Here is a 230,686-nt window from a genome sequence, read left to right on the forward strand (position 1 = left end):
TTTTGTCTGACATCGACCGCCGATACGCTTCACTTCTTCCCTAGACGCTACATAATATATAGTGTCTATGTTTTCTTTTCCTATCTATCCCATTCACTCAAAGAACCTCCCACCGGCCTGTCGCCGGCGACTAGCGAACCGCTCTCCGGTTCGTTTCCCTTCCTTCCGGAAGGGGCTGCAAAGGTAAGGAACAAATCTTTGTTTCCAAGCCCCCAGGCAACTTTTTTCTCTCTTTTTTTTCTCCCTCGCTCTGTCAGCGAAGTCGTTTCGTTGCGCTTCGTTTGAGAAGCGGGTGCAAAGGTAAGAACTTTCTTTCTCTTCGCAATGCTTTTTAAAACTTTTTTTTCTTCTCCTCTTTATCCAACCGACGAAGAGAAGCTCCGTTTCCAAACCCGAAAGCTTATCGTCGAAGCGGGGTGCAAAGGTAAGAAGAACCTCTCTCTTCGCAAGTGTTCAGCAAAAGTTTTTTTTTCGTTTTCTTCCTCCACCCTGTTGGTGAAGGCCTCCTCTCGGAAGGGAGTGCAAAGGTAAGAAGAAGTTTCCTTTCCGCAATACCCGCGGAAAACTTTTTTCTCTGCCCTGCGGCTATCCTATGTTCTGCTTCCCTCTCCTGTCGAGCGGGCTGCAAAGGTAGAAAACCTTTTTGGGTTTCCAAACGCTTTCTTTAAGAGAAGGCTCCTTCTCCTGGTTCCCTGCCGAGGCCTGAGACGTAACCACCTTGGCGGCCAAGTAGTTCCACACAGGAAATATTTTCTTTGCTTCGCCTTTTCGGAGCAGGTCCCGTCCGGAGCCTCCCGTGTAACCGCAGGTGGGTGCCCCGAAGTTCTAGGGTTGGGAAGGTTTTTACCTTTTATCTCACCGGGCCGGCTCCCGACCGGAGCCTCAAGTGAAACCAAGAACGGGTAGTCAGAAGTTCCCCAAGAATAAAGGTTTTCTAAAAAGTGGCTGCATCCTTTTTTAGGTAGCTTGTTTATACCCTGCTCCCAGATCTCAGTTCCTTATAAACAAAGAAGGCAAGGTGATCGCCACCTTGCCTTCTTTTCATATTGTATCTAGCTATTACTTTACCAGAGTACTCTTTCTATCTGGACCTACGCTGATGATGTTCACACTTACTTCTAATTGCTCTTCTAGGTAAGCAACGTATTCAAGTATTGCCTTAGGGAGTTCATTGTAGGCTTCATATTTCCGCAGCTCTTCGCCCCAACCTTTCATGGTGATGTACACTGGTGTAAGGTCAGTCTTATCTAAATCGTGAGGCACTTGGTCGGTAACAGTACCGTCAGCCAATTTATAGTGAGTGCAGACACTGATCTCCTCAAAGTCATCCAGCACATCTGCCTTCATCATGTTTAGCTGCGTTACGCCATTGAGCATAATAGCATACTTCAGGGTTGGGAGATCTATCCAGCCGCAGCGGCGGGGACGTCCAGTGGTGGATCCGAACTCTCTTCCGGCTTGGCGAATTCTCTCCCCTACTTCGTCATGAAGTTCGGTGGGGAACGGTCCACTTCCTACACGGGTGCAGTAGGCCTTAAAGATACCATATACTTCTCCTATATGACGAGGGGCAATGCCCAAGCCAGTACAGGCACCCGCTACCAAGGTATTGGAAGAGGTCACAAACGGATATGTTCCGAAGTCAATATCTAAGAGAGAGCCCTGAGCGCCTTCGGCCAAGATTTTCTTGCCATCCTTCAGAGCCTGGTTAATCATGTACTCTGAATCTACCAACGTAAAGGTGCGCAGGAAGTCAATGGCACTAAAGAACTGTTGCTCCAGTTCTTCTATTTCTAAGTCCTTTTGGTAAAAAGAGGCTATTTTCTGGTGCTTGGCTACCGTGGCCTGGTAGCGCTCCTGGAAATCAGGTTGCAGGATGTCTCCTACCCGCAAACCGCTACGTCCAATCTTGTCTTGGTAAGCCGGCCCGATTCCTTTTTGGGTAGACCCGATCTTGGAAGTACCTAAAGCCTCCTCAGAGATTCTGTCCAGGCTTTTATGCGACGGCAAAATCAACTGTGCTTTTTTGGAGATGAACAGGTTGCGGGTAGCATCCACGCCGCGGGCGGTCAGTTTCTCTACCTCCGTACGGAATACGATTGGGTCTAGCACAACGCCATTGCCAATGATATTGGTGATGTGCTCATGAAAGATACCGGAAGGTATTTGGTGAAGCACGTGCTTGGTTCCCTCAAACTCAAGGGTGTGTCCGGCATTAGGGCCGCCCTGGAAACGGGCTACCACGTCATACTGAGGAGCAAGTACATCAACGATCTTACCTTTTCCTTCATCGCCCCACTGGAGGCCTACTAAAATGTCAACTGGCATTTAAACTGATTCTTTAAGAAGCTGAACGGCCTTGGTATCATCCTCGGCAATGGTAAAGATGGCGCTCAGTTTTGTGATTATTAATAACTTACGAATGTGCTCTGAGGGGTTGATGAGAATAAGCTCCCCACCGCGGTTCCTGAATTTGGTTAAAAGGGAAACCAACACGCCAATGCCGGTGCTGTTAATGAACCGCACATTGGACAGGTCTACTGCGGATAGCAGCAAGGCATCATCAATGGTATTGTTGGCCAGGTCCATGAGGCGCTGGGTCTCAGGTCCTCCAATCATGTCGCCCTCCAGCCGAATGATCAGGATGTTGTTGTCTAACGTGTGGTCAATTTTCATGGATGGGTGCGTTTAGTTTGGCCTGGCAGTCACCACAGATACCGTACAAATTTAGGGAGTGGTGCAGAATATTAAAATTAAGCAGATCCCCCACCATGGTCTGGATGTTGTGCACCCGTGGGTCACAGAACTCCACCACTTTGTGGCATTCGGTACAAATGACGTGGTCATGCTGGCGGCGGCCATATGATTTCTCATACTGGGCCAGGTTACGCCCAAACTGGTGTTTGCTTACCAGATCGTTTTCTACCAGTAGATCTAAGGTGTTGTATACGGTTGCCCGGCTTACTTGGTAATTCTTGTTTTTCATGCTGATGTAAAGCGACTCTACATCAAAATGACCGGTGCGCGAATAGATCTCTTCTAATATAGCATAGCGCTCCGGGGTTTTCCGGAGACCCTTGCTTTCTAAATAGGCGGTGAATATTTTCTTCACCTCCATGAATTTCAATTCATCTAGTGCCATACGCCTTCTTCTGCTACAAACTTAACAGGTTTTACGTGGGAATGCTAAAAACACCCCTAAAAAGCAAATCCAGAAAAACTAATGCCGGTAGCTTTTTCTCAGGGCTTGCCGGCATCTAGTCACTTCAACTAAGGAACGAGTAAGGACAAGTCTCATTTCCTGCTTGTGCCTCTTCTGCTAGGAAAGGCTTGCCCATTTCTGTTTAAAGCCTTGTTTTAGGAAATCACCAGAAAAACAGGAAAACCGAAATCCACCCATTTTCCTCTTGCCATTTCAGTATCTGTTTCGCCCATTTCATCCTTTGAATTAATGGGTTCATCCAAAACAATCAAATATTAACTCGCCAAAGTAGGGGTTAGTCCATTTCACTGTGTCTAAAGAACAGGAACACGAAATAAGAATTGTTAAGAAAGGCCTTTCATACATTCTCATACTCCTCCAAGAAATTTTAACCCTTCAAGAATCTTTAACCCTTTCTGAAAATTACGATTATGAAAAATTCAACCTTTTTGCAAGGCATGCGCTCGCTTACCCTAACTGGTCTAGTTTGTTTAGCTTCATTGGCTGTATCGGCGCAAACCAAAACAAAAACGTCTACTTCTACGCAGACCAAAGCGAAAACCACAGCTACTGCTACTCCGGCGAAGGCAAAAACCGCCACTGCGGCTACTGCCAAACCAAAAACATATTCCGCTTCCGCCACCACAAGAAAATCAACCGCCGCTGCTTCCACTAAAAAAGCCCCAGCTAAAACCGTTGCCTCTGCCGCTCCGGTGAAACCAGTGGAAACCGCCGCTGCTGCTCCAGCCCCAACTCCCGAGGTAGTCAGCCCGGCAGAAACCAAAAGACAGGCTTCAGCCGCTTTCGGGGGTGGGTCTAACGTGATCTCATTCGGAATTGGTTTAGTCCACAACTTGGATTACCCTAAAGGCGGAAGCAGACTTATGCCCCTCACTTTCTCTTATGAGAGAGGATTGAACGTGGCCGCCGGCCCCGGAACCATTGGGGTAGGCGGGGTTTTCTCTTACTCACACTATAAATGGGGAGAAGGCGACTACAAATGGACAGTGATGTACTTCGGGGCGAAAGGTGCCTATCACATTGATCTAGCCAAAAACGAGAAATTAGACACTTATGCAGGCTTAAATCTTGGCTACGCCAGAACCAAAGTAAACTATGACTCTTATTACTATGGTAGTGCCTCTGAAGGAGAAGTGAAAGTTGGCGTACTGGCTGGTGCTCGTTACTTCTTCACCGAGAACGTAGGCGCCCACCTGGAACTTGAGACCGGCCCTATGTCTCACATCACCCTTGGCCTGAGCTATAAGTTTTAACCTTTAAAGATTAAAAGCTTCTTCTGACTAAGTCGTTTTCTGGCCCCTTTTCAGAAACCAGGCCCAAAACAGAAAGCAACTATCTCACTTCAGCTGTGTAAAAGGAAAGCCTCCCAAATTTGGGAGGCTTTCCTTTTACACAGCTGCTTATAATGAATAGCCAATGGTCGCTACTAGCGATTACATTAAGCTGTACAAAGTTTTACTCACTCCATTTGTCCGGCTTGGCCTGCTACTTCAATAGCTTTTAACAAGATACTCTCGTCTGATTTCACCACAGAAATCAACCTGCTCACTTTTTCCAGACTTTCTTTGTCAGAGCTCCAAATGGCTAGTCCTTCGGCTTCATCATCAAATCTGATTTTGGATTCGATAGTCGGGTCTGACATTTGAATAGCTCCGTAGATAATCCCCAACCAACTAGGTCCACCTCCCTGATAACCTTTTGCATTCAAATACTCAAGGTGACTATCTTCTTCATGGATGTCGTAATAATCCAGTCTGAACTCATTAGGAGTGATTGCCACGAGGTTTCCCCTCCCTTTAAGGTTATGATCACTTAGGGCGCTAAGCAGTTTCTTATTCTTTGGTGCCTGGCTGCTGGCATTGCAACTCAAAAGAAAGAGCAATAGAATTAGATAAAGGAATTTCATTTGACTCTTAAAGTTCATATTACAACTAGGTTCATCTAATTACTAAGAGTCAAATCGGTCTACGCTTAGCACACCGTTTACTTTCAACAATTTCTGGATTAGTTTTTCCAATTGTGCGGTATCATTCACAAACACCATCAGGCGGCCTTCAAACACACCGTCATGCGAGTCAATGGTGATAGAGCGCATGTTCACCTTCAAAGAATTAGAGATGATCTTGGTTACGTCATTCACCAGCCCCACCCTATCGGTGCCTTTGAGGGTGATGCCGGCCAGGAAGGAAAGCTCCTGCTGCCCCGTCCATTTGGCCTTCACAATGCGGTGCCCGTAGTTAGACATCAGCTCCACCGCTTTAGGGCAGGTGGTCCGGTGGATGGTAATCCCATGATCTACCGTCTGGAAACCAAACACGTCATCGCCGGGGATAGGATTACAGCAATTGGCCAGTTCGTAGTCAATCTTATCCGTGCCGCCGCCAATCACCAGCAGCTGCGAGTTCACGCCCCTGATTTTCTCCACTTCTTTGTCAAAGGTAGAACCCACCAGCAAAGACGCCGGGCGGTATTTTTCGCTCTGCGGATTGAAGATGTATTCTTTTATCTCCTTAAGGTCAATGAGGTTCACCGCCACGCGGTAAAAGAAATCCTGCAAAGAGGAAGCGTTGAAATAGGCCGCCAACCGATTAAGGTTCGCCGCCGACGGCTCAATAGACAAGAGTTGCAGCCGGTCTATTACCTGCTGACGTCCTTCCTCGGCTTTGCCTTTGCGTTCCTCGCGCAGGAACTCCTTAATCTTGGAACGGGCTTTGGAGGTGGTCACAAACTTGAGCCACTCGCCGGTAGGTTTCTGCTTCTGCGAGGTCAGGATCTCCACCTGGTCTCCGTTATGCAGCCGATAACTGAGCGGCACCAGCTTCTGGTTCACCTTCGCGCCCAGGCTTTGATAACCGATTTGGGTGTGTATTTCGAAAGCAAGGTCCAAAGCGGTGGCACGGTCCGGCAAGATGATGAGCTCGCCTTTGGGCGTAAACACAAACACCTCCTCCACAAACAGGTTCGTCCGGAACTCGTCCAGGAACTCAATGGCATTGGTGTTGTTCACGTCCAGCATGTCGCGCACCTTGTTAATCCAGTTGTCTAGACCAGACTCAGAGGGCCCGTTGCTGCCGGTTTTGTATTTCCAGTGGGCGGCGTACCCGCGCTCCGCGATGTCGTCCATGCGTTTGGTCCTGATCTGCACCTCCACCCACTGCCCGGTCTTGCTCATCACCGTGGTGTGCAGGGCCTCGTAACCGTTGGCTTTGGGTGTACTGATCCAGTCGCGCAGGCGGTCTGGGTTAGGCTGGTAGAAGTCCGTCACGATGGAATAGACCCGCCAACAGACGGGTTTCTCCTGCTCATAGGGCACGTTCAAGATAATCCGGATGGCGAACAGGTCATAGATCTCCTCAAAGGTGACATTCTGCTTCTTCATCTTTTTGAGGATGGAGTAGATGGACTTGGGCCGTCCTTTCACCTCAAAATCGGTGAAGCCCTGGCGCCGCAGTTCTTCCTCCACCGGACCAATAAAATCTGCGATGAACTTGCTGCGGGCCGCTTTGGTCTGCCTGATTTTGTTGGAGATAAACTTATAGGTCTCCGTATCGGTGTACTTCAGGTGCAGGTCCTCCAACTCAGACTTAATGGCATACAGACCCAGGCGGTGCGCCAGTGGGGCATACAGGTACATGGTCTCAGAGGCAATCTTGAGCTGCTTATCACGGGCCATGCTGCCCAGCGTCCGCATGTTGTGCAGGCGGTCGGCCAGTTTGATCAGGATCACGCGCACATCATCTGAGAGCGTGAGCAGCATTTTTCTAAAGTTCTCGGCCTGTTGCGAGGTGCCGTACTCAAATACACCGGAAATCTTGGTCAAGCCTTCAATGATGCGGGCTACGCTGGGCCCGAAGTCGCGTTCAATGTCTGCAATCTCCAGATCAGTGTCTTCCACCACATCGTGCAGCAGGGCCGCCACAATGGAAGTGGTTCCTAGGCCAATCTCCTCCACGGCAATCTGGGCCACGGCCAAGGGGTGCAGAATGTACGGCTCGCCAGACTTGCGGCGCATGTCTTTGTGCGCCTCCAACGAGGTATTAAAAGCCTTTTTTATGATCTTGGCGTCGTTGTCCTTCAGAAAAGGCTTGGCGTGCCGCAGTAACTTTCGGTAATGGCGCAGAATCTCTTTCCGTTCTGCTTCGTGATCAATCATACGGGTAGGTACATCAAAAACGGGGGTCTGGCAAATGCCAACGCGTTTCTGACCTCTTTTTTATAAATTTCAACAAAAAAAACGAAAGAGAGTTGCATAAACAAAAAAGAGTTTGCTACATTTGCAGCACCAAATACAAAAACACATTGATGCGGATGTGGCGAAATTGGTAGACGCACTAGACTTAGGATCTAGCGCTGCGAGGCATGGGGGTTCGAGTCCCTCCATCCGCACAAGTCAAACCCTCAATCCCAACCGGGGTTGGGGGTTTTTTCAATTTAACCGTAGCACAATTAAACTCTGATAGCTTTGAATATCACCCTCAATCAAACCGATGGCCAGAATGCCAGCCTAAAAGTTAGCCTGCAAGAGGCCGACTACGCCGCCCGTGTAGACGAGCAAATCAAAGAATACAGCAAGAAAGCCAACATCAAAGGTTTCCGCCCGGGTAAGGTTCCTGCTGGTTTGATCCGTAAGATGTACGGCAAAGGCATTTTGGTAGAGTCCATCAACCAGTTGCTGCACGAGTCTGTAAACAACTACATCAAAGACAACAAACTGCGTATCCTGGGCGAGCCGCTCCCGGATCGTCAGGATGAGAACGCCATTGACTGGGACAACCAGAAAGAATTTGAATTCAGCTATGCCGTGGGCTTGCTGCCAGAGTTTGAGCTGCCTTTGAACGAGGTGTCTGTCCAGAAATATGACATCGAGGTGGACCAAACCACAGTTGACGAGGCTTACGAGCAGATGCAGCGCCAGTTTGGACAAACTACCAACCCTGAGGTTTCTGAGGCCAACGATTACCTGTACGGCGACCTGAAGCAAGTAGACGGTGAGTTTGAGACTAAGACCCTGTTGCCTATCAACAAAGTGGTAGCTGGTGTGGAGACGTTTGTGGGCGTGAAGCCAGGTGACACCATCACCTTTGACATCCGCGAAGCGTTTGGCGATGATGCCGCTTTGGCCCACGTAACCGGCTTAAGCAAAGACGTTACCAAAGACCTGAATGGCCAATTCACGTTCACGGTAGAGAAAATCAACCGCACAGAGCCAGCCGAGATGAACCAGGAGTTCTTCGACAAGATCTTCGGGCAAGGCAACGTGACCACGCAGGAAGAGTTTGACGCCAAAGTACGCGAGGTGATCAAAGAGAACTATGACCGTGAGGCCGTAAACGTGCTGGACCGCGACGTGATAGACCAACTGGTGGAGAAATCTTCCATTGAGATCCCTACTGAGTTCTTCAAGCGCTGGTTAGCCGATACGAACGAAGGCAAAATCACCACGGAGCAGATTGACGAGTTCTACGACCAGTATGTGAAAGAGCTGAAGTGGTCTATGATCCGCAACAAAGTGGTGGAAGAGAATGACATCAAAGTAGCCAATGAAGATGTGGTGAACAGCGCGCGTCAGAAAATGATGGCTCAGTTCAACATGCCAGAGGTGCCAGAAGAAATGGAAGCCACCTTCAACAACTTCCTGGACAACCACTTGAAGCAAAACAACGGCCGTAACTTCGTGAATGAGTACGAGGCGCTGGTAGCTGAGAGAGTGCTGGAGTTTGTGAAAGACAAAATCACCATCACAGAAAACACCGTATCTGCTGAGGAATTCCGCAACAAAGTAGGCGCGTAAGCGGTACTACTTCCTAGAAACAGAAAAGTCCTTACCTACAGTAAGGACTTTTTTGTTTCCAATAGGTACTTCGCGGCACGAATAAAAGAGCACATCTTCCCTGAAAGGAAGTGGACGTTAGTGGTGAAAAACAGCATGGAGGGTATTCTTCACGAAAATCCTTTATCTTGAACCGCGGTACGCACCTGGCGGTACGCAAAAGACGGCACGCATTGGCCCTCCCCGGGCATGAACTCAGAGAAGTAGAGAGAACGCCTCCTGCCCCGTCATCGGCCATAATGGCAGTAAAAACCCATTATTTGTTTTTGGCCTGATTTTAGGAAAACAACCCCAGAACGGGTAAACCCAGTTTGCCCTGTCTGGTTATTCTTGTAACCATCGCGTTTCTTTTTAAGTTAAGGCATCTAAACAGAACCCTTATGTATACTAAAGACGAATTCAGAAAATTTGCCGTGCACGGCTTGGGCATGAGTGGCCTGGGCGTTGACCAATACCTCACCCACATTGAAAGCAAAACCAGCATGCAGCCTACCAGCATGACGCGTTCTGTGATTGAGGAAAGACCTACCAATTTCCGTGAGATTGACGTATTCTCCCGCCTAATGGTAGACCGTATCATTTTCCTGGGCACCCAGGTAGATGATTATATCGCCAACATCATCACTGCCCAGTTGCTGTTCCTGGAGAGTGTGGATTCCAAGAAGGACATTTTGCTGTACATCAACAGCCCGGGTGGGTCTGTGTACGCTGGTCTGGGAATCTATGACACCATGCAGTATGTGCAGCCGGACGTAGCCACCATCTGTACCGGTTTGGCAGCCTCCATGGGTGCGGTGTTGCTTTGCGGCGGCGCCAAAGACAAGCGCTCTGCCCTTCCGCACGCCCGCGTGATGATTCACCAACCAATGGGTGGAACCCAGGGTCAGGCCTCAGACATTGAGATCACCGCCCGCGAGATCCTGAAGCTGAAGAAAGAGCTGTACGAGATCATCTCCAGCCACAGCGGTAAGTCAGTGGAACAAGTAGACAAAGACAGCGACCGTGACTACTGGATGATTGCCCAGGAAGCCAAGGAGTACGGTCTTATTGACGAGGTATTGACCCGCCATAAAGCATAAGCGAACCGTTTATTCCAACTCTGAAAAGGCCTGCTCTGTAGCGGGCCTTTTTTTATGGGGCTCCGTTTTTTCCGGTAGTATTTACTTCAATTAACCAGGCAAAACGGCACTGTAATTCTCATTAATTTCAAAAGGCACTTTCCTGAAAGCCGCCACGTTTTAGGGGTATATTCCTGAAAAAAGGCGCAAAACAGCGGGCTGGTTCAGCACCTTCAAAGATTTTTTCAGGGTAGGTTTGGGGGTGATTGCAGCTGCTGGGGGCTTCTTCGTATAGTACAGCGTATTCTGCTTCAATCAGATACAACATATGCTATATTTTATAATACTCTCGCTTCCAACCACTTCCTGACGCATGTTGGATAACTTGTGCAAAAATATTTTGGCGTAGTGCCTAACCAATTTTGTAACTTTGTCGTACCCGGCGATCTTCAAGGCCGGATACTACACATCCCACTCTTCGGTTTATGGCAGAAATAACGTGCTCCTTTTGCGGAAAAAATAAGAAAGAGGTGTCTGTGATGATCTCAGGCATCAATGCGCATATCTGTGAGCGTTGCATTGGACAGGCGCAGCAGATATTGAATGAGGAGAACCGGTTACGTGCCACCAACCGGGCGCCTAAATTCAACCTGATCAAGCCAAGGGAGATGAAAACCTACCTTGATCAGTTTGTGGTAGGCCAGGACGAAGCCAAGAAGGTGATGTCTGTAGCGGTGTACAACCACTACAAGCGCCTTATGCAGAAACCCAAAACCGATGACGTGGTGATTGAGAAATCCAACATCATCATGGTAGGCGAAACCGGAACCGGTAAAACCTTCCTGGCCCGCATGTTGGCCGGCGTTCTGCAAGTACCGTTCTGTATTGCGGATGCCACTGTCCTCACCGAGGCCGGTTACGTGGGCGAGGACGTGGAAAGCATCCTGACCCGTCTGCTGCAAGCCGCTGATTACAACGTTGAAGCAGCCGAGCGCGGCATCGTGTATATTGACGAGATTGATAAAATTGCGCGTAAAAGCGATAACCCTTCTATCACCCGTGATGTGTCTGGGGAAGGCGTACAGCAGGCTCTCTTAAAACTGTTGGAAGGAACCTCGGTGAACGTTCCGCCACAGGGAGGCCGGAAGCACCCAGAGCAGAAAATGATCTCGGTGAACACGGAGAACATCCTGTTCATCTGCGGAGGCGCTTTCGTGGGCATTGACCGCCTCATCAAGAGCCGCCTCAACACCAAGCCCATCGGGTTCTCTTCTACCAACCTGGAGGAGAAAATGGATACTGAGAACTTCCTGCGCTACATCACCTCCCAAGATTTGAAATCATTCGGTCTGATTCCTGAGTTGATTGGTCGCCTACCGGTGGTGACGCATTTGAACCCACTGGATAACGAGACCCTGCGCCTGATCCTCACCGAGCCGAAGAACTCCTTGGTGAAGCAGTACAAGCGCCTGTTTGAGATGGAGAACATCAACCTGGAGTTTGCCGAGGAAACCCTGGAGTACATTGTAGAGAAAGCCGCCGAGTACAAATTGGGTGCCCGTGGTCTGCGCTCCATCTGTGAAGGCATCATGACCGACGCCATGTTTGACCTCCCTTCTGAGGAACACGAAGGCGGCACCACCGACCTGGTGATCACCCTGGATTACGCCCGCGAAAAGTTTGAGAAATCAGCGGTGAAGAAACTGAAAGTAGCTTAAGGATTTCTTTCTAAACCGTAAAAAGCGAAGGCCTCCCCTACTTTGGTAAGGGAGGCCTTCGCTTTTTACGGTTTATTGTTTTAAGCCCAATTTTGAGAAAAGCAGCTTAAATGGCTGTCTTCATAGGTTGGCTAGCCACTTGGGGAGTCTGTTCTCCTTTCAGGTACTGCACCATCAGCTTGGCAGCGGTCTGGGATGTATTGAAGTCGCCAATCAGATTCTGCACGTGTTTGTAGCCTTCCAGTTGCGCGGCGCGGCCATTTGGGTTGTTCAGGATGTTCTTCAGTTCCCGTACCAGGTTCTGCGCGTTCATATCACCCTGGATGAGTTCCGGCACTACTTTGCGCCCGGCAATGAGGTTCACCAAGGAAATATAAGGCACTTTGATCACGGCACGGCCAATCCAGTAAGAAACGGCACTGGTACGATAGCACACTACCTGCGGCACGCTGAACATAGCGGTCTCCAGGGTAGCTGTCCCGGAAGTCACCAAAGCAGCCTCGGCGTTAGCAAGAATATCGTAAGTTTGGTCGTAGACGATCTTGATAAAGGGCTTCCGGTTGAAGTGTTCGTAGTATTCCCGGTCAAAGTTGCTCACCGCCGCCACCACAAACTGGTAATCCTGGAACGGGGGCAGAATACTAAGCATGATGTAAAGGATGTTCTCTATTTCCTGCTGCCGGCTACCAGGAAGCACCGCAATAATAGGGCGCTCATCCAGTCCGTTGTCCTTCCGGAAATTGGGGTTAACGGTATGCGCGGCCACGGCATCAGAGACCGGGTTGCCCACGTAATCGGTTTTGTAGTCAAACTTCTGGTAGAAGTCCTTCTCAAACGGCATGATCACGAACATCTTGTCCACCAGTTTTTTGATGGTGTGCACGCGTCCCTGGTTCCAGGCCCAGATTTTAGGGGAAATGTAGTAGAAGACTTTGAGGCCGTGCTCTTTCGCGAACTTCGCGATGCGCATGTTGAAACCGGCATAATCCACCAGAATCACCACATCGGGCTTATACGCCAGCAGGTCGTCCTGACACTCTTTGAGAAAACGCTTGATCTTGAAAAGGTTCTTGGCAGCCTCCAGAAAACCCATGAAGGCCATTTCCTGGTAGTGCTTCACCAATTCTGCCCCTGCGGCCTCCATCATGTCGCCGCCCCAGCAGCGGATGTGCGCGTCTGGATCTTGCTCATGCAATTGCTTGATCAGGTTGGAGGCATGCAGGTCTCCAGAGCGTTCTCCGGCAATAATGTAATATTTCATTGAGTGGTGTCTGAACAGTAACAGGGCTTGAACAGGAAACAGCCGATATCTTCCTCTAGACACAATGTTTGTGCCAAAACGATTTTAATCCGCTGATATTGTTCTATATAGATACTTTATCTTGCCTTGTTCTTCCTCCGTTAGTAGTTTGATCGTACGTTATTCTCCAAAATATTCCACAAAGTTACGAGGGGTCTCATACAGCTTTAGACTGTGCAGCTGCGCGCTGGATGATATACGAGGAATAAGTGGATTGAGGATGTTCCAGAACTCCATAACCAGGTTTTCTGTGCTGGCCAGTTTGCCTTCCATGAACGCCACGTCCATGTTCAGGTTTTTATGGTCCACTTTCTTGATGATGTGCTCTCTTATGAGCGTACTCAGCTTCTTTAAATCAATCACGAATCCTGTATCAGGATCTGGCTTTCCCTTCACCGTTACAATCAGTTCATAGTTGTGCCCGTGCCAGTTGGTGTTTGCACAAGGCCCAAAAACTTCTTTGTTCTTTGCCAGCGACCAATTGGGATTATGCAGCTTATGCGCCGCGTTGAAATGCTCTAATCTGCTTACGTATACCATTAACTGAATCGGTAATTCTTTCTCCGCAGCAAATATACGAAGAAAGGCACACCAAAGAACGAAGTTACAATACCAACTGGCATGCCGGCCGGCGGATAAATCCACCGGGAAATCAAATCGCAGACCACCAGAAACAAACCTCCGGCCAGGGCGCAGGCAATCAAGTTGAACCGATTGGTGGTACCCAGCAACGCCCGCGTGATATGCGGTACCATGAGCCCCACAAACCCCACCGGTCCCGAGAAGGCCACCGCAAACCCCGTCACCACCGAAATTGCCCCTAGCATAAGCCACCGGATGAGCCGCACGTCCACGCCCAGGGTCTCAGCGCGGTCGGCGCCTAAGAGCAGCACGCTCAGATGCCGTTGCAGAAAGAAAAACAAGACCAACCCGGCGGCTAGCGCCGTAGCCGGATAACCCAGGTTAGACCAATCTGCCTTCTCAAAACCGCCCATGCTCCAGAACACCACCGATTTGAGCTGGCTTTCAGAATCTGACAGAAACATGATGAGGCTGACCAACGCGGTGAGCAAAGAACTCAGGGCCACCCCCACCAGCAGCATCTGACTGGGAACCAACTGCCCACGCCGTGAGCCCAGCAATACCACTACCAACGTCACCGCAAAAGAACCCACCAACGCGAAAAACGGCGGCAGGTACAAGCCCATAAAAGTGAGATCGGTTAAAAGGACAAAACTGAAGGAGGCTCCCAGCGAAGCACCCGAAGCCGTGCCTAAGAGATAAGGATCTGCCAAGGCGTTGTTCACCAAGGCCTGCATGAGGTACCCGGAAAAAGCCAGCGAAGCGCCCGTTAAAAATGCCAACAATAAGCGGGGCAAGCGTAAATGGAGGATACTGTAATGCGTGCCGTTTTGGGCATCGTATGCAAAAAGCGCCTCAAAAACGGTTGCATAGGAAGTATCTAAGCTCCCCACCTTCAACCCCAGGAAAAGCCCCAAGATCAGCAGCACCAGCAATCCCAGCAATATGGGCAGGGCCTTTCTCACCGCAGGACGGCTTTAAGCTCGGCAATGCCCTCCACCACCCGCGGGCTGGGCCGGGACATAAGGTCATCGGTCACGGCAAATATTCTCTTTTGCCGGTAGGCTTTAATGCGGCGCAGCTCGGGGTACAAGGAGAAAAACGTCTTTTCCATCTGCTCAAAGCTGCCGCCGATGATCACCTCTGGGTTCATTTTGAGGATATACTCGCGCGTGAGCGCCGGGTAGGGTTGGGCGAAGACTTCGGTAACGGCGTTCTGGCCCCCGGCGAAGCGGAGTTTATCAGTGAGCAGGGTGTTGCGGCCGAACACGTAGATGGGGTCTTTCCAGGTGATGGCCAAAACACGAGGTCGGGTACCCGCGGCAGAATCAGCGGCAAGTTGGTTTAAGCGGTCTTGGAGGGAGTCTGCCACGGCATTACCTTTTTCCGGGCGGTGCAGGAGAAAACCAAGGTTCCGGAGGCCTCGCAGAATATCAGCCACGCTGTCATAGGCTTGGAAATAGATGGGAATGCCTAGTTTCTCTACCTGCGCCGCCACTTCCATGGAGATGATGCCTTCGGTCGCGAACACCACCTCGGGTTTCAGGGAGATCAGCTTCTCGTAATCCATGGGGTAGTTGTTCACCACGGGTTTGGTAAGCACGGCTTTCGGAAAATCGCAGTTCTGGGTACGGCCTACAATGGTGGCGGTATCAGCAACGGCGAAAAGCATCTCGGTCATGGAGGGGGCCAAAGCCATGACGCGGCGCGGCTGCACGGGAAGTTTCACCTTGCGGCCGAGGTCATCGGTGACGGTATGGAACGCAGCAGTAGCCGGGGCAACGGCCTTTTTAGAATCACAGGCAGAAAACAAGAGGAAGCACCATAGGCCCACAAAGAGCCGTAAGGGAAGCCAGAAAGGCAGGAATTTGGTTTGTTTCACGAAGCGCAGATGCTGTAGACTGCCTCAAAGATACAGGATTTGCCCATAGCTTAAACAGCGCGGCCTCCCTCCTGCCCCACTCGCATTTAAGCTCCTTTTGGGAAATCAGCCGCAAAACGAAAATGGAAGTGCGGAAGAAGTAGCTGTTTTACGGGTGTTTTTCGGAAATGAGGCCAGAAACGAACATCTGCGTCCTCGGCCGGCACGTACATCGGGGCGGCCCACAGTTCAAAACTTTCGTACCTTTGGGTAGCTTTGCACACAACTTAACCTCTGTATACATGATAGTAGTCACCGGAGCAGCCGGTTTTATTGCCAGTTGCCTTGTTTCCCGTCTCAATGCTGCCAATTTCAATGACATAGTGGTGGTAGACAATTTTTCCGTGGCGAAGAAGCTGCCTAACGTAGAAGGCAAAAAGATAAAGGAGTTTGTAGACCGCCACGATTTCTTCACTTGGCTGGACAAGAATTACGAGGATGTGGAGTTCATTTTCCACCTGGGCGCCCGCACCGATACCACCGAAACGAACCTGGATGTCCTCAATCTCCTGAACTTGGACTACTCCAAAAAGATGTGGAACGCCTGCTGCGAGTACCAGATTCCGCTGGTGTACGCTTCTTCGGCGGCTACCTACGGCTCCGGAACCCTGGGCTATGATGATGACGAATCCATCATCTCGCTGCTTCGGCCGCTCAATGCCTACGGCGAGTCCAAGAACGACTTTGACATCTGGGCGCTGGAGCAAACCGCCAAGCCTTTCTTCTGGGCAGGCCTGAAGTTCTTCAACGTGTACGGACCCAACGAGTACCACAAAGGCAGAATGGCCTCGGTGGTGATGCACGCCTTCAACTCCATCAAGGAAAGCGGCCGCCTTACCTTGTTCCGTTCCCACAACCCAGACTACGAAGACGGCAAGCAGATGCGCGATTTCGTGTACGTGAAAGACGTGGTAGACGTGATGTACTGGCTCATGCACCACCGCAAGAACTCGGGCATCTACAACCTGGGCAGCGGCGAGGCCCGTACCTTCCTGGACCTGGCCTTCAACACCTTCACCGCCATGGGCGCCGACATCAACATTGATTTCAAAGACACCCCCGAGGACATCCGGGACAAGTACCAGTACTACACCCAGGCCAACATGGCCAAGCTGAAAAGCATAGGATATGACAAACCCTTCCACACCCTGGAGGAAGGCATTCAGGATTATGTGCAGAATTACCTTTTACCCGGCACTTACCTCTAAGAAAACAGAAGAGCAGACTTTAGGTCTGCTCTTCTGTTTTAAAACCATTTTCAACAAATCCGTGTATAAACACATCGTTCTTTTCAGTACCTTAAGCAGAGTAACCCCATCCCCTGATTTCGTATAAATACCCAAAGCTTTTGAATTAACTCTTAATCTGTTTAAGCAGCCTAACTCCTATGGCCTACTCCATCGTAGAAAACGACATGAGTGAAGAAGCTTCATCTGATTCTTTGGCGATGCCCAATGACTTGCGCATAGAAACCTGGGAAGAACTGCAGCGAGAACTTTTTCGTGATTCTTGGGACGACAAACTGAACCGATACCGCTCTCCGTACGTCTTCCGGGGCCTATGGAACAAGACGTACAACCTTAAAACCAGCCTCATGCGCATTGGCGGGGACTATCCTAAACTGGAACCCCACCTGCTACGCAACTTCCGGAAGTATTCCCGCGGTACCATGGAAGTGGGCGAGTCATTCTGGAACTGGCTGGCGGTGGCCCAACACCACGGCTTGCCCACCCGCCTCATGGACTGGACCTACTCGCCGTACGTGGCGCTGCACTTCGCTACCTCAGACCTCAACAACTTCCACGAAGACGGCGTGATCTGGTGCGTGAACTACGTCAAATCCACCGATTACCTACCTGATAAACTGCAGCAAGTCATTCGGAAAGAAGGTTCCAACGTGTTCACCCCCGAGGTGCTGGAACCCATCGCCACTTCGCTCAACAGCCTAGGCGAGTTCCAGGAAGAACCGTTCGTATTGTTCATGGAACCACCCTCCCTAGATGAACGAATTGTGCACCAGTACGCGCTGTTTTCCATGATGTCGCTCCCAAACGCCATGCTCTGCGACTGGCTCCTGGACCACCCGGAACTCTATTACCGGCTCATCATCCCAGCCAAATTGAAGTGGGAAATCAGAGACAAACTGGATCAGGCCAACATCACCGAGCGCGTTCTTTTCCCCGGCCTCAGCGGCATCAGCGCCTGGCTCAGACGGCACTATACCACTACCTAATTTTGAGTGAGTGAATGAATGATGGAGTGAATAGGTGAATTGATTTCCGGTTTGGCGCTGCTTTCGGCAAAAAGGATTAACTTTTCAATGCCTCATTTTCCTCACTCCTTTTTAAACCAAACCATGAGTAAAAACTTCCAACCAAAACCAGTCATAGTTTTCTCTGGCAACGCCATGGAGGCGAATGTGGTGAAAAGCATGCTGGAGAACGCCAACCTACAGGCTTTCCTGAAAGACGAGCATATCGGGTCTATTGCTCCCTGGCAGGTATCTGCCGGCGGTGGCGGGGCCGTAAAGGTGTTAGTCTCTTCTCTAGATCAGGAGGAAGCCCAGGAAATTATTGCGCGCTACAATAGCAATGAGAATCAATGAACTGAGTAGCTCGACACTTTGCCGATAGGCATTTCTTGCCTGTTTTTGTGAAAAGTCCCGAAAATGGTAGAGTAGTTTAAAACAGCACCGATACCTGCATTCTCCCCGTGTGGATGGTTCTAATACCCTGCGGTTTGCGGCCATCATAGTCAAAGGTGATGTTGAGACCGCTGCTGAGGCGCTGTTGCAGGGCCAGGTTCCAAGTGAGATTGTTTCCGGCCCTGAACCCGTTGAGCATCTCAAAGGCTACCGGCGAAGTATCCAGCCCGGTGTAGTTGATTTTGATGTACTTCACAATGCCCGTTACCGTCCGTTTTCCTACCTGGCTCAGACGCGTCTCTGTACCCAGTTCATGGAATTGGGCTTTTTCCTGGGCGCCTTGCTCATTGGCCTTGTTCATCCATTGGTAGGTGCCGGTAAACCGGATGGTGGGGTTTGGCTGGTACGAGAGCTCCGGCATGGCTTCCCAGGACCGAATGAGGAAATTTTTGGTAGTGAGGTAATTGGAGGCGCTTTCCCGTTTGGCCCTGGTTACATTTAATTGGCTCGAAAACACCTCCGTCAGGTTCACCCGCACTAGCACCTGCTGGCTCGTGTTGTTACGGGCATCGGTACCATTGGTGAGCAATATTTTCTGTAGCCCCTGCTGGAACGTCCACTCCACCCCATATTTAGGATTGCTTCGGTTGAAGTAGAGCGTGTTCCGGTAAGAACGGTGCAGAGACAGCAAGCTGGTATCCGCGAAGTTCAAACTGAACGGATTGAACCGGCTGCGCAGGTTGGCATCGGTGGTGCGTTTGTCAATGGTCACGAAAGATATTGCCGAGAACTTGGCCATGATCCGTTTCCACTTGATTTCTGAGTTCTGCCAAGCGCGGGGCAGGCTGCTGTTCAGGCGGTAAGTGAAGTTGTTCGTGTACGCGATCACGTATTCATCCGTGGGAATAAACAACCGGATGAAGTTGCGGCGATACGGCGGGTCTGAGGGCTGCGATTCAAAGAACTCGTTCAAGTCCTGACGCCCGTCCTTGTTCAGGTCCTCAAAGAAGTGGGTTCCTTGGCCGGGGATTGTCTCCACAAACAAATACTGTCGCTTCAGTTCACGGCCCGTGCCAATGGCGTAAGACATCTCCGAGCGCAGGTGCCGGTTCAGGAAATCGCCGGTCCAGTTGATTTTGGAAAGCACGGTGGTCTCGCGGAGGCTGTCCCGCGCTTGAATGTTTCGCAGCGTGATCAAGGCCGTGACCTGCTGGTTCTTCTTGATGACCGCGCTGGTGCTGAAGTTGAAAGTGTTGGCCGTCTGTTTATTGCCCAATTCTCCGTTTTCAGGCCTAAAATCCACCCGGCGGCTGTACTCCACGCGGTACTTGAAATTGGCGGTGTCACGGCTCTCCACATAGAAAAGGTGATCGTCAAAGTAGTTGGCAGAGCCTAAGAGGGCTTCGTTGAGTTTGGAGGTGATGCGGTTCTTGTCAAAGCGGTACACGTAGCCCGGGGTGAAAAACTTAGTGGGGTACTGCACGCCAATCTCGCCCCGCATCCAGTTAGAGGTACTCTCCGTCTGCTCGTTCTTCAGCATGAAAAAATTCCCGCGCAGCTCCAGCCCCTTCAGCTTCTGGGTCATCTCCACGTAATGCTGCGTGCCGTCCACCTCGGTGGGGCGGAACCGGCGGCTGATGCGGTAATTGATGAAGTGCAACGCGTCCTTCACCCCTCCCACCGAGAACGTGAAAATGTGGTCCTCAATCCGGGACTGCCGCGCCAGGGTAGTGTTGGTGGGGCTGCTCCAGTCGCGGTCAAACTCTATGTCGCGGTAGCGGTCAATGGGCGTGAAGTTGGGATCAGTGTACTCATAGGTCATCGCGCTCCGCAGCTTATAGTCGCCCAGGAACTTGACGTTGCGATCATTCAGCTGGTACCCCACCCGGATGGCTTTCCCCTGATCATCTCTAGAATCTAGGTTGGAATAGCGGTTGAGGTCATTTTTAGAGCCGGCTACCTCCAGAAAAACGCTGCTCTTCTCGTCCAGCGACCAGGCTCCGCCCAAGGTCATCATCTGCTTCTGAATAGGCGTGGGCAGAATCCGGATGGGTTCATAACGGCCCTGCGGCACGCCGTTCACGGGCTCTACCCACTGGAACACGCGCCCGTTCACCGTATTGTTCTGCAGCACGTAGTTCCCGCCGGTGGCTACCTCGGTGAAACTCACGGCGTAGTAGGCTTGGGTAGAATCGGTGGAGAACTGGTAGATGGGATAGGTGCCGCTGGCAGTCACGGTGTCTTTGCGGAGGTACAATACCTGGTTGCGGTCAAAGCGTACGGAATCGCCGCTGGGCGCCGCGGCCAAATCCAAGCGGTCACCAATCTGGGAGAGTAGGCGTTTTTCATCATTGCTCAAGTTCAGGGTAAGCGGACTGTTAGGGTTGTCTGCCTCGTTGTAGAAGTTGCCGTACACGTTGAACTTCCCCATTTTCTGGTAGTGGCTGGCGTGCACCACGCTGCGGGTGTAGTTCAGGTCTGAATATTCAAAATCGACGCGAATACGCGAGTTGCGGGTGATGATCCATTTGGGTGTGAAAGTGATCTCGGCTTGGTTGTAGTCAATGACATAGTCATAGTCAAAGCCCCGCTGCAAGAGCTTGCCGTCTAAGTACACCCGCTCTGAGTTGGCCAGCACAATGATGAAGCGCTCGCCGTTTGGTCCGCGCAGGCGGTAAGGTCCCTGCACGCTTTCAATGGGCGTAATGTTCTCCGAGGCGAACTTGCCCTTGGCCACCGAAGCTGCCACCGACGTCGCACTCTCCCAACCGGGTTTTCCGCGGTTCACCTCCAGCGCCCCGCCCTGCACGTTTTTGTAAAACCGCAGAAAATGCGACAACGGACGGTTGCGCAAGACCACATCGCCGCCGGTCACGGTCCACAGCCGATGCTGCAGCGTGATGAACACACGGTCAAACTCCTGCAACTGCTGCGTATTCCCCTCGGGCTGGAAGGGGATGTTCTGATCCGTGATAGACGCGGTGATGTTGATTTCATCGGTGAGTTTGCCTTCCAACTGCAGGTTCAAGGCCGAGTTCACGAACACGTTCTGGGTATTGCCCACCGAAACCCCGCGTGAGATGCTGCCGGTTTTATTCAGACCCGGCGTCTTGAAAAGCTCTTCTCGGGGAGCCGGCTGGTCAAACACGTACGAGCGCTCAAAGGAAGTAGAATCCCAAGTGCGGATGTCGCGTTTGAACCGGCGGTTGGAGATATTGAGCGGCAGCACCCGGTAGCAAACCAATACGGAATCTATTTCCGGAGCATTTTGGGGAAATCGGCCCGAAAACGAGCCGGTGCTGTCCCGGGCAATACTATCCGGGCGCAGAACCGGGACAGGTTCAGGCGCCGGCAAGCCGATGAATTGGAAGAGATTGGAAACCGGGTCATAATGGAATCCCAGCGGCTTTCTGATCTGCCGCCGGTCCAGAACCTCAATGGTGTTCTCGGCAACGGTTAAAGAATCCAGTTGGAAGGTGCCCGGTTGCAGTTTCACCCATTTACAGCGGCGGTTAGACAACTCTTGGGCTTGGGTCTGCCCTGCCCACAGAAGTGCCGAAACCAGGAAGAGTATGACGCCCCAGGGCTTCATGGCTGCACCACCGGCAATTTCAGGAAGAAAGTGGTGCCCACGTTTTCCTGCGTCTCAAACCAAATGGAACCGCCAATGGCTTCTACCCCTTTTTTCACCACTGCCAAACCAATGCCGGAGCCTGAATACTTGGTGCTGAAGTTGGGGACAAAGATTTTGTGCTGCACCTCGGCCGGAATGCCCGTCCCGTTGTCCTGCACCGCCACCAAAGCCCATTGCGCATCCACCAGTTCCATGCTCACTTTTATCTCGGGGGTTTCTGACGAAGGCACGGCCTGAAGTGCATTCAAAAGCAGGTTATTGAAGATCCGGATGAGCTGGTTTTCGTCGGCGCGCACGTACACCAATTCCTGGGGAAAGGTTACCTCCACGCGGTGCTGCTGCGGGTTCAAATGCAAATCGGTGGTTCTGCGTATCAGTCCGTTCAACTCCAGAGTCTCCAGTTTCAGATCGGGCATGGCCGTGAAATTGGAGAACGAGGTGGCAATATCGCTTAGTACATCTATCTGCGTGATCATGGTGTTGGAGATTTTCTCTACCAATTCCTCTATGTTGCCGCGCCCGTCCTGCATAGCTTTGCGCAAATACTGCAACGATAGCTTCATGGGCGTCAACGGATTCTTGATCTCGTGGGCCACTTGCCGGGCCATCTCTTTCCAGGCCGCCTCTTTCTCCCGCAGCGCCAGTTCCCGCTTGCTCTCCTCCAGTTTCTGCAGCATCTGGTTGTACTCATGCACCAACAACCCAATCTCATCGCGGGACTGATACACCAGTTTCTCGTTGCTACCGGTAAGGGAAGTACGTTTCAGGCGCTCGGTCAAAAGCTGCAACGGAACCGTGAGCGCGCGGGTGGCCACATAACTCATGAGCACGAACAGCAGGAACAGCACCGTGAAGATGTTTAGGATGGTGGTAATCAGCTGAATCAGTTTGGTGTTCAATTCTTTTTCAGAATCGAAAAACGGAATGGCCAGATATCCTTGGGGGCTATTGGTGGGGCGATCTCTAAGAGGCACGTAAATGGTGCTGTAAGGCAAGGTACCGGCTTTCTCCTCCAGTAAAACCCGGTTCAAGCCCTGCTCCTTTAGAACCTCATACGCTTTGGGATTAAGCCTGGTGGAAAGCACCCCGGCCTCAAACAAAGCAGGCTGGCTCGATATCCGCAGTTCACCCTCGGCATTGTAAATGTTCAGCTCGGCCTGGGCTACCATGGCCAAACGGTTGATGCGCCGGGCCAAGCTATCGGCGCGTCCTTTGAACAGGTTAGCCCCCCAGTTGCTGGTCAAAATATTCTGGCGCACGAAATCGCCTTGATCTGTGTAGCCCCTGATTAAATCCTGCCGATAGGAATTGGTCACCAGGCTCCCGATGGTAATACTCACCAGCACCAATGGCACCAACACCCCTAAGTTCAGGAAAAGCTGGATCTTAGTTCCGAAGGTAGACAAGATAGTATCTATCAAATGGCCTCGGTAGAGCATCACCAGCAACAACAGCGAGAACAGCGAAAAGGTGTGCAGCAGGAACAGAAACGAGAAATTAGAAAGCCAAGACCGGGCCCCATAGGCCGGCGTGCTCACCAAAGCCACGGTTCCGTTGTTGGAGCGGGCACCCAGGTGGTGGTAATCAGCGATGCTCAGGCCCTGGGAATACAGCTGCGGAATGTTGAAGAGATTGGAGGAGAACAACTGACTGTACTCAAAATACCCTTCGGTCTTAAGCCACCGGTTGCCTTTCCGGAGGGCATAGCTGCTGGACGGGATGGTGTTTTCCTGGGAGCTTTTCCGTTCAACCAGCAATTCGGGCAGTACGCTGTTAGGAGCAGTTACTTTGGGGCTCACCTCCAACACCACCGTTACCCACTGTTGAAAATCAACAGGCACCCTTATCTCCTGCAGATACGTGAACCGACCCGGGTCACTCTCCGATCCTACCAGCAACTGCCCTCTCTGGTTTGTGCTTTTAGACCGGGGACCCCACCTCTGGGCGTAAGCTTCCAGGTTTGAAAGGCTGTCTAAATCATTGAAGCTTTCGCCGGTAAAATCAAACATGCGCACCGTTACGGAATAGTTCTCCGTGATGGCGCGCAGATGATGCCGCCGGATTTTCTGCTCCACCGTGTTCAGTTTACCCCACGGGGAGTTGAAGATGTGCCGGATCAAAGGGTCCTGGCTAATATCCTGGGCGGCTTGGGCCAACAGGTACTCGGTTAAATCATCACGGTCTTTGAGCAATTGGGAGGCAATGCGCTGCTTATCGGCGCGAAGCTGCACGGCATAGAGGTCATACAAAGCGGCAGCTCCTAAGCTGGCACTCAAAATATTCACCATGAAAATACTGGAGTAGATACCCGCCCGCATGCCCAACCGTTGGTGCAGTTGCTCCCACCCTACCAAGGTTGCACTGGCAAACAAAACAATCCAGTTTCCGCTGGGTGCATCGCGCCAGAAGGCCCAGCCCAAAGCCAGCACCAGTACGGTCATCCAGGTATATGCGAAGGTTAACTTCCCGGAGGCGGTAAAAGGCAGCGCATTCAGTAAGAGACGCAGAATCCAGCTCAACGCTAGGGTATGGAGCACCATCACCAGGTACAGCAACAGCTTCTCCGTCCCGAATTGGATGTTCTGAGTGATGTCCAAGTTAGGCTGGGAGTTTACGAAGAGGCTCCGGTAAGTTTCATACCAACTGATGATGAGCACCGTCATGACCACCCCTATGACAATACAGCTCCATAGCTGTTTCTGCGCCGTTTTTTGGAAAACAGATCTAAAAGGAATGGGCAAGGCAAACCGGTACACCAACAGGGCAATGGTGAAAAAGCAAACCTCATTCAAGAGAAGGTCTCCTAAAGAAGGTGACCACCAGGCAGCGGCGTACACCCTGGGGCTGAATAGTTCCAGGTCCTGGATATTGTTGGGGAACTGAGCCAGAAGCATAAGAACCCGTAGCACCAGCAATCCCAAGATAATAGTCCATAAGGCAGCTACTTTCTGGCCAGACTTCCTTAGCCTTTGGTACAAGGTAACCAAACAAAGCAGCGCCGCAACAATGGAAAGCACATACAAACCAAGGGTCAATATGCCGGCATGCAGCCATTGCCCTGGTTCCAGCACCTGTAAAGAGAATAGGTAATTACCCTCCGCATCAGCAATGGGAATGGCGGCGCCGCCTTTTTCCGGCTGAATGGCGGCTACGTGGTCTTCAAAGATCTGAGGGTTGAGCCCGCTGCGCAGGTAAGCATTACTGATTCCGTACCTCACTTCCAGCGGGATCACCGCCAGAACAGTATAGTTTCTGCCGGGCTGCTGGCGCAGCACGATGAACCGCCCGAACCTATTTTCTACCACCTGCTGATGTTTGGTCAAGTACCTTGGGTCCAACTCGGGCCGAAGGGAATGCTCTGACCAGAATAGGAGTTTGTTCTGGCGGTAAACAAAAAGGGGAACGTTGGTTTTAGGCAGATTTCTGGAAAAGAACCCAGAATCAGGGGCCAGGCTTTTGGAAACGGCGGCCATCTCCTGCTCCGTCTCCTGCATCAGGCCATGCAACCTGTCCTCCACCTCTTCCACCATCTGCTTTTCGGGGGCCTCCAGCAAATCACGTTGGATGCTCACCTGCAAAAAAGCCGCAACTCCCCCAAAAAAAAGGGATGTAAGCAAGAAAAGAAGAGGGAGGGTATACCTGAACTTCAAGGGTATTTTTTTACGAATTTAGCCATAATACGCGCAAAAATCCCGCCAGTAAGCTAAAAAGTAAAGACTTTAGATGAAAAGCTCCCTTTTAAGCCGATTTTCATGAAAACAGCCTTAAAACAGGATTATTCATTGGGGATAGAGGAGAAAGAATTCAGCAGAAGAAGGTAATAGAAGCTACTGCTTATTGCTGCCGGTACTTAGGGTCAAAGGAGACACTTCCAAAAAAGTAGAGCATCATGACCCTTGCGTACCTGAAGAGAAAGGGCGTAAAAACCAGGATGGTCCCAGCAACGGTAGTAAGATAAACCCAAGTGGGTGGGTCGTTGGCCAGAAAGTAAAGTGAAATACCCACCAAAAAGACAATCACTACCGAGAGGCCGTAGCTCATGTACATGGCACCCCAGTAAAAGCCCAATTCAACTTCATACCGGAAGCCGCACACCGGGCACTTCTCCGGCATCTGGTCAAATTTACCAAGATTCAGCGCCGAGTGGGAGAACATGGGTCCTTGATGGCATCGGGGACATTTCATCTCCAGCCCAGCCTGCAGGTGCTCCCAAGCGCTCACTATTTCTTCTTGCTGTACTTATACCAGAAAAAGCCTACGCAACCAGCAATCACATAAGGGATAGCCATGAGGTAAAGAATGCCCTTGTTCAAACCATTGGCAATACTGTCCCCAGACTCATTGTTGGAAGACTCCACCGAGGCCGTACACATAGCACATTGTGCCTGTACCGGTGCCGCCTGGAAGGTTAAAAGCACCACCAAGAAAAGACTTCCCAACCAAAATGCAAGTTTCTTTTTCATCTCTATCAACCTATCTCTCACTTATATGAACACCTTTGCCGCGGTAAAGTTTCAACTGTAATACGGCGAAATCATTACATAAACCACTACTCCGGTAATAGCCACATACAGCCACAACGGAAAAGTCCAGCGGGAAACCTTGCGGTGACGCACATACTGCTCAGACAAGGCAAAGTAAACCGAAAGTAGCACCAAAGGCACGATCACCGCCGCTAACACAATGTGGGTAATAAGGATGAAGTAATACACCATTTTCAAGGTTCCCTCACCACCGTAAGACGTAGGTGCCGCCTGGTAATGGTAGATCACATAAGAAACCAGGAACACCACGGAAAGCATGAAAGCCGAAACCATGGCAAAACGGTGCAGTCGGCGGTTTTGCTTTTTGATCTGGTAATAGCCTATGATCAGGGCAAGGGCGGTAAGGGAATTAAGGACCGCGTGCAACTGGGGCAGAAAGGAAACGTCCAGGTCTCCCAACTTACCAGACTGCGGCATAAACATCAGGAAGGCTACCAACAGCGGAACCACAACGGAAAGAACGGAGATGATTATCAGGTAGCGGGTATCGTTAGGGTTACCCAAGGTTTTATTTTCCATTTTCTAGGTTGTACTCAGAAAGGAGCACGTTTATTTCGGTAATCAATCGGTCTACATCGGCAGCATCTGTGCCGTCATAGATTCCCCTCACATGCTTCTCTTTGTCTACCAGGAAGAATTTAGTGATAGGCTCTTCCATAACGTTTTTAGCAGCGGAATCTTGCGAAGAAGTTAACCGGAAACCGTTTCGGACTAATGCCTTGATCTGTTCTTCCTGGCCGGTAAGAAAAATCCATTTCTCCGGATTAGCCTTAAAGCTGGAAGCATATTCTTTCAGGTCAGCCGGGCTGTCCTCTTCCGGCTTCTGAGAATAAGAAACAATTCTTACATCTGGTCTTAACCTGAAGGCATCCTGAACTCTGGAGAGTTGGGTGCTCATCTGTTTGCAGGGCCCTTGGCAAGAAGTAGAAAAGAAGTTTGCGACGTAGATCTTTCCTTCCAGGTCTTTCTGGGAAAAGGAAGCACCGCTTTGGGAGGTGAGTTGGAAATCTGGTACCCGGTAGTACGTGGTATCATAGCGCCACTGCCCCTCTACCATGGTAGAATCTACAGTAGCCGGAAAATAAGTTCGGAGTGAAAATCTATTCACTCCGAACATTTTAAGGAATAAAAACACTAGTACGGGTACCAGCAGAAGGGTACCCAATACCAGGGCTTTTTTTGGACTCATTAGTTAAAGTAATTGAAAACAGACTCTCCGTAGAAAGTACCTTCTACCAGTAGGGCTACCAATAACCAAACCAGTAATACGGTAGGCACCAGAACTGCCCAGATCAGCCCTTTGGTCTCATGCTTTAAGTGCATGAATTCCCCTACAATGTAAAATGCCTTGAACAAGGTAAGTCCTATGAAGATTGCGTTACGCAACGTACCTGCATCCATCATGAAAGCGAAGGCAAATTCAACTGCGGTGATCGCAACAAGAATGAAGAAAGTCTTCCAGATAACTTTAGTCTGCGCTTTTGGAATTTCGCCAGTGTGAGCAAACTCGTCGGTATGGTGTGAATGCGATGCCATGTCTATTCAGTTTTAATCAATTCAACAATTATACTAAGTAGAAGAAGGTGAATACAAACACCCAAACCAAGTCTACAAAGTGCCAGTAAAGACCTACTTTCTCAACCATTTCGTAGTGTCCTCTTCTGTGGTACACGCCATTTACGGTGTTGAAGAAAATGAGGATCAACAATACCACTCCAGAGAATACGTGGGTTCCGTGGAAACCGGTAATGAAGAAGAACAGGTCAGCAAACAAGGGTGGTCCGTACTGGTTCACAATAAGGTTGGCGCCATGAATCACACTACCATCAGCCAGTTTCATGCCTTCCTCTGTTCCAGCGATAAAGTGCGACCACTCCCAAGCCTGGCAACCCAAGAACATGGAACCAAAAAGGATGGTCCACAACAACCATTTCTGCACATCATTTTTGTCCATTCTATGACCTGCTTCCACAGCTAATACCATGGTTACAGAAGAAAGAATCAGGATCATGGTCATCAAGGCTACGAAAGCCAATGGCCAGTCTACCCCATGGAAACCAGGAAATGCATTGAAAACTTTATCTGGAATTGGCCACCACTGGGTTGAGAAATTGAAAGCTTCTGGTGTTCCTTCATAGGCTTGGTGCCGATGACGAGCCAGTCCATAGGTGGTTAAGAAAGCAGCAAAGGTGAAGGCATCTGATAAGAGGAAAAACCACATCATCAGTTTACCATAACTTACCTTGAAAGGCTCGTTCCCTCCATCCCAGGTGCCAGTGTTAGGCTGCTCAAAGGTTGTTGTTTGCGACATATGTGTTACAGAATTATTAATGGTTCAAAACTAGGAATACGTATAAGTAGATCCAGAGAGCGCCTAAGAAGTGCCAATAAATGGTGCACAACTCAATACGGTTCAGGTTTCTGGAATGTACTTTGTACTTGAGTGCCGAAATTACTACAATAATTAGAAAAATTAACCCCGTGATCAGGTGAAATGCGTGAACACCGGTTAATACATACAGAAAAGAGCCAGAAGGGTTAGAAGTGCTTCCGCCAAAGTAGACATTATTGCGCACTAACTCTCCCCAACCTTGCCACTGCCCAATCAAGAAAGCGGTACCCGCCACAATAGTGAGCAACAAGGCAATTTTTAGGTTCTTCAGGTTATCCTTCTTAGCTGACGCATAGGCCCACTGCATGAAGATACTGCTCAGGATAAGCACTACCGTATTGATAATCAGTACAGCCGGGAGGTCAAATTCCAGCCAGTTTCCTTCTTCCCGGCGCACAATGTAGGCACTGGTAAAAGCCGCAAACATCATGACAATGCTTACGATCAATAGAATAAGCATGAACTTCAACGGGTTTACCCGCCGTTGCTCTGCCTGTAATTCTGGATTCATTATCATTACTTACTCTTTTATAAGCTATCTACCACAAAAGCAATCTGCACAATTGGCAAGTATAGGAACGAACCAAACATGATGTTCATGGCTGCCCTTTTAGAGCAGGTATGCATGAGATAGAAAGTCTGCATTAAAAACAAAACACCACATACAACCGCAATGAAAGCGGAGGTTTTCCCTGCCATTCCAAACTGCATGGGCAATAACCCTAGTGGAATAAGCAGTAACGTATAGATCATAATCTGAATGGCTGTCTTCAGGTTCTTACCTCCTGCCATTGGCAGCATCTTGAAACCAGCTTTCTTGTAATCGTCATCCAGCACCCAGGCGATGGCCCAGAAATGCGGGAATTGCCAGATAAATTGAATGCCAAATAGAATCCAAGCCTCTACTCCTATGTATCCGGTGGCAGCTACCCATCCGATCAAAGGAGGTAAACCACCGGGTATGGCTCCTACAAACACGCAAATGGGAGAAATTCTCTTTAATGGTGTATAGAAGAACCCATACAAAAGTAAGGACAGGAAAGACAAAGCCGCTGCCAGCCAATTGAAATAGAATCCTAATAATCCCACTCCGGCCAGACAAAGCAGAACGCAGAAGAAAATGGCCTCCTGCACTGACAGCACGCCAGTAGGAAGTGGGCGTTTGGCGGTTCTCTTCATCATCTTGTCCAAATCTTTTTCCAAGACTTGGTTAATGATGTTGGCGGAACCTGTTACTAATAAACCACCAAGCATCACCAAGGCAGTATCAACCCAGGAAGCGTTTGGCTTTCCTAAAAGGAAACCAATTGCACTGGAGAAAGCTACCGTGGCTGAAAGCCGGAACTTTAAAAGCTGAAAATAAGCGGTTGCTTTACTCATGGCCGATGATGTCTGGGCACTGGATGTTACGTCTTGTACGTACATAAACGTGTTTATGCCACCAATTCGGGTGAAGGTTGATTTGGTTTGTGTGCGTAATAATAAATCATGAGCAGCAGAAACTGCAGCCCGAACAATAAAGTCCCAAAGAGCAAATGAAGCGGTTGCGCCATTGCTGGCAGCGCCAGATAAGCAAGGATAATTCCTAACAAGATTTCCGCTGCAATCACCACCAGAATAGACGTGGCTATGAACACTAAATTCTTATTACCTAACCTTTTCATGAAGATGTAGAGTGCCACATTCATGACCACCAGTAAAATTGAAAGTGACCGGTGCACATAAAACTGCGTTCCAAGTCTTTCAATCCAGGTTTCTCTACCCAGGTTGTTAGCTCCAAATGCCACCAAATCTACTTGTTCTCTTACTTGTGTCCCTATAATTACCTGAAAGAAGGTAAGCAGCAGCACACCTACCAGCAAGAACCTCACCTTACCAGAAGGAATGGCAAAATTTGCAAGTAGTTTTACTCTATCTACCCGGATCACAATGTATATTAAAACGGCTACCATCACCAAAGCCAAGGCCATGTGTAAGGTGACCATCTCAGGTAGAAGATTGGTGGAAACCACAAGGGAACCAAGCCAAGCCTGAAAAACAACCAGGAATAAAGAGGCCACTGAACCCCAGAAGATCTTAGGATCTCTTTTCACAAAAGGAAAAGAGTAAAGAACTGTTAATACAATCAAAAGCCCTATTACCACTCCAACCAATCTGTTCACATATTCAATCCACGTTTTGGTGGCGTTGAATTCCGTTTCAATGTATTGAGACGGATGTGCGAAAATCTCCTGGGCCACTTCGGTAAAACCAAATCCTTGCAGAACCCGGCCAATGCGTTCGTTCTTCTGGATTCGCTTTTCTTTATACACCTCCAGGTAATCTGAAGGTAACTGCTCTAAACTAGTGGGGGGGACCCACGATCCGAAACACTTCGGCCAGTCTGGACAACCCATCCCGGAACCCGTGCTACGAACGATCCCCCCTACTAAGATTAAAATATAGACAGAAGCAATAGTGAGTACTCCTATGCGCTTAAACCTTTTAATAATAAAAGATTCGTCCTTCATTAGTTGCTATTCAGTGTCTCTCTCGTGCGGCAGGTTTGAAGACTGCGTCTGAGAGAAAGGTACGTTTTGTGGGATGAAGTCCTCAGGCGCACCTGGCTTGCTATAGTCATATGGCCATCTGTAAACCACTGGAAGCGGGCCTGGCCAGTTGCCGTGACCTGGGTTAACTGGAGTAGTCCACTCCAAGGTGTTTGACTTCCATGGGTTCTCAGTGGCTCTTCTTCCTCTAAAGATGCTATAGATGAAGTTGAACAAAAACAAGAACTGGGCAGCGAAAGCTACAATAGCTGCAATGGTAATGAAGGTATTCATATCCATGAACTTATTGAAGGTCTCAAAACCAGTCCAGGTGTAGTATCTTCTTGGGAAACCAGCAATACCAATGTAGTGCATCGGCATGAAGATAAGGTACACGCAAGCAAAGGTGATCCAGAAGTGCAGGTAGCCAAGTTTCTCCTCCATCATGCGGCCAAACATCTTAGGGAACCAGTGGTATACCCCGGCATACATCCCGAAGAAAGCGGCACTACCCATTACCAAGTGGAAGTGAGCCACTACAAAGTAAGTATCGTGCAATTGGATATCCAAAGCAGAGTTACCCAAGATAATACCCGTTACCCCACCAGAAATAAAGAGGGACACGAAAGCCACAGAGAACAACATGGCAGTAGTGAAGTTGATATTACCTCTCCACAGGGTTGCAATCCAGTTGAACACTTTCACTGCAGAAGGTACCGCAATAATCAAAGTCAAGAACATGAATACGGAACCAAGGAATGGATTCATTCCGGAAACGAACATGTGGTGTGCCCATACTACGAAGGAAAGCAACGCGATACCCAACATTGAACCAATCATAGCACGATACCCGAAAATTGGCTTACGTGAGTTGGTGGCAATGATTTCAGAAACAATACCAAATGTTGGTAGAATTACGATGTATACCTCTGGGTGACCTAAGAACCAGAACAAGTGCTGGAACAATACTGGGCTACCACCTGTGTGGGTCAAAGCCTCACCTGCTACATAGATATCAGACAAGAAGAAGCTTGTACCAAACGAGCGGTCAAAGATCAGCAGCAATGCTGCAGAGAAAAGAACCGGGAATGCTAACAAACCTAACACAGCAGTAAGGAAGAAAGCCCAGATAGTCAAAGGAAGCTTAGTCATGGACAAGCCACGGGTACGCATGTTGATTACAGTAGTAATGTAGTTTACCCCACCCAATAACTGAGAAACGATAAACAAGGCCATACTCACCAACCACATGGTCATACCAGCACCTGAACCAGAGATTGCTTGAGGCAAGGCACTAAGAGGAGGATAAACTGTCCAACCACCAGCGGCAGGTCCAGTCTCTAGGAACAAAGAGTAGAACATGATCACACTGGCTAAGAAGAAGAACCAGAAAGATAACATGTTCATGAAACCAGAGGCCATATCACGGGCTCCAATCTGAAGTGGAATCAAGAAGTTACTGAACGTTCCAGAAAGACCAGCTGTCAGTACAAAGAACACCATAATGGTACCGTGCATGGTCACCAAGGCAAGGTAGAACTCTGGGTTAAGTTTACCACCATCTACCCACTTACCCAGAATAGGTTCTAGGAAAGTAAAGGTAGCTTCCGGGAAACCTAACTGCATCCGGAATAAACTGGAGAGAAGACCTCCAATCACAGCCCAGAAGATACCAGCGAACAGGAACTGCTTCGCGATAACCTTATGGTCCTGGCTGAAGATGTACTTCTCTATGAAACTCTGATCATGGTCATGGTCATCATGATGATCATCGTGCCCTAAGTGCACATCTTTATGTAATGAAATATCCGTACTAGACATACAATACTGTTAAAAAAGTATAACTATTGTTTTGATGCAGTTGCTCCGGCACCTGCGGCTCCAGAAGTAGAATTAAGCGCTACAGCAGCAGTACTGTCAGCAGGAGCTGCTTGCAACTGCGTACTGAAGGTCTTTTGCTGTTGGGCAGCCACCCACTTCTGATATTCTTCAGGCTCATCTACGATCATGGTCATTTTCATGGCAAAGTGACCGCGTCCACATACCTCTGTACAGGCTAGCTCATACTGGAAGTTTGCATTTCCAGTCTCGGATTGCATCTCAGAAGTGGTTTTGGTTGGGATAAACCAGAATGAAGTCGGCATCCCTGGCACAGCATCCATCTTCACCCGGAAGTGAGGAAGGAACACACTGTGGATTACGTCTCTTGCTCTGATCTTCAGGAGAACCGGAACGCCTTTTGGAACGTGGAAGGCACTCGGCTCAGCAGGGAAATCATCCTGAGCATTCTTGTCATTCAAGTCAATTCCAAACTCGTTTGTGGCATCAATCAAGGTGTGCTTCACATGACCCAGTTTGTTGTCTGCACCAGGGTAACGGATAAGCCAGTTAAACTGCTTACCCATCACTTCTACTACTACCGCGTTATCTGGAGCTGGGCTGGTGATCTTAGCCCAGGTCTTCCATCCTGAAAATACGAGGAGAGCCATTACCACGGCAGGAATCACTGTCCAGATGATCTCAATTTTGTTATTGTGAGGATAGTAGTAAGCCCGTTTGCCTTCTTTATGCTGATACTTATAAGAGTATACGAACAGTAAGATGTGGGTCAGAACAAATACAAATCCAATGATGGCCATGGTAAGCCAGAACATGCTGTCAATGGCGATGCCGTGCTCAGAGGCGAGCGGCAAAGTCATCTCTTCTTTAGAAGAAGCAAAGGACCACACAAAAAGGGCACCCATAACCACAAGGAAGGCCAGGAAAAGACCGGCATTCACTTTGTTGCTTGTACCTATATCACGTCTGTAGCTTCCTTTAAAGATTGAAGCCAATACCTGAATTTTGAATAAAAGGTAAAGGGTGACTAGTAAAAGGAGGATTGATAGTGCTACTGCAATTGTAATCATTATCCGTGTCTTTAAAATTAAGTCTTAAACGTGATGGTGAACACTTTCTTCCAAGAATGGATGATTCACTGGAACCAAAGAAGCCTTGCTAAGCTCTTTTGTATATCTAAGCAAGAAGATTCCTAAGAAAGTCAATGCTGTACCAATTTCAATCAGCCCAAAGCCACTTTCGCCGCCCATTGTACCTGGCATGATCATCATGTAGAAGTCAAACCAGTGACCAATAAGGATAGCAATACAAACAATCTTCAGAATAAGCATTTGGCGTTTTGCATCTCTTGTCATTAGAACAAGGAAAGGGAACGCAAAGTTTATTAATAGGTTAAAGAAGAAGATCCAGGTAAAGTGGTTGTTGTTACCGCCTAAACGTTCCTGGAAGTAGATAACTTCTTCCGGAATGTTGGCATACCAGTAAAGCATGAACTGTGAGAACCAGATGTAAGTCCAGAAGATACTAAACCCGAAAATGAACTTACCTAAATCATGTAAGTGGTTAGAAGTTACCATGGTCAAATAGCCCATCTGCTTCAGGATAATGATGGTAAGGGTGATAGCAGCCAAACCAGATACCCACCAGCTAGCGAACACATACCAACCGAACATGGTACTGAACCAGTGTGTGTCAATGGACAATACCCAGTCCCAAGCAGACATAGAAGAAGTAACCCCAAAGATCACCAGGAAGGTAGCGCCTAATCTAATACTCTTGTTGTAGTGGTTCAAACCACCATTCAAGTCTTCCGCCATGGACTCTCTTCTCAACCACTTGAAGAATAGGAACCATAAGGTAAAGTAAGCCACCATTCTAATGACATAGAAGGTAACATTCAAGTAGCCGCTCTTTCCTACAATGATTGGGTCATAGTTTGGATTACCTACTTCATGTACAGAGTGATCGGTCCAGTGGAATAATGTGTTATGGCCCGTGAATAGAATGGGCAGTAAGAACACCAATATCATGATTACACCACCTACTAAAATATAGCTTCCTAATGCTTCAGGAACACGCTTGATAGATGCGGACCAACCTGCGTACGCTACATATTGGATAGCTACCCAAAGTACGCCTACTACAGAGATACCAGTAAAGTACACATTGTTCATCCATAGGTTAGCCAATAAACGCTGTCCCCAACCTGCTGCATGGTGCCCTGCCTCAGCAGCTTCTCCATGTCCTTCTCCATGTCCACCACCCGAATTCGCAGCGATGACAAGACCAACAGCCATAAGGATCAACCCGATAGCTATCATGAAGAAGAACCGTTTAGTGGCTCTTGCAGGGATGTTTAGTCTTTCTTCAGTTATCATTTCTAAATATACCTTTAAGGTTAGTTACGCGTATCCTTGGTTGGATCCGCAGTAGTACCTGTTACTGGGTTTGTATTCTGATCTGTGCTTGCACCACCTGGAGCATCCGTTGACTGTGATCCAGTGTCAGCGGCATCAGCGCCACTAGCATCGGTAATGCCTTTTTGCAGCTGTTGCACGTACATGGCAATTTTCCAACGCTCTTGGGGGTTCACTTGAGTACCATGGGGCATCATCCGGCCGCGGCCGTTTACAATCACATGGTAAATGTGCCCTACCGGCAGAGTGGCGTAACGGCCTTGGGTATAGTTTGGAACCCCTTTGAATTTAGCTCCAACCAGACCATCACCTTGACCAGTCTCGCCGTGGCAAGGAGAACAGAAACGCAGGTAAAGTACTTTTCCTTCTTCCAGGTTTTGGGTGGTTCTGGCTATTGGATTAACCAATTCACGTCCGGCTACTTCTGCGCTGTCTTTGGAAATATGGGTATAAAACCCAAGTTTACCTCTGGCAATAGTATTGGCTGCTGGAACCCGCATGTTCAATCCACCTGGGTTGATCGCGTTTTTATTGTCAGCCAATTGTTTTAAAGGTTCATATGCTACCGGATAATACATGTCTGGCGCATATTCTAGTGCTTGTTCCTGATCACTTCTACCGCAAGAAGCAAGGAGAGCAGAAGAGAAAAGAATCAAGGAGGCCTTTGCCCCTGTTCTAAAGAAATTGTTCATTATTTAACTACCTCCTTCTCGTTTACTTCTATAGCTCCGTGTGAACGGAGAAGATCATTCAACTTACTGATGTCAGTTCCTTCTTTCAACTCAATGGCCATCACGTATTTGTCATCTGTGGAACGCACATCCAGAACAGGAACCTTCAAGGTTGGGCGCAGACCACTAATGATGAAGAACGTAATCACCATCCCGAAGGCCGCGCAAAGAACGGTTAACTCAAAGGTCACCGGGATAAAGCTTGGCAAAGCAATGTGCGGTTTACCACCTATGATCATAGGCCAGTCAAAACCCAGCATGTAAATCTGCATCCAAAGCGCAAAAGAAGTTCCGCACAGGCCACAGAAGAAGGCTACAATTGGCAATCTTGAACGCTGAATCCCTAACACATCATCAATTCCGTGAATTGGATAAGGTGAGAAAACATCGTAGATCTTAGTGCCTGCTGCCCGAGTCTGTTCAATGGCGTTCAGCAGCACATCCTCGTCGTTGAATACCCCGAGTATATATTTCTTACTAGTCATGTTTGTGAGAGTTGTTAGGTGCTGTGCCATGCAATGATGCGCCTGGGTTGTGGGTATGGCTTACCCCCGTAGACGATTTCAAAATTGATTTTACCTCTGCCATGTTCACCACTGGGAAGAACTTAGCAAAAAGAAGGAATAAGGTAAAGAACAAACCTATCGTACCTACATAGATTCCCACATCAATGGAAGTTGGGGAGAACATCACCCAGCTAGATGGCAAGAAGTCACGGTGCAGAGACGTCACGATGATTACGAAACGCTCAAACCACATCCCGATGTTTACGAAGATAGAGATGATGAACGTAGCGGTTAAGCTGCGACGGATAGAACGGAACCAGAATAACTGAGGCGTGATTACGTTACAAGTCATCATTGACCAGTAAGCCCACCAGTAAGGACCAGTAGCACGGTTAATGAAAGCGTACTGCTCGTATTCCACTCCAGAGTACCAGGCGATGAAGAACTCAGTGATATACGCCACCCCCACGATAGAACCAGTCAAAGTAATCACCTTGTTCATGGACTCTACGTGCTCCAAAGTGATGTAATCTTCCAATTTGAAGGTTTTCCGGGTAATGATCATCAAGGTCAATACCATGGCAAAACCAGAGAAGATTGCACCAGCCACGAAGTATGGAGGGAAGATGGTCGTGTGCCAGCCTGGGATAACAGAGGTTGCAAAGTCCATAGATACGATGGTGTGTACCGAAAGTACCAATGGGGTCGCTAGACCTGCCAGAATCAGGGAAACAGTCTCATAACGTGACCAGTGTTTAGCAGAACCAGTCCAGTTGAAGCTCAACAAAGCATACGCTCTGCGGGCAATTGGTCCGGTAGCTCTGTCACGGATGGTAGCGAAGTCAGGAATAAGACCAATGTACCAGAATACCAGTGACACTGAGAAGTACGTACTGATCGCGAACACGTCCCAAAGAAGCGGGGAGTTGAAGTTCACCCAAAGGGAACCAAACGTGTTAGGGAGCGGCAATACCCAGTAAGCTAACCAAGGACGGCCCATGTGCAGGACCGGGAACATGGCCGCACAGATTACCGCAAAAATGGTCATCGCCTCAGCGGCGCGGTTGATAGAAGTTCTCCATTTCTGGCGGAACAACAACAAGATTGCGGAAATAAGCGTACCGGCGTGACCAATACCTACCCACCATACGAAGTTGGTGATGTCCCATGCCCAACCAACTGTTTTATTGAGTCCCCACTCCCCTATACCAAACCAAAGAGTACGATAAACGGAGTATAGAAAGATGCCTAGAAAAACCAGAGCAACCCCCAGGGCCACCATCCAACGCATGTTCGGCTTGGCTTCCACCTGCCGACATACGTCTTCCGTGATGTCTGCATAAGTTTTACCCCCAGTTACTAAGGGCTCTCTTATCGGAGATACGTGCTGCATATATCTTTTTGAGTTAAATTAAGCTTGGTTTCTGATTTTGGTTAAGTAAGTCACGTTTGGCTGAGTGTTCAACTCTTCCAGTACGTGGAAAGCACGTTCGCCTTTCTCTCTGTTCAGGATTTGTGATACCTGGCTGTTTGGATCCAGCATATCCCCGAATATGATTGCGTTGGTTGGACAAGCCTGCGCACAAGCAGTGACAATCTCTCCATCCACCGGACGACGGCTTTCTTTCTTAGCTTCCAATTTACCGTATTGGATACGTTGCACGCAGAAGGAGCATTTCTCCATAACCCCACGTGAACGCACGGTCACATCTGGATTCAACACCATTTTACCGAGGTCGTTGTTCATTTGGTAGTCGAACTTCTCGTTGTTGGCGTAGTTGAACCAGTTGAAACGACGCACTTTATACGGGCAGTTGTTTGCGCAATAGCGGGTACCCACGCAACGGTTGTACACCATTTGGTTGATACCTTCGGTGCTGTGCATGGTAGCTGCTACCGGACATACTGTCTCACATGGTGCGTGGTTACAGTGCTGGCAAAGCATTGGCTGGAAGATAACGGAAGGATTCTCTGAAGGATTCTCCATTTTCTCAAAACCGCCGTCTTCACGGGTTGAGTCACTGCTGTAGTAACGGTCAATACGTAACCAATGCATTTCGCGACGGTTCAGTACTTCTTGTTTCCCTACTACCGGTACGTTGTTTTCTACCTGGCAGCTGATGGTACAAGTACCGCAACCGATACATGAGTTCAGGTCAATGACCATACCCCAGTGGTGGTTCTTGTACTCGTAATCCTGCCAAAGAGAGATTGCCTGTGGTTTCTGAGGACCGTCTGGCGTAGCAATTTTGATGTACTCCGTTACGCTCTTAGGATCTTTCTGGTAGTTAGCCAGGGTATTCTCTTGAACCACAATACGTCCCATCACGGTATGGTGCGTCTGGGTCTGAGCAATTGGCTTATCAGCACCAACCTTCGTGATGGATACGGTGTTGGCGAACTGAAGAGAATCACCGGCAACCGATACCAAAGGATACACATTGGCTCCTACGTTGTTCCCCGCCTGACCAGCATGAGTACGGCCGTAACCAATAGCGATGGCGATGGTGTCTACTGCCTGACCTGGTTGAATAAGTGCTGGTAACTCAATAGACTTACCGTTAGCAGTTACTCTAACTACATCATTCTGCTCGATTTCTAATCTTTTGGCAGTAGCAGTAGAGATGGCTACGTAGTTGTCCCAGGTGGCTTTGGTGGTTGGGTCAGACATTTCCTGCAACCAAGGGTTGTTGGTATGCTGTCCGGCACCAATGGCTACTTTCTCGTAGATTTCCAGCTCAAGGGTATTTCCCCCTGCGGCACGTCCACCTTTATTGATGCTAACGGCTGCGGCGGCTAAGGTCATTGGGGCTACAGGAGCAGTAGGCTCGTTAGCACCAGTGGTTCCGGTGGCAACACCGTCGTGCGCTACTTTATCCCAACCTGCTGCACCTCCTACAATACCTGACCATGTACGCTGGATAATGGTATAGAAATCGGCGGTAGATCCCGTCCATTTCAATAAAGAATCCTGCGCTTGTCTTGTGTTGAAGATGTTAGAGATAGTAGGCTGAGCCAAGCTCAGGAAACCTCTCTTAGGCTCATAATCATTCCAAGACTCCAGGAAGTGGTTATCTGGGCATACGTAGTCTACCAAGGCAGCAGTCTCATCCACTCTGTCAGCGAAAGAGATCTTCACGCCTACTTTCTTCAGACCGTTTACAACCTGCGCGCTAAGCGGATGGTCATAAGCTGGGTTAGCTCCGTAGAAAATCACGGCACCCACAGCTCCGGCGTTCATGTCATTGATAAGACGCAGCATACGGGCATCATCACCCTGACGAACGTATGATGGAGAAGCGGTATTGATAGTGGTTCCGTTGGCTCCTAAAGCACCGTTGATGGCAGTCACCAACGTCTGAACCGCAGGATCATTAGAATCTGAAACGACCAAGGCAGCTCCACGGCTGGCCAGCAATTCTTTGGCAGCAGCGTCTATTTGCTTTGCAACGCGAGTAGTTGGTGCCTGAATGGCTGCTCCACCTGTACTGCCAGCAATTCTGTTATATAAGGCAGCAACCACTGCACCGTACTCAGATGGTTTCACTGGTACACGTACGTCTGCGTTGGCACCAGTCATAGACATGAACGTCTCAAACTGGTAGTGACGCGACATGGTTGGTTTGTCTGCCGTTACTTTACGGTTGGTGATGTATTGTCTTGAATACTCTACCGGAGAGATCCAGCTACCTAAGAAATCGGCTCCGATAGAAACGATTACTCTTGCTTTGCTGAAATCATAACCTGGTACCAAACCGCCGTTGGCACGCAATAACGCTGAAGCAGAATTTGCATCATACGTTACGTGCTCAAAAGCAGGGAACTGGGCACCGAAATCACGGATAACTGCTTTGGTGCTGGGGCTGATGATGGTATTGGAAACCAATACCACTCTGCCTTGCACGCCGGTTAAACGGGTACGGATTTCCTGGTCAATGGCTTGCCAGGTAGTGGGCTTTCCTTTGGCAGTTGGTCCTTTTAGACGGTTGTTATCATACAGCGTCAGCAAAGAAGCCTGTGAACGCGAATGGGTACCACCACCAGTGATAGGAGAAAGCGTGTTTCCCTCTACTTTGATAGGACGACCTTCTCTGGTTTTCACCAGGATTGGGTTGTAGATATCCCCCATGAAATAGGTAGAGGCATACCAGTTAGGAATACCCGGCTCTACTTCTTCTGGCTTGTTAAGGTATGGGATTGCTTTACGTACAGGGGCCTCGCAGGAAGCAAGCGTAGCAGCTGCCACACCAAAGCCCAATAACTTTAAGAAATCACGTCTGGGAGCCACTTGGGAAGAAGTGTCTCCTCCGTTAGCCTCACTTACTGGCAGGAACTCAGGAAACTCGTTGTGAGCATTCTTCTGGAATTCCGGAGTATTGTTTAACTCCTCTACCCCTCTCCAGTATTTAATTGTTTCTTGCATATATCTCAAAAACTCAAATTCAGGATATGGAATTGATTAGTAGTGGCACTTAGAACATTCTGTACCACCGTTAGACGCAACAATGAACGCGCCTTTAGATTGCTTCTCATGCAACTTCACCAAGTTGTCATAGTAAGCGTTGCCTTCAGTATTAAGAGGGGTATTTCTGTGGCAATCAATACACCAGCCCATGGTTAATGGAGAGTATTGCGCTACTACTTCCATGGTCTCAATAGGACCGTGGCAAGTCTGGCACTCTACGCCACCAACTTTTGTGTGCTGAGAGTGGTTGAAGTAAGCCAAGTCAGGAAGGTTGTGCACCCGTACCCACTCAATTGGCTTGTTGTTCTCAATAGCACGGTAGATCTTCTGGATTTCCGGTGACTCTTTCTTGATCTGGCTATGGCAGTTCATACAGATGTTAGCGGAAGGAATATTGGCACTTGCACTCTTGTAAACCGAGGTGTGGCAATAGTTACAGTTGATCTGGTGATCACCAGCGTGCAGTTTGTGAGAGAAAGCAATAGGTTGTCTTGGCGCGTACCCTTGGTGGATACCAATACCCATTACTTTGTCAATGGAGATATCTACCAGCACTACCACGAAGATGAGGCCTACAATGATTCTAACTGCCTTAGACTTATAGATGTTAGCGAAGTTGGTTCTGCGCTCCAGCATTTCCTGCTCAGCACCAGTCAAGTCGCCTTTTCCTTTAAGGTAGTTTTTAAGAACTGAGGCAATAATCAACAAGGTAACTACCAACACAATCAACACTACCACTAATACAACAAGCAGAAGGTCTACTGTGCCACCTACGTTACCAATGGCATTCTCCCCCACTTTCTCCCCTGGTGCGGTATCTGGACCAGCAGAAGGAGCAGCGGCCGTGGCAGGAGCTGCGCTTTCACTTTTGATATAAGCGATGATGGAACCGAGTTCCTCATCAGAGAACGCGAAAGATGGCATTTGCTGTTTCGCAAACTTGTTGAAAACCGCTACCGCATCTTTGTCTCCGCTTTGGATCAGGGCACTGGAGTTCTTGATCCATTTCAGCAACCAGGCTTCTGATCTTCTCTTGTGCACATCACGCAAGCCAGGTCCAACCACAACATCTTCCCCTACTGAGTGACACTGCACACAGTTGTTTTTGAAAAGAGTCATGCCGTTGTCAATAACGCCTGCGTCAGCACCACCTCCTGCACCGGCACCCGCTGCCGCTGGGGCCGGGGTTACGCCAGCTTTCCCAACAGCACCCGCTTCTTCAGGCGCCTGTGCAAAGGCGGATGAAAAGACAAAGAAGATGAAGAGAAAAGGGAGTAGGAAAGTATATTTTGCTCTCTTTTTACAGCTAATCATAGCTTAAATTGTAGTGTTAAGAATAGTGAAAGTACATTACGGGCACAAATCTACTACCCGATGACCATTAATCAAACACAATATTTCTTATTTTTAGGGGGTATCCTACCTATGTTTCAGGGGTGGTTTCTCCACTTAAACCCTTTCTATTAGCCTGTTTAGGCACTATTTAGAATTTTTATAAATTATCAACCTTCTCGTCTCCACCCCCACCGGTTCTTCTTTCGCACGCTACTCCACACTGCCGTTTTCTGTTATACTATGGTTAGCCTTTATTGATTGAGTACAATTTTTCTAAGGACTTTGGCTTATAGTATTAATACTTTTTTACCAATCGTGTATAAACCTGGCAAGTGTATTTATACCTGAACCTTATGAAGAGTTAAACAAAGTACGCCCATTTCAGCCGACTACTATACGCTTCTCCTTAGCCACTTACTTGATATTTTTCTATTCATCTCCCTTTGCAGGTGCAAAGAATAATTATAGAATAGCTTTGTTCTCATGTTTTTCTCTTCCTATTCTCGGTTTCTTTTCATTTCTCACAACCTCTTCAAATATCTATACAAGGCTTGTGAGGCAGTTTTTACCCTGATTTTGTTTAACGAGCCTTGAAACGCTCCTCTTCCCCTATCACCAAAAAAGTTGTAGTGACTACCCTCCGCATGGTTGAATCTGTTGGTCTGGTTCAAAAAAGAAGGCGAGTTTGACCTTTCTTCTTCTATTATATTAGATTAGAAAGGCCTTATAGCCTTTATAGCTACTACTGGCACTTGCAATTGACTTTACCCCTCGCTCATCCAAAAACCCACCTTTTCCTGTACACTATATATAATAGAGTAAGAAAGCACTCTCTCGCCCTTCAACATCTGGGCAATTTCTGCCTTGGGCTTTGACTTTTTACCCTTTCAGAATTCCCTTTTTGGTATGACTTCGATTTAAGGCCGGTTTAAAAATCCGTATTAAAACCTAAAAAAGATGGAGTTATGGCTCAGCGCTTGGGGTTTAAGTTTGATCATTCTTGGTTTCTGTTAGAATTTCCTCTACCTTTGCCCCTTCGAACCAAAATCATTTTTTCAAATGACTTTAAAAAATTACGAAGTACTCTACATCATGACCCCGTTGTTGAACGAGGTTCAGATGCAAGAGACGGTCGAGAAGTTCAGACAGGTGCTTAAGGAAAATGGCGCCGACATTATTCACGAGGAGAACTGGGGCCTAAAAAAACTGGCTTACCCAATCCAGAAGAAAAACACTGGTTTCTACCACCTCGTTGAATTCCAAGGTCCAGCAACAATTGTTGATCAGTTAGAACTGGCCTTCCGTCGCGATGAGAAAATCATCCGCTTTTTGACCACTGCCCTAGATAAGCACGCCATTGCTTACAACGAGCGCCGCAGAAACGGTGAATTCAAATCATCTAAAAAGGAGGCCCAAGCATCATGAGTTTAGTAAACGAAAAAATCCACAAGCAAGACACGCGCAAGAAATACTGCCGTTTCAAGAAAAACGGAATCCAGTACATTGACTACAAAGATGGTAACTTCTTATTGAAGTTCGTGAACGAGCAAGGCAAACTGTTGCCACGTCGTTTAACCGGTACCAGCTTGAAATTCCAGCGTCGTGTATCTCAGGCGGTTGCCAGAGCACGCCACTTGGCTATTTTGCCTTACGTAACAGATTCTTTAAAATAAGGAGGTAAATACAGATGGAAGTTATTCTTAAAGATGACGTTAAAGGCGTTGGCTATAAAAACGATATCGTTACGGTAAAGGCTGGTTACGGCCGCAACTATTTGATCCCTCAAGGCTTAGCTGAAATGGCTACTCCTTCTGCCCGTAAAGTGGTAGCTGAAAACACCCGTCAGGCTGCCCACAAAGCGGAGAAAATCCAGAAAGATGCCCAGGAGCTAGCCAACCGGATTGGTGATACTTTATTGGAAATCCCTGCCAAAGCAGGTGAGACCGGTAAAATCTTCGGTGCTGTGACTACCCTGCAAGTTTCTGAGGCTTTGAAAGCTCTTGGGTACGATGTAGACCGTAAGCGTGTTGATTTTGATCAAGAGGTTAAATCATTAGGCGAGTACACTGCTACCCTGAACCTGCACAAAGAAGTGAAGCACCAAATCCGCTTCAACGTAGTAGCCGCTTAATTTTAGCTGCTTCTTAGATATTCAAACATCCTGCCGAGACCCGGCAGGATGTTTTGTTTTAAGGCCCCTCCAGATTTCAAGGTTAGGAAAAGCAATTCTTCTATAACCCATAATTTAGGACCTATTAGGTATTTACCTGTTTTCAGTCCCTTTTTAGAAAAAAGAGGCAAAAACGCTTTACTATAATCAGGCAACTGATTACCAAATTTTTACCCAAACCCTTAGCTTTGCCAAGACTGCCGCATAAAGATGGCAGTGAGACTCCTTACTCCGCTTTCATGGTTCCTTACCCGGTTGTCATTTTTGATTTTGACGGCACCCTCTGCGATACAGAGAAAGCCATTCAGTACACCTTTCATCAGGCCTTTGAACAGAAGGGGATCACGCCACCGCCGCCTGAAGAAGTAAAACAAGCCATCGGCACTGGGGGGAACCTCTCAGAGTTCCTGCCCATGCTGTACCCGCCTTTGCGGGGCAATCATAAGAAATCAGAACTGGAGGAGTGGGTGTTGCATTACCGCCATATCTATGACACAGACGGCGGCCGACTCACGACTTTGTTCCCGGGGGTGGATGCACTTCTGTCCCGGTTGAAAGAGAAGGAAATAAACTGCGTAGTCATCAGCAACAAAGGCCAGCGGGCTATTGAAGACTCCTTGGAGCGCTTTGACCTTTGCCATTACTTTGACCTGGTCATTGGCGATAATCCATTGTTGCCCCTCAAGAAGAAACCGCATCCTATGGCCTATGAGCAGGTGATCAAAGCCCACTATCCTAGGGTGAGCCCCTCCCAGGTTTTGATGGTAGGTGACACCGATGCCGATCTGTTTTTCGCAAAGAATGCGGGCCTTCCCTCCTGTTGGGCGGCCTATGGCTACGGGGCCGAGGAAACCTGTCTGGCGGCGGAACCTACCTTTACCATTCAGTCGGTGGAAGGACTATACCCCATTGTGGCGCCAGAAGCGTAACCACCAAAATTAGTACCTTCTCTGTCCACCACGCCTCATCTGCCATGCAGTTCCGGACCGAAATCAACGTATCCCCCGCGACTCAACGACTTTCCCGTACCCAGGGTATCTTCACCATAGGCTCTTGCTTCGCCGAAGTCATGGGCCGGAGGCTGCAGGAAGCCAAAGCCAACGCGCTGGTCAATCCGTTCGGCACTGTTTTTAATCCGGTGTCCATCCATAAACTGCTGCGGGCCGTGTTGGAGCAGGACGAATCCGGTCTGGAAGAGGGCTTAGTGCAGCATAACGGGATTTGGTACCATTATGACTTCCACTCGTCTTTCTCGCACCCAGAACCAGAGGCGTTGCTGCAGATGCTGCGGCACCGGCTTAGGCATGCCCAAACCTTTTTAAAGCAAAGCCAAGCTGTCATGCTTACCTGGGGAACGGCGTACATCTATGAACGCCAGGACACTGGCGTTTTAGTGGCCAATTGCCATAAAGTGCCCCAAAAAGCCTTTACCAAACGTCTGCTCTCCCTAGAGGAAATCACAGCTGACACCCGCAAGACCCTGGAACTGCTGCAAAGGCATTGTCCCGACATTCAGGTGATTCTCACCGTCAGCCCTGTGCGGCACCTCAAAGACACGCTGCCGCTCAACAGCGTAAGCAAAAGCCTGCTGCGGGTAGCCGCGCATTTGGCCCAGGAACAACACCCCAACCTCACGTACTTCCCAGCCTACGAGCTGTTGCTGGATGATCTCCGCGATTACCGCTTTTACGCCGATGACCTGCTGCACCCCACCCCGATGGCGGAGAACTACATTTGGGAGAAATTCCTTCAGGCGTACGCCGATGAGGCTTTCCTGCAGTTCCTCTCCCGCTGGACTGAGGTGCAGCGCGAGCTGGCCCACAAATCCTTTCACCCAGACAGTCCGGCGCACCAAAAATTCCTCCAGAAACTCCTGCAGAAGTTGACCAATCTGGCCCACGAGGCAGATGTGCAGGCTGAAATTGACACGGTGCAGCGCCAATTGCGTATGCAGTAGTTGCGTTTAGCGCGTCTTTTCAGAAAAAGAGCTTCTAAACGCCTTGTGACTTTACCCTTCTATCTATGGAAAAAAAGCCCAACCGCCTTGCCCAGGAATCCAGCCCTTATCTGCTGCAACATGCCTATAACCCGGTAGATTGGTACCCTTGGGGACCAGAGGCGCTGGAGAAAGCCAAAGCCGAGCAGAAACCCATTCTGGTAAGTATCGGGTATGCCGCATGCCACTGGTGCCACGTGATGGAACATGAATCCTTCGAGCTGGAAACCATTGCCAAGGTCATGAACCAGCACTTTGTCTGCATCAAGGTAGACCGCGAGGAACGCCCCGATGTGGATCAGGTGTACATGGATGCCCTCCAAGCCATGGGCCTGCAGGGCGGCTGGCCCCTGAACGTGTTCCTTAACTCAGACGCCAAGCCTTTCTACGGCGGCACCTACTTCCTTCCCCAGAACTGGATGCAGCTGCTCCAGAGCATCTCTGATGCCTACACCAAAAGCCGGAAGGAACTGGACCAATCCGCTGAACAGTTTGTGCAGCACCTGAACCAAAGCGAGCTGGCCAGATACGGCCTCAAGCAAAGCAATCCGGACTTCAACCCAGTGGACTTTGAGCAGATGTTCCAGCGCCTGAAAGGCCGCTTTGACCTGAAGCGCGGCGGCACCAGCGGCGCGCCTAAATTCCCCATGCCCAGTATCTGGCGCTTTCTGCTCCGGTATTACCACCATAGCCAAGAGCTAACCGCCCTCGAACAGGTTAACCTTACGCTGGAAGAGATGGCTTTCGGGGGCATTTATGACCAGGTGGGCGGCGGCTTCGCCCGATATTCCACCGACGAGGAATGGCTCGTGCCTCACTTCGAGGAGATGCTCTATGACAACGGGCAACTCATAAGCCTGTACTCTGAGGCTTATCAGGTGACCCGCAACGAACTGTACCGCCAGGTGGTGCTGGAAACCATCGCCTTTGTGGAGCGCGAGCTCACCAGCCCCGAGGGCGGCTTCTATTCCTCCCTAGATGCCGACAGCGAAGGTGTGGAAGGCAAGTTCTACGTCTTCACCCAAGCCGAGCTGAACCAAATCCTGGGCGGGGAAGCCGAGTTGGCAGGCAAGTACTACAACACCTCTCCGGAAGGAAACTGGGAGCACGGCGTGAACATCCTGCACCGCCGCCAGACCGATGAAGCCTTCGCCGCGGACCAGGGACTTTCGTTGGATGAACTGCAGGAACACGTGCAGAACTGGAAAGACACCCTGCTGCAGGCTCGCACCGAGCGCATCCGGCCCGGCTTGGATGACAAAATCCTGACTTCCTGGAACGCGCTCATGCTCATCGGGCTCACCGATGCCTACCGCGCCTTCGGGGAACCTAGGATTCTGGAACTCGCCTGCGCCAACGCGCATTTCCTGCTGCATCACGTGAAACAGGAAGACCAGCTCTTCCACAACTACAAAGAAGGCAAAGCCACCATTGACGGTTTCCTGGAAGATTACGCCCTCCTGATTCAGGCCTTACTGGGATTGTACCAAATCACGTTTGAGGAGAATTGGCTAAAAGAAGCCCGAAAACTCACGGACTACACGCTGGCCCATTTCTTTGACTCTGAGGAAGACCTCTTCTTCTTTACCAGTAATGCAGGAGAGCAGTTGATCGCCCGTAAAAAGGAGATTTTTGACAACGTGGTGCCGGCCTCCAACTCTGTCATGGCCATGAACCTGCACCTTTTAGGCCTGTTTTTGGAAAAAGAGCGCTATTCCAGCCTCTCAGACCGCATGCTTTCCCGAGTGCGCGACTTGGTGGTGCAGGAGCCTTCGCACCTGGCTAACTGGGCTTCGCTGTACTTCCTGAAACTGAAACCTACCGCTGAGATCGCCATTGTGGGCCCGGAGGCGCATTCTTTCCGCAACTTGCTGCAGCAGCATTTTCTTCCCAACGCTTTATTAGTGGGCACCAAGGAAGAAGGCTCCTCCACCCTGTCCCTGCTGGAGGACAGAACCGCCTACCAAGGGCAAACCACTATCTATGTATGCTACAACCGAGCCTGCCAGTTGCCGGTGCAATCTGTGGCCGAGGCGCTGGACCAGGTAAGCCATATCTAGAATTTGCGTATAGAGGCTATAAAAGAATCGGCTTTCTTCAACCAAAGAAAGCCGATTCTTTGTTCTGGGCGTTTGTATAAAAAGAACCCAATATTTAAGGTTACGAATAAATTCCTATTTTTTGCCGTCGGGTAGAACCGTTTAGGTTTTGTGGCTGTTGCCTTCCCATAACCTAAACCAAACCTAACGTGAAAAAGATATTTATCCTGGGCGGCCTTTTGCTTGCCTGCTCAGCTTCTGCCTTTTCCCAGAATGGAGACGGTTACTGGAAGCGTTTACAGAAAACCCATCCAGAGACCACGCTTGAAGCCCTGCAAAGCCCGGCACCAGCTGTTTCCCAGGCTCCTTCGGGGCAAGTGGACCTTCCGGCTTGCCGTATCTCTTTGGTGTACGAAGGCAAGACCCGCAACATCAGCCTGGAGAATATCCAGCGCATGAAGAACAATGGCTTTAAGCCGGGCAACATCCGCCAGTACCGCAAAGAAGTGCTCTTCACCTCCGCCGACAAAGAAGTATGGCTCCCGGTGAAATCCTCGTTGGTAGACCAGTTGGGGATTGAGCTGCGCGAAGATGAGCCAGTGCTGCTGTATACCACGGTGCTGCAAGACAAAACCCCACAAGACAAGAAAGTAGTCTTATTGGTAGAAGAGTATCAGGTGAAATAAGGAAAGTTTCCGTTTCCGGGCTGTTTTTCCGAACTTTGGCCCAAACCGGACGCTTTGACACCAGAATTAGAATTTCATATTCCTGCTGATGACGTCCCTGAACGGATTACCCTGTTCGCGGACGTCATTTTGCCTTTACCCCTTCCCAAGCTTTACACCTACCGGGTTCCTTACCAGATGAGCGATGAGGTGCTGGTAGGTGCCCGCGTCTTGGTCCAGTTTGGCTCCAAGAAAGTCCTGAGCTGCGTAGTGGCGCGCGTGCACGAGCAGCCGCCCAAAGAGTACCAGGCCAAATACCTGCTGGAGGTCATTGACGAGAAGCCTGTGGTCACCGGTCCGCAGCTCCGCCTTTTCCTCTGGATGGCCGAGTACTATCTCTGCACCCTTGGCGAGGTCATTAACGCAGCCCTGCCCTCGGCCCTCAAGCTCAGCAGCGAGTCCAAAATCCAGCTGCACCCGCAGTTCAACGCCGAAACGAACGAGTGGCCCCTCACCAGTCACGAGGAGAAGATCATTTTCGCGCTGCGCCAAAAACAGCACCTCACTTTCACTGAGGTGGGCCAGTTGCTGCAGCTGACCAGTTTCCATAAGATCATCAAGTCGCTTTTGCTCAAGGATATCATCATTATCTACGAGGAAATAGCCGAGAAATACGCCCCCAAAGTGGTAAAGAAGGTGCGCCTGGCGCCCATGTTCACCACCGACGAGGAAACCCTGGAAGAGCTTTTCAACCAACTGGCGGCCAAACCCAAGCAACTGGACGTGTTGCTGAAATACGTGCAGCTCACGCCTATTCTGCAGAACCTGCGCATGAACGAGGAAGGGCTGGAGAAAAACGTGCTCACGTCCAATCCGCACCTGTCCTTATCGGCTATTAATACCTTGCTCAAGCACGGCGTGCTGGAGCAGTTTGACGTGGTGGTAAGCCGCTTCCCTATGGCCGAAGGGCGCGGACCGTACCTGCATTCTGAGTTGTCTCCGGCCCAAACAGCTGCCCGTGACCAAATCCTGGAGACCTTCGGGGAGAAAAGCACGGTGCTGTTGCACGGCATCACGGGCAGCGGCAAAACCGAGATTTACATTGACCTGATCCAGAAAGCCGTGGAAGCCGGTGGTCAGGTCCTGTACCTGTTACCGGAGATCGCGCTGACCGCCCAGATTGTAACCCGCTTGAAACGCGTGTTTGGCGACAGGTTGGGCGTTTACCATTCCAAGTTCTCAGACAACGAGCGCGTGGAGGTCTGGAACGGAATCCTGTCGGGGCGGTTCCAGGTGGTGGTGGGCGTACGGTCTTCAGTATTTTTGCCTTTCCATTCACTTTCGCTCATTATTGTGGACGAGGAGCACGAGCCGTCTTACAAGCAGCATGAGCCAGCGCCGCGCTACAATGCCCGCGAGGTGGCCTTCATGATGGCACAGTTCCAGGGCGCCCGGACGCTGCTGGGATCGGCTACGCCGTCCATAGAATCTTATTATCATTGCCAGACCGGCCGTTGGGGCCTGGTGAACCTGCATGAGCGCTACGGTGCGGCTACGTTGCCCGAGGTGGAGTTGGTGGATACCCGCCGCGAGAGCCTGCGTAAGAACATGATGAGCCACTTCTCCAATCGGTTGGTGCACGACATCCAGGATGCGCTTTACCGCCATGAGCAGGTGATTCTGTTCCAGAACCGCCGGGGCTACGCGCCCTTTATTGACTGCAACGACTGCGCCTGGATTCCCAAATGCCGCAACTGCGCCGTGAGTCTCTCTTACCATAAGTTCTCCAACGAGCTGCGCTGCCATTACTGTGGCTACACCGAGCGCAAACCCACGGACTGCCCCGCCTGCGGCTCTACCATGCTGAAGACCGTGGGTTTCGGGACGGAGAAGATTGAGGATGAGCTGAAGCTGATCATGCCCGAGGCCCGCATCCAGCGCATGGACCTGGATACCACCAAAAAGAAGAACAGCCACCAGCAGATTATTGAGGACTTTGAGCAGCAGCGCACCAACGTGCTGGTGGGCACCCAGATGGTGACCAAAGGCTTGGATTTTGAGCACGTAAGCCTGGTGGGCATTCTCAGTGCCGATAGCATCATCCACTTCCCCGATTTCAGGGCGCATGAGCGGGCGTACCAGTTGTTTGTGCAGGTAAGTGGCCGGGCCGGCCGGAAGGGCAACAAAGGCAAAGTGCTCATCCAGACGGCTAACCCCAACCAAAACATTTTCCAGCGGGTGATTGAGGGCGATTACCGCGGCCTGTACGAACAGGAGATCGCCGAACGCCAGAAGTTCCGGTACCCGCCCTTCGTGCGGATGATCCGGCTCACGGTAAAACACCCCGAGGCCCGTCCCTGCGAAGCGGCGGCCATTCTGTTGGCCAAAGAACTGGTAGACCGCTTAGGCAAAACCGGCGTGCTCGGCCCCGAGGCCCCGCACATCTTCAAGATCAGGAACCAGTTCCTGCAGGAAATTCACGTGAAACTGGACCGCGACAGCAGCCATCTGCGGGAATCCAAATTCCAGGTGCTGGACGCTGTGCAAAGTCTGCTTAAAACCAAGGAATTCAAGAATGCGCGGGTAGTCATTGACGTAGACCCTTCCTAACTTCTTTCGTCTCACATATCATATTTGCCGTTTCGGGCCTGTTTTCTTTAAAACAGGCCCGAATTGTTTCTGCCCTCCTCAGAGAGGCAGGCGTGCAAGGTTCAGCAGGTGAATATCCGGTTTCAGGTGGGTAAATTCTTTCCCTGCGCAAAAACACCTTCAACACCAATAGGGTTAGGTGCCTTCTCTCTGTCTTTACATCAGAGGTTTGAGACCAAAGATTGTTCAGAAGCTTCTTTCCAGAAATGAGTCAAAAAATTCTTGTCTCTTTCATCCGCAAAAAAGGCAGCCTCAGTTTCGGTTTCTTCGGCTTCATCCTGGTTTTAAGCCTTTTAACAAACCATTAACATACAACCAAGCAACGTTTTACCCAAATTTGCATCTATATAATCAAAAGGGATAACCCAAAAGAGGGCAACTCCTTCTAAAAAAGTTTAAAAATTTTAACCATAAAAAAACATGAAAACTAAATTAACTTCCGCCTTCTTCACCGTTTGTTTCCTGTTCACCCTGGTTCCTGCCTTCGCTGGAAACACGCCTGCCAACGGACCTACCACCCGCACTACCAAAGTCTTCAAACACGTTTTGAAAACCGATAACCTGCGCATCTTGTCATTAGAACTAAAGCCAGGTGAGTACCTTGATTTCCACGCCTCTCCGGAGCAGGAAGCCTACGCCGCCAACGAAGGAACCCTGCGCATGGTGACCGCAGACGGCCAGGAGAAAATTGTAACCGTTAAAGCCGGCGACCGCCTGTGGATGGACCTGTCCCAGTACAAGAATTGGAACACCGGAGACAAGACCTTAAAAATATTGCTCCTGGAAGGCCAGAAGGAGGTTTTTGAAAAAAAATCTAACATTTCTTTATACTCACTTAAACCTTAATGATTTAGGGTCGTTAAAGACTATACATTCACACTCTATTTCAGCTTAAAAGTAGTCTTCTTCTATCCGCTTGCGCTCTGGTGATAGACTACTTTTAAGCATTTTTTTTCCCTTTTCCCCTCCAAGCCATTCTTTAAAGGATGGCTTTTCTCTTTTATATAAATAGCACTATATCTCTAAGGGACTTGGGGCGAGTTCGTCGTTGCTTTACCCGGTTCACTCCTTGTTTTGCTGGTTTCAGGCAGGAAAAGGCCCGCTTCCTCTGGTTATGGTTGGCGTAGGCGCAAAACCACTGCATATTTGTATCACCAGTCAGGCAGAAAGCGGCTGAGTCTTCTCCCAGAGAATGAATCCCCACCGCCTGAAAGGTTGCTGAGACAACTCAGCTCTTAAAAGAGAATTAGGTTTTGTTTGTTAGTTTGGTGTAAGGGGCCCGGTTTTTCCGGGCTTTTTCATTTTCAGGCCTTACCAAACGCACCGGTTCCGTTTTCCTGCCCTTTTCTGAAAATCGGTTCTAAAACAGGCTCACAATGAATAACCTTTCTTAACAGCAAAGCTGGAAGGGTCGTTAAGGTATTCTTACCATAGATTGCTGGGGCTTACGGCCCGCCGATGGTTGAGCAAGCGCACGCCCAGCAGCAATTCATGGCTGCCGGCTCCCTCCCGGCTTACGTCACCGGTGCCCAGGTCATAGGCATAGCTGATTTCAAACATAGAGTTGAGGGATAAGCCTGCCAAGGCCGCAAAACTCTCTCCCTGCCGGTAAGAACCTCCCAGCCAGAACCGGTTATCATAGATGGCCTTTAGGTTGTAATCCAGGGAGACAGGCAAAGGCCGCATCCATTTCATAAGCACCGAGGGGACCAACGCAACCTCTGGCGATATGTTCAGTTTATAGGCACCGGTCACAAAGTAGTGCGGCAGAAACTTTGTTTCCTTTTGGCTGGAAAGATCCTGCCCCAGCAACTGGGCGCCAGAAACACCCGCGTAGAAGTTCTGGGAGTAGAGCCAAAGCCCTAGGGAGAAGTTGGGGTTAATAGAGGACCGGCCCGTGTTCACCAAATCCGCAGGATCAGCGAATGTCACCTTGTCTGCCCGGAAAGATTGCCGCAGGAACCCTGCAGAGGCGCCGGCTGAAAGTTTCATTTTTGCGTTCAGCCACAGATGGTAAGCATAAGAGGCATTCACCTCGGTGCGGACAAAGGGCCCGATACGGTCATACAAGATGCTACCTCCCACGCCATGGTGCGGCTTGTGCTTCCGGTGGGTTCCGTACTGTTTAGGCGTGGGCGCGAAGTCTCCTTGCTTGTTGTCTGCCTCGTTCAGGATAGAAGACGGATTGTTCAGCCCTAGTTTGGTGTGCCCGGTGAGATACAGCGTGAGCGGCGCACCATCAATACCCACCCATTGGCTCCGGCTGCTGAGTTTCAAATCCAGATAGTCTTCAATGCCGGTAATGGCAGGGTTCAGTACATAGTTGTTGAGCATGTACTGCGTGTGTTGGGGCCGCTGCTGCGCCGTCAAGGATAAAGATACGCCGAAGAGTAAGCCGCCCAGCAGCAGCATTCTGGTCATTGGGTTCCGGAAGTTCATCTTACAATAGAAACAGAACCCGTCAGGGTACGGCCCTGGTCAAGGTTGAGGTGGTAGAAATAAGTCCCTACGGGCAGCGGTTTTCCTTTCTGGGTACCGTTCCAGTCGTTGCGGTAGCCTTTTGACTCAAAGACGTTTCCGCCCCATCGGTCAAAGACACGAAGGGTAGCATTGGGATAGCTGAAGATGTTGGTGATTTCCCACGTCTCATTTGTGCCATCGCCATTAGGAGAGAAAGCCGTAGGAATAACCACGTTTTTGGTGACGGTGACGGTGACCGTGGCCTGGTTCTCGCATCCCTGGGCATCTTGCGCAGTGACGGTGTAGGTAGTGGTTTCCTGGGGCTGGGCCTTGGTAGTTGCGCCAGAAGTATTGCTCAAACCCATGCTTGGCTGCCAAGAATAGGAAACCCCGCCGCTCGCCTGCAACTCTGTGCTCTGCCCCAAGTTGATGGTCACATCGGGCCCAGCCTGTATCAAGGGTAACGCCTGGATGATGGCTTCTACCGGGGCTCTGGGGCCTTCGCAGCCGTTCTGCACCACCGAGACATAGTACGTGGTACTCTTCACCAGATCCGGAGTCTTGAATATCCCGATGGGGCTTTCCTGGAGGGGAACCGTGGCAGAAGCGGCGTCATACCACCGGAAGGCCTCCACAGCAGTGCTACTCTCTGCTTTTAACGTCACGCTGCCCGGTCCGCAATTGGTGGCACTTGTCACCGATGGGGCGAGCGGCAATGCTTTCACGGTGACAGTCAGGTTGTTGGTCGTGAGCAAGGCACCACAGGCGTTGAGGACATCGGCGGAGTACTGCCCAGCCTCCTGCACCTCCAGCGTATTGGTACTCACGAGGCCGCCCACCGCTTGGCCGTTCCTTCGCCACTGGTACATGTAGTTTTCACCTTGGGTAGCGGTGAGTTGGGTTTTACTTCCGGCGCAGATGACCAGCGCTCCATTGGCCTGCAGAGTGGGCGTGGCCATAGGTGGGCAGGCAACTTGCATGGTCACGGTAGCGGTGGCGCATTTGGTGTAGCATTGGTCCGAGGCGCTTTCGCATACTTCGTACACAAAGGTGTCAGCCCCGGTATAGCCCCGGTTAGCCGTGTAAATGACCTGGTTTTCGAAAATAGTGGTGGTTCCATGCAGTGGCGGCGTCACTACCCTGGTCACCCGGATAGGTTCGTTTTTGGTGTGGAGGTCGTTCTGCATCACGGGCAGCGTGGCTGGCTTCAAAGGTTGGGCCTGCCCTTGGTCATTGCGGGCCTCAGGCTTGCTGGCAGGGTCAATGATGCAAATGGTTTGTTCGTTCTGGAATCCGCCCGTAGAGCCGGTGAAACCATAGTACACTTCTTTGGCTCCCGCAAAGACATTCTTCACCAGATCGTCCTGGTGGCTGAAGCGGCGTTTGCCGTCAAAGAAAAGCTGCAGTTCTTTGGTGGCAGGGTTCCAGGTGATTTTGTAGGTGTGGCAGCGGTTATCTTCCACGTTGGCGTTGTCTGGGTCAATGAAAACCGGGGGCAGTTTGGGGGTGCTTACTTTCCCGTCATACACCACCGTGGTGTGGTCCTGGGGGATATCACCGGTTACCGAAACGCCGCCAGTAATAGAGGTGTTGTCAAAGGTATCAAACTCAATGCCCACGGAGGGAGAAATGGCCTGTCCCGCATTCGGGTTAAACTCATCATAGCCAAACCCCAACCCACTGCCCGAACTTCCGCGGGCGTCCATGCCCCTGGGGTCATTTTGAAACACAAACGCTATGCCGTCTGCCCCATCACCGTCTTTAGATCCTAAGAAGATGATAAAGGAAACCTCAAAGGGCTGGGTAAGGTCTATTTTGTCTTTCCACCAGATGGTGCCGAACCGGGAGGAGACATCTGGAGTGATCCTGTAGCACGTGGAGGAAATTTGGGAGGCATCTCCCCTGGAGATGAACTGCCCCGCACTTGAGAAGGAAATGAACAGCAACAGGCAAAGGAGAAGCAGGGGCTGAACCGTTTTAGCTATACTATGTTTGCGTTGTGAAAACTGTTCTTTAAAGCAAAATGCCACCATAGAGGGGAGGAGTTTATAACGATTGTTAAGCGATGAAACACTAAAAGCGACCGCTCCTCCACTACACTCTCTCCTACCTTCTACAAAGGCAGCCCAGTTGCTCTTCCTTATAAAGAAAAGGATAATTCGGTAAGATTCTCAATTTCAGAGGTAAAAAGATAAAAAGGCCGCTAAAACGGCCAAGCCCTTGGATAAGGCTCACCTATCCTCTTCCAGAAAGCCTTGGGAGACCAAAAATTCCAGTTCAGTCCGGTTCGTCAACTTTATACCGGGTTTTACACGGTTCATCAGAATTTAGAAGACAAAGCACAAGAAAGCTATTTTTTCACCCGATGAAGATGTTTTTAGGCTTTTGGCTGCTGCAAACCTGATTTTTTGCGAACTGGTCATCTGTTTTTTGCTGCGTTTATCAGAAAATCTGGGATTTTGGATGGCCGATTCAGGTGCGGTTTTGTCCGGTTCACACCCCTATATTCCAGTTCACTCCGGCTTTGTCTGGTTTCAGACAGGAAAAAGGCCGTTTCCTCTTGTTTGGGTTGCCACCGGGGCAAAAGCACTGCATATTTGTATCACTAAACGAGACCACAGCCCCTGATTCCCTCTCAGCTGGCTGCTCTTCCCTCGGTCTCGTTCAGTATTTAGGTTTGTTTAAAGTTTTGTTTGTTAGTTTGGTGTAAGGGGCCCGGTTTTTCCGGGCTTTTTCATTTTCGGGCTTTTCCAAACCATTCCCTTCCATTTTCCCGCCGTTTTCCGTAAATCAGGTCCAAAACAGGTTTTCTCCCTTCCCCGTACGCAGACCTATGCAATGGATCAAAATCTTTGACAGTGAGGCCCAGGCTAAAAAGCAGATTCCGGTGACCAAGTCAACGGCGGTAGTGGCTGCCGGAAAGGAAATCTGCATCGCCCACACCCCAACCGGGCTTTTTGCAGTGGAGAACCTTTGCCCGCACTTGGGTGACGCGTTGAGCCGAGGCACCACCAATTACCTCAATGAGATTATCTGCCCGTGGCACAGCTACCGCTTTCACCTTATCTCGGGGGAAGAATGCAGAGGCCGCACCCGTCCCTTGGAGCGTTTTCCGTTAGAAGTGCGGGAAGATGGGGTGTACGTGCAGGTACCAGACTAATGGCGTTGGACCACTCGCTTTCAAAGCAAAAGCGTTTAAGAGCTCTTTTCTAAAATCAAGCCCCGAAACAGCTATCTCACAGCGCTACTAAATCAATTCCCAGCATTGGGTTCATCTGAAGGCACTAAGCGGTAAATGACGCCGGGGTTTTCTACCGCAAGGTAGATGTAGCCATCGGGGCTCTGGCGCACGTCCCGCACCCGGCCAATGTCTGACAGCAGTCGTTCTTCTTTGATGACCCGGTTCCCGTCCACGTCCAGGCGGCTCAGGAACTTGTAGCTGAGAGAGCCCACCAACAGATCGCCTTCCCAGCCTTTGTAGCGGTTCCCGGTCACAAACGCCATGCCCGAGGGGGCAATGGAAGGCACCCAGTACTTGATAGCATCCGTGATGCCTGCTTTCTGCTTCAGGTCAGAGATTTTGGAGCCGTTGTAGTCAATGCCGTACGTTACATCGGCCCAGCCGTAGTTAGCGCCTTTTTTCAGGATGTTCACCTCATCGCCGCCTTTGGGCCCATGCTCGTGCGCCCAAACCTCCCCGGAGGTAGGATTCAGCGCCACCCCCTGCGGATTGCGGTTCCCGAAGGTGAAGATGGAGGCCATAGCGCCGGACTTGTTCACGAACGGGTTATCAGCGGGGATGCTGCCGTCTTCTTTGATGCGGTGGATCTTGCCGGGGTGCACGTTGAGGTTCTGCGGATTCTCGCGGGTGCCGCCCCTATCGCCCATGGAGAAATACAGGTACCCGTCCCGCCCGAACTCCATGCGACAGCCGTAGTGATGGCGCGTTCTCAGGTAAGGCAGGCCCTCAAAGATCTGCTTCTGGTCCGTAAGGCTATTTCCGTCTAAACGCGCTCGCGTAATGGCCGTGGTGGACAGCGTCTGCCCGCCGTCTTTCTTGAAGGCCGAGTAGGAAAGGAAAAGCACGTTGTTCTTTGCAAAATCTGGGTGCAGTTTCACGTCCAGCAAACCGCCTTGGCCTTGGCTCAGGACCTGGGGAACACCTTCAATCCTTTGCAGCTCTTTGTTCTTGGTGAAGCGGTACAAGGTGCCGGAGCGTTCGGTGATCAGCATGTCGCCGTTGGGCAGAAACGCCATGGCCCAGGGCACATCCAGGCCGGTGACCACCTGCTCCAGCTCAAAATTCACTTTCTCTGACCGGTGAACCGTGACGTTGGATTTACTCTCCGGTTTGTCTTTCTGCGCCTGTATTCCCTGCCGGATGAAGGAGACCAACTGGGTAATTTGATCATCAGAAAAGGTGGTGGCGTAGGCGGGCATGCCCTGCTCAGGGTAGCCGTGTTTGATGCCTTTGAAGAGTGCCTCCGGCGAATCTCCATGCTGCCATTTGCGGTTCACGAAAGTCTCCAATTCCCGGCCATGGCAACCCCCGCAGTAATTGGTGTAATTGCTTCGGGCCTGGGCTACTTGGTCACTGGATAATTGCGGTTCCCCGGCAGTGGTGGCGCTCACGGAACCTCCGTTAGACGATGTTTTTTTGGCGCAGCCAGCCAAACCGGCCAGCAAGAACAGGGAAACGGCAGCAATGTTAGAGACAGAACGCATAGTTGTATCTGATGAACCTCGTACAAGATAGTGGTTTTCCCTTATACGGCCCTCCGGTAATCGGTTCCGAAGTTCTTGTTTACAGCCTGTTTTCACCAAAATAGCCTGTAAACAGAAACGCCCGCTTAAAGCGGGCGTTTCTGTTTTTGTTCTGAATGTCGGCTGAATTACTGTCCTACCAAAAACACAGCGTTCCCGAAGAGCAGCTTGCCGCCTTGCCAGAAGGCTCTGAACAACGGATTGTCTACTAGGTACACCACACTGCCACGCCCCAGGTCCTGCACGCCCAGCACCAGGCCGTTCTGCAGATTGCTGCTGGCTTTGGAGCCTACAAAACCGGTAGCCGGCGCTTCTTTCTTCACCACCCCCACGTTCCAGGCATCTTTCATGAACTGAGGCAGCGTGTTGGTTCTGATCAAAGCGGGATACGTAGTGCCGTACCCGAAGGCCAGCGGATGGGTGTTGTCCAGGTTGACTCTGAACACACTGCCCTGCACCTCCTCAGAGATGGATTCCCGCTCACGGTTGGCGTATTTCTTCAGGTCCTCCTCCGTAGCGCCTTTCTTGGCGTTGGTGGTATCGGCGGCCTTTTTCTTCACTGCGAAATCAGGTTTATCCGCCAGGAAGGTCACGGCGCTTTCCATGGCAATGAGCTTGCCGCCGGCGCGTACCCAATCCTTTACTTTTGTCAGGTTGCGCTCGTCCAGGATGCGGCCGTAAGAGCCGGTAGGCAGGATAAGCACATCAAACTCATGCAGCGGCACACTGGCGAAGTAATCGGCGCCCAGCACCGTCACGGGGTACCCGATCTGCTGCTCAAAGTAATGCCAGATTTCCCCAAATCCGTACGCAGACACGCCTTCGCCGGTCATCAAGGCCACACGCGGTGCCTTCACGTACCGGATGTTGCGCGATCCGAAATCGGAACCCGAACTCACAAAACCGGAGGTGGTAGATGCCAGCTTCACGCCCAGAGAATCGGCGGCGCGGGTCACGATCTGGTCAAACTTGGCGCCCAGCCCTTCGTTGCCGGTGCGGGTGATGATAAGCGTGCCCGGTGCGTAGGTCTCCTTGTTTTGCTCAAAAGGCACCTCTGAGTAACGCACGCGCACTTTGGACTTGAGCAGCGAAGCCAGGAATTTCAGGTCCTGCACGCCGTTCCAACGCGCGATGTAGGCGTACGCAGCAGGCACAGTTGTATTGGTGATGGCTGCGGCGGCTGGTTTGGCCTCGTTCATGGAAATACGGCCCGTAAACGCGGCACCTTTCAGGCCGTAGGCGTAAGGCAAAGACCAGGCGGTGATGTCATACGTCACGGAATCCTCCAGGCGGGCAGTTGGCTCAAATAACACGTTCAGCAAGGTGGATTTGGGCTGATAGGCGCTGATCACCAGGTCACCGCCCTCGTATTTCACTGATTCTGTTTTGCCAGTTCCGTAGTTAAACCCTTTGCTGCTTCCACCGGATTTAGCGTAGCCGTAGCGGATCTGCTGGCGGTCCAGGTACTCGGTCAGGTCTTTGATGCGGCCTTCCTCGCCTTTCACTTTGAACACGTAACTGCGGTACTGGCCATAAGGCTTGTCCAGGGCATCGGAGTAGAATCTCTTGAACTCCTTAATCACTTGGTCAGACTTGTCAGAAATGGCTTCCACGGTAGCCAAACTGGCGGCGTGGTGGTGGGCAATACGCTGAGACAACGTAAGACTGTCGCCGTCTGATTTCTGAATGACTACCCCGGCGCGGCCGGAACCGCCCTGCTCATAGGTCATGGCAATAGCGCCCTGGTACGTAGGCCAGGTGTCGCCGTAGCTGGGGTAGAACAAGTCAAAGTTCTCGCGGGTGAAGTACAGCCAGTTGTTTTTGTCAAAGTACTTGCGGTTGTAGTCACCAATAATGCCCTGGAACTCGCGCTGCCAAGGGGTGATGGCATCGTGGTAAGGCTTCGCCGAGGGTGCGAAGTAATACGGGTTGTCTACACCCTGCTCATGGAAATCGGCGTGAAGCTGGGGCATCCATTGGTTGTACACCACGGCGCGCTGCTTAGACTCGGTTTGCGTTTGCCAGGCCCAGTCGCGGTTCAGGTCAAAGTAATAGTGGTTGGGGCGTCCGCCCGGCCAGGGCTCATTGTGCTCCCAGGCCCATGGCGAGGCATTGGGGTTCTGGTTCCGGGCTCGGTTGTACCACTGGGTGTAGCGCTCGCGGCCGTCTGGGTTCACGCAAGGGTCAATCATCACCACGGTGTTCTCCAGCCATTTCTGGGTTTGGGCGTTCTTGGGGTCCAGCAGATCATACAGCACCTGCAACACGGCCTCAGAGGAGACAGACTCGTTGCCGTGGATGTTGTAGCTGAGCCACACAATGGCCGGCTGTTTGCCGCCCGTTGGCTGACCGCTCATCAGGCCGGTACTCTTTAAGTTATTCGTTCTGATTTCCTCCAGGCGCTGCATGTTGGCCGGTGAGGAGATGGTGGCCAGCAGCAAAGGACGTTTCTCATAGGTCTGGCCGTAGGTCTGCACCTGCATCTTGGTAGGGTTCTGGCTGGCAAGGTAGCGTACGTAGTCAACCAGGCGGCCGTGGTAGGTGAACTGGTCACCCAACCGGTAACCCAAAAATTGCTCAGGAGTCTGCAACGCGGTCTGGGCCTGGGCCGCAGACATCCCGCTCAGCAGCATTGCCCAGCAGAGGGCAAGCTTGACGTAAAATTTCAACATAGTGTTTGGCTTGATGTAGACTTAACACGGGAGTTAAGCAAGTTCCAAAGTTTAAAAAAATTGCTGAAACATCACGCTTAAAAAATGGCGTTCTGAGCATGATTTTAAGGAATCAGCCCTGAAACGAACCGGTTCCGCAATTCACCTCTCCCCTATCTGCCCTTCGTTTTCCCCTGAAGCTGGCAGCAGATTCTACAGGAAACGGATTTACGCCTAAGTTCCTAGAACTGTGCTCCTTTGGGGGTGCCTCTAGTCAGTTAGGTGTAGCTACAGAAGAATATAAATAAAAAATGTTGGGGTTGGATTAGGGGTAAAGCCAGAGGAGGGTGTCTATACTCTTGAAAATGCATATAAGCGCTTTGCATCCTTTGTCAAAATTACTAACCCTCACCTTCAACTTAACGAGAAAATGAAATTCCCTAAATTATTACCAGTCCTTTTTGCTGCCTCTTTATTCATCATGGGTTCTTGTACCGATGACGAAGATTCAACTCCTATTGATGGTATCCAGGCTTGTAAAGCAGTGAAGATCACCGATGAAGACGGTGTGACCTCGGTTACCTACGCCAATGACAAGATCTCCTCTTTCTCTAATGGTGAGTTTGGCTCAGTAAACGTACAGTACCATTCTTCTGGCAGCAAAGCCGGCAAACCTTCTAAATTGGTATTTACGGATGGTGATCAGGGCGACGGAACCTTGGAGTACACCTATGATGACCAAGGCAAACTGACAGGCACCCTGCTGACCGGCGACGACATGGATGGCATGGGCATGGCCTCTGAAATTGAATACAGCGGCAACCGCATCAGCAAAATCACCCGTTTGGCTGTAATCCCCGCCGAGGAAGACGAAGAACCCGTAACGTTCTCTATGGGCTGGTCCACTTTCCAGTATGATTCCAAAGGCAACGTCTCCAAAGCCACAGAGTACTATGACAACCCGCTCACCGAGGAAGACGAGTCTACTTCTCCTGCTGCCACTACGGAGTACACCTATGACGCTAAAAACAGCCCAATCTCTGCGTTTGAGGCGCTCTTCGTTGGATTGCCGGGCTTGAACCCTGCCAGCGTGAACAACGTGATCACCGAGGTTCGGAAAGAAGGCAGCACCGTAGACAAAGACCTTTCTTACACCAACACCTACGTGTTCAACGACAAAGGCTACCCTACCAAAATCACCAAAACCACCCAGAACAATGATGTAACCACCATGAACGTGGAATACAGCTGCCAATAAGAATTCTGGAACGCTTACCTGTAAAGGCCTGGGAAACCAGGCCTTTTTTGTGCCTTTTTCTAAAGCAGCACCAAAACAGAATAGCAAGGGTTTCGTGCTTTGTTGTTTTAGGGCTATTCTTGGGAAAACGGCTGAAAAACAGAGGTTGTCTGCCGCGGCTGAATTCTCTAAATTGTCGGCGCCAAACTATACGCAAAGAACAATTTATGAAACCAACCCTCTGGCAATGGCTGGTGCTGGTGCTCCTGTGGCCCACCCTCACCGCCTCTGCCCAAACCCTTACAGATTCGGCTTACATCCGGCAGAACTACACCAAAACCGAGCACCAGATTGCCATGCGCGACGGTACCAAACTGTTTACCGTGGTGTATGCGCCCAAAGACAAAAGCCAGAAATACCCCATTATGCTTAGCCGCACGCCTTACTCGGTGGGACCGTACGGCGCGGACAAGTACAAAACCAGCATCGGGCCATCCCCAGACATGATGCGCGAGGGCTACATTTTCGCCTACCAGGACGTGCGCGGCAAGTACATGAGCGAGGGCGAGTTCATCAACATGAAGCCCATCATCGCCAAGAAAGGCAAGAAGGACGTGGACGAGACTACCGATTCCTATGATGCCATCGCCTGGCTCGTGAAGAATGTGCCCAACAACAACGGCCGCGTGGGCCAGTGGGGAATCTCCTACCCCGGCTACTACACCACCGTAGGCCTGCTCAGCAACCACCCTGCCCTTAAGGCTGCCTCACCGCAGGCGCCGGTTACCGATTGGTTCTGGGACGATTTTCACCACCACGGCGCCTTCTTTTTGCCGCACGCCTTCAACTTCCTGGCTTCCTTCGGGCAGCCGCGCCCGCAGCCTTCGCCTACCGGGGCGCCGCGTTTCAACCACGGCACGCCAGACGGCTATGATTTCTTCCTGCGCATGGGCGCCTTGCCCAACGCCAATGCCCAATACCTGAAGAACAATGTCTCCTTCTGGAACGACATCGTGCAGCACCCAAACTACGATGCCTTCTGGCAAGCCATGAACATCCGGCCGCACCTGAAAAACATCAAGCCCGCGGTGATGGTGGTGGGCGGCTGGTTTGATGCCGAGAACCTTTTCGGGGCGCTGGAAACCTACAAAACCATTGAGAAAAACAACCCCGGCACGTACAACACCATCGTGATGGGCCCTTGGTTCCACGGGGGCTGGTCGCGCTCCACCGGTGAGCACCTAGGCAAAGTCTCTTTCCGCCAGAACACCTCAGAGTTCTACCGACCAAACATTGAGGCCAAGTTCTTCCGCCATTATCTAAAGGAGAACGGCAAAGGCCAACCGGCCCTCCCCGAAGCGTACATGTTCAACACCGGCGCGAACCAGTGGCGCGAGTTTGCCGCCTGGCCGCCTAAAAACACCCAGGAACGCATACTGTACTTCGGGGAGAACGGCAAGCTGAGCTTTGAGAAACCGGCTGCTGCCGGCCCTGGCTTTGCCGAGTTCATCAGCGACCCCAGCAAACCCGTGCCGTTCTCGGAGGAAACCACCACCGGCATGACCCGCGAGTACATGACCGATGACCAACGTTTCGCCAGCCGCCGCCCAGATGTGTTAACCTACCAGACCGATGTTTTAACCGAAGACATCACCCTGGCTGGCGAGATCCTGTCCGCGCTCAACGTTTCCACAACCGGCACCGATGCCGACTGGGTGGTGAAACTGATTGACGTGTACCCAGACACCGCCCGGGAAAATGCGCATAACCCGGCCTCGGTGAAAATGGGTGGTTACCAGCAGATGGTGCGTAGCGAGGTGCTGCGCGGCCGTTTCCGGAACAGCTATGAGAAACCAGAGCCTTTCACGGCCAACCAGGTAACGGCTGTGAACGTGCCTTTGCAGGATGTGCTGCACACCTTCAAGAAAGGCCACCGCATTATGGTGCAGGTGCAGAGCACGTGGTTCCCGCTCGTAGACCGCAACCCGCAGAAGTATGTGCCTAATATCTATGAGGCCAAGGCCGAGGATTTCCAGAAGGCGACCCACCGGGTGTACCACAATGCCCAGCAACCCTCTTACCTAAAGGTGAAGATTCTGTAGATTTTCTTCATCTTCTGCCTCTTTCAACTAAAAAGGCCGCTCTTTTCTGGAAGAGCGGCCTTTTTGTTTTTAGCCGAAATCCCTTAAAACAGGCCAGAAACAGCTTTCTCAATCGTCCAGAAAAAATTTTTGAAAAAAAATTCCATGAAGGCCATTCTTCATCTTCTCTTCATCTTGCCCCAGTAGTTTTGACGCATTAATCATTTAAAACGACTCAAACACGAACCAAAACGATCCACCAACATGAAAAAGCTAACCTTTTTTGTCGCCTCTTTCCTGATTGCCGGTACTTCTTTCGCACAGACCACCACTACCGCCAATGGCATCGGGCAGACCACCTCTAAAACCACTCACGGCACCACTGTAAGCACCACGACCAAAACCGATGTCTCTGGTACCGTGACCACCGATGCCGCCGCCAAGGGACAGGCAGTGAGCGAGGTTGCCAAGTCAAAAGCCAAAGCAAAAAAAGACGAGACCTCCATGGAAGTAAAAGAGTCGGCCAAAGCGAGCAAAGACAAGGCCAAAGCCAAAAAAGAAGAGTTGAAAGCCCAGCACGAGGAAGCCAAAGCGCAAAAAGAAGCATCCCTTGACGCTGCCGCCGAAGCCAGAGCCGAATTGAAAGCCAAAGCCAAGGCCCAAAGAGAAGAGCAGGAAGAAGCGGCGGCCCAAACCAACGCTGACCTGAAAGTAAAAGCCAAAACCGATGTAGAGGTAGCCACCCAGGAAGTGGAAAACCACGGCCAAGCGGTGAGCACCGTTGCCAAGGCAACCCTGGAAACCGGCAAAGAAAAAGGTCAGGCCGTGAAAGCCGCCGCCTCTGAGAAACGCCAGAGAGCCGGCAGAATTCAACCTGAGACCGGTGCAGCCGCAAAGGTAAACGCTTCCAGCGCCAGCCGTGCCAAAGTGAACACCGGCCTTTCCACCAAAGGCGTGCGCCCCGTGAAAGTGAACGCAGGCGCCAACCTGAAAATCGGCCAGAAATAATCCCAACCTATCTCAGCTGCCTTTGCCCCGGCAAAGGCAGCTGAAACTTCTCCTCACCCTAACACACCAACACCATGAAACTATTTATCAGCATCTGCTTTGTACTGAATTGGCTTCTGGCCAACTCCGCTCCGGCGTATGGCACCCCTGTGCAACGGTTTCCAAGCGCCACCCACTCTGAGTAATAGGTAATTCCTTTACAGGATGAACTTTAAAGAGGAAAACAGCGCTGCCGTTTTGGCCTCTTTTTTGCAAAACTCTCCCAGAATCATTTTTCTAAATTGATTGTCTACTTAAAAGATGCACTGAAACTGAATTATTCACCTTCTCTTCATCTTTCCATAGTAGCTTTGAAGTATCTAGCGTTTAGAATGCGTCCCACTTATATGAAATTATCCTTTTTACTGGCAGCGGCGGCCCTTTGCACCGGTACTGCATTTGCGCAAGGCAATGAACCGGCCACGCACCAGGCTGTAGCGATAGTCATGGCCAAGGCAGAAGTTACCACCGGCGAGAAGGCAGCTCCAGTAGATGCATCTGCCCTCACAGAAAGCACCGCGCTTTTGCAACAGGAAAAACCGCGCAAAGCCGAAAAGCAGAAAGGCAAAGAACAGCCCAAAGAGGAACAAAAGGTAAAAGAGGTGGCCACGGCCAAACGTCAGGGCAAACCCGAGAAAGTGTCAGGTGATGCAGACGCAGATGGCCTGATTTCCCGGGGCTCAGCGGCCCGTCCGCAAAGCGCAGCCCGCCCTGGCCGAGGGGTTAATGCCGGCAACACCGCAAAGGCAGTGGGCAACGCGGCCAAAGCGGTGAAATCTGCCAAGCCGGTGAAAGTGGGCGGTTTAGGAGTGGGCCGCATCAAAGTGGGCAAAAACTAACCCTCCTTTTTAGTACGTATCTTCCAGTAACACCAAATTAGCCGCTTCTGATTGGAGGCGGGCCTTCTCTTCTACTACCAAATGGATAGATTTACTCAGATGAAAAAACGCTTTGGATTCTGTTTCCTGTTCAGTTTCTGGCTCACCTCCGCTGCCTACGCAGAAGAAAAAGCGCTAACCTTTGCGGCTCCTTCTAAGGCATTGGCCCAAGATACCGCCACGAAGAACGGCTGGTGGACCGTGGGTCTGGAAACGGCTAATAATGCCTCTTTTTTTGGGCGCAATACGGCCCAGCAGTACCCCTACATAGCAGCCTCGCTTACCTATACCCATACCTCGGGGTTGTTCATCTCGGCGATGTCGTATCAGTTGTTCAACACCGAGGACTTTATTGATGAGACCGATGTCTCTGCCGGCTACAGCTTCAAAATAGGCAACCGCTTCGATGGTCTGGTGAGTTACTCGCGTTTTTTCTTCGGGCCCAACACGCCTTTGGTGAAATCGGTGACGTCTAACGCGGCCACTGCCTCCGGTACGCTGGACTGGAAATACCTCTTGACCGGGGTGACCGCCAGTTATATCTTCGGCGGCAGCAGCGACCTTTTCACGGTGTTGGACAACTCCCGTTATATTCCCCTGCAGAACCTCTGGAAAGGCAAGAACCCGGTGGGCATCGACCCTAAGATCAGCATCATCGCCGGCACCCAGGAGTTCGCCGAGACCCACACGGTAGAGACACAGAAGAAGAAAAAAGGCCTGGGTACCGTTTTAGACCCATTGAACCCCATTGGCAATGGCAACGGAAATGGAAATGGCAACGGGAACGGCAATGGCAACGGAAATGGCGGTACCACTACTACCAGCACCACTACTACCAGCACCCGGTTCAAGGTCCTCAACTATTCCATCACGGTGCCGCTGGTGTTCAGCTTGTACAACGTGGACATTGAGCCGGCCTACCGCTTTGCGCTTCCGGTGAACCGCCTGGAGGGCGATGAGTCCAAAGCACAGTCTTTTGTGTCGCTTAACCTTAGCTATACTTTTTAATCCGCTACCAACCCTACCCCTATGCACATCCTCATTGTAGAAGACGAAACCAGTCTGGCTACTGAACTCATGCACTTTCTGGCGCAGGAACACTATATCTGTGATTGGGCCTCCAACGGCCGGGAAGCCTCTGAGAAGATCGCGGTCAACCGCTATGATTTCATTCTGCTGGACCTGGGCCTGCCAGATTATGAAGGCATGGACCTGCTCAAGGAGATAAAGGAGATAGACCATGACCCCGCCATTATCATCTTAACGGCCCGCGGCGCTCTGGAAGACCGGATCAAAGGACTGGGCCTGGGGGCCGATGATTACCTGCCCAAACCGTTCTCTTTGCTGGAGTTGCAGGCCCGCATGCAGGCTGTGCTTCGCCGCAAGTTCAAGCTGAAATCATCCTCGGTGGCTTTCCACGGATTTGAGATCGACAGCAGCGCCCGCCGCGTGACCTTCGGGTCTCAGGAGATTGTGCTTACCAAAAAGGAGTTTGATATTCTGCATTACCTGCTGCTGCACAAAAACCGCATCTTAACGCGTCTGCAACTCACGGAGCACATCTGGGGCAACATCCTGGAAGACGACTATGACTCCAACTACATTGATGTGCATATCAAAAACCTACGCAAAAAGATATCGGCGCACACCACCACCGACTGGCTGGAAACCGTGCGGGGCGTAGGCTACCGGTTAACTGTTTAATGTGTTACTTAAATTAATGGACTGATGTATAATTTTCTTATTTGGGAGCTGCTAGAGGAAAAGGTCCGGATTTGGGTAAGTGGCCGTTTCTAGCCTGTTTTAGCCAAAATAGGCTAGAAACGACTTATATTGATCTAACTTCAGGTCTAAAAGTAAAAAGCCGATCTTCAAATTTCTAAATCTTCCCCTTCCTAGGTTCATTAGCACCTGAACTCCTTAAAAAATCTGCACAATCCTTAATGCGTCTTCAATCCAAACTTGCCCTTTTCAGTGCCGCCTCTAAGATCTTGATCCTGTTGTTGCTGGTGTTGGGGCTGCCTATTCTGGTGAACAAAGTGGCCCTGCTCAACGCCGACGAGCGGCTCATGCAGAAAGAGGAAAGGATGTACCAGATCATTGAGGAACAGGGTATTGAGTCTTTCATCACCAGCGAAACAGGAGCATACGGGAGCTATAACCTGTTCAAAGAGGAATTCATCTCGTTGGAGGAAATTTCATCTAGCAAGGTGGTGAACAGCATTGAGAACAGCCTGCGCAAGGTAGACAACCAGGTAGTAAACTACCGGGTGCTGTCTTCCACCTTTGACTTAGGTGAGAAGCGGTACCTGCTGGAAATTGGGCGGTCGTTGGCGACCATTCACAATAACAGCAAAACGCTGCAGGCCTACGCCTTGTATTTCCTGGCCGCCGTGGTGCTGTTGACCGTTTTCTCTGATCTGGCTTTCAGTAAGATTCTGCTGCGCCCGCTCACGCTTATCGTGAAACGCCTGCAGCGCGTGGAGCACCCCAGCACCTTCACCCCTAAAAAGCTCCAGACCTCCACCGATGACTTCCTGTACCTCAACAACACCATCAACGCCATGATGGGCCAAATTCAGGAGGCGTTCCAGAAGGAAAAGGAGTTTATTGGCAATGTCTCGCATGAGCTGCTCACGCCGGTGTCCATCCTGCAGACGCGGCTGGAGAACCTGCTTGCGGACCCAGATACCCCGGAAAGCATGCTGGAGAAACTGGTAGACAACCTCAGAACCCTACACCGGCTAAAGAACATCATCCAGGCGCTGTTGCTCATCTCCCGCATTGAGAACGAGCAATACCTGCGCAACGAAACCGTGGATCTCACCCAATTGGCCGAGGAAGTAGCCGAGGAGATAAAGGAGCGCGCCGAAGCCCGGGAGGTAAACCTGCACGTGGAGATCACCGGCGACTACACCTTAACCAAAGCAAACCAGTCTCTGCTGTTTACCATGCTGTTCAACGTGGTGAACAACGCCATCAAATACAACAAACCAGAAGGCAGCATCTGCATCAAAGGCCAGCCCCACGGTAAAGACTACGAAATTGCCGTGAAAGACACCGGCGTGGGCATCAAGGAAGAGCAGTTGCCGCACATTTTCAGCCGGTTCAAGCGTTTGCATGCCCCAGACGGCGAAAGCCACGGCCTTGGCCTAACCATCGTGAAAACCATTGCCACCTTCCACGGCATTGACCTTTCTGTAGAATCTGTCCCAAGTGAGGGCACCACGTTCCGATTTCTGTTTCCCCGCCAAGCCTGATGCCTGTTTTCAGGCTATTTCCTTAAAAACGCTGCGGAAACAGAGAATCCCCTTGTACCCCTTGCGCTGCCGGTGCGTACATCCTTACTTTGTCTCTTACCTAAAACAGAAAGACATGAACGTAGGATTTATAGGCCTGGGCATTATGGGCAGCCGCATGGCCGCCAATCTGCAGAAAGCGGGTCACCACCTGGTAGTCTACAACCGTACCGCCGAAAAAGCGAATGACCTGGTGGCCAACGGCGCCACCCTGGCCTCCAGCCCTGAGGAAGTGGGCCGGCAGTGCCGCGTGGTGTTCACCATGCTGGCTACCCCGGAATCGGTGGAAGAGGCGGCATTGGGCCAGCACGGCTTTTTAAAAGAACTGCTCGGCAACTCGCTCTGGATCGATGCCAGCACCGTGAACCCCTCCTTCAGCCTGAGAATGGCCGAAGCAGCGACCAAAATGGGACACCGTTTCCTGGATGCGCCGGTTTCTGGCTCGCTGAAACCCGCTGAGACCGGTCAGTTGGTGTTTCTGGTAGGCGGCGAGACCAATGATGTGGAGGAAGTACGGCCTTTGCTGGACACCATGGGCAAAGCGGTGCTGCACATAGGCGGACACGGACAGGGCGCCAGCATGAAAATGGTCAACAACATGCTCTTCGGGCAGATGATGGCGGCTTTCTCTGAGGCATTGCGGTTGGGCACTTCACTGGGCATCACGGAGGAAATGCTGTGCCAGACCCTGCTGAACGGACCAGGCGGCGCGCCTTTCCTCAAGCTGAAAGAAAACAAACTCCTCACCCGCGATTTCTCCCCGGAATTTCCACTGGAGTGGATGCACAAAGATCTGCACTTGGCGGGGGTTACAGCCTATGAACAAGGGATTGCGCTGCCCACCCTGCATACCGTGAAAGAACTGTTCGCGCAGGCCAAACAAGCCGGTCTGGCGCAGGATGACTTCTCGGCGGTGTACCAGTTCGTCAACCCTAAATAACCCTTTCCTGTTTCGGGCTTGGTTTAGCAGAATCAGGCCCGAAACAGGAAGGGCTTAGATCAAGTCCTGCAAGTGAATAGTGGTATCAAAGGACTTGTACTGGCGGCTGATTCTGAGTTGCAGCCGTCGGCGCGGATAGTTCTGGAACATCTCCAGGATCTCGCCAAGCGTCTTGTCAATGCATTTCACGCCGTTGATGCTCACGATGGCATCGCCGGGTTCCAGCCCCGCCCGTTGAGCCGGCGAGTTGGGAATCACCTGCGCAATGGTGTAGAAGTTGAACCCTGGGATGGGACTGAGCAGTTCCAGACCGCTGAGGTTGTAGTGGAACGGCTTCTTGTACATGTGGCTGGGCTGCAGCAGCATTCGGGAGTTAGGGTAATCAAACACTACCTTGAACCGTTGCAGGATATCGGCGCCCAGGTTTCCGTTGCGGTTGTTGAGCCCCAGCGCATGCCGGATGGACATGGTATCCGGGAAACAGGCGGGCGGTCTCTTTAAGATGTACTCCCCCAGTTCCAACGTCTCCAGCCGGGCAATCTCCCCGTGGATGTCTCCGTTCAGCCCCCGGCCCAGGTAAGCCTCAATTTTTTTCTCGGGAATCTTGACGTCGGGCAAGGTAGGCGGATACAGCAGCATGGAGGTACTCATGCCGCTGTCCACAATGAGGCGCATGGCGTGTTTAGAGCCATCGGGGAAATTGGCCAGGACTTTCACGTAAGGCTTGGAAGCCTCAATCTCCAACGGCACCACCGTGCATTTCTGAGCTCTTTTCTCTGGGTAAGTGCCGGGCTTGAAAAGCGTCATGACCTTGTTCTGGTAGTCAATCTCCACCACGAAGTCGCGGAAAAGCGGGTACCCGATAATGCCGTGCACGTTCAGGCCCAGCCTTGAGGACAGGTTGAAGATGTTCTCCTCCAGCATAAGCACTTTCTGGTTCTTAGACTCCACGCCTGAGAAATTGATGCTGTTCCCAGAAGAGAGCATCGCCTGGATGCCCTCGCCGCTGCCCAGACCCCGTAAAAAAAGCTTCTCTACGTTATTCAAGGTAATGGTGTCAAACTCCCCTATTTCCATGAGCAGCGTCCGGTCTACCCCCGTGTCCACCACAAAATTGAGCGGGTTGGAGTTGTTGATCTTGATGGGGATGATGATAAGGTTATGAACCAGCTGAAACGGAATCTTTACCCGTTTGCGGTTATACAAAAACTTCAAGCCGTCCTCTTCGTTTGGTAATGCTTGCCCCCAAAGCAGCATGGGCGACAAGAACATACCAAAGAAGAGAACAAGGGTCAGGAGTCCTGAGAACATCGGTTTCTGCAAAGAATTACCCATACGTGGCTTGTTCAGTCTGAGTAAGTTAAGCAAAATAATCAGGAAAGTAAACTTCTAAGAAGCCAACGAGGTTCTATAAATCTTTATACTTTCCAGCAGACCAAAAAGTTGACTTGTACCTGATTGGATTTCCGTTGTTTTGCCTCCAAAAGCCGACATTTAACGCCTTCTTTTCTTCAAAATACCGGTGACAGAAACCTTTTCTTTTCCCTGCGGTATGTTTAAAGCCGATAACGTCAAAAAACGGGAAGCCTGGTTTAAGGCCGATTTTGGGAAATAAGCCATAAAACGCATTGGTTCTTTTCCTAACTTGCCCCCGGTTCACCGAGGGGCTTTGCCTGGCCGGGCCATCTTGGTTTTCAAACACATTCTCACCATGAGCGATTCTCTTTACCAACAATTGCTGGACCAGGTATTTGGCCCGGAACCCACCGATCTCCGGTCGGAAATCTCGCCTTTGTACCTTGAGCTGGAAAAAGCCCTGCAAGAGGCCAGACCGGGTCGGCAAAGCCAGGAAGAAGTGAGTTTCAGGTTTGAGCGCCTGCGGCTGGGCTTGGGAATTTCGCTTTTGCAGTTGCTCACAGATCTGGGCGGTGACGAGGAAAGCGCCCAAGTGCGCGATTTGCTGCAGGAGGCGCTGCAGGCTACCTCGGTAAAGGGCATTGACACCGTGGTGCAGAAGAAAGGGCACCTCTTTGAAGAGCTCTACACCGACCTTTACGTCAACGCCGACGCCGAGCACATTCTGGCCCTGTTTGAGGAGACCCTCAACGCCACCTCCAAAGAAGAGATGGACGACCTGCTGGACAGAGCACTGGAGATTGCCGAGGACCTGGAGTTCCAGGATGAGGAAGACGACACCCCTGAGGAATAGGTAACCGCAAACTGGCCGCTGCCTGCATCCCGCCATGGAAATCACGCTCACCACTCCTGCCCTGCTGTTCCCGGCGCTCTCGTTGCTGTTGCTGGCGTTCACCAACCGCTTCCTGTCGCTGGCCTCTCTCATCAGGAACCTGAAATCGATCTACAAGACCAGCCACAACCACCTGGTGTACGGACAAATCCAGAACCTCAGAATCAGGCTCGTGCTCATCCGGAACATGCAGGCGTTTGGCATCGCCAGCATGTTTTCCTGCGTGCTGTGCATGTTCATGATCTATGCCGGCTGGCAAACCGCTGGTACCATCATCTTCGGGGTAAGCCTTATCCTGCTGATGGTGTCCATGGCTTTGTCACTGTGGGAAATCCAAATATCGGTGAAAGCCCTGGAACTGGAACTGAGCGATCTGGAACAGGACGAGGAAATTGCGCCTTTAGGCTCTGTTTAGATCCCCTTCCTTCGTCTATCCCTGTTTTATGGGCTTATTTCTGAAAACGGGCCTAAAATGGTGCTCCCCTTGCGCTCCTTTGCTCTCTACTTACTATTTCAAAGCTAATCCTCCCACTTCAACAGCATCGCAGTAAGCAAAACCTGAGCTGTATTTTCTCTAAAATCCAGGTGTGCCGCTTACTTAAGGAATAGGAAAGGTATTTCTGCTTTCTCGGTGAGAATCAGGTCCTCACAAGTAATTCTTCCTCGTATAAACAGGAGTGCCCCAGTTCAAGCCCATAGAGAGCTGGGGTCGGCATGAATATGCTTTATAATTATTGATGCTGGGCTCTGCTTTATACCTTTGTTTTTCTTTTGTGATTAACGTACATGCCGATCCAACATCCGAGACAGATTTCCATCTCTGACTATACCTATCACCTTCCCGAGGAAAGAATTGCCCAGTTTCCGTTAGAGAACCGCGACCAATCCAAGTTGCTGCTCTACAAGAATGGCCGCATCGCCGACGCCCAGTTCAGAGACCTCCCCTCGGCACTGCCTTTCAATTCTCTTTTGGTTTTCAACGATACCAAGGTAGTACAGGCGCGCCTGCGGTTTCAAAAGCCCACGGGCGGGATGATTGAGTTGTTCTGTCTGGAACCCCTGGAGCCCGTACGCGAAGTACAGCAGGCCATGCAACAAACCTACTCGGTGGTTTGGAAATGCTTAGTGGGCAACAACAAACGCTGGCGCGAGGGTCGTCTGGAGATGCCCTTGGGTCCTTATCCCGCCGATGGCATGCTCTGGGCCGAACGCCTGGCGCCTGCTGAGGAAGGGTTTGCCATCCATTTTACCTGGTCGCCGGGCAACAGAACCTTCGCGGAGATCCTAGACCTGGCCGGCCTGCTTCCGCTGCCTCCCTACATGAACCGCGATGCCCAGCAAACGGACCAGGAGCGTTACCAGACCGTCTACGCCTCTGAGGCCGGGGCCGTAGCCGCGCCTACCGCCGGTTTGCACTTTACCCCGCAGGTCCTGGAGCAGATCAGCATCAAGGGACACCAACAGGCTTTCGTTACGTTGCATGTGGGCGCGGGCACCTTTAAACCCGTGAAAGCCGAGCTGATGGAATACCACTACATGCACGGGGAGCAATTATCTGTGAGCCGCGCATTCCTGCACCAACTATTGCACCATGGCCCTAAACCCGTCATTGCGGTAGGCACCACCTCTATGCGCACCTTGGAAAGTCTGTACTGGCTAGGCTCCGGCCTTTCTTTAGGCATTCTTCCGCAGGAGGGCGATGAACTGCTGGTGCCCCAGTGGTTTCCGTATGAAGTCCGGACCACACTGTCAGTGCAGGAAGCGCTGGAAACCCTGATTCTGTACCTAGACAGGCAGGGACTTACTCACCTGCAGGCTACTACCCGTATCCTTATCGCGCCAGGGTACCAGTTTAAGATCTGCACCGGTCTGGTCACCAATTTTCATCAGCCGCAAAGTACCCTCCTGCTGCTGGTTTCGGCCTTGATTGGGCCATCCTGGCAGAAAGTATACAAGCACGCTCTAGCCAATAATTACCGTTTCCTCAGCTACGGAGACAGCTCGCTTCTGCTGCCTTAGCAGATTGTAAGTTTCAAGCCCGTTTTGGTAGAATCAGGCTTGAAACTGTAAGAAAAAAATGCGTGTCTTATTAAAATCTGATCAAGCATGAACCAAAAGGCTTTATGGCAAAGCTTAAAAGCTGAGCCAGTATTCCATAGCCTTGTCAATTTTACGATCCATGGTTTTGTGCCTGATTTGAGCAAAATAGGCTATAAACAAAAAGAGGAGGCACAGGCCTCCTCTTTTTGTTTATACAGTTGTGTTAGATTAACCGCCAAGGTAACCTGGGTTCTGAGTCAGGTTCGTGTTAGCGTCTCTTTCTCTTTGCGGAATGGGAAACACCAGATTGTTGGCGCTATAAGGAGTATCGCCTATAGTTCCTTTGGTGCGCTTGATATCAGCCAAAAGCTGCCCTTCAAAGATCAATTCTAGTTTACGCTCTTGCAGTACTTGCGCTAAGGTTACGGTAGTCACTGGTCCTAAACCGGCGCGTTCTCTGATGGTATTGATGTCTGCCACCGCAGAAACACCGCCAATGTTGGTACCGGTTCTCAGGCTAGCCTCGGCGCGGGTTAGGTACATCTCTGCTAAGCGCAGGATTGGAATAACGGCAAACTGCTCATCAAACTTATTGGTATACCCATCTTCATAGATATTCAGACGCTCATCTTCTGGATCGTATTGGTCTATCAATTGGTCTTGAATCTCAATATCAGCGCGTTGCAGCTGGGAATAGTAGGTATTCAACTCATTGATCCCGTCTTGTGACGTTACCTGGATGGCGAAAATGTCTTCCGGGCTGTTGGATGTATTGTTGAATGCCTGTGCGTAAGAATCAGCCAATCTGTATCTGCCAGATTTTATTACTCTGTCTGCGGCCTCACCAGCTTCTTGGTATTTCTCCTGCTGCAGATACACGCGGGAAAGCATGCCGGCAGCTGCCCATTTAGTGGCAAAGAAACCATTGGTTGACGGCAGCAAAGTCTCTGCCTCTGTCAAATCTTTTAAGATTTGGGCATACACCTCGGCCACTGAGTTTCTGCTCACGAAAGAGGTTTCGGTGATGAGGCCAGTTGGCGTAAGAACGATTGGCACCCCGGGGTTTGTAGCCGGGTTCCCGTCTACATAGGCTTTGCCGTAGAGTTTCACCAATTCAAAGTACATTGTACCTCTCAGGAATTTGGCTTCCCCTTCTACCCGGGTCTTCTTGGCGGCATCTACTTTATCAATATTGGCCAGCACACTGTTGGCGATATTGATGACGCGGTAACTGTCCAGCCAGGTAGCGGCCACAAAGGAATTATTTTCCAGAATGGCTTTCTGATAAACTTCCTCAGGCTGCGCGAACGTACCCACGAAGGCAATATCGTCGTCGTTTCCCAGTAGGTCTGATAGGAACTGAATGTCTCCTCCGTACACATCTGCGTCACCAGCAGCGTCATAGGCACCCACTAAAGCCGCCTCCACATCTGAAGAGGTGGCAAGCGCCTGACCAGTTTCCACTGATTGTTGCGGATCTATATCTAATTGGTCATCGCAGCTAAACAGAAGTCCGGCTAAGCCTATGATGACAGCGTATGATTTTATGTTCTTTCTTTTCATGACTTGTTCTTTTACGTGATTCTGTGATACTGCTTAGAACCCGATGTTAACTCCAAATGTGATGGTTCTTGCCTGGGGCGCACCATAGAAGTCATTTCCTTGGGAGATGTTACCCGCCAGGTAATCTGTGTTCACTTCAGGATCCCAACCTTCATAATCTGTGAAAGTGAGCAAGTTGAGGCCAATGGCATACACGCGTACTTTCTCCAGGTGTAATTTCTGGGTGAAGGAATTTGGCAGGGTATAACCCAAGGTCACATTCTTCAGACGCACATAAGAACCGTCTGACAGGTAGCGGGAAGAAGCGTCTGTACCGTTGGCATATCCCAGGTAAGCCCTAGGCACATCAGTGATGTCACCAGGTTTCTGCCATCTTCTCAATTGGTCTTTGGTTTGGTTGTCATACCAGCTGGCACTGGCGCTCATGTAAGTACCGGCACCGTTGTAGATGTCATTGCCAACTACGCCTTGGAACAGAACGCTTAGGTCAAATCCTTTGAAGGAGAAGTTGTTGGTTAAACCAAGAACATAATTTGGGTTTGGATCTCCAATCACCACTCTTTCAGCGGAACCATAATCACTGGTGGTTTCTCTGTTGCGGGTACCGTCTGGGTTTAAGGTATTCAGGTAGTAAATGGCATCACCGTTGTCTGGGTCCACTCCAGCATACTCAACTCCGAAAAACACGCCGATTGGCTGCCCTTCTACGGCGCGGTTCAGGTAACCGCCTTCAATGATCTGGCCCTGCAGGTCTGTGATCTTGTTGCGGTTTCTGGAATAGTTGAAGTTGGTAGACCATTTGAAGTCACCTACCAGGTTGTCTGAATTTAGGCTGAACTCAAAGCCTTTGTTCTGCAGTTTACCAACGTTTTTCAGCTGGGTTCTGTAACCGCTGGTGCCCGGTACGTTCACGTTCAGCAACAGGTCATTTGTTTTCTTCACGTAGTAGTCAATCTCTCCGGAGAGTCTGCCGTTCCAGAAACCATATTCCAACCCAATGTCTAATTGGGCAGTTTCTTCCCATTTCAGTTCTGGGTTTTCAATCTGGGTGGGGCGCTGGCCCGGGGTTCCACCGTATCCAGCATCGCCTGAGTACAAGCCCAAAGAAGCGGCATTGGCAATCTCGGCATTACCCGTGATCCCGTAGCTACCTCTCAGCTTCAGGTAATTGACCAAGCTAGAGTTAGCCAGGAAAGACTCCTCGCTCAGAATCCAGCCCAGAGAAACGGCTGGAAAGAAACCGTATTTACTATCATTACCAAAACGCGAAGACCCATCAATACGACCACTCAAGCCCAACAGGTACCTGTCCAGGAATTTATAGTTTACCCTTGTGAAGTAAGACAAGAAGGAGTAATCTGTTCCAGAGGAATTGCCTTCTGTGATGTCTGCCGCGCTGGCAAGAGTTCTGTAGGCATTACTTGGGAACTGCTGTCCTTCAATGTAGTTGGCCGTCTGGTTAGATTCCTGGTAGCTCATTCCCAACACCACATCAACGTTATGGGCATCGGTGATGGTTTTGTTGTAGTTGAAGAAGTTGTTGGTGTTATAATTGAAAATCTGGGTTTGGGCATTTACCCCAATACCGTTGGGAGTTCCAGTATTTCTAGCCGTTAATTTACCATAGTAGGCGTTTTCGTTCTGGTTTAACAAATCCAGGCCAAATTCAGACCTAAAGGTTAAACCTGGAAGAATTTTGTAGCTGGCGTACAGATTGGTGAAGTTACGGAAAACGGTGGTCAGAAAGTCTGCATCCACGGCATTCAGCAAAGGATTGTAGTACACCGGATACGTGGTGTTAGGCCGGCCGGTAGCAGGATCCAAGGCGCCACTCACCAACCCAGTTCTTGGGTCAATCACCGGCGTAATGGGCGGTAAGGCCACAATCTGCATAGGGGTACTAAACGCATTGTCATTGCTCAACCGGAAGTTCTTGGTACGGGTTAAGCTGAAATTCATGCCAATAGCAAATTTGTCGTTGATCTGGTGGTCCAGGTTCAAACGACCACTTATCTTCTCAAATCTGTTGTTGATAAGAATACCATCCTGGTTGCTGTTAGACAAACCGGTATAGAACCTGGTTTTCTCAGTACCCCCAGAAACGCTCACGTCAACCTGGTTTACCGAGGCATCCTGAAACACCTCATCCTGCCAGTCTGTATTGTAAGTCAATGGATCAGCATTTCCGGCGGCATATCTTTGCAGACGGCCTTCATTGAACTCAACCCAGAACGGCTCACCTTCCCGTTCTTCTGAGTTGGCAGCCGCTTCTCTCATTAGCTCTACGTACTCACTGGAGTTCAGGAATTCACGCTTGTTTGTTGGCTTACTGAAACCTGTAAAGTAGCTCACATTTACCTTGGTACCACCGGAGGTGCCTTTCTTGGTAGTGATCAAAACTACTCCGTTGGCAGCTCTGGATCCGTAGATGGCTGCAGCGGCGGCATCTTTCAATACCTCAATAGAAGCAATGTCATTAGGGTTCAGGTCCACCAAAGGGTTAGTGGGAGCGCCACCTGCATTGGGTACGCTGGTGGTTAAGGGAACGCCGTCTAAAACGTAAAGGGGCTCATTCCCCGCACTTACGGAAGATGATCCGCGCACGCGTACTTTGATTCCCTGGCCCAACTTTCCATTTTGCTGCTCCACCATTACCCCAGAGGTTCTGCCTTGCAAAGCGTTCTCAAAGCTGGGTGTTGGCGTTCTTTGAATATCCTCAGACTTGATAGAAGCAATGGAACCAGTCACCTCTCTTTTCTCCTGGCTACCATAACCTACTACCACTACCTCCTGGATAGTCTTTGTGTCCTCAGACATCCTTACATCTACCGTTGAGTTGGTACCTGCTGGTATTTCACGGGTGGTGAACCCTATGAAAGTGAAGACCAAGGTAGGTGAGCCTGTGAGGCTAATCTGGTAGCGTCCGTCAATGTCTGTACTAGCGCCTATGGTCGTCCCTTTGACTACCACACTCACCCCGGGAAGTGCCGATCCATCTGCAGCAGAGGTCACCCGGCCGGAGATAGTTCTATTCTGCGCCATTGCACTAAAATTTAGCACATTGAGCAAAAACAAGAACAAGAGTACATGTTTTCTCATTTGGTTTGGTTTGAAAGTTTGCAAATATTCTCCCAAAGTAGAGTATTATCAACAATATTCAAACAAACCAAAATCCTAACCAAATCTTTGATAATTTATGAATATCACAACATTGTGACAGATTCTTAAAGATTCCCCAAATCTATTTACCCCATTTAACATTTTCTTAATATTAGATTGGTTTAAGCTAAAATATTGTTTGCAAATTATTTTCAGAGGAGTGAAAAAAGTTATGTAAAACAGAATTTCAGCCTAAAAACAAACATGATTCTTTGCACCTTGCCTCTTTCTTGATATCATGAACTCATTGCAGACTATTGATATGGTAACCGAGTAATTCTCTTCAAATGGAAAAATCAGGAATTGAAAGGACCCTAGTCAACCCTAAATTGGCAAGTCCAATCACCCACGAACAAAGCCATTTAACTTGAACCCGGGATTTCTGCCGATATGCGCTTGTAATTTTACCACACTGGTTTGGCCACATAACGTTTAGGGGCTGCTTTTGGAAAAGCAGCCCCTAAACAGATTTCCGAATTACTTATTGGTAAGAATACCTTAGGTATAGGCCTCGTTCTGTAGCAGATTAGGGTTGGCATTTATCTCCCGCAGCGGAATGGGCAGCACTAGTTCTCCTGCATTATAAGGCCTATCCCCCACATTTCTTCGCAGGCGCTTCAGGTCATGGAGCAATTGGCCTTCAAAGGCTAGTTCCAGGGTTCGTTCCCGGAGGATATCTTCGAGAGAAACCGAAGTCAGGGCTGGGATATCGGCCCGGTTACGGATAGTATTGATGTCCTCAAGCGGCGTAGCACCCAACGCGGTACCCAGCCGCTGATTGGCCTCTGCCCTGACCAGGTACATCTCCGCCAGCCTGATAATAGGCACGTTGGCTGAGTAAACGTCATATTTCCCGTTCCGGATTACATCGTCATCATCCAGGTACAGAATCTCGGCCCGTTCATCTCCGTCTTCATATCCGGCTAAGAATGTGGTGGCCACCTCAATCTCGGCCCGCTGGCTTGCAGAGTAGAACGTAGCCAACCCGGTGTTAGACTGTCCGGCATTGCTTTGCACCGTCTGCTGAATGGCGAAGATATCTTCTGAGGTGTTTTGTGAGTTATTGAATTCCCTGGAGAAATCCTCTACCAGCGCAAATCCACCTTGTTCAATCACCCGGTTTGCTTCTTCGGCGGCCTTGGTTAGGTAAGGTCCCTCGGCAGAGTTTCCGGGCTCTCCTGCCTGCTGCAGGTAAATTCTGGCTAGTACCGCACTGGCAGAATAGGTGTTGGCGGCGGCCTCATCTTCTTTCTGGTCATCCAGGTTAGCCCTGTCCGGCAATAGATCCCGAGCGCGGGTGAGATCCTCAATGGCCTGGGCGTACACCTCTTCCACGGTGTTGCGGGACACATTGTTGGCATTGCTCAGCACGGTGGTAGGCTCCAGCACAATGGGTACCCCAAGTTGGGTGTTCTGTTGCCCCGGCTCATACGGCAACCCGTAAAACCGGACCAAATCAAAATACACCAGCCCCCGGATAAAGAGCGCCTCTCCCAGCACCTCGTCCCTTTGGTCTTCTTCTACCACGTCCACTGCTTTAATGATGTTATTCACCACATTAATGGCACTGTACGCCCTAATCCAGGTGTCTGACACCACCGCGTTGTCTGTGGTGATAGCTTTCTGGTACAATTGCCGGTAGGTAAGGAAAGTACCGCCCCAAATGAGATTACCGGTGCTACCCAGCAATTCACTCATGAGGTTGAGGTCACCAGAGTAAAGCGAGGCGCCTTGCAGACGCTCATAAGCGCCTATCAAAGCACTTTGCACCCCTTGCGAAGTAGTAAGGGCGTTGCCAGCATCAATGGATAGCTGCGGGTCTACGTCCAGTTCATCGTCGCAGCTGCTGGTGCCCAGGAACAGGCACAAACCAAACACTGGGAGGAACCTGGTAAGCATATATCTATAACTTCTCATTTCTGTAGTCATTAGGATATTTAAGGTAAGTCAGAATCCGATATTAACCCCAAAGGTGATGGTCTTGGCCTGCGGCGTAGTATAGAAGTCTACTCCAATGCCCACATTCTGGCGTTGGGCGGTAGACGCAGTGCCAGGGGTATCCACTTCTGGGTCCCAACCAGGGTAATCTGTGATGGTGAAGAAGTTCTGCCCAGAGGCATACACCCGTACCCGGGTGAGGTGGAACTTGCTGATTATGGAAGTAGGCAAAGTGTACCCCAGGGTAAGGGTTTTCCCTCTCAGATAGGAGGCGTCGTAAATCCAGCGGGAAGATTGACCGGTTCCGTTACCATCCAAAAATCTGGCCTCCGGCACCCGGGTAATGTCACCGGGTTGTCTCCAGCGGTTAAGTTGGTCTCGGGTCTGGTTATCAATGTAGTCCATATTGGCAGACATAAACCGGCCAGCGTTGTTGAAAACCTCATTTCCGTAGGAGAACTGCAACAGCACACTCAGGTCAAATCCTTTAAAGCTAAACGTATTATTGAAGCCCCCCACATACTCAGGGTTAGGGTCCCCCACCACCTGCTGCTGGGCGGCACTGTAGTCATTAGTGGTTTCATCGCTGCCTGCCCGCAGGTAGTACAGGGCATCACCATTGGTTGGGTCTACGCCCGCGTATTTGAAGGTATAGAAGACTCCAATGGGTTGGCCCTCCACTGCCCTGTTCACCGAGCCGGAAGTAATGACCTGGCCATTAAGGTTGGTAACTTTGTTCCGATTAAAGGCAATGTTGAAACTGGAGGACCAGGTAAAAGCACCCACCAGGTTCTCGGTGTTAAGGGTAACTTCCACGCCTTTGTTCTCCAGGTTACCCACGTTCCTGGTGACAGTGGCATACCCAGAGGTAGCCGGCACCTGCACCGCCAGAAGCAGATCCTCGGTTTTCTTTTGGTAATACTCCACTGCGCCGTTGATGCGGTTTCTCAAAAACCCAAAGTTGATACCCAGGTCCAGCTGCTCGGTTGTTTCCCATTTTAGATCCGGGTTCTCCACCGAGAGCGGAATAATGCCGGGGTTACCCGCGTAAGAACCGGAGGTGTACAACCCGCGGGCGTCAAAGTTGCCGATGTTGTCATTACCGGTGAATCCATAACTAGCCCTCAGCTTCAATAGGCTCAGGAATTCGGCACCTTGGAGAAAGGGTTCTTCATTTAGAATCCAGCCCACGCCCACAGCCGGGAAGAACCCGTAACGGTTATTGGCCCCAAAACGGGAAGACCCATCCAAACGGCCGCTGACCGAGAGAAGGTATTTGTCTAGCAGTTTGTAGTTCACCCGCGCAAAATAAGAAAGCAGCGAGTACTCCGTTCCCTCAGAAGTACCGAAGTCAATTTCCGCGGCGTTTGTGATTCGTTTGAAGTCATCACTGGGGAAGCCAATCCCTGACACGTAATTAGATTCGGTCTCAGATTTTTGGAAACTTATGCCCAAAGTAGCCTCCACGTTTTGTGTTTCGCCAATCTGTTTGACGTAATTCAGGAAGTTATTGGTGGTGTAGTTGAGCACGGTCACCGCCCTACTCTCAGCAGATCCGGCGGGACTTCCGTCCTGGGTCTCGCGGCCTTGGTAGGTATTCTCACTTTGGTTCAAGAGGTCCAGGCCCAGTTCGGTCCGGAAGGTTAGGCCTGGTACAATGGCGTAGCTGGCGTAGATAGTGCTCAGGTTCCGATAGCCTACCGTTTTCCTGAACGCATCCCTTACTTCAATGAGCCCGTTGTAGTAGGCGGTTCCGGTATTGTACTCGCCTGTCTCCGGGTCAAGGATAGGCTGAATGGGCGGCAGCGCCACTATCTGCAGGGGAGTGGCAAATGCTTGGTCATCGGCTACGCGGTCATTGACGGTGCGGGCCAAGCTGAAGTTGAGCCCAATGGTGAGTTTATCGGTGGCGTTGTGGTCAATGTTGATGCGGGTGCTGGCCCGCATGAAGTTGTTGCCCACCAGAATACCCTCCTGGTCTGTATAGGAGCCGCCCACGTAGAAACGGGTCTTCTCAGAACCTCCGCTGGCGGTAAGGTCAAACTGGTGGTAGCCTGCGGTGCGGAAAACCTGGTCTTGCCAATTGGAATTGGCTGGATTTCTCCATTCGCCTTCTAAAAAATAATCGTCTTTGAACTCGTCCAGATCTGCATAAAAGCCAGCTTCAATATAAGAGCGTACCGTCTCTGAATTGGCCACTGATTCATTGAAGAGTTCCAGGTACTCCGCGCTGTTGAGGAACTCCACTTTGTTGGTGGGCTTACTGAAGCCGGTACTATAGTCAAAGTTGAAGGTGGTTTTACCGGCCCTGCCCCGCTTGGTGGTAATGAGCACCACCCCGTTGGAAGCCCGGGACCCGTAGATGGCCGAAGACGAAGCGTCTTTCAGGATCTCAATGGATTCAATGTCATTGGGGTTCAGGTCAGCCAAGGGGTTGGTGGGCTCGTTGTTCTCTACGCCCTGGCTTTCTGAGGTAATTGGAATCCCGTCTACCACATAGAGGGGCTGGTTACCCGCCGTAACGGAGGCAGAGCCGCGGACCCGGACCTTGATCCCCTGCCCTACTTTACCGCTCCCCGAGGTGATCTGCACCCCGGCCACGCGCCCCTGAATGGCCGATTCCACGCTGGGCACTGGTATATCGGCAATCTCGTTGCCCTTTACGCTGGCAATGGAGCCTACTACGTCGCGAGCCTCCTGGGTACCGTAGCCCACCACCACTACCTCATTGATGGTCTTGGTGTCCTCGGCGAGGGCCACATCAATGGTAGTGTTGGCACCAACGGTTACCTCCCGGTTCAGGAACCCTACAAAAGAGAATACCACCGTTGGGTTACCAGACACATTCAATTCATACCGTCCGTTAGGATCGGTACTCGCCCCGATGGTGGTACCTTTGACCACCACGCTCACCCCTGGTAAAGGGGTTCCATCTGCGGCAGAGGTCACCCTCCCGGAAATGGTTCTATTTTGCCCAACAGCACTAAGATGAAGTACGGTCAGCAAAATCAAGCACAAGAGTAGATGTCTTTTCATGTGTTTTAAAATTTTGTTAACAAACCGACTATTTTATAAATGTAATCTAACTTTTTATTGCCATATTTCAAAAACTTTTAACTACTTACCTTTGGCATTTGTTTAATAATCTTGCAGACAATTCTAAAAACGACTATTAAAATCCGCAAGAAAGCAAAGCATACATTTTCATTCATTCAACAAGCAGCATATCTAAGGAGATTATATTTCAGACCGTTTTGGCCCTGTTTTCATTGAAATAATCCCAAAACAGACATCCTGTTCAATACTGTATTTTGAAGAAATGGCACGAGGCGGAAGGGATGGCTTTTGGGCGAGTGCCTAGGTAGACTTCTTTCTTTTGAGTAATATTACTTCACAAATAAACCAAGCTAATTGAGTTGTTATATGAAGAAGATGTTATCGCTTCACCTGGTCTGGTCAATGGCCATGGCCTTGTTCTTGATGGGCAGCCAAGCCTCTGCCCAGATCCAAACCCCGGCTGCCAGCCCTAGCGCTACTGTCACCCAAGTAGTGGGTCTTACCAAAGTGACCGTAGACTACTCCCGGCCCAGCATGAAAGGCCGCAAGATCTTCGGGGATCTGGCGCCTTACGGGAGACTGTGGCGGACGGGAGCAAACGCGGCTACCAAAATCACGTTCTCAGACGAGGTAATGCTGGAGGGCAACAAGGTTCCGGCGGGCGAGTATGCGCTGTACACCATTCCGGGCGAGAAAGACTGGACCGTAGTCATCCACAAAAACACCAAGCACTGGGGAGACGGCGGAACTGACTACAAGCAGGAAGATGACCAGGTACGTTTCAAGGTGACTCCTAAGAAACTGAACGAAAAAGTAGAGACCTTCACCATTGGTTTCGCGGATCTTACCAACAGTGCCGGCGTACTGCAGATCATGTGGGAAAACACCCTGGTTCCGGTGAAAATCACCACCGATGTAGATACCAAGGTAATGGCCCAGATCAAAGAGAAAGTGGTCAACGGCACCAACGTTGCCCCAGGTTTGTATGCCGCTGCGGCCGCTTACTACGCAGACACGAACAAAGACCTGAAGCAGGCGCTGACCTGGATGAAACAAGCCAACGAGAAAGACCCTAAATTCTGGACCCTGCATCAGCAAGCCAAGATCCAGGCGAAACTCAACGACTTCAAAGGCGCTACTACCACCGCCCAGAAATCAATTGAACTGGCTAAAAAAGAAAACAACGCAGACTACGTGGCGTTGAACGAGAAGCTCTTAGCCGAGATCAAAAACAAGAAATAAGGTTTTAAGCCTGATTTCCTGAAAACACCTAAAAAACAGAACCCCGCTGAAGCCGTTTCAGCGGGGTTCTGTTTTTATAATCCATTCTGATTATATAGAGCACTTACATCCAGCGGACTTTCTCCTCAAAAGACACGATCCTCTTTCCGCTAGGCGCGGGGCTGTCTGAGTAGCCCAAGTACAGAATCCCCAACACAGTATCTTCCTCGCGCAGGGCCAGCATGTCTTTCATAGCCGGGTGATAGGCCATGCCACCCGATCCCCAGTAAGAAGCAATCCCCAGGGCAGTGGCGCCCAGCAGCAGGTTCTGGATGGCGCAGGAGGTGGCGGCAATTTCTTCCAGCGCCGGGATTTTGGGCAAATCGCCGCGCCGCATGTAGGCTACCACCACGTGCGAGGCCGCATCGCCCATGTGCAGCAGCTTCTCATATTTCAGGTCCATGAACTTGTCTGGGGCGGTATGCTCGCGGTACAGCTCGGCGTGGGCCAGGCAGAACTCCCTTATTTTATCGCCCGCATACACCACAAACCGCCAGGGTTCCGTGTTTCCGTGGGTGGGTGCCCAATCGGCGAGCGCCAGGATTTCCTTTAGCTGCTCGTCCGGAATCTGGGAGCCGTTCATCTTGGGAGGCTTTATGGTTCTTCGGCTTTGGATGACGTGCTGTAAGGCCAGGAAAAGTTGATTCATCAGCTTGCAAAAAGTAAGAAGTTAACCAGAAAAAGAATCAGGCCTGCTCACGCAGGAAGGGCCGCAGCAGAAACCCGATGCCCACCACCAGCAACGTCCCGATGAGATTGTACCAGAGATAGGCAATGGTTGTATACTCATACAGAAGGAAAATGATCACCTGCGTGCCCACGGCGGCCCAGAACACCGCATTTCCCTTCAGCTTTTGGAAGTAGAAGGCAGCAATGAAAATCCCCAGGATGGTACCGTAGAACAACGAGCCCAGAATGTTTACTGCCTGAATGAGGTTTTCCAGTTGGGAGGCAAACAGCGCAAAGAAAATAGACACCCCTCCCCACCCTACCGTGAACCACCGGGAGGCCCGTACATAGTGTTCATCTGAGGCCTTTGTGTTAACGGTGCGTTTGTAGACATCCACCACGGTGGTGGAAGCCAGGGAATTGAACGCCGATGCTGTGCTGCCCATGGCCGCGCACAGCACCACCGCCAACAGCAGCCCCACCAGTCCTTTTGGCAGCTGCTGCGTCACAAAGGTAAGAAACACGTAATCGGTGTCTTTGAGGTCGGTGCCCTGGTTATGAGTTTTCACTAGGGCTTGGGCCTGCTGCCTTACTTCCTTCCGTTTCTCCTCGGCTTGCCGAATCCGTTGGCTTGCCTGCTCCTCCCCGGCCTGGTTATTCTCCCGGTGTGCCTGCACCAGAGCCAAGGTGGCTTCTTTCTTCTCCTGGAAAATCCGTTGGCTTTGGGCCTCCAGGTTCTGCCAGGCTGGCGCTCCCTCGGAGGTAGTGACACTGCTGGCCTGTTGCTGGTTGAAATACAGGGGTGGTTGGTAGAACTGGTAAAAGACGAACACCAGCACGCCCACCAGTAGAATGAGAAACTGCATGGGCACTTTCACCAGTCCGTTCATGAGCAAACCCAGCCGGCTCTGGGCAATGGTCTCGCCGCCCAGGTAACGCCCCACCTGCGATTGATCTGTCCCGAAGTAAGACAAGGCCAGGAAAAAGCCGCCAATCAGCCCAGACCACAGGTTGTAGCGGTCATCGGGGTTGAAGCTCAAGTCCACCAAGTTCAGTTTACCCGAGGTCCCGGCCACGGTCATCGCCTCAGAGAAGCCTACGCCATCAGGCAGCAAACGAACCACCACCACCGCGGCCGCCAGCATGCCGCCCAGCATCACGGCCATCTGCAGCCGCTGGGTCTGGCTCACAGCCTTAGTCCCGCCCACCACGGTATAGAACGTCACCACTACCCCAATGAAAAGAATGGTAGCCGTGAGGTTCCACCCCAGGATGGTAGACAGGATAATGGCCGGGGCGTAAATGGTGATCCCCGTGGAGAGGCCGCGCTGAAGAAGAAACAAGAACGCCGCGAGCGAGCGGGTTTTCAGGTTGAAACGGCTTTCCAGGTACTCATAGGCCGTGAAAACCTTGAGGCGGTAATAGATGGGAATAGCGGTGATGGACAGCACCACCATGGCCAGCGGCAACCCGAAGTAGAACTGGATAAAGCGCATGCCATCGTCAAAGGCCTGCCCCGGGGTTGAAAGAAACGTGATAGCGCTGGCCTGGGTAGCCATGATGGACAAGCCCATCATCCACCAGCGCTCCGTGTTATCGGCCCGCAGGTACCCCGACATGTGCTGGGCCTTGCGGGTTTTCCAGACGCCGTACAATACAATGAACGCAATGGTGCCTACCAGCACTCCCCAATCCAATCCGCTCATTTATAGGCTTCGGTGATGAGATAAAACAACAGGATGAACGCCGCCAGCACACCCAGCACCAGCCAGTACATGGATGTCCAGCTTTTAAAGAACGGCGGCGGGTCTATATCTCCTTTGGTCATATATATGGATTGATGGCAGAATTGCTTTTGTTACAACGCCTCCGGTACTGGTTTGTATTGCCTTTTAAAATTATGAGCCGAAATCGAGTTAAAAAGAAGGCCTACTCCGACATGGATTCTCTTGTGCCGTTTAGGGGCAATTTCTTGCAAAACGGCTCATAAACGCTATTTACCCAAAGAGAGCAGGTTCACGAACAGGCGGTACGCCCCCGGCACCCCGGCGGGCAACTCCCGGAAGAAAGAATACCCGGTGTACACGTAATAGCCTTTCCCGTACTTGGCCACCAGCAAACCGCTGTCTTTCGCCGATTCACCGGGGTCATTGGACGAGATGATGGCCTCATACTCCGGCGCCCACTGATTAGGGAAATACAGACCGCGTTCCTGCACCCAGCCTTTGAAATCCTGGGCCGTGATCTTGTTGGGCGAATTCAGAACCGGGTGGTTGGGTTTCAGGAAACGTACTTCTGAGTCTTCTACCGTCACGCGGTCATTGGAGAGTTTGATGGAGTACGGCCCCAGGTTGGAGGTCACCAACCCGTTACTCACGTTGTACTGCACCACCAGCGTGCCCCCGTTCTGCACATACTGCATCAACTGTGGCTGCTGGAACTTGAGGCGCTCAATAGTATTGAAGGCCCTCACCCCTACCACCACGGCATCATATTTCTGCAAGGCCGCGGCAGACAGGTCCTCTACGTGCAGTTGGTCTACGGCATACCCTATCTGCTGCAAGCTGGCAGGCACTTCATCGCCGGCGCCCATGAGGTAGCCAATGTGCTGGCCTTTGCGTTTGAGGTCCAGTTTCACCGCTTTGGCCGAGGCCTCGGGGTACAAGGTCTGGGTAGGGATATGCGGGTACGAAATAGCCCTGAAGCTCTGGTTATAGGTTTTCCCGTTAGTAGTCACGGCAGCGCCGATGGCACTTTCTGTTTGGGTAGCACCGGGGTACACCATGAACGTGAAGGTCTGCTCCTCGCCTTTCTGGCCCAGCTTGAAACTGCCCGTGGCTGGTTCTGAGCGCCATCCTTGCGGCAGCCGCAGCGCTACCTGCCCTTCTACCTGGTCTTTGCCGGCGCGCACCCGCAGGGTAACAGGTTTAGGCTGCGGATCTGGGAACACGTACACTTTCTCTGAGATGTTCACGAAAACCGGTGGGGCAATCTCAAACGGACGGTACTGCTCCCCTTCCACCGGATCGGTGCGCTTGTAAACTACGGGAACGGTATACACCAGCGGTTCGCCTTGCACTGTGAGATGCAGGCGCAATTGGGCGGCAGCGGGGTTCTCGGCCAGGCCAATCAGGGCAGGATCATCTACCCGGAACATCCCGGTGGTACCCGGCGTCCGCAGCCAGTACGGTTGGGAGAAAGGCGTGGCTGCCGGTACGGTGCGCGAGGTTTTGATGAATACCGGTTTGTTCAGGTCTAGTTTTTGCTGCAGGGTGGTGTCCTGGTTCGCGAAGAGGTACTCTACTTTGGTGAGGGTAACCGGCACAGCGGAGCGGTTCACGGCCTCCAGGGACAAGGCCACCTGCTCGCCCGGCGATACGGAGAATTCCCGCGTCGAGGACGCTTCCAGGTACAAGCCCAAACAGGCTTTGATGACTTCCTGCAGGTCCTGCTGTTTCACGGTTTTCCAGTAAGAAGCGGGCAGTTTGCCCAGGGCCGCATTCGCCTTCAACAGCACCGGCACCGTGGCGGCCGGATTTCCCGGGTTGTAGTTCTTCAGGGCTTCCTCCAATAACCTGGCGACTTCCTTGCTGCCCGGCACGCGGTTCCAGGAGGTAGTCACGCCTTCCAGTACATCGGATTTGGCGCGAGCGCCTTTCAGGAACTCAAAGTACTCCACGGCCTCCCCGCGGCTTCCGCTGCTGCCAAACCCCTGGCTTTTGTGCATGCTACGGCTTTGGGCGGCAATCTCGTTGTAAGAACGGCCCAGCAAGGGGTTGTAGACACCCGCATCAATCATGAGTTTATCAGAAGTGTCAAATTTCTGGTTCTGGCTGTAGAAGAACGAGGAGGTGTTCCAGAGCAGGCGTTTGGCTTGCCAGGGTTCCACGGTTTTCAGTTGCTCGGGGAAGCGCTTGGGATCGGCGGCGGCGTCAAAGGCTTCCATGGCGATCATGGCCGAGGCTGTGTGGTGGCCGTGGGTGCCGCTGGGCTCCGGCGAGAAACGGGTGATGATGACATCGGGGCGAAACTTGCGGATAATCCAGACGGCATCGGCGAGCACTTGCTCTTTGTCCCAGATGGTGAAGGTCTCGGCAGGGTTCTTGGAAAACCCGAAATCGTTGGCCCGGCTGAAAAACTGCTCGCCGCCGTCAATGCGGCGGGCCTGCAGCAGTTCCTGCGTCCGGATCACGCCCAATTCCTCCCTGATCTCCGGCCCGATGAGGTTCTGGCCGCCATCGCCTCGGGTGAGGGAGAGATAGCCGGTGCGCATTTTGCGTTCGTTGGCCAGGTAGCCGATGAGGCGGGTGTTCTCATCATCGGGGTGCGCCGCGAAATACAGCACGCTGCCCAGCACATTCAGTTTCTCCAGCGCCAGCCTGATCTCGGCGGCATCTGGTTTTTTGGGCGCCTGGGCTTGCAAGGCAGAAAATCCCACTCCCCAGGCCAGGAGAAAGGAAGTCGCTAAAACTCTAACAGAGGTCATGTGTCTCAAAAGAAGTCTAAATAAAGCGGGAGAGCCCCAGGGCCAAAAGCCCACGGTCATCCCACGGTAAAGCTATGGAATTTTAGGTCAACTGAGGAAGGTTAAGCCGGGATTTGCGATTCTGCCAACGCATTTTCTACCGGAATTTTCATAGAAATGCCAAGCGCATGTTTCGGGCTTGCATTTAGGAAATCAGGCCTGAAACAAATGGGTTTGCTTTTGCTTGCAGTTGGGGTTTTGCTGGCCTGGGTTTCCGGATAAATCAATTTGCCCATTTCCAGCCACGGACAGACCATACTACTATAACATTTTTAGGGCTTTGGCAGTTAAGAGAATCTGATAGAGCGCTTAAAACCTGTTAAGACTATGAAAAAGCTTGTAATGATATTGGCCATGGCCGGCATGACCGGTTTTGCAGCTTGCGACTCCCAGACCGGGAAAAACACAACCTCGGCGGGGACAGATGCGGAGCAGAACTCCAGCAACCCTAACAACAACAGTCCGGTAGTGAACCCTAACCCCAATGACACCACTGGCGCCACTGCCACCGAGATCACCCAAAGCCGGGTGGGCAACTCCCAGAACCGCGGTGAGACGAATAACTCCAAATCCAGAACCACCCAGAACCAGACGCTGCGCGACAGCATTGAGGAGTAACAAAGCTTAAGAAAGCAAGCGGGTCCGTTTAGGGGCAGTTTTACAGAAAACTGCCCCTAAACGGACCCGTTTGCTTTTGAGTGATTGTTGGTTTATTGTTTCTTGGCTTTCTGCTGCTCTTTGAACTCCTGGCCAGACCGCAGGGTGTGGAACTCTCCGATGAGGGTTCTAATCTTAATCTCGTCCAGGGTAGAAAGTTTTTCTTCTACGGCCGCTTTGCGTTTGCCCAAGTTCTGCAGGATGTAATCGGCGTAGTCCCAGTCACGGGAGGTCCAGTTTTGGCGTTTTACCCGCACGTTCTGCATGAACCGGATGTAGGCTTCGCGCATGTGGATGGCGCTGATGTTCTGCACGTTCCCGAAGGAGCCCAAAAGCTCTTTTTCGCGAAGGCGCACTTCCTCGGCTTGGAGCGGCACCTCATCAGCCATCGGCTTGGACTCCAGTTCTTGGAAACGGGTCTTCAGCTCCAGGAAATCGCGCTTGGAGGTCTCGGATAATCCCTGGAAGCTGTTCTCTATCTTATTCGCCTGCCGCGCGAAATCGCTCTTGATGGTAGGCCACTCGGCGCGCGTGGTAGTGGAGATCTTGTCTGACTGCACTTTCATCCATTCTTTGAAGGAGCGCAGGTCTTGCTCAGCAGATGACTCCTGGGTTTCTTTGGCGGCCACAGGCTTTTCCACCTCCTGGGCCCAGCCAGCGGAAGTAAACGTAGCGGTGAACCCCAGAATCAAGCCTAAAATCTTTCCTTTTTGCATGGTTTGTCTTGTGATGTGTGAGCGGTTGCCCCACCAAAGGTAAAAATTTTCTGGTAAGGCCACCCCCTTCTCTATAGCAAGAACAACGCCAAAAGCCCACCGGAATTATGCTCCAGATTCTAATATATCCTTTTAAGCCTATATTTAAGAAATCAGGCCAAAAAAGAAGCCCCTGCCGGATGTTCTTCCGGGCAGGGGCTTCTGCTTGACATGCCAGATGTTCAGGCTTAGTTTTTCTCCAGGATCTGGAAAAGCTCGTCCAATTTAGGAGTGAGAATGATCTCGGTGCGGCGGTTTTTCTGGCGGGCATCGGCGGTGGTAGCCGCGTCTACGGGCACGTATTTAGAACGCCCTGACGGGGTCACCCGCTGCGGCGCCACGCCGGCCTCGGTGAGGATACGGGTGATCTCGGTGGCGCGCAATACGCTCAGGTCCCAGTTGTCTTGCATGCCGGCGGTGCCTCTGGCCACGGGCACGTCATCGGTGTGGCCTTCTACCACCACGTTCACGTCTTGCTGGTTCTGCAGGGCGCCGGCCAGTTTCTTCAGGGCTTCCTGCCCCTGGGCATCTACTTTGGTAGACCCAGACTTGAACAGCAGCTGGTTAGACAAAGACACATACACTTTGCCGTTGCGCACATCCACAGTGAGGTCTGAGGCTTTGAAACCCAGCAGCGCTTTGCTCACCACTTGCCGCAGATTGTTCACGGCCTTGTCTTTCTCGTCCAGGATGCGCTGCATCTCGGCCAGGCGGGCCTCGCGGGCTTGCAGATCGGCGGAAAGTTTGTCTACCTGCTGGTTTTTGTTGCTGAGGTTGGTGCGCAGAGAGGCTTCGGTGGAAGCTTTCTCAGAGGCCAGGTCGGCTTTCTCCTGGTTCAGGCGCTCTTTGTCTTGTTGCAGCCGGGCGCGTTCGCTTTCCAGCTCGGCTTTCTGGCGGGTGAGTTCGTCCTGCAACACCACCAGGGAGCGGTTCTCGGCCAGGGCCGCTTCATATTTTTTGGAAGACACACAGGATCCTAATAGACCCAGGACCAGAAATGCTGGCAACACAGGGCTCAAGAAGCTTTTTTTCATAGTATTCTAAGCGGTTTTACAATGGTTACTAAAGAGAGCAACAGTGTTTATACGTACGCAGCGCTGCCCGCCGGGGTTAAAACACCGAAAAAATAAGCCCAGATGCAAATGCCCGCTTCAAGTACGCTTCTCTTCCTCCGGATTCCGAGCCCAGAAGCACGGCGATGTTTTAAGCAGAAACCTGCCCATTGATGCAAAGCTTTGGGCAAAAATACTATCTTTGGATCGAGGCGAACCTGCTTTCCTGCCCATGGGCGATTTGGGGCCGGGTTCTTCGTCTTGTAACTCCTTTACCTTTTACCCCTTTTTTCTTAAAAACAGCATGAAAACCAAACTTACCGTGAACAACAACGGCTCGCTTAAAATTGAAGGCGAGTTTATCATAGTAGACCCGATGGGCAACGAGTACAACCTGCAAGGGCGCGAAGTGGTGTCTATCTGCCGCTGCGGACTTTCCCAAAACAAACCGTTCTGCGACGGATCGCACAAAGGCCATTTTGAGCACAACGCCGTAGCGTTTGAGTTGCCGCCGCGCAAAGTTTAATTCAAAAGAGTCCTGAGTCTAGAGTTATCAGCTCGTAGTTGGGACTCTACCGGAAAGGAGCGAAGACCTGGTCTTCGCCTTTTCTTTTCCGCTTTCCTTCTTCTTTCTCCTATCGTTCGCAATGCTATGTCTGACACCTCTACGGTAACGTCCACAGAAACTATGTCTCAAACCGCAACGGGATTTAAGCGCGAGATCAAACTATTCGATGCCGTCATGCTGGTGGCCGGTTCCATGATTGGGTCTGGGATCTTTATCGTGAGTGCCGACATTGGCCGATCGGTGGGAAGCGCGGGTTATCTGCTGGTGGTGTGGGCCCTGACCGGCCTCATGACGTTGGCGGGCGCCCTGAGCTACGGTGAGCTGACCAGCCTCATGCCCCGCGCGGGCGGACAGTACGTGTACCTGCGGGAATCTTACGGCCCGTTGGTGGCTTTCCTCTACGGCTGGACCCTTTTTCTGGTGATCCAAAGCGGAACCATTGCGGCCGTGGCCGTGGCATTTGCCCGCTTCACCGGCGTGCTGGTGCCGTGGTTCTCCGAGACCAATGTCCTGCTGGATTTGGGCATTCTCAAGTTCACCTCGGTGCAGTTGCTGGCCATTGCCTCCATTGTGCTGCTCACCTTGATCAACCAACAAGGGGTCCGGAACGGGAAATTGATTCAGAACGTCTTTGGCAGTACCAAGCTGATTGCGCTGTTTGCGCTTCTGGGGTTTGGATTGCTGCTGGGCACCAGTCCTCAGGTCATGGACCTGAACTTCTCTGATCTTTGGGATGCGCAGTCGGTGGTCTTGGACAAGGAAACCGGCGCCATCACCCGCACTACGTTGTCGGGGTGGGCTTTGCTGGTGGGCATCAGTACGGCCATGATCGGGTCGCTTTTCTCTTCGGATTCCTGGAACAACATCGGGTTTTCCGGCGATGAGATCGTGAACCCCAAAAGAACCATCGTGCTGAGCATGGCCATTGGAACCGGTATTGTGACGATTCTGTACATCCTCATCAACGTGGTGTATCTCACCATTCTGCCTCTGCAGGGAGACCCAGCTGCCACCGATGCGCTGAGCCGCGGCCTTCAGTTCGCCAGCAATGACCGGGTGGGTACGGCGGTGGCTGAGGTCATTGGCGGCGCACCGGCTACTATTGCCATTGCCATCCTTATCATGATCTCCACGTTTGGCTGCAATAACGGCGTGATTCTTTCTGCGCCGCGCGTGTACTACGCCATGGCCAAAGACGGGCTGTTTTTCCCCAATATGGCCAAACTGAACAAGAACGGCGTACCGGGCGCGGCGCTGGCCATCCAGTGCGTGTGGGCCAGTATGCTGTGCCTCTCGGGCCGGTACTCAGACCTGTTGGACTACGTAATCTTTGCGGTGCTGCTGTTCTACATCCTGACCATTGCGGGTATTTTCATCTTGCGCCGCACCATGCCAGATGCGCCTCGGCCGTACAAAGCCCTGGGTTATCCGGTGTTGCCGGCGCTGTACATTCTCATGGCGTCGTTCATCTGCGTGATCCTGCTCATCTACAAGCCCAATTACTCCTGGCCGGGTCTTATTCTGGTGGGCGTGGGAATTCCCGTGTTCTACTTTTTTGGCAAGCGCTTCAAGAAAATTGAGGTAGAAGGGTAACTTTCAGTCTGGTTTTTTGAAGCACCGCTGCTTTGTTTCAGAACAAGGCAGCGGTGCTTTGTTTTAGGGCTGATTTGTGGAAAACACGCCCGAAACGGAATTGCCCTAAAAGCGAAAAGCCTCCCCTAGTCGGGGAGGCCTTCCTTATATTGGTTAAATAATCAATGTCTTTACTCCTGATGTGGCTTTCGCCTTTGTGTTCCTAAACGTACTACTCACGTATCCCTTAAAAAGCTTAACCTAAAGGTCAATTTTATTTAAGTTTTAACGTCAGCGATTCGGCCTAGTTTTTACGACATCTGTTTCGCTACACCCTATTTAACCAACATTTATACCTTCTTTAACGAGCCTGGTAGAAGAAGGTTGCAGCAGTTCCGTAATTTTAACACTGTGGTTAACCGAAATCTTCTCGTTTCAGCCTTCATTTTTGAAAAAGAACCGCAAAAGGCAAATTCAGTCACCTACCGTGCAAGTGTAAAGAAGATACTAAAGGCCAAATACCTGAATACTAATCTTCAAAGAACTTTCTAGCATCCACTCATCTCCCAAAGATTGTCTGTTTTTTTACCTGAATTTAGAAGTCTGGCGCTCATTATATAAGAGTGCCGGTTTCCTTCGTCCGGCTCTTTTAGGAGCGTGGCAGGAAAGTTCTGGAAATAACCTTGGATCTCTTTGGGGCATTACATCCTTCCCAGACCTTTGCCGTATCTTTCTAACCTCAATCATTTTCCGATAACATCCTATGAAGAAGTTCTTGTCCGTTGCAGCCTTGTTTCTGTTTTTCGCTTTGGGAGCCCATGCCCAGACCAGCCTGGGATTGAAGGGAGGTCTAAACGTGTCTACCATCCGGATTCCCAACGTGGACATTGATCCCCGGTTAGGCGTTCATTTTGGCGGCTTTGCCTCCACTCCTATCTCCAGCAGATTTGCGTTGCAGCCAGAGATAGTTTATTCGCAGCAAGGGGTGAAGGCCAACCAGTACACCTATACTTACCACTACCTGAACGTGCCGCTTATCTTCAAGGGCACCATCTCCGGCGGACTTCATCTGCAGGTAGGACCTCAGTTTGGCATCCTGCTGGCTGCCGATCGCAAAGAAGGCAGAACTACCCTGGACATCACCGATTCCCGGAACCGGTACGATGGCGCCATTGCCCTAGGTTTGGGATATGACGTAAGTGCCTGGCAGATTTCGGCCCGCTATAACCTGGGTCTCTCCGACGTGCGTGACGGCAGCGACAACGGCATCAATCACACGAACAATGTTTTCCAATTGTCTTTGGGTTATAAGTTCAGATAGAACTTAGTTCCCTTGGCAGGAAATGCGTGTAACTAATATATAGAGCTCCTTCTCTGGTGTACCCAAAGAAGGAGCTCTTTCGTTTTCAGGCCATTTCAAGGGAAACAACTTAAAACGGGAGAACCCATCTTTTCTGTAATTGACAATTCTTATGGTTAATCCCTAAATCAGGCCAAAATCATCAGGGTAAAACCCCGTAAAGGCCGGCTGTTTTCAACCTGATTTCATAAAAACAGGCCATTTTCATCTAGGCAGCTTAATAACTTATTATCCAGCATCTTACAAGCCAGTAGAAGAATGTGGTAGTCTAGCACTCCTCTCCACAAAGGAAATGAAAATATTTTCTCGTGCTTTTAGGGGTACGGTCTCTTACCTTTGTCTGGAATTAAGCTGTGGCAACTATTTAAGCCACTGATAATCAGTTAGCTAATTTTATTAGAATAAACTCTACGGGCTACTGCTAGTCCGCTTGCTTTACTTACCATGACTGTTTCCCCCTCCACCTCAGAACACATCTCCATTCAAACCACAACAGACGCGGGCATTATCAAAGACCTGGCACACGCCACCTGGTACCCTACCTACGGCGAGATTCTCTCTGGAGAGCAGATTGAGTTTATGCTGACGGAAATCTACTCTCTTGCGTCTTTGCAACAGCAGATGGAAACTGGCCAGACATTCCTGTTGCTCTCTCAGGGTAGCACCCCGGCGGCTTTCTCGGCCTTCTCGCTTCTGGACGCCGCGGAGCAGCGGTATAAACTGAATAAACTCTACATCCACCCAGACTTCCAAGGCTTAGGCTTTGGCAGGAGGCTTCTGCAAGAAGTAATACAAAGAACAAAAGCCCAGGGAGGCCTAAAATTGGAATTAAACGTGCACCGCCAAAACCCGGCCCAGCACTTCTATTTCAAGTCCGGGTTTAAGATTATAAAAATTATAGACATTCCTTTTGCCCAGTTCACGCTTAATGACTACATTATGGAGCTGAATCTCACTGAGACCAGTTGATTTTTGTCCCCCGGCAAACAGTAATAGCATATTGGCTTATTCTACTAAATATTGTAATATTTATTACTTATGTTTTACAGCCGTATTGTAAAAGTTACATTAATACTAGGAATTATTCTCAACAGCTCTGTTTCTGGATATTCTTGGGGTTTCTTCGGGCATAAGGTAATTCAGCAGTTGGCTATTTACGGGTTGCCCAAGAGTATGCAACCGTTCTTCCACCGCAACATGGCGCACCTGGTGGAGACTTCAGTACGGCCCGACGAGCGGCGCAACACCGATCCGCAGGAGGCACCCCGTCACTTTATAGACCTGGAGGCTTTCGGCGAGAACCCGCTGGAGCACGTGCCCCACTCCTATAATGCCGCAGCTACTAAATACAACGCCGACACCCTGCAGAAATACGGCGTGGTGCCGTGGCAGGTGATCAAGATCAAAGACCGGCTCACGCAGGCCTTCTACCGGAAAGACAAGGACAGCATTCTCTTCTACTCCGCCGACCTAGCCCACTACCTCCAGGATGCCCACGTGCCGTTGCACACCAGCCTGAACCATGACGGCCAGCTAACCGGCCAGACCGGCTTGCACAGCCTCTGGGAGTCCAAACTCCCCGAGCAGAACCTGGCCCACTACAATCTCAGACACGAAAAAGCCCAGTACCTCAAAAACCCCGAGGAAGAGATCTGGAACGTAATCAGGGCCTCGCACCAGTTAGTACCGCAGCTGCTGGCCGTTGAAAAACAGGTAAGCCAGAATTTCACCGAAGCCACCAAATACACCACCTCTGAGCGCAACGGCCGCACCCGCAAGAACTACACAGACGCTTTTGCCACCGCGTACAACCAGGCACTGGGCACCATGGTGCAAGACCGCATGCGCGCCTCGGCTGAGAAAACGGCCGCGTTCTGGTACACCTGCTGGGTAGACGGCGGAAAGCCAGAACTCAGCGAGTTGCTATCCACGCCGCGCACCAAAGAAGAGACCAAACAACTGAAGCAGGAACTCAAATCCTGGAAGAAAGGCACTCTGCAGGAGAAAGACCTGCTACTCACCAAAATCAAACTTTCCCTCATGAACGTGGTGAAGTGGATCAATGAGTCTTACGCCTAAGCCAAACCTTGCCCCTTCTTTTTTAACTTGATACTGAAAGGCCTGCCTGAAATCTGAGGTGAAACCCGTACTTTTGCGATCCGCGTTTAACAACAGTAGAAAGAGCACATGCATATTGCAATAGTAGGCAACATTGGGGCCGGCAAAACCACCCTGGCTACCAAGCTGGCCCAACATTATAAGTGGGATGTTTTCCTGGAAGCCGTAGACAACAACCCTTACCTCAAAGATTTTTATGAAGACATGCCGCGTTGGGCGTTCCATCTGCAGGTCTTCTTCCTCAACAGCCGCTTCAACCAGGTCCTGCAGATCAATGAGCGCACCAACGGCGTCATCCAGGACCGCACCATTTACGAAGACGCCTTCATCTTCGCCAAGAACCTGCACCATTCCGGCATGATGAGCGACCGCGATTACCAGAACTACTTTAACCTTTTTGAGTCTATGACCAAGATGGTGAAAGCCCCGGACCTGCTGGTATACCTTAAAGCCGACCTCCCCAAATTGATTGGCCAGATCCAGAAACGCGGACGTGACTACGAAGACAATATTTCGTTGGCTTACCTCAAAAACCTGAACGAGCACTATGACCAATGGATTGCCGGCTACCAACACGGTAAACTGCTAGTGGTGGACGTAAACCAGATGGATTTCGTGCAGAACCCCGAGGACTTGGGCGTGATCATTGACCGTATCAATATTGAGCTGTTCGGGTTGTTTTAAACCATTGACGCTTGTTATCACTGGGGCCTGTTTAGAGGCTGTTTTCTGCAAAACAGCCCCTAAACAGGCCCCGGCTTTTTTTTAACGAGAGTTTGACCTCTGCCAAGTCAACCTTTGAACAAAGGTTCTTCCTGCCCAACTACTAAGATTTCACAGAGAAAATCAGGTTCATATTACACGGAGGCTTTCTTCTGGAAACCGGATTCCATCCCAAACGGAAATCCCTCGTATACATAGGAAAAAAGCGATATGAACCCGATCTACCCAAAATTCCTGGCTGCAGGTGCACTCACGCTGGCCCTGTTAGGCGGCACCGCCTGTGAGCGTACTTCCCCCTCTAACGACAACCCCAAAGACCAGCCGCAGACCCGCGCGGAACAGGACTTAGCGGAATTACGGGAGTGGATGCGAGATAAAACCGACAGCACCGGCAGAAATGACAGTGACACCACCAAAAGAGGTGCCCGCATCAGAGAGGAGTTCCGGGAGAAGACCGCGCAGCTGGACACCAAAATGGATAGCCTCTCGGCCAAATCCAAAGCCGAGTACAAAGAGCTGAGAAGGAAGTACGAGAACTGGGAAACCCGCAACCAACAGCGTAGCGCCATGCCCCTAAACCAGCAAACCCTGCAACGCTTTGAAGAAGAACTTTTCGGGTCTGCGAATGCTTTGGATGCGCAGTTGACGGCCGCGCAGATGCGGGAGGTGTACACCCAATTCCTGCAGAACGTACGGGCCCGCCGCACCACCTGGACCGCCGCAGACTGGGATTATGTAGATGAGATTTACAGCCGATTGAACCAGAAAAAAGACCAGGTAGAAGATCAGATTCCGGGCCAGGACAAACTCAAGATCAAAGCCCTGCAAGCCGAGTACCTGACGCTGGAAACCACCAAAGACGCCAAAGACCTGGCCAGAGAGATAAAGCAATAGCCCGCTGGCATGCCCAACGGACTTCTGCTAGGCTGGTTTGCTAGGATTGGCCAGCCACGCCTTTGCCGTGGCCAGATCATAGAACAAAGACACATTGATCAAGGAGGACAACCGGCGTTGCAGATCCTGGGCGGCAACCAGATCGTGCATGTCGCGGGACAGGACCATGGCCATGTAGACCAGCCCGGTTTCCTCCAGATCTGGTTTCCATTCGTACTCCAGCCAGTCGTTGGCCTCCTCCCATTCGCCGGTCACCTCGCTTTTGTCATTCAACAGCTTAGGGCAGCGTTTCTCTTTTTGCAGCTCCAGGTAGGTTTGGGCCACCGTTACCACATCATCTGAGTTGATGTGACCACACCACTTCACGTAAAACCAATCCTGCTCCTCTTCATATTTGATGGATATATAAGAGTGCGCGCTCGTGACTGCCCATAGTTCGGCCATAATCCTGCTTTAAGGTTGCATAGAACGGTAAATGATTACGTTGTCAGAAATGTTGTTTGTCAATATAAAATACGTCCTTGAAGCGGTGAATGTTCAAAATAGCCGCATCTGAATGGTTAGCGGGCCACCTCCACAGGAATCCAGCCGGTGGTGCCCTCCGCGTCTTTCACGAGCCAAAATTCATCCTGCTTAGCCAATACGCGCACCGTAGAATCAGCGGAAATGCTTTTTTGAGCGGCGGCATCCACGGAGGAAGCCTCCAGCAAAGGCGCCTCGCGGCGGAGCCTAAAATCCTGGATAGGTTTCTCCAGGGTCTCTACCATAGACGCGGCCACGTAGCCCTGACGACCATCTGGTAGCAGGACGCGGTACCACGAGGCGGAACCAGCCAGCACCTGCAGAGGTGTGTATTGGGCAAGCTTCTGCAGCGGGGTGGCCCCGGATGAAGCGGTCTCGCGCAAAGAGGCATTTGGCTTGGCTACGCGCACCCAGTTGCCCAGTTTCTTCTCATCGGCCTGGAAGCCGGCAGGCTTGGTGCGGTCCTTGAATACATAAGGATAAGGATCTACCGCACCCTGCCCGAACCGGTAAATCCCGAAGTGCAGGTGCGGCGCAGTAGATTTGGCATTTCCGGTATTTCCCAGCAGCCCCAGCGTATCACCAATGGAGACGCGCTGCCCCGGCTGCACCAGTTGGCTGTCTAAGTGGGCGTAATACAAACTTTGCTGCCTTTTAAGGTCAGAGAGCCAGACCACTTTCCCGCCGATGGGCGTAGTGTTCACTCTAGTCACCATGCCTTCCACCGAGGCGACCACCGGGGTATTGCGCGCCGCGAAAATGTCAATGCCTTCGTGCTTTCTGGCTCCGGCATCGCGGTCCTGGCCCCAGAAACTCTGCACTGCGCGGCTGTCTTTTCCCTGCACGGGGAAAGCGAGCACGGGAGCACTCTCAATGGTCACGGTGTACTGTCCGCTTCTCAAAAGCTCAGGCTGCACCCGCAACAGATGCGGTACTTCTTCCTCAATCTCATATTCCAGGTCTTGGGCGGTAGTGTCGGCGTTGGCTACCTGCTTGGGCTGGGCCGGATTAGCGACATCGGTCTCAAACAAGTCAATAAACACCTGGGGCACCTCGCGGCCTTGGGTCTGCACCTTCACGGCCACTTTCTGGCCCTGTTTTACCGTGAACCGGTAACCGGCGGCTAGGGGCTTATCCGCAGGGAAATAGCCAGTTTCTTTGAACGGAAGCGTGATTGGAACGGGTTGCTGCAGGGCCCGCTCACCGGCGGCTACCCATTGCTTTCCTAAACCGGTTTCGTCTAGTTTAGCGGCTTTCAGACTGGCCTGGTATTTCTCATAAGGGGTCTGTTTCTTGAAAACCCCGCGCAGCGAATTCTGCGGACTACAGCCCGTGAATACCAATAAGCCACAAAAAGCGATTAGAAACAGAAAGCGTAAGCGGATAGAAAATATATTGGATTGCATCTTAGTCAAGTCTTTAAAAAGAATAACCCGGACCTGCCGGAGAAGGTTCTTTCTCTTCGGCAGGACCGGGTTATTTTACGCAGGAAGACCTGCGGTGATGCATCTTTTATTCTTCTTCTACGCGCTGGTGCGGATGCGAGTAGCCACGGGCGGCGGCTTCCTCAATCACCTCGTACTGGTCCAGCATCAGGTTTGGGTTGTCTGAGTTGGTGGCTTTCACAAACAGGCCCTCGGGAGTATGGTAGATGGCGTAATTGTGCAGGCCAAACGGGAAAAGATTGTTGCTGCGCAGTTCCTTGGCGTAGGTTAGGTCTATTTCTTCGCCTCCGGTGGCGGTGATCAGATAGCGGCTGTGTTGCGTCATGGCGCGAAACGTATTTAAAAGTGTATGTCCAGTCTAGCGTTTCAGAGGTATTTTCATCAAATAAGCCCTAAAACGAGCATCGTGCCTGTGGCGCAAAGGTAGGAAGATCCCGCGAAAACCTATTCCGCACTGGCGGATGGGCCCACTTCCATCACCAAGATCTTGTCGCCCACTTTCACGGTGCCCGTGGACAAACCAATCAGGTTCATCCCGAAGATGACTTTGTTGCCTTTCTTCTGATAGGTAGATAGCGTTTTGAGCGGCTCTGTCCCGGCCTGGGCAGTGTCCTGGTTTATGGTGGTCACGTTGCAGCGGCCGCAGGGCTTAGCCCCGTAGAACAGCACCTCCCCTATCTTAAAGGTCTTCCATTTTTCCTCCACGTACGGCTGCCCGCCGGTGAACACAAAGTTGGGCCGGAACCGATTGATGGGCACCTGCTCCTGCAGGCGGCTGTTCAGGTCATTCAGAGATTCCTGCCCGATGACGAGAAACGGGTAGCCATCTGAAAAGCTCACTTTCTCGTTGTGCTTGGCATAGTTGGGATCGATTAATCTTATAGAGTTCTCCGGCATGTACACTAGCCGGCAGCTGATGCCCAACGCCTCAGAGAACCAAGCATTGGCCTCGGGGCTCACGATGAAGGCAAAGCAGATGTCGTCCCAAATGGTAACCAAGGTGGAGCGGGTGCTGTTGGTTTCGTAGGGCACCACTAACGGCGTCAGGTCCCGGGTTTTGTGGGTCACCTGCAGGCCATCGGGCGTAAGGGCCACCTGCAGGAGCGCCATCTCGGCGTATTTGCGCTGGGTCAGGAAAATACCGCTGTCGTCAATCAGCATCCAGCGGCGGTCATACTGCAGGCCCCGTTCCTCTACCTGCGCAGAGGTGAGGGAGATGCCACTTAATGATTTGATAGGGTAAATATAAATCTCGCTGAGTACTAGTGTTGACATACGGTTCTACTGATGTGCTGGAGCATCCCGCTCCAATGGCGCTACCAAAGATAGGAATGATTCTTACAACGCGAAGAGCCCGCTTAAGGATTTGTACTTTTGTAACAATTTCCTCGGAAGCGAGGCTAATTTTATCTTTCTTAGAAAACCTCACCTTTTACATAAAGAAACCCTCTTTGGGAGATACGTTTCTCGCCTTGTTTTCCCAAATTTGATGCAAACGAAAAGTTCCTTACAAATACATCGGCGTAGCTTCAAGGCGTTCTTAAGCTGTTTCGAGAAAAAGAACCTTGAAACGGAGGCAGACCCAAACTTGCCCGCGGCAACCGGATTTCGCACCTAGATGAATTGACAGGGAAATCTTCCAGGCCGAGGATTAAGTTGCCGGATTGTGGGCAAATTTTATTTACTTAGAGGAAGGACTTAACTCTTTGGGCTCCAATTCGCTGGACTTTTATGGCTGCAGGTAAATTGCTTAAATTTTTAGCAATTTGGTTGGCGGCCCACAGAAAAACCGTAATTTTAGCCTACTGAAATAAAGAGGAGCGCACGGCATGGGGACATTTTTTCAGAGTAGTAGCGAAGAGATTTCGTTTACCGTTAGTACCAATAGGCCATTCACGCTCTATGAATTCAACCGGCGCCTGCGCGAGGAGATAGAGAATGCCCTGCCGCACCGGTACTGGATCATCGCGGAGATTTCCGAGGCCCGGGTGCACCACCAGAGCGGCCACTGCTATCTTACCCTCACCGACAAAGAACCTGGCTCCAAGAGCACCCTTACGGCCCAGGCCCGCGGCACCATTTGGAAACGCCAGTTTCAGGAGATCGCCCAGTACTTTGAGGCCCAGACCGGGCATCCGCTCAGGGCCGGACTGAAGATCCTGTTCAACGCCAGCCCGCGCTTCCATGAACTCTATGGCTTCAGCCTGGACATCCACGACATTGACCCCACCTACACCGTAGGCGACCTTGCCCGCCAGCGCCAGGAAACCATTGCCCGCCTTCAGACCGAAGGATTGCTGGACCTGAACAAAAAGCAAGCCTTGCCCGAGGTTCCGCAAAGATTGGCCATCATCTCTTCTCCTACCGCCGCCGGTTACCAGGACTTTGTGGCCCAGTTGGCGAACAATCCTTTTGGCTACGCCTTCAAGCTCACGCTTTTTGAGGCCAGCGTGCAGGGGATAGAGGCGGTTTCATCCATCAAAGCGGCTCTGTCCAGGGTATCGCTGCAACAACAGGCGTTTGATGCGGTGGTCATCATCAGGGGTGGTGGTTCCCAGACTGATCTGCTGTGCTTTGACCACTATGAACTAGCCTCGGCGGTAGCCCAGATGCCTCTGCCGGTACTCACGGGCATTGGCCACGAGCGTGACGAGTCCATCACCGATCTGGTGGCCCACACGCCTTTGAAAACGCCCACGGCCGTAGCCGCCTTTCTTATTGACCGGCTCAATGAGTTTGAGGCTGGCGTAGAGGAAGTTTTTCTGCGGATCAAGGATGCCGCCACCGCTTTGGCCGTAGTTGCCGAGCGCCGCGTCTCCCAGTTGGCCGCCCAGGTGCAGCACGGCACGAATCAGTTTCTGCACCGCCGGCAGTTCCAGCTGGAATGCCAGACCCGCACCCTGTCTGATAAGCCGCAGAAATTCCTGACAAGCGAACAGCGCCATGTCATGTGCGAAGAACTGCGCCTCACCCACACGGTAGAGCAGTTGCTTAGGGCAAAGGAAAACCGGCAACAGCAATATGTGCTGCACCTGGAAACCAATTCCCTCAAGAAACTGGAAACCGGACAGCGTAAGGTGACCCACGTGGAGCATTGTATTCAATTATCCGCGAAACAACGCCTGCAGAAAGCCCAGATGCATTTCCAGAAGAACCAGCAACGGCTCCTGTACGGTGCCAAGGACCACCTGCAGATCAAAGGGCACCAGCTACAGCTCATGGAAATGGATTTCAAGTCGCACGACCCCGAGATCATGCTCATGCGCGGCTACACGCTCACGTACGTCAATGGCAAGCTGCTGCGCTCCCTGGATCAGGTAACTACCAACGATGTGCTACAAACCAGATTGCTGGCCGGATCGGTGATCAGTAAAGTCACCAAAACCAAAGAACCAGACCTTTTTGACTAAATCAGATAGTATTAAAAACTGAGAACCAGGATCTAGGAACAACCCAGCCATCTTTCTGTCAACGTCCTACTCCTTATGGTTTTCAATGCTTAGTTCATAACCCCCTAATCCAAAAAATAACTAGCGATGAGCAATATTACCTATAAACAAGCCACTCAGGAACTAGAGGCAATCCTGAAAGCCATTGAGAACGACGATGTAGACGTGGATGAACTGACCCAGAAAGTGCAGCGGTCCTCTGAACTTATCAAACTCTGCAAGCAAAAGCTGCGCAGCGCCGAGGATGCCATCAGCCAGGTTTTTAAAGACATCAACTGCGAAGACCCTAAGGCGGAGTAATGGTTTCAGACTCTGTTTCGAGGCCTTTTTTCAGAAAATAGCCTTGAAACAGAGCTTTCAGAATCCTACTTATCCTCCTTTTGCCAGTAGATTCCTCTAGTTCATTTCTAAGTTCTAAAACGTCACCCATGTTATCTCCCATTCTGGATCCCAAAGACCTGCTTTCCTTAGCCCAAGACCAAGACCTGGTGCTTATTGACGCGCGACAAGGCCCCGATGCTTTCTCCCAATATCAAAAAGAGCATTTGACCGGCGCCCGGCATGTAGATTTGGAGAAAGATTTGGCGGCCGTTCCGCAGGATGCGGCACAGGGAGGCCGGCACCCGCTTCCGCCGATAGATCAATTCGCCGCTTACCTGGGTTCTTTGGGCATCAGCCCCACCTCACGGGTGGTGATTTACGATGATAAAAACGGAGCCAATGCTGCTTCCCGATTCTGGTGGATGCTCAAAGCCGTAGGCCACGAGCAGGTGCAGGTACTGGACGGTGGTCTGCAGGCAGCCCTGCAAGCTGGTTTCCCTACCAGCCAAGAAGTTGCGGCACCTACCAGTACCTCGGCTTACCCCGTTACCGCCTGGCAACGCCCCACCGCTAATCTGGAGGAAGTTACCCAGGTAGCCGGAGATAAAAGCCATATAGTCATAGATGTGCGCGATGCTTACCGCTACCTGGGCGAGAGCGAACCCATTGACCCCGTAGCCGGACATATCCCAGGCGCCGTGAACGTTCCCTTAACGGGCAACCTCGGTCCTAACGGACGCTTCCTTTCACCCGCTGAGTTGCAGGAGAAGTATAAAGCCGTAACCAAAGACGTGGCACCGGAAAACATCATTGTGCATTGCGGCTCGGGGGTAACGGCCTGCCATACATTGCTGGCTCTGGAAAGCGCCGGTATCAAAGGAGCCAAATTGTACGTGGGTTCCTGGAGCGAATGGTGCCGCAGCAACCGTCCCATTGCTGTTGGGGAAGAAACCACGACATAATACCAGCACTTTGTAGTTCTCGTTTAGGGCTTATTTCCTTAAAAAGCGCCTAAAACAGAAAGGCCGCTTCTGAAAACAGGGGCGGCCTTTCTATTGAAGAACTTAATTTATACCAAGCTTTGATAAGAATTGATTTAGAAACAACAATATGTATTTACAACCAAACTCCTTGAGTCTTTCAATTTATTCTCACGTATAAAGGCCATTTATATAGAATTTTACTATTTTAAACCTAAGCTTTTTTTCACTGTAAACTCATAAATTTAGAAGGACACTTAAGCAGCCACCAAGGCTTTATTCTTGAGGATTTGACTTCTATTTTCTAGTTTTACTTATCCCAGAAAAGCAGCAGTTTTAGAAAAATGGCCCTGAATCATACCCCATACCTACGATCCATTATAGTTATGATTGCCACGGGCCTGACCCTTCTGGGAGCTTGTGGTCAGAAGCAAGAGCAATCCGCTGTGGCCAAGGAACCCACTCCTCCACCTGCCCCAACCATCCTTACTCAGGAAACCGTCGTGGACACGCTCACTGCTTATGGACAGGCCCATCCCAATGACACGCTGGTGCTAATCAACACACCCAAAGGCGATATCAAGATCAGGCTGTACAAAGACACGCCGCTCCATCGGGCTAACTTTGTGCGGCTGGCCAACTACGGCTTCTTTGACAAAACCGTGTTCTTCAGGGTAGAGAAGGATTTCATGATCCAGGGCGGCAGATCAGATTTCCAGACCATGAAGATTGGCTCCTACAAGATTCCGCCCGAGATCAAGCCGCATTATTTCCACAAGCGGGGTGCGGTAGGGATGGCCCGCTACGGCGATGAGGAGAACCCCGAGCGGATGTCCTCCAACAAAGACTTCTACATCGTGCAAGGCCACCAACTTCCCGACTATGAGTTGCAGGCTAACATCAAGGAATTCAAACTGAACCTTTCCCCCGCCCAGAAACAGGCTTACCGTACCATTGGTGGCGCGCCTAACCTGGACCAGACCTTTACCGTGATTGGAGAGGTATTGAAAGGCATGGAAGTAGTGGACAGCATTGCGGCTGTGCCGGTGGACCAGACCAAATGGCCGGTGAAGGATGTGGGGATGAAGGTGAAAGTGATCAGGTAAGTAGGGCTTATAGCTGTATCTAAAACGCACCTCTGATAAAGGTGCTTTTTTCTTTTATGTAAGAGTAGTTGGGCTAAAACCAACAGGCGTATATCGCTCGTTTTTGGAAAACGCTAAAAAAGCACACGTCTGTCTTTGATGGAGGGTAGATGGATGATTACGGCTTCTTTTCTCTTTCCTGTCTTCTCTTTCCTGGTTCAAGTTTTCAACTTGGACCTACCATGTGCTGCAGTTTGCAACTGCAGTGAGGCGCTAGCCTCAAAACTGCTTTGTGGGTCTTTACTTTCTACATCCTTCCTTACAACCTTCTAGTTGCAGCCGGGGTCTGCGGGCGTTTGTCACTTTTCTCCTTGATGAGAAAAGTAACCAAAAGAATCAAGAAGCCTCAAACTCGCTGACGCTCGGACAGTGAGGCTTCAGGCAAGGTACCACCCCGCCAGCGTTCTCTGTTGCATCGCACATGCAGGCCATTACCATTTGAGCATCCATTGCTTGCGGCAGCCCGGTGCTCGGCCTCACTGTAGGCTTTCGCCCCAGCCTGCCGCAGGAACTGCCTTGCTTAAGGAGGCGCTGCAAAACCTATATTTGCTTTGCGGGTCAGGTGGATTGTATAGCATATAATAAAAAACGCACCTCATTGCTGAGGTGCGTTTTTTATTAGTTTTGACCGACATGGCCATAAAACGGTAATTACCAAATATGCACGCGCTCGGCATCAGGGCGGTACATTTTGTTGCCGGGGGCGCAGCCGAAGGCTTTGTAGAACTGCGGCATGTTAGACAGAGGTCCGTTGATCCGGAAGGAAGCCGGAGAGTGCGGATCGGTCAAGACTTGCTGGCGCAGGAAGTTCTCGGTGGCGTTAGTTCTCCAGATCTGGGCCCAAGCTAGGAAGAAACGCTGGTCGGGCGTAAAGCCGTCAATCTTGCCCACGTTCTTGTTGGCGATGGCTTTCTGCAGAGCGGTGTAGGCAATGTTCAAGCCCCCGATATCGGCGATGTTTTCGCCCATGGTCAGTTTCCCATTCACAAACACGCTATCCAGTGGCTGCATGGCGCTGTACTGGCGGTCTACCAGGTCAGTGCGCTGCTTGAACTTGGCTTTGTCTTCGGCGGTCCACCAGTCACGCAGGTTACCTTCTGGGTCGTACTGGCTGCCCTGGTCATCGAAACCGTGAGTTAGTTCGTGCCCGATCACGGCCCCCATACCACCGTAGTTCACGGCGTCATCGGCTTTAGGGTCAAAGAATGGAGGCTGCAGGATCCCGGCCGGGAACACAATCTCGTTCATGCTTGGGTTGTAGTAGGCATTCACAGTAGGAGGCGTCATGCCCCACTCAGCGCGATCCACCGGCTTGCCCAATTTGCTAACGTTGTCTCTGAAGCCCCACTCAGAAGCATTCAACACGTTTTGCAGGTACGAAGTACGGCTAACTGTTAACCCTTCGTAGTTCTCCCAAGTCTCGGGGTACCCAATTTTCACCGCAAAGGCATTTAGCTTGGCCAACGCCTGTTGCTTGGTGGCAGCGCTCATCCAGTCCAAGTTTTTCACGTGCTCCTGGAAAGCAGCTCGTAGGTTGTTCACCATTTCTAAAGCCTTGGCTTTGGCCTCAGGCGAGAAGGCTTTGTCTACGTACTCCTGACCCAAGGCCTCCCCGATGGTGGCATCGGTCATGCGCAGCACGCGCTTCCAGCGGGGCTGCATTTCTTTGGCACCGCTCAGGAATTTGCTGTTGAAGTTGAAGCTTTCCTGTACAAACGCCTGGGGCAGATACGCCGCCGAAGTACGAGCCAAGTGCCAGCGAAGGTAGGTTTTCCAGTCAGAAACAGGCACGGAGGCCAGCATGGCGTTGGCTTCTTTCAGGAAGGCAGGCTGACCCACAATCACTTCTTTGGCCCCGGTCACGTTCATGTTTTTCAGAAGCGTAGGCCAGTTGAAGTTAGGCGCTAGTTTCTGAAGCTCGGCAATGGTCATTTTGTTGTAGGTCGCGTGCGGATCGCGTTGCTGCACCCGGGTCATGGAGGCGTTAGCCAGACGAGTCTCCAATTCCACCACTTTGGCAGCATTTTTACGCGCAGTGGCTTCATTGTCGCCCAGCAAACGGAACATGTTGCCGATGTGCTTCTGGTACTCCTCTTTCACGCTCTTAGAGCGGGCATCGGTCTTCAGGTAATAATCACGGTCGGGCAAGCCCAGGCCGCTTTGGTTGATGTTGACAATGTACTGGGTGCTGTTCTTGTCGTCCTGGCCTACATAGAACCCAAACACCCCGCCCCGGCCCAATACTCGCATGCGGGCCATGGTCTGCAGCAGGCTGTTTCTGTCTTTCACCGCGTTGATTCTGTCCAACTCAGGTTTCAACGGCGTAAGCCCCGCGCGCTCAATGGCGGCAGAATCCATACCAGCGGCATAGAAATCACCTACCAACTGCGTGGAAGAACCTTTGGTGGCATTCGCTTGCTTCACCGCCGCATCCACCACCGAGCGTAACGTGGCGTTGTTGTTATCGGCGAGTTCATTGAAGCTGCCCCAACGGCTCTCGGAAGCCGGAATGGGATTGTTTTTGACCCATCCGCCATTGGCGAAGAGGTTGAAATCCTCGCAGGGAGAAACGCTGCGGTCCAGGTTCGCCATGTTCAGCCCTACGCCTTTCACCTCGGGTTCAGACTGGCTTACCGCCGCTGTCTCAGTGGTGGTAGCCTGCTGCACGGCAGGCTTGGAGCATCCGGCTGCCACAACCCCGCTGAGGGCCGAGGCCAGCCAAAATAAATTACTTTTCTTCATAAATAGGTTTGACTTACAACAAGTTGTCTTGAATGCTTTTTTATTGTTAAGCAATTTAAAACCCCAAATGTCCCAAAGCAAGCAAAACAAACAAACGCTTGTAAAACTTTGCCGAAAACCAAACTCGGCAATATGGGAAAGCAACTGGTTAAAGCTTGTTACTATATGAGCCCTCTCGGCAGAAAGTGGTCCACCTAGAAAACATGTTTTCAAGCTGATTTTGGAAAAGCAGCCGAAAAACAGCTAAACGATGGCTACTCTAAAGGAGAATGGTCGGTCTCGCGCCACTCGTAGAAGGTGGCGAAGGATTTTGGGTGCAGGGGCAGATGCCGGTAACGGGCGTACACCAGCGTAAAGCAGGCCCCATAGAAGAAGATCATGGCCGAGTAGAAAATAAACAGCAGCAGCACCACTATGGAGCCCGAAGTGGCGTAGATAGAGCCCAATCCGCTGTTCACCAGAAAACGCGCCAGCACCATCTTACCCAGCAGGAACAGGCCCGCCGTCACGGCTGCCCCTACCCAAACCGCCCTGACCGGCATGTGCGCGAACGGCAAAAACCGGAAAATGATAGCAAACCAGGCCGTCTCCACCAGCAGCCCGAGCATCCGGTTCAGCACCTGGATGAGCTGTAACTGGGTCTGCTCGTCTGCCAGCACGTAATTGTCGTTGACAAACGCCACCGAGGCGTCTATCACCAGCACGCCCAGAAACAGGATACCGCTGGAGAGAATGATGAGCAGCGCCCTGAACCGGTTGCGCAAAGCGCCTCGCAGGTGTTGGTGGCCTTTCACTTTGATGTTCCAGAGCTGGTTGATGGAGTTCTGCACCACGGTGAACAAAGTGGTAGACACGAAGGTCAGGAAAAGGAAACTGAGCGCGGCGGCCCATCCGTTCCCCTGCAGGTCCAGAAAATTGGTCAGGATGAGTTCAATCTGCCCGGCTACGTCCTCGCCTACCACGCCGCGCAGTTTATCAAAAAGCTCCCCTGTGATCAAGGCATCGTTGAACAGCACGCCCAGCAGCGAAATAACCAGAATAAGGGTGGGCGGCAGCGCGAACAGGGTAAAGAAAGCCACCGAGGAGGCCAACCGCAGCGGGTCATTCTGCCGGAAATGCACCAGGGCATCACTGAAAATCCGCAGCACGGGCTGCACTTTGGACACAAGTTGGGTAGGCATAAGAGCAATCATCTCGCCCCAATACGGAAAGAAGCGTTTTGGGGCTGATTTTTAGAAAAGAAAGCGAAATTACAAGTGCCGCACCATCAGTTTCAATTGCAGCCGCACAATATCACCCATGGAGCGGCAAAGCAGAAATTCATCCAGGTGATGGTGGCGGGCTAGTTCCTCTCTCAGTTGCTGCACTTTCTCGGGGGTGGAGATGGTGTCTTGCCGCATGCAGTCAATGAGGTCTTTGAGGCGGTAGCGGGCCGCCCGGATGCGCCGGAAAAGCAGGGTGCGTTCCTCGTTCTGGTACTGCTTCATGGTCTCGGGTTGGAGCCACTTTATGCAGAGCGCCACAATGGGGTTGTTGTCTTTAAAATACTGCGGCAGGTACATGGTCTTGCGGCCTTCGTAGGTCTGCTGGTCAAAGTCAATGGGCCGCACGCGGTACTGTTCCTCCTCAAAATCCGGGGTCACAGCCACCACATAGTTATAGGAACGCATGTCGCCTAAGAGCAGGGCAAAGCAGCGTTCGTTGAACTTCACAAACTCCTTGGCCAAGCGCACCTTGTTCAGGTTGGGGCGGCTGAGGTAATGCTTGATGAACTCATCGCCGGGGATGCCCGCAATGTGCTCTTCTATAAGTGAGCCGCCGTGCACCAGATAATTGATGCGGTTGGGCGACAGCACGTGCTCCAGTTCCAGACCATAGATGCGCGAGGCATCGGCTTTCTTGAAGTAGAAATAGTCATAGTTGTCATTGAGCAGGTTCACAATCCTGATCCGGAAGGGATTGGAGTTCCCGAAGGTGCAGTAATCCACGCGCTGCACCGAAAGCTGCTCCATCAGGCTCTCGTTTCCGCCGCTTTTCAGCTGCACGTAGATGCGCGTGAGCCCTTCGTAGATTTCGTGCATCTGGCTTTGGTCATACACCACCGTCTGCCAGAGCGTATCCTGGCCCCAGCGGTCATACAGCGGGTAGGCATCGGTGAAGTGCAGAAGGTCCTGGTAGGTGATGGGCAGCGGCGCGGCGCGATCATACTCGCGCAGGTAACGTCCCAGCGGCTCGGTGACCGGGTAGTACTGCTTCTTCTTGGAGATTTTATTAGGGTCTGCGGTTTGCGCCATGGTATTACAGCAACTCTTTGGCTGGGTCCCAGAAAAGGTTGTCAAACTCCTGCACCTGGTCGTCTTTGATCTTGATCCCCTCGCTTTCCAGGTGCGCCTGCATGGCGTCATAAGATTCAAAATGCTGTTTGCCGGTGAGCATGCCGTTGCGGTTGACCACGCGGTACGCCGGAATGCCGTGCTGCGCATGTGAGGCAATGAGCGCCCAACCCACCATGCGAGCCGAGCCCTTCGCGCCCAGGTAAGACGCAATGGCCCCGTAGGAAGTCACCCGACCTGGCGGAATCAGTTTCACCACTTCATAGACATCCTGGAAAAAGTTGGTCCTCTTCTCTGAGGCAGCTGTCGTAGGCATAAAGCAATTCAGTTTGGGTGGGTTTTGAAGAAACAGGCCGAAAACGCATTTGCCTATTTTTTTCTGCCGCGCTTTTAAACCTTCCCCTTGTTTTTAGGTCTAATTTCTAAAAATAGCCAAAAAACGCGATAAATTTACCAGCTGCATGGTTAGCCGAGAGACTTTGCCTCTGGCCCGGCGGCTAATTGCCCTTTATACCATCCCCCAAACCTGAACCCGGAATGACCTGTATGTCCTTTTGTTTTTTGAAAGTCCAGCCTGCTGGCAACTTGCCGCCCGGTAAGCCCCAATCCCCAACAATTGCCGTTTTCGTACCAAACCCATAAACATTTACGGCAGAATTACTTAAGCATAGTAGCGTCATGCCTGCGTGCCCGGCGGCTCTTGCTTTCACCCAGAGGAACCTACAAGCTACAGGCAATGGTTATCGTTATCCTACCTGTGGCAGAAATCGGTTCCCTTATTTAAAACAAAACCATAGTAACCACCTGTTTCAATACAAACGAGAGAGTCTAGTACCACCAATTCTATGAAAATAAAACACATTGTCTATGCACTGCTTATCCTTGGTTTCGGAGCTTTAGTGTATTACCGCATATCAAGCAACAAAGCCGAAGCGGGGGCCGGTGGCCCGGGTGGCGGAGGCGGCAGAGGTCCGGGCGGACCAGGTGGCCCCGGAGGCGGAGGCGCCCCGGCCATGCGGGTGAGTGGCATGGTGGCCACGCCGCAGGAGTTCGCCAACTCGCTTTCCGTGACGGGCTCTATTGAAGCCAACGAGCAGATTGAGGTAAGAGGCCAGGTCTCTGGCTTGGTGCGCGGCATCTACTTCCAGGAAGGCAGCAACGTACGCAAAGGCCAGGTGCTGGTGAAAATAGATGATTCTGAGCTGCGCGCCAACCTGGCTCAGGCCCAGACCCGCCAGACGCTGGCCGCCGAGAACGAAAGACGCGCCCGCCTGCTGCTGGAGAAAGAAGCCATCAGCCGCGAAGAATATGACGTAGCCCGGGCCGAACTCAAAACCGCCCAGGCGCAGATCCAACTGGTACGCGCGCAGCTGGCCAAAACCTCCATTACGGCGCCCTTCTCCGGTAAAGTGGGGTTAAGAGCCGTTTCTACGGGAAGTTTCCTGTCTCCTGAGACGGTGGTGACCAACCTGGTAAGCGTCAATCCTATTAAAATCACCTTTGCGGTGCCTGAGAAATACGCCGGCCAGGTAAAGCAGAACACAGAACTGACCTTCACGGTGGCGGGCACGCAGGAGAAATACACCGCCAGGGTGTACGCCATTGAGCCCAGCATTGCCGCTGCCACCCGTACCCTGCAACTGCGGGCCCGGGCCAATAACCCCAACGGCACCCTGCTGCCGGGTTCTTTCGCCAACATTCAGCTGCCGCTTACGGTTATACCAGACGCGCTCCTGATCCCCACCCAGGCGGTGGTTCCGGTGCAGAACGGTAAGAAAGTATTCATCGCCCAAAACGGCAAAGCCAAGGAAGTGATGATTGAGACCAGCACCCGTACCGAGAAGGACCTATTGGTGACTTCCGGGCTGAGTGCCGGAGATACGGTGTTAACCACCGGGGTGATGTCTTTGAAAGCAGGAAGCCCCGTGAAAGTGGCCCTGACCCAAAAATAAAAACCAATTAAAGATGAGTTTATCCACCACAAGTATAAAACGGCCCGTCTTCACCATCGTGTTGAACCTGCTCCTCATGTTGTTTGGGGTGATTGGGTACACGTTTCTGGGGATACGGGAATACCCTTCCATTGACCCGGCCATCGTGTCGGTGAGTACCAGTTACTCGGGCGCCAACTCAGACATTATTGAGTCGCAGATCACCGAGCCCCTGGAGAAAGCCATCAACTCCATTGACGGTATCCGCAACATTTCCTCGTCCAGTAACCAGGGTAGAAGCAACATCAACATTGAGTTCAACCTGGAGAAAAACCTGGAAGAGGCCGCCAACGACGTGCGCGACAAGGTATCGCAGGCGGTAAGAAGCCTGCCCGAAGACATTGACGCGCCGCCGGTAGTTTCCAAAGCCGACGCTGACTCTGAGCCGATCATCACCATGACCGTACGCAGCGAGAAAAGAGACGCGCTGCAGCTTTCTGATTTCGCCGAGAACGTGATTTCCCAGCGCCTTCAAACCATTCCCGGCGTGAGTAGCATCCAGATCTGGGGGCAGAAGCGCTACGCCATGCGTTTATGGCTCGATCCTATGAAACTGGCCTCTTACGGCTTAACCGTAGCCGATGTGCGCACCGCCCTGAACCGCCAGAACGTGGAGTTGCCTACTGGTAAGGTAAGCGGCCAGAACACCGAGTTGACGGTCAGAACCCTGGGGAACCTATCTAACGAGCAGCAGTTCAACGACCTCATCATCTCTTCTGAAGGCGAAACCATCACCCGATTCAGTGACATCGGCCGGGCCGAACTGGGACCTGAGAACCTGGAAACCAAAATGACGGAATCTGGCGTGCCCATGGTGGGGATGGCCATCATTCCGCAGCCAGGCACGAACTACCTGGAAATTGCCGGTAACTTCTATGACCAGTTTGACAAGCTCAAGAAAGAGCTGCCTGAGGACCTGAAGCTGGACATTGCCATGGACAACACCTTGTTCATTAAGAAATCAGTGACGGAGGTAGCCGAGACCATCCTTATCTCCCTGGTGCTGGTAATTTTGATCATCTACCTGTTCTTCCGGGACTGGGGCATCGCTTTCCGTCCGTTGATAGACATTCCGGTGTCTTTGATTGCCACGTTCTTCATCATGTACCTGGCCGGTTTCTCCATTAACGTGTTGACTTTGCTGGCCATCGTGCTGGCGACCGGTCTGGTGGTGGATGACGGTATTGTGGTAACGGAGAACATCTACAAAAAAGTAGAGGAAGGCATGTCGCCTATTGAGGCAGCTATCAAGGGTTCCAACGAGATCTTTTTGGCGGTTATCTCCATCTCCATCACATTGGCCGCGGTGTTCTTGCCGGTAATCTTCCTGGAAGGTTTCGTGGGTAGGCTGTTCCGAGAATTTGGGGTAGTGATTGGCGCGGCCGTGTTGATTTCGGCTTTCGTGTCGCTGACCTTGACGCCCATGCTGAACGCGTACCTGATGAAAGGCGGCGTGCACAAACGCTCTAAGTTCTACGAGTGGACCGAGCCTTTCTTCCAGCGGATGAACTCTGGCTACGCCGAAGCCCTGACCAAATTCATGAAACGGAAATGGTTGAGCTTCCCTATCATTGTGGTGTGTCTGGGCTTGATTGCCTTGTTCTACAACATCCTGCAGAAAGAAACGGCCCCTTATGATGACCGCAGTATGCTCCGGATCATGGCCACAGCTCCCGAGGGTGCTTCCTATGAATACATGGATCGTTTCATGCAGGAATTAACTGCCGTAGTAGAGGATTCGGTGCCCGAGAAACAAGTGAACCTGGTGATTACCTCGCCTGGTTTCGGGGGTTCTGGATCGGTGAACAGCGGGATGATGCGTCTGGCCCTGAAACCACAGGAAGAACGCGAACGCTCGCAGAAACAGATCTCCGACCAGCTTTCCAAGGTGGTGCGCCGGTTCCCAGAGGCCAGAACCAACGTGATTCAGCAGCCTACCATCTCGGTGAACCGCCGCGGGGGTCAGCCTATCCAATACATTATCCAGGCGCCTAACTTCCAAAAGTTGCAGGAGAAGATTCCGCAGTTCATGGAAGCCGTGAACAACGACCCTACGTTTGTGATGGCCGATGTGAACCTGAAATTCAACAAGCCGGAGATCAACATTTCTATTGACCGCGAAAAAGCCCAAAGCTTGGGCGTGTCGGTGATTGATGTGGCGCAGACGCTGCAGTTGTCTTTGAGCGGCCAGCGCTTTGGGTACTTTTTGATGAACGGACGCCAATATCAGGTGATGGGCCAATTTGACCGCCCAGACCGGGACGATCCGATGGACTTGACCTCCCTCTTCGTGCGCAGTTCCACTGACCAATTGATTCAGCTGGACAACCTGGTCACCATGCAGGAGCTCAGCAGTCCGCCGCAGTTGTACCACAACAACCGGTACTTGTCGGCTACAGTTTCGGCTGGTCTGGCGCCGGGCAAGAGTATCGGGGACGGTATTGAGGCCATGGACCGCATCAAAGCACAGGTATTGGATGAGACCTTCTCCACCGACTTAGGCGGGGAGTCCCGTGACTTCGTGGAAAGCGGTTCCAACACCATGTTCGCTTTCGGGTTGGCCTTGTTGCTGATTTACCTCATCCTTGCCGCTCAGTTCGAGAGCTTCATTGACCCGTTCATCATTATCCTGACGGTGCCTATGGCAGTAGCCGGGGCTATGCTTTCTTTGTGGTTGTTTGGGCAGACCTGGAACATCTTCAGCCAGATCGGGACGATCATGCTCATCGGGCTGGTGACGAAGAATGGTATCCTCATTGTGGAGTTTGCAAACCAATTGCGCGAAGAAGGTAAGTCTAAGATGGACGCCATCATTGAAGCCTCGGAGGCCCGTCTGCGCCCCATCTTGATGACCAGTTTGGCCATCGCCCTGGGTGCCTTGCCTATTGCCCTTGCCTTGGGAGCGGCTGCGCAGAGCCGGATTGGTATGGGAGTTGTGATTGTAGGCGGTACTATCTTCTCGCTGGTACTGACCCTGTTCATCATTCCGGCCATCTACTCCATGTGGTCTAAAGAACGCAAACACCATCCGGAGTTTGACCACATTGAAGAGTACGAGAAAGCGGTGGCCCACTAATTATTAGATTGAAGAAAATCCTTTATGCTACAATACAGATTCGGGTTCCTGAGCCTTTTCCTGCTCACCTTGCTCTTCGGGGCGGGTGAGGCCAAGGCCCAGGAACTCCTCACCCTTGAAGATGCCGTAAGAATTGCGCTGGAACGCAACTATGACATCAAACTATCTGCCAATGACCGGCGCATTGCCGAGAACAACGTGACCCGCGGCAATGCCGGCATGTTGCCCAACGTAACGGCCAACCTCGCCAACAACCGCACCATCCAGAACAGCACCCAAACCCGCTCAGACGGACAGGTGAACGAGGTAAGCTGGGGCCAGGGCTCTACCCTTAACGGTGGCGTGGGCCTGAACTGGACCGTTTTCAACGGCTTTGCCATGTTTGCCCGCTATGAGCAATTGCAGGAACTGCAGAAACTGGGCGAGACCAACCTGCAGTTGACCATCATCTCGCGGGTGGCCGATGTTATGGGCACGTTCTATGAACTGGTGCAGCAACAGCAACAGCTTCGGGCTTATGACACCGCTATCTCCATCTCGCGCCTGCGGGTGAACACCGCCCAGAACCGGTTTGAGATTGGCAAAGCAGCCCGCCTGGAGGTGCTCAACGCCCAGGTAGACTTCAACACCGATACCACCAACCTCTTGCGCCAGCAGGAACTGTACCGCAACACCCAGATCAGGATGAATGAACTGCTGGTGCGCGACGTGAACATCCGCTTCAGCGTGCCAGATGACATCCTGATTGATGACCAGTTGACCCTGGCCGGGCTCACCGAGCAGGCCGCGCAGCAGAATCCGTCTTTGAAGGCGGCCGTGCTCAACCGCCGCATTGTGGAACTGGACGCGAAGCAAGTGAGGGCCAACCGGTATCCGGTCATTGGGGTGAACACGGGGTACAATTTCAACCGAAACCGATCGGCGTTGGGATTCTCCACGCTTTCCACGGGAAACGGCCTCACGTACGGTGTCTCCGCATCGGTGCCTATTTTCAGTGGGTTTAACCAGCGCCGGAACGAGCAGAACGCCAACATCCAGATCAACAGCGCCCAATTGCAGTACGAGCAGATTAACCAGAACATCAATGCCCAGTTGGCGGCCGCGTACCAGACGTATCTCACCAACCTGAGCCTGGTGCGCCTGGAGGACAACAATCGTCGCATTGCGCGCCAGAACCTGGACATCACCCTAGAGAAATTCAGATTGGGTAGCATTACCACCGTGGAGGTGCGCGATGCCCAGTTGAACTACGTGAACGCCACGGTGCGGTATAGCAACGCGCAGTTCCAGGCCAAAATTGGCGAGGTGGCGTTGAAGGAAATCGCCGGCACGCTCAACCTGTAGGGGCTACTTTTAGTACAGAAAGCGTTTCGGGGCTGTTTCAGGTAAAACAGCCCCGAAACGCTTTCTTATTTTTAAGGCATCAGACAACGGCTATGCGAAACAACCTTGCCCTCTCGGCGCGCAACTATTTTGGGGAGGAAAACCTGGACCGGGTGCACCTGCTCAGGAAAAATACCTCGTGGCTAGAGGCTCAGCTCACCCATCCCGGCACGGTATTTCTCCCGTTCCAGAACCTTCAGCCTTTCCTTTCGGAGGAGCGCCAGTTGGTGCCGTTCTCAGTGCATGATCTTCAGGTGAAGGGCTTATCTGTTGCGCCCGTGCTGCTGGGCATCCGGGAGGAACGCGCCTATTTTGCGGTGGATGTATCAGAAACGAACTATAAACCGCTGGCTATAGGAAACTTTCAGGAGTTACGCGAAGCGACATTGCAACTTCCCCGCCCCGACAGTGCTTTGCTGGCGTACGCGAAAGCCATGCTGCATTGGAACAAGCAACACCAGTTTTGCGGCGTCTGCGGCGCCCCTACCCTTTCCAAAGAAGCCGGGCACATGCGCCAGTGCACCAACGCAGATTGCCAGACCTCCCATTTTCCGCGCACCGATACCGCTGTGATTACCATGGTTACTTGCCAGGGCAAAGGACTCTTAGCGCGGCAGGCTTCCTGGCCTCAGGGGATGTACGCCTCTATTGCTGGATTTCTGGAGCCCGGCGAGACCCTGGAACATGCCGTGGCCCGCGAGGTGCAGGAAGAGGTAGGCCTCGTTGCCCATACCGTACAGTACCATTCCTCGCAGCCCTGGCCTTTCCCAGCCTCTATCATGGTAGGCTTTACCGCAGAGGTAGAAAGCACCAACCTGCAAATTGATCCGGAAGAAATTGAACAGGCCCGTTGGTTCACCCGCGAGGAATTGAAAGACCTCGTAGCCACTGGCGAGATCAAACTTCCACCCGCCCTTTCCATCTCCTACAGGTTGATCCAAGATTGGCTTACTAGTGAAGTGGATTGAGGCGACCCAAGAAATAACCGGCTATAGGAAGTACCTCAGAAAGGAAACACTTAATCTAAGGCTAGAAAAAACGAACTCCGTTCCAGACCTGATTTTAAAAAACAAGCCTGAAACGGAGTTCGTTTTACGGTGCTTTATTGAGCACTCACTGCCTTCATTTGCTCGCGCAGTTGCTTCACGCGGTCTTCAAACAAAGCAGGCGTCTCTTCCTGCACCACCACTTCTTCAAACAGCTCCATCAGTTCTGGTTCATGCGTAGCACGCGCGGTTTTGCGCACGTCTATATACACGAATTTGGTCCAGAGTACCGCTTTCAGCTTCTCCTTTTTCTCATCCAGCATGAGGTGTTCTACCAGCATGCTGCTATCCGTGACGTGCCGGATGCTGGTCTGGATGGTCACCAATTCCCGCACCACCGCCGGATTCAAATACACAATCTGGTTTTGGCCCACTACCCAGGCCCGGCCGGTCTTCCGGAAGAAAGCGTGGATGTCCAATCCGTAGGCGGCTTCTACCTGGTCTTCGCGCTCGTTCTGGAAGTAATTCAGGAAGGCGCTGTTGTTCAGGTGCCCGAAGGGATCGCAGTGGTCGAAACGGATGCGGGTCTGGCTTTCCAGTACCTGGGGCTTGGGAGAATCGGTTTTGGGAATCATAGTTTTAAGGGGGTTCAGAAGGTAAATGTTTAGGGAAATCAGAAGGAGCCCAGTTCCTGCTGCAGCCAGCGTTCCAGTTGGTCTAACACGGTTTGCAGCGGCTTTTCCTCTCCGTAGGCCTTGGCCAGCAAGATGCCGCCTTCTACCGTGGAGATGAAAAAAGTGGCGATGGCATGGGTATCGGCGGATGCCTGGAACACGCCCTGCTCTTTGCCCAGGTCAATCAGGTTCCGGACGCCTTTGTGGAGCCGGTTGAGCACGCGCACCACCCGTTCATGCAGGGCCGGATGGTTGTCATCGGCCTCTACGGCGGTGTTCAGCAAGGGACAGCCCCCGGCGATGATGGGGTTGGTGAGGTAATGGCGGTAGAAATTCAGCAGGGCCCGCAGCCGGTCACCAGCTTGTTCATAGGGCGCCATGGCGCTGCCCACCCGTTCAATCAAGGTCTGCGCCGCAAACTCAAAGGCAGCCACCGCCAGTTCGTCCTTGCTTCCGAAATGCCCATACAGACAGCCTTTCGTGACGCCGGTCGCCTCTATCAAGTCCTGGTACGAGGTCCCCGCAAATCCTTTCTGGTTGAAAAGCACCGCCGATTTCTCAATGATAAGCTGGCGCGTCCGTTCTGATTTGGAGGTCTGGGCTGGTTTCATGCCGGCAAATAAACCAATTGGTATATTTATTCCTAATAATTAGATAAAAGAATCTCAGCTGCCTGCCTTTGGATCTAACATAAAAAAAAGCCCCTCCCTAAGGAGAGGCTTTCCTGTGCAGCCCAATAAGGACTTTACTTCTTCAAGGCTTGCCACAGAATCTCCGCCGGGTGCAGGGCCTTTTTGTGGGTGCCGTCTTTGATCTGGTGGCGGCAGCTGGTACCGGCGGCGGCGATGATGACTTCCGGGGCAGCGTTCCTCACCGCCGGAAACAGCACCAGCTCCCCGATCTGCATGGAAACACTGTAATGCTCTTCCTCATAGCCAAAAGAGCCCGCCATGCCGCAGCAGCCCGAGGGGATCATCTCCACCTCAAAGTTTTGGGGCAACGACAGGATTTTCTGGGTTGGGGTGAGTACCTGCAGGGCTTTCTGGTAGCAGTGACCGTGCAACTTGATCTGCTTTTTCTCTTGGGTGAACGCGTCTGCGGTGAGGTTCCCGTTTTCGGCCTCTTTTTGCAGAAACTCCTCTAAAAGGAATGAATTGGCCGCAACAATCTTGGCAGTCGGTACGAGGTCAACCGGAACCAAATCCAGGTACTCATCGCGCAGCGTCAAGATAGCCGAGGGTTCAATCCCGATGATGGGCGTACCATTTGCCATGGCTTTGCCCAGCAGTTGCACGTTTTTGATGGCGATCTCTTTGGCATCGCGCACCAGGCCTTTGGAGAGGTAGGTACGGCCACTTTCCAGGTGCTCGGGTATCTGCACGGCGTAGCCTAAAGCGGTGAGCAGTTTCACCGTGGTCTGGCCAATCTCCACATCGTTGTAGTTGGTGAACTCGTCGCAGAACAGGTAGACGGGTTTGCCGGTGTTGGCAGTCGCATTCTCTTTCTGCCATTTCTTGAACCAGGTTTTCAGGGTGGTGTTGCCCACCTCGGGCAGGGAGCGTTCTACAGCAAAACCTACGGTTTTCTTGATCAGCTTGCTGGTGACCGGGTTCTTGATCATGAAGTTGTAGACGCCGGGCACTACAGAGGCCAATTGCTGCATTTTGGTGAAGTTCCCGATCATGCGGGTGCGCAGCGGAATGCCGTTGGCATCGTGGTAGTGTTGCAGGAACTCGGCTTTCATCTTGGCGACGTCCACGCTGGAGGGGCACTCAGATTTGCAGGCCTTGCAGCTCAGGCACAGGTCCATGACCTCTTTGATTTCCTGATGGTCAAACTTGTTGAGTTTGTCTGAGCTGGTGAGAAACTGGCGCAGAATGTTGGCCCGGGCACGCGTGGTGTCTTTTTCCTGGCGAGTGGCCATGTAACTGGGGCACATGGTGCCGCCGCTCACGTGGGTTTTGCGGCAGTCACCAGAGCCGGAGCATTTCTCGGCCATGCGCAGAATGCCCTCTTGCTGGGAGAAATCAAACAAGGTCTCCACCGGAATCACCTGCCGCTGGGTTTTCTCCTCGTAGCGCAGGAATTCGTTCATGGGCGGCGTGTCCACGATCTTACCGGCGTTGAAGATATGCTTGGGGTCAAAGATCTGCTTTACCTCCTGCAACAGGGCGTAAACCTCGGCGCCCAAAGCCTGCGAGATGAACTCGCCACGGAGGCGGCCATCGCCGTGCTCGCCACTCAAGGAGCCGTTGTATTTCTTCACCAATTCAGTGGTCTCCGCCAGCACCGTCCGGAAGAGTTGTTTCCCTACCTCAGTTTTCAGATTGATCATGGGCTCCACGTGCAGCTCGCCGGCGCCGGCGTGGGCATAGTAAGAAGCCTGCAGTTGGTGTTTGTCCAGGACCTGTTTCAAATCTGCGATGTAAGCGGGCAAATCCTCCGGCGACACGGCGCAGTCCTCAATCAGGTTCACGGGCTGGGTATCGCCCGGCAGGTTACGGATAAGGCCTAGGCCGGCTTTCCGCACGTCCCACACCGGTTTGGTGAGGGCGCCGCGCACCACGGGGTAGGCATAACCCAGACCGGCGGCTGTCAGGTCAGAAATCAGCGCCTCGGCTTTGTCTGTGATGATGTCTTGGGAATCGGCCATGAACTCCACCATGAGCAGCGCAGCCGGATCACCTTCAATGAAGAAACGGTTGGCGTCATAGGTGCGGTGGCCTTTGGTGAAATCCATGATGTACTTGTCCACCAGTTCAGAGGACATAGGCTGGTGCCGCAAAATGATGATGTTGGCTTCCAGGGCCTCGGCCAGGGAGTTGAAATGCACACATACCAGCCCCTCCTCCTTGGGCGGCAACGGGATCAGGTTCAGTTTGGCCTCGGTCACAAACGCGAGCGTTCCCTCTGAGCCGGCCAGAAGTTTGCACAGGTCCAACGTGGTCTGTCCCTCAGGTCCGGCGCCTTCATCTACCAGAAAGTCTAGGGCATAGCCGGTGTTGCGGCGGGTGAGCGTCTTTTTGGGGTAGTTCTGCTGAATCACCGCACGGTTGTTCTGGTCACTGATGAGGCCGTACACGCGGCGGTAAATTTCGCCTTCCAGGTTCTGGAGGGTTAGTTTTGCCTGCAGTTCCTCGTGGGTGAGTGGCTTGAACTCGGCCTCGGAGCCATCGCTGAGCAGCACTTTCGCCGAGAGCAGGTGCGTACGGGTATCGCCCCAGACGATGGAGTGCAGGCCGCAGGAATTGTTCCCGATCATGCCCCCCACCATGGCGCGGCTGGCTGTGGACGTCTCGGGCCCGAACAGCAGGCCGTGCGGCCGAAGGACGGCGTTTAGGTCATCACGAATAACGCCGGGCTGCACGCGAACCCAACTTTCCTGCGAATTCACTTCCAGCACCTGGGTGAAGTATTTGGAGATGTCCACCACCAGCCCGTTGCCTACCACCTGACCCGCTAAAGACGTCCCAGCCGCCCGCGGGATAAGCGTGATGTGGTGCTCGTTCGCGAAGCGGATGAGTTTCTGCAGGTCTTCTTTGGTCTGCGGAATGGCTACCGCCACGGGCATCTCCTGGTACACCGAGGCATCGGTGGCGTACACTCTTTTCTGCGCCTGGTGCAGGCTGGAGGCATCATCAAAATACAGTTCACCAGCCAGCGAGGCTTCCAGCGTAGCAAAAGCGGACAAAGAGGGGGCGGAGGTCATCATGAAAATTGAATTGGAATACAAAGATAAGCATGCCAGGAAAGGATGGCTAACAAAAGATGTCTGACGCGGCAGTCAATAAATAACTCAGTTGGCTCCTGACGCTTTTTAGTCGTTTTCCGCGAATTGGCCCTAAAACACAGGTTAGCATCTTAGGCCGATGTGGCTCTATGTTATTGAACGAAGCCAGTGCCATTTTGAGTCCGTTTTCTATGAAATTGCCTCAAAAGGAGAAGTTATTTTTCACCCAGAGTAAGGTTACACGCTGCCGTTCGGTTTGAATTTGATGCGGCAGGCAGAAGTGAGTTTGTAGACCACCTGACCTGTTTTGGGGTTCAGCAGCGTGATCTTGCCCTGCTCTTTCAGCTTCTCAAAAGCGGTCTGGTAGTTGGCCTTGCAGTAGTTCTTGCCCACGTTGTGCTTCTCGTAAATTTTGTCTAGCACCATGCTGTTGTACTCCGCCGCATTCTGCAGCAGGTCCTCTACCAGGTTCACCAGCGAGAACTCCAGATACTTGGAATATTCCGGCACCAAAAGGCGGACGGCTTTGAGGTTGGCCCCCAACATGGGCACCCCGTCTTCCTGCACATCGCTGTACGGCAGCAGCAATTCTTTAAAACGGGTATGGGCCAAGTAGCTGCGCGAGACAAACAACAGGTAGTGGCTGCTCTGGTCTTTGCCCGGCACGTTGATCCGGAAGCGGGAGGTTTGGAGGCCTTTTTCCTGCAGGGCTTCTTCAAAAGTTTTCAGGGCGAAGGTTTCCTTTTTAGCGGCACTGCTGGTCTTGGCGAAATATGCTTTGAGCCGGGAGAATCTTTCTCCCAGGAATGACGCCAAACTGCTTTGATCATCGCTTTTGCCCAGCGCCGCGGCCAACCGCTTGTACTCAAACAGCATCATGAAATCGGTTTTCTCCTGCCCCACTCCTTGCAGCCACAGTTCCTGCGAAAACTTGTTCCCGAAAGGATCCAGAAAGTAGAAAGCAGGAACGTTCTGGGCTAGCTCCTCCTGGAAAGCCTCCAGGTTTTCCTTGGTGTTCAGGAAAACGGGCTTGTGCTGGAGATCAGGATAGAAGTACAATTCTTCCATGGCCTGGGCAAGGAGGGCAGCCTGGCTTTTGCTGGCTTCATAAAAATAGGGTTGCATGACTTTGTCCAGGTCATACCGGCCGCCGGCGGTGCCAAAAATCGTCTTCAGGACCTTCGCAGCCCCTGGCATCTCCCCTTCTGCTGTTTCCGCAGTTCCCGTACTGGCATCCACCAGCAGCACTTTCTCCAAAGGCGATTGGGTAGCGAAGAGCGTCTCGGCCCAGACCGGGAGAAACTTCAGGAAAATCTCTTCCTTGATCTCCGGGGCACTCCTTCTCTGCTTAAAGAAATCTTTGGGTTCAGTTTGGGCCACTACTATCGTATCCTTCTTTGCGCTACAATGGGGGTCATGCCTCAGGTTATTTTCGCCTGGTCATTTTCTGCTTTCCTCCGCCAGCTTTGGGCCGAAGGGCTGCAAATTTACTTCCGTTTTCCGTATGTTTTAGCAAAACTTGCTAAAAACGTTAGTCAAAATAAAGCCTCGCCGTTATTGGCCAGGCTCCTGTTTGACAATGGGCTTAGGAAAGTGTCTTATACGGAAGGAAAGGAATCTATGATGGCAGACGCTCTTGCTGGCGCCGCATTATTGGAGCAGGATGGTCTTTTGCTGCTTCGCCGATGTTTTAGCCGCCTCCAGAATTTCCACCACCGTCACGTTGAGGGGCAGGCTGTACAGATCGTTCTTGTCCAGGGTAAGTTTCCCGGTGATCACTGAGGCCAGCACCGAGAAAGGATCTCCGTAGGGTTCCGGGCGCGGGTCTAGTTTGGCGACTTCCTCAGGCGTGTTCTCTTTCAGGCGCTGCCGCACGGTGGTCGCGTCCACCGCCACGGCGTAGCCTTTGTCTCCGTAGACTTCCATGTCTTTGCGGGCGAAGGTCCAGTTCCACGATCCCTGGATGATGCATTGGGCGTTGGGGTACTGCAGAATGATGGAGGCCTCGTCGTCCACCTTCGGGTAAATCTCGGGTTTGTTCTGGTGCACCACGGCCGTGACCGAGGTTGGCTTCTGGCCCTGCATCAGCCAGGTCATGAGGTTGGCGCCGTAGCACCCGAAATCCATGAGGGCGCCGGCCCCGCTTTTCTCCGGGTTGATCAAAATCTCCAGGAACTCCTTGCTTACCCCTATCTCCTTCGGACCCTGGTGCCCGTCGTTTACCATCACTTTCCTGATCTCGCCCAGCTTGCCTTCTTTCACCAGATTGCCCACGTGCTGGTTGCTGGCGTACCACGAGGTCTCAAAATTAGTAAGTACCTGGATGTTGTGTTTCTGCGTCAGGTTCTGGATTTCCTTGGCATCGGCGAAGGTGGTGGCCAGCGGTTTCTCTACCATCACGTGAATCTTGCGAGGCGCACAGGCCCGCACCACAACCACATGCTCACTAATGGCCCCGAAGGCCGAGAGCGCCTGCGGTTTCGTTTTGTCCAGCATTTTGCCCAAGTCGGTGAAAAACAGTTTCTGGTCCAGTTTGTAGCGCTTGGCGTACTTCTCGGCCAGCTCCTGGTTCGGTTCGTAAATCCCCACCAGCACAATGTCTTTCTTCTCCGGCGCCCGGTTGAAGAGCCAGTCCACGTGCCCGTGGCTCAGACCGGCCACTGCCAGCCGCACCGGCGATTGGGCAGAAACCTGGCCCATACAAAACAAACAGGCAAAAATTAGCAAGAGGATTCTCATAGCAATGGAAAGTGGTTGAGGGATTGTAGATGCTTACGCAGGAATGGCCAGGTTAGCGAACTCCGGGGGTAAGATAAGAGCAATCTTACTAGATGGCGCGGTCCAGGTGCACGTAACCGCCATCTACGTGGATGATCTGCCCGGTGGTGTGGCTTGATTTGGGTGACAGCAGAAATACCGCCGTCTGCGCGATTTCCTCTGGGGTAGTCATGCGGTGCCCCAGCGGGATGCGGGAGGTAATCTCGCGGTACTTTTCCTCCGGGTGCGGCAGGGTCTGGATCCAGCTCTCGTACTGCGGAGTCCAGCTCTCGGCCACGGCGATGGCGTTCACCCGGATGCCGTACTTGAGTAGTTCCACCGCCCACTCGCGGGTGAGCGCGTTGCGGCCCCCGTTGGCGGCCGCGTAGGCCGAGGTGTTCCCCTGCCCGGTTTCGGCCACCTTGGAGGTGATGTTCACGATGGCTCCTTTAGTTTTGATGAGCTCGGGCAAGGCGTGGTGCGCCAGCAGGTAATAGTGTACCAGGTTCCGGTGTAACGAGGCGATGAACTCGTGGTAGTTGCCGTTTTCCAGCCCCACCCCGTCGTTCAGGCCGGCGTTGTTCACCAGCCCGTCAATCCGGCCGAATTGGTCTAGGACGGATTCCACCGCCTGCCGGCATTCCTCCGGGTGGCTGAGTTCCGCCACTACCTGGAACGCCTGCCCGCCTTCCCGCTGGATCTCCGCCACGGTTTCCAGGTTATCGGCCTCGCTCCGGCCCAGGATCACCGGAACGGCTTTCTCCTGCGCCAGCACCTTGACGATGCCCCGTCCAATGCCCTTGGCCCCGCCAGACACGATGATGATTTTCCCTTCTAACTGTAAATCCATGAATTTTGGCTTTAAACGTTTAGGAACTCAATCTGTAAAAACGGGCCGCATTATCCCCGAAAATCAGCGCCTGCTCTGTCTGGCTGAACCCGGCGAAATACTCCTCTACCAGACCCAGCACCTCCTCGTAGGCGCCGGCCACCAGGCACACCGGCCAGTCAGAACCGTACATCAGCCGCTCCACCCCGAAAGTCTCCACCACCGTATCCAAGTAAGGCCGGAAGTCGCTCTTCTGCCAACCATGCCAGTCCGCCTCGGTCACCAGGCCGGAGATTTTGCAGGACACATTTTCGTGCTCGGCGAAGGCTTTGATCTCCTTCTGCCATTCCTTGAATTGACCCTGTTTGATGTTGGGCTTGGCCAGGTGGTCCAGCACGAAGGGTTGGTCCGGGAAAGCTTCTATTAATTCCCGGGTGTAGGCTAACTGATCTGGGTAGATGAGGAGGTCATAGGTGTAGCCGTAGGGCTGCAGTTTCCGGATGCCGCGCCTGAACGCCGGCTGCAACATCAAAGCCCGGTCCTCGGCGCTTTGCAGGATGTAGCGGAAGCCTTTCATCTTCTCAAACTGGCTGTAAAACGCCAGCTTCTCCCCTACCCGCTCTTCCAGGAAATCCACCCAACCTACCACGCCGCGCACAAACTCATGTTGGGCGGCGATCTCCAGCAGGAAGTCATTGTCCTCACTGGCCTGCACCAGCACACAGCCGTCAAAGCCGTTTCTTTCCAGAACAAGCTGCAGGTCTGAGGGCAGGAAATCCCGGCGGATTACCTGCATTTCCTCCGTGATCCAGGAGTCGCGCACCGGGTCATAGTGCCAGAAATGCTGGTGGGCGTCAATCCTGGGCATAGGCTCTCACCGTCTGCCGGGACGTACCCAAGCCCTCGATGCCCAGCTCCACCACGTCGCCGGGCTTCAGGTAAACCTGCGGGTTCATGCCCAGGCCCACTCCGGCCGGAGTGCCGGTGGAGATCAAATCGCCGGGCAGCAGGGTCATGAACTGGCTCAGGTAGGAGACCAGCGCCGGCACGTGGAAGATGAGGTTACTTGTGGAGCCGTCCTGCATGGTCTCCCCGTTCACGGTGAGCCACAGGCGCAGGTTATCAATGTCGCCCAGCTCGTCCGGGGTGGCCAGGAACGGCCCCACCGGCGCGAAGGTGTCGTTGCTCTTGCCTTTGACCCACTGCCCGCCGCGTTCCAGCTGGAAGGCGCGCTCGCTGTAGTCGTTGTGCAGCACGTAGCCGGCCACGTAGTTCAGGGCCTCGGCCTCGGAGACGTAACTCGCCTTCTTGCCGATCACCACACCCAGCTCCACCTCCCAGTCCAGCTTCTCGGCGCCGCGCGGGATGACCACATCGTCGTTGGGGCCGCAGAGCGCGGTGGTGGCTTTGAAGAAGACGATGGGCTCCTTGGGGATGGCGGCGTTCGTCTCCCGGGCGTGGTCGGCGTAGTTGAGCCCGATGCAGACGATCTTGGAGGGACGCGCGATCGCGGAACCCAGCCGCACCCCGGCTGGGATTTCCGGCAAGCGGCCCTCGTTCTCCCGCACGTACGTCTGCAGGCGCGCCAAACCCTCGTGCTGGAAAAAGCCCTCGGTGTAGTCCTCCCCGAAGCCGGACACGTCATAGGAAACCCCGTCTACGATCACTCCCGGCTGCTCTTGCCCCGGTTCGCCAAATCTGAATAACTTCATGTATCTGTAGGTTAAGAAAGAGCCAACTTAGTTTTACAGGGCCGTTTCCAGTTCCGTAATAACTAGCCTCTGCTCTTCAGTTTTAGATCGATTTTAAAGAAAACAGGCTTAAAATGGAATGCTCTAAAATGTTTTTTTGAGACAGGTGTAGGAGGCCGGTTGCTGAAGCTGGCGTTTACCTAGTGATTGCATTTATTCCTTTTTAAAGGCAGGAATGAATTTCATAAATCCTGTTTCACAAGCATGGTAATACAGTAAGGTTTTCTCATGCCAGAATACTTCAACCACTTCACCAATCTTAAACGGCTCTGAGTGGTTATTTGCATAACTTAACTTGACTAAGCTTGACTCTTCTTTCCCAGAAATTCTGACGTATGGATAACAGAGCTTTGTATAGTCATTCCTCATTGGCCCCTTCTCCCAACGGTATTCCACTACCTCAGCAAACAATTTTTCTGAAGGCCTTCTAAGTTTATAAAAGTAGTTCTTGTTATACATCATCAGGCACAAGAATACCAAAGCCATACATGTTAGGATTACCCAAGTATTGCTCATTATCTTTATTTCATTAAGGACGTGGACACTCGCCAAGAGAGAATCTTCCCCATAAACAGTAGTCGGCTAGCTTTTAACTATTAAGTTTGATGAAACCGCCGTCAATGGGGTAGTCGCAGCCGGTGATGAAGCCGGCCTCTTCTGAGCACAGGTACAAGGCCAAGGCCGCCACCTCTTCGGGTTTGGCCATCCGGCCGATAGGCTGCGTTTTGGACAGCTTCTCAAACATCTCGGCCTCTTGCCCTTGGTAGTTCTTCGCGATGAACCCGTCTACGAAGGGCGTATGCACCCGCGCCGGCGACACACTGTTGCATCGGATATTGAACGGCAGATAATCCTTCGCCACGGATAAGGTCATGGCCGCCATGGCACCTTTGCTCATGGAATAGGCAAACCTGTCTACCAGGCCCACGTGCGCCGCAATAGAAGCCATGTTCAGAATCACGCCGCCCCCCTGCTCTTTCATGAGACCCACCGCCGCCAAAAGGCAGTTGTAGGCGCCTTTCACGTTCACCTGGTAAATGCGGTCCAGGTCCTGTTCAGAGGTATTCTCCAGACTGCCCACGTGCGCGATGCCGGCATTGTTCACCAGGATGTCTACCTTGCCTATGGCCTGGAAAACTTCCTTCACCTGCTCCTGGTGGCTCACATCGCAGGCGTGGCTCTGGGCAGTACCGCCGGCGTCCTCAATCTGGGCCACTGTCTCCAAAGCCGCATCGGGGTGCAGTTCCAGAATGTGCACCTGGGCACCCTGACGGGCGAAAACCTGGGCAATGGCCCTTCCGATGCCGCTGCCGGCCCCGGTTACTACTGCTACTTTGCCATTCAACTCAAACATTTGCGTCTACCGTTTACAGGTGCAGGGATTAGGTAAGCTGAAGAACCAACGATGGGTTTTGGACCCGTTTTAGCAAAATCAGGCGCAAAACCCATCGCCGGAGGAAAGGTGTATTTGGTCAAACCAATTAGACCAACTCTAAGACTTCACTTCACTAGAAATTCGCCCGCAGGGAAACGCCGTAGGTGGCTGGGTTGCCTAGGCGGACCGCCCCGAAGTTGTAGGCATAGTCAATGTATTTCTCGTCAGAGAGGTTTCTGCCCCAGAAGAAGACTTCGTAGCGTTTGGCCTGCACCCCCACGCGGGCGTTGAAGGTGCTGAACCCGTCCTGCGACAGTTGGTTGGCCAGGTCAAAATACTGTTTGCCCAGGTAGCGCCACTCGCCGCGCAGCACCAGCCGCACGTTCTGGTTCGCGCCCAGGCCGTAGCCGTACTGCAGGGCCAGCATGGAAGTAACATCAGGGGTGAAAATCTGCTTGTTGCCTTCCAGGTTCACTTCCTCGCCGTCGGCGGAGCCGGTAAGACTGGTGTATTTGGCATCGGTGTAGCCCAGGCTGTAGCTGGCCTCCAGGCCTTTGGCCGGGGTAGCGTTCAGTTCCAGTTCAACGCCTTTGCTTTCCAGTTCGCCCACGTTGCGGGTAATGATGATGGCCTCCGGCAGCACCAACGTAGGCACCTGCGCATCGGTGACCTGGGTATAGAACGCCGAGAAATTGGCGGTTACCCGGTTCTGCAGGAACGCCGTTTTCAGCCCGATTTCATAATTGTTGCTGTATTCTGGGTCGTAGGCAAAGAGCGGCGGCTGCGAAGGGTCTGAGGAAAGCTGCGTGATGCCGCCCGTCCGGAAGCCGCGGCTATAAGAACCATATAGATGGTAATTCTCGCTGAAGTGGTACGCCAGGCTGGCCTTGGGCGAAAACGCTTTGAAACTGGCAGTGGAAGAGGTATCGGGGAGCACCACCATAGACTCATCGCCATCGGGTTGGAACTCTCCTCTGATGGCTTGTTTTCGGTGCTCATAGTCATACCGCAAACCGGCGGTCAGCTCCAGGTTGGGCCGAAGGGCGTAGGTTCCCTGCCCGAAGAAGGCTGCGCCGTAGCTTTCGCCATCGTTGATGTTGATGCTGGTGAAATTAGGGAAAGGCGCGCCCACCATCTCGGCATCCTCACCGAAGTGCGTACCCACTTTCACCGGATTGTCATGGAAGAAGCCATACGCCCCCGCGATCCACTGGAAGTTAGAGGTAGTAGAAGCCGGCGAGTTGAACCTGATTTCCTGGGTGAGGACCTTCACTTTGTTCCAGTCCTTGCCATAGTTGTTCACAATGGAAACCCCGTCAATGGGCGAAAAGTCGCCGTCCAGGGGTTGGTTATAGATGCGGTAGTTGGATTGGTAAGCCGTTTGCGAGGTGAAGTTGAAGGCAGGCCCGGTATGGTTTACAATGAAAGAGCCATTGAAGGTGTTGTCAATCATCTTGCCCACCGAGTTCTGGTTCACCTCAAAGGGGTTGGCCAAGGCTTCTTCAATGCTGGAGGCCAGCGGGAAGGCGCCGTAGTTGCGGTTGGCTGAGTGCTTGGCGTTGAGAGTAAGGTTCCAGCGGGGATTGACCAGGTAGCGGAGGTAGTAATTGCCCACAAATACCTGCTGGCGGTCAAAGTTGGTGTTGTTGAAGGTGTTGGTGTAGAAACCATCCTGTTTCCGGAAGAGGCCGGCGGCGCCCAGGAACAGTTTGTCTTTGATCAACGGCGTTCTGATGCCCAGGCTGTAGCGCTGCTGCCCGTAATTCCCAAAATCAAGGGCGGCGTACCCACTGGTGGTGTTGCCGGGCTGGCGGGTAATGATGTTGATGACTCCGCCCATTGCGTTGCGGCCATACAAAGTGCCCTGCGGTCCGCGCAGGACTTCTATGCGCTCCACATCCAGCAACTCAGGCAGGTAGGTATCCAGGGTGAACTGATTGACGCCGTCAATGTAGGTGGCCACGGCCGGGTCATAGGAGGTGGTGGAAATCCCCCGGATGGAGGTCAGGTTACGGTTGTCGCCGGGATCAGAGGAGAACAGGTTGGGGATGATGCCGGTAAGGTCTCGCTGGCTCCAGAGGCGGTATTCCTGCACCTGGCGGCTGGTAAGGGCGGTGATGCTGGCCGGAACCCGTTGCAGGTCTTCCTCTACTTTCTGGGCACTCACCACCACTTCGTCTAACTGGGCGGCGGACTCGGTTAATTGGATGACAAGATCGTTTTCTTCCTCGGGCAGCCGCACGGTGCGGGTGAGGGTAGCGAAACCTACGGCGCTTACCTGTACGGTGTAATGGCCTGCGGGCACGTTGTTGAGGAGGAACTGGCCCTGGGCATCAGAGACAGTGCTCAGGTTGGTGTTTAGGAGCCGGACGTTCGCCCCGGGAACTCCGGCGGCGGTGCGGCTCTGGACCGAGCCCCGGAAAGAACCTAAACTTTGGGCCCAGCTAATGGTGGTACTTAGGAGGATTACTATTACTGCGGAAAATACTAGGTTACTTCTCATAATTTATTCTCTCGAGGGCTGACAGAATGCGGGTCAGCAAAAAGGTGCAAATGCTTGAGGCGGGTTACCTTTCTTCACTTGTGTTTTGCGCTCAGCATTCTATTTTGGGCCTGTTTTTGAGAAAACAGGCCCAAAATACCTCTTCACTTCTTCATAAGGTTTGTATAAGCCATTCTAGGAACAGCCTCAAAGGGATCAGGGTAAAAAAGGAATGAACTGCCGGTCTCTAGTTTGTACTAGACAGCAGCGTAGCGTGAATCCTGTACGTTCTTGTTTTTTCTAGACCGCATGTAAAGGAATAGCCCGCCAAAAGCGACAGCCAAGATGATAGGAATGACCAGTGTGACTTGCAGTACCTCTGGACCTGCTAGGTTTCGGGCATTGTTCAGGGCGGTCGCCATTTCGGTACCCGGTGCCGCCTTGACGTATTCTTCTAAACTCGCGCCCGCTGGTAAACGGTCGGCCAAGATTCCATCGTAGAAATTACCCATGAAAATAGTGTAGATGGAAACGGCAAACATTCCGGCTCCGCCGATCAGGTTCAATCCTAAAGCACCAGATTTAGGGATGTTTTCGGCCACGAAACCAATCATGGTCGGCCAGAAATAGGTGACCCCTAACCCAAAGATCACCGCGGCAAAGAAGATGGAGTTACCGGTTAAGGTGCTTAACAAGTAAAGACCCAGCGCCGAGAATACCGCCGAGAAGCACAACACCCCCGACGGGCTCAATTTGTGCACCACCGGTTCAGCAAAGGCTCTACCCAGTACCTGTACACCGGCTGTAAGGGTAAGAATCAGCAGCGCGTTATCGGTTACGTTTTTCAGGAGAACGTCAATCCATTGACCGGTAAACAGCTCAGTGATGGCGGTCCCGAACATGCAGATGAACATGAACAGGAACAGCGGCGACAACACAGCTTTGTACATGTCGGCGGTGGTGTAGCCGGAAGCAACGCGCTCGGTCACCGGGAAATCAAGTTTGGAGAACAGGAACCCGTAGATCAAGGTTGGGATCAGCATGACTGCTACCTGATACTGCCAGCCAATGCCTAAGTTGGTGAAAAGGAACACTAGCAGGGTACCAATCACCGCCCCACCCGGGAACCACAAGTGGAAATAGTTGAGACGCGTGGTCTTGTTTTCTGGATACAGTGTGGCCACCAAAGGATTACAGGCCGCTTCCACCGTTCCGTTGGCCAGGCCCACGCACAAGGTAGAAAGAAACAGGGTCCAGTAGCCTTGAGCGAAAATGGTGAGCAGGATACCCAACAGATGCAGGATAAAAGCCGCTACCAGCAGGCGTTTCATGCCAATAGCATCCACCACGAAGCCCCCCACCACAATGGCCAGCGGGAATCCCCAGAACGCGGTGGCGGTAATGGTACTCAGTTCAGAGGCATTTAATTGAAACTCAACTCCCAGCTGGTTCAGAATACCCGCCCTGATCCCGAAGGACAGCGACGTCACCAGAAGGGCCAGACAGCTCGCCCAGAAGAGCTTTGAACGTTGAATATTTTGCATAAGTATCGGTTTGTTAGAAGGTGTAGAGGTTAAAGTCGATAAAGGTAACCTTTCTTTTTCCGGGGCTGAAAGCCTGTTTCAGCCCCGGATTATAAAGAGCAAAAGGATTCTCCGCAGAACTAGGACAGACCCAGGATCTGCTTGTTCAAAGTCTCATTCACGCCGGTGGAGGCAAAATCATCAAAGGCTTTCTCCGTCACCCGGATGATGTGGTCTTTGATGAAAACGGCGCCTTCGCGGGCTCCGTCCTCAGGGTGCTTGATGGCGCACTCCCACTCCATCACGGCCCAGCCTTTAAAGTCGTAAGCGGCTAGTTTGCTGAAAATAGCCTTAAAATCCACCTGGCCGTCACCCAACGAGCGGAAGCGGCCTGCGCGGTCAATCCAGCTTTGGTATCCGCCGTACACGCCCTGCTTGCCGGTTGGGTTGAACTCAGCGTCCTTCACATGGAACATCTTGATGCGCTCATGGTAGTGGTCAATGTAGGCCAGGTAATCCAGGCACTGCAGCACAAAGTGCGAGGGATCATACAAGAGGCAAGCCCGCGGATGGTTGTTCACTTTCTCCAGGAACATCTCATAGGAAATACCGTCATGCAAGTCTTCGCCCGGGTGAATCTCATAGCAAAGGTCTACCCCATGCTCGTCATAAATGTCCAGGATGGGCGTCCAGCGTTTGGCTAGTTCGGTGAAACCAGCCTCTACGAGACCAGCGGGGCGCTGCGGCCACGGATACACAGTGTGCCACAGCAAGGCGCCGCTGAACGAGGCGCTGGCATTAAGTCCCAGGTTGCGGGAAGCCTGCGCGGCGTACGTCAATTGCTGTACGGCCCACTCGGTTCTGGCTTTGGGGTTATTACGGTAGGCTTCGGGCGCGAAACCGTCGAACAGTTGGTCATAGGCGGGGTTCACGGCCACCAACTGCCCCTGTAAGTGCGTGGACAGCTCGGTGATTTTGAGGCCGTGGCTTTCTACCATGCCTTTGATCTCATCGGCGTAGGTTTTGCTTTCGGCGGCTTTCTGCAGGTCAAAGTAGCTGGTGGCCCAGGTGGGAATCTGAACGCCTTCAAAGCCCAGGCTTTTGGCCCACTTGCAGATAGATTCTAAATCGTTGAACGGGGGGTTGTCTCCTAGAAACTGCGCCAGGAAAATAGCGGGTCCTTGTATAGTGGTCATGTCTATGCTAGATGGTGAATGGAATCCATTTGTTTTCTGATTGCCCAGAGGCGATCACTTGCTCAATAAAGGCCATGCCGCGCACGCCTTCCTCAATGCCCGGGAAATCAAGCGCCTCGGCGGGTGCTTCTTCGCCGGTAAGGCGGGCTTTCACGCACAGCGCGAAGTTGCGGTACAGGTTGGCAAATGCCTCCAGGTAGCCCTCGGGGTGACCGCCCGGGGTGCGGGTATTGTGCTGGGCGTAAGAACCTACGTGCCCTCCGCCGGTGCGGTAGATCTCCGCGGGTCTGTCCAGCCATTTCACCAGCAGCGTATTGGCGATATCCTGCTGCCAGTCCAGTCCGCCTTTCTCACCGTATACGCGTATTCTCACGTTGTTTTCCTCGCCGGCAGCAATCTGGGTGGCGAACAGCACGCCGCTGGCGCCGTTGTTGAATTTCAGGAGCGCCGCGCCGTCATCATCCAACTGGCGGCCTTCCACCACCACGTTGATATCGGCACAGAGCTGGGTTACTTCCAGTCCCGACACGTACTCGGCCAGGTTGAAGGCGTGCGTGCCGATGTCGCCCATAGCGCCCGCGATGCCGCTCTGCTTGGGATCGGTGCGCCAGGAAGCCTGCTTGTTGTCGCCGCCTTCCTCAAAAGTGCTCAGCCATCCCTGCGGGTACTCCACATACACTTTCCGGATCTTACCCAGTTTCCCCGAGGCCACCAGTTGCCGGGCTTCTTTCACCATCGGGTATCCGGTATAAGTGTGGGTGAGGCAGAAGAGATTGCCGGTGCGTTCCACCACTTCTCTCAACTGCAGCGCCTCCTCTAGGGAGAAGGTCATGGGCTTGTCCAGGATCACATGGAAACCGCTCTCCAAAGCCAGTTTGGTCGGCTCAAAATGCACGTGGTTGGGGGTGACAATACTGATGACCTGCACGCGCTGGTCCTGGGGGAGCTGCTGCTCTTTCTCGTATAACTCCTGGTAAGAACCATACACTCTGTCCGGGGAAATACCCAGCAGTTCGCCGCTGGCTTTTGACTTTTCTGGGTTGCTGCTGAAAGCGCCGCACACAAGTTCATATTCTCCGTCCAAGCGGGCCGCGATGCGGTGAACGGCGCCAATAAACGCTCCCTGTCCCCCGCCAATCATGCCCAGTCTGAGTCTCTGGTTGTTCATTCGTTATATTTGTTAGGTTATGGATTGATCGCTTCTAATATATACTTCCTTCTTGTTTTAGACCTACTTTCTGCAAAACAGGCGTAAAATACTTCTCTCTATCTGCCTTTGGCTACCCACGGGAAGGCCCTGCCGGTTTATAAAATTTATACCCGAAAAGGAAAATCACCGCATAGCAGATAATGGGCAGGTAGTACGAGGCCGCCACGTCATGGTCGGCCACCATGCCCATCAAAGGCGGAAAGACGGCGCCACCTACCACGCCCATGATGATGAAGGACGAGGCCTGCTGGGTTTTTGAGCCCATTTCTTTCAAACCCAAACTGAAGATGGTGGGGAACATGATGCTGAAGAAGAAGTTAAGCAAAAGCAAGCCTACAAACGAGGTCGTTCCCCAATCCTGCGCCACTACCACGCACATGACGATAGAAGCCAGCGCGTAAGCCGCCAGTAATTTATTCGGTGCAATATAGCGCATCAGGAAAGCCCCGGAAAAACGGCCCACCATCATCATGACCATACTCAGGGAGAAATAATAGGAAGCCATCTCGGCGGGAAGCCCCATCTTTTCCTTTCCATAGGTGATGAAGAACGCCCACGTACCGCCCTGCGCCGCCACGTTGAAGAACTGCGCCACACAGGCCCACACAAAGTGCCGGTTCTGAAACAGGCTTTTAGGCTTGTTTTCTGAAATCAGGCCATTTTCAGCCTGAACAACGTGCGAAGGACTTTCATGCGGATCCACCAAAGTAGGTACCTTCACAAAAGCGAATACAATGGCCAAAAGCAGAATGACCGACCCAATGATGGTATAAAGTAGTTCCACGGAGTCTAATTCACCGGGCGTACCGGTACGCAACAGGAAGTAGCCGCCAATCACCGGCCCGATCACCGCCCCCAATCCGTTGAAGGCCTGGGCGAAATTCAGCCGTTGATCGCTGGTGCGCTGGTCGCCTAACGCCGCGATGAACGGGTGCGCAACCGCTTCCAACGTGGCCAGTCCGCAACCCAGAATGAAAAGTGCCAACCGGAAGAAGTTGAACGACTCGGCCGCCGCGGCCGGTACAAACAAGAATGCCCCGATGGAATATAGGCACAGCCCCAACAGCACGCCCATCTTGTACCCAAAGCGTTTCATGAAAAGCCCCGCCGGAATGCCCATCAGGAAGTACGCCCCGAAGATGGAGAACTGCACCAACCCAGACTGCGCCTTAGAGACTTTGAGCACCTCCTGAAAATGGGTATTCAGGACGTCGCCCATGGTGATGGCAATGCCCCAGAGCATGAAAAGAGAGGTGACAAACACAAACGTGACCAGGTACTTCTTCTCGGTGAAAGCAGGTTTGCCTTCCACCAGATGCCCGGCATTGGTCACACTCTTAGCTGCAGTTACATGTGTCATGGCGGTACCTTGGGTTAGACGTTGTTTGAATATAGGATTTATTTCAAAGGGATAAAACTACCCCCAAAAGCCTCTGCTAAATCATTCTGTTTTATTCGGTATTTTAGAAAATCAGCCTTAAAAAGAGCTGGCCATTTTAAGTCACAAGCCTCAACTAATAAGTAGGTCAATTCACTTATTCACCTCCTTTTATCCTCCTGAACAGACCTGGCAGACGAACTAGAACTACCACATAAACTGGTAGGGCTGTTCGCTCACAAGGTCCGATCAGGAGGACAAAGAAGAGGTAACTTTCTATTTACTTCGTTTTACCTAAAGCCACGGGCGCTCCTATATTTCTACCATACGGGGTAAAGGTGACCGTTTTCAAAAGCGGCCTATTGTTTCCGCCGGCATTTACTTCCTTACAGATGAGGTACACGTCAGTGGTTCGCAAATTGAGAGGAACCTTGATTGGAATACTGGTGCTCACGATCTGCCCTTTTATACCGAAGGCCATCCGCCCGCTTCCTATTCTCGGCCCGTTAACCTGCCCAATCCTAACTTCCACAGCGTAAGTACCCAAGTAGCCACTGTTTACCGCCGTCAGATCAATAGAGGTGATGTCAGTAAGATCCAGGGTTTCTTTGATCCAGCCTTCGCTGGAGGGGAACACCAGGTATTTGCTGCCTGCCGAGTCTTTGCTGGCGAACCCTTTCACCTGCTTGAATTCAGATACATCAATCCGGTTACTTCTTAGTTGAACGGCGCTGGAACCCATCAAAGGCTTGAGGCCCGTGCCACCCTCGTGGGTGTACGTGGCGGTTAGTTTCAGGACGGTGTTCTCTTTCTTCTGCTCGGCAACCCTTGGCACAACCTCTCCCTTGGCCGGAAGCGAAGGTTTGGTGCTGGTGGGGCTGGCCAGGGAAAGAATCCAGGAGACAATCTGCCGGGCATCTGCCTCAGACATGTCTGGGTGGGCTGGCATGGCATTCTCGCCCCACACGCCGCCGCCGCCTTTGATGATCTTATTGGTAAGGTGCGATGTGGCCTTGGGGTCTTTCAAGTAACGTTTGGAAACGTCTACGTAAGCTGGCCCTATGGACTTCTCGTCTATCTTATGGCAGCCTTTGCAATCTGAGCTTTCCATGAGCGTTCTGCCCACCAAGGTAGCGGAGGCCACCTGGTGCCCCATGGAGGCTCCCGCCAAGTCTTTTCCTTCTACATATTCAGCAGACACGAACAGGTTCTGTGGCTTCACCTGCCCACTAGGGGTGTTGACGTGCACCTGGTACCTGATTGGGGTTCCCTCAAAGTAGAAGCTTCGGTTGCCCGGCAAAGCCACCAACACATCGGGCTGCTCATTGCCGGCGTAAACGGTCACGGCTTTTCTGCCGGAGGTCGCCTTCTCGGTATCGGTGACTTCCACCATGATGTCATAATCTCCGGCCTGGGTGAAGGTATGCTCCAGTTCCGGGGTATCGGTCAGCTTTCTAAGCCCATTGATGGTCCAGAGGTATCGTAGATTGTCTTTCTCCGGATCGGCCACTTCTACGGTAGCTTTCACGGTGAAAGGAAGCAACCCGCTTTGGCGGTCTACCGTCAGGTTCGTGATCTTAGGAGGCCGGTTCCCCGACAAGTAATCCACTCTGGAGAGGGCCGCATCTGGGTTTCCGGTGAACCATCCTTTTCCGTATTCCAGGATGTACAGCTTGCCGTCAGGCCCTACTTCCATGTCCATGATAGCCGCGAACTTCTCATTCTCCATGAAGGGCTCCATTTTGTCAAAGTCCCCGTTTTCTTTCATGGTCACCACTTTAATCCAATCCCTGATCCAGTCATAGATAAAGAGCTTGCCGTGGTAGTACTGGGCATAGCGGGTATTTTCCGGGAATAGATCGGTGTAATAGACTGGTCCGGCCATGGCGTTACGCCCGCCCGTGCCTACCTGCGGAAAATCCGGGGAAGCATCGTACGGGTACCAGATAAAAGCGGGCTGGGCCGGTGGTAAGCTCACCAAACCGGTGTTGTTGCGGGACTCATTCAGGGGCTTGGCCGGATTGAAGATGCCATTGGAAGTACCCGTTCCGTAATCGTATTTGCGGTAAGCGTAATTGTTTGCCACGAAAAGCGGCCAACCGAAATTACCGGCCTTACGGGCCTGGTTCACTTCATCATACCCTTTGGGTCCTCTGGTGGCCAGGCTATCGGTTTTGGCATCTGGCCCTACTTCGCCCCAGTACAGGAACCCTGTTTTCTGATCCACCGAGATTCGGTACGGGTTCCGGTGGCCCATGGTATAGATTTCCGGTCTGGTTTTCGCCTGGTTTTTAGGGAACAGGTTTCCTTTAGGTATGGTATAAGACCCATCCTCGTTCACTTTGATTCTGATCACTTTTCCGCGCAGATCATTGGTGTTGCCGGAGGTTCTCCGGGCATCATACTGCAAGTGGCCCTGACGGTCATCTAAAGGCGCGTATCCTTGGTTTGTGTAAGCCTGGCCTTTTTCGTCAAAAGGTGTGCTATTGTCTCCGGTAGACAGGTACAGCAATTTGTCTGGCCCGAAGGCAATGGAACCACCGGTGTGGCAGCAGATCTGGCGCTGGGAATACAGTTCCAAGACGATCTTCTCAGAGGCCATGTCCAATTTCCCGTTCCGGAAGACAAAGCGGGAAAGCCGGTTTACCGATGTATCTGCCGGGCTGTAGTACAGGAATATAAAGTTGTTTTTGTTGAAGTCCGGATCTTTGGCCAGGCCCATCAAACCTTCCTCTGCATTAGCTTCTGAGCTGGAGGTATGGTACACATCCAGAAAGCCCGCCTGGGTTAAAGAGCCATTGCTCTGGTTGTACAGCATGAGCTCGCCGCGGCGCTGGGCTACCAGGATGTCCAGGTTAGGCAAAACAGTCATCTCGGTGGGCTCGGTAAACTTGCCCTGCGTCAGTACGTTTTTCACGAAGCGGTCTTCCTCAGGCACGCGCAAGGCAGTGGCCTTTTCGTAATCCAGTTCCTTGTTATCCCCGATGGCGTACTCAATACCGGCCAATAGATGCTGCAGGAAAAGCTTGTCTTGGTAAGATTCCTCGGTGTGGCCCAAGCCGGTGTAGAAGGCGCGGCCGCCGTCAAAGTCATGGTACCAGGAAATGGGGTGGTTGCCGCCATTGGTACCGCCTTTGTAGCTCTTCTCATCAAGGGTGAGCAGTACCTTCACCTGCTTGCTCAGGTTTTTGAAGTTGTACCACTCATCTTTCCGTTTCCACTCCTTGGGCAGGCCCTCGGTGGCCGGGTGCTTCTCATCCGTTACCCGCACAACAGCCTCCTGTTGGTCTGGGTGGCTGGCGAAATACGCACCCACCAGGCGGCCGTACCAACCCCAGTCGTACTCGGTATCGGTGGCGGCGTGCACGCCGGCGAAACCGCCGCCAGCCTGGATGTAACGCTCAAAGTCGGCTTCCTGGTAATGGTTCAGGACATTGCCGGTGGTGCTGAGGAACACCACGGCGGCGTATTTCTTCAGGGAGTCTTCCTGGATGTAGGCGGCATTGGTGGTGGTGTCCACTTGAAAACCGTGCTCTTTCCCCAAGCCAACGATGGCATTCTGACCCGCAGCGATGGAGCTGTGGTGGTAACCGGCCGTCTTGCTGAAAACCAGGATTCTTGGGTCACCGTCCCGCTTTCCGCAGGAAGAGAGAAGGCACACCAGAAGGCAGGCCGCGGCCAGCAAGGGGCTGAAGCCACCCAACCGAAAAGCGCCTGCTTTCTTGAAATCAATCCCAAACCAACGGGGAGCAAGCAGTTGCCCCTCTGTTGGAGGGTTTATGGAGGCATTGGTACTTCGCATAGTCAACGGTGACTTACCAGGTAATCTCATTTTAAGAAGGCTTGACAGGTACTAAAAAATTGCTTGGGAGCCGACCAGAAATTTATTGGCTGCCTCCCCTGCTTTGTAAACGGTGTTGCTGTTCCAGGCTTGTTTTCAAAAAAGAAGCTTAAAACCAAATGGCATATTTTACCAGTAACTACCGGTAAGATGGGTTTAGAAAATCATCCTCGCAAGGCTCCTGAAGTATTCGCTTCGTTTAAGGCTTGTTTTCGCAAAAACAGGCTTGAAAGAGAGTGAACTTTACAACCTCCTTGCTTCCGCCTTACCGCCTATAGTTCTCTGATCCAGACATTGCGGTAGCTCACCGGGTTGCCATGGTCCTGCAGACTGATGGGTGCTTTGCCGTGAGCCTTGTACTCCGGCAGGCCGATGTACTCGGTGGGGCCTTTCAGCTCCACGTTGTTCTGCACCAACACACCGTTATGCAGTACGGTTACGCGGGCGGGCGAAAACAAAGAACCATCTTCTTTGAAGCGCGGCGCGGTGTAGATGATGTCATACACATTCCACTCAGTGGGCTTGTTCATGGCGTTCACCAGCGGACGGTGCTGCTTGTAGATACTTCCGGCCTGTCCGTTAGAGTACGTGCGGTTGTTGTAGGAATCCAGCACCTGTACCTCGTAGCGGTCCTGCAAGAAAATACCGCTGTTGCCGCGGCCCTGGCTGGTGCCTTTTACCTCATCGGGGGCGCTCCACTCAATGTGCAGCTGGAAATCCTGGAACTCTCTTTTGGTGGAGATATCGCCTTTGCCTACGGTGAACGTGCCGTTCTTCACCTCCCACTTGGCATCGCCGCCGGCTTTGGCCTTCCATTCTCCCAGGTCTTTCCCGCTGAACAGCACAATGGCGTCTGAGGGCGCAGCATAGTTTGCGCCCGGCGTGACTTTGCGCGGTTCCGGCTCCCAAAACTCGGTCATCTCGGGTACCATCTTGGGCGGTTTAGGCGTATCTGCCTTGGCTTGTCCGGAGGCTTCTACGGCCTGCGCCTGGGTTTCTGAAAAGGAAAGCAATCCAAGGGCTAAAGCGGCAAGCGAAATTTTATGGCTGAAAGAAAAGTACATATGCGGTTGATTCTTTAATGGATGTAGAAATGCCCAGAAGGCCTGGGCCGGAGGTTCTTTTTCTGTGATGGTTTATTTCAATGTGTTAATCCAGGCGGCGATTTTGAGGGCCTCAGATTTGGGAACCTGCGGCATGGGTGGCATGGGCGTAGCGTAATTGGGCCAGTTCTCTGGCTTGGGATTATGGATGAGGTCCACAATCTTCTGATTTGTGTACCTACGCTTCGCGATTTCTCTAAAACCAGGGCCCACCTGTTTCTTCTCAACGGTATGGCAGGCCAGACAGGTATTCTTGGCCAGCAATGGTTTCACGTCATTGAAGGTAAGCACCACGTTGGCAGGTTTGGCTTTAGGCTCGGCGTTGCCGGCTACGGTACTTGCTTTGGCAGTTGTGGCAGCCTTAGCCGTGGAACCAGCAGTTAGGCGGTTTGCGGTTGCAGTGGGTTTAGCCCCCGTTTTCTTGGCAGAAGCTACGGTTTTGGAAGGCGTGGGCAAAGCAGAGTTTCTGGTGCTCACGTCTTTCAGAGCCAGTTTTGCGCCCTCGGGAATGCTGTTCAAGGTGTAGTACGCCGTAGGATGCACCAGGGTGTAATAATTTTCCTTGGCGCGTACACCATCCAGTTTCAGTACGTGGATGTAGCCTTCGCGCAGGTTGTCTACCAGCACCCGGGCCTTCATGCCGTCTTCAGACAGCTTCACGCCTTTTACGGCCAGTTTTTTGGAGTTGACCGGCGGGCTGCCGTACACGGCGTGGTATTTATAGATGTAGCTATCCACAGTATAGGAGGCCAGATCTTCGCCTGATTTCCGGTCTACCGGCGTGGTGAACTCCACCTCAAAACCGTCTGGCATGGCTTTCACGGTGCGCATCTCAAACGGCACTTTGCTGTTCCAGATCACGCGCTGCAAGCCTTCGCTGGCCTCGCCGGCGGCGCCCCAGCCCCGAGCCGTCTCGCCCACGAACAGAGACTTATCCGGGGCCCAGGCCATGCGCAACACGCCAGACTGGAAACCGCTCCGGAAATCAAAGGCCACGCCCTGGTATTCTCCTTTCACTTTCTCCAGCACTACCCGCATAATCTTGCTCTGGCCCTGGTCGCCCACCAGCAACTGCCCCTCAAACGGACCGAAATGCCCTTCCGGAATTTTCAGGATCTCGGTGTTGGAGATGCCCATGATGCCGTGCGGCAGCCAGACGGCCGGCAGTTGCATCTCGGGGAATTGTTTCTTCATGTCAAACATGGTCACGTTGGGCTCGTTCACCTTGTTCTCTGGTTTCACGTGCCCACCGCCGGCGTCTTTCTCAAAACGCGGGTTTATTTTGGCGTACACCTGCTCACGGCTCATCTTCACCGGAGAATTAGGCATATTGGTCCAGCGCAGACCGCCCGGGTGCACCGTAAAGGCGCCTTTTTTCACGTGCCACACGCCCCCGGAACCTACCCAGTCTCCCTGGTTTTCGGTGTAGAACATTTCGCCGTCAATCATGCCCAAACCCGCCGGAGAACGCAGGCCGGTAGCCCAAGGCTCCATTTTACCGTCCGGGGAAATGCGCAGCATCCAGCCGCGCCAGGGCACCAGGCTGGTCGCGTGCCACCACGGATCGGGGAAGCCCAGGTTCGTGCTCACGAAGAAGGAACCGTCCGGCGCAACCTTCGGCCCAAAGCTGTACTCGTGGTAGTTCCCGGACAACGGCCAGGCGTACACCGTCTCAAACACATCGGCTTTGCCGTCATTGTTTGTGTCCATGAGTTTGGTCAGCTCACCGCGCTGGGCGCAGTACAGGGCACCGTCTTTGTAGGCCAGACCCAGCACCTCGTGCAGGCCTGCGGCAAACTTGCGGAAATGCGGTTTGGCGCTGGTGGGGTTCTCTACTATAAAGATATCGCCCCGGCGGGTGGAGATGGCTAAGGAGCCGTTGGGCAGAATCACCAGGCCACCCACCTCCAGCAACGTTCCCTCTGGCGAAGGCACGCGCATAATCTTGAAAAAATCTTCTTCCATGGGTGACTCCTGCGCCTGGGCATTGGGAGTCTGGCCCGCAAAAAGGGCTCCGGCCATGAAAGCCGGCAATAAAAACCTTTTAGCTCTACGTAACATCTATAGGATACTTTTGAAATCAGAAAAGAATAGAATACGCCAACTTGCCTTGTACCGGAACCACCAGTTCCTGACGGCCGCCTACGGTCCGGATGACCGGCTTCGCCCCGGCGGTATCGTCCAGGCGCACGTAATAGGCGCGGTCATCTACCAGGTACATTCCCTTGCCGGCATCTTCTATTTTGGCGCCTTCCACCAGGCGGGCGTACAAGCCACCGGTGGGGTTCTGGATGCTGAGCTCGCGGCGCAGGCCTTTGCCGTTCTCAATAATGCGGATGGCATCCTGCACGGTGGCGCCGTAGATCTGGTACTGGAAAGTAGGCTCAGAATTCTGGTCCAGGCGGTAACCTTTGCCCCGATAGGCAGTGCCCGTGGTATCTGTTGTCCAGGCGGCCTGATCTGAGGCAAGCCTGGCCAAGGTGGTGGTAGGTTTCCCGAAGTACTGCACAGAGCCGATGGCCTTGGAAGAGCCGTCGCCGCGCTCATGCCACATGGGCGTAGCATCCAGGAATGCGCCACGCCACAGTTGCACAATGGTGCCGTTGTCCAAGTCATAGGTGTAATGCAACTGGGTGGGACTGCCCACCGACACCGCATGCGTGACCCGATGGTTACCAGGCAGGTCAATGAAACTCCGCAGCACGGGTCTCTCCTTTACATCCACCAGAATAGGGTCAGCTTCCTCGGTGAGGTTCACTTCACTAATAAGGAACTGGCGCACCCCCGGTCCGGCTACTTGCAGGGCTAAAGCGGGTTGCCCCCAGTCGTTGTACTTAGAATAGAGCAGTTCAAACGGAAACTCCCCGGCAGGCAGCTTCACGGTGCCGGTTCCATCCCAGTATTTGAGGGGCACCACTTCTTGCTTATTTATTCGCAGGCGCCCCGCCCCCGCGGGGGTACTCAGGTTGAAGGTGTATTCGCCGGGTTCCTTGGCCACGAAGGTGCCGCTGTACTGCACCAGAAACTGGTTGTCTTTGATGCCCAGGTTAGAGGTGAGGATGGCTGACTGGCCTTGCGGACCGGCAGCCTCAGGCGGCAGGCTGCCGTAGGCCGGCTCCTGCTGGTATTTGCCTTTGTATATCTTATAAGTAATGTTCTTGAGTTCGGGCCGCGGCTTGCTGAAATGGTTCACCTTGATGTTGCGGAACGCCACCGCCCCGTGGTCTCCCTGGATGCGCAAGGGCCCCGTGGCTTTTTCGTCATTGCTGATGGCGCCCCCGGTGGGCCCGAACAGTTCCAGGTCTTCATGGATGGTGACGCCGTTCAGTTCAACTCGCAGCAACCGGGCATTCTGGATTTTCTTGCCGCTGGCATCAAATCGCGGAGCCTGGAAAGCGATCTTCAGGTGTTGCCACAGCCCCGGGGCACGGCCGGCGTTCTGGCGCGGGGCATATCCCTGGAAACCTTTCTGGCCCTCGGGACGGCTGTCATCCCAGCGCTCGTACACGGCGCCGTTGCCGCTGGAGGAGACATCGGTGAAGCCCCAGCCGTCAAACAGCTGCAGTTCATAGCGGCCCTGCAGGTAAATGCCGGAGTTGGAGCCCTTGGCCATCATGTAGTCCAGCTCCAGGTCCATGTCGCCGTGTTCGAAAGTGGTGAACAGGTCTTCGCCTTTGACTTTCTTGCCGGGCAGGTTCACTAAAATTCCGTTGCCGTTGGAGGGCAGCAGCTTGTTGTCTTCCTGCAGATCGGCGGAGACGCCACCGGCTACCTGCCAGCTTTTGCCAGGGTTCTTGAAAGACGACAGGTCACTTAATGGAATTTGGCTGCTTTGGCTTTGCGCCGGATGGACAAGGGCCAGGGAGGCCAGAATACCGAAAGCCAGCGTTCCCCTTCTGAGAGGTAAAATCCGCGAATTGAGCATTATGGTTTGTAAGTTTTGCAACATGATTCATTCCCTACCCCTTAGTAACCGCTTACCCGAAGGAATCTACTTGTACTATAGAGCAGGGCACTCTTCACAATCTTTACCAATTTTAAGCAAAATACCTGAAGAATAAATCTTATTCTCAAAGGAAAAACCGTTTATGGCTTACTTTTTTAAAATTGCTCAAGAACCCGGCAGAACCCTTGCTGTTCAATTGTTCCCATTGTATGTCTGAAATGTTAACTCCCCTCCTAGTGGGCAGTGGCCCGTTTCACAAGAAAGCTTCATTATTCTTCTATTTTTCAGCCAATTGCCTCTGTTTCACCCCTGTTGGAATCTGCTGCGCGCACGGTACTTGCTTCGGCTTAAATTATTTCCACTTTTTATTCCCGTACCTTGGTTAAAATTCCGGAAGAGGTGAGACTTTCAACCAAAAATCACCTCGGGGTAGCCTATAAAGCAGCTCGGGCCTGGGGTGGATTAGAAAAGTTTAGAGACAAAGAGTGCTATCTATAAAGAAAATAACCCTTCCGGCGGTACCTGCGGTGCTGCTCTCCATCATGAGTGTGCAGGTGGGCGCCTCTGTTGCCAAGCATCTGTTCCCTATTCTGGGCGCCAGCAGCACGGCTTCGCTCCGGATAGGATTCTCAGCCATCATTCTACTGGCCTATTTCCGGACTGATTTCAGGAAACTGAGCCTAAAACAGTGGCTGTATTGCCTGGCCTACGGCAGCTGCCTGGGCGCCATGAACCTGATTTTCTACGTGGCCATCAAACGGATTCCGCTGGGGCTGGGCGTCACCATAGAGTTCATCGGGCCGCTGGCCCTGGCGTTGCTGGGCTCCAGGAAACTGCTGGACGTGGTGTGGGTGTCACTGGCCTGTTTGGGCATAGCGTTGATTGCCCCTTGGCAGAAAGACAACGTGGATTTGCTGGGCGTGCTCTGCGCGGCACTGGCCGGAGGCCTTTGGGCGGGCTATATTGTGCTGGGCGGCAAAATCTCCAAGCTCATGAAGGGTGGGGATGCCGTGGCCGTAGGTATGATCTTCGCGACGCTGCTTATTCTGCCCTTCGGGATTGGGAGCGGAGGCCTGAGTGCCTTGACCTGGCCATTGGTGTTGATTGGGATAGCCGTCGCGCTGCTGACCAGTGCCCTGCCCTTCACCTTAGACATGGGCGCCTTGCGGCAGCTGTCCCCTAAGAATTTCAGTATTTTAATGAGCCTGCACCCCGCGTTCGCCGCTTTGTCTGGTTTGCTTTTCCTGCAGGAATACCTGAGCCTGACGCAGTGGCTTTCCATTGCCTGCGTCATCACGGCCAGCGTGGGCGCTACCTTCTTTTCTAAAAAATAGCCCCTAAACAGAAGTGCTCCTGCGGGGCAGCAGAAGAAACTGCTAACCTGCGGGAGCACTTCTGTTTAGAGCTCTTATGCTTCCTGGCGGGGCACGTAGTTCAGGACGGTGATGCCGCACTCAAACTGCTGCGTTTTCACCAGGGTAAGGTTCTGCCGCTGCTCCAAGTCTTTGAAGATAGGCATGCCCTGGCCCAGGGCTACTGGGTTCACGAACAAGTGGAATTCGTCAATGAGGCCGGCTTTGATGAGGCTGGACACGAACGTTCCGCCGCCGTAGGCAATGATGTCACGGCCTTCCTGGGCTTTTATTTTGGTGATTTCCTCTACCAGGTCGCCGGTAGCCAGTTCGGTGGCCGCCCATTCAGACTTGTCCAGGGTTTTGGTGAAGACTACTTTGGGCGTTTCCACCATTTTGCGGGCGAACTCATCGGCGGTCTCGGGGTTTTCCAGGGTAGAGGTCCAGGTGGGAATGAACCCTTCGGCTAGTTTACGGCCCAGCACAATGGTGTCTACGGGTTTCGTCAGGGCGTGTACGTAGGAGTTCAAGCTTTCATCCCAGTTCCAGACCATCCAATCCATCTCGCCATTGGGGCCAGCAATGAAACCGTCCACCGTCATCTGTACCTGTAACTTTAGTTTTCTCATGTTGTATGGGTATTTGTTAGAGAGCTATCAGCAGATCAAACTTCAATTTTACGCAGTGGATGCCATAAAATCAAAGGAACGTTTTCAAGGTAATTTGTAGAAAAGAGGCGTAAAACTCTCTTTTGCGTCCTTGGGTTGAACGGGCAGCTACCGGCTTTTCTTTTTGCTTTGGACCCAAGGCTGCACGCCCTGTGGCTGCACTTTCAGGAAATTTCCTTTGGCGTCGTACCGGAGGCTGTCCAGGCAGAGCTGCCGCAGCACATATTCCTCTTTCTGCGGGAAAATGCGGTGGTACAGGATGTAGTCCTGGCCTTTCTCCTGGAAAACGGTATGATGCCCCGGCCCATAGGTGGTGCTGTCTGCCGAGGTAGAAAGGATAGGGCTGTTCTCCCCGTACTTGAACGGCCCGAAGGGATTGTTCCCCACGGCGTAGCCTACGCGGTAGGTGGCGTCAATGGCCTTGCCCTCAGAGAACATGAGGTAATACTTGCCGTTGCGTTTGATCATGTGCGGTCCCTCAAAATACTGGGGCGGCGTCACTTCCTGCGGAAGCCCGTCAAAGGTGATCATGTCTTTCTTGAGCTTCACGGCCATGCAGTGTCCGTTGACCCAGTTGAAGCCCGAGCCCCAGTACAGGTACGCCTGCCCGTCATCGTCAATAAAAAGATCGGCGTCTATGTTATGCACCACGGGGAAATGGTTCTGCGCCACCAACGGGGTATTGTCTGGTTTGGCGTTCTTCCAGGGTCCCAAAGGCGACTTGCTCACCCCGGCCCAGATCTCACTTCCTACGGAGACATACATGTAGAACTTCCCGTCCGGAGCTTTCTTCACCGCCGGGGCCCACACCATGGCACCTGCCGAGGTAGGGCTGGTACATGCTTTTTTGGTGGGCCAATTCAGGTGCCGACGAGTGAAATTCTTGAAGTCCTTGGTTTCAAACACGGCCAGCTCTTCCCCGCCCCAGGGGTCAATGGTGGCGTAGATGTAATAGGTGTCTTTTTCCTTGATGACGGCCGGATCAGCGAAATACCCCGGCAGAATAGGATTGGAAATAAAGTCCTTTTTCTGGCCATGCGCACGCAAGCCACTGCCTGCGAGCAAGGCAACTAGAAAAAGTAAGCGGAAAACTCTTTTTGAACTACACATGGGGAAATAAATTAATCTACAGAAGGCCTGGCCGTTGTCTCGGAGGTTTTTACTTTAAGTACGGCGGGTTTCAAGCCTTTGGCTGTGGCGGTGAGGGTGATTTCTCCGGTTCCTTTCGTAGACTGGACAATGACCTGGGCCAACCCGCTGAAGAGTTTCCGTTTCCAGGGAGCGGCTGGGGTCAGGATCTGGATGGTTCCCGGGTTGGTGTTCACATAGTCCCAGTCGTTCTTTTTAGGCACGGGCGTGGCCACGATGTCAATCTGGTTTCTGCCGGCTTTCAGCAGAGCTGGGTCCAGCTTGAAAACGTTGCCTTCGGGAGAATCTTTCAGGTCTTTGGCGATCTCGTTCCCGTTCACGAACACTGACTGCGTTTTCCCGATGCTTTTGTAAAAATAGGTGATTTCTGATTGGGCAAAGTCCTGGGGCAGCTCAAACGAACCGCGGTGGTGATAGGCGGCGCTCAGGTTTTTGTAGTCGCGGGTGGTGAAGGCCTCTTTCCAGTTGGCATCTTCGGGTTTGGCCACAGAGGCGACAGCGTTCTCCAGTCCGGCCACAGGTGCTTCTTTCAAACCAGTGATGCTGACGGCCTTTACTTCCTCAATGAATCGCTCGTCTTCCAGCGAGGTAGGGTTTCCGTTGCCCACGCCAATGATCCTGCCCGGTCCGGTGAGGGTAAAGGTGACCTCGTTATCGGCGGTGGGGACGCCCAGTTGGTTTTTGTCGTTCACGGAGACGGTAATCACCGAGATGTCTTCGCCATCTCCTTTCAGAGTGGCCTGGTGCGGGGTCAACTGCAAGGCGGCGGGTTCTCCGGTGGTTTTCACTGTCTCGGTGAGCACTTTCTTGCCGTTTTTGTAGCCAATGGCCTGCAGGGTGCCGGGCGCGTATTTCACTTTCCACTCCAGGTGCGAGTTCACCTTCATGGTCTGCTTGCCCAGGCTCTTCTTGTTCAGGAACAGTTCCACCTCATCGCAGTTGCTGTAGGCCCACACGTCTATCTCCTGCCCTTCTTTCCCGGCCCAGTTCCAGTGCGGCAACAGGTGCAAGGTAGGTTGGTTTGACCACCAGGACCGCAGATACCAGACATTGTCTTTGGGGAAGCCGCACAAGTCCATCATCCCGAAGTACGAGGTCACCGACGGCCAGCCGTGGGGCGTAGGCTCGCCGCGGTAGTCAAAGCCGGTCCAGATGAACATGCCCGCGAGCCACGGACGGTTGGCGTAGAAAGTCCAACCTTCTTCAATGGAGTAGAACGTAGGCCGGGGCTTTTTGTCATAGGCGGCAATGTGCTGCTGCTTGGGGTCTGTCACGTAGATGCCTCTGGTGGCGAAGGTAGAGCCTTCTTCGGTGCCCATGCTGGCTTGGTTGGGGAAGCGGCTGTGGTGCAGCTCAATGTTGCCGTTGCCCATGTAGTTGTAGCCCATCACCTCCAGCACATCTGAGATGCCGCTCTGGAAGCCGCCGCTAATGCCCGCCGAGATGGCGCGCGTGGAGTCAAGGCTTTGGGCGTAGGCCTGCATGGTAGTAGCGATGCGGGCGCCGGTAACACTGTTCTCAATGGCCCATTCTTCATTGCCGATAGACCAACTGATGATGCTGGGGTGGTTGCGGTCCCGCTGAATCATGCGCTTCATGTCTTCCATGCGTTGCTCTGACGTTCCCATGAGGCGGTTCTCGTCAATGACCAGCATGCCCAGTTTGTCGCAGGCATCCAGCAGTTCCGGCGTGGGCGGATTGTGGGACATCCGGTAGGCGTTGGAGCCCATACCCTTCAGGGTTTTGATGCGCCAATACTGTAGTTCGTCTGGAATGGCCGCGCCTACCCCGGCGTGGTCCTGGTGGTTATTGGTGCCTTTCAATTTCACGTGCTTGCCGTTCAGGAAGAAACCCTCCTTGGCATCAAAGCGGATGGTCCTGATTCCGATGTTCGTTTCCACGCGATCAGTTTCCTGGTTATCCGCCACTACGGTGGTCACCAGTTTATAGAGGTACGGCGATTCAATGTCCCACAGGCGGGCATTGGCCACCGGGATGACCACAGAAACGTCCCGGGTTTGGAAAGGCGCCAGTTTCAGGTTGTCTTTGAAATTGCTGGCCACGGTTTTCCCCTCGGCATCTACCAGGGTCTGCACCACCGAGAAGGTTTTGGCGGCTTTGTCTTCGTTCTTGATGGTGGCTTTGGCGGTAACCGTAGCGGCAGGAGTGGCTACTTCTGAGGTCACGAAGAGCCCGTCTGGGGCTACGTGCAGGGGCTGGGTTTTGGAAAGCCAGACGTGCCGGTAAATGCCGGCGCCCTCGTAGAACCAGCCTTCTTCCATGGTGGCATCTACCCGCACGGCAATGACGTTGTTGCCGCCGTAGTTTAGGTAGTCGGTGATGTCAAACCGGAAGCTGTTGTAGCCGCTGGGCTCTGTTCCCACAAAATGGCCGTTCACCCACACCATAGAATTACGGAAAGCCCCGTCAAACTCAAGGGAAATGCGGCGCCCTAAATCACTCTCCGGAATGGCGATGGTCTTGCGGTACCAGCCCACGCTCCTATCCGGGAAGTTCCTCCCGATGGCTTTGAACCCGTGGCTGTAGCTGCCTTGGTTGCTGAATCCCTGCTCCACGGCCCAATCGTGCGGCAAGTCCAGTTTGCGCCAGGCCCGGTCATCGAATTTAGGGTCGGCGGCCCCATCGCCGTAGCCGGCTTTGGCCAGATAAGAGAAGTAACTGGTACCGGTGTTGAAGTCCTTTTTGGGATCAGACGGGTGCCCGAAGGCAAAGCGCCACCCAAAGTCCATCAGCAGTCGTTGCCGCCCATTGCTGGGCTGCCCCTGGGCCTGAACCCATACAGTCATCAGCAACAGGAAACAGAATACTAGGCTTTTCTTAAAAATGGGCATAAAACAGAAGAATAAATTTAGAGTACATCTTGAGCAGGGTTTTGGTCTCCTTTTTAAAAAGCAGGCCCAAAACCGTAATATCTTTCCTTTTCACTTCCGGACCTTCCAGTAAGGCAGGGGCACATTGGGTCAAACAGGATTCTGCTTTAAATATATACTATTTTGGATTTAAATAGACCAGCAGGAGCCCTCACTTGCTAAAAGGATTAACCTTCACTCACCCTTTTTCATGATTTCACCAAATAATAAGCAGGGCTGATGCCATCTTTCAAAAGGCTCAATTTGGTCCTAGGACACGAGTTTCAAAACAAAAACCAGTGATGCCAGACCTAAGTTACTAGTCTGGCATCACTGGTTTTGAATGGAATGGTTAAGCCGGTAATTAGAGGAAGAGCAAAGAAGAAAGCTTCGCGTCAAATTCTACTTTACAATCCAACAGGGATTTTATGCTTTCGCGCTTTTGCTTGAAGATTTGAAAAAACGGCGAGCAAACGTCACGATCTTCTCAATGACGGCACCTAAGATAAGTCCGCCGATGGCGCAAACCACTGCTTTGGCCAACCAGGCCAGAATTGGAATGCTGGCGAGGGAATGCTCCATCCCTTCCAGGGCATGGCCCAACACCGGAATACCGTGGGCAATAATCTCGGCTCCTACCCAAAGCATGGCGGCTGTGCCCACATACCCCAGCAGAGAAAGGAAATGAGGCATGAATTTCACAATACCGCGGCCAATTCTGCGGGTCTGCGGATGGTGGTTCTCTTTGGCCATGTGCAAGCCTATGTCATCGGCTTTTACGATCAAACCCACAAAGCCATAGACGGCGGCCGTGATAAAGACGGCTACGGAAAACAGCACGGCAATCTGGGTCACCAGCGGCTGGTCTGCCACGGTGGAGTACGTGATGGCGATGATCTCTGAGGAAAGAATCAGGTCGGTGCGGACGGCGCTGGTGACGCGTTCCTTTTCCAGTTCCTCGGGGGTGGTGATTTTCACGGCTTCCCCACCGGCGCCATGCTCATCACCATGATGCTTGCTGAACATGGAGTGCACTTTCTCATACCCCTCAAAGCAAAGGAAAGCCCCGCCGCACATCAAAATAGGCGTGATTACCCAAGGCGCGAAGAAGCCCAACAGCAAAGCAGCCGGGGCCAGGAAAATAACCTTATTAAGGAGCGATTTTTTAGCGATCTGGTAGATGATGGCAAGCTCGCGCGAGGGGTCTAGCCCCACCACGTACTTGGGCGTCACGGCGGTGTCATCAATGACAATACCAGATACCTTACCCGTGGTTTTCGCTACCTGCGTGGGAACATCATCCAGGCTGGCTGCACTGACTTTCACCAGGGCCGCCACATCATCTAAAAGAGCAAGAAGACCTGATGCCATTATTGCTCCTCCAGGTTTAGGGAATACTTCATTTCTGCATTCATGTTTGCTGAACGTTTTACCTTCCCCTATTACGGATTGATTGACTTAGAAGTCTGCTAGCCTACAGGTCATCTAAAACCGAGACCAGCCGAATCTATCTTAACGCCTGGTGAAAGCTGGGGATTGCTTTCACCCTCCTGTGTGTACCTGCCTATTGTATCTAAACCAAAGGCTATGGTAGTTGACAAAACTAAGGCGTGGCTTCCACAAAAGGAAACTTATCTTTTTAGGTAAGTAATGTAGAACAGAATCTTTAATTCCTTAGAAAACCTGCACAAAGCCTTCTTTTACCTTCAAAAGACACGATTTTAAATAAGCTGAAATGAAACCTGCAAAAAAGTTCCCAATTAATTTATTGAGAATAATTCTAAATAATATTTGACTGGCAAAAAGTCGCTTCTATCTTTGCAGCAGATTAGAATGAATCTTAATAAAGATAACCATGCGACAACTCTACCCCCGTCTACTTCTAAGTCTCCTGATTTTAACCCTTTGTCACCTCTCTTTCGCCCAGTCTACCGGTAGGGTAAGCGGCAGAATTAAGTCAAGCGATGGCAAAGGCGCTCCTTATGTAAACGTGGGCTTAGCCGGCACTATCAAAGGGACGGTAACAGGAGAAGACGGCTTCTATACCATCCAGGGTGTCACCCCGGGCACATACACGGTAACGTGTTCTTTTGTGGGCCTCCAGCCCCAGGAAAGTCAGGTAACGGTTACGGCTGGCAAAACCACAAACGTAGACTTTGAACTGGCCGAGAACGCCGCCCAAATCTCTGAGGTAGTAGTGACCGCGGGCAAAACCCTGAACAAAAAACCCCTTAATATTGGCAAAATAGCCATCTCACCGCTGGATATGCCACAAAGCATGTCGATCATCAACAGCGAAGTCATTGCAGACCAGCAGGCCTCCAAGTTAAGCGACGTCATCAAAAACGTGAACGGCGTAGCGCTGGGCACTACCCGTGGCAGTACCGCCGAGACGTTCTTCGCCCGGGGCTACAACCTGGGTGCCAACAACATCTTCAAGAACGGAGCCCGCTCTAACTCCGCCGTGATCCCAGAGGCCAGCACCCTGGAGCGCGTGGAAGTACTCAAAGGAAGCGCGGCTTTATTATATGGAAACGTATCCGGCGGGGCCATCATCAACATGGTGACCAAACAGCCTAAGTTTGAATACGGCGGCGAAGTGGCCTTGCGCGCGGGTAGCTACAACCTGTTCAAGCCCATTGCCGATGTATACGGACCTGTTTCCCAGAACCTGGCCTTCCGCCTGATTGGCACCTATGAAACCGCCGAGAGTTACCGCAACAGCGTGGAGTCTAAACGCTTCTATGTAAACCCTTCTTTGCTGTACAAACTGGGCAGCAGAACCAACATTTTGGTGCAGGGAGATTACCTGAACAATGAGTTCACCCCGGATTTCGGAATCGGAACGTTGGATGGTAAAATCCCCACTTCCATTGACCGTTCGGCTTTCTATAATGCGCCATGGGCTTACAACAGGGTGAAACAGAGAACTACCTCGGCCACCGTTGACCACCAACTGAACGACACCTGGAAACTGAACTTCATTGGCTCTCAGCAGACCTTTGACCGCGACTATTTCTCTACCGAACGGATTCAGGCGGATGCTGACGGAGACTGGGGCCGCCTCCTCACCCGCTCAGATATCTCTGAGAATTACCACACCGGCCAGATCAACCTGAACGGCGAGTTCAAAACCTTCGGGCTAGGACACACCATTTTGATAGGCGCAGATGCGGAGCGATATCTGAACACAACCCACGCCTTCAGAATCTCTTCCCTGGGTAAAGGAAACGTCTATGATTCCATCAATATCCTGAACCCCGCCAAATTCACGCCGCGCACCGATGAGCCGCTGGCTACGGCCACCATGCGCACCGAGACCCCTACCTACCGTTTCGGGACGTATGTGCAGGATTTGATCAACGTTTCAGAGAAATTCAAGGTACTGGCGGGCTTGCGCTGGTCTTACCAGAAAGTAGCCGTGGCCAAACAGCACAACCTGGAGACCGGCGAGGTGAAGAACAGCACTACGGCTGTCACCAAGTATGACAGGGCCTTCTCCCCAAGGGTAGGTTTGGTGTACCAACCTACGGCCACCACCTCGCTCTTCGCCAGCTACTCTAACAACTTCACGCCCAATACCGGCAGAGACGTAAACCAGCAGAACCTAAAACCCTCCCTCATTGACCAATATGAGGTAGGCGTGAAAAACGACCTGGTGAAAGACAGGCTATCGGTGAATGTGACGGTGTACCGCATCATCAACAATGACCTGGCCTTGCAGGCGCAGTACCTCGCCGATGGCGTAACCCTTAACACCGATGCCACCATTAAGGAATTCACCGGCCAAACCACCAGCGACGGCGTGGAAGTGGACCTAAACGGATCTATTGTACCGGGCTTGACCTTCCTGGCAGGCTACAGCTACAACTACATGCGCTATACAGACACTCCCGGCACCACTGGAAGCTACATGGAAGGAGAGCGTTTGGTGAGCAACCCGGCCCATACGGCCAATGCCACGTTGTTCTACACCTTAAAAACCACTGCTTTGAAAGGCCTGAAAATTGGGGCTTCTGGGTTCTACACCGGGGAGCGCAACGCAGGCTGGAACAACCAGGTAGGCCAGGCGCAGAAATTCAACCGCCTCATTCCGGTTACTGGGTATACCACCTTTGATGTGTCTCTAGGCTACGCGATCAAGCAGTTCTCTATCCTGGGCAAACTCTCCAACATCACCAATGAGCTGAATTACCTGGTGCATGAGAACTACAGCGTGAACCCAATTCCGCCGCGCCAGTTTGTGACCACTGTTGCCTATAAGTTCTAAAGGCTTCTATCACCTCCTTCTTGAAACCGATAATCCTGGATCTCCCTTGCGGAGACCAGGGTTATCGGTTTTTCATTTACCAAGGCTGGGCTAACATCTTATAAAAGGGAAAATGGAGGCTTTCAGAGAGGGTTCTTTGGTTTACTCTTGTTTTTAGAAAAATGGCCTGAAAATGCCTGAACGATGCAAAAGGCAGCGCTTACCTCCAGCCCACAGGGAAGATGGCCACAGGAAAATCACCAATGTCGCTCAGACACTTATTCTTTTTTGGCATATCGTATTTATTCATTTGAATTATAGGAACTTACCCCGTAAATTCAGTAATTACAACCCAAACAAATAACTTACTTTTAGCTTATAAGACTGGTTAAAGGTTAATTTCTCTGGCTTATGGATGAACTTTGGGAATTCAACCCCGGTGACCTCCAGTTCGCAAAGATCGTGGAGATGGTGGAGCTACATTACCTACTGGAGCGCTTCAACGTACGCACGTACCTGAATGAAGACGGACTGGTAGAATTCAATGACACGCATTTTGTGGGTGACCGGAATGAGTATGCCTTCGCGATCATCTCTTATTACCTGCAACGGGAGCACGAGTGAACATGACCATCTTTGCTTGAGCCCTTTGGGCCCAAGCCCCCTTCAAAAGCCGCTTCATATCTTAATTGACCCGCAGCGGCTTAACTTATTCTAATCCTGAATACCACTGCCACGAAGCATTCCTGTGCTTTCTTCGGTTCCGCAGGAAAACAGCGTTTCATCAGCAAACCGGCTCCGCGTAGGAAGTTGGTTTCTGCCTCCAAACAGCCGCCGGCTGACACCACATCTCCAGAGGAAAAGCGAAAAACCAGGGCAATCAGCTCCGGTTTAGGGCTTGTTTTCAGAAAACTAGACAGATTCTACCCGCACCCTGCATGCGGCATGAGGCCATACATCATATCAAACGCTTTTTCAACCTCTACACCCATTTTACCTATGATCATTCACAGCGGAATTGTTACCCTGGATTTTGATCCAGACACAGAAATCCTGGTGACCGAAATGCCGGATGTCTCCCATTTGGCGGCGCCTGAAGTAGGTTTTTGCCTGGACGTCATCCTGGACAGTATAAGAGGCTTTCATGTAGAAGGCCTGTTGTTAGACGCCACCCAGTCGCCGGAGGGCGCGGGAGACGGCGCGAACGGAGACCTGGCCCGAAAGTTCACCGAGGAACTAGGCAGCACCTGCGTGCGCAAAGTGGCGCGCATAGGAACCGCCGATGCCTTGGGCATGCAGGAAGCGGCCCAACCCCAAACCATTGCCAGGCCCTTCTTCCGGGACTTTGCCACCAAGCCTGAAGGCATGCGCTGGCTGATGGATAAATAGACGGGCCGTTCTCTACTGGTTCTTTCCAACTACCCACAAACAACCTGACATACATTACGAATACTCACTGTCCCTCCTAGCCCGTATCTCCCACGCGACTTAGGAGGGATTTTTATGTCCTTACTTCTGAGAACCACTAGCTTAACCTGCTTCTGGCCAGGAGTTTGGAGCTCATTTCCCCCTGACAGTCATGTACGCTATTGTAATTTAATCCAGCTACCCTGGAATAAATACGGTCTAATTTTTAAAAACTCATAATAAAAGTGCATATAATACTAAATTCGCAGTAGATTCGCTTAGTAGCCTCTTGGTAAGTAAGTGCAACCTAGAAGATGATCGCAAGACTACCTCTCTGAACTGTTAGAAAAGCCCCCATTCCAACATCATGAATGCCAGTGACACCCATGCGTTTTATAGAGGTTTTTTCGAAAACTCCCCCGAACCAAGTTTCCTAATCGGTGCAGACCGACTTATTGTGGAGATGAACCAGGCAGCCAAGCAGGTTTTTGGGTTTTCAGATTCAGAATTCATCGGTAAAGATTGGCTCTCCCTCGTGGACACCCCTAATTCTAAACCGGGCGCTTCTCTGGGACAGTCCTTAGGTGAAGCCCGTACTGCCTTGGAATTGACCGGAATCAGGAAAGACGGCGGGCGTTTTCAGGGCAAATTTTCTATAACCCCGCTAAACAACGGCACAGGGCCATCCTTCCTCTGCACCATCTCAGCTGATTCAAACGGCTCGCAGCCCACACAGACCCCGCTTTCCGGCAGCCCAGAACCGAAGCAAGCCCCTTCTAAGGATAAACCCAACCTCACTTTCGGGCTACAGGACGAGGCTAACCTACGGAAGCTCCTCCAGATTTATGACAACCTCAGTGAGGTGATCTACATGTACGAGGTCAGGAACAATGACACTTTCCGGTTCGAGTCGGTGAACCAGGCGTTCCTGAATGTAACGGGCCTCAGGAAGGACCAGGTGGTGGGCAGATACGTGGATGAAGTGATCCCGGAGCCTTCGCTTTCGCTGGTGCGCTCCAAATACACCCAAGCCATTGCGTCTGGCCAAACGATAAAGTGGGAGGAGATTACCCCCTACCCTACGGGCGTGAAGACGGGGCTGGTATCCATTACGCCGCTCTACAATGAGCACCACATCTGCACCAACCTACTGGGAACGGTGACAGACATCACCGACATCAGGGCGGCAGAAAGAGACCTGGAAATAAGCAATGAGCGGTTTGTATATGCCACCAAGGCCACCCGTGACGCCATCTACGACTGGAATCTAACCACCGGTGAGATCCATTGGGGCGAAGGAATGGAGAAACTGTTTGGGTATAAAAGTGCCCAAACAGGCAACGGCATCACTTTCTGGGAGAGCAACCTGCACCCAGAGGATAACCAGGCTGTGAACGAATCTTTGAACAGTTTTTTGGAAGACCGCGGGCAGGAACAATGGGAATACGATTACCGGTTCCGGCGGGCCGATGGCTCGTTTGCCTACGTAACCGACCGGGCCTTTGTAGTGCGGGACAACACCGGCAAAGCCATCCGGTTGGTAGGAGCCATGCAGGACCTATCCAGACGCCGGGAACATGAGGCCGAACGGGAGTTGCTGATCTCACACCTCACCCAGCGCAACAATGAACTGGAACAATTCTCCTTTATTACCTCTCATAACCTACGGGCACCCGTCTCCAACCTAGTTGGACTCACCCATCTACTTTCTCCAGACGCTGCGCCAGATTCTAAAACCAGGTATATTCTCGGAAAAATAAAGGAGTCGGCCCACCAGTTAAATAGCATTGTGGAGGATCTCTCTGATATTCTGGTGGTGAAAAGCAACAGCCCTGCTGGTGCTGAAAACATTAGCCTGAAGGAAATCCTGGGTGAGGCGGAAAAAGCCGCTGGGGAATTCCTTACCCAAGCCAGCGCCACCATTGAGACAGATTTCACCGGGGGAGACCACGTTTTCTTTTCCCGGGAATACCTCCGCAGCATTCTATTGAACCTGCTCACCAACTCGGCCAAGTTCCGTTCCCCGGACCGGGACCTGGTGATCAAACTCCACACCGAAACCCAGGACGGAAAACTCAAACTCACCTTCTCTGACAACGGCGTGGGGATAGACATGGGCCGGTACGGCGGTAGAATCTTCCAGTACCAGCGTTTTCAGGCCAAAGGAGGCAACAAGGGAATTGGGCTCTTTATGGTACAGGAACAACTGAAAGCCATGGGCGGAAGTATCTCAGTGGCCAGTGAGGTGAACGTGGGCACCACCTTCACCCTTTATTTCGCGGATAGCCAGCCAGGTTAATCCGCATTACAACTGATGTCACGGTAAACTAAGGAACCAGATTTATTGGGATAAGCGGCTGCGCCAAAGCCAGGCGCCTGCCCTCTAAGCCAAACTCCGGATTACCTTGCAGGGATTACCGGCGGCGAAAACGTTGGCTGGAATGTCTTTTGTGACCACGCTTCCGGCCCCGATAGTGGTGTTGCTCCCGATGGTAACCCCAGGGCAGATGATGGCCCCACCACCCAGCCACACGTTGTCCCCAATGGTGATAGGCGAAGCCAGTTCAGGTCCCTTGATTCTTTCTGAGGCAATCACCGGGTGATAAGCTGTGTAAATCTGCACAAAAGGCCCGCACATCACATTATTTCCGATGGTGACCTGGGCGCAATCCAGAATCACGCAGTTGAAGTTCATGAAGAAATTCTCGCCCACCGAAATATGCGCTCCGTAATCACAAAAAAATGGGGGCTGTATATCAATGGTAGAACATTTGCCCAGCAGTTCCTTAAGTACCATGTTCCTCTCCTCCAGGGAGGCTCCCATCATGGCATTGTACCTGGAGAGCAATAGCCTGGCGTTATCCCGCATGTGCACCAACTCTGGGTCTCCGGCCTGATACAGTTCGCCGTCCAGCATTTTCTGCAGTTCACTTTTCTTTTCCATCTCGTTGTTTGATCAAATGATTTCAAGGTCCCTTCCCTTGTATTCCTTTAGTAGGGGATCGCTATTGGGTAAGTCGGTGATTAGGGCATCAATCCCGTCCAGGCTGCATACCCTGAAATGGTCTGTGCTTCCCAGCTTTTCCTGGCCTGCCAGGGCAACCGTCTTGAGGGAGCCTTCCAGCATGGCCTGCTTCACTTCTCCATCTTCCCTCACCGCAGCAGTAACACCATATTTGCTGTCAACGGCACAGGTACCCATGAAATACAAATCAGCCAGGTAGTTTTTGACCTCCCGGCAAGTGAAGGCGCCCACAGTGGTTTCCGTGGCCCGGTTCAGGATTCCTCCTAGCACCATCACCTCTATCTTCTCAAACCCTTTAAGAATGCCAATTAAAGCCTGATTATTGGTAACTACCCTAAAACTAAGGTCTCTGGGAAAATGCAGGGCCACGGCACACAGGGTGGTACCGCCGTCCATGAAAATGGTCTGCCCTTCCTTGATCAGCCGCTGTGCTTTCTGCGCGATGATAAGTTTGCCCTCTGGATAGACCTTCTCCCGATCCTGGAAGGTGAACGGGTTCAAGGACCGGACAATGGCCCCTCCCCTGACTTTGGTTAACAGCCCATTTTTGGCAAGCGCGTCAATATCGCGCCTCACTGTATCCTCTGACACCTGCAGTTCACCAGCCAATTCCTCAAAAGTTGCCCTATGCGCTTTCTCTAGCCTGATTAGAATATGGCTTTGTCGTTCCTCTTTCAACATCTTGCAATAGTATGCAAAAATCGCAAATTAAAGCAAATAAATAGTTAAAGAACTTCCGAATGACTCATAATGCCAATTATATTAGTATTTTTAAAATAGTTTATAAAAAGTTAGAACCCAACCAACCAAAATGCGTAAAAAGTTAGCAAAAAGCAATACTCCTATGAAACTGAAGATAGAAGAAAAACCATTTTTGTCGGAAGGTCGGCACATAGTAACGGTAACTGAAATTGAAGAAGGAAAAAGCGAGAACAAGGATATTCCATTTATCAACTGTCGTTTGGAAAACGAGGAAGGTTTTGTAAACCAACGCTTTTACCTCAGCGAACCTGGTCAGCCAATTCTGGCTTCTTTCCTGAAAGCCTTGGGCATAGAGAAAACTGAGGTGGACACCAAAGAGTTGAAAGGCAAAACCCTTTCAGTAGAGGTTGAGGAACGTTCTTATGAGGACGCTGAAGGAAAAGGCAAAACCATTAAACAGGCAACGCATTTTGAATCAGTGGGGAAAGCCAACACCTCAGACAGTTTCTAGTCAATCTCCTTCGCCTGTTTTCCTCGGCTCATACTGGGAATCCAGCGAATCAAAATCGAAAACATCTAGTAAGGTCTTCAGGGCCTAATACTCATAAAAAAGCCGCTACCCTAAAGAGGGCAGCGGCTTTTTGGTTATCCTATTTAAGTAGATGTTCAATTGAGGCCTCTTTTAAGAAAGTAGGCTTAAAACAAAGTTTAAAGTCGGGGCTTCCATTTCCCTAATCACCAACTAGCTTGGCCAAATATGGTAAGGAAAACCTCCGCATAAAAGACTGTTTTGCAAAAGGAAATCACACATCTTAGTCCTTTCGTTAAACGACCAAAAATTAGCGACTCAAATTACCCACTCTCCAACGTCTGGGTTGGCTTTCTCACCTGTACAAGAAGCTGACTGACTACTACCACTAACAGAAGAAAGCCTGCCGTAAGGCCAATTACCGGCGGAAAAATCACCTGCAAGAGCCATCCGCAAAGGAAAGAGCCGATCACATCTGAGAGGTTAATCAAAGCCATGTAGGCGGTAAACTGGGAGCCTGCGATTCTCTTGTCACATATGGCCATCAACAACGGAAAGCTGCTGACGCTAAAGAGCGGATCCGCCAATCCCCAAAACACCAACCCCGACTTGACCCAGCCTTCGCCGCTGTGCCCTAGCAGGTAGCCGTTGAACAGCACCAGAAAAACAGCCAGAACGGTGATGGTGATGTAGTACATTCTTTTCAGATGCACGCGGTCAGCCAGATAGCCACCGCCCAAGACCACCGCCAGGGTGATAGCCGCGCCCCAACTTCCCTGGAAAAGGGAGAGCTGCTGGTCGCTCCAGCCCAAGGATTTGATGAGGTGAAACGACAGGGACCGCGCGAACAAACTAAAGCAGAGATACGACAAGAACACCAGTCCGAACACTGAAATCGACTCCCTGCCCAACAAACGCCGGAGGAGGCGGGTGAACACCAACCGGAAAGCAGGCGTTGAACCCGGCTGGACTTGCAGAGTTGGTCCGGGAGCCTTCTGGCTATACAAGGGAGTCGCCATGAAAAGGAGGGTAAACAAAAGCAGCACCGCAGACATGGCACCAGTTGCCACCGCAAATCCGTAGGCATGCAGGAGGTAAGATAGGCCTGCCGCACCAAAACTGATCCCCAGCAGCAGCCCGCCCCGCATGAACCCGTTGACTCTCCCCTTCTCACGGTCCTCCACCAGAGAGATGGCCATGGCATCAACGCTGGCATCTTGCACAGACGCGAAAAGGCTGTGGGTAAAGAAAAGGGCGGCGAGCAACCCCATCTGCTGTGAAGGTTCCTTTACAATCAGCAGTAGCAGGGAGGCTCCAAAGGCAAGCAGTTGCGTAAAGACCACCCAGCGTTTGTAAGGCCCCTCAGACGAGGAACTGAACCGGTCAATCAATGGGCCCCAACCCAACTGCACGACCCAGGGAATCCCCACGGCACTGGCAAACGCCCCTATGGCGGCCGGCGAGACATTTTGCCCGGTCAGGAAGTTAGCCAGCGCCGTCAGGGCAAAGCCAGAGGGAACCCCCTGCATGAAGTACAGGTAGAAGAAGGTGAAATACCTTACAGGGGCATTCTCTTGAACGGAAGGTAGCATGGCAGGTGATTGAAAAAAGTAAACAAGTGAAACACCTCTTTGTTGTACAAGGCGATATGCGTTAACTCCTGTTTATCTTTTACCCTAAGGTATAGTTGTTTTCTGGTTATCTGCTTTTTACAGCCGTTTTCTTAAAAACCCTCATCAACTATAAACTCTCCATTACTTGTTTGAAAGCCGGATTAGGTAGAAATAGAAACACCAAGGATGCCTCCGTTTGCTCTCTTGAGAAGAGGTAAATTATCCTTGAAAGCACCCATTGCCTTAAGCAAAGCAGGTACTCCGTGAAAGCTTTTAGGTGCTATGACGGTCAAGGAGAAACGCGGCGAATACCGGGGCTTTTTAGAAATAGCAAGCGGAAGGAGTCGTAACTTAAGGTGAGCCGCAGACCACGCTTCGGTTTTAATCTAACTTAGTGGTTTCACTGCACGTAACCGTCCCAATGGAAATCCTTGTTATCCTGTTTCTGACTTTGCTCAACGGCTTCTTCGCCCTTTCTGAGCTGTCCATCATTTCTGCAAATAAATCCCGCATGGCTCAGAAGGCGAAAGAAGGGAGCAGCAGAGCCAAGACCGTCATGTCGCTGCTGGATGCCCCGGAGGATTTCCTTTCCGCCATCCAGGTGGGCATCACGTTGATTGGGATTATTTCCGGTGCCTACGGGGGCGCGACTTTGTCAGATGACATGCGGGCCTGGCTTTCGGGCATCAGCTTTTTGGCTCCCTACGCCCACACCCTGTCCGTGGTGCTCGTCATCGGGCTGATTACCTACTTCTCTATCGTCATCGGGGAACTGATTCCCAAATCCATTGCACTAAGTAACGCTGACGGCATCGCTTTGGCAGTGGCACCCATCATCAAGGGATTCACAGCGCTGACCATGCCTTTGGTGAAACTACTCTCGGGCTCCACCAGCTTGGTGACCAAGGCCCTGGGGGTGAAAGAACAGACAGAGGAAAGGCTCTCGGGCGAGGAACTGCGCCAAATCATCAGGACGGCGGGCCGACAAGGGGTTTTGGCGAAGGAAGAGACGCGGTTACACCAGAACGTATTCTCCTTTACGGGACAGAAGGCCAAGAATCTACGCACCCACCGCAGGGAGGTGGAGTACCTGGACATCACCCAACCCCCGGAGGTTATAAGGGAGGCCATCCAAGCCAGTGCCCACTCCAAGTTCCCCGTTACAGAAGGCAGCCTGGACAAGGTGGTGGGCGTTCTCACAGCGAAAGACTTCTATGAGTTTCTGGCCAAGGGGAAAGGAGAGAATCTGAGGGATGTGGTTCTGAAGCCTATTTTTATTCCCGAGTCTATGTCGGCGAGCACGGCCTTGAACTTGTTCAAGCGCAGTAAGCAGTACCTGGGCATCGTGATTGATGAGTACGGCACGGTAGAGGGAATCCTCACGCTCCACGATATTCTGGAGGCGATTGTAGGAGACATTCCAGATGCCCATGAGGTAAACGATCCGGACGTTGTGAAAAGGGAGGACGGCTCTATGCTGGTCAGCGGCTCCATAGAAGTGCAGGAGCTGAACAAGGTTCTGAAAAAGAAGGTGCTACCCCGAGATGAGGAGAACTACTCCACGCTTGCCGGCTTCATCTCCTTCGTTTTAGGACGCTTTCCCGTCACGGGAGAGAGATTCACACATGCGGGCCACGAGTTTGAGGTAGTAGACATGGACGGGGTCAGGATTGACAAAGTTCTCATGTGGAGTAGCCCCGCCGCGGAAGGAGAAAATGAAGCTTTAAATCCGGGTTAGTAGACCTGGCCCTATAAATCCGCTAAGGCCATTTCCATAGAAAACGCAGAAGCACCGACGTTTCACCTCAATTCTGGGTTAGGTGGTTTGCTACTTATCAGCTTTTAGCGTCTCCCACTTTTCTTTGGTGATTTCATACACAAAGTTCAACTGCGAGGCTTCTCCAAAATAGGCCACTTCCTCCTCAGCCACCTTCTCGGCACCCACCCGGCCAATGGCAATCTGCGACCGGGTGTTTTTAGCCCCGATATGGAAAAACACCTTTGAAACGAACTGGAAAATATAGTCCAGCATCATTGCCTTTACCGCTTGGTTAATTCCCTTGCCCCAGCAGGAGGTAGCATAAAAAGTATAACCAATCAGGATGCTGTTATCCTGCTGGTTGAAGCCGTAAAACCGGGTACTGCCAATGGTGTCCCCAGTGGATTTGTCCACGATTCTGAAGGCCCCTCTGCTTTGCATGGCCCCTTCAAAAAACGTGCGGAAAACGTCTTTCCGCCAGCGGTCTTTGTTGGGGTGCTGTTCCCAGATTTTTGGGTCTGAGGCGGTGGTATACAAAGCCTCAAAATCCTCTTCCCGCAGAGGATAAAGGGCTACCTTTTCATTCTCCAGGACAGGCTGTATTTCAAAGCTCATTTGCGTGGCAATTGCAGTTTCATCATGATGTCGGTCTGCTCCTCATCCCCTAATTTAAAGATGTGTTTGTCAAACTCAACGAAGCCGTTCTTCTTGTAAAAGCTGATTGCCCGGGGATTTTCCTCCCAAACGCCTAGCCAGACATAACTGGCTTTTGTCTGCTCGGCAACCTGGATGGCCTTATCGTAGAGTGCTTGCCCTACCTTTTTCCCGTGGAATTCTTTTGACACATAAATCCGCTCTATCTCAAGGGCCTGGTCGTCTTTCAACTCGGTTTGGGACTGCCCGGAGTTCAGTTTCAGATATCCGATTACCTTCCCTTCAAGCTCGGCAAAGTAGAAGGCTGCGTTTTGGTCGGTCAGTTCAGCGGTCAACCTTTCTATGGAAAAGCCTTCCTCTAGATACTTTTTCATGTTCTCTTGGGAGTTACTTTCTGAGAAAGTCTCAAAGAAAGTTTGTCTGCCAATTTCCTGTAGTTGGACTACATCGTTGAGGGATGCTTCTCTTATGCTAATTTCTTCCATTTTATGATTGGTGCTATAAATACTTTGATTACCGGCGCAAAGGTAGTGGCCCTTGGCTGGCGCCTACCATAGGTTAGCGATGACTCTCTTTCTCTGTTGCTGCTATCAAGTTCTCTAGTATCTCTGAGGTTGACAAACTGCTGTAGTCCGTGATAGACTGGCCTACCCAGATGCTTACAAAGTCAAGGTTCTCATGGGCTTTGGAGGCTTTCCGCAAGGCAGTGGTCAGTTTATTTTGATAAGGATAAGGCAGAATATACTCCGTGTTTTCTACTGCCTCTATGAAAGCATTTCTGATTCCTCTGGCGTAGCGCCCCGAGAAACTCCTGGTTAGAACAATTTCACTTTCCGTTACCTTCCGCAGTTTCTCCTTTTCAAATGCTCGCAGCGCGCTCTCGGCAGAACCCAACAGCAAACTTCCTATCTGGAACCCTTGTGCACCCAGGGTTCTGGCGGCCAATAAGGTCTTGGCATTACTGATTCCCCCGGCATAGATCAACGGAACATTTACGGCCTCATATACCTGCGAAAACAAAGAAATCCCTCCTATCTCAGGAAGGTAGTTTTTTGCGAAACTTCCCCTGTGCCCTCCGGCCTCAATCCCCTGTACACAGATGATGTCAATGCCTGCATTCTCTAAAATCTGAGCCTCCTGCAACGAGGTACAGGTCCCGATCGTGGTGATGTCATTGTCCTTGAATTTTTGGATCACCTGATTATCCAGATTCCCGAAGGTAAAACTTACTACTTTGCAGTTTTCAGCCAAAATGGCGTCTACCTGCTCATGGTAACTCTTTACCGATAGTTCGGCAAAATCAGGCAGGACCACCTCAATCCCGTGCTGTTGGGCCAGACTTTGGATAAACTGTTTCGTTGCCTCGTACCTGGCTTGAAGAGCATAGGTGACCTCGGGTATTTCGTTGGCGAAAAGATTGACCGTGAATGGCCGACGGGACAATTGTTTCGTGGCCCGGATGAGTTCTGCGCATTTGTCGGGCGGTAAGTCTCCCAGCGGCAAGGACCCCAGGCACCCAGTCTTGGCAGCCGATGCAACCATCTCCGGCGTAGTCACCCCAAACATGGGAGCCTGGATGATAGGGAAATCGGTCTTCAGTTTTCGGGTTAGTTCATTTGTCCAGTTCATCATCAACATTGTAGCTAAAGCCCTAATAAGCGGCGGAAGACTTTCACCCTAGCCTCACCTTTGTACCAGAAGTTTACCAGATTTAGTGGGACACTGCTTTCAAGCCAATGATGGATCCTATGAGGGTAAAGAGGAAGAAGACTCTCCAAAAGGTAAATGGGTCTTTGAAGACCAGGATTCCTATCACCGCGGTGCCTACCGCGCCTATCCCCGTCCACACGGCATAAGCGGTGCCAATGGGTAAAGATTGGGTGGCTTTCATCAATAGTAACATACTTATGGTCAAGGAAACCAGGAAACCGCCATACCACATGTACATGGTGGTGCCGGTGGTTTCTTTGGCTTTTCCCAAACACGAGGCGAAAGCTACTTCAAACAGTCCACCAATAATCAAAATAATCCAGTTCATATTTTTTTCAGCAAAGGTCTGGATTTAGGCGGACGATACATTTACCAAATGGTAAAAAACTACATGATCTCTGCCCGTATTCTACTTAAGCTGTTTCTGGTTATGCCTAGATAAGACGCAATATGTACCAGCGGAACCCTCTGGATTAAGTCTGGATGATCTTTGATCAACTGCTTGTACCTTTCTGAGGCGGTTCTCACCTGCCTTGAGAGAAGGCGTTCCTCTGTTTTGATGAGTTCCTGTTCCGCGAACCTCCGCCCCCAGTTGGCTATATGCAGATCTTCAAGAAAGAGCTTATTCAGGTTGGCGGTTTTCAATTCATACAGTGCACACTCTTCTAAAAGCTCTATGTTGTCATATCCTTCTTTATTCTCCACATAGCTTCTCATGGAAAGAATGGCATCTCCTTCCCTGCCAAACCAGAAGGTAATCTCGGTGTCTTCCACATCTGCATAGGCACGGGCAATTCCTTTCTGGATAAAGTAAATGTTCTTCTCAATTCTGTCGGCCCTTAACAGAATATGGCCTTTGGGGTACCGTACTTCTACAAAATTTTCTTTGAGCAACGCTTTTGATTCATTGGGAATCAAGAAGATACTATCAATAATCTGGTCTACACTCATTCATTTATTTTTGATTACACATTAGCCTTAAAGGCGAAGTATAAAGCTATCTAAATCAAGAGAACACCTTGGCCTCAGAGAAGATATGTGCCGGGCCAGTGGTATCGACCAAATAGACTTGAGGAGGTACTAGGAATTTAATTCTCATAAGTTCCATAGGGACGAATCCTTGCGGGGAGCGTCGTACCCCAACAGCGGCAGCCGGGGCTTGGTCCTTTTGCCCTAAGCACGAAGGGAGGATGGCTCATACATGGCTTCTTGTTTTGGTATGGGTTCACGGGACAATAAAGCGGGAAGGATACGTCTGGATTGTCACCTTTGAGTACAGTGCTAGCAGCAGCTTTTACTGTATTATAGGATCTATTTCAATAAGGTGATTTCAATTAATTGTTTTGGTCAGGCTATACTCCTTTATCAATCAAAAATGGACGCACCAAATTCTTTTGACAGCACCCAGTCTAGTTCGTCAAGGTCCGACATTAAATCCAGGTGATTTGGCACCAATAATGATTCAGCCTGGTCACTCTGCAGCAGCTTCTTCAATTCAGTCATCTTAAAGTAAAATGACTGGGATCGGAGTTCAAACGGCAGTAACGGCAGCCTACTCTCTATGGCCATCTTCTTCTGCCTGACCACCTCTACTATCTTAATGGCCGAATCGAAATCTATTTGCTTTTGTTCGACGGCTTCTAACAGCGCGCACGCATAACTGGCGCAGTGTCTTGGCCTTTTAGAATAGATACTGCACCCATTGCAATAGTTGCTACAGGGTTGAAGGAAAAAACCCTCCCCGTTGGTATTCTCTACATCACTTGATTCGCTCAACAAGGGCAACTCTTCACGGCTGAGCTGCACGAAACCAACCACGGTACCGTCACAGCAGAACCCGCATGACAAACAAATATTCGTTGGATCATTCATGGTTTTTGGCTTTAAACACTTCTGTAAGGTACTCTTTCAAAGAACAGTTTCAATTTGAGCTAAAGGTGGGGTTAAAAAGTGTTTTAATGCGTTTCGGCCAATGTTTAGCTGGCCTTTTGCCTTTCTAACGGAGGTTAAGTAACTTCTTTACAGCCTTCAACTGCGCATCAATCACTGCCTGGTTGTGCCCGTGTGCAGCACCCGGCACCAACACGTACTCCTTTTTAGGTGCTTTTACTTTATCAAAATATGCTTTGGTAAGCTCTTTAGGAGTTAGAATATCTTCCTCGCCCTGAATAAAGAACACCGGTATTTTATAGTGCAAGCCATCCTTCATGAAGTTCGCTCCGGCCATCATGGACTTTATTCCCATCTTTTTGTGGCCGGCAGAATAAAGGAAAGAATAATCATCACCGTTGTACCTGTCCTTGGCGTCCTTTTCATTGTCATAGGCGCTTGCCAATTTCCACCAAGAGGCCGGGGCTGGTATGGAGTTCTGCCTTTCGTACTTTTTGATGACGCGCATCAGTTGGCCTTCTTTTCTGGCATCTTCATAAGGGGGTGGACCCAATGTCTTCAACTTGTCCAATGATTCTTGGTCTTTGGCGTTCTGGGCCATTGCAGATACGCTATTGTAAGCGTGGGTTAACCCTTCGTAGAAGTTCACTACTTGGGAGTGGCCTATATAGGCAGAGAAAAGATCTGGGCGGGCGAGTGCCATCTTTGCGCCTAGCACGGAGCCCCAGGAGGTTCCTACGAGGGCTATTTTCCGTTTGACCAGGTGTCTGGTCAGGTATTCAGCGAGCTCCACCCCATCGGCGGTCATCTGCTCCAAGGTCAGGGGGGTCTCCATCCAGTAATCCTCGGTTACTATTTCGGGGGCATTACGGCCGAAGGTTCTTCCTGCCCCCCGCTGGTCCCAGTACACCAGAACAAAGTCTTTTTTCCAGGAGCCGTAGATGGCGTCATCGTACTGGCTCATAGTACTGCCCGGCCCCCCGTGCAGAAACAAAATAACGGGTTTGGACTGGTCTTCCCCGCTGATGGTCACCCACTGCTCTATTCCGCCAATTTTGATAAACTTTTCCTCTTGGATTGGCTTAGCTTGCGCAGTTAACATTCTTGGGATGAAAGAAAGAAGTAGGATTAGTAAAAAGGTTTGCTTCATGAATTGCTAAAATGAGAATAGGTAGATTTAGATTATGGGAAATGTATTTTACAAATGTGCTACAACGACTAGGATAAACCATGGACTAGCCTGTCGGTTTAGGCTCACTTATGCCCATCATTACCCCACGTTGTTCTTTATTATTTCACCGCACCCTATTCTAACCACCAAAAACTGTTCAATTGCCGTTGCTGTCTTTGGGTCAAGCCTCAACATCTCCTGACTTACTACCTCCCCTCTTGTGTGGGTTAAGGTTATTCTATCTTCTTCTATCACAATCCCTGTAAGAGCGTCCTTTCCAATTTCGTCGGGAACTCCTGAGAGTATTAAACTATCGGTCCTCAGCTTCATTTCTCCTCTCGGAAGTTCTAAAAGACCAGCCACAATCAATAGCAATCCTATTACAACCCCAATGGGTGCAAAATCTTTTCTTGTAGTAATCCAAAGCCAAGTACAGATTGATAGTACTGTCAAAGCAATTCCAATCCCTATTTGGAAGTATTTATGGTAATTGTCGTTGATTGTATGGTACCGGATTTCATTTTCCTTCACACCTACTCTATAAAGTAAATTATTTAGTGTTGTATATAAGAACCAGGCCGCCCAAAGACATATAAGCGCCTTGAACACAAATGGGTACTTATCACTCGCTGTAGATACAGCTATTACCGCTACCATTGGAATAACATCCAAAACAATTTTTTTAAACTTCTTCATTTCTATCAATGTGAGGTAACGTCCTCGTAAAACCGGCGGGTGAGGCCGTCAGTCGAAGCCTAACACACACACTTAGTTAAGCGGTGTTATTCTATGCAAGGTCAATACTGTTCAATATCATACTTCAAGGTTTCATTTCCTTTTTGAACTTCTAATAAGACAGGCTTCCCGTTTGTAAAACGGAGTTGCACGTCGCGGGCCTCCTCCAGGTGAACGCCTTCGTTTACCATATGCCATCCGTTTACAGTTCCAATCAATTTTTCAAACCCTTCCACTTGCTCTATTACTTCCACAGTAGGGCCACTAAAGAAAGATTTTGTACTGACTTGTAAGCTTATTCTATCATCAAGGGTTTTGCTATAGCTTCTATCTAAGCAAAATCCGGTGAATAGTATAACCGTGAATGGGATCATGAAAGGGAGCAAACTTAAGATGACCAACACACCTAAGCTTGATGCATAGATTTTTATTCCTTTTTTAGCCCAGAATCTGTAAATCAGAACAAAAGTACTAAGTAACCAAATCCAGTAAACAACCCGATCACTCCAATAGCCGCTTATACTTATACCAAGGGATAGATAGAAAACCAGATTAAGCAGCAAAATGGAAGACAGAGAAGAATAAATAAGAAGATGCTTTTTCATCAATCTTTGATATAGGCTGGTGCAAATGATGAGCAAGGCACCCCCGAAACTTAGTTTATGTGCTGTATTGGCAGGAGTACTACTTTCAATATGTTAGTAAATCTAAGTTGTTACTTGTGAGGTGATGCACATTTGCTGTTATTTTATCAATATCCCAATTCCACCATTGTAGGTCCAGAAGCTTCTGAATCTGCTCTTGGGGAAAGCGTTTTCTGATTTCTTTTGCAGGATTTCCACCTACCACCGTGTAAGGCTCCACATCTTTTGTGACAACTGAATGGGCCGCGATGATTGCCCCATCACCTATTTTCACTCCTGCCATGATCGTTGCCTTATGCCCGATCCAGACATCGTTCCCAACTTCCGTGTCTCCCTTGCTTGGGTAGGACTTCCCTTGCATTGCGCCTTCCCAGCCATTGCCGAAAATGGCAAAAGGGTAAGAGGAAATAGCCTCCGTTAGATGGTTTGCCCCGTTCATGATGAATGAAACACCTGAGGCAATCATGCAAAACTTCCCGATTACGAGCTTATCGCCTATGAAGTCAAAATGATACTTGACGTTTTTTTCAAAGTTGTAGACATCTTCAAAATCATCGTAATAGGTATAGTCGCCAACAACAATGTTTGGCCTAGTTATGATGTTTTTCAAAAAACAGAGCCTGTGGTAATGCTCCAATGGAAAACGAGTATCCTTGTCTGGACCTATCATTACTTCTTTCTAATTTTATTCTCTCTTCTAACGACCACGTGTAAACGACGGCAGGGCCAAAGTTGTCATTTACACCTTGTTGGCTGCTTCTTTTATTTGATAGGTTTCACTTCTTTGTTTGATTATCTTCAAGATATTCTCCTGAATATCACGCATAATCAGCTTACTCCAAAGTCCGCTGTAGAAGTTGAACCTAGTAGAAAGCCTGAACTGCGAAGATAGGTGAAGGACAATCTGATTCGGGTTTATCTTCTCAATTTCATACCTGCCTTCCAGAACATCGAAATACTTCCCGCCAACCAGAACGTGCTCGTCCAATGCCTTGGGTGGTATGGAATTTGGGTCTGCCTCAATACTGAAAGCCAATATCCTTTGTGGCTCCATCTGGGTCACCCTTTCGGTGAAGAACAGTCCCCGGGCGAAGATGGCTTTCCTTATCCCACCCACAGCAACCGTGTCAAGTTCCGCCTCTATGGGCCGTGGAAAACCCATGAACTGAAAAAGAGAGCCGTTGTTCTCGGTCTCTGAGATTCTGCTTACCCGTGTGATGTTATCCCAAACTGCCTGCTCACTTGCATTAATGATGATAGTGGTGTGTTCGGTGAATATCCTTTCGGTCAGACCTAAATGGTTCTCCAAGGGGGCCAGCGCAAAAGGCAGGATAAGCCACAGGGAGACATGTGCCTTGCTTCTGTTCCTCTCGAAAAAATGAACCCCTAGAAGCCCGCCAAGGAGTGCCATGAACAGAAAAACGGGCAAAGCCATCAAGGCACAGATAATCCCCTCTTTCCCTGATATAACGGAGATTCCAATTAAGCCCACTACCGCATAGAAGGGCATCGTGATCATCGCAATCTTTCTTGAGCTTGTGACGGTGTCTTGGTGATAGGCGGTAATCAACCCAATGACGAAGGGCACCAGAAACATGAAAGACATGGTCATAAGGCCGTAGGTCTGAAACAATGGTTCCCCCTCGGTCCTCAGATACCTGAAGTCCTCCAGGGCGAATACCGCCCTAGACGCAAGACCATAGGCTATTCCGTAAAAAAGGCCTTTCCAGTTTACTTTGCTATTCAATTTCTAAATGTACCTAAAGGTATTGAGAAGATTAAAGTTGCAGCCAACAGTTAACCTAAACGGTGGATAAAAGCTGTCGGCTGAGGATGGCGTTTAGGTGTTGGTGTAGCAAGTTTCTATTTTGTGAAATCTTCAATATATCCTTTAACAGATTCTGGAAGTTCTGGATGGTTTAGGAGCGAATTGTAAATATCATCTACTTTTCTCCCTGCTATTTCTGGGCGACCAGTGTTCGCAATTCTTTTAACCATTACTACTCCCAAAACTGAAGGCTGCCTTATCAAAGAATTGATTAACTCCTGTTCGTACCCATCAAACTGTTCAAGGCCATGTACTATTGACCATAAAACACCTGCTCCATCTTCTTCCGGAAAACGCTCCAAAACATTAAAAAAGGTTCGCATTCCGTTCCTAGGATTGTTACTCTCCAACAGTTCCCCAATCAGGTCATCCAACTTCAACCAGTCATCATCAATTGGCTCAAATGAATCAATATCAATTAGGATGTCTGCTATTTCTCTCATATAAATTTGCAACAATATCTCTTGCACTAGACATTGTTGTCAGTTATTTTTTATTTTCAAAATAAAGCCTAATAAATCTATTTCTTACTCTTTTTACATTTAAATTCCATAAACGTCTTTATATCATAACTTTATTCAGCAACCGCCTTTACGAGGGACACGCTTAAATATTACTTTACTATCTCGTTCTACATAGTCGCCCAATATTATTGGATAGGAATACTTGGGCGCATGTGATACAGCACGGCTTCTTATAAATATTTTGTCGTTGACTTTCAGGCTCTGCAATTGGTCAAGTTGAAACTTTTCAGGCTCAAATCTTACAATATAATCGTCACCATTAATCCTGACCATCACTCCAAAACCTAATCGTGCGCCTGGCGGAAGAGAAAGTGACGTTACAACAGCCTCCATATTGGTAAAAGTACTTATGTGCTTTCTTATTTTAGCTTCAGCGACAAACACTTTTTCACCTGCGGGAGACGCTTCCCATGTTTTGTACTTTATACCCTCAGGTGTAGACTCCCATTCCTTTACTGCGGCTTCCCTTTCAGCAGCAGAAAGCGGTTTTGGGCTCGGTTTTTTAGAAGTTTCACTTTTGATTGCGTGATTCGCAAATACTAGCCCGCTTACCACAACCAGCGGTAAGATCAGCGCATAAATAACCTTTTTCATATTTTTTGTAGTTTTAAGTAACCTTGATCTATCTCCTGATAAACCTGATTCGTTTATAGTAAAAATACTTTGATGGTGTTCAAAGAGACGAACTTAGCTTGTAAATACTAGTGTAAACTTTGTAAATAATCTCTTGACAGTATGCTCTTTATAAGAAATCAGTTGGCATTCAAACGAAAGCACCTGGGTGGAGCATTACTACTCACGTTTTTCTCTATCATTTGCGTGGCTTTTACCATGGCAGGCAGTGATAACTTTGACTTTGCCAGGAGGGAAATTTTGCTTCGCCAAATTGGACATGAAACACTCCTTCAGTCGGGCGACAGTGTATCACGGGTACTGCCAGTAAAAAAAATCACCAAAGATGAATACCAGATCAGTTTTGAGGATGCGCTTACTTTTCAACCCGACTCGCTGGTGCATACTACGAAGCGTGTACTAGCCAACGACCCGCTGGCAAGTGATTATGTTGTGAACATACTGAATTGTGACGATTCTAGCGTAGCTTATGGATATGCTATTTCCGGAAATAAAAAAGATGACATCATAGCCTGCTTGGGAAGAAAGCAGCCAAAAGCGTGTTATTATATAAGCATCAGGTTTCAACCTGCGGAAACATATACAGCAAAGAATGGATATCTGCTGGGCAGCCTCCTGGCTTTGTTAGCAGTTATGGGGTATATCTTTTTGAGACCTGCCAAACCGCAAAGTGTTCTTTCCCAAAACTATTCTGCTATACCCGAGGATCATTCTACTGGATCCCAGAACCCGTCTACCAGTATGTTTACTTTGGGGTCGATGTCGTTCGACACGGAGGCGCGTAAGCTCATGATACATGAAACGACCATAGACTTGACCAAAACGGAAACTCGTGTCCTACGCATTTTCGCGTTGACTCCTAACGAGGCTATAGAGCGAAGCCGATTGCAGAAAGAGATATGGGAAGATGAAGGTGTTATAGTAGGCCGCAGTTTGGATATGTTCATCTCAAAACTCAGAAAGAAACTGGAACCTGACCCAACTGTCAAAATTGCTGTTATACGTGGCAAAGGATATAAGCTTGAAATTAGCTCTTAAGAATCTGGCGGCTCCTAACTGATGCTAGTAGAATTCATCTTACGCAGACGGTTTGTTTTTAATAATAGCATATAATGAACTGGTTTAAACAACACCGAAAGCCGTCGGCCGATGGTGACATTTATGCGTTGTTGTATGGCATTGTTCTTTAGCAGTTGCCACGCGCATTCCCTATTGCTGTTTTTAGCCCGCTTTTAGAAAAATATCCTGAAAACAGGCACTCGGAGATTTATCTTTATTTATTCGTCCATTTTCGACCTGTTTTACCAAAATCAGGTCGAAAACAGAACAGGTTCATTTTTCTTAAAAAGCCGAAATTATATAAATCACTCCTGCTCCAATAGAAAACAAAATTCCGAACTTGTATTTTACATTTCCATAGGTGAGCCACTTTTCTCCTTTAGTTCTTGTCCGATTGTCAATCAAGATAAGTATCACCCCAACTAGAGAGAAGATTATACCTAGTATAAGATTAAATAATTCCATATAGTATTTCCTGGGCGTTTACTTAGTCTATCAGTATATTTGATAATGTGCTAATTATGTATTTAATACCATACAACGGTAAGCATAAAAACAGCAAGGCCGTCGGCCGAAGCTGACTTTTATACCTTGTTAGGTGACCTTGTTTCTTTGTAGTCATCTGATAAGATTCCCATTTGCAAGAATCCACAAATTATTTTTATAGGGAATGTAACGCTCTATATCTTCTTGCAGGCAGTAGTCCAAAACCTCAATAAAGTCTCCATACTTTGAATTGCCAGTAAACATGACATGGATACCGTTTACCTCTTCCACCTTTGCTTTAAATCCTTTAAGATGTTCTTTTATCTCAGCCATTTTAAGACTGTCGCTCTGTTTCACCCCTGTTAAGCTAACCCTTTTGTAATCACCATGAGTAGAATCGAATGGTAAGGAGTTTGAAGGGTTCCAGAAGTTTACGACAATCATGCCTTTGTTTAGGTTATCTTCCTGACTTCTTTTCGTTTTATAGAGGAAAACAAACAAGGTGATGAGCGCTATGAAGAAGACCAAGTCAACTATCCTATTTGTCATTTCAGTCTTCAACATTCTTGATCTGTTATTCAATTTTCTATATTTCTTCAATGACACCCAACTACTATATAAACGGAATACCTCCAATTATTAACTCTATGTGCGGAGCGAAATATCCGTTTACACACCCACCATTAGTTGGATAACCAGAACTGGTTTACCGTATATACTATTTGGCGTTTATAAGGCATCTATTTAGACCACTTAGGTTAAATATTTTACAACTAATAATCCCTGCCTCAATTATTGCATTATTTATCTTCAGTTCTGGCAGATGCTAGCAGTAAAGTAATTGCAAAAAAGTCACACTTTATAAGTCTGTAACTTCTAAAATACAGAAGGCCGCTCACGTTTCCGTAGGATCAAGTACTTGAATAGCACTTTCATAGGCGTTATACCCCTTTCACTTTCTGCTATCTTCAGGCTTAGACGGAAGCATAAAGTCAAAATAGCCCCTATCTACTCACTTCAATGCGCTTTTCGGAGTTGCTTGACCCTTGGTTAATATAGCATCCATTTTGGGATAGAAGTCTTATCACATTTACATAACCATCGTTATGGCATTAATGATCAATCTTTACTTTTCTTCATAGTTGTTAGATAAAGGTAATTAGCGAGAGGATACGGAAACTGATCAAATACGGGAAGGAGGTTCTTCCACTCTATTCTATATCATGCTTTTCTCACTGATAGAAAGGATGTTGTACTATTGCTCAATTCCTTTTCCCTCCAACTCCTAATAGTCATTTCATTTATTTGAACAATCCGAATAAATAATATAACTTAACGCTTCAGTATTGTATTGACTTCTTAAGAATAGAGCAGTTGAGCCCGAAGAAGTCTATCATCCATCAGCATATAGCTGGTAACCTAATTATTGTTGCCATGGCACACTAACCAAGTACCCAATCTGTATTGTTTTCAATTCAAACCGGAAAATCAACTTTTAAAGATCAATGGCTATGGGGTACATCAAGCAATTAGATTCTTTAAGGGCATTTGCCATTTTCTTTGTTCTCTGCAACCATTTCCTACCCCATGACTCCCTCTTCTATAAGCTGTCCCTGATCATTTTCGCGCCTGACATCTTCTTTACCATCAGCGGTTTTTTGATTACCATGATCCTGCTCAAAGACCGAAGAAAGGCTGAAGCCAATAGCACGAACAAAGGCAGAGTCTTCTCCGATTTCTTTCTCAAAAGAGCCCTAAGGATTTTCCCGGCCTATTACCTCACCCTCCTGGTGACCTTTGTCCTGCAGCCGGACTCCGGCCCACAGTATGGCCCCTACCTGAATTTCACCGCCAACTTTGACATGTACACCAATAAGTACTGGGGAGACTTGGGGCACCTGTGGTCCATGTCGGTGGAGCAGCAGTTTTATCTCTTTTGGCCCCTAGTCATCCTCTTTATCCCGAGGAGGTTTTTACCCCATACCCTCGTTTCATTTATCCTTGTAGGAATTATCAGCCAGAACCTTATCCCAGACAAGGAGTTCCTCTGGATTTTACCCCATACCTGCTTTGATGCCCTAGGCTTAGGCGCGCTCCTGGCGTGGGTAGTGGTGGAGAAAAACTACTCTTTTCCCATGGTGTACAAGGTCCTTTGCGTCCTTGGCCCTTTGAGCATACTGGCAATAACAAGTCAAAATCTTTGGGGAGACTTTCCTTCGCCTCACCATAGGTCCTTGATGGCCCTAATTATTTGCTGGGCGATAGGCTACTTCATCACCGTGGGGAACATGGAACAGGACAGGTTTGCCTGGCTTTTCCAGAACAGGGCCTTACTGCTGATAGGAAAAATAAGCTACGGCATCTACCTCTACCATGTCACCCTACTCAACCATAGTTCAAGGTTGCTGACTGAATTTAACCAGTTCTTGCCCCTTCCCCAGTGGATCAAAGGGAACTTCTACTTCTATCTGACGGAGAATCTTGTCCTGCTTATGGTAGGCGCTTGGCTGTCCTGGAAGTTCTTTGAAGTACCGGTTTCCAATCTAAAAAGGCACCTTAAGAAGGAGACACCTAAGAGTGTTGCCCAGCAAACCGCTTGAAAATACCTATTTAGACCCTTCCGATCCTTTCTTTTCCAAACGGGATTCCTCCTACCACTTTGGGTAGTGGTGCCTGGATGAATGTGGCCCCAGCGGGTGAGAACCAAAAAGGCTACCCTAAACATACCCTTCGTAGGGGGTTGCTCTTCTTACACTTTTTACATTTCTAAAATCCCCAAAGAAGCAATCCACCCAACACAAACCCACCCGATCTGTCCCATGGCGTTTCCTAAGGCCCCCACCTATCCAATGCAAGCCTCAGATATTTCTACATTCATTCAGCTTTCGGAGTTCTTTAGCGCATTCAATGGGCAAGGTGCTGGTCGATTGGCTAAGCCTTGCTGAAAATCCTCCGACGGTGGTTCAGGCCCCAGCCCTTTAAGGCCTCTATGATGGGCGTCAGGGTATCAGCGTAGGGTTCGGGCTTGTACAGTATCCTGACCGGGTAATCCTCTATCACCACCCTTTTGATCAGCTGGTGCTGCTCCAGGTCCTTGAGTTCCTTGGCCAGCACTTTAGGGGTGATGCCGGGGATGCTCTCCTGGATGTCGGTGAACCGCTCGTTACCCGTCATCACGGAAATGATGATAGGCAGTTTCCACTTACCGTTGATCACCTCAATCGCGTCCCGCACCGGCTTCACCGTGTCCAGGCAGGAAAGGTACCCCATTCTATTGGCCATATGTCTAAGAATTTAGCTATTCCACTTTCCTTTTGGAAAGCACTTTACAAAGGAAAGTAAATACCTGTAATTTTGCAACAGGTTTACCAATCAGGCCGCCCATGGCTTCCTGTAAAGCAAAATAGAATTATGGATCATTCGGAAGAAAAGACAGGCAACCCTTCTACCGCCGGCAAGCAGATGCTTATCGGCCTCCATCTGGGGAACGGATACGGTTCCCAGCCGGGGGCTTGGCGCATGCCGGGGGTAGACCCAAAGAATTACACGAGTTTCGACGCCCGGGTAAAGCAAGCACAGGCTGCCGAGCGGGGTAAATTCCAGTTCATCTTCCTGCCTGACGGTCCTGGCGCCGTCATGTCGGACATAGAGACTGAGTCGCCAAGCTTCAACCTTGATGTGATGCTCACCCTGGCCGCCGTCGCCCGCGAAACAGAACACATCGGCTTGGTCGCCACGGGATCCACCACCTTCAACGAGCCCTACAATCTGGCCCGACAATTCAAAGCCCTAGACGTGATGAGCCACGGCCGAGCGGGCTGGAACGCCGTCACCTCCAGCGGCAACGATGTGGCCGCGAACTACGGAAGAACTATCCCGTCGAGCGGGGAGCGCTATGGCCGTGCGCACGAGGCAGTCCAACTCATCCAGGCACTTTGGGGAAGCTGGGGGAAAGACGCTTGGGTGCATGACCAGGAAAGCGGACAGTTTGCCAAGAAAGACCAGATCGTCCCCATCAATCTACAGGGTAAGTATGTCGGCTCAAGGGGCCCGCTCTATATCCCCCCATCGGAGCAGGGTCAGCCCATCATCTTTCACGCCGGCGGTAGCCCCAACGCGCATGAGCTGGCCGGGCGTTTCGCCAATGCGGTGATCGGGGCGGCCTTCACCATCGAGGACGCCCGCGCCCAGCGCAATGCCTTCCGGGCAGCGGCCAAACGGTACGGGCGCGACCCCGACGAGATCAAATACATCCCAGGCCTGATGACCACCATCGCCAAGGATAGACGCACGGCCCTGGACCGCCGTATTCAATTAACGGGAGATTTGTTCCCGCAAAGGGTGGCCTATCTGCAACAGATGCTGGGCATTTCCCTAGACCCTACCCGCCTGGACGAGCCGCTCTCCAAAGCCCAGTTGGCCGCTGCCCTCCCGTCCCGCCACGACCCGCGCTCCCCCCATGCCCTGAAGATCGCGAAAGAAGGCTGGAGTTTGCGTGATATTCTTGCTCACGGGGTCATAGACTACCACCCCGTGATCGTAGGGCCCGGTGTAGAGGCCGCCGACCACATGCAGACGTGGTTTGAGGCAGGCGCCGCCGACGGGTTCTGGATATCGCCCGATGTGAATACTGACGGGATCGACGCCTTTGTGGACGAAGTGGTTCCGATCCTACAGGAACGCGGGCTCTTCCACCGTGAGTATGAAGGCAAGACCTTACGAGAGCACCTCGGCGCCCCGGATCAGTACGGAATAGATCCTCGGGTTTGAAATAGATGAAATCAACCTACACAACTTACCCACTCAAGATATGAAAATAGGAATCATTGGCACTGGCCATATTGGCAAAACGCTAGCACTAACCTTGGGCGCGGCAGGACACGAGGTGGAGGTCGCCAATTCCAGAGGCCCGGAAACGATAGACATTGAGGTGCTCTCAACCGAGGCGAAGGCGGCTACCGTTCAGCAAGCTACTGCAAACAAGGATGTCATCATTATATCCATTCCCCTGAACCGCATCCCTGAACTGGCTCCCTTTTTTGCCGAGGTACCGGATGAAACGGTTGTGATTGACACCTCAAACTATTACCCGGCACGAGATAACGGCATCGACAGCATTGAGGCCGGGCAGGTCGAAAGTCTCTGGGTGCAGGCCCAATTGGGGCGCCCCGTGGCAAAGGCCTGGAATGCCATCGGCTCGGATTCCTTCGCGAAAAAGGGCAGACTGGCAGGAAGCCCTGGCCGGATCGCCATCCCCATCGCCGCGGACCGGGAAATTGACCGGAGGGTGACCATGGACTTGGTGGGAGAAACCGGGTTTGATGCATTCGACGCCGGTTCCTTGGCTGAGTCCTGGCGGCAGCAACCAGGCGCACCTGGCTACTGCACCGACTTAACGTTGGAAGAACTGCCGGCGGCCATAGCATCGGCTGAGAAGGCGCGGTTGCCCAAAAGACGCGATTTGGCAGTGGGGGCATTCCAGGAACGGTTGGGAGATGCCACCACCAACCCGGATGCCGATTACGGGGTCCGCTTAAGCCGCGCATTGTTCATGTAATTCTCCTTTCCTCGTTTGGCGTTTTCACCCCGGCAAAGCGGAGGAGCCTGGCGGGGAATCTTAACCATAAATGCTTTAATAATTTATAATATGAAAATAGGAATCATTGGGACAGGTGCCATTGGAAGCATCCTGGCCAAAAAACTTTCTGGCGTAGGCCATCAGGTAAAGGTGACCAACACCAGGGACATGGCCACGCTCAAGGAGATTGCGGCCAATTTGGGCGCCGAGGCGGCCACCTTAGAGGAGGTGATGAAAGACGTGGAAGCCCTCATTTTCTCCATCCCTTTCAAGGCATATAAAGACCTGCCAAAAAACCTGCTCCAGGGCGTGCCGCAGGAGGTCGTTATTATGGATACTTCCAACTATTACCCTCTTCGCGATGGTGAGCTCCCTGGCCTGGAAGGCAAAACGGAAAGCGAGTACATCTCTGCAACCTTGGGAAGATCGGTCACTAAGGTGTTCAACAATATCCTGGAACACACCCTGCAGCATAAAGGCAAAGCTACGGGCGAAGATGGGAGAATCGCTATTTCGGTGGCCGGCGATAACGAGGAACATAAAAGAGTGGCCGCCGAGCTGGTTAACCAGACTGGTTTCGATACTGTGGATGGCGGGAGCCTTGCCGAGTCATGGAGACAGGAACCCGGAACCCCGGCCTATTGCACCGAACTGAACGCGGCAGAGCTCAGGGAAGCGCTGGCCAGAGCCGAAAAGGGCAAGGCGCCCGCGGCAAGGGATTCCATTATGGCCAAGCTGAATAACTTCCAAGTTGACCCGATACCCCCACACGAGGAGATTGTCGCCTTGAACCGTTTGGCTTCGGCTGAGGGCTTAAGACGTTAAGGAGAATAGACCGCATCAGGCTGCACAACGGCTTGCCGAGGTTGGCCCGGCAATATCCGTCGCGCCGGGTGCATCATGATAAGCGGCTTCCTAATCAAGTAAAATGCTTGTCAAGCATAAGAAATAATTTAGAGAGTATAGTAATGGAAAACCACATTTCTACCATGAAAGCATGGCAAAGGCAAGGTCCCGGACTTGATAACATCAAACGGGTAGAATTACCTGTCCCCACGGTAGGGCCAGGTCAGGTTTTGGTCAAAGTGAAAGCGGTGTCACTCAACTACAGGGATAAGGCGATCGTTGACGGGATTTATTTACCGCACCTGATGACGGAACCGTTTATCCCTGTATCAGATGCCGCAGGAGAAGTAGTTGCTATTGGGGATAAGGTAACCAAATTCAAGGCTGGAGACCGCGTGATATCACATTTGTTCACCAAGTGGCTCGATGGGGCGCCCAACCAGGACTACGGGCCTTCGGCAATTGGCGGTCCAAATGATGGTGGATTGGCGGAATACCTCCTTTTGGAGGAAGAAGCGACGGTGAAAGCACCTGACTATATGACTTTTGAAGAGGCTGCCAGTTTGCCTATCGCTGCTTTGACGGTGTGGTTCTCATTAGTGGAATATGGCAAAATCAAAGCCGGTGATACGGTATTGGTGCTGGGTACCGGTGGGGTATCGGTCTCGGCAGTTCAAATTGCGGCGGCTCTCGGAGCCAGGGTCATTGCCACCAGCAGCAGCAATGCCAAAGCCGAAAAAATAAAATCATTGGGAGCAACCGATGTGATCAACTATGTAGAGAATCCAGACTGGGAAAAGAAAGTCCTCGAGCTGACCAACGGTGAGGGTGTACAACACATACTGGAAGTAGTAGGCGGTGACAACGTGAATAAATCATTAGAGGCTGTTGCCCTGCAGGGCACTATCTACATCATCGGATTCCTCAAAGACATGATGGCCGAGGTCAATCTTTTCACCTTGCTCGCTAAACGAGTACGTGTGCAAGGCATTAACGTAGGCCACCGCAAAGCATTGGAGGATGTGGTCAAAGCTTTCCAACAACTCAGAATACAGCCGGTGATTGACAAAGTCTATCCATTCGGAGATGCCTTGAAAGCATACGAACATTTAAATCAAGGTGCATTCGGTAAAATTGTGATTCAAGTTAATTGACCGTCATCAGGCAGAAAAGTTGAAAATGGAGCGCCGTTTGATACCAAAAATTACTACTTCCTTCATAGATATAAAACGGGCCAGCCATGAACTCTTTTGATATTTAAAATGAGAGACTAGAACCAATTCCGCATCTAAAAGTGTCCGATATATGTCTGGACTAAAACAAAAAGCCCTGTAAGCTTTCACCTACAGGGCTTTTTCTATTTACTCGCAGAGAGAGAGGGATTCGAACCCCCGGACCCGCAAAGGTCAACGGTTTTCAAGACCGCCGCAATCGACCACTCTGCCATCTCTCTAAATGTGATACAAAAGTAATGGCTTAATCTGTATCTGTCAAGTACCTGCCTCGCATTTTTGCAAAATTTAAGGCATTTTCTCAATCCCCAGTCTTTTATCGTCTGAAAGTCAAACTCCTAGGCGGTAAAAAAAATTTACTAGCAATCTTACTCTTATAGTTCGTTGGGGCCAGGCCACACCTTGTTTCAAGGGTGTTTTCCTAAAAACGGGCTCTAAACCGGCTACACCTTCCCCCTTACCAGGCGTTTGGTGAGGGCGTCTATGCTAATGTTCACCTCGAAGCCCACAATCAGGCTCATGCACACAAAGTCCAGCCAGACCATAAGACCGATAAGGGCTCCGATGGAGCCGTAGAACTTGTTGTAGGAATCAAACTTGCCAATGTAGAGCGAGAAAAGCCAGGACACCAGGAAGATGAGCACGGTGGCCACCACTGATCCCGCGCTCACAAAAGGCCATTTGTCATGCACCGCCGGCACATAATAGTAGATCATGGAAGTAGCCAGGAAGAAGAGCAAGGCCACCGCCACGTATTTCACCGAGACAATGAGCCCGTAGGTGAAGGCCTCCGTCACTACCTCATAGAACACCAGCGCATCCAGAATGTAGGTCCCGAAGAAGATGGCCCCGATGGCCAGGAACAAGATCAGCGCCAGAGCGATGGTGAGCAGGGTGGCAATCATGCGCTTGCGCAGGTAGGTGCGCCGCCGGAAGGTCTTGTACTTCTTGTCAAAGGCATCCATGAGGCTCATGATGCCGTTGGTAGACAGCACCAGCGCAAAGAGAAAACCGAAGGACAGCAACCCGCCGCGGGGCTTGTTCACGATGTCCACAATGGTATCGGCGGCCACGGTGTAGATCTCGGCGGGCATCACGTCGCCCAGCAGGGTAAGGATGTCGCGGTCCAGGTGGCCTACCGGGATGTAGGGAATGAGCGTGAACAGGAAGATGATGGTGGGAAAAATGGCCAGCGTAAAGTTGAAGGCCATGTAAGACGAGCGCTTGGTGAGCGAGTCCATCTTCAGCTCGTCTACCATCACCTTGAGCACATGGTACACAGACACCTGCTCCTCCCCAAAACGCAGCCGTTTCAGGAGGACGATGAATTTGCGGTACCACCGGTACTGGGCCAGGCGCTGGTAGATGTTCATGCCGTAAAATGCGGATCTATTTTGGCATGAATATAAGCAGGAATAGCCGTTGGCCGGCCGCTTTTCATGTCCACGAACACCATGACGGTCTCGCCTATGTTCAGGAGTTCCTGGGCCTCGTTGTAGACCTCGTACTCAAACTTGATGCGGGCGCCCTGGGGTTTGGTTTTGAGCAGGAGTTTGACGGTGAGAAAGTCATCATAACGGGCCGGCCTGATGTACTTGCACCGCAGCTCCAGCACGGGCATCATCACGCCCTCGGCTTCCATCTCCTTGTAATTGATCCCCAACTGCCGGAAGGTCTCGGTACGGGCCACCTCATAGTAGGCGCCGTAGTTCCCGTAATAGACGTATCCCATTTGGTCGGTCTCGGCGTAGCGAACGCGTATCTGCACGTTAGATTCAAACACTGTTTTTCTTCTTTAGGTACTTTCCGTTTAAAGCCTCTTTTCAGAAAAGGCCGCTTAACCGGATGAGGGAGTTTCCTGGGTCATGAGAAGCGATGTCTTTCCATGACCAGGTTTTGGAGGTTAGTGAAACACCTGCTTTTTTGGGGGCAGTGCCTCATCTGGGTTGTAGGCAGCGTTCATGAGTTTGGCGTATTCTTCTACGGTGACCCTGAACCCTACGGCCTTGCGGCGCTCGTTCACGTGCTTACTATCTTTGATGGGCCAGATGAACATGGAGCCGTCTTCCCGGCCCATGGAGGTAGCCTGCGTTCCGTAGATCTGCTTCTCGCCCTCAAACATCAGCAAGCGGTCTTCCATCATGGCGGCATCGGTGGCACTTGCCTCCCCTTTCTGGGCCATCAGTTTCAACGAGGGCAGGTACTTTCTGATGACCGGGGCCGGCGCATGCTGCACCACCAGAAACAACCCATCGGCGGCCTTCCCTCCTATCTTGCTTTGGGGCAACCAGCCGTACTGCTGCAACATCTTCACAACCGCCAGCTGGTTCACGGAGTCTACCCCCTGCATCTTCCGGAAAAAAGTAATCCGGTCCTTTTCCTTCACCTGGTCAAACCCTTGCCTTACGGCTTGGTCTGTATCATATATCTTCTCCAAAGTCACCCGCAGGGAATCATACGGAATCGGCACTGGCACAGACGCGCGGTGCTCAGACTGCCCGCAGGACGTCATGAGGAGGCAGAAGAAAAGCAATATCAAGGAACAGCCTTTTCCCATATGCAGGAGTTTTGAAGCGTGAACGAAGGTGCGTTTCTAAGCCGATTTAAAGAAAATGGCCCGAAAACCGCTTACTGCATGATGTTGCGCTGGTTCATGGCCGCGTGGAACCGGGCCGCGTTGCGCCGGTGCTCGGCCTCGGTCACGGCAAAGGCGTGGTACCCTGAAAAATCTTCCTTCGCGCAAAAGTACAGGTACTCGTGCTCCTCGGGGTTCAGGACCGCGTTGATGGAAGTGATGGAAGGCAGGTTGATGGGCCCTGGCGGCAAGCCTTTGTTCAGGTAAGTGTTGTAAGGCGAAGGTGTTCTCAGGTGCACGTTGAGTACGCGCCGGATGGTGAAATCGCCTGTGGCGAACACTACCGTCGGATCGGCCTGCAGGGCCATGTTTCTCTTTAAACGGTTAAGGTACACGCCGGCAATGCGCGGACGCTCATCGGCGTGCACAGACTGCTCGGCCTGTACAATGGAAGCCAGGATGGACACTTCTTTCTGGGTAAGCCCTACGTCTTCGGCTTTGGCTTTGCGCTCCTCGGTCCAGAAGTTGTCGTACTCTTTTTTCATGCGCTCCATCATATCCTCTGCCGAGGTGGTCCAGTACATCTCGTAGGTGTTGGGGATGAACATGGTGAGGATGGTGGTGGTGTCAAAGCCCAGCTTCTTGGTGAACGAGGGGCTGTTGAGCAGAGAGTCAATCTCAGCGGGTGAGGAGTTGATGAAGGTGCTCAGCTTGTTGGCCAGATCTTTTTTCAGGCGCACGTTGGTGTACGTCAGTTTCACCGGATCCTGGTCGCCGGAGCGTAGTTTGGCCACGAGCCGGTAGTTGGTCATGCCGTCTTTGAGCTCATAGCGGCCGGGTTTCACCAGCTCTGGGTAATCCATGAGTTTGGCCATGAACCGGAAAGAAAGCCGGTCAATGATCACCTTTTTGGAGTCAATGGAATCCATGGCTTGCTCATAGGTGGCGCCATTGGGAATAAGCACGTACACCGGCTCTCCCTTGTTCTCCACGTTGGAGGTATACACAATCTGGTAGGCGTAGTAAGAGAAGCACACAAACAGGAACATGAGCACCACCAGGACATAGGTCCACTTGCTTGTCTTGCGAGGCTTACGCGCCGACCTTCTGGGGCCAGGCGTAACAGGAATGTTTTGTTCTGACATAGTTGAGCAAAGGTACAAATTAATGAGTGAATGAGAGATTGCGTGAATGGGTGAATGTTGCCTCATTAGCCCTCAGGTTTCCGGCCTTAGGGCAGCCGAATTCCGCTTCTGTCCTAATTTTGGAAATCCGGCCTGAAAACGCAATTTTTGATTCAAGCGTATGGGAAGGCAGGGCTAAGATTTTTTTTGCAGGAGAACCATAGGTTGACCTACGCACCAAAAGGCCCTTAAACTTTCGGCATTCACTCCATCATTCAATCACTCACGCATTAACCATGGCACAAGCATCTTTCATCCGGATTCACCCAGACAACCCCCAACCCAAAGCCATTGCCCAGGCCGTTGACATCCTGCGGAAAGGCGGTCTGGTGATCTATCCCACAGATACTATTTACGGTTTGGGCTGCGACCTGCACAACGCGCGGGCCGTGGAGCGGCTTTGCCAGATCAGGGGCATTAACCCGGCCAAAGCCCACCTTTCCTTTATCTGCCATGATTTGACCCACATCTCAGACTACGCCCGCATCTCTACCCAGACCTACAAAGTCATGAAAAAGGCCTTGCCCGGGCCGTTCACGTTTGTGCTGGAGGCCAGCAGCAAGGTGCCTAAGTTAGGCGGCAAAAGAAAAGAAACCGTAGGTATCCGGATTCCGGCCAACAACATCTCCCGGCTGCTGGTGCAGGAACTGGGCAACCCCATTGTCTCCACTTCCATCCATGACGAGGACGAGGTAGTGGAGTACACCACTGATCCGGAGCTTATCTATGAGAAATACCGCAACCTGGTAGACCTGGTCATTGACGGCGGCTTCGGGAATAACGTGCCCTCTACGGTGATCAACTGCGAGAACGATGAATATGAAGTACTCCGCGCCGGCGCCGGCGATATTGAGGAGTTTTTGTAGCCGATGGCAATAAGTCCTGAGTTCTGAGTCCTGAGTTTTGAGTCAGTTGACAGGACGATTTTAAGCCTCTTTTCAGAAAAATAAGCTTGAAAGGCTTGCGGATTATTTTCTGCAAGCCTTTCATGGTTCCAATGCGCAATGGTCATGGGTTTCTTCCAGCCATTTTCTGATATTTCTTTCAGAAATTTCCCTTCTTAGGCGCTTGAGAACAAACCTATCTGCAGGGGCTTGTTAAGATCAGACTTCACTTTTCTGCGGCCAGCGCCAAAACCGTTTTGAAGACGCCATCCAGTGCCAGTGCCATGCGTTGCAGGTCCAGCGTCTCTAGCGTGTCGGTTTTCTCATGGTAGTTTTTGTTGCGCAGGAAAGCGGTGTCGGTGAGCATGAGGGCTGGCATGTTGTATTTCCAGTAGTTGAGGTGATCAGAAAAGTCAATGCCCGGGATGAACGCCGGCGCCGCAATGGACTTGGTTCTCACCAGCGCATTTTTCTTGTAGAGCCGCGTGAACCGGCGGGGAAACTTGCCGTTGCCAGGCTTGCGCACGAGCGTGATGTAGTTTCCCCGGCTGCCGTAGAATAGCTTGAGTGGTGCCACTGGGTAATCCTGCGTTTTTTTCTCATCCTTAAAATACCCCAGCATCTCCAGACTCAGCATGCCCAAAACCGGCACTTTCTGATCGACGAGGGATCTGGCGTGCACGTGGCTACCCATGTCCTCGGTCCGGAAATGCGGCGGTTCCTCCAGGGTGTACGCCACCAGGTCTATCCTGAACGGCAAAGACTGGCCCCGGAGCAGGCGAGCCAGCTCCAGCAAACCCACGGTCCCGCTGGCGTTATCATCGGCCCCGGCCTGCTCTCCGCAGACATCGTAGTGCGCGCCAATGATGAGCCGCGGCGCCTCCTTCGGGCCGAACGAGCAAATGACGTTCTGGTAAGATTGCCCGTCTACCTGGTACACCTGCCGCTCTACCCGTTCTGCATGTCTCTGGAAAGTAGCATCTAAATAATCGGCCACCTGGTTCAAGGCCGCTGGATTGGCGTGGTGCCGGAAGCCGGGTGTCTGCAGGATCTGGCGGAAATGCGTGCGGATAATCGTGGTGTCACTTTGCGCTTGCAAAGCGTGCAGTGGCGTAAGCAGCAGCAGCAGCAAAGCACGGGCAATTTTATTCATAGCAGGAGGCGATTACGATTTTGACCCGATTTATAAAAAACGGCCCTCAAACAAAAGCCTTCCAAAGAATTGCAAGGCTTTTGTTTGAGGGCCGTTTTTTGCCTATCCCACCTCAACCGGTGATGTACACCCTCACTTCAATGGCGCGCTGCTCCTGTTCTGTGTTGTCTACCCGCACCCTGAAGAACAATCGGATCACATCGCCCACGGCCACGGTGGGCATTTCGGCATCGGTCAGCACCGCCGGGAAGTCTGTGGTGGAGATGGTGTAGGTCACCATATTACCGGGGGCACCCGTGATGGTGTTGGGCAGGTTCCCCGCCGAATTCCTGGAAATGGCTGCGTTAGGCACCTGGTTAGCCGCCGCAGTAGCCCCGGAGGGAAGTGCGGGACTGAAGTTGGGCGCTACCGGCGTTCCGTTCTTGAAACGCTGGCCCGTCACCCGGGTCAGTTCCTGGATAGTACGGCCCTCGGGCACCTTTATCTGCACGGAGATCTGCCCGGCCGCAATGGAGTTCTGCTTGATGATGTACGCATTGTCTTCTATGCGGGCCACGCCGTTAGACTCAACAGACTGCGGGAAAGTGATGGCCGCGGATGGAATTGGGTCAGGATCGGTTAAGCCGTCATATTCGTCATTTTCACAGGCGCTCAACCACAGAAGCGCTACGCTTAAGAGGCTCAGGTATATTTTTCTAATTTTCATATCTTTCAAATTTTAGGTCTGTTAATTACTCCATCCACCAAACAGGAACCAGGAAGCCCGCCGGATAGTCCTTAAGAGGCACATTCTCACTGTTCGCTTGGATTTCGTTTTGCACATAAGGCCATCTGGTTGGAATTCGGTTCACCCCTGCCAAAGCATTCTGTGGCAACGCCAACCTTGGGTAGCCCGTGCGCCGGTAGTCATTGTAGGCTTCATAGGCGTTTCCGGCAGAAGACACCCATTTGTCCCGAATGAGCACGTTCAGCTTTCCTTCAGTGGTTGGGTTTGCCGTGAAGGCCGCCACCCTGGAGCTGATATAGGCAGTGGCATTCGCACTAAAATTGGCCGGAGTAAACGTGGGTCCCAGGAACGTGGAGATATCGCTGAAATTAGTCTCCAAGGCCTGCTGGTACAGGACAGCCGGATCACCGGTGGTGCCTAAGGTAAGGGCCGCCTCGGCTAGCCAATAGTTTACCATGTAAGCTGTAATCAGGCGCATAGGTGCCTGGTCATTGGCCACCGCCACATTCACCGTTCCGTTTGCAGCCGTTTGCCCCCTTCCCACTATGTACAAACCCCAACGGGAACGGTTAGCAGCGGTGAAGTTGAGTACCGTATGCTGTCCATTATCATAGCTCACATAGTTCCCTCCTGTTTGGGTGATGATAGCGGGTAACCTTGGATCATTCAGCACCTGCATAGAATCAAGAAACCGCGTACTCACAATCATGTCGTTGGGGCGGGTCAAATGATTGTACATGTACAAAGGATTCTGCGCCCCTGACGAAGAAAAGAAGGGCACGTTGAAATTATCTGCGTTGGAGGTGATAAACTTATTCAGGGTGATCAGTTCATTGATACGGGCAGTAGCAGTGGCAGCGTCTTTTTTCCGGCTCTGGAGATAGATTTTCAATTTCAGGGAATTGGCCACTCTGATCCATTTATCCACCACTCCCCCATAAATAAGATCTCCTTCAGAGGCCGCTATCACATTGGTCTTTCCAAGGTCAGTGATGGCCTCATCCAACATGGTGATAATGTTGGCATACACCTGCTGCTGCGGATCATATTCTGGATTGGGGGCTGCGTCAAAGGAAAGCGCCTGCTGGAAAGGCACATCTCCCCAGATATCGGTGGTCACCGTCCAAACGTAGGCTTCCAGAACACCCGCCATACCCGCATGCACGAAGTTACCTTCTTCCCTGCCCTGTACCCTCACCTGTCGTAAATCATCCAGGAGATTCGCATAAATGGTGTTCCATTCATTGTTCAGGTCAGCAGGGCCAATACTGTACCGGTCATACGGGTCTGACTGGGTACCAGTGCCCGCCATCTGCTGCATCCAAAGGGAGCTTACCAACTGAACGGTGTTGCCCATCACAAACCCTACCCCCAGCTCAGCCCCGGGCAAGATGTACTGCACCCCGGAAGTAGGCAAGTTGTTTGGGTTGGTGTTTACATCCAGGAAATCATCACAGGAACTCACTACCGCCAAACCTACTGCCAACAGCATGATCTTTGAAACTCTCATAAATCTTTTCATAACACAGTTGTCTGAAGGGTTAGAAGGTGAAGCGAAGGTTTAATCCATAATTTCGCACCGAGGGTGGTGAGTTGAACTCAAAGCCCCTGGTATTGGAACCAAGCTGGTTTGACTCTGGGTCTGCGTGCCGAAGGTTTGGCGCATAGAAAAGCAGGTTACGGCCGGTCACAGACACATTGATGCCTTTGAAAGGGGTTTTGGCCAGAAGCGTGGTTGGTAGGGTGTACCCAATAGTTACCTCGCGCAACCTGAGAACGGAGGCGTCAAACACCGCGAACTCTGAGGCATTGTTGAAGTGCGTCCAATACTGCTGCGCCGTGATCTGAATGTTGTTTGGGGTAGTGGTCGCTTCGCCCGCTTCATTAGCCAGCACGCCTTCAAACATGTAAGGCTGTTCTCGGTTTTCAGCGGTTTCTTCCAAAACGCCCCTTAAACGGGCAATCTGGGCCTGTCTGGAGTAGAAGTCCCCGCCGTGTACATACTGCACCAGCGCCCCTATACTAAACCCTTTGAACGTAAAAGTATTGGATAAACTTCCCCACCAGTCAGCATTTGGGTCACCAATGATCTGCGGGTTTGTATCCACCACGGGCAAGCCATTGGTAGGGTTGATGATCAATTGTCCTGCCGGGGTTCTTCTGAAGGTGGTTCCTTGTAACACACCGAAGGGCAGCCCTGGCTGCAGCAACGGGCTTAATCCGGAGAAGCCAGACCCACTACTGCCCGAAGTAGGCTCAATATACCCGGTAGTCAACGTGAATTGGTCAAGCCCAGGGGCCAGTTCCACTACTTCGGTCTCTAGCTTGGTGAAATTGGCATTGACATCCCACCGGAAACCGCTTTCCAACTGGATTGGGGTGACATTGGCCGCCACTTCCCACCCTTTGTTGTCAATTCTACCGGCATTGGTGGTATAGGTGAGGAACCCGGTAGAACCCGGTACGGTCAGGTTCAGGATCTGATCAGTCGTACTGTTGTTGAAATAGTTTACATCCAGGGTACCCCGGCCATCAAAGAAGGTGAACTCCGCCCCTATTTCATAGGACTTTTTATTCTCTGGCTTCAGGTTTAGATTTCCCCGCCGGTCATTTCTGGTGAAGGCCAGGGTGGCACCATTAAACGGAAAGCTAAGCCCGGCCACGTTGTTACCAAAGCTTTGCGTCACATAATAGGTACTGGTAAGATAAGGGTTGGTGTCATTGCCCACCATGGCGTAACTGGCCCGCAGCTTTCCGTAACTCAGGATATTGTTACTGATGCCCAGCGCGTCTGTGAAAACAAACCCAACGCTCACAGATGGATAGAAATAACTGTTATTGGTGGTTGGCAAAGTGGAAGACCAGTCATTTCTGGCGGTAAACTCAGTAAACAGCCAATTTTTGTAGTTTAACCCTAGTTGTCCGTAAACCCCCACTAAACGTCTTTCCGTCAAAAAATTGGTGGTGAACGTAGTGGTAGGAAGGTGGTTTGCCAGGTTATAGTAATCAGGTACCACCAAATCTTCTGCCCTGATGGTATTCTGCCGGGTCTCCACCATGTTCACCTGGGTTCCTACCAGGGCCCGCACGTTAATGTCTGGGGTAATGTCTTTCTGGTACACCCCAAACAAATCATGGTTAATGGATTGAAACCCGATGTCATCATAGAGCTGAGACCCTCGGCGGTTGGTGGCGGTGTTTCCGTTAGAATTGTAGGATCCGTACCCATATGCCTGTAGCCGGTCATCAGAATACTGGTCCAAACCCACCCGGTACGTAGCCGTGAAATCCTTGAAGAACTCTGGATTATAGTTAAAAGTGGCACTCACAATAGACCGGTTTACCTCACTTTCATAAAACGACTCATTGATGCTCCACATAGGGTTATCACGGTTAAGCTCGGTAAACAAGGTAGGTGCCTGCACCCCTGCCCTTAGCTTGTAGGGGACATTGCTGATATCAAAGCTGCGGGGGATGAAGGGCAACGTAAACCAAGGGCTAGACCCCGAGTTCCCCTGCAAGGAGCCTTCCTGATTGGTTTTTGCGTACAGCACCGAACCATCAACTGAGAAACCGTGCCCCAGATTAGCGTTACCGGCCGCCCGTAAAGTGTACCTGTCTAAGCCACTGTTAGGAATAATCCCCTCCTGGTTGGTGGTGTTGACACTGAAGATATACCGCATTTTTTCACTTCCACTGGAAAGCGTCACCCCGTTATCCCAGATGCGACCCTTTTGGAAAAAATCCTTCACGTTATCCTCATAAGCCCTGTAGCCCAACTTAGTCATGGGATTACCTGCCACATTGGGCACTGAATCTAACCCTGGAGTGCCAAAGCGGGGCCCCCAACTGTCTGTAGAAGCGGAGTTGTAGCGGCCGTTGATGCCCTGCCCGTATTCGTTCTGGTACTTCGGCAACCCATATACTTCCTGGAGGTTATAGGAGGAAGTAACGGTTATTTCTGTGTCGCCCGCCATGCCCCTTTTGGTGGTGATGATAATGGCCCCGTTACTTGCCCTAGCCCCGTACAAAGCAGCCGCAGCGGGCCCTTTCAGCACGGTCATAGACTCAATGTCATTGGGGTGGATGTCCAGTGCGCGGTTTGAGTAAGATGCCCCGCCCACGGTAGGGTTAGAGGAATAAGTTGTATTGTTACTGATGGGCACGCCATCTACCACAAAGAGCGGCTGGTTATTACCGGTGGCCGAAGAAAGCCCCCGGATAAAGATCTGAGACCCTGAACCAGGCATCCCGCTGGAGGAGATGATCTCCACCCCAGCCACCTTTCCCTGGAGGGCATTCACGACATTTGGCTCAGACTTTTGGGCAAGCTGTTCGCCTTTTACATCCTGCACGGCGTAGTTCACCTCCCTTTTCTGGCGCTCAATACCCACTGCCGTCACCACCACTTCGCTCAATTGCTTTGAGTCTTCGGCCATGGTCACGTTGATGGTGTTCTGGTCACCAAGGACTACCTCGCGGTTCAAGTAACCAATGAAGGTGAACACCAGGGTACCGCCTTGGGAAGGGACGGTGAGGGAGTAATTGCCGTTCGCGTCTGTGGGGGAAGCGGTGGTGGTTCCTTTCAACTGCACCGTAACGCCGGCCATTGGCTCACCGGAAGGAGTGGAGACTTTGCCTGTTAGGGTTCGTGTCTGCGCCCAAACCTGACTGATGAGGCAGAACGTCAAGACAAACTGGATGAGTAGAATTTTCTTCATAATAAAGGATTTGCTCAATTAGTTGGGGACGGGTAACAAACTGCTTCCATCCGCTGGGGGTCTGCCATGCACAAAGGCAGCCCCAACAGATACACACCAGTACCCTTGTTTTAGAATGCTTTCAGAGATGATTCAATGAGCCATGTTCACGGGGTCAGAAGATGACGGGGCATGGAAGGACACCGGTTCTGAACACCACTGGCATGCCCACGCGAAAAGCGGCACCTGCACCAGGTTGTTCTTCCCGGATACCAGAATCTACAATGCCAGATCAAGGCATTGGCAGGCCTGATTAAAACCAGGCAGTTCAGAAATTTTGAATTGGGTGGTGAAGTTTGTGTCCGCGATTATCCAACCGCCCTTCTGCAGGAGGGCACCGATATGGAGGTCCAATAAGAACTTACGGGCTTTATGGCGGCTGTTTGGCGCAGTTGCTGTGTTCCTGGCCTTTAAATAGTACTCTACTGAATGCTGATGTTGGTTGTGTTTGCCCGTTGGAAGTTTCCTGGTCTGGAAACCTATAGCTTTATTTTATAGAGATAGAGCTATACTCCTATTACCAAATTTTAAGAAAAAAGTTATATAGAAAACTAAAAGAAAACGTTAATTTTTTAGAGCCTCAAAAATAGAACGTCTTCATCCTATGGTAAGCAGACCCCTTGCTTGATATCCAAAGGAACCTTGTTTTAGAAACATTTTCTAAAAACGCCTCAAAAAACCAAACCAGTCACTTAACCCATATTGACTTTATTTCCAGGTAAATACAAGATCATCTCACTTAAAAAGAAATTAACAATCGCTATATATCCTAAATTTTATTTATCCACACGTGCAACTTTCATGTCATAAAATAAATCTTTAGATTTATATGGCTTTAAAAAGAAGCTTCTGGACTTTAGGTAAGTTCATTAGCTTCAATTTGTTGCTCCCCGCCGGTTAGCTCTACCTAACTGAAAGTAGTCTGTTCCTCTTCCATTCAAACCAAACCCACAATGCTCACAAATTCATTTTACCCCCATGAAAAAATGCTTACTTCTCACTTTGCTGGTCCTTGCCTGCTGTATGAGTCAGGCATGGGCACAAGCCGTCACTGTTTCAGGTACGGTGACTTCCGCAGATGACGGAACCCCTCTTCCTGGAGTTTCAGTTGTTGTAAAAGGAACCCAGGTAGGAACCTCCACCGGCGTTACGGGCACGTACTCCCTCACGGTACCCGACCAGAACGCTTCGCTTGTCTTCAGCTTTATCGGCTACAAAGCGTTGGAACGGGCCGTGAACGGGGCTACCACCATCAACGTGGCCCTGGTTTCTGACGCTACCCAACTCACCGAGGTGGTAGTGACCGCCTTAGGTATAGAAAGAAGCCGAAACTCCCTTCCCTTTGCCGCTACCCAGTTGGAAGGCTCCACCGTAACGGCTGCCCGCAACCCCAACATGGTAAACTCCCTCTCCGGGAAAGTAGCGGGGCTTTCGGTCACCCAAACCAATACCCTGGGCGGCTCTGCCAACGTGGTAATCAGGGGTACCAAATCCCTTACCGGCAATAACCAGGCGTTGTTTGTGGTAGACGGTGTGCCCATCAGCAACGATGTCACCAACACCTACAACCAGACTACCGGCCGAGGTGGTTTTGACTACGGTAACCCTGCCGCTGACATCAACCCAGATGATATTGAGTCCATGAGCGTGCTGAAAGGCGCCGCCGCCACTGCCTTGTATGGGTCCCGGGCCGCCAATGGGGTTATTCTCATCACTACCAAAAAAGGCAAAAGGGGCTTGGGGGTTACCCTCAATAACGGCGTGACTATTGGCACCATCGACAAAAAAACCTTTCCAGAGTATCAGAAGGAATACGGCGCCGGCTATGGTGCGGCGTGGTTAAGATATGATGTGGACGGAGATGGCAACCTGGACAACGTGGTACGCATGGGGGATGACGCTTCTTATGGTTTCCCCTTTGACCCAAACGTGCTGGTGTACCAATGGGATGCCTTTGACCCAGCCTCGCCCAACTACAAAAAGCCTCGCCCGTGGGTAGCCGGTGAGAACGGGCCTGAGTATTTCTTTGAGACCGCCGTTTCCGTCAACAACAGCATCACCATAGACGGGGGCAACGAAAAAGCCAACTTCAAACTGGGCTATAACCGCAACCAGGACAAGGGGCTTCTGCCTAACAGCGAGATCACCAAGAACATGATCAACTTTTCGGGCTCTCTGAACCTAACCAGCAAACTGACCACCAGCGCTGGGGTGAACTTCACCCAACAAGAAGGTCTGGGACGGTATGGCTCAGGGTATAGCTCCATTAACCCCATGCTGGGTTTCCGGCAATGGTTCCAGACCAACGTTGACCTCAAAGAGCAGGAAGAAGCCTATTGGCGGAACAAACAGAACATTACCTGGAACTGGAGAAGCCCCAGCAACCTCACTGCCGCGTACCATGACAACGTGTACTGGACCCGGTACGAGAACTTTGAGAGCGACGAACGGTACCGTACGTTTGGCAACGTCGCCTCCAATTACAAGTTCACCGAATGGCTGGACCTCACCGCCCGGGTTTCTTTGGACACCTACGATGAGCTACAAGAAGAACGGTTTGCCATTGGAAGTACCACCAATGACCAGGACCCAAACTATACGCGGTATAATCGGTCGTTCCGTGAGTTCAACTTCGACCTCTTCGCCAATTTTGACCGCAACTTCACACCAGACTTCAACATCAGGGGGTTGGTAGGTCTGAACATGAGAAGATCCAAACTGAATTCTGTGCGGGCAACAACCAGCGGCGGCTTGGTGGTACCCAGGTTGTATGCTTTGTCCAACTCATTGAACCTGCTCTCCCCACCCATAGAAAGTGAATTGAGACGGGCTGTGGACGGGGTTTTCGCCAATGCTACCCTGGGCTACAAAGAAACAATCTTCCTGGATCTATCGGGGAGAAGAGACCAATCCTCCACCCTACCCCGCGGGAACAACTCCTACTTCTACCCCTCTGTGGCCTTGAGCTTTGTGTTCTCTGAACTGCTCAAGCAAGACTGGCTTTCCTACGCCAAAATAAGGGGTAACTATGCCGAGGTGGGTAATGATGCGCCTTTTGCGGCCACAGACAGGTACTACAACAAGCAGGATGAGGAGATAGACGCCCCCATTGGTACGTTTGGAGGAATCCCGCTGTACTCTGTACCCGGCACCCGCTACAACCCCACCCTGAAACCAGAAAGAACCAAAAGTTCAGAAATCGGGCTGGAAACGGCTTTCCTGGATAACCGCTTAGGGTTTGAGGTAACGGTGTACAAATCCAACACCATTAACCAGATTCTGCCGGTTTCTGTGTCAGCGGCCACGGGATATTCGTTCAAATATGTGAACGCCGGGGAAGTGGAAAACCGTGGAATTGAGACGGCCCTCCGGTTCCAACCCATCAAGAACGACGATTTCTCGTGGAACCTGAACCTGAACTGGACCCACAACCGAAACGAAGTGGTGGCCCTGGCCGAAGGCGAAAACATGATCCTGGCTACCTACCAGGGCGGGGTCTCCTCCAATGCTGCGGTGGGCCGGCCTTTTGGGATCCTCAGGGGCCAAGGGTTTGTGCTGCATGAAAACGGTGGTCGCATGGTGGACGAAGACGGTTTCTACCTGCTGTCAGACCCAACCAAAGAGATCTCGAACCCTAATCCAGACTGGCAGGGCGGTATCTCCAACACCATTTCCTTCAAAGGACTCTCCTTGTACTTCCTCATTGACATCCGGAAGGGAGGCGAACTGTTCAACCTGGACACCTACTATGGTTTCGGGACCGGGCTTTACCCAGAAACGGCCGGCCTGAATGACCTGGGCAATCCGTCAAGGTTACCCGTTTCAGAAGGCGGCGGGATTATTCTACCAGGCGTGAAGGAAGACGGCTCGCCCAATGACATCAGGGTAGAGAATACCGAAGGCGTCATGGGGTACTATACGCCCGCCGAGTACCACGTGTACGGCGCGGGTTTTGTGAAACTCCGCGAAGCCTCCCTCACCTATACCCTGCCCCAGCAACTCATCTCCAAGCTGAAAGTCTTCAAAGGCATTGACGTGTCTGTTGTGGGCCGCAACCTGTGGATCATTGACAAAGATGTGCCCTACTCAGATCCGGAAGCAGGTTTTGGGGCGGGTAACATCGGGTTGGGGTACCTCAGCGGAGCCTATCCTACCCCCCGCAATGTGGGCTTCAATGTAAGATTCCAATTTTAATGAAGAAGAGGATGAAAAAGATACTTCTATACACCATAGCGTCTCTGTTCCTGGCCACCTCTTGCGTGAACGACTTAGACGAGGATTACAACCTGGACCCCAAACGGGCTACCGATGTACCGCCCGGTACCCTGGTGAGCAATGCGCAGTTTAACCTGAGCAACGTCATCACCACTCCAGACTATAATACCAATGTGTTCCGGTATTATGTGCAGCATTGGGCCGCGGCCCAGTACCCAGATGAGAGCCAGTACAACATCAACACCCGCGAGATCAACCGGTTCTTCTGGACCATTCTGTACCGCGATGTGCTCTCTGATTTGCGCGAAGCCAGAAACCTTATCACCGCCAATAACCTGTTGGCCGCGGATTTGAAGGCTAGCCAACTGGCCTGCATTGAGGTGCTGGAGGTGTACGCCTGGTCTGTTCTGGTGAATACTTACGGAGACATCCCCTATTTTGAGGCGCTGGACATCAACAATGTGCAGCCCAAGTACGACGATGATGTCGCCATCTACAATGACCTGTTCACCCGGCTGGATGCTGCCATCAACAACCTCTCCCAGAACTCCGACAACTCAGGACTGGGCAACGCCGACCTGTTCTACCAAGGGGATCTGGAGAAATGGCTTAAATTCGCGAACTCCCTCAAGTTGAGAATGGGCCTCACCATTGCCGATGTAGACGCCACCAAAGCCAGGGGCATTGTGGAAGCAGCCGCTCCCAACGTGTTTACCTCCAGCGACGATGACGCCGAATTGCCCTACACCCCCAACGTGCCTACCGCCAACCCCGTCTATGACGAACTGCGGCAACGGGACGACAACGTGGCGGCCAGCCCCTTCCTGGATGTTCTCTTGGATTGGGAGGACCCGCGGTTGGATGAGTTCTTCCGGCCGGCCCCGGAAGGGGAAAACGCAGGTGAGTACGTGGGCGGGGTCTACGGCGACTTGAACAACTATCCAGACGTGGCCCAGCCAAGTGACCTGGTGCGGGAGGCCGATGCCCCAGGCATTCTGCTGTCGTACACCGAGGTGGAGTTCCTGCTGGCAGAGGCCGCCCTGAGAGGTTTCAATGTACCCGGCACTGCCGAGGAGCACTACACCGCTGCCGTCACCTCCTCCATTGTGAATGACTGGGGCGGCACCGCCGCCGAGGCCACTGCATATCTGCAGCAACCCGAGGTGATGCTCAACACCGCCAACTGGAGGGAAAGCCTGGGCATGCAGAAATGGATAGCCCTGTATAACCAACCCGTAGAAGGCTGGAAAGAATGGCGACGATTGGATTACCCGCAACTGGAGGCTCCGCCCCTGGCCCAATCAGAGATCCCACTCCGCTTCCCTTATCCGTCCACGGAGCAGAACCTGAACAACGCCAATTACGCGGCGGCCGCTTCCGCCATTGGAGGTGACGTGGTCACCACCCGGGTCTTCTGGGACGAGGATTGATTTCTAGAGGTTTTTGAAAACTAAGGTCAAAAAAGCCCCGGCTGTTTACGCAGCCGGGGCTTTTTATTTTACGGGAAAGGAAATAGCCCAATCCAACAGTTGCGTTCTAAGCCTGATTTTGAAAAACAAACCATAAACGGGTTTGATAAAATTGGAAGCAGTTTAAGAGGTTACGCCTCCACACCTGGTTCAGGCCTTTTGTGCTTCCAACGTTTGTGTGACCACAGGTAGTCTGCCGGATACTGCTCCACCCAAGCCTCCAATTTCCGGGCGAAGGTTTCAGTGAGAGGGTGCCCTTCTTCTTTGGCACCGGCTTGGGGTATAGGTAACAATTCCTGAAAGTCTACCTCATAATACCCGCGCTTTACGTGACGCATGCCTACAAAGAAAGTAGGGTAATTGAACGAGGTTCTAAGCTTGTCGGCTCCCACATAAAAGGCAGTGTCTTGGTGCAGAAAATTGGTCCAATATTGTATTTCGCCGTAGGGTGGCACCTGGTCAGATAAAAGAGAAAGAATTCTGGGTTGACCTTTATGCCGTAACAAGTGACGTAGTGTTTCCTTCATCTTCACCAAGGTGATTCCGAAGCGGGTTCGAAGAAACCGGAGAAAAGACTCAAAGAAAGAACTTGCCAAGGGTTTATACACACCATCTACCGGAAAGGGAAAATGCTTATTCCCCGCCGCAGACATAAACTCCCAATTTCCCAAGTGGGCGCCCAGAATCATTACAGGAACTCCTTGGCTCAGGTATCCCTCAATTTTTTGGCTTTTTTGCAAGTGAACCCGTTTCTCCAAATCTTCAGCGGAGAGTGACACCAATTTCAGGGTCTCTACCATAATATCTGTCAGATTCAGGAAGAATTGCTTTTCAATCTTAAGGAGTTCGGCTTTGCTTTTGGAGGGAAAAGAGCGCTCCAGATTTTGCCGTACCACTTTTTTACGGTACCCTATTACGTAGTACAGAACCCAATACAGAAACGTGGAAACCGCATACAGCACCGGAAACGGCAACAAGGAGATTCCCTTCAGCAGCCACCAGAGCGGAAGTTGGCTGGGTTTCAGGTTGGGGCGGGTAAAAGAAGTGGCTGGTTCTGTTTGCATTTTCTGAAAAACAAGCCGAAAACAGCTCAGCCGCTTTCAACGCTGCAAAGGTAATACCCTCCTGCAGATTTCCTTTGATAGATCCTGATTGATTCTTTTCCTCTTGTTTTAAAGCAAAAAGGCTCTCAACGCAGGTCAAGGTCTATTTACCTACGCTGAGAGCCGATTCACTTCTTGTCTATAACTTACGCAGACTTCTTGAAGAAATCTGCGATGAGTTCATACGAGTGCAGACGGGCCGCATGGTCATAAATGCTGCTGGCCACGATCACCTCATCTACCTGCGTTTGATCCACAAACTTCTGCAAGTCCTCTTTCACTTTCTCGGGGCTACCTACAAAAGAGCAACGCAGCATATTCTGCACCGCATATTGCTCAGAAGCATCCCAAAGGCCGTTCATGCTTTCCACGGGTGGTTTCATCAAACCAGCGGTTCCCCTGATCACCCCCAGAAATGACTGGTACATGGAGGTAGCCAGATAATCTGCTTTTTCATCTGTGTCGGCGGCGATCACGTTCACACCTGCCATGACGTAAGGCTCTTTGAGGCTACCTACCGGCTTAAAGCTGTCGCGGTACACCTGAATGGCATGGTGCAGCATGGTGGGCGCAAAGTGGCTGGCAAACGCGTACGGCATTCCTAACATACCGGCCAACTGGGCGCCGAAAGTACTGGAACCCAAAATCCAGATGGGCACATAGGTTCCTTCGCCCGGCACGGCCCGCACTTTGGAAGATGGGTCCGGGTCCCCCAGGTAGTTATACACCTCCACCACGTTCTGCGGAAACTCATCTACCGACTGGTGCTGGTCACGGCGCAGGGCCATCGCGGTTAAGCCGTCTGTTCCGGGCGCGCGGCCAAGCCCCAGATCAATACGACCCGGGAAAAGCGTAGCCAAAGTGCCAAACTGCTCTGCCACAACCAAAGGCGCATGGTTGGGCAGCATAATCCCGCCAGACCCCACCCGAATGGTAGAGGTCTCCCGGGCAACATGGCCAATCAACACCGTGGTGGCGGAACTTGCAATGCCTGGAAAATTATGGTGCTCGGCCATCCAGAAGCGTCTGTATCCTAATTTCTCCACGTGTTGGGCCAGGTCAACGGCATTCTTGATGGCGTCCGCCGCCGTTTTACCTTCCTGTATGGGCACAAGGTCCAGCACGGAGACGGATATATCTGAAAGTTTTTTAGTAGACATAATTATAATCTGATCAAGTCAGTCCTTGTTTACGGATGATCTTCTAAAAGGCAAATGTACCCGCAGAAAGTTCTGCCCTGCCTACCCAAACCCGTTACCTCCAGGAAACCACCTTCCTGTTTCAGCTCTGTTTTTCTGAAAACAAACCTTAAACGGGTAACTAGGGATCCACCTATGAAATTGAAGAAATCCGGGAACCTGCAGTCCTCTGCTTTTTGTTGAACGAAGACGGTCAAAAATGAAGAGAAACGCAGAAAAGCTACTGATAACCTGACAAAAAGGCTTACTAAGATGACCATCAGACTTATTGGAAGCAGGCAATTTTAAAACCCTTAAATAAAGCAATAATTATATTTCCAGCAGAGACGCTATAGGCCATTGCAGAAGTTAAGATGGGGCTTTCCAAGCTTAACCTAGGGAAGTATCTTCAAAGTCACCATAGGCCGCCGTACAAGTCTGGGATTTTTCCCTTACTTGCAGCCATTCCATTTTATGTTGCATGCAGTTATTAACCGACCTTCACTACAATCCCAGCATCCTCTATTTTCAGAAGGCTTTTGAAGCCGATGAATTACTGTTTGAGGCCCATGAGCATTACCAGAAACAGAGTTACCGCAACAGGTGCCACATTCTCACGGCGCAGGGCGTGGTGCCGCTTTCTGTGCCCGTGGTAAAAGGTAACAGCAAGACGCTGGTGACCGAACTGGAGATTGACTATGGCCAGCGCTGGATGGACATTCACTGGCGCACCATCCAGAGCGCCTATGGTAGCGCGCCCTTTTTTGAGTTTTACGCAGACTACCTCAAAGCCGTCTATGACCAGAAGCCGGACCTGCTTTTCCAGTTGAATATGGATTTGCTGAAACTTTTCGTTAAATTCCTGAAGCTAAAGAAACCCGTGGGCCTTACTCAAACGTATGTTAAAACCTACGAGGCACCGGTGTTGGATTGGCGCGGGGAACTTCATCCCAAGAAGGTGCCTGACAATTTGCGCCTAATGCCATACCGGCAGGTGTTTGGCAAACAATTTGCAATAAACCTGAGTATACTGGATTTGTTGTTTAACCTTGGCCCCGAGGCATCTACATATTTACAGAGTCCCTTGGACTACTGTTGAACATTTGCCCCACTCATATTGTTAATATTTTAATGCGTAGCCTTGGCAGCACTTTGCAGTAGACGCACAACAACTATTTACTAGACAAGAACTTACATGGAAGCCAAATTCTCAAATAGAGTGAAAGAGGTTATCTCTCTCAGTCGCGAGGAAGCCATCCGCTTGGGGCATGATTATATTGGCACTGAGCATTTGCTTCTGGGAATGATCCGCGAAGGAGAAGGTACGGCTATCGCTTTGCTTAAAAAACTGGGGGTACCAATGGAGGAGCTCAAGTACGCGCTTGAGCAGGCCACCAAAAATACCGCCAGCCCTAACACCAATATAACTGGTAGTATTCCGCTTACTAAACAGACGGAAAAGGTCCTGAAAATAACGTATTTGGAGGCTAAAATCTTCAAGTCAGACATCATAGGTACAGAACACCTGCTGTTGTCTATTTTGCGGGATGAGGATAATATTTCATCGCAAACCTTAGCCAAATTCAACGTGAACTATGAAGCTATCCGGGATTCGTTAGACTATCATGCTAACAACCCTCTCGCCTCCTCAGATACCGATGACAACGACGATAACGACAAACTCTTTGGCTCTTCCTCTAAAGGAGGCGCTGGCTCAGCCGCCAAGAAGGGTGCCGAGAAATCCCGCACTCCGGTGTTGGACAACTTCGGTCGTGATCTGACTAAATTGGCCGAGGAAGGCAAATTAGACCCGATTGTGGGCCGTGAAAAAGAAATCGAGCGCGTGGCCCAGGTACTGAGCCGCCGTAAGAAAAACAACCCAATCTTGATTGGGGAACCTGGCGTGGGTAAAACCGCTATTGCCGAGGGTCTTGCGCTGCGCATCATCCAGAAGAAGGTTTCTCGCGTGCTTTTCGGAAAACGGGTGGTAACCTTAGACCTGGCCTCTTTGGTGGCGGGTACTAAATACCGCGGTCAGTTTGAAGAGCGGATGAAAGCCGTGATGAACGAACTGGAGAAATCTCCGGACGTGATTCTGTTCATTGATGAGCTACACACCATTGTAGGTGCTGGTGGAGCCTCCGGATCTCTGGATGCCTCCAACATGTTCAAACCTGCTTTGGCCCGTGGCGAAATCCAATGCATTGGCGCAACTACGCTAGACGAGTACCGTCAGTACATTGAGAAAGATGGTGCCTTGGCTCGTCGTTTCCAGATTGTGATGGTAGATCCTACCACGCCAGAGGAAACCATTGAGATCCTGCACAACATCAAAGACAAATACCAGGATCACCACCACGTGACCTATTCAGACAAAGCCATTGAGGCCTGTGTGAAGTTGAGCGACCGCTACATGAGCGACCGTTTCTTACCAGACAAAGCCATTGACATTCTGGATGAGGCCGGTGCCCGTGTGCACATCAACAACATTGTGGTGCCTGAAGATATTTTGAATCTGGAGCAACAGATTGAGAACATCAAGGACGAGAAAAACCGCGTGGTGAAAAGCCAGAAATACGAAGAGGCTGCTCAACTGCGTGACAAAGAGAAAAAACTTTTAGATCAACTTGACGCCGCTAAGAAAAGCTGGGAAGAGGAGACGAGAAAGAAACGCTACGCCGTGAAGGAAGAAAACGTGGCCGAGGTAATCGCCATGATGACGGGTATTCCGGTGAAACGTATCGCGCAGAAAGAAAGCCTCAAGCTTTTGAACATGGGCGAAGAGCTGAAAGGCAAAGTGATTGGCCAGGAAAAAGCGATTACGCAGTTGGTGAAAGCCATTCAACGGACCCGCGTTGGTCTTAAAGATCCTAAGCGCCCCATCGGTTCGTTCGTATTCTTAGGCCCAACCGGGGTTGGTAAAACTGAGCTTGCGAAAGTTCTGGCTACCTACCTGTTTGACAAGGAAGACGCCCTGGTGCGTATTGACATGAGTGAGTACATGGAGAAATTCAGCGTATCTCGCTTGGTGGGAGCGCCTCCAGGCTACGTGGGTTACGAAGAAGGTGGTCAGTTGACGGAGAAAATCCGCCGCAAGCCTTATTCAGTAGTATTGCTGGATGAGATTGAGAAAGCGCACCCAGACGTGTACAACCTGTTGTTGCAAGTGCTGGATGACGGTGTGTTGACCGATGGTTTAGGCCGTAAGGTGGACTTTAGAAACACCATCATCATCATGACCTCTAACATTGGGGCTCGTGACTTGCAGGACTTCGGGGCTGGGGTTGGTTTCGCCACCAAAACCCGTCAGGAGAACATGGATGACATCATGAAAGGCACCATTGCTTCTGCCTTGAAGAAAACGTTCTCTCCTGAGTTCCTGAACCGTCTGGATGATGTGATTGTGTTCAACTCGCTGGTGAAAGAAGATATCCACAAGATCATCGATATCTCCCTTGCCAAGCTGTTGAACCGCGTGAAAACGCTGGGCTATACCATTGAGATCACTGACAAGGCCAAAGACTTTGTGGCTGAGAAAGGATATGACTCTAAGTATGGTGCCCGTCCGTTGAACCGTGCCATCACCAAGTACATGGAAGACCCAATTGCGGAGGAAATCCTGAAAGCCGAGTTGGCCCAGGGAGACACCATCGTGATTGACTACGAAGAAGGCAAAGAGGAATTGACGTTCTCAAACCGCAAGAACGAGGATGCCATTCCAGACACGTCTGACGATCTTCCGGAAAGCTCCTCTTCAGAAGAGGAAGAGACCACGCCTACAGATGGCAAGAAGAAAGACTAACCAATAAATTATATTTGAAAAGGCTGACAGACAAACTGTCAGCCTTTTTTGTTTTTTAGCAAGATTTCAGAAAAACCTAACAAAAATTTTACACTGCCCTATTCTTTCCTAAATTTGATTTCTTGTACCAACACCAAAGTGCTTCAATGTCAGACCAGAATAACCTGAATAGCAAATTTGAGACATTAGACCGCAAAAATGCCGAAGCCCTCTTAGGCGGCGGCCAGGCGCGCATTGATGCCCAACATAAAAAAGGCAAACTCACGGCCCGTGAACGCATAGACCTGCTCTTAGACGAAGGCTCCTTTGAGGAGATAGGCAAGTTTGTGATGCACCGTTCCAAAGACTTCGGGCTAGACAAAGAGTACTATTTAGGCGACGGCGTGGTAACGGGCTACGGCACCGTGAACGGCCGCCTGGTTTACGTTTTCTCCCAGGACTTCACTGTTTTTGGCGGCTCGCTTTCTGAGACGCATGCAGAGAAGATTGTGAAGATCATGGACCTTGCCATGAAAAACGGCGCACCGGTGATTGGCCTCAATGACTCCGGCGGAGCCCGAATTCAGGAAGGGGTGGTTTCCTTAGGGGGCTACGCCGATATCTTCTACAAAAACACCCTGGCTTCTGGCGTGGTACCGCAACTATCCGGCATTATGGGACCTTGCGCCGGTGGAGCGGTTTACTCCCCGGCCATTACGGATTTCATTCTCATGGTAGAGGACACGTCTTACATGTTCGTGACGGGCCCTAACGTGGTGAAAACCGTGACGCATGAGACGGTGACCTCAGAGGAACTAGGCGGCGCCAGTACCCATAGCACCAAAAGCGGCGTGACCCATTTCTCCTGTGCCAACGAGGTGGTCTGCATCCAGAACATCAAACAGTTGCTGAGCTACATGCCGCAGAACTGTGAGGAGCTTCCTCCTTCCCTGCCGTATGAACCCAAAGCCGATGAAACCCGCGAGGTCCTGAACAACATCGTGCCGGAGAACCCCAACCAACCCTATGACATCCGTGAGGTGATAGAAGGCATCATTGACGCTGACTCTTTCCTGGAGGTGCACAAGAACTTTGGGGAGAACATTGTGGTAGGCTTTGCAAGATTAGCCGGCCGCAGCATTGGTATTGTAGGGAACCAACCAGCCGTTTTGGCAGGTGTTTTAGACATCAACGCTTCTACAAAAGCCGCTCGTTTCGTGCGTTTCTGCGATTCCTTCAACATTCCGTTGCTGGTATTGGAAGATGTGCCCGGCTTCCTGCCCGGTACTGACCAGGAGTGGCGCGGCATCATCACCAACGGAGCCAAACTTCTTTATGCGTTCTGCGAGGCCACTGTTCCCCGTGTAACCGTTATTACCCGTAAGGCTTACGGCGGCGCGTATGATGTAATGAACTCCAAGCACATAGGCGCTGACCTGAACTTTGCCTGGCCTACCGCCGAGATTGCCGTAATGGGAGCCAAAGGTGCCGCCGAGATTATCTTCAAGCGTGAGATTGCCGCCGCTGAAGACCCTGAAGCCAAATTAGCCGAGAAAGTAGCCGAGTACCAAGCCAAGTTTGCGACGCCGTACCGGGCTGCGCACCGCGGCTTCGTAGACGAGGTGATCTACCCTGCAGAGACCCGTGCCAAATTGATCAGAGCATTCAAAATGCTTGAAAACAAAGTAGACCAGTTACCGAAGAAAAAACACGGGAATATTCCGTTGTAAACAGCCGCCGGAAGGCAGGTTTAAAACTTTGGCTTATCTCGCCAAAGAATCTTAGCCCCCTGCTCCAATGACTGCTATACACCAATTATCATTCAATATTTAATTGCGCCCTTGGTTGGTGATGACAAAGCACCCCAGCCATCTACTACTTCAACTGACAAACAACACTTGGAGAGTGCTTTGCTCCACCTAAACAGAAAGCTATGAGAGAAGAAAGCTTTGAATTCCTGCAAACCTACCTCAACAACGCTGCACCCACCGGCTTTGAGTCCTCGGGCCAAAAACTGTGGTTAGACTACATCAAGCCCTACATTGACGAGTACTTCGTGGATACGTACGGCACGGTGGTGGGCGTGATCAACCCTGAGGCAAAGTACAAGGTGGTCATTGAGGCCCACGCCGATGAGATTGCCTGGTTTGTGAACTACATTACGCCGGAAGGCTACATCTACGTGCGCCGCAACGGCGGTTCCGATGCCGTGATCGCGCCTTCCAAGCGGGTGAACATCCATACCAGAAAAGGAATGGTGAAAGCGGTGTTCGGGTACCCGGCCATCCATGTGCGCAAGCCAGACCAGGACAAAGCCCCTACCGTAGAAACCATCTTCCTAGACTGCGGCGCCGCCAACAAGCAGGAGGTGGAAGATATGGGCATCCATGTAGGCTGCGTGGTCACCTTTGACGATGAGTTCTGGGTGATGAACGACAAGTTCTACGTGGGCCGGGCTTTGGACAACAGGATCGGGGGATTCATGATTGCCGAAGTAGCCCGTATGCTGAAGGAGAACGGAACAAAGCTTCCTTTTGGATTATACATCGTAAACGCGGTGCAGGAAGAGATTGGCCTGCGCGGCGCCGAGATGATCGCCCACCGCATCAAGCCAGACCTGGCCATCATCACCGACGTGACCCACGATACGCAGTCACAAGGGTATGAGAAGAAAACCAACGGAGACCTGCACTGCGGCAAAGGACCGGTATTGACCTATGGCCCGGCCGTACAGAACAACCTGCTGGACATGCTCATTGAGGTAGCCCAGAAAAACGAGATTCCGTTCCAGCGCGCCGCCGCTACCCGCGCCACCGGCACAGACACCGATGCTTTCGCCTACTCTTCTGAAGGCGTAGCCTCGGCCCTCATTTCGTTGCCATTGAAATACATGCACACCACCGTAGAAACCGTGCACAAAGACGACGTAGACAGCATCATCAACCTGTTCTACCATTTCCTGACCCAGCTGCAAAGCGACCACGATTTCCGGTACTTGAAATAGATCCTTTTTAGGCCTGATTTTCTAAAAAGAGGCCCAAAAACGGATAAAAGGAAAAGCCCTGTGGGATCTACAAACCCACAGGGCTTTTTGTTTTAGTGCCGATTCTAGGAAAAGAGGCTAAAAACAGGTCCCTGATTTCCTTATCACCAAGGCAAATTTTGCCGCACCTGAAATCCAGTTTATTATCTATCTTCACGGGCATAATCTTTTGCCCCATCATGCAAATACACACCCCCCGGCTTTTGCTGCGCGAATTCAAGCAGGATGACTGGCATTTCACCAATCTGTACGAATCCAACGAGGAGGTCATGCGGTTCCAGACCAGCGAGGTGCGCTCCAGCCGTGAAAGCCAGGAGTACATCCAGCAGTGCCTGGAGGAGGCCAAAGAGGAACCCCGCACGCTGTTTGACCTGGCCATTGTGCTCCGTACCACCAATATGCTCATTGGCCGCGTGGGCATGAAGGTAGACTACGATGCCGAGGAAGCCGTGTTGTGGTACATCTTAAACCAGACCTACTGGAACAAAGGCTACACCACCGAGGCCGCCAGCGCGATGATACACTTCGGGTTTGACGACCTGCAACTTCACCGCATCTGGGCCGACTGTGACCCGCGTAACATTGGCTCTTACCGCATCATGGAAAAACTGGGCATGCGCCGCGAGGCCCATTTCCGGGAGAATATCTTCATTAAAGGCCACTGGTGCGATTCTTACGTCTATGCCCTGCTTGACCATGAGTGGCGCTAAAGGCTCAGGAACTAAAAGACACGCAGCAGAATGAACTCCTGATTTATGGCTACTTTTTAAAAACAAGGCTAAAACCGATGTCTCTTTCTACAACAGGTAAATGTTTCACTAAAGACCTCATCAAAACAGCAAAGGCCATAGTTTACCAATTCCTTTTCCTTTCACCTTTACCCCAAATCCCTTGCTTTTCACCGACCAGATGAACCACCGCCTCCAGTTGCCGCAGCCGCCCCGCCGGATTGTGTCTTTGGTGCCTTCCCAAACCGAGTTGCTGTTTCATCTGGGTTTGGGAGACCGCGTGGTAGGTGTCACCAAATTCTGCATCCACCCCCAAGAGCAGGTAAAGCAGAAAAAGAAAATCGGAGGTACCAAGAACTTCCATTTTGAAGCCATTGACCAACTGGAACCAGACCTGATCATCGGAAACAAAGAGGAAAACTACCAGGAAGGGATTAAACGGCTGCAGGAGAAATACCCGGTTTGGATGAGTGATATCTACACCTTGGAAGATGCTTTTGAGATGATGGCGGGCATTGGGCAGGTGACCGACACAGCGGCTCAGGCAACCGAACTGGTGCAGCAATTAAGGCAGCAGTTTGCGTCTCTGATGCCAGCAGTCCCACCCGTGCCTACGGCCTATTTCATCTGGCGGAACCCGTACATGGGCATCGGGAACCAGAACTTTATTGACCACCTATTGGCGCGATGCGGATTTGAGAACGTGCTGGGGCATTTGGCCAGGTACCCAGAAGTGACTCCGGCACAACTGCAGGAGGCGAACCCCAAACTGATACTGCTTTCCTCTGAGCCCTATCCCTTCAAAGAAAAGCACATCGTCGAATTCAAAGCCATTTGCCCCGATGCCCACGTGATGGTGGTGGACGGCGAATTATTCAGTTGGTACGGAAGTCGGCTCTTGCACTCTGTTCCTTACCTGCAGGGTTTGATAGAGGAAGTTTCCTCCTCCTAAGGCCTCCAGAATCATCTGCTTTATCAAAAACCAGGCATAAAAAAAGCCCTTTGCATGTTGCAAAGGGCTTTTCCTTACTAGACAAATTCTTACTTAGGGTTTAGTGGATTTATCAACCTGGGCCACAGCGTTTTTCAGTTCCTGGGCCTCAGCCAAGTGCTCTTTCAAGACCGGTAAGATCTGGTCAATGAACTGCTGCACATCTGGGTCATTTACTTCTTTGTCGGCTTTCTCATAGAAGGCAATAGCCTCTTCATGGGCTTCTACCTCCAGATTCGCGAAGGTCTGGTCAAACTCTTCACCTTTTTTGGTTTCCAGGCTATCTACCAGCGCCTTTTTTTCGCTACCCATTTGGGCCGGCAATTCTATGGCTTTCTTTTTGGCTATTTCGGCCAGCACAGGAGTTGTCCGGGAGTGCACGTGGTAAATCTTCTGGCCCAAGGCACCTACTTCTCCTTTTTTGCTTTGGTCTTCTGCCATCATCCCGGCCATCAACTGAAAGTTATCAGTAGTGGCGGCCTGCTTGAGGAACTGTTCTACTTTTTTATGGTCTGCGGCGGAGGCTTCTTTATCTACTTTATTGCAAGAAACCAATGTCATACTGCCCATAGAGAACAATGAAGCAAGCATCCAAACATTGAGATTTTTCATATTCGTATTTTTTAGTACTTCTACCTGTTGTCCTCTTTAAACGCACCCCAATGGCGTATGTTGTAAAAGTTCATAACCAACTATCAAATTTCATCTATATTACAGATAGTTCATTCAAAAAATACAACTAAACACCTGCTAATCTTTTACATTTTATTTATAATTTAAGCTATATTACAAAGATTCTTTCCTGTATAACGTTTTTGAGGAGATTTACTAAAACCAGCCCCAAAATAGATGCAGTAGCCTGATACACTACTTTTTAACAGCTTCATTTACCCTAGAAAGCAGGCAAAAAAGAAGCCTTCTGCTTAAGGCAAAAGGCTTCCTTCCGTACTCTTCAACTATTTATTGAGCTTCTTCCACGGTAAAGCCGGCTTTTTGCAGCTCCTCCCAGTACCTTGGGTAGGATTTGCGTACCACGCGCGGCTCTTCTATGACCAGCGGCCCCTTCAAGGCCAGCGGCGCGAAGGCCATGGCCATGCGGTGGTCTTCGTAGGTATGAATGGTAGCTTCGGTTTGGGGTCTGTTTATCAGAAACACCTTGAAAACGTCTGGGGCAATCTCGCGCAGCTCTGCTCCCAGTTTCACCAACTCAAACTGCAAGGCCGCAATTCGGTCGGTTTCCTTTATTCTAAGGCTTTCCAGGCCGGTCATCTCCACTTCCACCCCCAATCCAGCAGCCAGAGCGGCCACGGTTTGGGCCAGGTCCGGGCAGGCGAAGAAATCAATCTGGGTCAATGGTTCCTGCACAGCCTGTTTCGTCAATTGAACGCCCTCCTGGGTGAAAGCGGTCTGCACACCGAAAGGCGCCATCAAAGACGGCAACACACTGTCGCCTTGCAGAGAATCGGCGCGGAGCGCGGGCAGGAAAAGATCGGCCTCCTGGGCCAACGCCGCCATGCTGTACCAGTAACTGGCTGCGCTCCAGTCAGACTCTACGGTGTACTCTTTGGCTTGGTATTCTTGTTTGCCTACGGATATTCGCTGGTCTTCAAAGGTGGCCTGCACGCCAAAATGTGCCATCTGCGCCAAAGTCATTCTAATGTAAGGCTCCGAGCTTATTTTCCCCTCCAGGGTCAGTTCCAGGCCCTGGGGTAACAGCGGCGCGATCATGAGCAGCGCCGAGATGTACTGGCTGCTGATGTCTGAGCGGATAGACAACTGATTAGTGCCGGAAAACTCAAACCCGTTCATCTGCAGCGGCGGATAGCCTTCCTCGCCCAGATACTCTATCTGGGCCCCCAACTGCCGAAGCGCGTCTACCAGCACGCCAATAGGCCGCTGGCACATGCGCGGAGTGCCGGTCAAGGTTAGCTTCTGGCCGGTAGCGGCGTAATAGGCCGTCAGGAAACGCATGACGGTTCCGGCATCCTCGGCGCTCACCTCCGCACCGGCGGGCGTGGAGAGCAGGCGGTTCAGGAGCTGGGTATCATTCGCGTCAGACAGGTTATGGATGGAAAAATCTTTCCCGGACAAAGCCCGGATGATGAGGGCGCGGTTGGCCTCGCTTTTGGAGGCCGGCAAGGTCACGCGTCCGCGCAACACGCCCGTGGGGTGCGATACGCGCACGGCAGCAGCTGAAATCATAGTAATTGGTAATAGCGCAAGGCACTCTGTACCTCTGGTAGTGTAATAGGTTTATCATAGACGGCCTCCCCTATCTTCTGCAGCAAGGTGCAGTTGATGGTGGCGCCGTCGTTCTTTTTATCGTGCAGGCAAAGGTGGCTGATGGCCTGAACATCGGCTTGCGGAATGGACACCTTTTCATAAATAGACATGATAAACGTCTCCATCTGCTCCAGTTCCTCCTTCGGCAAGAGCCCTTTCTGGGTAGAGAGCCAGGCTTCGCACAACATGCCTACGGCGATGGCCTCCCCGTGTAGCAGCGTCTGGCCGGGCTTCTCCAGGTAAAAACTCTCCACGGCATGGCCGATGGTGTGCCCGAAGTTAAGGATCTTGCGCAGGCCGTTCTCCAGCGGATCGGCGGTGACCACGCGTGACTTGATGTCAATGGAGTGTTTGATCAGATCAGTCCAGTCCTCGGTGAACAGGCCAATGTAGCGCTGCTCGTAGAACTTATCGGCGTCCATGATGAGCCAGTGCTTGATGATCTCGGCGTAGCCCGATTTCATCTGCCGCATGTCCAGGGTCTGCAGGAAAACCGGGTTCACGAGCACCGCCAGCGGCTCCTGGAATACCCCAATGTGGTTTTTGAAACCCATAAAGTCAATGCCGGTCTTGCCGCCCACGCTGGCGTCTACCTGCGACAGGAGCGTGGTAGGCACGTTCACGAACCTAATGCCGCGCTTGTACAGGCTGGCGCAGAAGCCGCCCAAATCAGTAAGCACGCCGCCACCCAGGTTCACGAGCAAACTCCAGCGGTCCAGGTTCTGGTCGGTGAGTTCGCGCCACACGTGCTCGCAGGTGGCCAGGTTCTTGTGCTCCTCGCCGCTATGGATCTGAACCACGTGATGGTTTTCCGGCAGAAAGGACTTCAGGAGCGGATAGCAGTGCCGATGGGTGTTCTCGTCTACCAGCACCACCGTCTTCTTGAAAGCCCGGTTCTGCAACAACTCTTTGAGTTGCCCCATGGCCTCAGGGCCTATGAAAATCTCTTCGGTCAATGTAGTTCTGTTTAATGTGTTTAGCAGCAGTTTTCCTAAAAATGGCTGCTAAACCGGATAGTCCCCTAAAAAAGGGAATGTCTGGGGAGAATCAAAGGAAAACCTTACAAATGCCATTCTCTGGGTTGCAAGGTAGTGCCTGCCAGGTGAAACGTCCCTAAGAAGCCGGGAAATTCTTCTCCACAATCTCGGTCTGCACCCTGATGGACTCCAGATGGATGAGTTCATACAGCTCAGCGGCGAAGGTCGGGTTGATCTCCATCTGGCGGGCCCACTCTTTCCGGGTCTCGAAGATGCTTTGCCAGCGCTCCGGCTGCAGCACGGCAATGTTGTTCTCTCGCTTGTCCTCCCCTATTTTCTCCACCAGCCGCATGCGGCGGGCCAGGGCCTCAATGATCTCACGGTCGGCGCGGTCAATCTTCTGGCGCAATTCCTCGGTACGGCTGATGAAAGCGGCATCAGGCAAGCTACGCACCTGCAGTTTAGCCAGGATATCTCCCAAAGCCTCGGGGGTGATCTGCTGGTCAGCGTCTGAGAGGGCTTCCGTGGGGTTAAGGTGCGTCTCAATCATGACCCCGTCAAAGTTCAGGTCCAGCCCGGCCTGGGAGATGGGCAGAATCAGATCGGGCTTGCCCCCAATATGGCTGGGGTCTACTACCACCGGCAAATCTGGGTACAGGCCTTTCAGTTGGATGGGAATTTGCCAGAGCGGCACATTGCGGTATTGGCTCACCTCATAGGAGGAAAAACCGCGGTGAATGGCGGCTACATCCTGAAGACCCGCCCCCCAGAGCCGCTCCACCGCACCGGCCCAAAGGCTGAGATCGGGGCTCACGGGGTTCTTGACCATTACCGGTAAGTGGGTTCCGCGCAGGGCCTCGGCGAGTTCCTGCACCGCAAACGGGTTCACGGTGGTGCGGGCGCCTATCCAGAGCACGTCTATGTTGTGTTTGAGGGCGGTTTCAATGTGGTGGGGCCGGGCTACCTCGGTGGCCACGGGCATGCCGTACTCCTGCCGCACCTCCTGCAGCCACTTCATGCCCTCGGTGCCCACGCCCTCAAAGGTACCCGGCTTGGAGCGGGGTTTCCAGACGCCGGCCCTGAAGATATCTACCTGCAGGTCTTTCAATTGACGGGCCGTCTCCATGACCTGTCCCCGGGTTTCGGCGCTGCACGGACCGGCGATTACCAAGGGTCGGCGGCGCAGCTTGCTCAGCTGGTGAAAATAATTGTTTTCTTTTTTCCGTTCCATGGCCAAATGCACGCGTTACAGGGTAGCGGTTCAGAGGCGGTTTTCGCAAATCGCCTAAAAAACAACTAACAACCGTTTTTACGTTATCTTTGTACAGCTTAAATGTAGCACATAATCTATGACTCCTGCACTAAAAGTTTCTTTTGAAGATACCGCCATTGCGTTCGCTGATAAATCTGATGCAGAACTCTATAAAACCTACCTCCTGTTTGCGGCCATGAACAACAACTCCATGGTGAAAATGGGCGGAGGCCTCATGAAAAAGGCGCTGAGCTGGAACCTGCCGGTGAAGTTCCTCATCAAGAAAAGCATTTTTGAGCAGTTCTGCGGCGGCGAGACCATCCAAGAATGCAAACCCACCATTGAGAAGCTGGGCCGCTCCGGCATCGGCACCATTCTAGATTACTCGGTAGAGGGCGAGAGCAACGAGGCCAGCTTTGACCACACGGTGCAGGAAATCATCGCTACCATTGAGATGGCGGCCTCGTCTACCCACATTCCCTTCAGCGTTTTCAAGGTGACCGGCGTGGCAGATTCTACCCTGCTGGCCAAAGCCCAAACCGGCCAGGAACTCAACAACCACGAGAAAGCGGCCTTCGGGCGGGTGCGGAGCCGGGTGAAAGCCATCTGTCAGCGTGCGTTTGAGCGCGGCGTGCGCGTGTTCATTGACGCCGAGGAAAGCTGGATGCAGGAAACCATTGACCAACTCTGCTACGAGATGATGGAACTCTACAACCAGGAGCGCCCCATCGTCTACAACACCTACCAACTCTACCGCCATGACCGCCTGGATGTGATCAAGCGCGACTATGAGCGGGCTAAGCGCGAGGGCTATTACCTGGGCGGCAAACTGGTACGTGGTGCTTACATGGAGAAAGAAGGACGCGTGGCCCAGCAGCAAGGCCTTACTAACCCCATCAACCCTACCAAACAAGCCACCGATGCGCTGTATGACGAGTCGCTGCGGTTCTGCCTGGAGCACATTGACCGCATTGCCATCTGCGCCGGCACCCACAATGAGCAAAGCTGCTACCACCTTATGGAGATGATGGATGAGTTCAACCTGGAGCCCAATGACGAGCGCATCTATTTTGCGCAGTTGCTGGGCATGAGCGATAACCTCTCCTACAACCTGGCGCACGCCGGGTACAACGTGGCCAAGTACGTACCCTACGGCCCCGTGGAGGCCGTAATGCCGTACCTGCTGCGCCGCGCAGACGAAAACACCGCCATTGCCGGCCAAAGCAGCCGCGAGTTCTCTTTGGTGAAGAAAGAACTGGAACGCCGCAAGCGCAGAGCCTAACCCATAAAAAAAGCGTTTCGGGCCCGATTTCTATGAAATGGGCCCGAAACGCTTTTTTTATGCACTCACCTAAAAAGTAAAAGCGTCTCTTACGCAAACCGTATGAGACGCTTTTAACTTGTTCTAATCAGAAGGTGTGCCTACGCACACCACTAATTACTGAGCAGTTGTTGCACCAGTAGTGGTAGCAGCAGTGTCAGTACCAGCAGTAGTACCAGTAGTTGTACCAGCGGCAGTAGTGTCAGTTGTAGTACCAGTAGTAGTTGCGTCAGTAGCACCTTCAGTGGCAGCAGCGTCAGTAGAAGTAGCTTCAGTACCAGTAGTACCTTCAGTTCCTTCAGCAGACTTAGACTCGCAAGAAGCGAAAACGAACATACCAGCAACTAGGGCAAGAGAAAATACCTTTTTCATCGTAATTTTTTTTAAAGGGTTTTAGCGTTAATTTCAACCTTAATACCACCACCCCCCGGGAGGTAACCCACCTTTTTCAAAAAAATTTTATTTTTTTTCTGTGGGTTACTAAATGACTGAAACTGTATTAATTGACAAGCATGATTAGTAAGGCGCTAGTGACCGATGCGGCCATAATAGAAGGGATTCTTCAAGACGATGATGCGGCACTGAGTAGGTTATACAAACTGTACTTCTCCATGGTCCTGTTCTTTGTCCAGAGCAACAGCGGGACGGAGGATGACGCCAAGGACATTTTTCAGGAGGCGGTCATCGTCTTCTATGAGAAGATCAAGGCCGGGCAACTGGAACTGAACTGCCAGATCAAAACCTACCTCTATTCTATCTGCCGCCGTCTTTGGCTGAAAAGGCTGTCAAGAAGCAGCCGGTTTAGCCATGGTATGATTGAAGACACCGAGTCTGAACTGGCCCCCCACGTAGACGCCTATGCCGAGCAGGCCGAGCAGAACGAACTGAAGTTTGAGGCCATGGGCAACGCCCTGGGCCAATTGGGCGAGCCCTGCAAAACCCTGCTGGAGGATTTCTACATCCGAAGCATGGGCATGGCCGAGATCACCGAGAAGTTTGGCTACACCAACGTAGACTCGGCCAAGAACCAGAAGTACAAGTGCCTGATGCGCCTGAAGAAACTGTTCTTCCTGGACTATCAGGTTCCTTCTTAGAAGAGGAAACGCGTAAAAACAGACATCCGGCACCGGATGCATATCTATATATGAGTGAGAGGGAATTATTGGAATTGATTGAACGGTACCACCAGCACCAGGTGACCTCCTCAGAGCGCCGTGCGCTGGAGGAACGCATGGCCGCGGACCCGATATTCGCGCAGCGGGTACGGGAAGTGGAACTGTTTACCGCAGCCTTACAGAACCACGGCCGGCAGAAATCGCTGCGCGACCGACTGAACCAGCACCACCAAGCCTGGCAGCAGGAAAACCAGAAAGAGACCACCCCGCCGGTGCTCAAGCGCCGCACGCCCGTGCAGGTTTTCATGCGCCGCTATGCCGCCACCATGGGCGTAGCCGCTACTGTGGCCATTGTCACGGTGTTCAGCAGTTTGTTGGGAATGGAGATGTGGCGTTCCGCTACGAAGCAGCAGACGGCCCGTTACGTGGAGCTGCGCCGCGAGGTAGATGACCTCAAGCGGAAACAGAATGCCCTCTTGAACACGAACCCTGTTACGCCAAAGGCCAGCACCCTGAATCCGGGTCAGTTCTCAGGCACTGGTTTCGTGCTCACCTCAGACGGGTATTTCGTGACCAGTTACCACGTGATTGAAGGCGCCGATTCGCTCATGATTGAGAACAAGAACGGCACCAAGCTGAAGGTGGAGGAGATTTACTCAGACCAGGTGCGTGACCTGGCCCTGCTGCGCGTGACCGACACCTCGTTTACCGGTTTCGGGAAGCTGCCTTACTCCTTCAAACAGAAGGAAAGCGAGCTGGGCGAGCGCGTGTTTACCCTGGGTTTCCCCAGAGAAGACGTAGTGTTCGGAGAGGGTACACTGAGCTCCAAATCAGGGGTGTACGGCGATACGGCCTCTTACCAGATCTCCATTCCGTTGAACCCGGGAAACAGCGGCGGACCGCTGCTGGATGACCGCGGCAACATGATTGGCGTGATCAGCGGCAAGATGCTGGGCGTTGACGGCGCTGCCTTCGCGGTGAAGTCTGCTTACCTGCTCACCCTGCTGGACCAACTGCCAGAGCACCGTTTGCCAAAGCCTATTTCCCTGCCTAAGGTGAACAATCTGGCCGGCACCCCGCGCCCGCAGCAGCTGAAGAAACTGCAGGATTTTGTGTACATGGTAAAGGTTTATAATTGATCCCTGCGCCTTTTATTTAAACCCCGATTTTCTGAAAATACCCTAGAAACGCCTGTGCCTAGCACGGGCGTTTCTGTTTTCAATCCGGCGGGTAGATGTAACTAATACGTATTGTTTCCGTTAAGCTTAATCTAATTGCCAGTTGTCAGTTTCGTGACTGGCCTAGTAATTACCACTATGTTACATCTACTAAATATTAAGCAAAAAACTATGGAAAATCGCACTGGTAACACGCACAATTCTGGTATGTTGACGGGTATGTTCAAAGACAGAGAAAGTGCAGAACGCGCTTACAATTCTTTACATAGCCGCGGCTACAACAGAGACGATATCAACGTGATCATGAGCGATGATGCCCGCAAGCGTCACTTCTCTGACAGCGATGACAACACAACTGAACTGGGCAGCAAAGCCTTGGAAGGTGCTGGTGCCGGTTCTGCCATTGGTGGTACTTTGGGTGCTATTGTAGGCGCTATTGCCGCTATTGGTACTTCTATCGCGCTTCCAGGTCTTGGCTTGGTGATTGCCGGTCCGTTGGCAGCTGGTCTGGCCGGTGCCGGAGCCGGTGGTCTGACAGGTGGTTTACTGGGCGCCCTAGTAGGCTCTGGTATTCCTGAGGAACGTGCCAAAGTGTACGAGTCAGGCATCAAGGAAGGAAATATTGTAATGGGTGTAACTCCTCGCAACGCTGAGGATGCCGATTATTTTGAGAACGACTGGCGCACCAACCGCGGTGAGCACATCTACCGTTAATCAGTAGAAATAACTATATAAAAAGCCCCGGTTCTATTTAAGAGCCGGGGCTTTTTGGTTTAAATACCATCCTGAATTCAACAACTTAAAAGGGTTTCTATTTAGGGGCCGTTTTACCGAAAATGGCCCCTAAATAGAAACCCTTTTATAATTAGGATTACTTTCCATTAACAAGCTTTATTTCAACTCCAATCTGATGGGCAGCGTCATGCGTACAGGTACGGTTCTTCCGTTCTGGTAACCGGGTTTCCAGCGAGGTAACTTTTGCACCACCCGCATGGCTTCTTCCTCGGTGCCGTAGCCTAAGCCTTTGAGCACCTGCACATCGGTGATGTCGCCAGTGGCCCCCACCACAAAACTCACCACCACGGTGCCTTCTATGCCACTGGTCTGGGCCGCTCTAGGGTAGCGGAGGTTCTTGCCTATGAACTCCATTAACTTAGGCAGGCCACCCGCAAACTCGGGCATTTGCTCCACGCTCATAAAAATTGCCTGTTCTACCGGAGCAGCTTCTAAACCGTTACCATCGGCTGGTCCGGTTCCGGTACCGGCACCTATTTCCGGGTTGTTCAGGTTGCCGTCACCATTTCCTTCTGAGGTCACCAACCCGGAGCTGGCGGTCTGGAGCTGTTCCTGGGTGGGGATTTCATCGGTTACCGGCTTTGTGTCCTCTACTATTTTGGGGGTGGTATTCTTCACAGTAGGTCCGGTGGATTTAGAGGCGGCGGGTTGTACCCCTTTCATCTCCTTAATCTCTTCCACTGGCGGAAATTTGATATCTACCCATTTCCCTTCTTCCTTCTTCTCTGATTGATTAGCTACCACGGCAGCTTTCTTTAAAAGCTTATTTGCCAGGAACGGTGCGGAGAAAAAGATCAGGGAAAGCGCGATGGCGTAAAGAACTGCCTGGCTGATGTGCTGGTTATACAGTTTGCGTAAGACATAGGCACCGTAGGCTTTGTTGCGGCCTTCAAAAATCATGTCATCCAAGGTGGCGGCGTAAGCGTGGTTCGTTTCCATGTGGTTGGCGTTTGGTTGGTAGTTTGGGTGTCATTTCCCTCATGATGCCGCCGCCCGTCCGTTTCCATAGGTAGCCTTCAGAATAAAATATAGAAAATGGCCTATTTTGTTCTACTTTGAGAATCAGGGAGAAACAAAACCTAGGTTCCTGATGTTAAAAATAAAGAGCGCTAAAAAGAACAACTACTGCCACGTTCTGCTTACTTGCAATTCTTTGGCAAATAATCTAAGAACGTTCACACCTTTCTGGCACTTGCCTACGTTTAACGATAAGTAATGCACCCGCAAAAACAGGCACTACTTTTGTTTATATTCTAACAGACATTACTAGAGACAACATATGTTTTCATTAAAGACTAAGCTGGTCGCCTACGGTACTGCCGCCTCAGTGGTGTTTGGTATTGCCTCCTACCGACTGCTGGAGACGGATGGCGCCGCCCGTGATCAGAAAAACGAAGTGCTCACCAAAGTGCTGATGCAGGGTTTAAGCTCGGCGCACTACAAGCCTGAGCGTTTAGACGACGAATTTTCAAAAAAGGCCTTTAACCTCTACCTGGAGCGCCTGGACTATAATAAAAAGTTCTTGCTGCAGTCAGACGTAGACCAACTGCGGGCATACCAGACCCAGCTGGACGATGAGTTCAAGAACGGCTCTTTCAAGTTCTTCGACCTTTCCATGAGCGTTTTCCAGAAAAGGCTCAAAGAGGCCGAAGGCTATTACAAAGAGATTCTGGACAAGCCTTTTGAGTTTGAGAAAGAGGAGACCATTGAGGTAAAACCAGAGAAACTGAAGTTTGCCTCCTCCCCTGCCGCCCTCAAGGAAGAGTGGCGCAAGTACCTCAAATACCAGGCGTTGATAAGAGTGGCCGATGCCCTGGACAGCCAGCAGAAAGCTGACTCTGCGGGTTCTAAGGAAGCCAAGAAAACCATGCCTGAGATTGAGGCCGATGCCCGTAAAAAACTCAAAGACAACTACGACGATCTGTTCAAGCGAATGGGCCAGTTAGAGAACGAAGATTACCGTTCTTCTTACCTGAACTCCTTCGCCAACATCTATGACCCGCATACTGAGTACTATGCTCCTAAAGAGAAAGAGGACTTTGACTATGAGTTCTCCGGACGTTTGGAAGGCATCGGGGCCTTGCTGCAGGAAAAAGACGGGTTAATTAAAGTTTCTGAGATTACACCGGGTAGCCCTTCTTACCTGCAAGGTGAGCTGAAGCCCGGCGATGTGATCTTGAAAGTGGCCCAAGGCAACCAGCAACCGGTAGATATCTCCGGCATGCGCATTGACAAAGCCGTTACCTTGATCAGAGGTAAAAAAGGCACCGAGGTTCGTCTGCACGTGAAGAAAGTTGACGGTACCATGAAGGTGATCCCTATCACCAGAGACGTGGTGGTACGCGAGGAAGGCTATGCGAAGTCATTGATCATCAAAGGCGCTAAGCCTATCGGGTACATCCACTTGCCTGCTTTCTACGCCGACTTCAAAAACGCCGGTGGCCGTAACTCGGGCAAAGACGTGGCCGAGGAGATCCAGAAACTGAAGCAGGAAAACGCCCAGGGTATCATCCTGGACCTTAGAAACAATGGTGGTGGTTCCCTGCAGGATGTAGTGGACATGGTGGGTCTTTTCATCAAGTCTGGTCCGGTGGTACAGGTGAAATCAGCGAACGGTCCGGCCGCGGTGCTGGAAGACAGAGACCCGCAGGTACAGTTCAACGGTCCGTTGGTGGTGTTGGTGAACGAGAACAGCGCCTCAGCGTCTGAGATCATGGCCGCTGCCATCCAGGACTACAAGCGCGGGGTGATTGTGGGTAGCTCTACCTACGGCAAAGGCACCGTGCAGCAGTTCTTCGACCTTGACCAGGTACTGCCAGCTTCTTTTGACGCCGTGAAACCTTTGGGTCACCTGAAACTGACTACCCAGAAGTACTACCGCATCAGTGGTAAAACCGTGCAGTTGCGCGGCGTAACCCCAGACATCGTGCTGCCAGACACTTATACCTACCTGAAATACGGTGAGAAAGAGCAGGAATATGCGCTTCCATTTGATGAGATTCAGTCGGCTAAGTTCAACACCTGGAACAGCCCTAACTTCTCCATCGATAAGCTGAAAGCCTCCTCTAAAGCCAGAGTGGCCGCCAGCCCAACGTTCTCCTTGATCAACCAGAGCGCCATGCGCCTGAAAGACCGGACCGAGGTGTCTACCCGTTCTCTGAAACTGAGCACGTACTTAGCCGAAGAGCGCCGCACCCAGGAAGAGTCTAAGAAACTGGAGAACCTGCGCAAGAACATCCCGCAGCTAGATGTGGCTGGCCTGAGACCCGACGTGACCAAATTAGCCGGTGATACCGCTGCCTCGGCCCGCTTCTCTGCCTTCACCCGTAATGCCAAGAAAGACCTGTACATTCAGGAAGCCGTTTCTATCCTGAAAGACGGGTTATAATAGAATCAGATATCAACCTTCTAAAAAGGGCCGTTGCTGAAGTAACGGCCTTTTTTACGCCCTTTTCTGAAAAGAAGCCCTAAAACAACTTAGCCTTTCATCTTCGCAAAGGCCTGTTCCAGGTCTTTGATCAGGTACTCTGGGTCTTCCAGGCCAATGTAAAACCTGATTAAGGTGAAAGGCAGCGAGGACCGGTAATTACCTTCATTGTGAGCGGCGGCCGCTGGGTAGATCAACGACTCATGCCCGCCCCAGGAGGCTGCCATCAAGAAATGCTGCAGGCTGTCACAGAACCTATCCACCTCTTTGATTTGATTGGTGTTCAGTTTGATGGTGAACTGCCCAGTGTTGTTGCGCATCTGTTTCTTGGCCAGTTTGTACTGCGGATGCTCGGGCAGGAAAGGCCATAAAATTTCAGCCACTTCATCCCTTTGCTGCAGGTAGGCCACTACCTGGCGGGTGGTCTTGGCGATGCGGTCCATGCGCAGTGGCAGCGTACGCAGGCCGCGCAGCAGAAGCCACGCATCATGCGGCGACAAAACAGCCCCCAGGGTCATGTACTCGGCACTGAAAATCTGGTTGATGCGCTGCCGGTTCCCGCAAACTACGCCGCCCATGACATCGCTGTGGCCGCCTATGTATTTGGTAGCCGAATGTACCACCAGGTCCACGCCCATGGCCGCGGGGTTCTGGAACAGCGGTGACGCAAAGCTGTTGTCAATGACCGTGCAGATGTTCCGCTCTTTGGCATATGCCGCAACCTGGGCAATGTCCTGTAGTTCAAAGGTAAAGGAGTTGGGGCTTTCCAGGTAGTACAGGACGGTGTTCTCCTTGCTGGCCTCGGCAAAGTTGCGGGCATCGGTGCCGTCCACCATGGTGACCTCCACCCCGAAACGGGGCAGGAAATGACGCATGAGTTTGTTTGTCCAGGTGTAGGGTTTCTTGATGCAGACCACGTGGTCACCCGCCTTTACCTGCGAAAGTACCGCCGCCACTACAGCCGCAATGCCGCTCCCAAACGCGATGGCGTGTTCGGTTCCTTCCAGCGCGGCAATCTTCTTCTCCAGCATGTCCACTGTAGGGTTATTGCCCCGGGTATAGAAGTCCACCTCAAACTCATGCTGCAGCATATAGCGCATTTCATCTACGGTTCTGCAGGCAAAGTTGCTGGTCTGGATGATGGGAGGAGCCACGGCATTGAAGTACGCCGCCCGGTCTTCGCCAAGTTCGTTCAGGATATAGGAGAGGTCCATACAAGAAGAGGATAGTTTCTCCTTCTACTCCCGGCTTTTAAAAAGGGTTGTTCTGGTGAATTTTGCCTGAAGTAAGCACCAAAGAAAAGGGCTTGCCGTGTGTGGCAAGCCCTTTTCTTTGGTGCTGTATCTGAATATTAGAACCGAATGCGAAGGTTCGCTTCTACCTGTGGATCGGGTTTGGCAACCCCGGTGCTTTCCTTGGTCAGGTCAAACGAGGTCATAAAATGGACGTTGTCTTTGAGGTTAATACCGGCACTCACATTCCACGGGGCGGTTTTGTCAAACTGACCGCGATAGTTCACGCCGGCAGTCAGGAACTTCACATTGGCCACGGTCCCGAACTGATACTCCTGCTCTCCGTCTTTCAGCGGTTGGTTCATGAAGAACGACGGCGTAAGGCTGAATTCAGGGGCAAAGGCGATTTTGTAACCCGCTGTCACCAGCAATTCTCTGATGCCCTCGTGTTCAGCATCGCCCACCAGGTTATAGGTAGGCGCCAGCAGACTGGCAAAGGTAGCGCCGGCATAGAAGTTGCGCACTTTCAACCAGACACCTGCGTCCACATCGGGCCGAAGGTCGTTGTCATGGCCTACCATCTTCTTCTCTTCGTTGCGTGTTTTCTCCGCCAAGTCCACGTTAAAGTACTCGGCCGCTAACTGGGCTCCGAAGGCTAAACTGCTCTGCTCCCCTAACCTAAAACGTTTGGCGTAGCTGAAACCCAGTTTACCTAACCAGTACGGTCCAAACTGGTCATAGACCGCCACAACTCCAATCCCGTTCGGGTTCTCACTGTTAATGTATCCCTGGTAATGGGCAATGACAGAAAGCGGCGCCGAGGAGGCTGACCTGTTGATGGAGTTGAGGTGACCATTCATGCCGAACTCTCTTTTTCCCTCAGAGCCTGCAAAGGCCGGGTTCAGGTAAAAATAATTCTGTTGGTAAAGGCGCGGGATCACCATACGTTGCGGAGTAACCTGGGCCTTAGAAACGGTAGCAGCCAGCAGTAGCAAGCTGAAAACAACAATTTGCTTCAGATTCATTGTCTAAGGGTAATAGAGAAAATTTAAATTAATTGCGCAAAAGGTAGAGGTTGACGATAGGTACTCGTGTTTTGTGTATTTCCGTTT

General features: G+C 51.5%; 183 protein-coding genes and 2 tRNA genes. 73 read left to right on the forward strand and 112 right to left on the reverse strand.

Annotation, left to right across the window (positions count from 1 at the left end):
* Positions 1-1,059: 1,059 nt before the first annotated feature.
* From FOA19_RS00005 to FOA19_RS00015, 3 genes are read right to left on the reverse strand one after another with little or no spacing between them, the layout of a single operon-like run.
* Positions 1,060-2,328 (reverse strand): adenylosuccinate synthase, encoded by a 1,269-nt coding sequence (locus FOA19_RS00005; RefSeq protein WP_149088756.1) that lies wholly within the window; start codon positions 2,326-2,328, stop codon positions 1,060-1,062.
* On the reverse strand, positions 2,329-2,676 hold the full coding sequence (locus tag FOA19_RS00010; RefSeq protein WP_149088757.1) for an STAS domain-containing protein: 348 nt from the start codon (positions 2,674-2,676) through the stop codon (positions 2,329-2,331). It lies immediately after the preceding gene.
* Positions 2,666-3,142, reverse strand: coding sequence for a Fur family transcriptional regulator (locus tag FOA19_RS00015; RefSeq protein WP_149088758.1), 477 nt, complete (start codon positions 3,140-3,142; stop codon positions 2,666-2,668). The genes FOA19_RS00010 and FOA19_RS00015 overlap by 11 nt, the downstream gene beginning before the upstream one ends.
* A gap of 491 nt (positions 3,143-3,633) precedes the next feature.
* Between FOA19_RS00015 and FOA19_RS00020 the strand changes: the two genes are divergently transcribed.
* Positions 3,634-4,476 (forward strand): outer membrane protein, encoded by an 843-nt coding sequence (locus FOA19_RS00020; RefSeq protein WP_149088759.1) that lies wholly within the window; start codon positions 3,634-3,636, stop codon positions 4,474-4,476.
* A 206-nt stretch (positions 4,477-4,682) separates the two neighbouring features.
* Here FOA19_RS00020 and FOA19_RS00025 read toward each other — a convergent pair whose 3' ends face one another.
* The gene (locus FOA19_RS00025; RefSeq protein ID WP_149088760.1) at positions 4,683-5,147 is read right to left on the reverse strand and encodes an Imm51 family immunity protein; all 465 of its coding nucleotides are present in this window, start codon (positions 5,145-5,147) and stop codon (positions 4,683-4,685) included.
* A gap of 24 nt (positions 5,148-5,171) precedes the next feature.
* On the reverse strand, positions 5,172-7,376 hold the full coding sequence (locus FOA19_RS00030) for a RelA/SpoT family protein (RefSeq protein WP_149088761.1): 2,205 nt from the start codon (positions 7,374-7,376) through the stop codon (positions 5,172-5,174).
* 151 nt (positions 7,377-7,527) lie between these two features.
* On the opposite strand from FOA19_RS00030, the gene FOA19_RS00035 reads away from it, so the two are divergent.
* The 4 genes from FOA19_RS00035 (at position 7,528) to clpX (ending at position 11,829) form a co-directional block, all read left to right on the forward strand.
* Positions 7,528-7,609: transfer RNA gene (locus FOA19_RS00035), tRNA-Leu, on the forward strand.
* A 76-nt stretch (positions 7,610-7,685) separates the two neighbouring features.
* The gene (tig, locus tag FOA19_RS00040) at positions 7,686-9,014 is read left to right on the forward strand and encodes a trigger factor (RefSeq protein ID WP_149088762.1); all 1,329 of its coding nucleotides are present in this window, start codon (positions 7,686-7,688) and stop codon (positions 9,012-9,014) included.
* Between the two features lie 419 nt (positions 9,015-9,433).
* Complete coding sequence (locus tag FOA19_RS00045) at positions 9,434-10,132, forward strand: ClpP family protease (protein WP_149088763.1); 699 nt, start codon at positions 9,434-9,436, stop codon at positions 10,130-10,132.
* 464 nt (positions 10,133-10,596) lie between these two features.
* A complete protein-coding gene (gene clpX / locus FOA19_RS00050) occupies positions 10,597-11,829 on the forward strand; it encodes an ATP-dependent Clp protease ATP-binding subunit ClpX (RefSeq protein ID WP_149088764.1) in 1,233 nt (410 codons plus the stop codon).
* A gap of 106 nt (positions 11,830-11,935) precedes the next feature.
* Here the strand turns inward: clpX and lpxB are convergent, their stop codons facing one another.
* From lpxB to FOA19_RS00070, 4 genes are all read right to left on the reverse strand, one after another.
* A complete protein-coding gene (lpxB, locus tag FOA19_RS00055) occupies positions 11,936-13,090 on the reverse strand; it encodes a lipid-A-disaccharide synthase (protein WP_149088765.1) in 1,155 nt (384 codons plus the stop codon).
* A 159-nt stretch (positions 13,091-13,249) separates the two neighbouring features.
* The gene (locus tag FOA19_RS00060; protein ID WP_149088766.1) at positions 13,250-13,669 is read right to left on the reverse strand and encodes a 6-pyruvoyl trahydropterin synthase family protein; all 420 of its coding nucleotides are present in this window, start codon (positions 13,667-13,669) and stop codon (positions 13,250-13,252) included.
* The gene (locus FOA19_RS00065) at positions 13,669-14,676 is read right to left on the reverse strand and encodes a FecCD family ABC transporter permease (protein ID WP_149088767.1); all 1,008 of its coding nucleotides are present in this window, start codon (positions 14,674-14,676) and stop codon (positions 13,669-13,671) included. Before FOA19_RS00065 ends, FOA19_RS00060 begins: the two co-directional genes overlap by 1 nt.
* The gene (locus tag FOA19_RS00070) at positions 14,673-15,593 is read right to left on the reverse strand and encodes an ABC transporter substrate-binding protein (protein ID WP_223808657.1); all 921 of its coding nucleotides are present in this window, start codon (positions 15,591-15,593) and stop codon (positions 14,673-14,675) included. The genes FOA19_RS00065 and FOA19_RS00070 overlap by 4 nt, the downstream gene beginning before the upstream one ends.
* Before the next feature lie 281 nt (positions 15,594-15,874).
* Between FOA19_RS00070 and rfaD the strand changes: the two genes are divergently transcribed.
* The 3 genes from rfaD (at position 15,875) to FOA19_RS00085 (ending at position 18,237) form a co-directional block, all read left to right on the forward strand.
* Positions 15,875-16,840: an ADP-glyceromanno-heptose 6-epimerase gene (gene rfaD / locus FOA19_RS00075; protein ID WP_149088768.1), complete on the forward strand. Its 966-nt coding sequence runs from the start codon at positions 15,875-15,877 to the stop codon at positions 16,838-16,840.
* A gap of 179 nt (positions 16,841-17,019) precedes the next feature.
* Positions 17,020-17,865 (forward strand): FRG domain-containing protein, encoded by an 846-nt coding sequence (locus FOA19_RS00080; protein WP_223808658.1) that lies wholly within the window; start codon positions 17,020-17,022, stop codon positions 17,863-17,865.
* Positions 17,866-17,988: 123 nt separating this feature from the next.
* The gene (locus FOA19_RS00085; RefSeq protein WP_190300228.1) at positions 17,989-18,237 is read left to right on the forward strand and encodes a putative signal transducing protein; all 249 of its coding nucleotides are present in this window, start codon (positions 17,989-17,991) and stop codon (positions 18,235-18,237) included.
* Between the two features lie 76 nt (positions 18,238-18,313).
* Here the strand turns inward: FOA19_RS00085 and FOA19_RS00090 are convergent, their stop codons facing one another.
* The 19 genes from FOA19_RS00090 to FOA19_RS00180 form a co-directional block, all read right to left on the reverse strand.
* On the reverse strand, positions 18,314-21,868 hold the full coding sequence (locus tag FOA19_RS00090; RefSeq protein WP_149088770.1) for a hypothetical protein: 3,555 nt from the start codon (positions 21,866-21,868) through the stop codon (positions 18,314-18,316).
* A complete protein-coding gene (locus FOA19_RS00095; RefSeq protein WP_149088771.1) occupies positions 21,865-25,482 on the reverse strand; it encodes a sensor histidine kinase in 3,618 nt (1,205 codons plus the stop codon). The genes FOA19_RS00090 and FOA19_RS00095 overlap by 4 nt, the downstream gene beginning before the upstream one ends.
* Before the next feature lie 262 nt (positions 25,483-25,744).
* The gene (locus FOA19_RS00100) at positions 25,745-26,131 is read right to left on the reverse strand and encodes a DUF983 domain-containing protein (RefSeq protein WP_223808659.1); all 387 of its coding nucleotides are present in this window, start codon (positions 26,129-26,131) and stop codon (positions 25,745-25,747) included.
* Positions 26,131-26,373, reverse strand: coding sequence for a hypothetical protein (locus tag FOA19_RS00105; RefSeq protein ID WP_149088772.1), 243 nt, complete (start codon positions 26,371-26,373; stop codon positions 26,131-26,133). The genes FOA19_RS00100 and FOA19_RS00105 overlap by 1 nt, the downstream gene beginning before the upstream one ends.
* Positions 26,374-26,424: 51 nt before the next feature.
* The gene (locus tag FOA19_RS00110) at positions 26,425-26,973 is read right to left on the reverse strand and encodes a DUF420 domain-containing protein (protein WP_149088773.1); all 549 of its coding nucleotides are present in this window, start codon (positions 26,971-26,973) and stop codon (positions 26,425-26,427) included.
* A complete protein-coding gene (locus tag FOA19_RS00115) occupies positions 26,963-27,562 on the reverse strand; it encodes an SCO family protein (RefSeq protein WP_190300229.1) in 600 nt (199 codons plus the stop codon). Before FOA19_RS00115 ends, FOA19_RS00110 begins: the two co-directional genes overlap by 11 nt.
* Positions 27,563-27,642: 80 nt before the next feature.
* A complete protein-coding gene (locus FOA19_RS00120) occupies positions 27,643-27,990 on the reverse strand; it encodes a cytochrome C oxidase subunit IV family protein (RefSeq protein WP_149088775.1) in 348 nt (115 codons plus the stop codon).
* A 28-nt stretch (positions 27,991-28,018) separates the two neighbouring features.
* Positions 28,019-28,765 (reverse strand): cytochrome c oxidase subunit 3, encoded by a 747-nt coding sequence (locus tag FOA19_RS00125; RefSeq protein WP_149088776.1) that lies wholly within the window; start codon positions 28,763-28,765, stop codon positions 28,019-28,021.
* A 16-nt stretch (positions 28,766-28,781) separates the two neighbouring features.
* A complete protein-coding gene (locus tag FOA19_RS00130; protein WP_149088777.1) occupies positions 28,782-29,363 on the reverse strand; it encodes a cytochrome c oxidase subunit 3 in 582 nt (193 codons plus the stop codon).
* 11 nt (positions 29,364-29,374) lie between these two features.
* Positions 29,375-30,226 (reverse strand): heme o synthase, encoded by an 852-nt coding sequence (cyoE, locus tag FOA19_RS00135; RefSeq protein ID WP_149088778.1) that lies wholly within the window; start codon positions 30,224-30,226, stop codon positions 29,375-29,377.
* Between the two features lie 53 nt (positions 30,227-30,279).
* Complete coding sequence (locus FOA19_RS00140) at positions 30,280-31,356, reverse strand: COX15/CtaA family protein (protein WP_149088779.1); 1,077 nt, start codon at positions 31,354-31,356, stop codon at positions 30,280-30,282.
* 6 nt (positions 31,357-31,362) lie between these two features.
* On the reverse strand, positions 31,363-33,195 hold the full coding sequence (locus tag FOA19_RS00145; RefSeq protein WP_149088780.1) for a cytochrome c oxidase subunit I: 1,833 nt from the start codon (positions 33,193-33,195) through the stop codon (positions 31,363-31,365).
* A 23-nt stretch (positions 33,196-33,218) separates the two neighbouring features.
* A complete protein-coding gene (locus FOA19_RS00150) occupies positions 33,219-34,283 on the reverse strand; it encodes a cytochrome c oxidase subunit II (protein WP_149088781.1) in 1,065 nt (354 codons plus the stop codon).
* 24 nt (positions 34,284-34,307) lie between these two features.
* A complete protein-coding gene (locus tag FOA19_RS00155) occupies positions 34,308-35,591 on the reverse strand; it encodes a quinol:cytochrome C oxidoreductase (RefSeq protein ID WP_223808661.1) in 1,284 nt (427 codons plus the stop codon).
* A gap of 20 nt (positions 35,592-35,611) precedes the next feature.
* Positions 35,612-36,322 (reverse strand): c-type cytochrome, encoded by a 711-nt coding sequence (locus FOA19_RS00160; protein WP_149088782.1) that lies wholly within the window; start codon positions 36,320-36,322, stop codon positions 35,612-35,614.
* Positions 36,322-36,846 carry a DUF3341 domain-containing protein gene (locus tag FOA19_RS00165; RefSeq protein WP_149088783.1) on the reverse strand — a complete coding sequence of 175 codons (525 nt, stop codon included), beginning with the start codon at positions 36,844-36,846 and terminating at the stop codon, positions 36,322-36,324. Before FOA19_RS00165 ends, FOA19_RS00160 begins: the two co-directional genes overlap by 1 nt.
* Positions 36,839-38,260, reverse strand: coding sequence for an NrfD/PsrC family molybdoenzyme membrane anchor subunit (gene nrfD, locus FOA19_RS00170; protein ID WP_149088784.1), 1,422 nt, complete (start codon positions 38,258-38,260; stop codon positions 36,839-36,841). The genes FOA19_RS00165 and nrfD overlap by 8 nt, the downstream gene beginning before the upstream one ends.
* An 18-nt stretch (positions 38,261-38,278) precedes the next feature.
* On the reverse strand, positions 38,279-41,290 hold the full coding sequence (locus FOA19_RS00175) for a TAT-variant-translocated molybdopterin oxidoreductase (protein WP_149088785.1): 3,012 nt from the start codon (positions 41,288-41,290) through the stop codon (positions 38,279-38,281).
* Positions 41,291-41,326: 36 nt separating this feature from the next.
* Positions 41,327-42,646 (reverse strand): c-type cytochrome, encoded by a 1,320-nt coding sequence (locus tag FOA19_RS00180; RefSeq protein WP_223808662.1) that lies wholly within the window; start codon positions 42,644-42,646, stop codon positions 41,327-41,329.
* 1,080 nt (positions 42,647-43,726) lie between these two features.
* Between FOA19_RS00180 and rpsF the strand changes: the two genes are divergently transcribed.
* The 9 genes from rpsF to FOA19_RS00225 all read left to right on the forward strand — a co-directional run bounded on the left by rpsF (position 43,727) and on the right by FOA19_RS00225 (position 53,032).
* Complete coding sequence (gene rpsF / locus FOA19_RS00185) at positions 43,727-44,092, forward strand: 30S ribosomal protein S6 (RefSeq protein WP_149088786.1); 366 nt, start codon at positions 43,727-43,729, stop codon at positions 44,090-44,092.
* Positions 44,089-44,340 carry a 30S ribosomal protein S18 gene (rpsR, locus tag FOA19_RS00190; RefSeq protein WP_048921044.1) on the forward strand — a complete coding sequence of 84 codons (252 nt, stop codon included), beginning with the start codon at positions 44,089-44,091 and terminating at the stop codon, positions 44,338-44,340. Before rpsF ends, rpsR begins: the two co-directional genes overlap by 4 nt.
* Positions 44,341-44,354: 14 nt before the next feature.
* A complete protein-coding gene (gene rplI / locus FOA19_RS00195; RefSeq protein WP_149088787.1) occupies positions 44,355-44,798 on the forward strand; it encodes a 50S ribosomal protein L9 in 444 nt (147 codons plus the stop codon).
* Positions 44,799-45,025: 227 nt separating this feature from the next.
* A complete protein-coding gene (locus FOA19_RS00200; protein ID WP_149088788.1) occupies positions 45,026-45,766 on the forward strand; it encodes an HAD family hydrolase in 741 nt (246 codons plus the stop codon).
* Positions 45,767-45,810: 44 nt separating this feature from the next.
* Entirely contained in the window at positions 45,811-46,794 is a 984-nt protein-coding gene (locus FOA19_RS00205; protein ID WP_149088789.1) for a GSCFA domain-containing protein, read from the forward strand.
* Between the two features lie 65 nt (positions 46,795-46,859).
* On the forward strand, positions 46,860-48,893 hold the full coding sequence (locus FOA19_RS00210) for a thioredoxin domain-containing protein (RefSeq protein ID WP_149088790.1): 2,034 nt from the start codon (positions 46,860-46,862) through the stop codon (positions 48,891-48,893).
* A gap of 188 nt (positions 48,894-49,081) precedes the next feature.
* Entirely contained in the window at positions 49,082-49,558 is a 477-nt protein-coding gene (locus tag FOA19_RS00215) for a hypothetical protein (protein ID WP_149088791.1), read from the forward strand.
* A gap of 54 nt (positions 49,559-49,612) precedes the next feature.
* Positions 49,613-52,147, forward strand: a complete 2,535-nt coding sequence (priA, locus tag FOA19_RS00220; protein WP_190300230.1) for a replication restart helicase PriA — start codon at positions 49,613-49,615, stop codon at positions 52,145-52,147.
* Positions 52,148-52,606: 459 nt separating this feature from the next.
* A complete protein-coding gene (locus tag FOA19_RS00225; protein ID WP_149088792.1) occupies positions 52,607-53,032 on the forward strand; it encodes a hypothetical protein in 426 nt (141 codons plus the stop codon).
* Between the two features lie 579 nt (positions 53,033-53,611).
* Here FOA19_RS00225 and FOA19_RS00230 read toward each other — a convergent pair.
* Together FOA19_RS00230 and FOA19_RS00235 are read right to left on the reverse strand one after the other, a co-directional pair.
* Positions 53,612-54,607 (reverse strand): PorP/SprF family type IX secretion system membrane protein, encoded by a 996-nt coding sequence (locus FOA19_RS00230; protein WP_190300231.1) that lies wholly within the window; start codon positions 54,605-54,607, stop codon positions 53,612-53,614.
* 14 nt (positions 54,608-54,621) lie between these two features.
* Complete coding sequence (locus FOA19_RS00235) at positions 54,622-56,592, reverse strand: lectin-like domain-containing protein (protein ID WP_190300232.1); 1,971 nt, start codon at positions 56,590-56,592, stop codon at positions 54,622-54,624.
* A gap of 887 nt (positions 56,593-57,479) precedes the next feature.
* Between FOA19_RS00235 and FOA19_RS00240 the strand changes: the two genes are divergently transcribed.
* On the forward strand, positions 57,480-57,806 hold the full coding sequence (locus FOA19_RS00240) for a Rieske (2Fe-2S) protein (protein ID WP_149088795.1): 327 nt from the start codon (positions 57,480-57,482) through the stop codon (positions 57,804-57,806).
* A gap of 92 nt (positions 57,807-57,898) precedes the next feature.
* Here FOA19_RS00240 and FOA19_RS00245 read toward each other — a convergent pair whose 3' ends face one another.
* A complete protein-coding gene (locus FOA19_RS00245) occupies positions 57,899-59,371 on the reverse strand; it encodes a PQQ-dependent sugar dehydrogenase (protein ID WP_223808663.1) in 1,473 nt (490 codons plus the stop codon).
* Positions 59,372-59,538: 167 nt separating this feature from the next.
* On the reverse strand, positions 59,539-62,082 hold the full coding sequence (locus FOA19_RS00250; RefSeq protein ID WP_149088796.1) for a M14 family metallopeptidase: 2,544 nt from the start codon (positions 62,080-62,082) through the stop codon (positions 59,539-59,541).
* 409 nt (positions 62,083-62,491) lie between these two features.
* Between FOA19_RS00250 and FOA19_RS00255 the strand changes: the two genes are divergently transcribed.
* The 8 genes from FOA19_RS00255 (at position 62,492) to FOA19_RS00295 (ending at position 71,543) form a co-directional block, all read left to right on the forward strand.
* Entirely contained in the window at positions 62,492-63,319 is an 828-nt protein-coding gene (locus FOA19_RS00255) for a hypothetical protein (RefSeq protein ID WP_149088797.1), read from the forward strand.
* A gap of 206 nt (positions 63,320-63,525) precedes the next feature.
* Positions 63,526-65,400 carry a CocE/NonD family hydrolase gene (locus FOA19_RS00260; protein WP_149088798.1) on the forward strand — a complete coding sequence of 625 codons (1,875 nt, stop codon included), beginning with the start codon at positions 63,526-63,528 and terminating at the stop codon, positions 65,398-65,400.
* A 243-nt stretch (positions 65,401-65,643) separates the two neighbouring features.
* Complete coding sequence (locus FOA19_RS23255; RefSeq protein WP_190300233.1) at positions 65,644-66,387, forward strand: prolipoprotein diacylglyceryl transferase; 744 nt, start codon at positions 65,644-65,646, stop codon at positions 66,385-66,387.
* A gap of 386 nt (positions 66,388-66,773) precedes the next feature.
* Positions 66,774-67,265 carry a hypothetical protein gene (locus tag FOA19_RS00275; RefSeq protein WP_149088801.1) on the forward strand — a complete coding sequence of 164 codons (492 nt, stop codon included), beginning with the start codon at positions 66,774-66,776 and terminating at the stop codon, positions 67,263-67,265.
* 99 nt (positions 67,266-67,364) lie between these two features.
* Complete coding sequence (locus FOA19_RS00280; RefSeq protein ID WP_190300234.1) at positions 67,365-68,312, forward strand: TorF family putative porin; 948 nt, start codon at positions 67,365-67,367, stop codon at positions 68,310-68,312.
* A 21-nt stretch (positions 68,313-68,333) separates the two neighbouring features.
* Positions 68,334-69,008 carry a response regulator transcription factor gene (locus tag FOA19_RS00285; protein WP_149088803.1) on the forward strand — a complete coding sequence of 225 codons (675 nt, stop codon included), beginning with the start codon at positions 68,334-68,336 and terminating at the stop codon, positions 69,006-69,008.
* A 239-nt stretch (positions 69,009-69,247) separates the two neighbouring features.
* Complete coding sequence (locus FOA19_RS00290; protein ID WP_149088804.1) at positions 69,248-70,564, forward strand: sensor histidine kinase; 1,317 nt, start codon at positions 69,248-69,250, stop codon at positions 70,562-70,564.
* 115 nt (positions 70,565-70,679) lie between these two features.
* Positions 70,680-71,543 carry an NAD(P)-dependent oxidoreductase gene (locus FOA19_RS00295; RefSeq protein ID WP_149088805.1) on the forward strand — a complete coding sequence of 288 codons (864 nt, stop codon included), beginning with the start codon at positions 70,680-70,682 and terminating at the stop codon, positions 71,541-71,543.
* 54 nt (positions 71,544-71,597) lie between these two features.
* Here the strand turns inward: FOA19_RS00295 and FOA19_RS00300 are convergent, their stop codons facing one another.
* Positions 71,598-72,878, reverse strand: a complete 1,281-nt coding sequence (locus tag FOA19_RS00300; protein ID WP_149088806.1) for an aspartyl protease family protein — start codon at positions 72,876-72,878, stop codon at positions 71,598-71,600.
* A 73-nt stretch (positions 72,879-72,951) separates the two neighbouring features.
* A complete protein-coding gene (locus FOA19_RS00305; protein WP_149088807.1) occupies positions 72,952-73,275 on the reverse strand; it encodes a hypothetical protein in 324 nt (107 codons plus the stop codon).
* Here FOA19_RS00305 and FOA19_RS00310 point away from each other — a divergent pair.
* The 3 genes from FOA19_RS00310 to FOA19_RS00320 all read left to right on the forward strand — a co-directional run bounded on the left by FOA19_RS00310 (position 73,255) and on the right by FOA19_RS00320 (position 75,810).
* On the forward strand, positions 73,255-73,752 hold the full coding sequence (locus tag FOA19_RS00310) for a hypothetical protein (RefSeq protein WP_149088808.1): 498 nt from the start codon (positions 73,255-73,257) through the stop codon (positions 73,750-73,752). The genes FOA19_RS00305 and FOA19_RS00310 overlap by 21 nt on opposite strands.
* Before the next feature lie 34 nt (positions 73,753-73,786).
* Complete coding sequence (locus tag FOA19_RS00315) at positions 73,787-74,206, forward strand: DUF2721 domain-containing protein (protein ID WP_149088809.1); 420 nt, start codon at positions 73,787-73,789, stop codon at positions 74,204-74,206.
* A 371-nt stretch (positions 74,207-74,577) separates the two neighbouring features.
* A complete protein-coding gene (locus FOA19_RS00320) occupies positions 74,578-75,810 on the forward strand; it encodes an S-adenosylmethionine:tRNA ribosyltransferase-isomerase (protein ID WP_149088810.1) in 1,233 nt (410 codons plus the stop codon).
* A gap of 249 nt (positions 75,811-76,059) precedes the next feature.
* Here the strand turns inward: FOA19_RS00320 and FOA19_RS00325 are convergent, their stop codons facing one another.
* From FOA19_RS00325 to FOA19_RS00340, 4 genes are all read right to left on the reverse strand, one after another.
* Positions 76,060-77,394, reverse strand: coding sequence for a RagB/SusD family nutrient uptake outer membrane protein (locus FOA19_RS00325; RefSeq protein WP_149088811.1), 1,335 nt, complete (start codon positions 77,392-77,394; stop codon positions 76,060-76,062).
* A 33-nt stretch (positions 77,395-77,427) separates the two neighbouring features.
* Positions 77,428-80,436, reverse strand: coding sequence for a SusC/RagA family TonB-linked outer membrane protein (locus tag FOA19_RS00330; RefSeq protein WP_223808664.1), 3,009 nt, complete (start codon positions 80,434-80,436; stop codon positions 77,428-77,430).
* Between the two features lie 615 nt (positions 80,437-81,051).
* On the reverse strand, positions 81,052-82,452 hold the full coding sequence (locus tag FOA19_RS00335) for a RagB/SusD family nutrient uptake outer membrane protein (protein ID WP_190300235.1): 1,401 nt from the start codon (positions 82,450-82,452) through the stop codon (positions 81,052-81,054).
* A gap of 48 nt (positions 82,453-82,500) precedes the next feature.
* A complete protein-coding gene (locus FOA19_RS00340; protein ID WP_149088814.1) occupies positions 82,501-85,527 on the reverse strand; it encodes a SusC/RagA family TonB-linked outer membrane protein in 3,027 nt (1,008 codons plus the stop codon).
* Positions 85,528-85,914: 387 nt separating this feature from the next.
* On the opposite strand from FOA19_RS00340, the gene FOA19_RS00345 reads away from it, so the two are divergent.
* Positions 85,915-86,790 carry a DUF2911 domain-containing protein gene (locus tag FOA19_RS00345; protein WP_149088815.1) on the forward strand — a complete coding sequence of 292 codons (876 nt, stop codon included), beginning with the start codon at positions 85,915-85,917 and terminating at the stop codon, positions 86,788-86,790.
* Positions 86,791-86,893: 103 nt separating this feature from the next.
* Here FOA19_RS00345 and FOA19_RS00350 read toward each other — a convergent pair whose 3' ends face one another.
* From FOA19_RS00350 to FOA19_RS00360, 4 genes are all read right to left on the reverse strand, one after another.
* Positions 86,894-87,478 (reverse strand): nitroreductase family protein, encoded by a 585-nt coding sequence (locus tag FOA19_RS00350; RefSeq protein ID WP_149088816.1) that lies wholly within the window; start codon positions 87,476-87,478, stop codon positions 86,894-86,896.
* 37 nt (positions 87,479-87,515) lie between these two features.
* The gene (locus FOA19_RS00355; RefSeq protein ID WP_149088817.1) at positions 87,516-89,204 is read right to left on the reverse strand and encodes a sodium:solute symporter; all 1,689 of its coding nucleotides are present in this window, start codon (positions 89,202-89,204) and stop codon (positions 87,516-87,518) included.
* Positions 89,201-89,326, reverse strand: a complete 126-nt coding sequence (locus FOA19_RS23660) for a hypothetical protein (protein WP_262713899.1) — start codon at positions 89,324-89,326, stop codon at positions 89,201-89,203. Before FOA19_RS23660 ends, FOA19_RS00355 begins: the two co-directional genes overlap by 4 nt.
* Positions 89,327-89,491: 165 nt before the next feature.
* Complete coding sequence (locus FOA19_RS00360; RefSeq protein WP_149088818.1) at positions 89,492-91,984, reverse strand: PIG-L family deacetylase; 2,493 nt, start codon at positions 91,982-91,984, stop codon at positions 89,492-89,494.
* Positions 91,985-92,350: 366 nt separating this feature from the next.
* On the opposite strand from FOA19_RS00360, the gene FOA19_RS00365 reads away from it, so the two are divergent.
* Positions 92,351-92,641, forward strand: coding sequence for a hypothetical protein (locus FOA19_RS00365; RefSeq protein WP_149088819.1), 291 nt, complete (start codon positions 92,351-92,353; stop codon positions 92,639-92,641).
* Positions 92,642-92,733: 92 nt separating this feature from the next.
* Here the strand turns inward: FOA19_RS00365 and FOA19_RS00370 are convergent, their stop codons facing one another.
* Positions 92,734-93,396 (reverse strand): hypothetical protein, encoded by a 663-nt coding sequence (locus tag FOA19_RS00370; protein ID WP_149088820.1) that lies wholly within the window; start codon positions 93,394-93,396, stop codon positions 92,734-92,736.
* A gap of 227 nt (positions 93,397-93,623) precedes the next feature.
* Positions 93,624-94,469: an OmpA/MotB family protein gene (locus FOA19_RS00375; protein ID WP_149088821.1), complete on the reverse strand. Its 846-nt coding sequence runs from the start codon at positions 94,467-94,469 to the stop codon at positions 93,624-93,626.
* Between the two features lie 322 nt (positions 94,470-94,791).
* Between FOA19_RS00375 and FOA19_RS00380 the strand changes: the two genes are divergently transcribed.
* From FOA19_RS00380 to FOA19_RS00410, 7 genes are all read left to right on the forward strand, one after another.
* Positions 94,792-95,013, forward strand: coding sequence for a CDGSH iron-sulfur domain-containing protein (locus FOA19_RS00380; RefSeq protein ID WP_149088822.1), 222 nt, complete (start codon positions 94,792-94,794; stop codon positions 95,011-95,013).
* A 162-nt stretch (positions 95,014-95,175) separates the two neighbouring features.
* The gene (locus tag FOA19_RS00385) at positions 95,176-96,648 is read left to right on the forward strand and encodes an APC family permease (RefSeq protein WP_149088823.1); all 1,473 of its coding nucleotides are present in this window, start codon (positions 95,176-95,178) and stop codon (positions 96,646-96,648) included.
* A gap of 742 nt (positions 96,649-97,390) precedes the next feature.
* On the forward strand, positions 97,391-97,948 hold the full coding sequence (locus FOA19_RS00390; RefSeq protein ID WP_149088824.1) for a porin family protein: 558 nt from the start codon (positions 97,391-97,393) through the stop codon (positions 97,946-97,948).
* A 483-nt stretch (positions 97,949-98,431) separates the two neighbouring features.
* On the forward strand, positions 98,432-98,956 hold the full coding sequence (locus FOA19_RS00395; protein ID WP_149088825.1) for a GNAT family N-acetyltransferase: 525 nt from the start codon (positions 98,432-98,434) through the stop codon (positions 98,954-98,956).
* A 69-nt stretch (positions 98,957-99,025) separates the two neighbouring features.
* On the forward strand, positions 99,026-100,066 hold the full coding sequence (locus FOA19_RS00400; RefSeq protein WP_149088826.1) for a zinc dependent phospholipase C family protein: 1,041 nt from the start codon (positions 99,026-99,028) through the stop codon (positions 100,064-100,066).
* Positions 100,067-100,174: 108 nt separating this feature from the next.
* On the forward strand, positions 100,175-100,789 hold the full coding sequence (locus FOA19_RS00405; RefSeq protein ID WP_149088827.1) for a deoxynucleoside kinase: 615 nt from the start codon (positions 100,175-100,177) through the stop codon (positions 100,787-100,789).
* A gap of 249 nt (positions 100,790-101,038) precedes the next feature.
* Positions 101,039-101,722 (forward strand): hypothetical protein, encoded by a 684-nt coding sequence (locus FOA19_RS00410; protein WP_149088828.1) that lies wholly within the window; start codon positions 101,039-101,041, stop codon positions 101,720-101,722.
* Between the two features lie 27 nt (positions 101,723-101,749).
* Here the strand turns inward: FOA19_RS00410 and FOA19_RS00415 are convergent, their stop codons facing one another.
* From FOA19_RS00415 to FOA19_RS00430, 4 genes are all read right to left on the reverse strand, one after another.
* Positions 101,750-102,166, reverse strand: coding sequence for a hypothetical protein (locus FOA19_RS00415; RefSeq protein WP_149088829.1), 417 nt, complete (start codon positions 102,164-102,166; stop codon positions 101,750-101,752).
* 116 nt (positions 102,167-102,282) lie between these two features.
* Positions 102,283-103,650, reverse strand: a complete 1,368-nt coding sequence (locus tag FOA19_RS00420) for a M23 family metallopeptidase (RefSeq protein WP_149088830.1) — start codon at positions 103,648-103,650, stop codon at positions 102,283-102,285.
* Positions 103,651-103,756: 106 nt separating this feature from the next.
* Positions 103,757-104,014: a hypothetical protein gene (locus FOA19_RS00425; RefSeq protein WP_149088831.1), complete on the reverse strand. Its 258-nt coding sequence runs from the start codon at positions 104,012-104,014 to the stop codon at positions 103,757-103,759.
* Positions 104,015-104,133: 119 nt separating this feature from the next.
* Positions 104,134-104,964 (reverse strand): MOSC domain-containing protein, encoded by an 831-nt coding sequence (locus tag FOA19_RS00430; protein WP_149088832.1) that lies wholly within the window; start codon positions 104,962-104,964, stop codon positions 104,134-104,136.
* Between the two features lie 554 nt (positions 104,965-105,518).
* Between FOA19_RS00430 and xseA the strand changes: the two genes are divergently transcribed.
* From xseA to FOA19_RS00450, 4 genes are all read left to right on the forward strand, one after another.
* The gene (gene xseA, locus FOA19_RS00435) at positions 105,519-107,099 is read left to right on the forward strand and encodes an exodeoxyribonuclease VII large subunit (protein ID WP_149088833.1); all 1,581 of its coding nucleotides are present in this window, start codon (positions 105,519-105,521) and stop codon (positions 107,097-107,099) included.
* Between the two features lie 126 nt (positions 107,100-107,225).
* Positions 107,226-107,438 carry an exodeoxyribonuclease VII small subunit gene (gene xseB, locus FOA19_RS00440; protein ID WP_149088834.1) on the forward strand — a complete coding sequence of 71 codons (213 nt, stop codon included), beginning with the start codon at positions 107,226-107,228 and terminating at the stop codon, positions 107,436-107,438.
* 128 nt (positions 107,439-107,566) lie between these two features.
* Positions 107,567-108,421 carry a sulfurtransferase gene (locus tag FOA19_RS00445; protein WP_149088835.1) on the forward strand — a complete coding sequence of 285 codons (855 nt, stop codon included), beginning with the start codon at positions 107,567-107,569 and terminating at the stop codon, positions 108,419-108,421.
* A gap of 362 nt (positions 108,422-108,783) precedes the next feature.
* Complete coding sequence (locus FOA19_RS00450) at positions 108,784-109,545, forward strand: peptidylprolyl isomerase (protein ID WP_149088836.1); 762 nt, start codon at positions 108,784-108,786, stop codon at positions 109,543-109,545.
* Between the two features lie 690 nt (positions 109,546-110,235).
* Here the strand turns inward: FOA19_RS00450 and FOA19_RS00455 are convergent.
* From FOA19_RS00455 to FOA19_RS00470, 4 genes are all read right to left on the reverse strand, one after another.
* Positions 110,236-112,326: a M13 family metallopeptidase gene (locus tag FOA19_RS00455; RefSeq protein ID WP_149088837.1), complete on the reverse strand. Its 2,091-nt coding sequence runs from the start codon at positions 112,324-112,326 to the stop codon at positions 110,236-110,238.
* Positions 112,327-112,580: 254 nt separating this feature from the next.
* On the reverse strand, positions 112,581-113,507 hold the full coding sequence (locus FOA19_RS00460) for a YihY/virulence factor BrkB family protein (RefSeq protein WP_190300236.1): 927 nt from the start codon (positions 113,505-113,507) through the stop codon (positions 112,581-112,583).
* A 69-nt stretch (positions 113,508-113,576) separates the two neighbouring features.
* The gene (locus FOA19_RS00465) at positions 113,577-114,620 is read right to left on the reverse strand and encodes a hypothetical protein (RefSeq protein ID WP_149088839.1); all 1,044 of its coding nucleotides are present in this window, start codon (positions 114,618-114,620) and stop codon (positions 113,577-113,579) included.
* A 4-nt stretch (positions 114,621-114,624) separates the two neighbouring features.
* Positions 114,625-114,975: an MGMT family protein gene (locus FOA19_RS00470; RefSeq protein WP_149088840.1), complete on the reverse strand. Its 351-nt coding sequence runs from the start codon at positions 114,973-114,975 to the stop codon at positions 114,625-114,627.
* A gap of 529 nt (positions 114,976-115,504) precedes the next feature.
* On the opposite strand from FOA19_RS00470, the gene FOA19_RS00475 reads away from it, so the two are divergent.
* The 4 genes from FOA19_RS00475 (at position 115,505) to nudC (ending at position 122,077) form a co-directional block, all read left to right on the forward strand.
* Positions 115,505-116,611, forward strand: a complete 1,107-nt coding sequence (locus tag FOA19_RS00475) for an efflux RND transporter periplasmic adaptor subunit (protein ID WP_149088841.1) — start codon at positions 115,505-115,507, stop codon at positions 116,609-116,611.
* A gap of 13 nt (positions 116,612-116,624) precedes the next feature.
* Positions 116,625-119,726, forward strand: coding sequence for an efflux RND transporter permease subunit (locus FOA19_RS00480; RefSeq protein WP_149088842.1), 3,102 nt, complete (start codon positions 116,625-116,627; stop codon positions 119,724-119,726).
* A 24-nt stretch (positions 119,727-119,750) separates the two neighbouring features.
* On the forward strand, positions 119,751-121,070 hold the full coding sequence (locus tag FOA19_RS00485) for a TolC family protein (RefSeq protein WP_149088843.1): 1,320 nt from the start codon (positions 119,751-119,753) through the stop codon (positions 121,068-121,070).
* Positions 121,071-121,162: 92 nt separating this feature from the next.
* Positions 121,163-122,077, forward strand: a complete 915-nt coding sequence (gene nudC, locus FOA19_RS00490) for an NAD(+) diphosphatase (RefSeq protein WP_149088844.1) — start codon at positions 121,163-121,165, stop codon at positions 122,075-122,077.
* 134 nt (positions 122,078-122,211) lie between these two features.
* Here the strand turns inward: nudC and FOA19_RS00495 are convergent, their stop codons facing one another.
* The 19 genes from FOA19_RS00495 to FOA19_RS00590 all read right to left on the reverse strand — a co-directional run bounded on the left by FOA19_RS00495 (position 122,212) and on the right by FOA19_RS00590 (position 149,869).
* On the reverse strand, positions 122,212-122,730 hold the full coding sequence (locus tag FOA19_RS00495; RefSeq protein WP_149088845.1) for an acyl-CoA thioesterase: 519 nt from the start codon (positions 122,728-122,730) through the stop codon (positions 122,212-122,214).
* Positions 122,731-122,768: 38 nt separating this feature from the next.
* Positions 122,769-123,380 carry a TetR/AcrR family transcriptional regulator gene (locus FOA19_RS00500; protein ID WP_149088846.1) on the reverse strand — a complete coding sequence of 204 codons (612 nt, stop codon included), beginning with the start codon at positions 123,378-123,380 and terminating at the stop codon, positions 122,769-122,771.
* 134 nt (positions 123,381-123,514) lie between these two features.
* A complete protein-coding gene (locus FOA19_RS00505) occupies positions 123,515-126,481 on the reverse strand; it encodes an FAD-binding and (Fe-S)-binding domain-containing protein (protein WP_223808665.1) in 2,967 nt (988 codons plus the stop codon).
* A 255-nt stretch (positions 126,482-126,736) separates the two neighbouring features.
* Positions 126,737-127,879, reverse strand: a complete 1,143-nt coding sequence (tcmP, locus tag FOA19_RS00510; protein ID WP_190300237.1) for a three-Cys-motif partner protein TcmP — start codon at positions 127,877-127,879, stop codon at positions 126,737-126,739.
* 270 nt (positions 127,880-128,149) lie between these two features.
* Complete coding sequence (locus tag FOA19_RS00515; RefSeq protein ID WP_223808666.1) at positions 128,150-129,199, reverse strand: Gfo/Idh/MocA family protein; 1,050 nt, start codon at positions 129,197-129,199, stop codon at positions 128,150-128,152.
* A 127-nt stretch (positions 129,200-129,326) separates the two neighbouring features.
* Positions 129,327-130,106 carry an L-fucose dehydrogenase gene (locus FOA19_RS00520; RefSeq protein ID WP_149088849.1) on the reverse strand — a complete coding sequence of 260 codons (780 nt, stop codon included), beginning with the start codon at positions 130,104-130,106 and terminating at the stop codon, positions 129,327-129,329.
* Positions 130,107-130,125: 19 nt separating this feature from the next.
* Entirely contained in the window at positions 130,126-130,953 is an 828-nt protein-coding gene (locus tag FOA19_RS00525; protein ID WP_149088850.1) for an amidohydrolase family protein, read from the reverse strand.
* Positions 130,940-131,797 carry a fumarylacetoacetate hydrolase family protein gene (locus FOA19_RS00530; protein WP_149088851.1) on the reverse strand — a complete coding sequence of 286 codons (858 nt, stop codon included), beginning with the start codon at positions 131,795-131,797 and terminating at the stop codon, positions 130,940-130,942. The genes FOA19_RS00525 and FOA19_RS00530 overlap by 14 nt, the downstream gene beginning before the upstream one ends.
* Positions 131,798-131,989: 192 nt before the next feature.
* A complete protein-coding gene (locus FOA19_RS00535; RefSeq protein WP_149088852.1) occupies positions 131,990-132,322 on the reverse strand; it encodes a hypothetical protein in 333 nt (110 codons plus the stop codon).
* A 103-nt stretch (positions 132,323-132,425) separates the two neighbouring features.
* On the reverse strand, positions 132,426-133,190 hold the full coding sequence (locus FOA19_RS00540) for an SDR family NAD(P)-dependent oxidoreductase (RefSeq protein ID WP_149088853.1): 765 nt from the start codon (positions 133,188-133,190) through the stop codon (positions 132,426-132,428).
* A gap of 154 nt (positions 133,191-133,344) precedes the next feature.
* Positions 133,345-135,714, reverse strand: a complete 2,370-nt coding sequence (locus FOA19_RS00545; protein ID WP_149088854.1) for a TonB-dependent receptor — start codon at positions 135,712-135,714, stop codon at positions 133,345-133,347.
* A gap of 236 nt (positions 135,715-135,950) precedes the next feature.
* Positions 135,951-137,237, reverse strand: a complete 1,287-nt coding sequence (locus tag FOA19_RS00550) for an MFS transporter (RefSeq protein WP_149088855.1) — start codon at positions 137,235-137,237, stop codon at positions 135,951-135,953.
* Between the two features lie 119 nt (positions 137,238-137,356).
* Positions 137,357-138,412 carry a sugar phosphate isomerase/epimerase family protein gene (locus FOA19_RS00555; protein ID WP_149088856.1) on the reverse strand — a complete coding sequence of 352 codons (1,056 nt, stop codon included), beginning with the start codon at positions 138,410-138,412 and terminating at the stop codon, positions 137,357-137,359.
* Between the two features lie 7 nt (positions 138,413-138,419).
* Positions 138,420-139,580 carry a Gfo/Idh/MocA family protein gene (locus FOA19_RS00560; protein WP_149088857.1) on the reverse strand — a complete coding sequence of 387 codons (1,161 nt, stop codon included), beginning with the start codon at positions 139,578-139,580 and terminating at the stop codon, positions 138,420-138,422.
* Between the two features lie 112 nt (positions 139,581-139,692).
* A complete protein-coding gene (locus FOA19_RS00565) occupies positions 139,693-140,982 on the reverse strand; it encodes a sugar MFS transporter (RefSeq protein WP_149088858.1) in 1,290 nt (429 codons plus the stop codon).
* A 298-nt stretch (positions 140,983-141,280) separates the two neighbouring features.
* Positions 141,281-144,802 carry a ThuA domain-containing protein gene (locus FOA19_RS00570; RefSeq protein WP_149088859.1) on the reverse strand — a complete coding sequence of 1,174 codons (3,522 nt, stop codon included), beginning with the start codon at positions 144,800-144,802 and terminating at the stop codon, positions 141,281-141,283.
* Between the two features lie 311 nt (positions 144,803-145,113).
* Positions 145,114-145,905, reverse strand: a complete 792-nt coding sequence (locus FOA19_RS00580) for a 3-keto-disaccharide hydrolase (RefSeq protein ID WP_149088861.1) — start codon at positions 145,903-145,905, stop codon at positions 145,114-145,116.
* Positions 145,906-145,977: 72 nt separating this feature from the next.
* The gene (locus FOA19_RS00585; protein ID WP_223808667.1) at positions 145,978-147,966 is read right to left on the reverse strand and encodes a c-type cytochrome; all 1,989 of its coding nucleotides are present in this window, start codon (positions 147,964-147,966) and stop codon (positions 145,978-145,980) included.
* A gap of 58 nt (positions 147,967-148,024) precedes the next feature.
* Positions 148,025-149,869: a family 16 glycoside hydrolase gene (locus FOA19_RS00590; RefSeq protein ID WP_149088863.1), complete on the reverse strand. Its 1,845-nt coding sequence runs from the start codon at positions 149,867-149,869 to the stop codon at positions 148,025-148,027.
* Between the two features lie 506 nt (positions 149,870-150,375).
* Here FOA19_RS00590 and FOA19_RS00595 point away from each other — a divergent pair.
* Positions 150,376-151,224 (forward strand): EamA family transporter, encoded by an 849-nt coding sequence (locus FOA19_RS00595; RefSeq protein WP_223808668.1) that lies wholly within the window; start codon positions 150,376-150,378, stop codon positions 151,222-151,224.
* A gap of 74 nt (positions 151,225-151,298) precedes the next feature.
* Here the strand turns inward: FOA19_RS00595 and FOA19_RS00600 are convergent, their stop codons facing one another.
* The 4 genes from FOA19_RS00600 to FOA19_RS00615 all read right to left on the reverse strand — a co-directional run bounded on the left by FOA19_RS00600 (position 151,299) and on the right by FOA19_RS00615 (position 157,300).
* Entirely contained in the window at positions 151,299-151,871 is a 573-nt protein-coding gene (locus FOA19_RS00600; protein WP_149088864.1) for a dihydrofolate reductase family protein, read from the reverse strand.
* A gap of 147 nt (positions 151,872-152,018) precedes the next feature.
* Positions 152,019-152,975 (reverse strand): family 43 glycosylhydrolase, encoded by a 957-nt coding sequence (locus FOA19_RS00605; RefSeq protein WP_223808669.1) that lies wholly within the window; start codon positions 152,973-152,975, stop codon positions 152,019-152,021.
* A gap of 56 nt (positions 152,976-153,031) precedes the next feature.
* Positions 153,032-155,866 carry a beta-galactosidase GalA gene (gene galA, locus FOA19_RS00610; protein ID WP_223808670.1) on the reverse strand — a complete coding sequence of 945 codons (2,835 nt, stop codon included), beginning with the start codon at positions 155,864-155,866 and terminating at the stop codon, positions 153,032-153,034.
* 489 nt (positions 155,867-156,355) lie between these two features.
* Positions 156,356-157,300 carry a DUF808 domain-containing protein gene (locus FOA19_RS00615; protein ID WP_149088867.1) on the reverse strand — a complete coding sequence of 315 codons (945 nt, stop codon included), beginning with the start codon at positions 157,298-157,300 and terminating at the stop codon, positions 156,356-156,358.
* A gap of 484 nt (positions 157,301-157,784) precedes the next feature.
* On the opposite strand from FOA19_RS00615, the gene FOA19_RS00620 reads away from it, so the two are divergent.
* From FOA19_RS00620 to FOA19_RS00635, 4 genes are all read left to right on the forward strand, one after another.
* Positions 157,785-160,199 (forward strand): TonB-dependent receptor, encoded by a 2,415-nt coding sequence (locus FOA19_RS00620; RefSeq protein ID WP_149088868.1) that lies wholly within the window; start codon positions 157,785-157,787, stop codon positions 160,197-160,199.
* Between the two features lie 390 nt (positions 160,200-160,589).
* Positions 160,590-160,802: a hypothetical protein gene (locus FOA19_RS00625; RefSeq protein WP_149088869.1), complete on the forward strand. Its 213-nt coding sequence runs from the start codon at positions 160,590-160,592 to the stop codon at positions 160,800-160,802.
* A 375-nt stretch (positions 160,803-161,177) separates the two neighbouring features.
* The gene (locus FOA19_RS00630) at positions 161,178-161,567 is read left to right on the forward strand and encodes a hypothetical protein (RefSeq protein WP_149088870.1); all 390 of its coding nucleotides are present in this window, start codon (positions 161,178-161,180) and stop codon (positions 161,565-161,567) included.
* A 385-nt stretch (positions 161,568-161,952) separates the two neighbouring features.
* Positions 161,953-163,884 (forward strand): PAS domain-containing sensor histidine kinase, encoded by a 1,932-nt coding sequence (locus tag FOA19_RS00635; protein ID WP_149088871.1) that lies wholly within the window; start codon positions 161,953-161,955, stop codon positions 163,882-163,884.
* An 84-nt stretch (positions 163,885-163,968) separates the two neighbouring features.
* On the opposite strand, the gene FOA19_RS00640 is transcribed toward FOA19_RS00635, so the two are convergent.
* Both FOA19_RS00640 and FOA19_RS00645 read right to left on the reverse strand, forming a co-directional pair.
* The gene (locus FOA19_RS00640) at positions 163,969-164,529 is read right to left on the reverse strand and encodes a sugar O-acetyltransferase (protein ID WP_149088872.1); all 561 of its coding nucleotides are present in this window, start codon (positions 164,527-164,529) and stop codon (positions 163,969-163,971) included.
* A 12-nt stretch (positions 164,530-164,541) separates the two neighbouring features.
* On the reverse strand, positions 164,542-165,291 hold the full coding sequence (locus tag FOA19_RS00645) for a DeoR/GlpR family DNA-binding transcription regulator (protein ID WP_149088873.1): 750 nt from the start codon (positions 165,289-165,291) through the stop codon (positions 164,542-164,544).
* A gap of 163 nt (positions 165,292-165,454) precedes the next feature.
* Here FOA19_RS00645 and FOA19_RS00650 point away from each other — a divergent pair, with 163 nt between their 5' ends.
* Positions 165,455-165,823 (forward strand): hypothetical protein, encoded by a 369-nt coding sequence (locus tag FOA19_RS00650; RefSeq protein WP_149090432.1) that lies wholly within the window; start codon positions 165,455-165,457, stop codon positions 165,821-165,823.
* A 341-nt stretch (positions 165,824-166,164) separates the two neighbouring features.
* Here the strand turns inward: FOA19_RS00650 and FOA19_RS00655 are convergent, their stop codons facing one another.
* Complete coding sequence (locus FOA19_RS00655) at positions 166,165-167,433, reverse strand: MFS transporter (protein ID WP_149088874.1); 1,269 nt, start codon at positions 167,431-167,433, stop codon at positions 166,165-166,167.
* 442 nt (positions 167,434-167,875) lie between these two features.
* Here FOA19_RS00655 and FOA19_RS00660 point away from each other — a divergent pair, with 442 nt between their 5' ends.
* Positions 167,876-169,192: a hemolysin family protein gene (locus FOA19_RS00660; protein WP_149088875.1), complete on the forward strand. Its 1,317-nt coding sequence runs from the start codon at positions 167,876-167,878 to the stop codon at positions 169,190-169,192.
* Between the two features lie 90 nt (positions 169,193-169,282).
* Here the strand turns inward: FOA19_RS00660 and FOA19_RS00665 are convergent, their stop codons facing one another.
* The 13 genes from FOA19_RS00665 to FOA19_RS00725 all read right to left on the reverse strand — a co-directional run bounded on the left by FOA19_RS00665 (position 169,283) and on the right by FOA19_RS00725 (position 178,963).
* On the reverse strand, positions 169,283-169,828 hold the full coding sequence (locus FOA19_RS00665; protein WP_149088876.1) for a GNAT family N-acetyltransferase: 546 nt from the start codon (positions 169,826-169,828) through the stop codon (positions 169,283-169,285).
* On the reverse strand, positions 169,825-170,352 hold the full coding sequence (locus FOA19_RS00670) for a GNAT family N-acetyltransferase (protein WP_149088877.1): 528 nt from the start codon (positions 170,350-170,352) through the stop codon (positions 169,825-169,827). Before FOA19_RS00670 ends, FOA19_RS00665 begins: the two co-directional genes overlap by 4 nt.
* A gap of 73 nt (positions 170,353-170,425) precedes the next feature.
* Positions 170,426-171,499, reverse strand: a complete 1,074-nt coding sequence (locus FOA19_RS00675; protein WP_223808671.1) for an NAD(P)H-dependent flavin oxidoreductase — start codon at positions 171,497-171,499, stop codon at positions 170,426-170,428.
* A 79-nt stretch (positions 171,500-171,578) separates the two neighbouring features.
* A complete protein-coding gene (locus FOA19_RS00680; protein ID WP_149088878.1) occupies positions 171,579-171,905 on the reverse strand; it encodes a DMT family transporter in 327 nt (108 codons plus the stop codon).
* A 59-nt stretch (positions 171,906-171,964) separates the two neighbouring features.
* Complete coding sequence (locus tag FOA19_RS00685) at positions 171,965-172,528, reverse strand: Crp/Fnr family transcriptional regulator (RefSeq protein ID WP_149088879.1); 564 nt, start codon at positions 172,526-172,528, stop codon at positions 171,965-171,967.
* A 414-nt stretch (positions 172,529-172,942) separates the two neighbouring features.
* Positions 172,943-173,449 (reverse strand): YkgJ family cysteine cluster protein, encoded by a 507-nt coding sequence (locus tag FOA19_RS00690; RefSeq protein WP_149088880.1) that lies wholly within the window; start codon positions 173,447-173,449, stop codon positions 172,943-172,945.
* Between the two features lie 124 nt (positions 173,450-173,573).
* Positions 173,574-174,569, reverse strand: a complete 996-nt coding sequence (locus FOA19_RS00695) for an alpha/beta hydrolase (RefSeq protein WP_190300238.1) — start codon at positions 174,567-174,569, stop codon at positions 173,574-173,576.
* Positions 174,570-174,737: 168 nt separating this feature from the next.
* Positions 174,738-175,334 carry a hypothetical protein gene (locus FOA19_RS00700; RefSeq protein WP_149088882.1) on the reverse strand — a complete coding sequence of 199 codons (597 nt, stop codon included), beginning with the start codon at positions 175,332-175,334 and terminating at the stop codon, positions 174,738-174,740.
* Positions 175,335-175,435: 101 nt separating this feature from the next.
* Positions 175,436-175,978 (reverse strand): RNA methyltransferase, encoded by a 543-nt coding sequence (locus FOA19_RS00705; RefSeq protein WP_149088883.1) that lies wholly within the window; start codon positions 175,976-175,978, stop codon positions 175,436-175,438.
* Positions 175,979-176,063: 85 nt separating this feature from the next.
* Positions 176,064-176,687, reverse strand: a complete 624-nt coding sequence (locus tag FOA19_RS00710; protein ID WP_149088884.1) for a CatB-related O-acetyltransferase — start codon at positions 176,685-176,687, stop codon at positions 176,064-176,066.
* Positions 176,688-176,756: 69 nt separating this feature from the next.
* Complete coding sequence (locus tag FOA19_RS00715; RefSeq protein WP_149088885.1) at positions 176,757-177,764, reverse strand: hypothetical protein; 1,008 nt, start codon at positions 177,762-177,764, stop codon at positions 176,757-176,759.
* Positions 177,765-177,880: 116 nt separating this feature from the next.
* Complete coding sequence (locus FOA19_RS00720) at positions 177,881-178,288, reverse strand: hypothetical protein (RefSeq protein ID WP_149088886.1); 408 nt, start codon at positions 178,286-178,288, stop codon at positions 177,881-177,883.
* Between the two features lie 135 nt (positions 178,289-178,423).
* Positions 178,424-178,963 (reverse strand): hypothetical protein, encoded by a 540-nt coding sequence (locus FOA19_RS00725; RefSeq protein ID WP_149088887.1) that lies wholly within the window; start codon positions 178,961-178,963, stop codon positions 178,424-178,426.
* A 237-nt stretch (positions 178,964-179,200) separates the two neighbouring features.
* Between FOA19_RS00725 and FOA19_RS00730 the strand changes: the two genes are divergently transcribed.
* Positions 179,201-180,040: a winged helix-turn-helix domain-containing protein gene (locus FOA19_RS00730; protein WP_223808672.1), complete on the forward strand. Its 840-nt coding sequence runs from the start codon at positions 179,201-179,203 to the stop codon at positions 180,038-180,040.
* A 639-nt stretch (positions 180,041-180,679) separates the two neighbouring features.
* Here the strand turns inward: FOA19_RS00730 and FOA19_RS00735 are convergent.
* Positions 180,680-181,111 carry a hypothetical protein gene (locus FOA19_RS00735; RefSeq protein ID WP_149088889.1) on the reverse strand — a complete coding sequence of 144 codons (432 nt, stop codon included), beginning with the start codon at positions 181,109-181,111 and terminating at the stop codon, positions 180,680-180,682.
* 947 nt (positions 181,112-182,058) lie between these two features.
* On the opposite strand from FOA19_RS00735, the gene FOA19_RS00740 reads away from it, so the two are divergent.
* Positions 182,059-183,147 carry an acyltransferase family protein gene (locus FOA19_RS00740; protein ID WP_190300239.1) on the forward strand — a complete coding sequence of 363 codons (1,089 nt, stop codon included), beginning with the start codon at positions 182,059-182,061 and terminating at the stop codon, positions 183,145-183,147.
* A 331-nt stretch (positions 183,148-183,478) separates the two neighbouring features.
* Here FOA19_RS00740 and FOA19_RS00745 read toward each other — a convergent pair whose 3' ends face one another.
* Positions 183,479-183,829 (reverse strand): winged helix-turn-helix transcriptional regulator, encoded by a 351-nt coding sequence (locus FOA19_RS00745; protein ID WP_149088891.1) that lies wholly within the window; start codon positions 183,827-183,829, stop codon positions 183,479-183,481.
* A 180-nt stretch (positions 183,830-184,009) separates the two neighbouring features.
* Between FOA19_RS00745 and FOA19_RS00750 the strand changes: the two genes are divergently transcribed.
* The 4 genes from FOA19_RS00750 (at position 184,010) to FOA19_RS00765 (ending at position 188,125) form a co-directional block, all read left to right on the forward strand.
* The gene (locus FOA19_RS00750; protein ID WP_223808799.1) at positions 184,010-185,317 is read left to right on the forward strand and encodes an NtaA/DmoA family FMN-dependent monooxygenase; all 1,308 of its coding nucleotides are present in this window, start codon (positions 184,010-184,012) and stop codon (positions 185,315-185,317) included.
* A 40-nt stretch (positions 185,318-185,357) separates the two neighbouring features.
* Positions 185,358-186,104, forward strand: a complete 747-nt coding sequence (locus FOA19_RS00755; RefSeq protein ID WP_149088893.1) for an NADPH-dependent F420 reductase — start codon at positions 185,358-185,360, stop codon at positions 186,102-186,104.
* Between the two features lie 15 nt (positions 186,105-186,119).
* Positions 186,120-186,950 carry an NADPH-dependent F420 reductase gene (locus tag FOA19_RS00760; protein ID WP_149088894.1) on the forward strand — a complete coding sequence of 277 codons (831 nt, stop codon included), beginning with the start codon at positions 186,120-186,122 and terminating at the stop codon, positions 186,948-186,950.
* A 143-nt stretch (positions 186,951-187,093) separates the two neighbouring features.
* Positions 187,094-188,125 (forward strand): zinc-dependent alcohol dehydrogenase family protein, encoded by a 1,032-nt coding sequence (locus FOA19_RS00765; protein ID WP_223808673.1) that lies wholly within the window; start codon positions 187,094-187,096, stop codon positions 188,123-188,125.
* Positions 188,126-188,339: 214 nt separating this feature from the next.
* Here the strand turns inward: FOA19_RS00765 and FOA19_RS00770 are convergent.
* From FOA19_RS00770 to mltG, 5 genes are all read right to left on the reverse strand, one after another.
* A tRNA-Ser gene (locus FOA19_RS00770) sits at positions 188,340-188,424 on the reverse strand.
* Positions 188,425-188,646: 222 nt separating this feature from the next.
* A complete protein-coding gene (locus FOA19_RS00775) occupies positions 188,647-189,576 on the reverse strand; it encodes a YihY/virulence factor BrkB family protein (protein WP_149088895.1) in 930 nt (309 codons plus the stop codon).
* Entirely contained in the window at positions 189,573-189,986 is a 414-nt protein-coding gene (locus FOA19_RS00780) for an acyl-CoA thioesterase (protein WP_149088896.1), read from the reverse strand. The genes FOA19_RS00775 and FOA19_RS00780 overlap by 4 nt, the downstream gene beginning before the upstream one ends.
* Before the next feature lie 120 nt (positions 189,987-190,106).
* Entirely contained in the window at positions 190,107-190,760 is a 654-nt protein-coding gene (locus tag FOA19_RS00785) for a DUF6624 domain-containing protein (RefSeq protein WP_149088897.1), read from the reverse strand.
* Positions 190,761-190,831: 71 nt separating this feature from the next.
* The gene (gene mltG, locus FOA19_RS00790; protein ID WP_149088898.1) at positions 190,832-191,923 is read right to left on the reverse strand and encodes an endolytic transglycosylase MltG; all 1,092 of its coding nucleotides are present in this window, start codon (positions 191,921-191,923) and stop codon (positions 190,832-190,834) included.
* A 275-nt stretch (positions 191,924-192,198) separates the two neighbouring features.
* Between mltG and FOA19_RS00795 the strand changes: the two genes are divergently transcribed.
* Positions 192,199-192,828: an L-threonylcarbamoyladenylate synthase gene (locus FOA19_RS00795; protein WP_149088899.1), complete on the forward strand. Its 630-nt coding sequence runs from the start codon at positions 192,199-192,201 to the stop codon at positions 192,826-192,828.
* 244 nt (positions 192,829-193,072) lie between these two features.
* Here the strand turns inward: FOA19_RS00795 and FOA19_RS00800 are convergent, their stop codons facing one another.
* The 4 genes from FOA19_RS00800 to FOA19_RS00815 all read right to left on the reverse strand — a co-directional run bounded on the left by FOA19_RS00800 (position 193,073) and on the right by FOA19_RS00815 (position 199,447).
* Positions 193,073-193,999 carry a M28 family peptidase gene (locus tag FOA19_RS00800; protein ID WP_149088900.1) on the reverse strand — a complete coding sequence of 309 codons (927 nt, stop codon included), beginning with the start codon at positions 193,997-193,999 and terminating at the stop codon, positions 193,073-193,075.
* Positions 194,000-194,111: 112 nt separating this feature from the next.
* Complete coding sequence (locus FOA19_RS00805; protein ID WP_149088901.1) at positions 194,112-194,705, reverse strand: hypothetical protein; 594 nt, start codon at positions 194,703-194,705, stop codon at positions 194,112-194,114.
* Between the two features lie 25 nt (positions 194,706-194,730).
* A complete protein-coding gene (locus FOA19_RS00810) occupies positions 194,731-196,236 on the reverse strand; it encodes a SusD/RagB family nutrient-binding outer membrane lipoprotein (RefSeq protein ID WP_190300240.1) in 1,506 nt (501 codons plus the stop codon).
* Positions 196,237-196,267: 31 nt separating this feature from the next.
* Positions 196,268-199,447 (reverse strand): SusC/RagA family TonB-linked outer membrane protein, encoded by a 3,180-nt coding sequence (locus FOA19_RS00815; RefSeq protein ID WP_149088903.1) that lies wholly within the window; start codon positions 199,445-199,447, stop codon positions 196,268-196,270.
* A 1,062-nt stretch (positions 199,448-200,509) separates the two neighbouring features.
* Between FOA19_RS00815 and FOA19_RS00820 the strand changes: the two genes are divergently transcribed.
* Together FOA19_RS00820 and FOA19_RS00825 are read left to right on the forward strand one after the other, a co-directional pair.
* Positions 200,510-203,680, forward strand: a complete 3,171-nt coding sequence (locus FOA19_RS00820) for a SusC/RagA family TonB-linked outer membrane protein (protein ID WP_223808674.1) — start codon at positions 200,510-200,512, stop codon at positions 203,678-203,680.
* Positions 203,681-203,691: 11 nt separating this feature from the next.
* Positions 203,692-205,131 (forward strand): SusD/RagB family nutrient-binding outer membrane lipoprotein, encoded by a 1,440-nt coding sequence (locus FOA19_RS00825; protein WP_149088905.1) that lies wholly within the window; start codon positions 203,692-203,694, stop codon positions 205,129-205,131.
* Positions 205,132-205,301: 170 nt separating this feature from the next.
* Here the strand turns inward: FOA19_RS00825 and FOA19_RS00830 are convergent, their stop codons facing one another.
* Positions 205,302-206,234: a lysophospholipid acyltransferase family protein gene (locus FOA19_RS00830; RefSeq protein WP_149088906.1), complete on the reverse strand. Its 933-nt coding sequence runs from the start codon at positions 206,232-206,234 to the stop codon at positions 205,302-205,304.
* A 185-nt stretch (positions 206,235-206,419) separates the two neighbouring features.
* A complete protein-coding gene (locus FOA19_RS00835) occupies positions 206,420-207,433 on the reverse strand; it encodes an LLM class flavin-dependent oxidoreductase (protein WP_149088907.1) in 1,014 nt (337 codons plus the stop codon).
* 499 nt (positions 207,434-207,932) lie between these two features.
* On the opposite strand from FOA19_RS00835, the gene FOA19_RS00840 reads away from it, so the two are divergent.
* The 6 genes from FOA19_RS00840 (at position 207,933) to FOA19_RS00865 (ending at position 215,955) form a co-directional block, all read left to right on the forward strand.
* Complete coding sequence (locus FOA19_RS00840) at positions 207,933-208,550, forward strand: WbqC family protein (RefSeq protein WP_149088908.1); 618 nt, start codon at positions 207,933-207,935, stop codon at positions 208,548-208,550.
* A 96-nt stretch (positions 208,551-208,646) separates the two neighbouring features.
* Entirely contained in the window at positions 208,647-211,253 is a 2,607-nt protein-coding gene (locus tag FOA19_RS00845; protein WP_149088909.1) for an ATP-dependent Clp protease ATP-binding subunit, read from the forward strand.
* A 146-nt stretch (positions 211,254-211,399) separates the two neighbouring features.
* A complete protein-coding gene (locus tag FOA19_RS00850) occupies positions 211,400-212,962 on the forward strand; it encodes an acyl-CoA carboxylase subunit beta (RefSeq protein WP_149088910.1) in 1,563 nt (520 codons plus the stop codon).
* Between the two features lie 203 nt (positions 212,963-213,165).
* Positions 213,166-214,236, forward strand: a complete 1,071-nt coding sequence (locus FOA19_RS00855) for a M42 family metallopeptidase (RefSeq protein ID WP_149088911.1) — start codon at positions 213,166-213,168, stop codon at positions 214,234-214,236.
* Between the two features lie 218 nt (positions 214,237-214,454).
* Positions 214,455-214,985, forward strand: a complete 531-nt coding sequence (locus tag FOA19_RS00860) for a GNAT family N-acetyltransferase (RefSeq protein ID WP_149088912.1) — start codon at positions 214,455-214,457, stop codon at positions 214,983-214,985.
* A gap of 181 nt (positions 214,986-215,166) precedes the next feature.
* On the forward strand, positions 215,167-215,955 hold the full coding sequence (locus tag FOA19_RS00865) for a helical backbone metal receptor (RefSeq protein WP_317132007.1): 789 nt from the start codon (positions 215,167-215,169) through the stop codon (positions 215,953-215,955).
* Between the two features lie 93 nt (positions 215,956-216,048).
* Here the strand turns inward: FOA19_RS00865 and FOA19_RS00870 are convergent, their stop codons facing one another.
* From FOA19_RS00870 to FOA19_RS00885, 4 genes are all read right to left on the reverse strand, one after another.
* On the reverse strand, positions 216,049-216,606 hold the full coding sequence (locus FOA19_RS00870; protein ID WP_149088913.1) for a DUF4142 domain-containing protein: 558 nt from the start codon (positions 216,604-216,606) through the stop codon (positions 216,049-216,051).
* 348 nt (positions 216,607-216,954) lie between these two features.
* Positions 216,955-218,196, reverse strand: coding sequence for a 3-phosphoshikimate 1-carboxyvinyltransferase (locus FOA19_RS00875; RefSeq protein WP_149088914.1), 1,242 nt, complete (start codon positions 218,194-218,196; stop codon positions 216,955-216,957).
* Complete coding sequence (gene aroB, locus FOA19_RS00880; RefSeq protein ID WP_149088915.1) at positions 218,193-219,233, reverse strand: 3-dehydroquinate synthase; 1,041 nt, start codon at positions 219,231-219,233, stop codon at positions 218,193-218,195. Before aroB ends, FOA19_RS00875 begins: the two co-directional genes overlap by 4 nt.
* 157 nt (positions 219,234-219,390) lie before the next feature.
* A complete protein-coding gene (locus FOA19_RS00885) occupies positions 219,391-220,485 on the reverse strand; it encodes a bifunctional 3-deoxy-7-phosphoheptulonate synthase/chorismate mutase type II (RefSeq protein ID WP_149088916.1) in 1,095 nt (364 codons plus the stop codon).
* A gap of 118 nt (positions 220,486-220,603) precedes the next feature.
* Here FOA19_RS00885 and FOA19_RS00890 point away from each other — a divergent pair, with 118 nt between their 5' ends.
* The gene (locus tag FOA19_RS00890) at positions 220,604-221,788 is read left to right on the forward strand and encodes a proline dehydrogenase family protein (RefSeq protein ID WP_149088917.1); all 1,185 of its coding nucleotides are present in this window, start codon (positions 220,604-220,606) and stop codon (positions 221,786-221,788) included.
* 156 nt (positions 221,789-221,944) lie between these two features.
* Here FOA19_RS00890 and FOA19_RS00895 read toward each other — a convergent pair whose 3' ends face one another.
* The gene (locus FOA19_RS00895) at positions 221,945-222,163 is read right to left on the reverse strand and encodes a hypothetical protein (RefSeq protein ID WP_223808675.1); all 219 of its coding nucleotides are present in this window, start codon (positions 222,161-222,163) and stop codon (positions 221,945-221,947) included.
* 176 nt (positions 222,164-222,339) lie between these two features.
* Here FOA19_RS00895 and FOA19_RS00900 point away from each other — a divergent pair, with 176 nt between their 5' ends.
* From FOA19_RS00900 to FOA19_RS00910, 3 genes are all read left to right on the forward strand, one after another.
* Complete coding sequence (locus FOA19_RS00900) at positions 222,340-222,921, forward strand: RNA polymerase sigma factor (protein ID WP_149088919.1); 582 nt, start codon at positions 222,340-222,342, stop codon at positions 222,919-222,921.
* A 50-nt stretch (positions 222,922-222,971) separates the two neighbouring features.
* A complete protein-coding gene (locus tag FOA19_RS00905; RefSeq protein WP_149088920.1) occupies positions 222,972-224,081 on the forward strand; it encodes a S1 family peptidase in 1,110 nt (369 codons plus the stop codon).
* 210 nt (positions 224,082-224,291) lie between these two features.
* Complete coding sequence (locus tag FOA19_RS00910) at positions 224,292-224,834, forward strand: hypothetical protein (protein WP_149088921.1); 543 nt, start codon at positions 224,292-224,294, stop codon at positions 224,832-224,834.
* Positions 224,835-225,011: 177 nt separating this feature from the next.
* Here FOA19_RS00910 and FOA19_RS00915 read toward each other — a convergent pair whose 3' ends face one another.
* Entirely contained in the window at positions 225,012-225,854 is an 843-nt protein-coding gene (locus tag FOA19_RS00915) for an energy transducer TonB (protein ID WP_149088922.1), read from the reverse strand.
* A gap of 340 nt (positions 225,855-226,194) precedes the next feature.
* Between FOA19_RS00915 and FOA19_RS00920 the strand changes: the two genes are divergently transcribed.
* Positions 226,195-228,303 carry a carboxy terminal-processing peptidase gene (locus FOA19_RS00920; protein WP_149088923.1) on the forward strand — a complete coding sequence of 703 codons (2,109 nt, stop codon included), beginning with the start codon at positions 226,195-226,197 and terminating at the stop codon, positions 228,301-228,303.
* 89 nt (positions 228,304-228,392) lie between these two features.
* Here FOA19_RS00920 and FOA19_RS00925 read toward each other — a convergent pair whose 3' ends face one another.
* Both FOA19_RS00925 and FOA19_RS00930 read right to left on the reverse strand, forming a co-directional pair.
* Positions 228,393-229,556, reverse strand: a complete 1,164-nt coding sequence (locus tag FOA19_RS00925; RefSeq protein ID WP_149088924.1) for a trans-sulfuration enzyme family protein — start codon at positions 229,554-229,556, stop codon at positions 228,393-228,395.
* Positions 229,557-229,693: 137 nt separating this feature from the next.
* The gene (locus FOA19_RS00930) at positions 229,694-230,599 is read right to left on the reverse strand and encodes a PorP/SprF family type IX secretion system membrane protein (protein WP_149088925.1); all 906 of its coding nucleotides are present in this window, start codon (positions 230,597-230,599) and stop codon (positions 229,694-229,696) included.
* Positions 230,600-230,686: the final 87 nt, after the last annotated feature.

Source organism: Rufibacter hautae (assembly GCF_008271695.1).
Lineage (GTDB): Bacteria > Bacteroidota > Bacteroidia > Cytophagales > Hymenobacteraceae > Nibribacter > Nibribacter hautae.

Excerpts from the sequence above, each read along its gene's own strand:
- FOA19_RS00005 (WP_149088756.1), bottom strand. The coding sequence starts at position 2,328 with ATGCCAGTTGACATTTTAGTAGGCCTCCAGTGGGGCGATGAAGGAAAA.
- FOA19_RS00010 (WP_149088757.1), bottom strand. The coding sequence starts at position 2,676 with ATGAAAATTGACCACACGTTAGACAACAACATCCTGATCATTCGGCTG.
- FOA19_RS00015 (WP_149088758.1), bottom strand. The coding sequence starts at position 3,142 with ATGGCACTAGATGAATTGAAATTCATGGAGGTGAAGAAAATATTCACC.
- FOA19_RS00020 (WP_149088759.1), top strand. The coding sequence starts at position 3,634 with ATGAAAAATTCAACCTTTTTGCAAGGCATGCGCTCGCTTACCCTAACT.
- FOA19_RS00025 (WP_149088760.1), bottom strand. The coding sequence starts at position 5,147 with ATGAACTTTAAGAGTCAAATGAAATTCCTTTATCTAATTCTATTGCTC.
- FOA19_RS00030 (WP_149088761.1), bottom strand. The coding sequence starts at position 7,376 with ATGATTGATCACGAAGCAGAACGGAAAGAGATTCTGCGCCATTACCGA.
- FOA19_RS00045 (WP_149088763.1), top strand. The coding sequence starts at position 9,434 with ATGTATACTAAAGACGAATTCAGAAAATTTGCCGTGCACGGCTTGGGC.
- clpX (WP_149088764.1), top strand. The coding sequence starts at position 10,597 with ATGGCAGAAATAACGTGCTCCTTTTGCGGAAAAAATAAGAAAGAGGTG.
- lpxB (WP_149088765.1), bottom strand. The coding sequence starts at position 13,090 with ATGAAATATTACATTATTGCCGGAGAACGCTCTGGAGACCTGCATGCC.
- FOA19_RS00060 (WP_149088766.1), bottom strand. The coding sequence starts at position 13,669 with ATGGTATACGTAAGCAGATTAGAGCATTTCAACGCGGCGCATAAGCTG.
- rfaD (WP_149088768.1), top strand. The coding sequence starts at position 15,875 with ATGATAGTAGTCACCGGAGCAGCCGGTTTTATTGCCAGTTGCCTTGTT.
- FOA19_RS00080 (WP_223808658.1), top strand. The coding sequence starts at position 17,020 with ATGGCCTACTCCATCGTAGAAAACGACATGAGTGAAGAAGCTTCATCT.
- FOA19_RS00085 (WP_190300228.1), top strand. The coding sequence starts at position 17,989 with ATGAGTAAAAACTTCCAACCAAAACCAGTCATAGTTTTCTCTGGCAAC.
- FOA19_RS00090 (WP_149088770.1), bottom strand. The coding sequence starts at position 21,868 with ATGAAGCCCTGGGGCGTCATACTCTTCCTGGTTTCGGCACTTCTGTGG.
- FOA19_RS00105 (WP_149088772.1), bottom strand. The coding sequence starts at position 26,373 with ATGAAAAAGAAACTTGCATTTTGGTTGGGAAGTCTTTTCTTGGTGGTG.
- FOA19_RS00110 (WP_149088773.1), bottom strand. The coding sequence starts at position 26,973 with ATGGAAAATAAAACCTTGGGTAACCCTAACGATACCCGCTACCTGATA.
- FOA19_RS00120 (WP_149088775.1), bottom strand. The coding sequence starts at position 27,990 with ATGGCATCGCATTCACACCATACCGACGAGTTTGCTCACACTGGCGAA.
- FOA19_RS00125 (WP_149088776.1), bottom strand. The coding sequence starts at position 28,765 with ATGTCGCAAACAACAACCTTTGAGCAGCCTAACACTGGCACCTGGGAT.
- FOA19_RS00130 (WP_149088777.1), bottom strand. The coding sequence starts at position 29,363 with ATGATAATGAATCCAGAATTACAGGCAGAGCAACGGCGGGTAAACCCG.
- cyoE (WP_149088778.1), bottom strand. The coding sequence starts at position 30,226 with ATGAGTAAAGCAACCGCTTATTTTCAGCTTTTAAAGTTCCGGCTTTCA.
- FOA19_RS00140 (WP_149088779.1), bottom strand. The coding sequence starts at position 31,356 with ATGAAGGACGAATCTTTTATTATTAAAAGGTTTAAGCGCATAGGAGTA.
- FOA19_RS00145 (WP_149088780.1), bottom strand. The coding sequence starts at position 33,195 with ATGTCTAGTACGGATATTTCATTACATAAAGATGTGCACTTAGGGCAC.
- FOA19_RS00150 (WP_149088781.1), bottom strand. The coding sequence starts at position 34,283 with ATGATTACAATTGCAGTAGCACTATCAATCCTCCTTTTACTAGTCACC.
- FOA19_RS00155 (WP_223808661.1), bottom strand. The coding sequence starts at position 35,591 with ATGATAACTGAAGAAAGACTAAACATCCCTGCAAGAGCCACTAAACGG.
- FOA19_RS00160 (WP_149088782.1), bottom strand. The coding sequence starts at position 36,322 with ATGAACAATTTCTTTAGAACAGGGGCAAAGGCCTCCTTGATTCTTTTC.
- FOA19_RS00165 (WP_149088783.1), bottom strand. The coding sequence starts at position 36,846 with ATGACTAGTAAGAAATATATACTCGGGGTATTCAACGACGAGGATGTG.
- nrfD (WP_149088784.1), bottom strand. The coding sequence starts at position 38,260 with ATGCAGCACGTATCTCCGATAAGAGAGCCCTTAGTAACTGGGGGTAAA.
- FOA19_RS00175 (WP_149088785.1), bottom strand. The coding sequence starts at position 41,290 with ATGCAAGAAACAATTAAATACTGGAGAGGGGTAGAGGAGTTAAACAAT.
- FOA19_RS00180 (WP_223808662.1), bottom strand. The coding sequence starts at position 42,646 with ATGATTAGCTGTAAAAAGAGAGCAAAATATACTTTCCTACTCCCTTTT.
- rpsF (WP_149088786.1), top strand. The coding sequence starts at position 43,727 with ATGACTTTAAAAAATTACGAAGTACTCTACATCATGACCCCGTTGTTG.
- rpsR (WP_048921044.1), top strand. The coding sequence starts at position 44,089 with ATGAGTTTAGTAAACGAAAAAATCCACAAGCAAGACACGCGCAAGAAA.
- rplI (WP_149088787.1), top strand. The coding sequence starts at position 44,355 with ATGGAAGTTATTCTTAAAGATGACGTTAAAGGCGTTGGCTATAAAAAC.
- FOA19_RS00205 (WP_149088789.1), top strand. The coding sequence starts at position 45,811 with ATGCAGTTCCGGACCGAAATCAACGTATCCCCCGCGACTCAACGACTT.
- FOA19_RS00210 (WP_149088790.1), top strand. The coding sequence starts at position 46,860 with ATGGAAAAAAAGCCCAACCGCCTTGCCCAGGAATCCAGCCCTTATCTG.
- FOA19_RS00225 (WP_149088792.1), top strand. The coding sequence starts at position 52,607 with ATGAAAACTAAATTAACTTCCGCCTTCTTCACCGTTTGTTTCCTGTTC.
- FOA19_RS00230 (WP_190300231.1), bottom strand. The coding sequence starts at position 54,607 with ATGACCAGAATGCTGCTGCTGGGCGGCTTACTCTTCGGCGTATCTTTA.
- FOA19_RS00240 (WP_149088795.1), top strand. The coding sequence starts at position 57,480 with ATGCAATGGATCAAAATCTTTGACAGTGAGGCCCAGGCTAAAAAGCAG.
- FOA19_RS00245 (WP_223808663.1), bottom strand. The coding sequence starts at position 59,371 with ATGCGTTCTGTCTCTAACATTGCTGCCGTTTCCCTGTTCTTGCTGGCC.
- FOA19_RS00250 (WP_149088796.1), bottom strand. The coding sequence starts at position 62,082 with ATGTTGAAATTTTACGTCAAGCTTGCCCTCTGCTGGGCAATGCTGCTG.
- FOA19_RS00255 (WP_149088797.1), top strand. The coding sequence starts at position 62,492 with ATGAAATTCCCTAAATTATTACCAGTCCTTTTTGCTGCCTCTTTATTC.
- FOA19_RS00260 (WP_149088798.1), top strand. The coding sequence starts at position 63,526 with ATGAAACCAACCCTCTGGCAATGGCTGGTGCTGGTGCTCCTGTGGCCC.
- FOA19_RS23255 (WP_190300233.1), top strand. The coding sequence starts at position 65,644 with ATGAAAAAGCTAACCTTTTTTGTCGCCTCTTTCCTGATTGCCGGTACT.
- FOA19_RS00275 (WP_149088801.1), top strand. The coding sequence starts at position 66,774 with ATGAAATTATCCTTTTTACTGGCAGCGGCGGCCCTTTGCACCGGTACT.
- FOA19_RS00280 (WP_190300234.1), top strand. The coding sequence starts at position 67,365 with ATGAAAAAACGCTTTGGATTCTGTTTCCTGTTCAGTTTCTGGCTCACC.
- FOA19_RS00285 (WP_149088803.1), top strand. The coding sequence starts at position 68,334 with ATGCACATCCTCATTGTAGAAGACGAAACCAGTCTGGCTACTGAACTC.
- FOA19_RS00290 (WP_149088804.1), top strand. The coding sequence starts at position 69,248 with ATGCGTCTTCAATCCAAACTTGCCCTTTTCAGTGCCGCCTCTAAGATC.
- FOA19_RS00295 (WP_149088805.1), top strand. The coding sequence starts at position 70,680 with ATGAACGTAGGATTTATAGGCCTGGGCATTATGGGCAGCCGCATGGCC.
- FOA19_RS00300 (WP_149088806.1), bottom strand. The coding sequence starts at position 72,878 with ATGGGTAATTCTTTGCAGAAACCGATGTTCTCAGGACTCCTGACCCTT.
- FOA19_RS00310 (WP_149088808.1), top strand. The coding sequence starts at position 73,255 with ATGAGCGATTCTCTTTACCAACAATTGCTGGACCAGGTATTTGGCCCG.
- FOA19_RS00315 (WP_149088809.1), top strand. The coding sequence starts at position 73,787 with ATGGAAATCACGCTCACCACTCCTGCCCTGCTGTTCCCGGCGCTCTCG.
- FOA19_RS00320 (WP_149088810.1), top strand. The coding sequence starts at position 74,578 with ATGCCGATCCAACATCCGAGACAGATTTCCATCTCTGACTATACCTAT.
- FOA19_RS00325 (WP_149088811.1), bottom strand. The coding sequence starts at position 77,394 with ATGAAAAGAAAGAACATAAAATCATACGCTGTCATCATAGGCTTAGCC.
- FOA19_RS00330 (WP_223808664.1), bottom strand. The coding sequence starts at position 80,436 with ATGGCGCAGAATAGAACTATCTCCGGCCGGGTGACCTCTGCTGCAGAT.
- FOA19_RS00335 (WP_190300235.1), bottom strand. The coding sequence starts at position 82,452 with ATGCTTACCAGGTTCCTCCCAGTGTTTGGTTTGTGCCTGTTCCTGGGC.
- FOA19_RS00340 (WP_149088814.1), bottom strand. The coding sequence starts at position 85,527 with ATGAAAAGACATCTACTCTTGTGCTTGATTTTGCTGACCGTACTTCAT.
- FOA19_RS00345 (WP_149088815.1), top strand. The coding sequence starts at position 85,915 with ATGAAGAAGATGTTATCGCTTCACCTGGTCTGGTCAATGGCCATGGCC.
- FOA19_RS00350 (WP_149088816.1), bottom strand. The coding sequence starts at position 87,478 with ATGAATCAACTTTTCCTGGCCTTACAGCACGTCATCCAAAGCCGAAGA.
- FOA19_RS00355 (WP_149088817.1), bottom strand. The coding sequence starts at position 89,204 with ATGAGCGGATTGGATTGGGGAGTGCTGGTAGGCACCATTGCGTTCATT.
- FOA19_RS23660 (WP_262713899.1), bottom strand. The coding sequence starts at position 89,326 with ATGACCAAAGGAGATATAGACCCGCCGCCGTTCTTTAAAAGCTGGACA.
- FOA19_RS00360 (WP_149088818.1), bottom strand. The coding sequence starts at position 91,984 with ATGACCTCTGTTAGAGTTTTAGCGACTTCCTTTCTCCTGGCCTGGGGA.
- FOA19_RS00365 (WP_149088819.1), top strand. The coding sequence starts at position 92,351 with ATGAAAAAGCTTGTAATGATATTGGCCATGGCCGGCATGACCGGTTTT.
- FOA19_RS00370 (WP_149088820.1), bottom strand. The coding sequence starts at position 93,396 with ATGCAAAAAGGAAAGATTTTAGGCTTGATTCTGGGGTTCACCGCTACG.
- FOA19_RS00375 (WP_149088821.1), bottom strand. The coding sequence starts at position 94,469 with ATGAAAAAAAGCTTCTTGAGCCCTGTGTTGCCAGCATTTCTGGTCCTG.
- FOA19_RS00380 (WP_149088822.1), top strand. The coding sequence starts at position 94,792 with ATGAAAACCAAACTTACCGTGAACAACAACGGCTCGCTTAAAATTGAA.
- FOA19_RS00385 (WP_149088823.1), top strand. The coding sequence starts at position 95,176 with ATGTCTCAAACCGCAACGGGATTTAAGCGCGAGATCAAACTATTCGAT.
- FOA19_RS00390 (WP_149088824.1), top strand. The coding sequence starts at position 97,391 with ATGAAGAAGTTCTTGTCCGTTGCAGCCTTGTTTCTGTTTTTCGCTTTG.
- FOA19_RS00395 (WP_149088825.1), top strand. The coding sequence starts at position 98,432 with ATGACTGTTTCCCCCTCCACCTCAGAACACATCTCCATTCAAACCACA.
- FOA19_RS00400 (WP_149088826.1), top strand. The coding sequence starts at position 99,026 with ATGTTTTACAGCCGTATTGTAAAAGTTACATTAATACTAGGAATTATT.
- FOA19_RS00405 (WP_149088827.1), top strand. The coding sequence starts at position 100,175 with ATGCATATTGCAATAGTAGGCAACATTGGGGCCGGCAAAACCACCCTG.
- FOA19_RS00410 (WP_149088828.1), top strand. The coding sequence starts at position 101,039 with ATGAACCCGATCTACCCAAAATTCCTGGCTGCAGGTGCACTCACGCTG.
- FOA19_RS00415 (WP_149088829.1), bottom strand. The coding sequence starts at position 102,166 with ATGGCCGAACTATGGGCAGTCACGAGCGCGCACTCTTATATATCCATC.
- FOA19_RS00420 (WP_149088830.1), bottom strand. The coding sequence starts at position 103,650 with ATGCAATCCAATATATTTTCTATCCGCTTACGCTTTCTGTTTCTAATC.
- FOA19_RS00425 (WP_149088831.1), bottom strand. The coding sequence starts at position 104,014 with ATGACGCAACACAGCCGCTATCTGATCACCGCCACCGGAGGCGAAGAA.
- FOA19_RS00430 (WP_149088832.1), bottom strand. The coding sequence starts at position 104,964 with ATGTCAACACTAGTACTCAGCGAGATTTATATTTACCCTATCAAATCA.
- xseA (WP_149088833.1), top strand. The coding sequence starts at position 105,519 with ATGGGGACATTTTTTCAGAGTAGTAGCGAAGAGATTTCGTTTACCGTT.
- xseB (WP_149088834.1), top strand. The coding sequence starts at position 107,226 with ATGAGCAATATTACCTATAAACAAGCCACTCAGGAACTAGAGGCAATC.
- FOA19_RS00445 (WP_149088835.1), top strand. The coding sequence starts at position 107,567 with ATGTTATCTCCCATTCTGGATCCCAAAGACCTGCTTTCCTTAGCCCAA.
- FOA19_RS00450 (WP_149088836.1), top strand. The coding sequence starts at position 108,784 with ATGGCCCTGAATCATACCCCATACCTACGATCCATTATAGTTATGATT.
- FOA19_RS00455 (WP_149088837.1), bottom strand. The coding sequence starts at position 112,326 with ATGAAGAAAAGTAATTTATTTTGGCTGGCCTCGGCCCTCAGCGGGGTT.
- FOA19_RS00460 (WP_190300236.1), bottom strand. The coding sequence starts at position 113,507 with ATGCCTACCCAACTTGTGTCCAAAGTGCAGCCCGTGCTGCGGATTTTC.
- FOA19_RS00465 (WP_149088839.1), bottom strand. The coding sequence starts at position 114,620 with ATGGCGCAAACCGCAGACCCTAATAAAATCTCCAAGAAGAAGCAGTAC.
- FOA19_RS00470 (WP_149088840.1), bottom strand. The coding sequence starts at position 114,975 with ATGCCTACGACAGCTGCCTCAGAGAAGAGGACCAACTTTTTCCAGGAT.
- FOA19_RS00475 (WP_149088841.1), top strand. The coding sequence starts at position 115,505 with ATGAAAATAAAACACATTGTCTATGCACTGCTTATCCTTGGTTTCGGA.
- FOA19_RS00480 (WP_149088842.1), top strand. The coding sequence starts at position 116,625 with ATGAGTTTATCCACCACAAGTATAAAACGGCCCGTCTTCACCATCGTG.
- FOA19_RS00485 (WP_149088843.1), top strand. The coding sequence starts at position 119,751 with ATGCTACAATACAGATTCGGGTTCCTGAGCCTTTTCCTGCTCACCTTG.
- nudC (WP_149088844.1), top strand. The coding sequence starts at position 121,163 with ATGCGAAACAACCTTGCCCTCTCGGCGCGCAACTATTTTGGGGAGGAA.
- FOA19_RS00495 (WP_149088845.1), bottom strand. The coding sequence starts at position 122,730 with ATGATTCCCAAAACCGATTCTCCCAAGCCCCAGGTACTGGAAAGCCAG.
- FOA19_RS00500 (WP_149088846.1), bottom strand. The coding sequence starts at position 123,380 with ATGAAACCAGCCCAGACCTCCAAATCAGAACGGACGCGCCAGCTTATC.
- FOA19_RS00505 (WP_223808665.1), bottom strand. The coding sequence starts at position 126,481 with ATGATGACCTCCGCCCCCTCTTTGTCCGCTTTTGCTACGCTGGAAGCC.
- FOA19_RS00515 (WP_223808666.1), bottom strand. The coding sequence starts at position 129,199 with ATGGGCCAGGTTTCTGCCCAATCGCCGGTGCGGCTGGCAGTGGCCGGT.
- FOA19_RS00520 (WP_149088849.1), bottom strand. The coding sequence starts at position 130,106 with ATGGATTTACAGTTAGAAGGGAAAATCATCATCGTGTCTGGCGGGGCC.
- FOA19_RS00525 (WP_149088850.1), bottom strand. The coding sequence starts at position 130,953 with ATGCCCAGGATTGACGCCCACCAGCATTTCTGGCACTATGACCCGGTG.
- FOA19_RS00530 (WP_149088851.1), bottom strand. The coding sequence starts at position 131,797 with ATGAAGTTATTCAGATTTGGCGAACCGGGGCAAGAGCAGCCGGGAGTG.
- FOA19_RS00535 (WP_149088852.1), bottom strand. The coding sequence starts at position 132,322 with ATGGCTTTGGTATTCTTGTGCCTGATGATGTATAACAAGAACTACTTT.
- FOA19_RS00540 (WP_149088853.1), bottom strand. The coding sequence starts at position 133,190 with ATGTTTGAGTTGAATGGCAAAGTAGCAGTAGTAACCGGGGCCGGCAGC.
- FOA19_RS00545 (WP_149088854.1), bottom strand. The coding sequence starts at position 135,714 with ATGAGAAGTAACCTAGTATTTTCCGCAGTAATAGTAATCCTCCTAAGT.
- FOA19_RS00550 (WP_149088855.1), bottom strand. The coding sequence starts at position 137,237 with ATGCAAAATATTCAACGTTCAAAGCTCTTCTGGGCGAGCTGTCTGGCC.
- FOA19_RS00555 (WP_149088856.1), bottom strand. The coding sequence starts at position 138,412 with ATGACCACTATACAAGGACCCGCTATTTTCCTGGCGCAGTTTCTAGGA.
- FOA19_RS00560 (WP_149088857.1), bottom strand. The coding sequence starts at position 139,580 with ATGAACAACCAGAGACTCAGACTGGGCATGATTGGCGGGGGACAGGGA.
- FOA19_RS00565 (WP_149088858.1), bottom strand. The coding sequence starts at position 140,982 with ATGACACATGTAACTGCAGCTAAGAGTGTGACCAATGCCGGGCATCTG.
- FOA19_RS00570 (WP_149088859.1), bottom strand. The coding sequence starts at position 144,802 with ATGCGAAGTACCAATGCCTCCATAAACCCTCCAACAGAGGGGCAACTG.
- FOA19_RS00580 (WP_149088861.1), bottom strand. The coding sequence starts at position 145,905 with ATGTACTTTTCTTTCAGCCATAAAATTTCGCTTGCCGCTTTAGCCCTT.
- FOA19_RS00585 (WP_223808667.1), bottom strand. The coding sequence starts at position 147,966 with ATGGCCGGAGCCCTTTTTGCGGGCCAGACTCCCAATGCCCAGGCGCAG.
- FOA19_RS00590 (WP_149088863.1), bottom strand. The coding sequence starts at position 149,869 with ATGCTCAATTCGCGGATTTTACCTCTCAGAAGGGGAACGCTGGCTTTC.
- FOA19_RS00600 (WP_149088864.1), bottom strand. The coding sequence starts at position 151,871 with ATGAGAAAACTAAAGTTACAGGTACAGATGACGGTGGACGGTTTCATT.
- galA (WP_223808670.1), bottom strand. The coding sequence starts at position 155,866 with ATGACTGTATGGGTTCAGGCCCAGGGGCAGCCCAGCAATGGGCGGCAA.
- FOA19_RS00615 (WP_149088867.1), bottom strand. The coding sequence starts at position 157,300 with ATGGCATCAGGTCTTCTTGCTCTTTTAGATGATGTGGCGGCCCTGGTG.
- FOA19_RS00620 (WP_149088868.1), top strand. The coding sequence starts at position 157,785 with ATGCGACAACTCTACCCCCGTCTACTTCTAAGTCTCCTGATTTTAACC.
- FOA19_RS00625 (WP_149088869.1), top strand. The coding sequence starts at position 160,590 with ATGGATGAACTTTGGGAATTCAACCCCGGTGACCTCCAGTTCGCAAAG.
- FOA19_RS00630 (WP_149088870.1), top strand. The coding sequence starts at position 161,178 with ATGATCATTCACAGCGGAATTGTTACCCTGGATTTTGATCCAGACACA.
- FOA19_RS00635 (WP_149088871.1), top strand. The coding sequence starts at position 161,953 with ATGAATGCCAGTGACACCCATGCGTTTTATAGAGGTTTTTTCGAAAAC.
- FOA19_RS00640 (WP_149088872.1), bottom strand. The coding sequence starts at position 164,529 with ATGGAAAAGAAAAGTGAACTGCAGAAAATGCTGGACGGCGAACTGTAT.
- FOA19_RS00645 (WP_149088873.1), bottom strand. The coding sequence starts at position 165,291 with ATGTTGAAAGAGGAACGACAAAGCCATATTCTAATCAGGCTAGAGAAA.
- FOA19_RS00650 (WP_149090432.1), top strand. The coding sequence starts at position 165,455 with ATGAAACTGAAGATAGAAGAAAAACCATTTTTGTCGGAAGGTCGGCAC.
- FOA19_RS00655 (WP_149088874.1), bottom strand. The coding sequence starts at position 167,433 with ATGCTACCTTCCGTTCAAGAGAATGCCCCTGTAAGGTATTTCACCTTC.
- FOA19_RS00660 (WP_149088875.1), top strand. The coding sequence starts at position 167,876 with ATGGAAATCCTTGTTATCCTGTTTCTGACTTTGCTCAACGGCTTCTTC.
- FOA19_RS00665 (WP_149088876.1), bottom strand. The coding sequence starts at position 169,828 with ATGAGCTTTGAAATACAGCCTGTCCTGGAGAATGAAAAGGTAGCCCTT.
- FOA19_RS00670 (WP_149088877.1), bottom strand. The coding sequence starts at position 170,352 with ATGGAAGAAATTAGCATAAGAGAAGCATCCCTCAACGATGTAGTCCAA.
- FOA19_RS00675 (WP_223808671.1), bottom strand. The coding sequence starts at position 171,499 with ATGATGAACTGGACAAATGAACTAACCCGAAAACTGAAGACCGATTTC.
- FOA19_RS00680 (WP_149088878.1), bottom strand. The coding sequence starts at position 171,905 with ATGAACTGGATTATTTTGATTATTGGTGGACTGTTTGAAGTAGCTTTC.
- FOA19_RS00685 (WP_149088879.1), bottom strand. The coding sequence starts at position 172,528 with ATGAGTGTAGACCAGATTATTGATAGTATCTTCTTGATTCCCAATGAA.
- FOA19_RS00690 (WP_149088880.1), bottom strand. The coding sequence starts at position 173,449 with ATGAATGATCCAACGAATATTTGTTTGTCATGCGGGTTCTGCTGTGAC.
- FOA19_RS00695 (WP_190300238.1), bottom strand. The coding sequence starts at position 174,569 with ATGTTAACTGCGCAAGCTAAGCCAATCCAAGAGGAAAAGTTTATCAAA.
- FOA19_RS00700 (WP_149088882.1), bottom strand. The coding sequence starts at position 175,334 with ATGAAGAAGTTTAAAAAAATTGTTTTGGATGTTATTCCAATGGTAGCG.
- FOA19_RS00705 (WP_149088883.1), bottom strand. The coding sequence starts at position 175,978 with ATGAAAAAGCATCTTCTTATTTATTCTTCTCTGTCTTCCATTTTGCTG.
- FOA19_RS00710 (WP_149088884.1), bottom strand. The coding sequence starts at position 176,687 with ATGATAGGTCCAGACAAGGATACTCGTTTTCCATTGGAGCATTACCAC.
- FOA19_RS00720 (WP_149088886.1), bottom strand. The coding sequence starts at position 178,288 with ATGAGAGAAATAGCAGACATCCTAATTGATATTGATTCATTTGAGCCA.
- FOA19_RS00725 (WP_149088887.1), bottom strand. The coding sequence starts at position 178,963 with ATGAAAAAGGTTATTTATGCGCTGATCTTACCGCTGGTTGTGGTAAGC.
- FOA19_RS00730 (WP_223808672.1), top strand. The coding sequence starts at position 179,201 with ATGGCAGGCAGTGATAACTTTGACTTTGCCAGGAGGGAAATTTTGCTT.
- FOA19_RS00735 (WP_149088889.1), bottom strand. The coding sequence starts at position 181,111 with ATGTTGAAGACTGAAATGACAAATAGGATAGTTGACTTGGTCTTCTTC.
- FOA19_RS00740 (WP_190300239.1), top strand. The coding sequence starts at position 182,059 with ATGGGGTACATCAAGCAATTAGATTCTTTAAGGGCATTTGCCATTTTC.
- FOA19_RS00745 (WP_149088891.1), bottom strand. The coding sequence starts at position 183,829 with ATGGCCAATAGAATGGGGTACCTTTCCTGCCTGGACACGGTGAAGCCG.
- FOA19_RS00750 (WP_223808799.1), top strand. The coding sequence starts at position 184,010 with ATGCTTATCGGCCTCCATCTGGGGAACGGATACGGTTCCCAGCCGGGG.
- FOA19_RS00755 (WP_149088893.1), top strand. The coding sequence starts at position 185,358 with ATGAAAATAGGAATCATTGGCACTGGCCATATTGGCAAAACGCTAGCA.
- FOA19_RS00765 (WP_223808673.1), top strand. The coding sequence starts at position 187,094 with ATGGAAAACCACATTTCTACCATGAAAGCATGGCAAAGGCAAGGTCCC.
- FOA19_RS00775 (WP_149088895.1), bottom strand. The coding sequence starts at position 189,576 with ATGAACATCTACCAGCGCCTGGCCCAGTACCGGTGGTACCGCAAATTC.
- FOA19_RS00785 (WP_149088897.1), bottom strand. The coding sequence starts at position 190,760 with ATGGGAAAAGGCTGTTCCTTGATATTGCTTTTCTTCTGCCTCCTCATG.
- mltG (WP_149088898.1), bottom strand. The coding sequence starts at position 191,923 with ATGTCAGAACAAAACATTCCTGTTACGCCTGGCCCCAGAAGGTCGGCG.
- FOA19_RS00795 (WP_149088899.1), top strand. The coding sequence starts at position 192,199 with ATGGCACAAGCATCTTTCATCCGGATTCACCCAGACAACCCCCAACCC.
- FOA19_RS00800 (WP_149088900.1), bottom strand. The coding sequence starts at position 193,999 with ATGAATAAAATTGCCCGTGCTTTGCTGCTGCTGCTGCTTACGCCACTG.
- FOA19_RS00805 (WP_149088901.1), bottom strand. The coding sequence starts at position 194,705 with ATGAAAATTAGAAAAATATACCTGAGCCTCTTAAGCGTAGCGCTTCTG.
- FOA19_RS00810 (WP_190300240.1), bottom strand. The coding sequence starts at position 196,236 with ATGAGAGTTTCAAAGATCATGCTGTTGGCAGTAGGTTTGGCGGTAGTG.
- FOA19_RS00815 (WP_149088903.1), bottom strand. The coding sequence starts at position 199,447 with ATGAAGAAAATTCTACTCATCCAGTTTGTCTTGACGTTCTGCCTCATC.
- FOA19_RS00820 (WP_223808674.1), top strand. The coding sequence starts at position 200,510 with ATGAGTCAGGCATGGGCACAAGCCGTCACTGTTTCAGGTACGGTGACT.
- FOA19_RS00825 (WP_149088905.1), top strand. The coding sequence starts at position 203,692 with ATGAAAAAGATACTTCTATACACCATAGCGTCTCTGTTCCTGGCCACC.
- FOA19_RS00830 (WP_149088906.1), bottom strand. The coding sequence starts at position 206,234 with ATGCAAACAGAACCAGCCACTTCTTTTACCCGCCCCAACCTGAAACCC.
- FOA19_RS00835 (WP_149088907.1), bottom strand. The coding sequence starts at position 207,433 with ATGTCTACTAAAAAACTTTCAGATATATCCGTCTCCGTGCTGGACCTT.
- FOA19_RS00840 (WP_149088908.1), top strand. The coding sequence starts at position 207,933 with ATGCAGTTATTAACCGACCTTCACTACAATCCCAGCATCCTCTATTTT.
- FOA19_RS00845 (WP_149088909.1), top strand. The coding sequence starts at position 208,647 with ATGGAAGCCAAATTCTCAAATAGAGTGAAAGAGGTTATCTCTCTCAGT.
- FOA19_RS00850 (WP_149088910.1), top strand. The coding sequence starts at position 211,400 with ATGTCAGACCAGAATAACCTGAATAGCAAATTTGAGACATTAGACCGC.
- FOA19_RS00855 (WP_149088911.1), top strand. The coding sequence starts at position 213,166 with ATGAGAGAAGAAAGCTTTGAATTCCTGCAAACCTACCTCAACAACGCT.
- FOA19_RS00860 (WP_149088912.1), top strand. The coding sequence starts at position 214,455 with ATGCAAATACACACCCCCCGGCTTTTGCTGCGCGAATTCAAGCAGGAT.
- FOA19_RS00870 (WP_149088913.1), bottom strand. The coding sequence starts at position 216,606 with ATGAAAAATCTCAATGTTTGGATGCTTGCTTCATTGTTCTCTATGGGC.
- FOA19_RS00875 (WP_149088914.1), bottom strand. The coding sequence starts at position 218,196 with ATGATTTCAGCTGCTGCCGTGCGCGTATCGCACCCCACGGGCGTGTTG.
- FOA19_RS00885 (WP_149088916.1), bottom strand. The coding sequence starts at position 220,485 with ATGGAACGGAAAAAAGAAAACAATTATTTTCACCAGCTGAGCAAGCTG.
- FOA19_RS00890 (WP_149088917.1), top strand. The coding sequence starts at position 220,604 with ATGACTCCTGCACTAAAAGTTTCTTTTGAAGATACCGCCATTGCGTTC.
- FOA19_RS00895 (WP_223808675.1), bottom strand. The coding sequence starts at position 222,163 with ATGTTCGTTTTCGCTTCTTGCGAGTCTAAGTCTGCTGAAGGAACTGAA.
- FOA19_RS00900 (WP_149088919.1), top strand. The coding sequence starts at position 222,340 with ATGATTAGTAAGGCGCTAGTGACCGATGCGGCCATAATAGAAGGGATT.
- FOA19_RS00905 (WP_149088920.1), top strand. The coding sequence starts at position 222,972 with ATGAGTGAGAGGGAATTATTGGAATTGATTGAACGGTACCACCAGCAC.
- FOA19_RS00910 (WP_149088921.1), top strand. The coding sequence starts at position 224,292 with ATGGAAAATCGCACTGGTAACACGCACAATTCTGGTATGTTGACGGGT.
- FOA19_RS00915 (WP_149088922.1), bottom strand. The coding sequence starts at position 225,854 with ATGGAAACGAACCACGCTTACGCCGCCACCTTGGATGACATGATTTTT.
- FOA19_RS00920 (WP_149088923.1), top strand. The coding sequence starts at position 226,195 with ATGTTTTCATTAAAGACTAAGCTGGTCGCCTACGGTACTGCCGCCTCA.
- FOA19_RS00925 (WP_149088924.1), bottom strand. The coding sequence starts at position 229,556 with ATGGACCTCTCCTATATCCTGAACGAACTTGGCGAAGACCGGGCGGCG.
- FOA19_RS00930 (WP_149088925.1), bottom strand. The coding sequence starts at position 230,599 with ATGAATCTGAAGCAAATTGTTGTTTTCAGCTTGCTACTGCTGGCTGCT.